A 200603-nucleotide genomic window follows, 5' to 3' on the forward strand; every position below is an offset into this window, starting at 1 on the left:
GGTCAATTTCCTCTCACCGGCTCGTTATCGATTGCGAGCTGCGGCATGTCGTCGCCGGCCGTCAGGGCGCGAGCTCGGACGCAAGATGACCCAGCGTTGAAGGCGTCGCCGCGCATTTGACGGTCTCGCGTTAAGGCTGGTTAAGACTGCTGACAACTTCATCGCGATGTCCGATGGCGTCCACACCGGGTTGGACGCGTCGCAGCGCGCTGCGCCGGCGCCATCGTCCGGCCGGCGAGGGCGGTCATCGCGCAACACGGCAAACCGTTGATTCCGAGAACTAATCGCGCATGCCGGCTGTTAGTTCAGCGCGGTACGCGCAGCGGCTCCTCGCGTCGTCGCGCGGGCTGCAGCGCGGCGAGTTCCAGGCGAGACCGATCGGACGAATGGATGTTGCGGTGTCATGCAACCCGTCCTTAATAGGATTGCTGTCTGACTCATGTAGTGAACATGGCCAACCAATCAGAAGAAAACGGATAGTTCAAATATGACCGTTCGCTGGTGTGCGCTCCTTCTCGGTACCTGCTTCCTCGCTCCTTCCGCTTCCGCTCTCGCCATTTCCCCCGATACCGTTCGTGATCTCGCCTCCCGGGTCGGCCCGGTGGTCGGCCAGGCCGCGACCTGCCGCGAGATCGCCCAGGGGCGTGTCCAGACCATCATCGATCAGTTCAGTGAGGTGATCCGCCAGGGCTCGTCGAACACTGGCGAGCGCGACGGGCTGATCCGCAGCTTCAACAGCTACATCGCCGAGGGTCGCGGCCGCGTCGCATCCTCGCAGGTGAATTGCCAGACCGCTGAACGTCAATTGGCCGAGCTCGAGCGGTCGCTCGGCCAGCAGCAGTCGGCGGCACCCAGCCTGTCCTTCGCGCTGGCGCCCTCGACGGCGGCGGCGTCGACGCAGCCCACCGCCAACCTTCCGCCGCCGCTGCCGCGCGGCGTCAGCGAGACTGAGATTCGTTTCGGTACCGTGATTCCGTTCTCGGGTGTCCGCAAGGAGTCCGCCCGCCAGATGAAGGTCGGCATCGAGACGGCATTCAGCCGCGCCAACGATGCCGGCGGCATCAATGGCCGCAAGCTGCGGCTGATCGCGGCCGACGACGCCTATGATCCGACCAAGACGATCGGCGCGATGACGCAGCTCTACGACAAGGAGCAGGTGTTCGGCTTCATCGGCAACATGGGCACCGCCAACAATGCGCTGGCGATCCCATACGCGCTGGAGCGGCGGGCGCTGTTCTTCGCGCCCTATAGCGGCTCCGCCGTCGTGCGCCGCGATCCGCCCGACCGCTACGTCTTCAACTACCGTGCGAGCTACGCGGAGGAGACCGCTGCGATCGTCAACTACCTGATGAAGGTCAAGCGCATCCCAGCGAAGCAGATCGCTGTGTTCGCGCAGAACGATGCCTATGGCGACGATGGCGCCAACGGCGTCGCCAAGGCCTTCCGCGCGCACGGCATCACCGATCCGATCATCCGCTACGGCTTCCCGCGCGGTTCGCTGGATGTTGACGAGGCGGTCAACCAGTTGAAGGCGCAGAAGCCCGCGATCAAAGCCGTCATCATGATCGCGACCGACCGCGCGGCGGCGAAGTTCATCGAGAAGACTCACGACGCCGCGCCTGGACTGATTTACGCCAACATCTCCGCCGTCGGATCGACCTCGCTCGCAGCGGAGCTGAAACTGCTCGGCCCGAAATACACCAAGAACGTGATCGTGACGCAGGGCGTGCCATCGGTGGCCGGCTATTCGAGCCTTGTGCTCGACTACAAGACGGCGCTGTCGAAGTACTTCCCCGGCGAGGAGCCGGACTACACCTCGCTCGAAGGCTTCATCTCCGCCAGCATCCTGATCCAGGCGCTGAAGCAGACGACGCCACTCGAGACCGAGCGTCTGGTCGATACGCTGGAGTCGATGCAGAGCATCGATGTCGGCCTCGGCAGCAAGCTGTCGTTCGGCCGCGCCGAGCACCAGGCCTCGCACAAGATCTGGGGCACCACGCTCGACGAGACCGGCACCTACCAGGCCATCGAGCTGGAGTAGGGCGACCTGCGCGGCGGCTCACCCGCCGCGCAATCTCCCGAAGGCGCTGATCAGCCGGCCAGCGCCTCGGTGACCGCCTCCCGCAACGACTGGGTCGGCCGTCCGATCAGCCGCGACAGCGTGCGGCTGTCGTCCCGCAACACGCCGGATGCGACGCCCTGCGCCTCGACCTCGGCCAGCATCGCCGCGATCGGCGGCGGCAGCCCGGCGCGTTCGTAGAAGGCCGCGTGCGCGGCCTCGGTGAGGTTCTGATAGACGACGGGCTCCGCGCTTTGATCCGCGGCCTCGGCCGCGAGCTCCGCCAGCGTATGCGCCCGATCGCCGGCGAGCTCATAGGTCTGGCCGTCATGACCGGCGCCGGTGAGCACGGCCACCGCGGCATCGGCAAAGTCCCGCCGCGACGCCCACGAGATCGGCGCCTCGCCGGCGCTGCCGATGAGAACGCCGTGGCCGAGCGCCAGGCCCAGGGTCGCGGTGTGGTTCTCCCAGTACCAGCCGTTGCGCAGGATGGTGTAAGCGAGCCCGGATTCCCTGATCGCGCGCTCGGTTTCGACGTGGTCCCGGGCGAAGCCGGGCGTCCATTGCCCGGCATGCAGCAGGCTGGTGTAGACGATGTGTCCGACGCCGGCCCGCTTCGCGGCCGCGATCACATTGGCATGCTCGGCCTGGCGCGTGCCGAACGCGTTCGACGAGATCAGCAGGAGCTTGCTCACGCCGGACAGGGCACGCTCGAGCCCCGCGGGATCGGCATAGTCGCCGGCGCGGCTGGCGACGCCCAGGTCGGCCGCCTTGCCGGGATCGCGGACGATCGCGACGATCTCCGGAGAGGGCAGGCGCTCGCGCAGCCGCGCGATGACCTTCCGTCCGAGCTGTCCGGTCGCTCCGGTGACTGCGTACATCTGAAAGCTCCTGTGAGAAAATGGTCGATTACAGCGGCGCCAGCCGCCCCATGCCGCCGGCGCGATAGCGCGCATGGGCGGCGGCGATCCCGGCTTCGCTGCTCATGATGAAGGGGCCGTCGACGACGATCGGCTCCTGCACGTCAGGCCCGGACATGATGACGAGCTGGGCTGCGCCATCGGCCCCAAGCGTCGCGCGCCCGTCGCCGCGCAAGGCAATCGCTTGCCCTGCGGCGAGATCGCGATGCGTGCCATCGTTCGCGATGGCGAGGCCGCCCTGCACGACGTAGATGATGGCGACGTGGCCCGGCGTCAGGGTGTAGCCGAGCCCCTGGCGCAACGTGACATCGAGCAACGTGAAGCGCTCGGTGGGCACCAGCGGCGAGGCGACGTCGTTGAACGCACCGACGACCACGCGGACGCGATCGCCGTCGCCGCTGGTCCATTCCGGCACCTCGTTGCCGGCGATATGAAGCATACGCGGCGCGCAGAGCTCGTTGGCCGCGCTGAGGTTGACGAATAGCTGTAGCCCGTGAAGCTCCTGGTCGCCGGCCGGGATCTCGTGATGCAGGACGCCGCTGCCGGCCTCCGTCCAGACGATGCCGCCGGCGCCGACGGTGACATCGTTGCCGAGCGAGTCGCGGCTGCGCAGGCCGCCCGCCGAATCCGCAAACACATAGGTGACGGCCGAGAAGCCGGCATGCGGATGCGGCGGGAACGGCCGGCCGCTCACCCTGAAATCATCGAGGACGAGTACCGGCGAGCCGACAGCTCCGAGCGCCGCCAGCTCCACGGCCTTGACCAGGAAGCGCCCGGCCGTGCCGCGCGTCTGCGCCGATGCGATGGAGGAGAACATGATGGCCATGGGGAGTGCTCGCGAGCTTGAACCGATCGATGGAAGCGGTCAGGCGGCGAGCGTCAGGGCCTGCGCCTTGGCGGCCTCGATCGCCTTCGCGCGCGCTTCCGGCCCCATCGCGACGCCTTCGGCGCGCACGAAGACGATGTCGGAAATGCCGAGGAAGCCGAAGAACGCCTGCAGGTAGGTCTCCTGGTGGTCGAGCGCGGCGATCGGCGATCCCGCGCTGAAGATGCCGCCGCGCGCGGAGGCGATGATGAGCTTCTTGCCCTTGCACAGGCCGACCGGACCGGTCTCGCCGTACATGAAGGTCTTGCCCGGCACGGCGAGGCGGTCGATCCAGGCCTTGAGCTGCGAGGGAACGCCGAAATTGTACATCGGCGCGCCGATCACGACGATGTCGGCGGCGAGGAACTGCTCCATCGCTTGGAGGCCGTCCTGGACGTCCTGCTGCAGGCCCGCGTCGGCGGTGCCGCCCTGCATGGCCGCGAGATGCGCGCCGGTGAGATGCGTGACCGGCTCCGCAGCGAGGTCGCGGTAGCCGGTCTCCGCCGCGCCGGCCTTGGTCAGGGCGGCTACGATCTCGGCCGACAGCAGGCGGGTGACCGAGCCGGGGCCGGCAACGCTGGAATCGATGTGAAGCAGCTTCATGGGAGGTCTCCGGTTACGGCAGCGTCGCCGCCTTTCGTTGGGAACCATGAGCGGTTGCGATAAATCGGAAAAGACAATATATTTGGATATTATCCATCGGATTGAGCGATAGACATGCTCGACGGTATCTCGCTCGACCAGCTCCGCACCTTCGTCGCAGCCGCCGAGGCCGGCAGCTTTTCCGCCGCCGGCCGCAAGCTCGGCCGGGCGCAGTCTGTCATCAGCCAGAATCTCGCGAACCTCGAAGCGCAGTTGGAGGTCCGCCTGTTCGATCGGACCGGACGCTATCCCGTGCTGACGCCGGCCGGCTGCGCCTTGCTGGCCGACGCGCGCGCGGTCACCGATGGGTTGGCCGAGCTGAAGGCGCGCGCCCGCGGGCTGGCGCAGGGGCTCGAGCCGGAGCTCAGCATCGCCATGAACGTGCTGTTTCCGACCGCGGTGCTGACGGATGCCGTGGCCGCGTTTCAGCAGACCTTTCCGGGCACGCCGTTGCGCGTCTCGGTGGAGGGCATGGGCGCGGTCATCGAGCCGGTGCTGGAGAAGCGCTGCGCGTTCGGAATTCGCGGCCCGCTGCTGACCGGCCATCCCGATCTGCGCAGCGAGCCGCTGCGTGACATCCGCTATCTGATGGTCGCCTCCGCTCGCCATCCACTGGCGCGATGCAAAGGTGCGATCCCGCCCGACCTGCTGAGCGAGCACGTCCAGCTCGTCCTCACGGATCGCTCGCGCCTGACCGAGGGCAAGGATCTGCGCGTGTTCTCGTCGCGGACCTGGCGGCTGTCCGACCTCGGCGCGAAGCACGCCTTCCTGCGCGCCGGCCTCGGCTGGGGCGGCATGCCGTTCCATGTCGTCGAGGCCGATCTCGCCAGCGGCGCGCTGGTGCCGCTGGCGCTTGCGGAAGCGGAAGCCGACACGCAGATCCGGATGTCGGCCGTCTACCGCACCGACACGCCGCCGGGGCCGGCCGGCCGCTGGCTGATCGATCGGCTGAAGCAGGTGGACTGAGGCCGGAAGAGGGGGCGCGTGTCGGTGCGCATCACCGCCTCAGGCGCGGCGCGCGCGTCCCGCTGCAAGGGCCGTTCCGAGCACGTGATCCCAGAACGGCGTGACGACGCCGAAATTGCCGGGCTTGGGGTCGCGATGGTGACGCAGATGGCGAAGCCTGCAGCTGCGCAACCAGGCGTGCAGCCGCGTTTGCCCGGCCAGCGGCCAGCGATGCACGGCGTCGTGGACCAGCAGATACAGCAGATAGCCAAGGATCAGGCCACTCGTGCTTCCGTTCGCGATCTGCAGGTCCGTGACTTCAGCAACGAGCGCAAAGAAGGTCGCGAAGATGACGATGCTGACCCACATGGGCGATCCGATCAGGGCGCTGGGCCGCGCGTGGTGCAGGCCGTGGAGCCGCTTCAGGATCGTGACCTCATGGTAGAGGAACCGGTGCACCAGATATTCGGCGAGCGTCCACAGCGCAGCTCCGCAGGCGGCGGCGAGCAGCCAGCGTCGCGGCAGGGCGAAGCCATGGCTCGACAAGTCGAGCAGCAGCAATGCAACGAGGACGATCGGGTAGATGACGAGTTCGGCGTAGTAGCTGAGCTTGCTGTGAGTCACGTCGGGCCCGTACGCAGACGAAGAGGAGAGGAATGACGCGCTCCGCGACGAGGGGCTGGCTGACGACTCAGCCTCCGTGAGAGAGCTTGTCACGGCACTGAGTTAGCGCAGACATAAGTCGCCTGCGTGAAGGCGCCTCGCAGGCTCACCCGCTCGCGGCCCGGCCTCTCAGGGCAAGGTTGAAGGACGCCTCAGCTCGCGCGACGCGCGAGCAGCAGGGCGCCGCCGAGACCGCACATGACGGCGCCGGAGGCTTGGCGCATCCGCGTGACGAGGCCCGGCCGCCTGACCAGCCCGTGGCGCGCCTTGGCCGCCCAGACCGTCACGACGAGGTCGACGCTGGTGTTGAGCGCCACCGAGATCAGCCCGAGCACGACGAACTGCGCGGCGACATGGCCCGAGGGATCGACGAACTGCGGAAGGAAGGCGAGGAAGAATGCCGCCGTCTTCGGATTGAGCGCCTCGACGATGATGCCTTCGCGAAACGCCCGCCGGCTGCCGGTCGTCGTCACCTCCGCGGGCGCCGCAATCGGCGCCTCGCGCCAGGTCTTGATGCCGAGCCAGATCAAGTAGAATGCGCCTGCGATCTTCAGCGCCGTGAACGCTTCCGCACTCGCCATGATCAGCGCGGACAGCCCGACCGCACCGGCGACGACATGCACGAGACCGCCGAGCCCGAGGCCGACGCTGGAGGCCAGCCCCTCCGCTCGGCCGCCGGCCAGCGTTCGCGCCCCAATGTAGAAAATGCCGGGACCGGGCGTCAGCGCAACCACGAGCGCGGCGGAGAGGAACAGGAGGAAGGAGGGAAGGTCGGGCATAGCGGGTTTTCGTGACTGAGGTTTCGCTGCTTGTAGATCGTTCCGGCCGGCAAGGCGATCGCCGGCCGGCCTTTGCGCCTCCCGGCTCGGCGGCCGCTAATGTGCCGGCCGCTGCGCGGCCTCCGGCTTGTGGTGGGTGCCGAAACGTTCGACCATGGTCGCGCTCGCCTCGTTGAGGCCGACCACGTCGACCTCGGCGCCATGGCGGCGCAGCTTCAGCACGATCGCGTCGAGAGCACCGATCGCCGTGATGTCCCAGAAATGCGCGGCGCTGACGTCGATGGTGACGCGCGATGGCACGTCCCGATAGTCGAACGCGTCGACCAGACTGTTGGAGGAGGCGAAGAAGACCTGGCCGGTGACGACATAGGTCATCGCGCGGCCGTCCTCTGATCGGTGCGTCTCGATGCCCAGCAGGCGGGCGACCTTGGCCGCAAAGAACACGCCGCTGAGCACGACTCCCGTCAGCACGCCCATCGACAGGTCGCCGGTGGCGACCACGATGATGACGGTCGCGAGCATGACCACGCTCGAGCTCAGCGGATGCGAGCGCAGATTGACGATCGAGGACCAGTCGAACGTGCTGATCGAGACCATGATCATGACCGCGACCAGGGCCGCCATCGGAATCTGCTTCACCCAGTCGCCGAGCACGACGATCAGGAACAGCAGGAAGACGCCGGCCAGAAACGTCGACAGCCGCGTCCGCGCGCCCGCGGTGACGTTGATGACGGACTGTCCGATCATCGCGCAGCCGCCCATCGCACCGAAGAAACCGGTGATGAAATTCGCGACACCCTGGCCGACGCATTCGCGGTTCTTGTTGCTGCCGGTATCCGTCATGTCGTCGACGATCGTCGCCGTCAGCAGCGATTCCAGCAGGCCGACCGCGGCCATCGTCAGCGAGTAGGGCAGGATGATCCGCAATGTCTCCAGATTGAACGGCACCTGCGGCAGCGCAAATACCGGCAGAGCCGACGGCAGCTCGCCCATGTCGCCGACGGTGCGCAGCTTGAGCCCGGAGATGATGGTGAAGGCGGTCAGCGCGATGATGCTGATCAGCGCCGAGGGCACGAGCTTCGTCAGGAACGGGACGCCGTAGATGATGGCCAGTCCGGCGAGCACCATCGCATAGGTCTCCCAGCCGACATGCACGAACTGCGGCAGTTGCGCCATGAAGATCAGGATTGCGAGCGCGTTGACGAAGCCTGTCATGACGGAGCGCGACACGAACTTCATCAGCAGTCCAAGCCGCAGCGCGCCGGCGACGATCTGGATGATGCCCATCAGCACGGTCGCTGCAAACAGGTATTGCAGTCCGTGGTCGCGCACCAGGGTGATCATCAGCACGGCCGTCGAGGCGGTGGCAGCCGAGATCATCGCGGGCCGGCCGCCCACGATTGCGGTGACGCAGGCAATGGAGAACGAGGCGTAGAGGCCGACCTTGGGATCGACGCCGGCGACGATGGAAAAGCCGATCGCCTCGGGGATCAGGGCCAGCGCGACCAGGAGGCCGGAGAGAATCTCGGTGGGAATGTTCGCCAGCCATTCGCGGCGAAGCGTCTGCAGGAACCTCATGATTTGAAACCAGGATTGGACCAGCGCAGCGACGGGCAATGCCCCTTGCGGCCTCTACGTCAGGCGGAGTCGCGTTGCTGAGGGGTTTCCCGGGGATAGGCGCCGGGCCGAGCCACCCGATCAAATCGGGTCCGATGGAAGCTGGATGATGCCTTCGTTGCGATGCCACATCAAGTGGGAACGCAGGGAACCGAGACCTTCAAGTGAGGGCGCTTCTTGAGATGAGTGCGCGGCTGGTGATCGCAGCAAGTCTGGAACCGAAGGTCAGCGAGCGACTCGGGCGCCTGCCGGCGGCAACTGCGGCAAGGACTGTTTCAAATCAACGCGCGGAAAAGTGATGGTCGCCGCAAGTACTAATAAGGATGAAAGTGGACGGTCACCGCAACGAGTATAAGCCGCCTACGGCTGTCATCGCCGGTCAACGGCTCATTCTGCCGGAGTCGCGGGAGCGATGCCGGTGATCGCAGCAGCAGGTTGTTCGCTGAGTTGACGGTAGACGATGCCGCCGAGCGCCCCGCCGAGCAGCGGCGCCACCCAGAACAGCCACAGCTGCGCCAGGGCCCAGCCGCCGACGAACAAGGCCGGACCCGTACTGCGGGCGGGATTGACGGAAGTGTTGGTGATGGGAATGCCGATGAGATGGATCAGCGTCAGGCACAGCCCGATCGCGATCGGGGCAAATCCGGCCGGCGCCTTGCCGTGTGTTGAACCCATGATGACGAACAGGAACATCAGGGTGAGCACCAGCTCGGCCAGGAAGCAGGAGAACAGGCCATACTGACCGGGGGAATGCGCGGCGTAGCCGTTGGCGGCAAAGCCCTTGGCGACGTCGAAATCCGCCGTGCCGCTCGCGATTGTATACAACACCGCCGAACCCGCGACGGCGCCAATGACCTGGGCCAACAAATAAGGTCCCACATCGTGCGCCGGGAAGCGGCCCCCGGCCCAGAGCCCCACAGTGACGGCCGGGTTGAGGTGGCATCCGGAGATATGGCCGATGGCATAGGCCATCGTCAGCACCGTCAGCCCGAACGCAAGCGAGACGCCGACCAGTCCGATCCCGACCTCCGGGAATTTGGCCGCGATCACCGCGCTGCCGCAGCCGCCGAACGTCAGCCAGAAGGTCCCGATCGCCTCAGCCGCACATTTCTGCATCATGGGATTGCTCATAGGCTCCTCCCTTGAGGGCTCTGCCGGCCCCGACCACGCCACGTGTTGAACCGAAGCAGTGCGGCAGACGGCGGCGCAGGCGAGGTGCGGATCGAGCGGCGCTTGCGCAGCGTCAACCGTTGAGCAGGATCATACAACCAAAGCGAGAGTATTCAAGCGCCTCGCAAGTCCGCTCGTGCCGCGCGACGGCATGGAGCAAGCGTGCCACATGCGGCTGGGGCATGAAGAACGGATTGGCTTCGTCGACCGAACAGTAAGGCGCAAGGCGCGTTCGCCAAAAAAATTAACAGATGCCAGCAGCTGATGCGGATCTTCAATTCTTGGCTGGGCATCTGTAAATGGCTGCCTGTACTTGATTGCAGCTGGTCGATATGTGCTGCATCTTCGTCGCGGCTACTGATGTTGATGATATTGGAACAGGATCCGGCTTCTGCCGATGCAGAAAGCTTGATGTCGGAGTTGTCCGCTGCACTCGCACGCATCACCGGCGACGGCGGCCGCGCGTCGTTTGATCCGGACGACGTGCGCGGGCCGAAGGCATGCTTCCTGGTCGCGTGGGACAAGGCGGGGCAAGCTGTCGGCTGCGGCGCGTTGCGCCCGCTCGACACCGATATCGCCGAAGTGAAGCGGATGTATGCGCGGCCCGGCACATCAGGGGTCGGCGCCGCGATCCTCGCGCATCTCGAAACCGCGGCGGCGGATTACGGCTATCGAGCGATCCGTCTGGAGACGCGTCTGATCAATGCGCGCGCAGTCGCGTTCTACGAGCGGCACGGGTATCGTCGCATTGCGAACTACGGCAAATATGCTGGTAGGCCAGAGGCAGTGTGCTTCGAGAAGAGGTTGTAGCGGGCGACCTAGCTGTCGCCCCTTACCAGCCGTCCCGCGCGTCAGCGCGGTGCAGAGCCGACGCGGGACGCTGATTGAAGGAGACGATCGGAAGGAGGACTGGCAGCTTCTAGACGACCGTTTTCAGAGTCCTTGGCACATTGATCAGGTTGGCTCCGGCTGTCATCGTCCGCGAAGGCGGACGATCCAGTACGCCGTGATACTTCGGTTCAATCTCGCCTGCCAAGGGGTACTGGATGCTCCGCTTTCGCGGAGCATGACAGCAGTGGGGGCGGCGAAGATCAACCTGGAAACGATCGCTGGTTCCAAGGAAACTCTCGTCTAAACGCCCCACCAACCTCGGCGGCTATGGATGCCGGCGTTCGCCGGGATGACGGCGGAGGATGAGGCCGCCGGCTTGTGCCTCACCACCGTCATTGCGAGCGCAGCGAAGCAATCCATGGCGAGACGGGACGTCTGGATTGCTTCGGCGCGATTGCGCCTCGTAAGGACGGGTACGATCGCTGTTGGCCCACTCATGCATTCCAGCCTGCTTCATCCAAACTCTGCCCGACGGGCATTTCGTGCATCTCCCTCATGCGCAAATTGCCCGTCGTGTTAGTTAGTCGCAATCATTCCCCTTGCACCGTCGGGCAAATCACCTCCACATTTCCGGCCATCCCGCCTCGATGAAGAGGGACGGTTCGCGGTCGTCACGAGACGTGAGGTGGGGAGGCGGTGGCTGCAGTCTGTCGCAACGCGCGTGTCGCGTGGACGAAGGGCAGGGTGCAGGCGGTCAAGTTGCGTGGTTCTGACACCCCGATGCTGGTGTCAAATTCGCGCCGATGCCTTGGCGTCGCGCGGATGACGGGGACAAACAAGCCGGTCCCCGGGGAGAGCGTAAAGCAGCCGAAAAGCCCATCGCGCAGGGAATGCCGGATGACCGGCAGCACCTGTGGTTCCTGCCGCCTGCATTTTTTTCGCAGGCGGGCCATGGGTTGCGGCCAGCACCCGGCATTCCCTGCGCCCTCTTCGAACGAGAGAGGGCCGAACGATTGGAACAACTCGGGCGAAGAAGCCGCGGGATCGGATAAGCGCGTCTCTTTGTTAGTTCGCGTGAACTTCACCGTGAAATCATCAGGCAAAGCCGAAGAGTCTGCGCACATCGGCGACGGATCGCGAGATGTAGGATCGAAGTTTGTATCGAGGTGCTGCGACTTGCTCGGTTCACCTCTCCCCGTGAAGGACGGGGAGAGGAGCGCGCCGAGTGCGTGGCGGGAGGCGGTATCATAAGTCTTCCCGGAATGACTGCGGAGAGAGGCGTGGACTCATGTGCCGGTTACGGCGCCGTCTGGGCCTCGATCTTGAACTGCGCCAGCGCGCTCGGCGGGTCGATCGCAATCAGCTGGGCGAGCTGCATGGCCGGCACCTTGGCGCGCGGCGAGAGCTTGAGCGTGAAGGTCTGGCGCGGCTTCTCGACGAAGCGGCTCAGCGCATCGACGGCGCTCACAACGTCGGCATTGTCGGCGGCGACCTGCGCGCCGATCGCCTTGATGCTGTCGACCAGCGCCTTGCGCGCGGCATCGCGGGGGATCGAATGGCCGCGCGCGTAGTTGGCGACGAGCACGTCGACCGCGCCGAGATCGCGCAGCGTCAGCGCGAGGCCGGCCGCCTCGATCTTCTCGGCCGCCGTCATGGCCTGCTGCACGTCGACCGTGAAGACCTCGCGCGGCACCTGCGCCAGCGACACGTTGGCGGAAGCGGCGACGAGATTGCTGACCTCGAGCTTGAACGGCTCCAGCGCGAAGGTCGCAGCGCTCTCGCTCCAGCCGAGGCCGAGATCGGCATCGAACGCCGCGGTGTCGATGCCGGCGACCAGCAGCGGCAGCAGCGCCGGATTGGACGGATCGAGCGGCCCGGCCATCTTGGCGACCAGCCGCGCCTTGGTCGGGATGGGACCGACGAACTGGCCCCAGTCGAGGCTGACATTGTCGATCTGCACCGGCTTGTCGCCGGCCTTGTAGGGCGTCGTCAGCGCCTTCAGCTCGACGCCATCAAGCATCTTGAACAACTCGGCGGCGTCGGCCGCGGCAGGCTTCGCGCCAGCGGCGGAATATTTGGCCGCGAAATGCATCAGGCCGGAGAAGTCGAAGCCCTTCAAGGCGAAGCGGCCGAGCTTGACCGGCCCGTTGGGGGCGCGGCCGTCGAGGCCTTCCACCGCCATGTCGCCCTTGCCGTCCTTCAGGTCGAAGTGGATCTTCGCCAGCTTGAACGGGCCTTGCGGGGTTTCCACCACGAGGCCGCGGATCTCGGCATTGCGCATTGCGATGCCTTCATAGACGCCCGCTACCCGCTCCATCAGATCGCGCGCCTGCTCGGGCGTCGGCTGGGCGGCCGGCGCAGCAGGCAACGCCGCGATCAGCGCCGGCAGTTGCAGGCGCGAGGGGCGGACGTTGAATTCATCGAGCGTCGCACCGTCGATGCGCATGCGCACACCGGCCGACGAGTTGATCTCGTAGGCTCCCATCGTGACCTTGCCGTAGACCCGGTAGGTGCGATCGTCCTTGGCGGCATCGGAACTGAGCAGGGCGATGAGCGCATTGGTGTCCAGGTCGTGGTGAACGATGTCCGCGATGCGCCCCTGCATCTTGTCGGCCTTGCCGTCGGGCTGCTGCGGGCTCATCGTGAAGGTGACCTCGTCGAGCTTGTAGCTCGCGATCCGGCCGGCCTTGATGCCGTCGAAGGTCAGTCCGGAATAGGTGAACTCGGCCGGGCCCGTTGCGGCGCCGCCGTCCATGGTGCCCGTGGTGCGCGGCACGGTGATCGAGGTGGCGTTGATCGCGACGAACTGTTGGACGAGCGCCCGATAGACGTCGAGCGTTCCGGTGCCGGCGGGGATGGCGGCGAACCGGGCCGGGCCGGCGTAATCCTTCACCACCAGTTGCGGCAGCTTGTAGCTGAGGCGCAGCGCCGCGGGGCCGGCGGCCTGGCCGCTGATCGCCACGTCGTTCAGCTCGATGCTGGCAGCAGAAACGTGCTCGCTGTCGGGCTGGCTCAGGCCGGTCGCGGTGACGGTGCCGAAGCTCACGCCGGCCGGCGGCTGGCTGGCCGACTCGATCTTGACGTCGGCGATCGACAGCTTGCGGCTCCACAGGTCGAAGGCCACCTTGCCGTGACTGGCGGAGGCGCCATTCTGCCGGAGTTGTGCGAAGCTTGCCTCGACCTCACGCTCGGCGCGGGCCTGGGCGTACCAGGGGACGCCCAAAAAGCCGGCAACGCCGAGCGCAACCGCGACGAGAACGCCAATCACAATCCGCTTCATTCAATCTGCTCCCGCAAAGCGCCTCAGGCAGCGCAAGGGTCGTGGTTTGAGGGTCGTGGTTTGATGGTCATGGTGTTGGCAGGGCGGATCGGATAGGGATGTGCCTCTGCCAACTTGAGAATTTGCTGCCCCTGGTCTGTTCCCGGACATGGTTTCCGATGTTGCATGAAAACCGCTCAGCGTGCATCACATGCGGTTCCACCGGCCGGAAAAAACGCGTCCTGAACGCGCCTCACGAGACCGACCGGGGTCGGAAACGCTGGAGCACGTATGTCGTCGTCCTATTCTGAAGATCTTCGTTCCGCAGCGCTGGCCTATCACCGGCTGCCGCGGCCCGGCAAGCTGGAGATCCAGGCCTCCAAGCCGCTCGCCAACCAGCGTGACCTCGCGCTGGCCTATTCCCCGGGCGTGGCGGCAGCGTGCACCGAAATCGCCAACAACCCGGCCGAGGCGGCCTCGCTGACGGCGCGCGCCAACCTCGTGGCCGTCGTCTCCAACGGGACCGCCGTGCTCGGGCTCGGCAATATCGGCCCGCTGGCCTCCAAGCCGGTCATGGAGGGTAAGGCGGTCCTGTTCAAGAAATTCGCCGGCATCGACGTCTTCGACATCGAGATCAATGCCGAGACGATCGACCGGGTGGTCGAGACGGTGGCGGCGCTGGAGCCGACCTTCGGCGGCATCAACCTGGAGGACATCAAGGGACCGGAGTGCTTCGAGATCGAGGCGCGGCTCAAGGAGCGGATGAAGATCCCGGTCTTCCATGACGACCAGCACGGCACCGCGATCATCGTCGGCGCCGCGATCAAGAACGCGCTGTCGCTGGCCGGCAAGCAGCTGTCCGAGGTCAAGATCGTGACGTCAGGCGCGGGCGCCGCCGCGATCGCCTGCCTCAATCTGCTGGTCTCGATGGGCGCGAAACGCGAGAACATCTGGGTCTGCGACATCGACGGCGTGGTGCATGAGGGGCGCAACACGCTGATGGATCCGTGGAAGGCGGTCTATGCGCAGAAGACCGACAAGCGGACGCTCGCCGAAGTCATCGGCGGCGCCGACCTCTTCTTAGGCCTGTCCGCCGGCGGCGTGCTGAAGCAGGAGCTGCTGAAGCAGATGGCCGAGAAGCCGTTGATCATGGCGCTCGCCAATCCGAATCCGGAGATCATGCCGGAGGAGGCGCGTGCGGCGCGGCCGGACGCGATGATCTGCACCGGACGTTCGGACTTCCCGAACCAGGTCAACAACGTCCTCTGCTTCCCGTTCATCTTCCGCGGCGCACTCGACGTCGGCGCCACCGCGATCAACGAGGCGATGAAGCAGGCCGCGGTCGACGCGATCGCGCAGCTCGCCCAGGACCCGCCGTCGGATGCGGTGTCGCGCGGCTTCGACACCGGCGAGACGCAGGGGTTTGGCCCGGGCTCGCTGATCCCCTCGCCATTCGATCCGCGCCTGATCCTGCGCATTGCGCCGGCCGTCGCCAAGGCCGCGATGGAGTCGGGCGTCGCCACCCGGCCGATCACCAATTTCGACGAATATACCGCGCTGCTCGAGCGCTTCGCGTTCCGCTCCGGCCTCGTCATGAAGCCGGTGTTTGCCAAGGCGAAAGCCCAGCCGGTGCGCGTGATCTATGCCGAGGGCGAGGACGAGCGCGTGCTGCGCGCCACCCAGGTGGTGCTGGAGGAGAAGCTGGCGCGGCCGATCCTGGTGGGACGTCCGAGCGTCGTCGAGGCGCGCATCAAGCGCTTCGGCCTGTCGATCAAGGCCGGGCGCGACTTCGACCTCGTCAACCCCGAGGACGATCCGCGCTATCGCTCCTATGTGCAGAGCTACATCGAGATCGCCGGCCGCCGCGGTGTGACGCCGGATGCGGCGCGCACGGTGGTGCGCACCAACGCCACCGTCATCGCCGCGCTCGCGGTGGTCCGGGGCGAGGCGGATGCGATGATCTGCGGCGTCGAGGGCCGCTACATGAGCCATCTGCGCCATGTCCGCGAGATCATCGGCTTCATGCCGGGTGTCAGCGACTACGCGGCGCTGGCGCTTACCATCACCAGCAAGGGCGCCTATTTCATCGGCGACACCCAGGTGCGGCCCGATCCGACCGCCGAGGAGCTCGCCGAGATGGCCTCGCTCGCGGCCAATCACGTCACGCGCTTCAACATCAAGCCGAAGATCGCCTTCGTCTCGCACTCCGATTTCGGCGGTTACGACACCGAGTCCTCGCGCAAGATGCGGCAGGCCACCGCGCTGCTGAAGCAGCATCGTCCGGACCTCGAGGCCGACGGTGAGATGCAGGGCGACACCGCGCTGTCGGCGACCGCGCGCAAGGCGATCCTGCCGCATTCGGATCTCGAAGGCTCGGCCAACGTGCTGATCATGCCGAACCTCGATGCCGCCAACGTCGCCTATCAGATGATCAAGGTGCTGGCGGATGCGGTTCCCGTGGGACCGATCCTGATCGGACCGGCGAGGCCGGCGCACATCCTCACCCCGTCGGTGACGGCGCGCGGCATTCTCAACATGACGGCGGTCGCCGCCGTCGAGGCGCAGGAGCGGGCGGGGAGGGCGCAGCCGACGCTGTTCGCGTGATCGTATTGACGTGATCGAAGTGTGGCGGAATTCGTCCGGTTTCGGTCGCATTCCGCCCGCCTTTGTTGGTGAAAAGCGTTCGCGACGTCACATATCCGGCCCGGCGGGCCGGCGACACATCGTTTGAAGTTGATCCGTGAGGGCGAGAATGCCGGGTTTCATTACGTTCGGGCGCGTTCTGTTCGCCGTGATCTTCATCTATTCAGGCGCGACCAAGCTGTTCGGCATTCCGGTGACGGCCGATATCATTGCCGCCAAGGTCACGATTCCCGCCGTGCTCGCGCCGTATGCGGCGCAGCTCGAGGCGGCGGCGAAGATGCCGATGCCGCAGATCCTGGCGATTGCCTCCGGCGCCTTCGAGGTGTTCGCCGGCGCGATGATCGCGCTGAACTTCCTCGGGCGGTTCTTCGCGGCGCTGATGATCCTCTTCGTCGGCGCGACGATCTTCTATTTCCACGATTTCTGGAACCAGACCCCGCCCGACAACGCCAAGACCCTGATCGACGCGCTGAAGAATCTCTCGATCATCGGCGCGCTGTTCATGATCTTCGGCTACGGCAAGGGACCAAAGGCGCCGGAGCAGAGCGCCTATGGCGACATCTGACGGCCCGGATCAGGACGCGCGCTGCCAGGCGGTGACGCTGACGTCGTCGGCGGGATCGAGCATCAGCTGATTGGCGGGTGTCATGCCGTGCGCCGTCAGCACCTGCTGCGGCGACCGGCCGGGGCCGACCTCGGTGAAGCAGGGCGCGCCGCCGGGCAGTTGCACGCGGGGGGCGAACGACAGGAAGAACGTGTCGTAGCGGTCCATGAACATGTCGAACACGACAGGACCCCCGATGACCGCAACGGTGCCGGTCGTGACGCCGGCGGCCTCGCAGGCCTGCTCGAACGAGGCACCGGCGGGGTTCCACAGCGTGGAGAGCGGCTTCTCCGGATCAGGCGCCAGCGCCGCGATCTTGCTGGTCACGATCAGCCGCTTGCGCTTCGGCGAGTTCGGCTGGTCCTCATAGGAGTTGCGGCCGTGGACGATCAAATCGGCGCCGTCGAGCGCGCTGGAGAAAAACTCGGCGTCGCCCGGGAATTTGAGAACCCCGGGCATCACATTGTCAGCATCGGCCAACATGCCGTCGGCCGATACGATCACGTAACCTTCGATACGAAGCTTGGTCACTGACGAAAGGAATCCTGTCTCATTCGGACACTGTCGTCACAACGCTCGAGACCGGCCTTTGGCTCACCGTCGGCAGCTTCGCAACCTTGGCAAGCTGCTCGTCATATTGCGGCAGCGACTGCACCGGCGCCTTGGCGCGCATCGCGACCACCTTGTAGCCGCCGGCCTTCAGGCGGCGCAGCATCTCGGGCAGGGCTTCGGCGGTGTGCTTGTGGAAGTCGTGCATCAGGATGATGCCCTTGCCGAGCTTGTCGAGCTTCTTGAAGGTGACGTCGAGCACGGCTTGCGCGTTCTTCGCCTTGAAGTCGAACGAGTCGAGGTCGCAGGAGAAGATGCCGATGTTGCGGGTGCCGAGATAGGTCACCATCTCCGGCGGGTGCTGCAGTGCCGGGAAGCGGAAGAACGGCGCGGGCGAGTTGCCGCCGAGTGCCCACTTCACGGCGCTGATGCCGAGCTCGATCTCTTCCTTGCGCTGGTCGTCGGTCAGTTTCTTGTTGGTCAGCGCCGCATGCGACCAAGTGTGCGTGCCGACCGTGTGGCCGGCGTTGTAGACCTGCTTGAGGATCTCCGGATAGTAGGTCGCGTGCTTGCCGATGATGAAGAAGATGCCCGTCGTGCACTGGTCGGCGAGCGCCTTGAGCACACCGGGGGTGTTCTCCGGCCACGGGCCGTCGTCGAAGGTCAGGACGACCTCGTGGTCCTTGAGGAAGTCGAGGTCCTTGAAGTGCTCGAAGCCGAAGCCGGGGCCGCCGGTCGTGTCGATCTCGACGGTGCGGCCGACGCCGAGCGCCTCGGGGTTCATGCAGGGCGCGCGCGGTGGCTGAGCCTGGGGGGCGGCCGCTTGGGCTGCGACCGGAGCCGGAGCTGCAGCGGGGGTCGGCGCTGCCGCCGTCCGCTGCGCCTGCGACCAGGCGGCGCCAGACGCCAACAGCGAGGCCGCCAGAGAACCTGCGAACACCAATCCAGCCGCAATCCGCATCGTGTTTCCTCGGGGGTTGTTGCAACGGGAGCGTCGGGGATCCAGAGTCGCTCCACCATCCGGCTTGGGATACTACCCCAGCGGCCGGATCGGCGCCAAAAGGAAACGAGGCAAAAACACGGGGAAGTTGCCGGCTCCCGCCGCATTCTTGCCAAGTGTTGCCTAAAGTGTTGGTCAGCCGGCCGCGAGCATCCGGGCGACAGCGGTCTTGACCCGCGTATCGGTCGGCTCGACCGAGGAGGCGAACACGTCGGCGATGTAGCCGTCGCGTCCGATCAGGTACTTGTGGAAATTCCAGCGCGGGGTGTCCTTCGGACGGGCCTCCGCCGCCCAGCGGTAGAACGGATGGGCGTTGGAGCCTGTGACGACCGCCTTCGAGGTCATCGGGAAGGTCACGCCGTATTCCTTGTTGGCGAGCTGCGCGATGTCGCCGCCGATGCCCGGCTCCTGGTTGAAGTCGTTGGATGGTACCGCAATGATGGTCAGGCCGCGCTCATGGAACTCGCTCCAGAGCTGCTGCAGCCCGGTGTACTGGGGCGTGTAGCCGCACTGCGAGGCCGTGTTCACCACCATGACTGGTTTGCCGGCAAGATCGGCCAGGCGTATCGGCTCGCCCGACGGCACCGGGAAGGAGAAGCGGTAAGCCGTGGTCTTGCTCACCGCACTGTCGGCCAGAGCCGCGCGCGACGCGAGCAGCGTGCCTGACAAGGACGCGCCGAGGCCGAGAACAACCATCCTGCGATCGATCATGTGAATCTCCCTGTGCAGAGTCAGCCCCGTCAGCAGGCATGCGCCCGCACTCAGCCGGCCGTTCTATCAACGGGCGCGGCGTGGTGTTGGATCATGCTGCTTTCCAGCAAGGGATACCCTTGCCCTGGGGCGGAAAGAGGGAGGTCGTCGGTCGTCAGCGCAGCGAAACGATGAACTCGGTGCCTTCGCCGGTCTCGCCCTGATTGATGCCCTGGTCGGAGACGATCAGCGAACTTCCGGTCGACAGCGCCTCACCGAGCCAGGCCATGACGTCGGCAGGAATGGTGATGCGGTCGAGCGCTTCGGACGGCGTGCTCAACACGACCGCCGGCTTCGCTTCGACATGCGCATCCGCGACCTTCTTGCCGCGTCGGACCGCCTTGTCGGCACCGTCATTCGCCGCGACGGCGCGCGCCGAGGTCGGCAGCGAGATCACCGTCCAGCGCATCGTTGCGGGATCCGCCTTGTCAGCTGCCGCGGTAAACACATGCGTGCCGAGCGGCTTGTCGGAGGGCGCGATCGTCACCGGCGTGTTGAACACCGGCGCGAAGTTCTGCCGGACATAGAGCTTGGAGTCCTTGCGGCTGATGAAGATCGCGATCTGGCTGTTGCGCTTCAACTCCGGCTTCGGCGCGATCGGCTTGTCGGGCGCGGCCACGCGGGACTGATCCTTGTTGAGATCGTTGGCATCGGCGGGCTTTGCCGGAGCGTCTGCGGTCGTCGGGGACGGTGCCCCAGGCTGGTCCGCGATCTTCGCGTCACCGGGCTTTGTGTCGGCGGGCGTTGCTTCGGCAGGCGTTGCTTCGGCCTTGGCTTCAGCGGGCTTGACCTCGGTGGTGGATCCCGTCGCCTCCGCGTTGCTCTTTTCGCCAGGAGCCGGCTGGCTGGCCAGAGCCGGTCCGGTGTCGCCCGCGGCCGGCTTGCGCTCGTCCGGAGTTGCGGCTTCCGCCTTGACCGACGCGGCCCCGGCCTCGCTTGTCGTCGTGTCGGCGACGGCCGGCTTCAGATCGGCGGCGGCGTTCGTGTCGCGGCGCAATGCTTCGGCGCTCGGCGACGCGTCCGAGGTCAGGGCCGGCACGCCGGTGGCATTGCTGGCGTCCGCGGTTCGTAACTGACGGGCGGCTGCACTGATGTCTGCTATGGCCGGGCCGCCCTCGGCATGGCCGATCGTTGTGCGCAGGTCGATGGTCGCGACCGTGATGGTCGGTGTCGCCACGGCTGCGCCCTTGTCCGACTTGGCCGCAGGAGCGCTGGCGTCGGGCTGCGCCGAGGCGCTCGGCTGCGGCGCCTTTAGCGCGGCGAGCATCGGGTGCGAGAAGCTGGCCGGGGCCACTTCACCCGGCGTCACGAGAACGCGTGATCCCATCCGCGTCCAGCCGTAGATCTTGGGTGCAAAGCTCGCGGGCATGCGGATGCAGCCATGCGAGGCGGGATAGCCCGGAAGAACGCCGGCATGGAGCGCGACACCCGACCAGGTGATGCGCTGCATGAACGGCATCGGCGCGCCGCTGTAGATGTTTGAGCGATGGAATTTCTGCTTCTGGATGACGCTGAACACGCCCATCGGCGTGGAGTGTCCCTTCATGCCGGTCGAGACCGGAGCCTCGGCGAACAGGCCGTTGGCGTCATACACCTTGACCTGCTGCTTGTTGATCGACACGGCGATCGTGAGGGGCCCCTGCGGCTTGGCAGCTTCCTTCTCGATCGTGGCGGTCTTCTTGGCCTTCGGCTTGCGCGGCTGCACGGCCGGGCGCAACGGCGGAGCGATGGTGACAGGCTGCTGGTCGTTCCAATAGTAATAAGACGCTGCGTCAGCCCATGGTGTTGCGGCTAGGACAAGCGGTACTGAAACAATTGCTGCACAAAAGAACCGCCCCCTGGCGGCTGCACGAACGCAGAGCATTCCGGCAAATCCTCAAGAACCATCTGGTCTTTAGTGTCGCAGACGGAGTCTGCGTTCACCAGCTTGGGGCTTCTGCCGCCCTGATTTTCGTTCCAATCGTAGCAGAAAAGCCTCACATCCCGTTAAACGCGCATCGCGCAGCGGCAGGCCGTGCCTTCCTTGCAGGCGTTTGTGTTCCTACATGGGCGTTACGCCGAGCATCGGCGGTATAACGGAGACCGACATGTCGTTCAGAGCCACCAACCGGTTTGATCTGTGGCTGAAAACCTTAGCTTTCCTATCGCTTATCGGACTGTCTTCGCCCGTGATGTCAGCCCACGCCGCAGATGAGCCGGACCTGATCTTCCGTCGGTCGACGGTGTTCAAGCTGCTAAGCCCGAATGACAAGCTCGCGACCTATGGCGTTGATGATCCAGAGGTTGAGGGGGTCGCCTGCCACTTCACCGTTCCTCAGAAGGGCGGCTACGCCGGCTGGCTCGGCCTTGCCGAGGAGGTTTCCGACATCTCGCTCGCCTGCCGGCAGATCGGACCGATTCGCTTCAAGCGCAAGCTCGAACAGGCGGACGACATGTTCCGGCAACGGCGCTCGCTGTTCTTCAAGAAGATGCAGATCGTGCGCGGCTGCGACGCCAAGCGCAACGTGCTCGTCTACATGGTCTATTCCGACAGGCTGATCGAGGGGTCGCCGAAGAACTCGACGTCATCGGTCCCAGTGATGCCCTGGGGCAAGGCGGATGATGGTGAAGTCCAGAAGTGCGGCGACTTCATTCAATAAGCGACTTGCCAATCGTCGATCGGCTGTCCGCAGTCTTGCCATGCAGCTTGCGCTTGTCGGGATCGTGGCAGCCGATCAGCTGGATCAGGCTTTGCTGTGTTGACCCAGCAAAGCTCTCGCGGCGCTGTTGAGCCATCGGTGCGGACAGCGGATCGCGACGATGCTGCGTTTTGGCGGCGGAGGCTGGGACGGGAGACTTGCTCATGCGGCAGCGTTACAGCGCGGATCTTAAGAAGCCCTCCATGGTCCGGACCTGACTGCCGCGCCGAGCGATCAATTGCTCGGGTGCCGGTCCGATGCACCAGCACTCTCTGTTTGAAGACAATTCAGAGCTCTCGTTCCGGTTGCGATTTGTGTCGTCCGGCTGGCTGCACGAAACAAAACAGCGGCCAACGAAACCATTTCTGGCTTGTGCCGCCGCCCGGATGAAACGTGAAATGGTTATGAAACGTTGGCGGACGGCAGTGTCATCCCATTGTGTCGTCCGGTCCGGCGCGGATGACATGAGAACAACACGAGGCCAGCGGTCCATCATGCTCGTTCGACTGGGTGCTGCGGTATTCACCGCCATATCGTGTCTCTCCTGGTCCCCCGTCGACGCCCAGCCGGCGGTGCGATTGCCCGATCTGCGTGGCGAGTTCGTCCGCGAATGCGCGCCTCACATGCTGGGCCGGAGCAGGCATCCTGAGGCCGTCTGCTCCTGCCTGCACGACAAGGCCGCCGCCCTCGTCGAGGATCCCGATCTCCGCGCGGCGCTGCTGCGCGGAATCAGGGAGACTGGCGTCCCCAGGATCGAGACGGCGTGGGTGCCGCCCAGCAAGCAGGCGGAGATAGGCCCGACCTTCACCAGGATCGCCAAGCCTGCTCTGCAATGCCTGTTCGATTCCCCGGCTGATCAGCATGCGACCGACGTGCCGCAGAACTGAGCTCTGACCCCGTCGATCCACGCTGCTCATCTTCACTCCAAGCCATACTGCGACATCAGCGACTGCACCTCGGGCCGGCGCATGATGCGGGCGATCTGGGTCTCGACGGCCGTGTCGCTGCTGCGGACCGATGATCTTGCTGCGGACTTGCGGGCAGGGCGTGCCGGGGCCGCGCTCGTCGGGGTCGGCTGACGCTGCGCCTGAGCTGTCTTCTCTGGCGAGGGCGACTTGGCGGACGGAGCGGCGGGAACGGCTTGGGCTCGCGGCGCTTGGGTGGCGGTTGCAGCCGGAGCTGCGGCTGATGATGCTGCGGCAGGCGCGGCAATTGCTGCCGCAGGAGGCGCCACTGGAGCCGCGGGAGGCGGCGCGGTGTTGGCGACGACGGGGGGCGCGACGATCGTGGTATTGGGTGCTTTGACCACGTCGGCTGTGGGCGCAACGGCGACCAGCACATTGGCGCGGGTTTGCGGCGAGACGGCTTCTGGCGCGACGACAGGGGCGGCAACAGTCGTGCTCGGCGGCACAATCGGCGCCGGGGGCTCGATCACCGGCAGCGGTGCCGCGATGGCGGTCGCCTCGAGAGGTGCGGCGATGGATGCGCTGGTGATCTTCTCGCTCCGGTCCAGCTCCGGCTTCTTGATGTCGCCGGGGACATTGAGGGCTTGCGTCTGGGCGTGAGCCAGCATCTGCCGTGCGGTCATCGGGGTTTCCGCGAAAGCCGCGATCGGCAACAGGACCGCGGCGGCAAGCGTCACCCGGAGGGTCGTCGCGCGCGATGTGAAGTTGGTCATGGCCGGCTCCTTGCAATCTGTGTTCGTTTTGCAATCTGTGTTCGTTGGTCTCAGGCCGCGGCACTGGCGGTCGCCCGGTCATGGGCGACGACGACGCGCTGGCCGCGCATCTTGGCGATCACCTCGTCACGCGGACCGCATGCCAGCGTCTTGCCGAAGGCCATCACCATGATGCGGTCAACATGCGCCAAAAGCTGCGGGCGGTGCGTGACGACGATCACAGTGCGGCCGGCGGCCTTCGCCTGGGCCATGGCATGGGCCAGCGCGCGCTCGCCGTCCTCGTCGAGGTTGGAGTTCGGCTCGTCGAGGATCAGCAGCCGCGGATTGCCATAGAGGGCGCGAGCGAGGCCGACGCGCTGGCGCATGCCGCCGGACAGCGCCACGCCGCCTTCGCCGATCGGCGTGTCATAGCCGTTGGGCAGGCGCAGGATCACGTCATGGGCGCCGGCAGCCTTGGCAGCGGCGACGACGGCCGCTTCATCGACCTTCGCGAGGCGCGCGATGTTGTCGGCCACGGTGCCCGAGAACAGCTCGATGTCCTGCGGCAGGTAGCCGATATGCTTGCCGAGCCGGTTCTGGTCCCACTGGCTGTAGGCTGCGTTGTCGATGCGGATCACGCCCTCGCGCAGCGGCCAGACGCCGGCCATGGCGCGGGCCATGCTCGACTTGCCGCTGGCGGAGGCGCCGACGATCGCGAGGCTTTCGCCGGCCTTGAGCGAGAAGCTCACGCCCTTGACCGAGGGGCGGCCCGCCGCCGGCGGCCACACCACGGCGTTCTCGACCTCGATGTCGCCGCGCGGCGTGGGCAGCGCGGTCGGCGCCGCGGTGACTGGCAGGGCCTGGAACAGCTCTTCGAGCCGGCGATAGGCGGAGCGGAAGGCGATGATGCGCTTCCACTGGCCGACGACCTGCTCGACCGGCGCCAGCGCGCGGCCCATGATGATCGAAGTCGCCATCATGGCGCCGGGCGAGATCTGCTGCTCGATCGCCAGCCAGGCGCCGATGCAGAGCAGCGAGGTCTGCACCGCCATGCGGGCGAACTTGGTGACGGAATGCATCGCCGCGCCGCGCTCCACCAGTGTGCTGTGGGCGTCGACCATCGCCGACTGCCGGCAGCTCCAGCGGTCCAGCACGATGTCGCCCATGCCGAGGCCGCGGACGACCTCGCCATTGCGCAGCGCGGCGGCGACGAAGCGCGAGGCTTCATTGGCCAGCGCATTGGTGCGCTCGACACTGGAGCGCGTGTAGAACTCGGTGAACAGCGCCAGCGAGAACAGCACGGTCGCGCCGAACAGCGAGAGGATGCCGAGATAGGCATGCTGCAGGAAGCACAGCGCGACGAACACCGGCGTCCAAGGCAGGTCGCAGGCAATCGCCGCGGTGCCGCTGGAGATGCAATCGCGGATGGTCTCGGCGTCGCGAATGATCTGCTGGCCGAAGCGATGCCGCGGCGACAGCTCGGCCTTCATCATCGTCTCGAACAGAGGATGGCGCAGCGTACCCTCGAACTGGACGCCGGCGCGCGCCAGCACGCCCGAGCGGGCGAATTCGAGGATGCCGTACAGCACCAGGAAGACGCCGACGATCAGCGTCAGCATGACGAGCGTGCCGAGATTGCGGCTGGTGAGCACGCGGTCATAGACCTGCATGGAATACAGCGGCGAGGCCAGCATGCTCGCATTGATGAACAGGCTGAGCACGAAGGTCGCGGTCAGCGCGGGAAAGCAGGCGCGGAGCGCGGTTCCCAGCGGGCTTCGTGTGGTGCTCGTCGTCATGATCGGATCCCCTTGCAGTGACGCTGGGGAGCTTCGCGTAAGCGAGCGTCGGCGACCGTGATCGGCATCACACAGCATGATGCCGATGTACGGGCGCTTGAGTTGGCCAGTTGCAGCCGCTACCGGATGGGTCAGACCTGCTCAGATCTCGAAGTGCGCCTCATCGATAGAGACCTCATGCCTGCCGTCACGTCCCAGACCATCCGGCTTGTCTCCGGCCTCGTCCTGTTTGCGTTCGCGGCCACGCATTTTCTCAATCATGCCGTCGGCCTGTTCAGCCTCGAAGCCATGGACGAGGTGCAGGAGTGGCGGCTCATCGTCACCAGGTCCTGGCCGGGAATGATCGTGCTGGCGGCGGCGCTGCTCGTGCATGCCGCGCTCGCGGTCACCAAGACGATCCAACGTGGCACCTGGCGGCTGCCGGCGTGGGAGCTGATCCAGCTCGCGACGGGATTTGCCATTCCGGCGTTGCTGCTCCCGCATGTCGTCGACACCCATGTCGCGCACGCGCTGTTCGGGGTGCAGGACGGCTATCTCTACGCCTTGGCCTTGCTGTGGCCGAACGCAGCCTGGGTGCAGACGGCGTTGCTGCTGCTGGTCTGGACACATGGCTGCGTCGGCCTGCACCGCTGGCTGAAAGTCCGCAGCTGTTATCGCCTGGCGCTGCCGCTGCTGATCATTCTGGCCGTCGCTGTGCCGATGGCGGCGCTGATGGGGTTCGTGGTGTCCGGGCGGGCCGTCGCTGCGCTGCTGAGCGATCCGGCAATGGCTGAGCGGATGCGCGAGGTCACGCATTGGCCGAGCGAACTCGATGCGAAGTGGCTCGGTCTGCTGAAGATGTCGGCGTGGATCGCTGTGGCCGCGCTGCTCGTGGCCGGCGCGACCATCATCGTGTTTCGCCACGTCGCGCTGCTCGCGGCGCCGAAGGTGGCCATCGCCTTTCCAGGCGGAACGACGGTCCAGGCGCCGATCGGTCCAACGCTGCTCGACAGCATCAGGAGCAACGATCTTTCTGATCGCTCCGAGTGTGGCGGGCGCGCCCGCTGCGGCCTGTGCCGGGTCCGCATCGAGAAAGGAGCCGAGACTCTGTCGGCGCCCGGCCGTGCCGAGCGCGCGGTGCTCGCGAGCTTGGCTGCACCGGAGAATGTGCGCCTCGCCTGTCAGATTCGTCCCACGGCGCCACTCACCGTCACGCCTCTGGTCGGAGGCGGGGACATGCCGACGCTCGTGGCGGCGCCAGGCGATGGCCCGGGCGAGCGTCGCACCGTCTGTCTCGTTGATGTCCGCGTGCGCGCCTTTGCGATCATCGCGGGTGACCGCTTGGCCTCGGACCTCGCTTTCATCATGAACGAGATCTTCGGCGCCATTGGTGCGGCAGTGGATGCCAATGCCGGGCGCATCGATCGTTTCCTTGGGGATGGCGTGCTCGCCGTGTTCGGCGAGCAGCAGGAGCCCGATCAGGCCTGTCGCGACGCGCTGCAGGCTGTCAGCGCGATGGATCTGGCCATGGATCGTGTGAATGAGAAGATCGCAGCCGAGATCGGCCGGCCGGTCGAGCTCGCCATCGGCGCTCATGTCAGCGACACCGTCGTGGGACGTTTGAGCCTGGGACGCATGACGCAGGTCGCCGTGCTCGGGCTTGGAACGGAGCAGCCGGCGCGGATGGCGCAGCTGGCGGATGCGCGCGGCTGGCAGCTTGTGGTATCGGACGACGTCGCCACCCGGGCCGGCTGGGGTGATCTCACCGGGATGGTCCGAGAGACTCTTGCGGGCGCCGAAGGCGGCGGGGCACAAGACGTGATCGGCGTGAGCCGCGCCCGCGACATCTCTGTCGTAACGGGCGCGGCCCAATCGGCCTCGGGTTAGACGTTGCCGGGTCATTTTTCGCGGAACGTCTTGGCCAGCGTGTTGAGCAGCGGACCGGTCAGATATTCGAGCACGGTGCGCTCGCCGGTGGAGATGATGACGTCAGCCTGCATGCCCGGCAGGATCTTCTCGGCGACCTCCGGCGGAATGGTCGAGTAGTCGATCACGACGCGCGCCTTGTAGTAGCTCTGCTTGGAGGACTCCTCGGTCACTGCGTCGGCAGAGACGCTCTGGACCTTGCCGAAGATCGCAGGCGTCGTGCGCGAGGAGAAATTGGCGAAGCGGACCTCGGCCTTCTGGCCGACGGCGACGCTCTCGATGTCGCGCGGCGAGACGTGGGCCATCACGTCGACGCCTTCGCCGACCGGGACGATCTCGGCGAGCGTATCGCCGGGCTTCACCACCGCGCCGACGGTGTGGACCTTCATGTTCATGACGATGCCGTCGCGCTCGGCATAGATGTCGACCCGGCGCAGCACGTCCTCGGCGATGACCAGCTTCTCACGCAGCTCGGACAGCTTGGCGCGGGTGGCATCGAGCTGCTGGCCGACCTCGGTCTGGTACTTCTGCAAGCTCTGGTCGATCTGCAGGCGCGTCTGCGCCGCGGTCTGGGTCAGCCGCGCCACGTCGGCCTGCGCCTGGCCGAGATCGCCTTCGACACGGGCGCGGTCGCGTTCCAGCTCGAGGAACTTGTTGCGTGGATAATAGCCGGCGGCGACCGCCGGCCGGACATTGTTCATCTGCGTGTCGAAGCTTGCGAGCTGGGCGGCGAGCGCCGTGCGCTGGCGGTCGCGGCCGGCGAGCTCCTGCTGCTGCTGGACGATCTGCGAATTGAGGATGTTGATCTGGCTGATCAGGCCGTTGCGGCGCTCGATGAACAGGCGCTGCTGGTCGGCAATGGCGAGCGCCGACTCCGGCACGTTCTGGCGGTTGAGCAGGCTGTCGGGAAAGGTGATCATCCGCGCATTGCCGCGCTCGGCCAGGAGACGCGCTTCTTCGGCCAGTGCGGCATCCATCTGCTTGCGCAAGAGGTCGGTGTTGGCCTGGGCTTCGATCGGCTGCAGCCGGAACAGCAGGTCGCCGCGGTGAACGGCGCGCGTCTCCTTGGCGAGGATCTCTCTGATGATCCCGCCCTCGCGATGCTGCACCACCTTGTGGTCGCCGGAGACGGAGACGGTGCCCGGCGCGATCGCCGCACGGTCGAGCGGCGCAAAGCCGGCCCACACGCCGAAGCCGCCGAAGACAAGCGCGATCGAGACGTAGCCGAGCAGGGCGTAGCGGCCGAAATCGGCCTTGACCGGCTGCGGCCGGTCGGCCGGTTCGAAGAAGCTCTGATCTTGCGCCAGCGACATCGCCATGTTGCGTCCCCCGCCATCATCGACGGCAGGGAGCATCGGCGATCCCGCGCTACGGGACTGTGCGGTGGGTCACGCTGCCGCAGGAGGCGCGCATGGCGGGGTGAGGCTCGCTACTTCTTCTTCGGCCCGAAGCGCGGCACACACGTTGCGGTGCGGACGATGCCGGTCTCGGACATCTTCGAGCCCAAGACCTCCTTGACTTGGCCGGCGGGGCAGGTGCCGTCATCGACCAGCACGCGCTGGCCGAGCCGCAGATCGGTGACGTCCTCCTCGCGACCGACATATTGCGCGTGAGAGGGGGCGGCCAGCAGAAGCAGGAGGGCCAGGCCGCTGAGGCCGCGTGCGGCCATGGTCGACAACGCCGGGATTCGAAACCGCATCACTTTCCTTCGATCTTCAGTCCGTTGGGTCCGAGATTGATCTGGACGCCTTCCGGCTGCTTCTTGGCCTGGTAGAGATTGTAGCCGAGCACGACGATCGCTGCGCTCAGAATGCCGAGCAGAAAATACAGGATGTTGCGGTGATCCGACATGTGAAATTCCACAGAGAGAGAATGTCATCGCCACTAAGCGCATGCGCGAATGTACGGGCGGCCCTGCGATTCTGAAAGCAGCGGCAAATCCGGTGCCCCTGTGCATCGGAATGTGATTTGCTCTGGCGATCAGCAATGGGAACCAGGACAGGCATGATCACCCAGGACATCACGCAACGGATCGTCGACGCCGTCGACGCCGGCTTCGATCGCCAGCTCGCCACGACGAGCGACTTCGTCGCGATTCCTTCGACGCGCGGGGCGGAAGGGCCGTGCCAGGACATGTTCGGCGATCTCCTGCGTGAGCGCGGCTACGAGGTCGATGACTGGCACATCGATCTGGACGACCTCAAGGACATGCGCGGCTACGGTCCGGTCGAGCATGACTTCTCCAGGGGACGCAGCGTCGTCGGAACCTATCGGCCGGCGACCTCTGCCGGCCGGTCGCTGATCCTGCAGGGGCATTGCGACGTCGTGCCGGCCGGTCCGCTCGACATGTGGGAGACGCCGCCGTTCTCGCCGGTCATCCGCGAGGGCCGGATGTATGGCCGCGGCGCCTGCGACATGAAGTCCGGCACCATTGGCGCGCTCTATGCGCTCGATGCGATCAAAGCCGCTGGCTTGAAGCCGACCGCGCGCATTCACCTGCAGTCGGTCATCGAGGAGGAGAGCACCGGGGTCGGCGCGCTCTCCACCCTGCAGCGCGGCTATCGCGCCGATGCCTGCTTCATCCCGGAGCCGACCAGCGAGAAGATGGTGCGCTCGCAGGTCGGCGTGATCTGGTTCCGGATCAAGGTCCGCGGCTTCCCCGCGCATGTCTTCGAGGCCGGCATCGGCGCCAATGCGATCAAGGCGTCCTATCATCTCATCCACGCGCTGGAGAAGCTCGAAGCCGACTGGAACGAGCGCGCCAAGAGCGACCATCACTTCAAGGCGCTCGATCATCCGATCAATTTCAACCCGGGCATCATCAGGGGCGGCGACTGGGCCTCGAGCGTGCCGGCCTGGTGCGACCTCGACTGCCGCATCGCGGTTCTGCCGGGCTGGTCGATCAAGGACTGTCAGAACGAGATCCTCGCTTGCGTCGCCGCGGCCTCGCGCGATCACCGCTTCCTCTCCAACAATCCGCCGATGGTGGAATGGTCGGGTTTCCTGTCGGAAGGCTATGAGCTGACCAACTCGGCCGAGCCGGAGGCCGCCTTCGGCCGGGCCTTCAATGCCGTCCATGGCGGCGAGGTGCAGGATCTCGTCTTCACGGCGCTGACCGACACACGCTTCTACGGGCTGAACTACAACATCCCGAGCCTCTGTTTCGGCGCGACCGGTGCGGCCATGCACGGCTTCAACGAATATGTCGAGATCGACTCGCTGCGACAGGTGACCAAGACCATGGCGCTGTTCATCGCCGAGTGGTGCGGAGTCGAGAAGGCCTGAGCAGCGACGTTTGAGCCGAAGGCCATGACCTCGCAGGTCATTGCCTTCGGCGCCACGAGACATCCAAATCGGAAGACACGCGCAGACGTGTCGCCACGAACCGGGGAGGGACCTGGATGACGCCGCTCGACAAGATCAAGTCGCTGAAGATGCCGTTTGCGGAATTGAAGGGCGTCACCTTCACCGAGGCCAGCGCGGAGCGTGTGGTGGCGCAGATGCAGGTCCGCGCCGATCTCTGCACGCTGCATCACACCATTCACGGCGGCGCCGTCATGGCGCTCGCAGACTCGGTCGGGGCGGCCGCGACCGTGGTCAACCTGCCGGAGGATACGAAGGGCACCACCACGATCGAGAGCAAGACCAACTTCATCGGCGGTGCCAAGGAAGGGACCGTCGTGAGGGCCATCGCAACGCCGGTGCATCGCGGCCGCCGCACCCAGGTGTGGCAGACCCGAATCGAGACCGAGGACGGTAAGCTGGTGGCGATCGTCACGCAGACTCAGCTCGTACTGTGATGATTCGTACACAAACGATTCACCAGCTCACGCGGTCGGTGCATGGCCGCATGCTCTCCCCGTAGAGCGCGGGGCTTGCAATGAATGTTGCAATGCACAATATAGCTCTTGTCTAGGGAAAGACGTCTGTGCGCGAGGGCTTCGAAAAGGAGTCTTTGGCAGTGTCACAGGTAGATACTTTTCGTCCCCGGCCGGGCTTCGGCTATGTGCGGACGCTCAGCCAGCACGAGGAACTGCCGCTGCTGCGCGATCATTTGCTGCGGCTCGATCCAGAGAGCCGGCATGATCGATTCAACGGTTTTCTCGATGACAGTTTCATCGAACGCTACGCCGCGCGCTGTGCGGCCGATGGCACGATCGTCGTTGCCTATATGGAAAACGGCATGGTGCGCGGCGCCGCCGAATTGCATCCGCCGGAGCAGTCCGAGGACGGGCTTCCGGAGATCGCGTTCAGCGTCGAGTCCTGCGTGCGCCGCCGCGGCGTCGGCAGCCTGCTGTTCGAGCGGGTGATTTCCGAAGCGCGCTGGAAGGGCTATCGCGAGCTGCGCGTGACGACGGGATCGCAGAACCATGCGATGCGGGCGCTGGCAGCCAAGTTCGGCGCGCATCTGGCGTTCCGCCACGGCGAGTCGACCGGCACGATCGATCTGAGCCAACAGCCGCAGGATGAGTTCGCCAAGCTGGTGATCGAAACGCCGATCGCTGCGGCGCGCGCGTTCTTCAATCTCAATCGCGCCTGCTGGAAGCTGGTGACGCGTATGTACGACAAGCGCGCCGCCTGAGCCGTATCCGTTCGCCCATCAAAAAGGCGCGGCAGCGATGATCGCTGCCGCGCCTTTTCATTTCACGTGCTTGAGTTGTTTGCGTCGACGCCTGGCGACGTCGCTCAGGCGGTGCGCTTGTCGAAGTTGAAGCGGCGCACGGTACGGCGCTCGACCACGACGGCGCGCTGCTGCGTGCCCTGGTCCGCCGTGATGACACGGGTGTTGGTGCGCGCCGCGACCCGGACGGCCTTCTTGACCTCGGGCAGAACCTGCTCGAGCGGCAGTCCCATCAGCGCCGAGGCAATCTCGGCCTGAGCCTGCACGTCGTCGGTGATGCCGGATGCCGCGAAGATCGCTTCCTCCAGAGTCGGGGGATCACGCCTGACGCGACGCGGACCGTACTTGGTGTTCCAATCTTCGCTCATGGGGGCCTCGTGAATCGTCCGGGATACCTAGAAGCAGGATTGTTGCATTGCAATATGAAATCGGCGCGGCAGCCCAGCTATGCGTTCACCATGTCGCGATCGGGCAACGCTGCCGTGGTCATGTGGACATCCTGGGGCCAGCGGCGCAAGGCCGCGTGCCCGGCTTTGGTGAGGGCGTAGATGCCGCGCTCGGCGCGGTCGAACCAGCCATAGACATTCCGTTGCAGGATCTTCGGCGCGTCGGGGATGTCGGCGCGCAGATCGCGCACGCGCTTCGGTCCGGCCGACAGCGCCGAGGCACAGGCCAGCGCCTGCTGCCGGTAGGCCGTCATGATCGGCGCACGCGTCGAGCCGCCGGCGACCGGGTCGCCCTTGCGGCGCTGATGCTCGCTCACGAGACGCGATCGCTTCTTGGGATTCTTGCGCGGCGCCGTGGTCGGCGGATGCACCAGCAGCTCGACCTGTCCGCTGTCCGTCACCGCCAGCATGCCGAAGCCAAGTCTGCGGCACAGGTTGCGGTAGCGCGCGTCGCTCTCGCGGCCCTTGCCGCGCGCCGACAGTTTCGCCGCGACCCAGACCTCGTCGCAGGCGCCGGCGCGATCCACGGCCTGCAATAGCAATTCCAGGTTGAAGGCCTGCTTCAGCTCACAGATCACGACGATCGGCGGATCCTCGCCCTTCAGCGCCACCACATCGCAGCCGCCGACTTCCCCCTTGGCCGAGAAGCCGAGGCTTTCGAGGAAGCGTTTGACGGGAAGGTAGAGCGCGGTTTCCAAAGGCCGTCCACGTTTGCGACTCAGGCGCGGGCGAGTCTAGCCCGACGCATCCTGCGATGTCAGCGGGCAACGACGCCCTCGGACCGATTGCGGCCGCTACATGCGGCCGACCACCGGTATCAACGCGCCGGTGACGCCACTTGCGGCGTCGCTGGCCAGGAACAGGATGACTTCGGCGAGCTCCTGCGGTGTGACCCATTTGTCGAAGTCGGCCTTGGGCATGCTGGCACGATTGGCCGGAGTGTCGATGGTCGACGGCAACACCGCGTTGACGGTGATCTTGCCCTTCCACTCCGCCGCGAGCGCCTCGGTCAGGCGATGCACCCCCGATTTGGAAGCGGCATAGGGGCCCATGCCGGCACCGGCCTGGAGCGCGCCCATGGCGCCGATATTGACGATGCGCCCGGTGCTGGAGCGAACCAGATGCGGGACCGCGGCGCGAGAGGCGTGCAGCGCCGTCATCAGGTTGCGCGCATGCATCTTCTCCCAGACGCTGTCGTCGCCCTCGGCGGCATTCTCGAACGCAAAAGCGCCCGCGATGTTGATCAGGGCGTCCAAGGTGCCGAAATGGGCCGCCACGGAGTCGATGGCGACCTTGGCCTGCTCGGGATCGGAGAGATCGACGCCGCCCAGCTCGATCCGGTCGTCACTGGCCGGGATCTCGGCTTGGGCATGATCGATTCCGGCCACATGCGCCCCGCGCGCCAGCGCCAGATCCGCCACGCTGCGCCCGAGCGCACCCTGCGCGCCCGTAATGACAATCACTGCTCCGTTCATTCCGTCCCTGGTCCCGTTGCCACGCCCCGCAGCGTCGTTCTTTTATACTATTGCCAAGCGAACCAGTTGCAATGGCTGCGCGGCCGCGGCATGCAATTGCAATCAGAAAGCGTGGTTCGTCAGAGGTGACCATGACCGCGACAAACTCTTGCGGCTTTCCAGTCGTTTTCACCGCGTTTCCTCATCCGCTCAGGCATTTCCGGCAGAGTCTGAGCGCGCAGCGCAAGACCCGGGTCGTGGCGCTCGGCTCATCCTCCACGGCGGGCACCAACAATATCGTGGCGTTTCCTGCGCGGATCGAGCAGCGGCTGCGCAAGGCCAACTTTGGCTGCGTGATCGATGTCCTCAACCGCGGCATCGGCGGACAGGAAGCGGCAGAGGAGCTGTCGCGCTTCGAATCCGACGTGCTGGCGGAACAGCCGGCACTCGTCATCTGGCAGGTCGGCACCAATGCAGCCTATCGGGCAGGCATCTATAGTCCCGATGAGGTGGAGGCGGCGTTGCGCGTCGGCCTCGGTTGGCTGACCGGGACGCAGCGGATGGACGTCATCGTCATGGACCTGCAGTACACCGCCGCGATCGTCGAAAAGCCAGAACGGCTGGCCTTCGCGGTGGACATGCAGCGGCGGATCGAGCAGGTCACGACCGCCGCTGGCGTCAACCTTTTCAGGCGCTGGGACCTGATGAAGGGCTGGTGTGACGCCGGTCTGCCATTGTCCGCCCTGGATGACGGTCATGACGATCATCTCCATATGAGCGAATGCGCGACCGCCAATGTCAGCGAGGTTCTTGCGCACGCCATCATGACGAGCCCGGCCCCCGTCACCTGATCGATAAAATTTGCCCGAGTTTCGTAAGCAGATCGCCAGCGTCGCAGGGTAGCTTCGTCCAATGCCGGTTGATGGGCGTTGGAGCTTTGTCATGATGAGACATCTGCAGGACCATGGTTTGCCGCTGGTGCAGCTGAAAGAGCAGCGGCGGGATCTCGTGGTCGCCTTGCAGAACCGGTCGGGTCCGGTGAGCGGCTGGGAGTTGATGCAGATCGCAGCCGTGCAGCAGGCGATTTCCGCATTCGAAGAGGTCATCGCCGATCTCGATGCGCTCGAGGCAGCCGAAAGCGCTGACATCGAAGCGGCCTGATCCAACATCAAGACTTCGCTCCCCCCTGCGTGGAGTGGTCGACAACGATGATATCTCGGCGTGCACTGCGGGCGCGCCGCCGCTAGCATGATCCGCATGGACCGGATTCGTACCGTCGCGATCATTGCCGTCGCCCTGAGCGTGAGCTCCGTTTCGGCCAAGGCGGATTGCGCACCTGACCAGCATCAGAGTTTCATCTGCGGTGAAGGCAAGGCCGCCGTCCGCGTCTTTCCCGATACGATCTCACCGTCGCGAAAGCTCGCCTTCGGTTGGCGGACGTCCGAGGGGTTGCCGAGCGGGCAGGCCGAGCCGCCCGGTGATGTCGAGGATGTCCTTGTCAAACTTTCGGATGGCGCGGTGCTCGGCCGGCTCGGGGGCAGCTATTGGGCGAGCGGCGAGATGCGCGCCAACCGCTATGACCTGATCGCCGCCTGGTCGCCCGACAGTCGTGCCGTGGTCGAGGTCGCGAACAGTCGATGGGACACCGACGCGTTCCGCTTCTACTCCGTCGGCGATGCCGGCCTGGTCAGCCTCGATCTGCATGATCTCGTCGAGCAGACCGTGCGGGCGAAAGCTGCGAAGAAGGTGGAGAAGGGACGCGTGTTTCGCGTGCGCGAGGATCTGCCCGTGAAGCTCGAAGCTGATGGCCGCCTGACCTTTACAGCGATTTTGTTCATCCCGAAGAGCGAGCAGCCGGCGCTCGGCTTCCACGTCGAGCTCATGATCAAGACTGTGAAATCGGCGGCTGCGGCGCGGGTGATCTCCGTTCAGCCGGCCAAGCTGCCCAACTGACCGGCGCCGACGGTCAGCTCGTGAGATAGCGCTCCTGCAACGCCTTGCGTTCGGCCTGATCGATGCCCAGGCCACGGCGGAGATAGCTGCCGACGTCACCATAGTCCTGGCGGATCGTGTCGAGAGCCGCAGCCAGAAACGACGCCTGCACCGTGCCGATCGCCTCGATCACCTCATCGGGCAGCTCGGGATGAGCCGCTGTATCCCGGCGGAAATACTGATTGGTGAGCAGATAGTCGTCGAGGATGATCTCGTCCGGCACATCGAGAGCGGACAGGACCAGCGCGCAAGCCACACCCGTCCGGTCTTTCCCGGCCGTGCAGTGAATCACCAGCGGAGCATGGTCCGCGAGAAGGTGTTCGAACAGAGTGCGAAAGCGTGGCGTGTAGTGACGGATGTAGTTGCGATAGGAGTCTCGCATCAGCTCGAGCGCATCGTCCCTCGTCAGTCGTCCCGCCGACCAGCGTTCCCGCAGGACAGGGACGACGCTCGGCTCGATCGGCAGCGTGTGAACGGCGATTTCGGCGATCGCACACAGGCCGGCGGCTCGTTCCTGCCGGCCGCGGAAATCGAATGCGCTGCGAATACCGAGCCGGCGCACCGCGGCCGCATCTGTTTCCGTCAGCTGACCGAGATGGTTGGAACGGAAGATCTGCCGCCAGCGGACATGGCGTCCGTCGCGGCTTTCATATCCGCCGAGATCCCTGAAGTTGCTGGCGCCTTGAAGGCCGAGATGACGGGGAGGAGACGGAGACTCTGCAGCGGACATAAGCGCACTGTACGTCAACCGAGCGCCGCTGTGAAACCTGCGAAGCGTCAACCGACGGTCCAGGCATCGCTCTGAAGCGTCGGAAGAAAGAAAAAGGGCCGGAACCTCGTCGGTCCGACCCTTCAGCAGATGCGCAAAACATGCGTTACGGGACTTGTCGACATCAGCGGTCCCACGCCGGCTTGGCTTCCTGAATCGCCTCGTCGTGATACCAGCTGCCGCTGTAGATCGTCGGCTGGATCGAAGGCGCCGTCGGCAGGGACGCCGCAACTCCGGCCGAGCGGGGGACAAGGCCGGCTCGCCCTCCACGCGGAAATTGATAGATCCTCGCGGATCCCTCGGTCACATTGGTCTCCATTCCCTAGTCTCCTTCCCATCGGGCAATGCGATGGTGCGCCCGACTCGTTCTCGTGTGGTTACCACTTCCGATATCGGCGGCTGCCCCTGGGAATGCAACATGATCAAAATGAAATCACATGTTGCGCATTTGGAAGGCATTCGTGGTTTTGCCTCCTGCGAAGCAACGGGCAGCTGACTAACGCTTGGGCCGGACCAAAGGTTGCGAGAACCCGTGCTCCATCTTTTCGAAAATGTCCGGGAACTGCTGCGGCCTTGTTCGGGTGATTTTCCGCGTTGCCGCAAATGCCAAGGAATCAAGCTAGATTCTGACATCGTGCTGCCGCTGCCATGCGCTCCGTGCAATCCCGGCCGCGCGGCTTTGTCGCACCTCGTGGGTGTGCCGGCCGGGTCGGACGGTGCCTCGGTCACCCAGGGAGGATGCGGCGGGACGTCGCGGAGTTTGGCACGTTCCGTGCTTAAGAGTGCGCTGGCCGATCGTGGCCGGGTAAGCGCGGGGAGCCTTCGATTGCTGGGCTCCCACCTTTCGATAAGACAGAGAGGCTCAATGACGAAATACAAGCTCGAGTACATCTGGCTCGACGGCTACAAGCCGGTGCCGAATTTGCGCGGCAAGACACAGATCAAGGAATTTTCCTCTTTCCCGACCCTGGAACAGCTGCCTCTTTGGGGCTTCGACGGCTCGTCGACGATGCAGGCCGAAGGCCATAGCTCCGACTGCGTGCTGAAGCCGGTCGCCGTGTATCCCGACGCTGGCCGTACCAACGGCGTGCTGGTGATGTGCGAAGTCATGATGCCGGACGGCAAGACCCCGCATCCGTCGAACGCCCGCGCGACCATCCTGGACGATCCGGACGCGTGGTTCGGCTTCGAGCAGGAGTACTTCTTCTACAAGGACGGCCGTCCGCTCGGCTTCCCCGAGTACGGCTATCCGGCTCCGCAGGGCCCGTACTACACCGGCGTCGGCTTCAAGAACGTCGGCGACGTCGCCCGCAAGATCGTCGAGGAGCATCTCGACCTCTGCCTCGCGGCCGGCATCAACCACGAAGGCATCAACGCCGAGGTGGCGAAGGGCCAGTGGGAATTCCAGGTGTTCGGCAAGGGCTCGCGTACGGCCGCCGACCAGATGTGGATGGCCCGCTACCTGATGCTGCGTCTGACCGAGAAGTACGGCATCGACATCGAGTTCCACTGCAAGCCGCTCGGCGACACCGACTGGAACGGCTCGGGCATGCACTGCAACTTCTCGACCAAGCACATGCGCGAAGTCGGCGGCAAGGAGTACTTCGAGAAGCTGATGGACGCCTTCAAGGAAGCCCGCGCCGACCACATCGCTGTGTACGGCCCGGACAACCACATGCGCCTGACCGGCAAGCACGAGACCGCCTCGATCGACACCTTCAGCTGGGGTGTGGCCGACCGTGGCGCCTCGATCCGCGTGCCGCATTCGTTCGTGAACAACGCCTATAAGGGCTATCTGGAAGACCGCCGTCCGAACTCGCAGGGCGACCCCTACCAGATCGCGTCTCAGGTCCTGAAGACGATCGCGATGGTTCCGACCGGCGCGAAAGCCGCGGCCTAAGACGCCGAACATCATACCCCGGGGCAGGGGCTGACATGATGATCCGCCGGAGCAGCCGCTCCGGCGGATCATTCGTTGGTGGCGGCAAATCGCCGACAGCGAGCTCCGCCGATCCGTCTTGATCAATCGCAAGTCTGGCCCGCGACGGCGGCGGTATGTGTCTCCTGGACGGCGGAGACGCGAATCTGGGAAGCGGAGTGTCGAATGAGCTATCGGAAATGGGTGGTTGGCGTCGCGCTCGCCGGCACGGCGATCGCGCTGGCCGTGGCACCGTCCAATGCGGACCAATATCTGCCGCGGCTCGGCGACATCATGAACCTGGTGCAGGTCAGGCACGCCAAGCTGTGGTTCGCCGGACAGGCCAAGAACTGGGACCTCGCCGCCTATGAGCTGGCGCAGCTCAAGCAGAGCCTCGCCGATGCCGCCGGCTTCTATTCGGGGCTGCCGGTGGACAACGTGACCACCTTGAGCCAGCCGATCCAATCGATCTCCGACGCGATCACGGCCAAGGACGGCAAGCGCTTCGCCTCCGCCGTGACCGAGCTGACCTCGGGCTGCAATGCGTGCCACGCCACCATGGAGCGCGGTTACGTCGCCATCCGAATCCCGACCGAAAAGCCGTTCGGCAACCAGGATTTCCGGCCCCAGGGCCGCTAAAAAGGCCGCTGACAAGGCCGCTGACGGGGCTCGTTGGGGGCGCGAGTTGCGGTGCAAAATTGCGCCTTCCACCGGGGGCGCGCATCGACTAAGAGCGGCGGCAACCCGTCCACCGTCTGAGCCCTCATGATCCGCCTCGACAACATCAGCAAGCAAGTCGGCCACCAGATCCTGTTCATCGAAGCCTCCGCGGCCCTCCAGCGCGGCGAGAAGATCGGGCTGGTCGGCCCGAACGGCGCCGGCAAGTCGACCCTGTTCCGCATGATCTCCGGCCGCGACCAGCCGGATGAGGGCCAGGTGTCGACCGATCGCGGTGTCTCGATCGGCTATTTCAACCAGGACGTCGGCGAGATGTCGGGCCGCAGCGCCGTCGCCGAGGTCATGGATGGGGCAGGGCCGGTGTCGTCGGTCGCCGCCGAGCTCAAGGAGCTCGAGGCCGCGATGGCCGATCCGGATCGCGCCGACGAGATGGACGACATCATCGCGCGCTACGGCGAGGTGCTGGCGCGGTTCGAGGAGCTCGACGGCTATGCGCTCGACAGCCGCGCCCGCGAGGCATTGGCCGGCCTCGGCTTCTCCGAGGAGATGATGGACAAGGACGTCGGCCTGCTCTCCGGCGGCTGGAAGATGCGCGTCGCGCTGGCCCGCATCCTCTTGATGCGTCCCGACGTGATGCTGCTCGACGAGCCGTCGAACCATCTCGACCTCGAAAGCCTGATCTGGCTGGAGCACTTCCTGAAAGGTTACGAAGGCGCGCTCTTGATGACCTCGCACGACCGGGAGTTCATCAACCGCATCATCAACAAGGTCATCGAGATCGACGCCGGCCAGCTCACGACCTATTCCGGCGACTATGATTTCTACGAGCAGCAGCGGGCGCTGAACGAGAAGCAGCAGCAGGCGCAGTATGAGCGTCAGCAGGCGATGCTCGCCAAGGAGATCAAGTTCATCGAGCGCTTCAAGGCGCGCGCGTCGCATGCGGCGCAGGTGCAGAGCCGGGTCAAGAAGCTCGACAAGATCGAGCGCGTCGAGCCGCCCAAGCGCCGCCAGACCGTGGCGTTCGACTTCCTGCCGGCGCCGCGCTCGGGCGAGGATGTGGTGGCGCTGAAGAAGGTGTCTAAGAGCTATGGCAGCCGCCGTATCTATGACGGCTTGGATTTCACGATCCGGCGCCGCGAACGCTGGTGCGTGATGGGCGTCAACGGTGCCGGCAAGTCGACCTTGTTGAAGCTCATCGCGGGCACGGCCGAGCCGGATGACGGCTCGGTGGCGATCGGCGGCAGCGTCAAGATGGGCTACTTCGCACAGCATGCGATGGACCTCTTGGACGGCGAAGACACCGTGTTCGAGTCGCTCGAGCATTCGTTCCCGCAGGCCGGCCAAGGCTCGCTGCGCGCGCTCGCCGGCTGCTTCGGCTTCTCCGGTGACGATGTCGAGAAGCGCTGCCGGGTGCTGTCGGGCGGCGAGAAGGCCCGGCTGGTGATGGCCAAGATGCTCTATGATCCGCCGAACTTCCTGGTGCTGGACGAGCCGACCAACCATCTGGACATGGCGACCAAGGAGATGCTGATCGCAGCGCTCTCGAATTTCGAGGGCACCATGCTGTTCGTCTCGCATGATCGCCACTTCCTCGCCGCGCTGTCCAACCGCGTGCTGGAGCTGACGTCCGACGGGCTGCATCAATATGGCGGCGGCTATACCGAATACGTTGCCCGCAGCGGCCACGAGGCGCCGGGCCTGCGCAGCTGATCGTTCGTCCCGTCATTGTTTCAGCCATTCGAACGCAAGCGGAGCGGCACGCCGGAGCGTGTCGTCCATCGCCGGGCCATTGCCGGCGATCGACTGCCGGCTGGCGGCCGGTTCGTCGAAGCCGTGGGTTGCGCCGGGATAGACCGTGACATCAACCGCCGTGCCGGCTTGCAGCGACCGATCGGCCATCGCGCTGCAGAGCGCTGGTGACACCTCTTCATCGTCGGCAGCGAGGAACAGCTGGATGGGAACGCGCGACTGGAGCGTCGGGCCGAGCAGCGATCTGTCGCCGCAGCCGGAATAGAACACCAGCGCGCCGCGAAAGCGTCCTGACTGCATGCCCTGGCGAAACAGCACGTTCAGTGTCGTGCTGCCGCCGTTCGACCAGCCCTGCAGCAGGATGCGGCTCGGCGTGATGTCGCTGCGCTGGCGCAGATAGACCAGCGCGCCCTCGGCGTCGAGCGGCCGCACGGTGCGTTCATTGACGTCGTCGCGGTCGGGATCGTCGTGGGTCTGACGGCCGAAGCCGTGCGCCTTGCCGCGAGAGCCGAAACTGTCGGGCAGCAACGCGACGTACCCACGCTCCGCCCAGTAGCTGCCCCACATCATGTGCCGCTTCGACAGCGAGCCGGCGTTGCAGGGCGAAGCCGGTGCCGTGCGTGAAACAAGCGTGCAATCCGCGTTGACGTTCGACGAGTAAGGACCGCCGCGTCCGTGCAGCATGACGATCGCGGGGAAGGGGCCCTTGCCGGTCGGCTTGAACAGATACGCCGTCAGCTCCGTGCCGTCGCCGCCTGCAAAGTAGACCGTCTCCGGCGGCGCGGCGAATACCGGTCGCGATATCAGCAGGCCCAGCAGGCTCAGTCCTGCAACAGCCGCATGCCGCCGGAGCGCGATCATCGGTGACCTCTGTCCATGCTCAACTCTCGATCATCTCCCTGACCCGGCCGGCAAGCGCTTCGACGTCGAACGGTTTGGTCAGCACCTGCATCCCCGGCGCGAGCTGGCCGCTGTTGAGGATCGCGTTCTCGGCATAGCCGGTGATGAAAAGCACCTTGAGGTCGGTGCGCGTCGCCCGCGCAGCATCCGCGAGCTGACGGCCGTTCATGCCGCCGGGCAGGCCGACATCGGTGATCAGGAGATCAATGCGCGCATTGGACTGCAGGGCCGCGAGGCCGCTCGGGCCGTCCTTCGCTTCGATGACCGCATAGCCGCGCTCGTCGAGCACCTCGATCACCAGCATGCGCACGGTCGGCTCGTCGTCGACGACGAGGATGGTCTGGCCGGTCCGCACTGACGTCGCAGCGCTGGCTTGGGCGGGATCGGCGGCCTCGGCTTCGCCGACATAATGGCGCGGGAAGTAAAGACACATCGTGGTGCCCTGGCCGAGTTCGGAATAGATCCGCACCTGCCCGCCGGACTGCCGCGCAAAACCATAGACCATCGACAGGCCGAGGCCAGTGCCCTGGCCGATCGGCTTGGTCGTGAAGAACGGATCGAAGGCGTGCTCGATGACATCAGGCGTCATGCCCGTGCCGGTATCGGTGACGCACAGCGAAATGTACTGGCCTGGCGACAGGTCGCGCTCGCGCGCGGCGCGGTCGTCCAGCCATTTGTTCGCCGTCTCGATCGTGATGCGGCCGCCTTCGGGCATCGCATCCCGCGCATTGATGCAGAGGTTGAGTAGGGCGCTTTCGAGCTGCGAGGAGTCGATCAGCGCCGGCCACAGGCCGCCGGCGGTCACCACCTCCAGATGGATCTGCGGGCCGACCGTGCGGCGCACCAGCTCCTCCATGCCCATCACGAGACGGTTGACGTCGGTCGGCTTGGGATCGAGCGTCTGGCGGCGCGAGAAGGCGAGCAGGCGGTGGGTCAGCGCGGCGGCGCGCTTCGAGGCGCCCTGGGCGGCCGCGACGTAGCGGTCGACCTCGGCGAAGCGGCCCTGGCGCATGCGGGTCTGCAGCATCTCCAGCGAGCCCATGATGCCGGTCAGCAGATTGTTGAAATCGTGCGCGATGCCGCCGGTGAGCTGGCCCACGGCCTCCATCTTCTGCGACTGGCGCAGCGCTTCCTCGGCCTCGCGCAGCCGCTCCTGCTGGCGCAGCCGGTCGGTGACGTCATAAGCGAACTGATAGGCGCCGATCTGCTCGCCGCCGGCGTCGCGCAGCACGGAGAATCGCAACTCATAGAAGCGGCGGTCGCGACCGGCCACGCCGAACTCGCCGACCTCGACGAACTCCTCGCCTTGAAGCGCGCGCGCCCACACGGCGCGAACGGCCGACTGGTGCTCCGGAAGATCGCGGAACAGCTCCAGCAGGTCGTCGCCGACCTTGGGGTGTACGCCGAAGATACGGCCGAACTCCTGCACGGCGGCACCGTTGATGGCGATCAGGCGGAACCGCGTGTCGACCACCTGCACGAAGGCGTTGGTGCCCTCGACGATGTCGGCGAGCAGCTTGCGCTCGGCCAGCGCGGCGACGACGCGAGCTTCCAGGGTATCGTTGATCTCCTGCAGCGCGACCTCGGCGCGCTTGCGCGCAGTGATGTCCTGGAACAGCACCGCGACCTGGCGACGCGTCGCCGGCTCGACCCGGAATGCCGCCAGCTCGAGATAGCGGCCGGTGGCGACCAGCTCGCGCTCGAAGCGGATCGGCTCGCCGGTCCGCAGCACGCCGCCATAGAGCTCGACCCAGCCGTCGGCCTCGGCGGGCACCATCTCGCGGACCTTCTGCCCAACCACGTTAGGGATGCCGGCATGCAGCGCATAGGCCGGGTTGGCCTCGACATGGACATAGTCGCTCAAGGGGCCGTGCGGGCCGTCGAAGAACTCGATGATGCAGAAGCCTTCATCGATCGAGTTGAACAGCGTGCGGTAGCGCTCCTCGCTTTCGGCGAGCGCCGTCTCGGCTTCGGCGCGCTTGCCGGCGTCGGCTGCGAACAGCGCCTTGAGGCGGGCATTCTCGGATTCAAGCTCCAGCAGGCGCTGGCTGAGCGCGTCGGCCTCCACGGAACTCACGCTGCACAGGCCTCGTTGGGCTTCGACGTCAGGATGTTGTGACAAGGCATGAGCAGCTCGATGTGGAGTTCGGCTGACAACATACCATGTCAATGAAGCCTGCGGTACGCTCCCTCCGATGGAACTTGCGGAATGGTTGTCAAACGCCCCGCCGGCTTGGCGGCGGGGCGTCGGTGCCGAACGAGTGGCTCAGCCGCCGGCCTCGCACTTCTTCATGAAGGAGGTCTTGGCGGCGCCGGCGAGCTTCTTGCCGTCGGAGCCGACGGCCTTCACCTCGCAAGTCTCGGCCATGCACTTCTTCATGAACGAGGTCTTGGCGGCACCGGACAGCGCCTTGCCGTCCTTGCCGACAGCCTTGGTCTCGCAGCTGTCCTCGGCGAAGGCGGAGCCGGCGGCGAAGGTCGCGAGCGCGGCAATCAGGAAAAACTTCTTCATGAGCGTGTCTCCTTGGGACAATCAATGCCGCGGATGGGAGCCGCAAATCTTGGCGCGATCAAGTTTGCTGTTTCGGCTATCACCCGAAATCCGGCGCGATAGGGGTCTGCTCATCAGCATGCTACCGATGACGCTCGTATGACGGGGCAGGGCTACACGCTCCCGCGTTGCAGAAAGGCCAGCGTCGCCGGATCGCGGTCGCCGTCGCAATATCGATCCAGCGCTGCGGCGAAGTCCGCGTTCGGATTGACGGAATCGAACAGCGTCGTGCAGGAGCGGAACTTGACGTCGTCAGGCGAGCCCAGGATCTGCCGAAGCGATTTGCCCGTCACCGCGAGCACGAGGCGGGTGCATTCGACGAGGCGTGGCCCCAGCACCGGGTGAGCGAGATAAGCCTCGGCTTCGGCGCGCGAGCCGATGGCGTAGCGCTGCGCCATGGCTGAGCTGCCCAGCCCCGCAACCTGGGGAAAGACGAACCACATCCAGTGGCTTTGCTTCTGTCCGGCCGCAAGTTCGGCGGTCACGCGGGAATAAATCGAATTCTGTGCGTCGATAAACCGGCTGAGGTCGCCAGAATTGGCATTCATCTTCGTCTCCAACCCATTGAGCTATCTGTGTAATCGATAGATTGTCCGTGGCGGGCCACGCGCGTTTGCCGCCCGGCTCGACGGCTTGACCGGAGCAATCCGGGCTGGCGTTTGTCTAGATTATGCCGCACTCTTGCCATCCTATGTCATGACGGGTCGAATCGTACCCCTTGGGGTCGACACCTTCTGCGGGTGTTCGAAAAGGGGGGTATATCGGGGACGTGATGGCTTCCAGTGAAGCAAGCGTAGACGTTCTGTTGTCGCAAAGCCGCTTCGGGCGCTCCGAAGCGATCGCCGTTGTGCTCGCCGCATTGGCGATCGCGGCGGGCGCCGCCGCTTGGGTCGACGCCAGCAGCGAACCGGCCCCTGTTGCGACGGCCGCGCTTCCCGCCGCACCGCCCATCACTTTCGAAACGCGCTTCGCGCCGGCGTCCGCGTCGGCCTCGGCCTATTCCGAGAAGGACGCAATCCGCGCGCTCGACCGTTTTGCCCTGCGCGGCATCGATCGTCAGCTGCTCGATGCGCGGGCCGCGCTGGTGAAGGGAATGGAATCCCGCGATCCGGCCGCGCGTGACCTCAACAACAGCGACTGGCGGCCGATGCTGACGGAGGGCAACACCGTCGCGATGCCTGCCCCCGGCGTGCCGCTGCCGCGCCCGCGTCCGTCGCTCGCGAACCTGCCGACCAGCCTGGTTTCGGCCAGCGCCACCGAGGCGGTGGGCCGCGTCGATGACCGCTCCATCCTGCAGAAGCTGTCGGATCTGCTGCCGAGCCCGACCAAGTTCGCCTCGCTCGGGCCCGACGCCGGCATCGTCCGCTCCGGCGTCGACCTCGCGGCGCTCGGCTATGACCGGACCGCCGTCTACGACATCAAGGCCAAGATGGTCTATCTGCCCTCGGGCATCGGGCTCGAGGCGCATTCCGGCATGGGCAACCTGCGCGACGACCCCGAGCACGTCAATCAGCGCATGGTCGGGGCTACTCCGCCGGCCACCTATGACCTGAAGCCGCGGGAAAAGCCGTTTCACGGCGTCCGCGCCCTGCGCATGAACGTGGTCGAGGGCACGACCCTCGGCCGCAGCGGCTTGCTGACCCACCCTTATATGCTCGGCCCCGAGGGTGATTCGAACGGCTGCGTCTCGATCAAGAATTACGATCGCTTCCTGAAGGCGTATGATGACGGCGAGTTCAACCGACTCGTCGTCGTCATCGGGCTCGAGGCAGGCACCCCGACGCGGACCGCGCAAAAGACCGAGTGACGTTTTCCCGCTCGGCCCGTGCGCGACCTCGGCGATGCCAGTCGCATCTTCCGGAAGGTCTCCATGATTGATCCCGCACATTCGGAAACGCGTCTGCGTACGACGTTCAACATCAAGGTGAACGGCAAGCCGGTCGTGATTTCGACGGTCGGACAGGCGCATCAGTTCCTCACCAGCCTCAACGCCGTCGAATGGATGGAGTTCAAGTCGCTGCACGACGCCGCGATGTCGGCGCTGCAAGACGCGGCCGACAACGCCATCATGACGGTGCAGGCGACGAATGCTGTACGCACGCTGTTCGTGAGTGCGAAGCTGCTGTGAGAGACTTGGTCTGAGGCACCCGCAATGTAGGTCCGCGGCTCGTGTTGAACGTCCACTCGCTTCACCTTCGGTGTCATCGCCCGGCTTGACCGGGCGATCCAGTACGCCGAGGCAGCCGTGATCGTCCGAGGGGCCGCGGTGTACTGGATGCCCCGCCGGAGCCTGTCCTCCGACTCGCCGAAGGCGAGACCCGGGGGACGGGGCATGGCAGTGGTGGGTAGGGCGCTATCTCGCCTCCCGACATGACGGAGAGTCTGTGGAAGCGCTGTGCCACCCGTGACCTCATCTCCCGCAGACCTCGTGCGATGTGACGCACGCCCTCGCGCTCTCGCGGCGCGTAGCGCCCGAGTGATCCATCCGTCTTGCCCTCCAGATAACAGAGGGCGCGGGGAATGCCGGGCTGCTGGCCGCAACCCATGGCCCGCCTGCAGAAAAAAAGCAGGCGGCAGTCACCACAGGTTCAGCCGAACATCCGGCATTCCCCGCGCGGCGATCTTAACGGCTGCTTCGCGCGCTCCCCGGTGCGCCGGGCGTTCTGGTCACCGTGCACGATGACGCGCTTTTCAGCGCGCCACCGTGGGGGCATCAGCTTCGGGATGCCAGGACCACGCGACTTGACCGTACGCGATGACGGCGTTCGTCGGCGCAAGATGCGCTGCGCTGCCATCGCGTTCACCGCTCCTCCCGCTCCACGTCCGTGACGACCGCGAACCGCCCCTCCTGCGAGCGGGAGATGAGACGACAAGAGCATCGAATCCGGATTAGGAAAAGCGGAAAATTTTCGCCGGCCGGACTGGACAGGCCAAATCAGCTTGATCGGCCGAGAGAAAATCGCTTCTGCGCGCACGCTCGTTTCAGGCCGTTCAACCTCCGGACGTTCGTCGAGCCTGGCAGGTTTTGCGCTGATTTGCCCGACGGGCAGCATCGTTCTTCTCTTTGCTGAGCGCGTCCGCTCGGCCGCGGCAGCGGTGTCGTTCAAAATCATTTCTATTAGTTCGTCGATCATGCCGACGTTCTGGCTGACGGAACTGCCGTTCGATCGAAAGCAAAAATGATCCGCGTCGCGCAAAACTACGGAAGGCATTTTTACCTCCACCGTCAAAAAGAGACGGTCTTGGACTCGCTGGCACATCGCTTCTCTGCGACACTTCATGCGTTGGTCGACGGTGATCGACAGAGGGGATTTGCATGATCGGCAACAACGGCAGTCACTCCGGCGATGCGGTGCTTCGCGTGAATGCAGGCCTGTTGTGCACCGTCTGCGTCCGGTTCTGTTGATAGACTGACATCGTAGCCGCTGCGTCCGGGACACTGCGGCGCCGGCGGGAGCGGCCTGCCCATCACACGACATCACGACGCGAACCAACACGTGCTGCCGCATCGGCAGCGCGGCTGCCTGTTGCTGTCCTCATCGAGGCAGGGTGGGCATTCATGACGATCAGGACAAGCGAGGGAACACATGACGACCAAGGATGCGTCCATCAAGTTTGCCTATTGGGTGCCCAACGTCTCGGGCGGACTGGTGATCTCCAACATCGAGCAGCGCACCAGCTGGGACATCGGCTACAACAAGAAGCTGGCGCAGATCGCCGAGGCGAGCGGCTTCGACTATGCGCTCAGCCAGATCCGCTTCACCGCCGGCTATGGCGCCGAGTATCAGCATGAGTCCGTCTCGTTCAGCCACGCGCTGCTCGAGGCCACCACCACGCTGAAGGTGATCGCGGCGATCCTGCCCGGGCCATGGCATCCCGCTGTCGTCGCCAAGCAGATCGCGACCATCAATCATCTCACCGAAGGTCGCGTCGCGGTGAACATCGTGAGCGGCTGGTTCCGCGGCGAGTTCGCGGCGATCGGCGAGCCGTGGCTCGACCATGACGAGCGCTACCGTCGCTCGGAGGAGTTCATCCGCGCGCTCAGGGGCATCTGGACCGAGGACAATTTCAATCTTCGTGGCGACTTCTACCGCTTCACCAACTACACGCTGAAGCCGAAGCCGATCGACCCGCAGCCGGAAATCTTCCAGGGCGGCAGCTCGCGCGCGGCGCGTGACATGGCTTCGCGCGTGTCCGACTGGTACTTCACCAACGGCAACTCGGTCGAGGGCATCAAGGCGCAGGTCGACGACATCAGGGCCAAGGCGAAGGCCAATAACCACCACGTCAAGATCGGCGTCAACGCGTTCGCGATCGCGCGCGATACCGAGGCCGAGGCACAGGCCGTCCTCAAGGACATCATCGATCACGCCAATCCGGAAGCCGTCCATGCCTTCGCGCATGAGGTGGCCAATGCCGGCAAGGCGTCGCCGGAGCGCGAGGGCAATTGGGCGAAGTCGACCTTCGAGGATCTCGTCCAGTACAATGACGGCTTCAAGACCAACCTGATCGGCACGCCCCAGCAGATCGCCGAGCGCATCGTTGCGCTGAAGGAGGTCGGCGTCGATCTGGTGCTGCTCGGCTTCCTGCACTTCCAGGAGGAGGTCGCCTATTTCGGCAAGCATGTGATCCCGCTGGTGCGCGAGCTCGAGGCCAAGGCAAATGCCAAGGCAGGCCTGCAGGCGGCCGAGTAGGGCGGGGTAAGATGCTGTTGAGCGGGCTGACCACCTCGCTGGACGTGCTGGCTTTGGAGACATGGGCTCCGGGCACCGCGCGTCAGGTGCTTGCCGAGGAGCCGCCGGCGGCGCCGGCGCGCTCCGATGCGGGCGGCCCACAGGCGGTGCTCAGGCTCGCCAACATCTCGCTGTCGTTCGGCGGTCTCGCCGCGCTCCGCGATGTCGACCTCGACGTCGCGGAGGGCGAGATCCGAGCCGTCATCGGCCCGAACGGGGCCGGCAAGAGCTCGCTGCTCAACGTGATCAGCGGGCTCTATCGTCCCGAGCGCGGCGAGATCTGGCTCGGCGCTCAAGCCTTCCGGCAGGTGCCGACGGCGCAGCTCGCCGGCCATGGCGTCGCCCGCACCTTCCAGAACCTCGCTCTGTTCAAGGGGCTCTCCGTCTTCGACAATGTGCTGATGGGGCTGGCGCATCGCGTCCGCGCCGGCTTCATTCGCCAGCTCATCGGTTCGCCGTCGGCGAGGCGCATCGAGGCCGAGAACCGCGCCGCGGCTGAGGAGGTGATCGGCTTCCTGCATCTGACCGACGTGCGCGACCGCATCGCCGGCACGTTGCCCTACGGCCTGCAGAAGCGTGTCGAATTGGCACGCGCGCTGGTCGCGCGTCCGCGCCTGCTGCTGCTCGACGAGCCGTTCGCAGGCGTCACCCTGAGCGAGAAGCAGGAGCTGGCACAGCATGTGCGCGGCGCGCGCGACCGCTACGGCACCACCATCGTGCTGATCGAGCACGACATCGGCATCGTCATGGAGCTCTCCGACCACATCGCCGTGCTCGACTACGGCCGCAAGATCGCCGACGGGCCGCCGGCCGAGATCAGGACCAACCAGGCGGTCATCGACGCCTATCTCGGTGTCGCCCATGAGGACGAAACGGAGCTCGCGATCTGATGTTCGACTATCAGTTTCTCATCGAGGTGCTGGCCGGCGGCCTGCTGTCCGGCGTGATGTACTCGCTGGTCGCGATCGGTTTCGTGCTGATCTACAAGACCTCCGGCGTGCTCAATTTCGCGCAAGGCGCGATGCTCCTGTTCGCGGCGCTGACCTTCGTCAGCCTGGTCGAGCGCGGCACGCCGTTCGCCCTGGCGCTCGTCGCCACGCTCGCCATCATGGTGGCGCTCGGCATCACCATCGAGCGCGCCGTGCTGCGGCCGCTGGTCAACCAGCCGCCGATCACGCTGTTCATGGCGACGCTGGGGCTCTCCTACGTGATCGAGGGCGCCGCGCAGCTGTTGTGGGGCACCCAGGTCCACGGGCTCGAGATCGGCGTCAGCGACATTCCGTTCGACATCTCCGGCGTCTTCATCAGCCGCTTCGACCTGTTCGCCGCCGCTGTCGCCGGCAGCCTGGTGGCGCTGTTCACGCTGTTCTTCCGATACACCCGAACGGGCCTCGCGTTCCGCGCCGTGGCCGATGATCAGTTCGCCGCGCTAGCGGTCGGCCTGCGGCTGCCGCGCGTCTGGGCGGCGGTGTGGACGGCGGCGGGCATCGTCGCGCTGGTCGCGGGCCTGCTGTGGGGCGCGCGGCTCGGCGTGCAGTTCTCGCTGTCGCTCGTGGTGCTCAAGGCGCTGCCGGTTCTGGTGCTCGGCGGCTTCGATTCCATCACCGGCGCGATCGTCGGCGGCTTGCTGATCGGCGCGATCGAGAAGCTGGCGGAGGTCTATGTCGGGCCGTTCTTCGGCGGCGGCATCGAGGCGTGGGCGGCCTATGTCGTGGCGCTGGCGCTGCTCCTGGTGCGGCCCTCCGGCCTGTTCGGCCAGAAGCTGGTGGAGCGGGTGTGATGACCACGATCTCACAGGCCTTTCCCACACCGGCGCGGTCATCGCTGCTCACCGCCAATGCGCTCGGCATCGTCCTGCTGCTCCTGCTCGGCTATGGCCTCGTGCCGCTGATCGGCTCGGACTACCTGATGGACGCGGTGCTGACGCCGTTTCTGGCGCTGGCGCTGGCCGCTGTCGGGCTCAACGTGCTGACCGGCTATGCCGGCCAGGTGTCGCTGGGCTCGGCGGCCTTCCTCGCGGTCGGCGCTTATGCGGCCTATAATCTCAATCTGAGATTGCCGTGGCTGCCGCTGCTGGCCGACATCGTGCTGGCCGGTGGCATCGCCGCCGCCGTCGGCATCGTGTTCGGCCTGCCGAGCCTGCGGCTGCGCGGCTTCTATCTCGCGGTGTCGACGCTCGCAGCGCAGTTCTTCGTGCAGTGGGCGCTGACCAAATTTGGCTGGTTCTCCAACGACAATGCCTCCGGCGTGATCGACGCGCCCGTCATCCGCATCGGCCACCTGACCTTCACGAGCGCGACCGGACGCTATGTGTTCTCGCTGTCGATCGTCGCGATCGCCACCGCGCTGACGGCGCGGCTGCTGGCCTCGCAGACCGGGCGCAACTTCATCGCGGTGCGCGACCACGAGGTCGCGGCCAAGGTGATCGGCGTGCCGTTGCTCCGCACCAAGCTGCTGGCGTTCGGGGTCTCGTCGTTCCTGATCGGCGTCGCCGGCGTGCTCTGGGCGTTCGCGTATCTGCGGACCGTCGAGCCGGCCGGCTTCAACCTCGATCGCTCGTTCCAGATCCTGTTCATCATCATCATCGGTGGACTCGCCTCGCTGCGCGGCGCCTTCATCGGCGCGGCCTTCATCGTGGTGTTTCCACTGTTGTTGTCGCGGCTCGGCGCCGCCGTGCTCGGCAGCGTGTTCGATTCCGGCGTGCTCGAAATGAGCCAGCGCATCGTCATCGGCGCGCTGATCATCGCCGTCCTGATCGCCGAGCCGCGCGGCTTGGTCGCGCTGATCGACCGCGCCGCCGCTGCCGCGCGCCGCATCCGTTCATCCCAGTCCTGAAACGGTCATACCAGAAGGAGATTCATGATGACGACGTTCAGACAAGCAAAGCTGGCTTTAGGGGCGGCGCTCGCCTTTGGGCTGGTCACGAGTCTGCCTGCAAAGGCCGACGAGCAGTTCTTCCCGCTGCAGAGCTACCGCGTCGGGCCCTATGCGGCCGGCGGCACCGGCTTCTTCGGCGGCTTCATCGACTATCTCAACCTCATCAACACCCGCGACGGCGGCATCAATGGCGTCAAGCTGACCTGGGACGAGGGCGAGACGCAGTACGAGGTCGAACGCGGCGTCGAGGTGTATGAGCGGCTGAAGAGCCGGCCGGGTGTCGCGGCCTGGAATCCGCTCTCGGTGGGCATTGCGTATGCGATGATCGACCGCATCGGCAAGGACAAGGTGCCGCTGATCACCATCAACCACGGCCGTACCGACTCCACCGATGGCCGCGTCTTTCCTTACGTGTTTCCGCTGCTGCTCAATCCCTACAGCGAGACCTCGGGCATCGTGAACTACATCGCCACGCGCGAGGGCGGGTCGGACAAGCTGAAGGGCAAGAAGATCGTCGTGCTCTATCACGGCTCTCCCTACGGCAAGGAGACGATCCCGATCTACAAGCTGCTCGCGGACAAATACGGCTTCGAGCTCGAGCAGATCGAGGTGCCGCATCCCGGCAACGAGCAGCAGTCGCAATGGCTGTCGATCCGTCGCGCCAAGGCCGACTATGTCGTGCTGCGCGGCTGGGGCGTGATGAACCCGGTGGCGTTGAAGACAGCGCAGAAGACCGGCTTCCCGGTCGATCACATCATCGGCAACGTCTGGTCCAACTCCGAGGAAGACGTGATCCCGGCGGGCGATTCCGCCAAGGGCTATGTCGCGATCACCACCCAGGCCTCGGGCGCCGAATATCCGGTGCTGCAGGAGGTCATCAAGACCGTCTATGGCGCCGGCAAGGGCAATCTCGACGACAAGAAGCGCATCGGCAGCGTCTACCACAATCTCGGCATCGTGAACGGCATCCTCAATGTCGAGGCGGTCAGGATCGCGCAGGAGAAGTTCGGCAAGCGGACCCTGACCGGCGACGAGGTGCGCTGGGGTTTCGAGCACCTCCAGCTCGATCCGGCCCGGGTCGAGGCGCTCGGCGCCAAGGGCCTGTTCCACTCCATCAACGTCACCTGGGACAATCACGAGGGCAATGGCCGCGTGACCTTCCAGCAATGGGACGGCGCCAAGTGGAAGGTCGTCTCCGACTGGATCTCGCCTGACTGGGCGGCGCTGCGGCCGATCATCGAGAAGTCGTCGGCCGCCTATGCGCAGGAGCGCGGGATCAAGATCCGCACGTCGGGTGACGATCCGGTCGGGCAGTAAGGTCAGACGCGCGCGGGAGTGAGTTTCCCGCTCGCTGATCGGGGCCTCATGGTTCGAGACGGCGCTGCGCGCCTCCTCACCATGAGGGTTCAGATCTGTCCAAGAACTCGGACCTCGTCCTGAGGAGCACGCCGAAGGCGTGCGTCTCGAAGGACGGCCGCGGAGCAAATCTCGGCGGGCGCTGTGCGCAGTTTAGGAGCTTTCATTGTGAGTGACGTGCTGCTCTCGGTCTCGCATCTGGCGGTGACCTATGACCGGGCGATCCGCGCCGTCAGCGACGTGTCCTTTGTCGTGCACTCCGGCGAGATCGTTGCCGTGCTCGGCGCCAATGGCGCCGGCAAGTCGACCACGTTGCAGGCGGTGTCGGCGCTGCTGTCGGCCCGGCGCGGCCAGATCACCGGAGGGTGCATCGCTTACGCCGGACGCGATGTGGCCGCGTCTTCGCCGGCGCAGTTGGTGCGGGCCGGCCTTGTGCCGGTGCTCGAGGGGCGGCACTGCTTCGCGTCGCTGAGTGTCGAGGAAAACCTCATCACCGGCGCGATCGGCCGCGACGCGCGGCGCGGCGAGATTTCTGCCGACCTCGCGCGCGTCTATGCGCTGTTCCCGCAGCTCACGCGTCACCGCCGTTCGGTCGCGGGGCTGATCTCCGGCGGCGAGCAGCAGATGACGGCGATCGGCCGCGCGCTGATGTCGCGGCCGCGGCTGCTGGTGCTCGACGAGCCGTCGATGGGGCTGGCGCCGCTCGTGGTCGAGGGCATCTTCCGCGCGCTGAAGCGGCTCAATGCGGAGGAGGGGCTGTCGATCCTGGTGGCCGAGCAGAACTCCACCGTCGCGCTGCGCTTCGCCGACCACGCCATCGTGCTGGAGGGCGGCCGCAGCGTGCTTGCCGGTCCCGCGCGTGAGCTCCGGCAGCGGCCGGACATCAAGCATCTCTATCTCGGCGGCGCGACCGCGCCGGCGTCGACGACCCAGGCCGTGGCCTGATTTATCAGAAGAGGAGACCGTTCATGGCGACCAGCACTGCCGCACGCAAGATCGAGGACAGTCCATACCCGCAGCTCGACGCCGTCGTGGCTGACGTGATCAAGGCCAACGCCGACCGCAACGACCGCGAGGGGCGCTTTCCGCGCGAGAACCTGCTCGCGCTCGCCGACGCCGGCTGGACCGGCGTGCTCAATGACATCAGCTTCGGCGGGCTCGGGCTCGGCCATGTCGACTTCGCCGAGGCCGCCTACCGCATCGGGCAGGCCGATGCCTCGACAGGCCTCGTCTATGTCATGCATGTCGGCGCGGCGCAGACCATCAATCTGTTCGGTACCGACGACCAGAAGGAGCGCTGGCTGAAGGCCGACCAGGGGCGGCTGCTCGGGACCTATTCGACCAGCGAGCGCGCCACCGGCGGGCACTGGTGGTACAATCTGTCGGAGGCCTCGCGCGACGGCGAGGACTACCGGCTCAACGCCGACAAGTCGTTCACGACCAGCTCGGGACAGGCCGACTTCTATGTCGCGCAGACCCGCACGCCCGGCGCCAAGGATCAGGCCGACATCATCTTCTTCATCGTCGACGGCAAGGCCGCGGGCATCGAGTCCAAGCCTTGGGAGGCGCTCGGCGTGCGCGCCAACCATTCCGGAGGCATCAGCTACAAGAACGTGCATGTGCCCAGGCGCGACCGGCTCGGCGCCGAGGGGCAGGGCAAGGAGATCATCTATGACGGCGTCTCGCCGGTCTACCTGATCGGGCTCGGCGCGGTCTGGGAAGGGCTGGCGCGCGGCGTGCTCAATGCGGCGGTCGCGCATACCACCGGCTTCGTCCACAAGGACCGCAACAAGAGCCTGTCGGACTACCAGGCGATCCGGCAAGAGCTCGGCGCCGCCAAGGTGCTGGTCGAGAGCCTGCGTCCGTGGCGAATCGAGCTGGCGCACAAGCTCGACGAGCTCTGGCGCGCGGGCAGGCCGCAGAGCGAGATCCTGATTCCGCTGACCGAGTTCAAGGTGCATGCCGCTGAGGTCGCCAACAAGGTGGCGTCGACGGCGCTGACGGTGACCGGCGGCTATGGCTATCACCGCGGCCCGATCGAGCGCGCCTTTCGCGACGCCCGGGCGGCGATCGCGATGGGGCCGTCGAACATCATCGCGCGGGAATGGATCGGCAAGGCCCAGGTCGGGTTGCCGCTCGAGCTGTTCTACGAAGGCGGGGAATAGCGCCTCGCGATGCTGCGGCGCGGCCGCAGCGCTAGTCCGCCATCTCGGCGGCTTCGAGCGCGATCTCCTCGCGCTCGGTCTTCTCGGCCGGCGCGGCGTTGGCCGCCTCGGCCGTTTCGAAATCGTCCTCCGCGATCTCCTTCACCTCGGCCACGGCTTCCGTCTCGGCCGCTTCGGCGGCGAGTTCGGCTGCGACGACGGCTTCCGGCGCGGCGTCATCGTTGGCAGCATCGGAGAACAGGTTCGGACCGGGGATCGTCGTCGGCACCACAGGCTTCGACTTGGCCTTGTACCAGGACGAGAACTTCTGCGAGAGGGTGGCTTCGAACTCGGCGAGCGGCAGGCTGTTGCCGTCCTCGTCGGTGATGACGACCTGCCAGCCTTCGGCTTCCATCACCTGCGCATTCGCGATCACGATCAGCGCGCTTTCGCGCTGCTTGCGGATCTTCTGCTGCTCCCGCTCGGCGATCATCGTGTACGCCATGACCTGCTCCCACCATCGGCCCAGGACGATGGTCCCGACGCGCCGTCGTCACTACGCCGCGAGAGTGTGAGCGCCGCTGGGCCGGATTGCGTTCGCCTAATGACAATTTGACGGCGTCTCACAGGTTCCGAGCGGACAAAGGAGTCGAAGATGCAACAGCCGGCAAAATAGTGGTGCAGGAGCAAGAGCGCTTGTTGAAGGCGCGCGGCCGTGTGTCATCATTTGATTCTGCAGCGGCAACTGCTTCGCGTGGTCAGCGAAGGCGGCGGGTGAACCGGGCAAACAGCGGGCGAATTGGGGACACTGATGCGAACTCATCTGTTCATGATGCGGAACTTGAATATGGCGATGGCGGGGCTCGCCTTGGGAGTCGGCCTGGCAATGATCGCCAGCCCGCGCGCGGGTCATGCCTTCACGGAGGACGACCAGCGACGGCTGTGCACCGGGGACGTGTTCCGGCTGTGCTCGTCGGAGATTCCCGACCGCGACCGCATCATCGCCTGCATGATGAAGCAGCGCGCCAGCCTCAGCGACGGCTGCCGCAGCGTGTTCGGCCGGCCGAGCGAGCGCTCCGCTTCGGCGACCGTGACGCGCTGAGCTTGCACGGTTCGATCTGAACGACGATGCGCCGCCGGTCGGTCGATCCGCGGCGCCCCCAGCATCGCTTGGATTGCAGTGCGGCGTGGTAGACTGGCACGGATCATCCGGCCAGGAGTTGACCCGCCATGAGCAACCGCATCCTCGTCTTTTACGGCTCCTATCGCGTCGACCGGATGGGTATCCGGCTGGCGCAGTTCATCGTCGATGGTCTGCGGGACAAGGGCCAGGACGTCGAGCTGATCGACGCCAAGGCCATCGGCCTGCCGATGCTCGACCGCATGTTCAAGGAATACAAACCGGGCGAGGCGCCGGCCGCCATGGCCGAGCTCGCGGCCAAGATCCGCGCCGCCGAGGGCTTCGTGTTCGTCACCGGCGAATATAATTGGGGCATGCAGCCCGGGCTGAAGAACCTCACCGACCACTTCCTGGAGGAATGGTTCTGGCGTCCGGCGGCGATCGCGAGCTACTCGGCGGGCCGGCTGTCGGGCGCGCGGGCCGCGACCGCCTGGCACGGCACCTTGTCGGAGATGGGCATGGTCGTGGTGTCGAGCACGCTTGCGGTGGGGCCGATCGGACAGGCGCTCTCGGCTGACGGCAGGCCGACGGGCGATGCCGGTCAAGCGCTCGCGCGCACATTCCCGCGCTTTGCCGATGATCTTCTGTGGTGGGTCGAAGCGGGCCGGGAGCAACGGGCGCGCAAGACGCCGCCTTACTGAGCTTGGAGGCGCGCAAGGAAATGCCGGAGCGCACGGCGCGCGCTCCGGCATTCCGACATACGCCTTCTACCGCGTCGCGCTGCTCGGCGTGTTGGTCACCGACTGCTGTCGGCGTGGCGCGGCCGCGGCTTGGCCCTGCCCCTGGCAGGGCAGCTCCTTCCAGGCCCCATCCGGGTCCTGCTGATAGGCGCGGCACGGCGACGAGGAGGTGGCCTGCTCGTCCGCTCGGGGTGTCTGGGAATTCTTCGCCAGTGCGGGAGCTGCCGTTGTGACCAGGGCAGCCAGCGAACCGACGAAGATCACGGGGGTGATCCGCATATGGGGTTCTCCTGCTCGAAGCACCGCCGATTCAAAGTCGAATTGTGGAAACTTTGAGGCAAATTCGATGGACCTCGGCGCCGTCGTTAAGGATCGTTTGCCGGCGCGCTCAGCGCATTAACGGTCACACCGAGCGCGGCGACCGGGCGCGTGACTGTGGCGGCATCTGGGCTGGCGTCGCGCGACGGCGGACGCTAAGAGCGACCTGACGCGCGTAAGCGCCCTCATGGGCCTCAGGCGGTGCTCCGACCGGGGCGCCGCGTTCGGCCAACGGACGTCGCCAGGGTGGCCGGCGCTCCGATCATCTGCCGCGGGAACGACGGATCGTGGCGGTTCGCTGCTGAGGCGGACGAGGGCGGGGATCGCGCAGGCGGACAACTGTGCGAGCATGACGCGACCCCGATTGCCCTCTCTCATTGCGCTGCGTGCCTTCGAGGCCGTCGGGCGCAAGGGCAGCGTGCGCGCCGCCGGCGACGAGCTCGCCGTCAGCCATACCGTCGTCTCCCGCCATCTGCAGAACCTGCAGCGCAGTCTCGGCGTGGCGCTGCTCCGCGCCGAGGGACGCGGGCTGGCGCTCACGGAGGCCGGACGCCAGTTCCACGCTGAGGTCACCCAGGCCTTCGACATCATCGCCCGCGCCACCACGCAAGTGCGGCCGGTGGCGCGCCCGACGTTGAACATCTGGTGCATTCCCGGCCTTGCCAACCGGCGCCTGCTGGCGCGCCTGCCCGAGCTGACCGGTCCGCCGCGCAACTGGGACATCAACCTGCAGCCGACCCTGGCGCATCCCGACCTGCTGCGCGGCGAGGCCGACGCCGAGATCGTCTATGCCGAGGCCATCGATGCCCGCGGTCCGCTGACGGCCGAAGCGCTGGTGCGCCCGCGGGTGTTCCCGGTGGCGAGCCCGGCCTATCTGGCGCGCTTCCCGGCGATCGCGACGCTGCCCGGCCTCGCCAAGACCTCGCTGATCCACGAGGAGTCGACCGCACAATGGGAGCAGTGGTTCGAGCTGGCGGGTTATCCGGAGCACGTCACCCTGCGCGGCCAGCGGCTGTGGCACGCCCATCTCGCGATCGAGGCGGCGCGGATCGGGCAGGGGGTCGCGCTCGCCAATGAGGTGCTGGTCGCGGACGACATGCGCAGCGGCGCCCTGGTCGAGGTGCTGCCATCGTCGGTTCGCATGGGCGCCTATCAGCTCATTGCGCTGAGGGAGCGCTGGGACGAGCCCGCCATCGTCGCGCTCCGGGCCTGGCTGAAGAAGGTGCTGGCGCTCTAGCGCAATCGGTTGAGCTCCACCCGCCGCGGCGCGCGATGTGCCGATGCCACGTCATTAGTTCGTAGCAGATCGAACAAGCTCCCGGCCGCGCGAGCGTCCGGCGGGCCTGCGATGTGACATTGAGAATCGTTATCCGGAGCGGCCGTAGTCATACGGGTGCGGATTGTGAGGCACAGCAGCGGCAACGCCGAGTTCGTACACGAAATAGCAATTCGAGCGACTTAACCAACTCATAATCATGTTGATCACCGAGACGGGCCGCGCTGATGTTGACACTGTTCTCGAAAAGCTCACGAGCCACGGCGAACTCCTCGATCGAGCCTGCTGTTGATGCGGAGCCGTCCATCGCACGTATGCCGCAGAAGATCCGGGTCATCGATACGGATGACAGGCTCGGAGGGCTGTCCGCCGACAGCTTCATGTTCGACGGTGCCGCTTCGCCGCTCGCATTCGCCTTCGTCTCCCCGCACCTCGATTTCGTGAAAGTCACGACGGAGCTGCGCAGGCTGGCCGGCCGCACGACCGTGATCGCCGTCTCGACCGCGGGGGAGCTCTGCGCGTCTTCGCCCGCGACCCTCTACAAGCCGACGGGTGATCGCTGGTCATCGGTGGTGATCCAGGTGTTTCCCGCCGACCTGTTTCAGGCGGTGAGCATCCACGCGGTGCCCCTCCAGAACGATGACATCCGCAAGGGCGCGCCGGCCTTGCCGCACGATCAGCGGATCGAGGCGATCGTCCGGTCGCTGGCTGCGGTGCGGACGCCGTTCGGGATCGACGTGCGCGACACGCTCGCCTTCACGCTGGTCGACGGCGTCTCGGCCAGCGAGAACTATTTCATGGAGGCGGTCTACCGCGCCGGCAAGTTTCCTTGTGCCTTCGTCGGCGGCTCGGCCGGAGGCAAGCTCGACTTCAAGAACACCTACATCTTCGACGGCAACCGCGTGATCGAAAATCATGCGCTCCTGATCTTCATGAAGATGGCCGACGGGCGCGGATTCAGCCTGTTCAAGAGCCAGAACTTCAAGAAGACGGGGCAGTCCTTCGTCGTGATGGGGGCCGACCCGAACCGGCGCACCGCCTCCGGCGTGCTCGACGAGCGCACCAACGAGATCCGGCCGTTCGCCAACGCCGTCGCCGAGGCGCTCAAGACCACGCCCGCCGGCGTAATGTCCAAGATGCAGCGCTACTCCTTCGGAATCGAGGTCGGCGCCGACCTGTTCGTCCGCTCGGTCGCCGACATCAATGCCGAGACCGGCGTGATCTCCTTCTTCTGCGACGTGAACTCGGGCGATCGCCTCGAGCTGCTGGAGGCGACCGATTTCGTCGAGCAGACCCGGCGGGATCTCCAGGCCTTCCTGCAAGGCAAGCCGCCGGCGATCGGCGCGGTTCTCAACGACTGCATCCTGCGCCGCCTGAACAATGAGAGCGCGCTGCGCAACCTCTCCGGCCTTTGGCCGATGCCCGTCGCCGGGTTTTCGACCTTCGGCGAGCTGTTCGGCATCAACATCAACCAGACGCTGACGGCGGTGGTGTTTTTCGACACGCGGAGCCAGACGCTGCAGGATGCGTTCGCGGACATGTTTCCGGTCCACTATGCGAACTTCGCCAGCTACTTCACCCGCAGCCATCTCAACCGGATGATCCTGCTGAACCGGATCAAGGATGGCATCGTCACGCGCCTGACTGAGTATCTCGGCACGAGCGCGCTGTTGAGCGAGAAGGTGGAGAACGCGCTCGGCCAGACCGAGGCGATCAACACGATCGTCAAGGATATCCATTCGGTGATCCTGACCAGTGCGGATTCGGCGATCAAGGCGACCGACACGACCGCGCTTGCGGACGAATTCGCTGGGCTGACGCAAGCCATGAACGGCCTGCGCGACATTCTCAAGATCATCGATACGATCGCCGGGCAGACCAACCTGTTGGCGCTGAATGCCACCATCGAGTCCGCGCGGGCCGGCGAGGCCGGCCGGGGCTTCTCCGTAGTCGCAAGCGAGGTGAAGAAACTCGCCCAGGACACGCGCTCCAGCCTGTCGCGCACCCATGCCTCGATCGGCGGGATGGAAACCTCCCTCGCTTCACTCGGCTCGAACATCCAGGAAACCCGCGGTCAGCTGGTCCAGGCGGGGGAAGGCTATGGTGGGATCGTGACCCACATCGAGCAGATGTTCACCAAGCTCGAGACGATCACCGGGGTGCTCGCCGAGCTCGGCACCTTCGTGCGCGAGCGCAGCGCCGACCTTGCCGGCGTCATGGGAGAGATCGACAAGCTGAAGCGCATCGGCTGATCGTCCGATCTCTTGCCATCCGCCGCGTCTTAGGCGCCCGTTGGTCCAAGCACAGCTCTGGTGCATAAAAGCCACCTGTTCCGCGGAACAAGCTGATTGATCACGGCCGCCCGTTCCTTAGCCTTCCCTCGATTGTTCGACGAGGAGGTGAGACATGGCGGCGAACCTGGCTGCGAATCTGGCTAAGAACGAAGACTTGCTGGCACGTCGGCACGAGGCCGTCGTCAGGGGCGTGAGCTACGCGACGCCGCTGTTTGCCGACCGCGCCCTCAACAGCGAGGTCTGGGACGTCGAGGGCAAGCGTTATGTGGACTTCGCGGGCGGCATCGCCGTGCTCAACACGGGCCATTGCCACCCGCATGTCGTGGCTGCGATCCGCGCCCAGCTCGACCGCTTCACCCACACCTGCTTCCAGGTGCTGCAATACGAACCTTATGTCCGGCTGAGCGAGCGGCTGAACGAGCTGGCGCCGATCGCCGGGCCCGCCAAGTCGATCCTGCTGACCACAGGCGCGGAAGCGACCGAGAACGCCATCAAGATCGCGCGCGCCGCCACCGGCCGCAGCGGCATCATCGCCTTCACCGGCGCCTTCCACGGCCGCACCGCGCTCGCCAATGCGATGACCGGCAAGGTGATGCCCTACAAGAAGCCGTTCGGGCCGCCGCTGCCGGGTGTGTGGCATGCGCCGTTCCCGATCGCCGGCAGCAACGTTTCGGTCGAGGACACGCTGTCCTACATCAACTTCATCTTCAAGGCCGACATCGATGCGTCGCAGGTCGCGGCCATCATCATCGAGCCGGTGCAGGGCGAGGGCGGTTTCCACCAGGCGCCCCCGGAGCTGATGCGCGGCCTGCGCCGGATCTGCGATGCCAACGGCATCGTGCTGATCGCGGATGAAGTGCAGACCGGCTTCGGCCGCACCGGCAAGATGTTCGCGATGGAGCATTACGACGTGCAGCCGGACCTGATCTGCGTCGCCAAGAGCCTCGCCGGCGGCATGCCGCTGTCGGGCGTGATCGGCCGCGCGGCGATCATGGACGCGGCCGAGCCGGGCGGCCTCGGCGGCACCTATGGCGGCAATCCCCTGGCCTGTGCGGCGGCGCTCGCGGTGCTCGACGTGTTCGACCAGGAGAAGCTGCTCGACCGCGCCAACGCGATAGGTGACCGGCTCCGCGCCGCGATCACGCGCTTCTCGCGCGCCAACAATCTGGTTCCGGTTTCCGAGCCTCGTGGTCCTGGCGCGATGGTTGCATTCGATATCCTCAAGCAGCGCGGCAGCGACGAGCCGGATGCCGAGATGACCAAGCGCGTGACCCGCGTGGCGCACGAGAATGGACTGATCCTGCTGTCCTGCGGCGTGACGGCGAGCACCATCCGCATCCTCGTGCCGTTGACGGCGTCGGACGAGATCGTGGATGAAGGGCTCGCGATCCTGGAGAAGTGTCTGGCTGCCTGAGGCAGGCGGACGTGAGTGCGAAGGCTGGAGGCGCGAGTGACTGAAAATGCGGCGGCTGTGCCGAATGACGTGATGGAGCGGCTCGCCGCCGCCGTGGATGCCAATTTCGAGCAGCAGGTCGCCTTCCTGCAGCAGCTGGTGCAGTTTCGCAGCCTGCGCGGCGAGGAAGCGCCGGTGCAGGAGTGGCTGGCGAATGAGTTCGAGGCGCGCGGCTACAAGGTCGATCGCTTCAGCCTGGCGGATGTCGACGTGATGCGGCATCCCAAGGCGGCGCCGATGGACACGATCGCGCTCGACGGCTCCAGGCAGGTAGTGGCGACGCTCGATGGCGAGGGCAAGGGGCGCAGCCTCATCCTCCAGGGCCATATCGACGTCGTGCCGGAAGGGCCGACCGATCTCTGGAACGATGCGCCCTATGAGGCTGTCGTGCGCGATGGCTGGATGATCGGCCGCGGCGCACAGGACATGAAGTCCGGCGTCTCCGCGATGATCTTCGCGCTCGATGCCATCAGGTCGGCCGGCTTCGTGCCGGACGGTCGCGTTCATCTGGAGACGGTGACCGAGGAGGAGAGCACCGGCAACGGCGCGCTCTCGACCTTGATGCGCGGGTACACCGCCGATGCCTGCCTGATCCCCGAGCCGACCGGCCACACGCTGACGCGCGCCCAGGTCGGCGCGATCTGGTTTCGCCTGCGCGTGCGCGGCACGCCGGTGCACGTCGCTTATGCCGAGACCGGCACCAACGCGATCCTGTCGGCCATGCATCTGATCCGTGCCTTCCAGGAACACACCAAGGAGATCAACGCGCGGGCCACGTCGAACGCGTGGTTCGCGGGCGTGAAGGATCCGATCAAGTTCAACGTCGGCATCATCAAGGGCGGCGATTGGGCGAGCTCGACGCCGGCCTGGTGCGATCTCGATTGCCGGCTCGGCGTGCTGCCGGGCGAGACGCCGGCGCAGGCGATGGCCGGCATCGAGCAGTGCCTCGCAAAGGCGCAGGCGACGGACAGTTTCCTGTCGGAGAACCCCGTCGAGCTGGTCTGGAGTGGCTTCCAGGCCGATCCCGCCGTCTGCGAGCCCGGCAGCGCGGCGGAGGCCGCGTTGGCCGAGGTGCATGCGCGCGTGTTCGAAAAGCCGTTGGATGTGCGGCTCTCCACGGCCGTCAACGACACCCGCTACTACTCAGTCGACTACGGCATCCCGGCCTTGTGCTACGGGCCCTACGGCATGGGGCCGCATGCGTTCGACGAGCGCGTCGATCTCGACAGCGTGCGCAAGACGACGCTGTCGATCGCGATGTTCGTCGCGCAATGGTGCGGGCTGCGCAAGGCATGATCAAAGGCATGATCAGCGTTGCGCTGCTCAGCCGTCCCGGGCTGATGGACTCGATGACATCGCTGCTTGCACGCGAGCTGCCGGGCGTGACCGTCGCGTCATGGCCGGAAGCCGCAGCGCGTGAGGCCGAGCTTGCGGTGTGCTGGAAGCCGGAGCCCGGCGCGCTGGCGGCGATGCCGAAGCTCAAATTGATCCATGCGATCGCGGCCGGTGTCGACAACATTCTCTCCGATCCCACCGTGCCTGATGTGCCGCTGTGCCGGATCGTCGATCCCGGCATCACCGCCGCGATGACCGAATTCGTGCTGTGGGGCACGCTGTATTTCCATCGCGACTTCGACCGTGTCATCGGCAATGCGCGTGACGGCCGCTGGCAACGTTACGATCAGCGCGCGGCGAGGGACAGCAGGGTCGGCATTCTCGGCCTCGGCGAGCTCGGCACCGACGCGGCGCGTCGTCTGGTCGATCTCGGCTTCACCGTGAGCGCCTGGTCGCGGTCGCCGAAGCAGCTCGCCGGTGTCACGACCTTCAGCGGCACTGATGCGCTCGACGCCTTCCTGAGCGAGACGGATATTCTGGTCTCGCTGCTGCCGCTGACGTCCTCGACGGTCGGGTTGCTCAATGCGGCACGGCTGAGCCGCTTGCCCAAGGGTGCGGCGCTGATCCTGTGCAGTCGCGGCGAGCACGTCGTGATGGATGATCTCGTCGCACTGCTTCGCAGCGGCCATCTGCGCGGCGCGGTACTCGACGTTTTCGAGCAGGAGCCGCTGCGATCGGATCATCCGTTGTGGCGCGAGCCGGGCGTGCTGGTGACGCCGCATATGGCTGCGATCGCATCCTGGGAGACGATCGCGCAACAGGTCGCCGAGAACGCCAGACGACTCCTGCGCGGCGAGCCGCTGCTGAACGTGGTCGACCGCGCGCGCGGCTATTGATCGCGTCGCAGCGGTCTTATTCGAGCGTCTGCACCGGCGGTGCGACAGGTCCCTGCGGGACCGGCGGAGGCGCTGCCGCGATGGTCTTGGATTGTGCCTGCGCAGCGCGTGGGGCGGCGGCCTGCGGCGGCTGTTGCGGGTCGGTCATCAAGGCCTGGCTGTCACGCACCGGACGGCGAACCTGCTGCGACCGGGCCGTGCGCGACCGGCGGAAGCCCCAGGAGCGCGCGATCGAAGGACCGGCCGTGTAGCCGACCACGGCGCCTGCGACGGCCCCCACGGGACCGAACACGACAGCTCCCGACAGCGCGCCGAGCGCAGCATCACCGCCGCGGTGCTCGTCGGCCCGCGCCGATGTCATCGCAGCCGATGTCACGAGTGTGAGTGTGAGCGCCGTTGTGGCCAGCATTCTGGTCATGCGATGTCCCCTCCGTCTTACCGCCGCCGAAATGAAGGACAAATGTGGCGAGAAGAATGCGGTCGAGGGGCTGCGGCTTGCGCCGGGTTGCCAGTCGTTGCTGAAGGGGCAGTGAGCGTCAGCTCTGCGTCACTCTGTGGTGGCCGTATTTGGCGCGCCATTTGGGGCCGGGGCCGCGCATGTAGTAGCGCTCGGGACGATAGGGATCACTGACCAGCGCGAAGAAGCTTTTCCAGCGATGGCGCAGGGCAGCCAGATGACGGGTACCGACGGAGAACATCCGGAGTTTGCCTTTAATGCATCGGACCGAGGACGGACGAAAACGGCATTGCGAAGATCTCCTCGTCGAGATCGTCGGCGACGTGAAGAACCCAGTCGCGCCAGTCCTCCTCGCTTTCAGCCGAGATCAGCTCGTGCATCACGCGCGTCGCATGGTCGCGGGCTTCCGCCAGATCGAGCACCGCGGTTCCGCGGCGGTCGATCAGGATCTCATCGTCGTTGGAGCAATGAAAGAAGACCTGCGTCATGTCGCACTCCTCAGCCACCCCGAATCTCATCCACCAGTAACAGCGCAACGCGCGCCGCGAAATTGCGATTGAGCACGTAAGGTAAATTACGGGCGCAGTGTGGCCTTTTGGAACCGCATCGGCCGTGATCGGCCTCACGCAGGATGCAGTTTTTGGAACTCGTGAGACGTCGTGTGGTTAATGCCGCAGTCAAGCGCGATAGGAGCTGCACGCATGATGTCCGAGACCCAAATTCATGCGGTCGCCCGGCAGATGCTCGAGATGCACGGGGCCGCCGCCATCGCTCAGGCTTCACAGAAGGCCTTGTCATGCGAGAATGACGGCGAATCCGAAGAGGCCCGTGAATGGCGCCACATCGCTGAAGCGATGAAGCTGATGCGCGGGCCGCATCAGAGTTGACGACAGGTTTCTTTTTTGCGGAAACTGCAATCGGGATGACGTCGCGTGCGCCGACTCTGCGGCGCGGCATGCGCGGTGGATGCAGGTCCGTCAAGTGGGCCCGGCCGCATTCTCATCCTGGTTTCCGACCCAATTTGCCCGCAAGATTCAGGCAATGATTCGGCAGCGGATTCGCCGTTGACCACCGTCGTCGGCGCGACCGCCGTCCAGGGATGATTGCCATGGTCTTTTTCAAGCGCGAGCTGAGCCCGGTCGAAATCTTCGAGCGCGCGCTGAAGGACAAACAGGCCGCGCGGCAGAAGCTCGCGGAGCGCTTGCGCGTGGCCGAGCTTGCGCTGGAGGAGAAGCGCGTCGCCGCTGAGCGGCTCGCCAAGGCCGGCGCCAGCAACGGCCAGCTCGACCGCGCCGAATCCAAGATGCAGGCCGTGGAGCAGAAGGCCAAGGCGTTGCGCGCCTCCGTCGCCGAATGCGACGAACAGATCGTGCTGGCGGAGCGCGCCTTTGCCGACGCGGTGGCGCAGCGCGACCGCGACCGCGCGGCCAATGAGATCGAAGCGGTGGCCTCCGCCATCGAGCAGGCGGTTCCGCGCTTCGAGATCGGTGCGGCCTCGCTCGTCGATGCCGTCGCGCGCGGCCGCGCGGCGTTGAGCGAAGCCAGCCGCTTTGCAGCCGATGTCGATGATATCAGGCGCGAGGTGCTCTCGGCCGCGGAGCTGATCTGCTGGGAGCTGCGCGCAGCCGCGACGCGCACGCGCGCGGGCAACATCAATGTCGCCCTGCTGGCGCCCCCGGATGTGAGACAACTGCCTGCCCCCGAGACCGATCGCCAGATGATCTACACGCTGAGCCCGTTGACGTGGCGCGAGGGCGAGGAGGTGAAGCGCGTGGCCGCCTTCACCATGACGGCGCTGCCCAAGGCGCTGCTGCCGCTCGCGCTGGCGCATCAGCACGTCGACTATCTCAATGCGCGACGGGTGCAGACGCTGATGCATGTCCATGGCAGCGGGCCGCAGCAGAGCGAGCCGCTGCCGGATGATCCGGCGCTGGTCGATCTCGACGCGCTCGGTGTCGCGGCCGAGGAGACTCCGCGCGCCGATGTCGCTTGAGCGTCGCAACGGGGCAGGCGCCGTTGTGCGCCGGGGCTTCGCGGCGATGCCGTTCCTTGTTGCGCTGTTGCCGATCATTGTCAGCAGCGCACGGGCTGAGAACTTGGATGCGGGAAAATCCGGCGCGCGGCTGTTTGCCGATAGCTGCGCGGCCTGTCACCGCTCCGCCCGCGGCCTGGCCAAAGGCCGGTTCCGGCTGACGCTCTACCTCTTTTTGCAGCAGCATTATACGAGTAGCGCCGACTCCGCGTCGGCGCTCAGCAGCTATTTGCAGTCGGTCGACACGCCCGCAGCAGCGCCTGCACGCAAGTCGAGCGCGCGCCGGTCGTCGGACCGCCGCGAGGCCCGGCCGCCGCGCCCGCCGCTGCCGGTGCGGGGACGCTAGAGCTCCTCAGACGCTGGCGTGACAACCAGACGTCGTCCAGCGTCCGCAGTTTCCCGGGCGTCGTCATCCGGGTGTGGCCCGCCCCCGCAACCTGCGCTATGCTGCCCGAGGCGGCCGGATCTGCCGCGAAGGATCGACGTCGTTCGCCGGACGCCCAGTCTGGCGTCCTGAGCGGAGCCCTTCGCGAGAAGCGTCTTCGTGATTTGTGTTTTGCCGAGTTGTGTCTTTTAGAGTTGTGTTTTGAGCTGTCTTGAGGCGGGGCAGCAGCGATGATGACCTTACCGGAGCTCGCGGCAGCGGCGCTGGAGCAGTTTCTCAGCTCGTATATGCGCCGGCGGTTCGGATCCTCCCACACGCAGCTGTCGGAGATGCTTCCGGCCGCGGCGCGCATCGCGCTCGAATGCATCGGCAACAGCGATGCGCTGTATCACAATGTCGAGCATACGCTGCTGGTCACGCTGGCCGGGCATGAGATCCTGCGCGGGCGTGCGCTCCATAGCCACATGACGGCGGAAGACTACGTCCATGTGATCATGGCCTGCCTGCTGCACGACATCGGCTACGTCAGGGGCCTGTTCAAGGAGGATGACAGCGACGGTTTCGTGATCGATCGCGGCGGCCGCAAGATCTGCCTGCCGCGGGGCTCCTCCGATGCCAGCCTGATGCCGTACCACGTCGACCGCTCCAAGCTGTACGTCATCAACCGCATCGAGGGCATGGCGCCGCTCGACAAGGACCGCATCGCGCGCGCCATCGAGGGCACGCGCTTTCCGCCGCTCGCCGGCCAGCAGTTCGACGAGGAGCAGTCGATCGTGCGGGCCGCCGATCTGATCGGGCAGCTCGGCGATCCCAACTACATCCGCAAGGCCAATGCGCTGTATCACGAGTTCGAGGAGGTCGGCATCAACCGGCAGCTCGGCTACGAGTCGCCGGCCGATATCGTCAACCGCTATCCGCAGTTCTATTGGAACAGCGTCGCGCCGCACATCCAGACCGAGATCCGCTACCTCAACATGACCTCGACCGGGCGGCAGTGGATCGCCAATCTCTACGCCAATGTCTTCCGCGCCGAGCGCGACATCTCGCTGTCCGGGCCGCAGAGCTAGCGCGTGATCCGGAAAAACGGGAACCGGTTTTCCGGAAGGATCATGATCTATCGCCGCCCGCCGACCTCGTCGATATGGTCGAGCAGATCGGCCGGGTCTTCATAAACGCGAATGGCGCCGGACTGGCGCAACTCCTCCGAGCCGTAGCCCCCGCTGAGCAGGCCGACGCCGAGAGCCCGGCAGCGCGTCGCCGCCAGCATGTCCCAGATGCTGTCGCCGATCACGACGGCGCGCTCGATCGGCGCGTCGAGGCGCGCGGCGGCCGCGAGAAACAGGTCGGGATCCGGTTTGGCGTAGCGAACCTCATCGCGGGTGACGACCGCGCTCTGCTTGGGATCGACACCGAGCGCGGCGAGATTGACGGCTGCGGTTTCCATCCGGCCTGATGTCGCGATCGCCCAGGGAATGCCCGCATCGGTGAGGAAGGCGAGGAGCTCGCGGGCGCCGGGCAGGGGACGGACCTGCCGGCCGAGGCCCTGATAGGCGGCGGCGTGCGCGCGCCGCAGCCGCTCGATCCGGTCTGGTTCCATCGCAAATCCGGTCTCGCGCAGCAGCTGGTTGGTGAACAGGCCGCCGCTCATGCCGATCTTGCGATGGATCCGCCAGACCGACAGCTCGATATTCTCGGCGTCGAGCGCCGTCTTCCACGCCAGGACATGCTGATAGACGCTGTCGACCAGCGTGCCGTCGAGGTCGAACAGAAAGGCGGTTTCGTTGCGCATGGCGTTGCTCCGGAGGGCAGCGATGAAACAGTGCCAAGCATCGGCGGCCGGTCCGGGTTCCTGGTCTGCGCGGGGGCGTCCCGGGCGGCCCAAGCTTGCCGCCACGTCTCATCAGGATGGCAGACGCGCCGCGGACACTGCCGCCCGTCGGCGCGCTCCGTGAGCCTGCTCAGGTCTTCGGACGGATGAATCCGGCCAGGGTCTTCTTGTGCTCCTCGCACCAGTTGGTCATGCCGAGGCGGCGCTGATCCATGTCGATGGCCTGCGTGGCGACCGCCACCTCGGCCATCAGATCGTCGTCCTGCTTCTGGCCCATCTTGCCGCCCGTGTGCATGTAGGCGATGGCCTGGCGCACCTTCTCGGTGGTGCCGTCAGGCATCTGCATGTCCTGGGCCTTCTTGACGAGGTCCTGATAGACGACGTCGATCCCGGGACATTCGACCTTGGTGGCAAAGGCCTCGAGGACCATGGACGTATACACATGGCGCGGCTCGGCGCTGGCCGGAGCCACGGCAGCAGCGGCCGTCAGCACGGCCGCGATCGTCAACTTCAAACGCATCACTCAGGCTACCTCCCGTTTATTTTCGGGAAGGCTAGCGTCTGGCTGGAGCGCGATCAACAAGGAGGGCAGTGCAACACGCGCGAATTGATCGCGCCGGCAGCGGCGGCCGAGCTATTTGCTCAACCGGCGCTCCTGCTCCTTGAGCAGCGCGTCCAGCTCTTCGCTCTGCTGGGCGAGGCGGTCGGCATTGCGCTCCTCGTCGGCCGCGCCGGACTGCGAGGCCGCCTGCTCGGTGATCTGGCGGATGTTGTCGCGCAGGATCGCGATGCGGTCGGCGAGGTCGGCTGCGGACAAGCTGGTCGGATCGGTCAGGCTCATGAACCCCTCGCATCGGCGCTTTCAGGCGCAGTTCCTTAGCCGGATCGCTGCAGCCCGACAAGTGCATCACGACGCGCAAGCAACCGTGCCGCGGCTCATCCCGCGCGCGGGCCAAATGCGGTGTGCGTCAGCGCACCGGCATCGGCGGACGCACCACCGGCTGGTCCGGATCGGCCGCCGCCTGCGCCGGCGCGGATGGCAGGGCCATCGGGGCCGGAGGAGGCGGAACCATGCTGGCCGAGGACGGCTGCGGCGGTCGGGGCCGGTGCGGCACGACGGCGGCGGGCTGGCCGGGCGCCACGGCGGCGGTGGCGGGACGCGGCGCCGGCCTCGGCCGGATCGTCTGCTCGATGGCGCGCGGATCGAACGGCCGCGCCTCCGCGGTACGCTCGCTCGGCTTGGCTTCCGCGACGCGGGCCATCTCCCGAGTCATCTGCTCCTGGCCCGACTTCAGCTGGGCGAGGCTCGCTTTCAGCTCGCCGATCTGCTGGTTCAGGGCGGCGAGATCCTGCGCCATGGATTGCAGCAACTGGGCCTGCTCCTGCGAGGCGTTTGCGCTGATGGCGCCGGTCGCCGGCTCCGTCGCGTGCGAGGGCGTTGCCGCGGCGGTCTCCTGCGCGGTGGCCGAGGTCGTCGGCGGGGCGCTCGAGTCCTTGTCGGCACTCGACACCAGCGAGATCCGCGGCATCCAGTGCGCGATCATCTCCTGGGCCTGGTCGCCATAGCTCTGCCATGCGGCCGCGGCGACGGCGCTGCCGACGGCGAACAGCACGGCCAGGACGGTGCGGAGGATCCAGGTGCCGACGGTGGTGCGTCTCTCGATTTCAGGAACGCCGCTGGCTGCCTGCGTCCGGAACTCAGGATCGATCTTGGGATCGATCTTGGGATCAATCCTGGGATCGATCCTGGGCGAGGGGACCTCCGGCGGCCGCTGCGCGCTGCGCCGCTCGGGCTCGACGCCGTGCCGGTCGGCGCGCGCTGCCAGCACGATATCGGGGTCGATCACGGCGTGGGGCTGCTGATCGGCTTCTTTCGTCGTCGTCGTTGCAAGCATTGACGCTCCGTCCTCCGTTGTCGTCCGCCTGCCGGCGGCGCTCGGCTCCGTCCCGATGTATCTACCAACGCAACGTTCCACGCATACGCGTCGTACCAACGTCTCGTGAGTAGCAACGCCCGATGAGATCGTCTGCTGATGACGACGTCATGCGACGCTCGGCCCGAAGGCCGCTTCAGAACAGAACCTGGATACCGGTTGTCCCGCATGCGCATGCGCCTGCATGTGCATGGTGGTTAGTCTGAGACCTTGGCTGAGCCAGATGCCCCGGAACGTCCCATCCTCGTTCCACAGCCTCGACGCTCAACTGATTCCTCGTGCACGTCCGCACTCCCTGTCATATCAGGCCAAACCAAGGCAAACGCATGGCAAAGCCGGATGCATGGCAGGTCGTACGCGTTCGACGGCCGCTCCTCAGGCCGCTAGCCCTGAGCATACTCCGAATGGACGGCGAAGGCTACGCCGACAGCGCATGGGCGCCGCGGCCATTCTCGGCCATTCGCGGCCATTCTTGCCGTCGCGTCAGCGCGTGAGGATGTCGTCGGCCGGCAGCCAGATCTCGCAGCGCAGGCCGCTCGGCTCAAAACGCCTGACGACGCGCGCGCCGACATCGTAGGGCAGCATCTGCTCCAGCAGCACGGTTCCAAAGCCGTGTTTGCTGAACGCCAGCACGCGGCCCGACATGCCCGTCTCGACCCAGTCGATGACGAGCCAGCGGCGCCCATCGTGCTCGTCGAGACGCCACGCGATGCTGATGAAGCCGCGCGGCACCGTCAGCGCGCCGTATTTCAGCGCATTGGTTGCGAGCTCGTGCATCGCAAGCCCGATGCTCTCCGCCGCCTTCGGCTTGATGCGGACGGCGGGACCTGACAGCGAGACCTGGCGATCCTCGCGCGCGGCGCCGGCGCGCAACTCATCGGCAATCAGCTCGGCGAGATCGAAGCCGGCGAGCGGATCACGGGTGACGACGGCCTGGATGCGCGACAGCGCGGAGATGCGGCCCTCGAGATGGCTGGCGAAATCCTCGACGCTGTCGCTGCCGTCGCCTGTGCGCCGGATGATCGAGCGGATCACCCCGAGCATGTTACGCACGCGATGCTGCAATTCGGCCAAGAGGAATTTCTGGTGCTCGGCCGCCGAGACGAGCGCCGTGATGTCCTGGGTGATGCCGCCGATTCGCTGGACGTGACCGGCCGCATCGACCATGGGGAAACTCCGGATGCGCAGCCACCGGACAGCGCCGTCGGTCTGCCGGATGATGCGGAAATCGAAGCTGTCGCGTTCGCCGCCTCTCGCGCGCTCGAGCCCCTCGATGACGCGCGGCCGGTCCTCGGGAAGCATCAGATCGGTCCAGGGTGTGATGTGATCGCCCTTGATGACGGCGGTGCGGGGCACGCCATAGATCGGCTCGAACGCCGGGCTCAGATATTCCCAACGCATGGTCTTTGCATCGCGAATCCAGACCACGTCGGAGGAGGCTTCGCCGAACTGCCGGAAGCGCGCCTCGCTGTCGCGCAGCGCGGCCTCGGTGCGCTTGTGGTCGTCGATGTTCATCGCAAGCTCGACCAGCGTGCCGTCGCCGAGGTCGCGGCCGGCGAACATCATCCAGGTGCGCTCGCCGTCCTTGCGGAAATATTCCTTCTCATAGGGACCGATCCGGCCGGTGCGTTGCAGCTGCTCGATCTGGGATGCGGAGCTGTCGACCCATTCGGGCGGCGTCATGCGCTGCCAGGTCAGCTGGCCGCTTTGCACCTCCTCGCGCGAATAGCCGGTCATATCGAGGAAGGCATCGTTGGCATCGACCAGCGTCCCCTCGGCATGATTGAAGAACAACACGCCCACCGTGTCGATCTCCAGCAGGCGGTGCAGCGGATGTGCGCTCGATCCGTTGCCGTTCAAACGGCGATCCGCAGTCGGAGGAGCGGGGTGCTCTTCACCGCAGCCGAGGTGGGCGGCAAGCCTAGGATCGGACTGAGCCAATGCCAGCACGTCCGGATCGATCGCGAGTTCGGGATGCGCATCGGCCCAGAAATGCGCCATGCGCAGATACGCCATGAAAGCCTTCAGCAGTTCGAAGCGGACCGGGCCGAAGGCATTGCGGATCGCGAGGCCGGCGCGGCCGGCCACCGCGCTCTGCAGAAACACGGCTCCCGCCGTATCGAACAGGTCGTCCTCCGCGTCGCTGCGCGGATCGGGAATATCGATGAGCTCGCCGATCGCCTCCAGGCGGCAAACAGCCGCCGAGATCCGCGCCGAATCGGCGGGCCGCCTCGAGAGCAGCGCCAGCGCCTGATCGACCGTCTCCGGGCGGCAGGCCGAATCGCCTCCGGGGCGGCCCAGTCCGACCAGGAAACCGAAATGCCGGGCGAGGCAGTAGGACGAGGCGTTGAGGCGCGAGAGGTGGACGGCGAGCCGCTCCTTGAACAAGGCCGGCAGCGGCGCATCCAGATAGGCGCATTTCGCAAACTGCCATAGCTGGCGGGTCGTCTGCGGCGCCGACGGCGCCAGCCGGAACAGGTTGGGCATCAGCCCGAGGCGGAGCGCGATCTCCTGCTCGAAAGGCTCCTCGTCACGCACACGCTGCTCGGCCATCGCCGTGTCCCCGGCACAACGTCACCGCCCGGCAGTCCAGCTCAATCCGAGGGCCCTGGGAGGAACGTCTCACTCATTCGCGTCAAGCTGACGACCTTCGCGGTCCAAATGCAAGTAATTGGCGTTGAACAGGCCCGCACCCATCAGCCGCTCGAGGTCCGGGAGCACCAGCATCTTGCCCTTGAGCACGATCAGATTGCTGGCGCGCAACTCCTGGAGGGTGCGATTGACGTGAACCTTCGACAGCCCGGTCGCCTCGGCGAGATCGGCCTGCGTCAGGGGGAAGCTGCAGCTGTTGTCGTCGGCGAGCCCTGCGAGACGCAACCGGAAGTACAACTCGCACAACAGGTGCGCCATCCGTTCGGAGGCGGTGCGCTGTCCGAGATTCATCGTCCATTCGCGCTGGATGGCGGCGTTGACCAGCGTCTCCCACCAGAACGCGGTCGCGATGCGCGGGTAGCCCGCGCTGATCTCATCGAAGAATTCGCGCGGCAGGTCGGCGATGGAGACCGGCGTGATCGTGCCGATCGAATGGTCCATCTCGCGCAGAATGAAGATGTTGAGATCGCAGATGTCACCAGGCAGGAAGAACGAGACGATCTGGCGACGGCCATCTTCGAGCTGCTTGTAGCGGCAGGCCCAGCCGTTCAAGATCAGGTGGACGTCTTTGGGCTTCTCGCCCTCCCGCGCAACGTCCGTGCGCGGCGCAAACGTCCTGACGCGCTGCGCCGCGGCGCGGTTGAGCATCAGTCGATCCGCCGCCGACAGGCGGACAAAATTCTCGAGTTTTCGAACCAGATGACTCAAGGAACGGTTCCCCCAGGGCTCGCTTATAGGGGTTCCATGTGGTGAGCCCACAATAACTTATGTTAGCATGTTACCTCATCTGTCGTCCCAATTTTTCGGCTCCGCACGAACGACTGGTTCCGTCGTTCGTGGAACTACGTGAGAGAATCTGAGCGCGACGACGCTGCGATCCCAGATGCAGCGGACTACACAGCCTCGCGTGTCCAGCACACACGACAATCATCCAGCTACGCGTGAGAGGGGGTCCGTGAAACTACGGACATCCATGCCGTGCGACGTTTCTGCCGAACCGAATCCGGAAGGAATTAATACCCTCTTAGGTTCCGCTTCCTAAGTTGACGAAAATCAATCAGTTGGAAACGTATCATGCGGGTCGGTCAACTATTTGCGGTTTCGATGCTGTCGGTGGCAGGCCTCGCCTGCGTCTTGGGTGGCGAAATCGTCGTCTCGCAATATCGCGCCTATGCGAGCAAGACGGAAGCTATCAGGTCGGTCGATGCGTTCGGCGCCGTGCTGCTCACTGGCCAGGCCGTCGCCGGCTTCAGGACGTCCTACGCCACGACGCTGTTCCAGGAGGCGCCTGCCAGTCCTGCGCAGTTGGAGGCGATGGCCAAGGCCGGCCAGCAAGCCGATGCGGCGTTTGCAAAGGCGCGCAGCACGGTGGAATCGATCTCCGACAGCCAAGGGATCACCGATGGCTTGACCAAGGCGATGACGAAACTCGGCGAGGTCCGCGCGATGGTGGATCGCGCCGTCCAGGTGCCGTTGAGCTCACGCGACCAGAGCGCGACCCGAAGCGTGCTGCCCGGCATCTCGGAGACGCTGAAGATCATGGAGCCGCTGTTGAACCGGCTGGAAAGCCGCGTGGCAGCTGCCGATTCCTCGCTGACGCCGCTCCTCATCATCGCGCGCACCGCGCAGGACCTGAGGCTGACCGCGGGCGGACGTGCTGCCATGCTGTCGCCGGTGCTCGGATCGAAGCGCCCGCTGACGGTGGCCGAGATCTCCGCGATGGATCGCGCCCAGGGCCGCGTCGAGGCCAATCGTGAGCGCATCGAATCCAGCATTGATCAGATCGGTAGTCCCGCAAGCGTCGTCCAGGTCATGAACGAGGCGGTCGACGGCTATTTCAGCAAGACCGCTCCGCTGATCGAGAAGGAGGTCGCCGCCTCGCGCAGCAACGGCAACTACTCACTGACGCCAGAAGAGCTCGGCAATCTGGCGGTCCCGCCGATCCTGAAGTTCCTGGCGGTCCGCGACAAGGCCTTGGCGGAGGCCCGTGACCGCGCGGAGACGGAGCGGGACGAGGCGCGCTTGATGCTGGTGCTCGGAAGCGGGGCCGTGCTGGCGCTGCTCGGCATGCTCGGCGTCGTCACCTTCATGCTGCGCCGTCGCGTGATCGCGCCGCTCGCCGCCCTCACGGGAGTGGTGGGCGAGCTTGCTGCCGGTCGTGACGATGTCAGCATTCCCGCCAGCGACCGCCAGGACGAGATCGGCACGCTCGCAGGCTCGCTGCAGGTGTTCAAGGACGCGCTGCTGGCAAAGAAGGCCGCCGACCGCGCGGCCGCGTCCGAGGCCGAAGCGAAGATTCAGCGTGGCCAGCGTGTCGACACGATCACCCGCGACTTCGAAGCTGTGATCAGCGAGATCGTGGAGGTCGTGTCCTCGGCATCGACCGCGTTGGAGAGCTCAGCGGGAACGCTCACCTCGACGGCCGAGCAGTCGGAGCGGTTGGCGACGACCGTCGCGTCCGCCTCGGAGGAAGCGTCGACCAACGTGCAGTCGGTGGCATCAGCCACGGAGGAGATGTCGTCGTCGGTCACCGAGATCAGCCGGCAGGTGCAAGACTCCGCCCGCGTCGCGAATGAGGCCGTGCAGCAGGCTCAGCGCACCAATGACCGCGTCGGCGAACTCGCCAAGGCGGCGGGCCGCATCGGCGATGTCGTCGAGCTGATCAATTCGATCGCGGGCCAGACCAACCTGCTGGCACTGAATGCCACGATCGAGGCAGCGCGCGCGGGTGAAGCCGGGCGCGGCTTCGCCGTCGTGGCCTCCGAGGTGAAAGCGTTGGCCGAGCAGACGGCCAAGGCCACCGACGAGATCAGTCAGCAGATCAGCGGGATCCAGTCGGCGACGCAGGAGTCGGTGAACGCGATCAAGGAAATCGGCGAGACCATCGAGAAGATGTCGGAGATCGCCTCGACGATTGCGTCGGCGGTGGAAGAGCAGGGCACAGCCACGCAGGAAATCTCCCGCAGCATTCAGCAGGCAGCGCATGGCACGCAGCAGGTCTCGTCCAACATCACCGACGTGCAGCGCGGCGCCAGCGCGACCGGCCAGGCTTCGGCGCAGGTGCTGAACGCAGCCAAGTCGCTCGCCGGTGAAAGCAGCCGCCTGAAGCGTGAAGTGACGCGCTTCCTCGGCTCGGTCCGCGTAGCCTGACGATCGACCCCGCAAGATGGAAAGAGCGCCGGACCGCTTGGATCCGGCGCTCTTCGTTGGGTGGCAATCGGCTCGGGCGCGTTACTTGGCCTTCGTCAGGTTCTGCGCCATCTCCAGATGATGCTGAAGTGCCGGCAGCGTCTTGCCGGCCCAGGCCTTCAGCTCGGGGTTGTCTCCGCCCTTGGCATAGCGCTCGAACAGCGACACCGCATCCTTGTGTGCGCTGACCTGCATGTCGTCGAAGTCGGAGCTGAAGTCCTTCCCCTCTGCCCCTTTCAGCTTGTCGAGCTTGCTCTGGTGCGCGCTGTCGAGCGCCGTCGGCAGCTGCAGCTTGAGCTTGCCGCTGTCGACCATGCTCTTCAGCTCGCTCGACGTCTTGGTATGGTCCTTGACCATCTGCGCGGCGAAGGTCTTTTCCTGCGCGTTGCCCTTCTGCTCGCCGAGCTGGTTCGATTGCAATTCGAACATGTCGCTGATGGCGACCTGCTTGACGAAGTCCTCGGTGCTCGGCGTGATCCCCAGCGCCGAATTGACGCCGGTCTTCTCGCCGACCGATTGCGCGAGCACGGGGCCGGCGATCAGCAGGCAGCTGATTGCGATGATCGTACGTTTCATGATTGGTCCTCTCCTCGATGGTTGAGGACTAAACCTGGAGCTGGTCGCGAGGTTCCGTATCGGCCTTGCGCGAAGCGCGCTGTGGTCCGCTCCGGCGCGACGAAAGCAGAGCGCGAAGCCTGAAGGCGTCGGCGGGCGCTGCGCTCTTCTGGTCGTTGTCGAAGTACACGAACACCTCGATGCCGTGTGTCGACCATGTGCGGATGCGCTTGGCCCAGGCCTCGAGCGTCGCGACGGGATAGTTGTCCTTGTAGCGGCCGCCTGGACCGTGGCCGCGGACGTAGACGAAATCTGCGGTCCGCTTCCAAGGGGCGGGTGCGTCGTGATGGTCCGACAGGCAGAGCGAGATGTTGGCGTCTTTCAGCAGCCGCATGATCGACGGCGCATACCAGCTCGGATGGCGGAATTCGAAGCTGTAGCGCCGGTGTCGCGGCAGCAGCGGGAGAAATGATTCAAGCCGGTCTCTGTCCGCCTCGAACTGCGGGGGCAGTTGAAACAGAACAGGCCCCGCTTTGTCACCGAGCAGCTTCAGGCGGCTCTCCATCAGCTCGAGGCTGTTGATCGAGCGATCGGAGAGACGCTTCCAGTGCGTAATGAATTTCGACGCCTTCCAGGCGAAGACGAAATCGGGGCCGGTCTGATCGTGCCAGCTGCGCACGGCCGCTTCGGTCGGCGTCCGGTAGAACACGCCGTTCAATTCGGTCGTCTCGAACTGGCTGGCGTAATAGGGCAGTTGATGCCTGATCAGCAGGCCCGGCGGAAAGAACGGCCCGCGCCAGGAGTCATAGTGCCAACCTGAGGTACCGACGACGACCCGAGCCATCCACATGCCTCGCCGAGATCACGACTGTCTCGATGAGAAGCGCCGGTTCTCGCGCTGGTTCCTCGCTCGGCGGAGGGTGACTGATCCGGCGTGGTCGATGATGAGCAATGTCGACGCGAAATCGGCGGGTCAGCGTTCCGCAGCCTGCATGATGGGGGCGCTCAGGAGTTCGTTGATATGAGCGGCTGTCTCAGCCTGGAGCGCCTTCTTCAACATCATCTCGCGTTCCGGGCCGGCGGGGAGCAACTGTGCCGCGTCGCGGGCGGCCATTGCCGTATGCTGCAGGCGGTCGGCAAAGGAGATGGTTTGTTTGCGCCGGTTTCTCTTTTGTGTCATTGGCGAACTCCTGTTCTTCGCAACAGGAGCTTGCGACTTTCAAGCGGCGATGTCGCTAACCCACGTTAGCGTGCAAATCACGTTCCGTAGACGACGAGGGAACCGGAATGCCGGCATGCGCGGTCGATTAGTTATTCGACCGCTCGGGGTCGTTGCCGGGAACGCTCAGATGCACCTCGTGTCCCTGCTTGAGAGCCAGAGTGGCCGCGGCGGCCGCCGATTCGAATGCCGCTTCCCTGGTCGCGTACTCGCCGTGCGCGTCGCCATCGTGCAGCACGCTCCAGTGATCGCCGACCGCAATGACTGCATATTGTGCCAGTCCCATTCCACGCTCCATCGTTGCTGCTGAAAGCGGGCTCAACTCCCGGACGCGGTGACCCGCCAGACCGTGTTGCCGACGTCGTCGGCGATGAGGAGCGCGCCGGTCTTGTCGACGGCCAATCCGACCGGCCGGCCGCGCGCTTCGTTCTGATCGTTGAGAAAGCCGGTGACGACATCCCGGGCCGTGCCGTTCGGCTTGCCAGCTGAGAACGGTACATACACCACCTTGTAGCCGTTCAGCGGCGTCCGATTCCAACTGCCGTGCTCGCCAACGAAGGCGCCGCCGCGGTACGCCTGGGGCAGGGCATTCGCGGTGTAGAACGTCATGCCGAGCGGCGCGACGTGGGAGCTCAGCGCATAGTCGGGCGCAATCGCCGTCTCGACGAGATCCGGCCGCTGTGGCTGCACGCGCGGATCGACATGCTGGCCGTAGTAGCTGTAGGGCCAGCCATAGAAGCCGCCATCCTTCACCGAGGTCATGTAGTCGGGGACGAGATCCGGGCCGATCTCGTCGCGCTCGTTCACGACCGTCCACAGCGCGCCGCTCTGCGGCTCGAAGGTCAAGCCGTTCGGATTGCGCAGGCCGCTGGCGAACACCCGCCAGCGGCCGGTCGTGCGCTCCACTTCCAGGATCGCGGCGCGGTTCTTCTCGGCCTCGATGCCGTTCTCGGTGATGTTGCTGTTGGAGCCGACGCCGACATAGAGCAGGCGTCCATCCGGGCTCGCCGTCAGGCTCTTGGTCCAATGATGGTCGATGGGGCCGCCGGGGAGCGCAGTGAGCGTGGTCCCAGCATCCTTCATTTGCGTCTCGCCCGGCGTGTACGGATAGCGGACGATGGCGTCGGTGTTGGCGATGTAGAGGTCATTGCCGACCAGGGCGACGCCGAAGGGGGAGTTCATGTGATCGATGAAGACGCTCTTCTGCTCAGGCACGCCGTCACCATTGGCGTCATGCAGCAGCGTGACGCGGTTGCTCGCGCCGGTGCTGCCGCCCGAGGTCGCCCAGGATTCGACGAGCGCCATGATGATATCCTTCGGCCGCTTGGGCGGCGGCGGAGGCGGGGCCTTGGACTCCACGACGAGCACGTCGCCATCAGGCAACGTGTATAGCGAACGCGGATGCTGCAGCCCGGTGGCCAACGCCTCGATCTTCAGGCCGGGCGCGACCTTGGGCGTTTCGCCTTGCTTCCAGCCGACCACGGTCGCGACATTCATCGGCGGCAGCAGATATTGCGTGAGCGACGGCAGTTTGACGTTTGGACCGACCTCCGCCTTCGGATCGCCGCCTTCGTTGCAGCCGGTGAGGGCGAGTGCCGACGCTCCGAGGAGGAGTGCCGTCCATGCCGTCCTGCGCGGGGATCTCATCGAACGACTCCCACGCGATGGCGATAGACAAGCGACCAGCCGAGCCAGCCTGTGATTGGCAGGATCAGCACGGTGACCAGCGACAGGATCAGTCCGGTCGGGACCACGGAGGTCCAGGCATCACGCGCGTGTACCATGTTGTTGAAGAAGGCGAGCACGAGCGCGATCAAATTGCCGATCATATGCGGCCAAGCCGGCGCCTGCGCGCGGATCAGCCGGTTGCCGAGAAAATCGATCAGGCCAGCAAGACCGGCCAGGATGCCCATGATCAAGCCGACGAGCAGCAACCAAGCCGACATGTCTGCCCACATGATCTCGGCCGTGCGCCAATAGGCGATGTCGGTGACGAGCGCACCGATGAAGCAGACGATCGGGAATGGCACCAACATCGGGTGGATCGGATGCCGTGCGATGCGGGCTGTGGACTCCACCGGAAGGCGGTCGGTTTCGACTGACGTCACGAAGGTCTCCTGAGGTGGATGCAGCAGCGAATCTCACTGCTGCATGCGTCGCTGACGACGGCTGCAGCAAGGCTCTCAGTGGCTCTTGTTCAGCGGTCCCGAGCCGCGTGCGCTGTCGCTCGCTGTGTCGTTGACCGGCGCAGTCGGGGTGGTTGCCATCGGTGCGGCGGGCTTTGGTGCCGCATTGCCGGTGGTCTGCTGACTGTTCGACTGCGCCTCCTGGCGCGGCCCTTTGTCGCCGGCGAACGACCAGAACATCAGGGCGATCGCCGCCGCCACCACCACGATCGGGATCAGCAGCGCGTAAGGGGTGTTGCTTTGCATGCCCGGGACGCGCGAGCCGGCGCCGCTGGCGCGCTCGGCCTGGTCGTGCGCATGCAGCGATGCGCGCGTGTTCTCGTCGAGTCTTGCGCGCTCGCCCGGCCGCAGCCGTCCCGACCGGGTCGTTGCATAAGCGAGAATGAGGCCGAGGATGATGATGCCGAGACCCCATCCCCAGAATGTTGCTGCTCCGCCGTTCATGCCGATCGCTCCCGCGCTGCTGCGCCCGGCGCGCCTTGCCGCCGGACACCCCATCAACGGGAGGGATTCGTATCCGTTCCTTGTGTGGACTGGGCCGTCAGAGCTCGACGATGATGTAGTCGTTCTCCATGATCACCGGGAAACGCTCGGCGACGTACGGGCCCTTGACCAGGTTCCCGCCGGACTCGCGCCTGACCTCGTAGTTGCGCAGGCGCGTGGTGCGGGGATCGCACCAGGACTGGCCGGTGGCCAGCTCGAACTCCCAGCCGTGCCAGGGGCAGCGCAGGAACTCGCCGTCGCGCTCCAGGCGATAGTCACCGGGACCGGATGATGTCGCAATGCCGGTGATGACACCGTTGCAGATCCGCGCGCCGCCATGGGGACAGCGGTTCAACAGCGCATGCAACTGGCCGCCGACATTGAAGAGGGCGATCTCACGGCCGTCGACGAAGGCGGTCCGACGCGCTCCCGGCGGCAGCTCATCGGCGGAACAGACGACGTGCCGGCTCATGACAGGCGATACAATGCCATCGCATTGTCCCTGAAGATCTTGCGGCGCTGGGCCTCGGTCATCGGGAATTTGAAGGAGAAGCTCGGATTGTCGTAGTCCCAGTGCGGATAGTCCGACGAGTAGAGCAGGCGGTCCCAGCCGATCCAGTCGATGATCTCGATCAGATGCCGGGGGTGCTCGGGCTCCTCGATCGGCTGCGTCGTCCACCAGATGTGCTGGCGCAGATAGTCGGACGGCCGCTGCTTGAGGTGCGGCACCTCCTTTCGGAACTTGTCGAAATGCTTGTCCATGCGCCAGGCCAGCGCCGGCGCCCAGGCGAAGCCGCCCTCGACGAGCACCACCTTGAGACCCGGGAAGCGTTCGAACACGCCGCCGAGAATGAAGCTCGCCGCGAGCGCCTCCATGCAGGCGACGAACACGTAGTGCTCCTGCAGGTAATAAGTGGGCCAGCCCGAGCCGGTCGACGGATGCCCGCCATTATAGCCGACCGGATGCAGGCCGATCGGCAGGCCCGCGCGCTCGGCGGCGGCGTAGATCGGCCAATAGCGCGGATGCCCCAGCGGATCCGACGGACGCGACGACAGCATGATCTGGACGTAGCGGCGGTCGCCGGCGCAGCGTTCGATCTCGGCGACCGCGGCCTCGGGAAACTCCTGCGGCACCACGATGCCGGCGCGCAGCCGCGGCTCCTGCCGCACCCAATGGTCGATCTGCCACTCATTGGTGGCGCGCGACATCGCGGCCGCGAATTCCGGGTTACGCTCCTCCATGCCGCCTTTGCTGAGCGCCATCAGCAGGCCGAACTCGACATTGACGGGATCGAGATGCTGCTGGCGCAGCATGTCGAGATCGGAGCCCGCCGGCCCGCTGGCCGGCAGCGCATCCGCGCGCATGCCGGCGGCCATCATGCGTGGATACATCAGGGTGCTCGACAGCGCCTGCCGCACATGCACGCCATAGGTCTGGTAGTGCTCGCGCCAGCGCGGGGCGAGATAAGGCAGGAGTTCGCCCGGCGTGCGATGGGCCGGATGGATGTCGCAATCGACCACGGCGAGGGTCTGGCGCGCCTGCACTTCCTGGAACGGTGCGTTCATCGGATCGTCTCCTCGTTCGTGGCAGCGTCGCCGAGTGCCTGTTGCGCCAGGCGCGGATAGGTCGCCATCGCATTGTCGATCAGGAGCTTCCTCAACGTGGAGGCCGACAGCCCCTCCGGCAGCACGTCGTCGCCGTCGAACTGCCAGTGCGGATAGTCGGTGGCGAACAGCAGCCCGTCGTCGGAGCCGATGCGCTCGATGGTCTGTGCCACCGCTGTCGCATCCGGCGCATCGAATGGCTGCGTCGTCAGCCGGATGTGCTCGCGGATGATGTCGGATGGCCAGCGGTCGACCCACGGCGTCTCGGGCCTCGCGCCGCGCCAGGTCTTGTCGGTGCGCCACATCGTCACCGGCAACCAGCTGACACCGGACTCCATGAAGACGAACTTCAAGCCGGGGAAGCGCTGGAACACGCCCTCGGCGATCAGGCTCACGGTCTGGTTCTCGAACGCCTGCGCCTGCGCGACGTAATCCTCGAACTGATAGCAGGGCCAGCCGACGATGGTGGGCGCGTAGCGATACGTGCTGCCGGCATGCACCGCGACCACCAGCCCGTGGCGCTCCGCGGCCGCGTAGATCGGGAAATACTCACGGCGGCCGAGCGGCCGCTCGCCCATCGCCAGCATCAGGATCTGCACGAAGCGTCCATCGGAGGTGAGGCGCTCCACCTCGGCCACCGCCTGATCGATGTCCTGCGGGTGGATCAGGATTGAGCCGCGTAGCCGCGGCTCGCGGTCGAGCCATTCGACGCGCAGCCAGTCGTTGACCCCGCGGCACAGCGCGGCCGCCATGTCGTCATTGTGGAGCGCGACGGAGCCATGGATGACATTGGCGATGGCGAAGCGGACGCCGAAGGCGTCGAGCGCCTGGGTCCGAAGCGTGTCCAGCGCCGTCGCGGCGGGCGCTGCGCGCCAGTCGTCGCGTATGCTGATCGGCGCATGGGGCGGATAGCTCATCATCGCGAACGGCATGCGATCGAGGGCGCGGTTGACGATCTGGTCGCGCCAGTACGCGTCGAGATAAGGCAGCAGCTGAGCAATGGTCGGTGAGGGGACGTGGAGATCGCAATCGATCGCGCCCGCATAAGGCAGTCTCATCGTCGGCTCCGTCATGATGTGAGCGAGGTCGCCAGCGGTCTCTGCTCACGCCGGTGCGGCCTGGTCGACTTTGTCCGGCTCGGCCGCCGCGACCGTCCGCCGGCGCTGCGACAGCCCGAGCGTGAGGACGCAGCTCGCCATCACCAGCGGCGGCAGCGCGGCAAGCAGGAACAGGCTCGATGCCGGCAGGTGGCGTGCGATCAAGAGTCCGGCGATCAGCGGGCCGCCGATCGATCCGATCTTCGCCACCGAGAGCGCCCAGCCCACCGCGGTCGACCGGTTGGCGCTGGGATAGAACTGTCCGACCGCGCTGTTCAGGCCCTGATGGCCGCCGACCACGAAGAAGCCGACGCACATCATGGCGATGAGGAAGCTGGCATCGCTGAAGCCGGCGAACCCCAGCGAGGCGACCAACGGACAGGCGATCATCGGCACCGCGGCGATCGCGAGCACGCCGTAGCGGTCGAGCACGACGCCGGCGAGCAGCGCGCCGACCGCGCCGCCGAGGCTGAACATCGACAGCCCGAAGGCCGCCTGCGCGGGCGTATAGCCGGATGCCTCGGCGAGGATCGGCGTCCAGCTGTTGAGGAAGAACATGGTCATCGAGCTGGCGATGTAGGCGAGCCATAGCAGCGGCGTGATCGCCGCGAGCTTGCCGTCGAACAGCGCGGTCACGCGCGCCAGAAGGCCGCTGCCGGCCGGGCTTGTCTCTTCGTAAACCACGAACCGGCTGGCGGGCGTCGCGCCTAGGCCGGGCTCGATGTCGTTGACGATACGCGCCACCTCGTCAGGCTGCTTGCCGTGCACCACGAGATATTTGATCGACTCGGGCAGCGCATAGAAGCTGACGACCGCCGCGATCAGGGGCAGCACGCCGCCGATCCAGAACACGATTGGCCAGCCGAACTGCGGCACCAGCCAGGCCGCGATCAGCCCGCCGGCGCTGCCGCCCGCGACGTAGCCGAGCATGATGATCGAAACCACGGTGCCGCGGTAGCGGCCCGGCACATATTCGAGATTGAGCGAGAAGCACAGCGGCGCCAGTCCGCCGATGCCGATGCCGGCGAGGAAGCGGAGCGCGATGAGCGTATTCAGATCGCCGGCCCACACCGTCAGCAGGCTGAAGCCGCCGAATGTCAGCGTGGCCGTAACCATCGCAAGGCGCCGGCCGATGCGGTCGCCGAGATAGCCGAAGACGAGGCCACCGACGAGAATGCCGAACACGCCGGCGCTGAACACCACGCCCAACGTGGCCTTGTCGATGCCCCAGCTACGAATGAGGGACGGGGCGGCAAAGGCCATCGCGTGCAAATCGTAGCCGTCGAGGCACATCATCACCGTGGAGAGGATCATCACGCGCAGCACCACGCCGTTGCGGCGCTGGCGCTCGATGACGTCGCTGACGTCAATGACGGCTGTGGCGCTCATGGTCGCTCCTTCCCCTGGCCTGTTGTCTGCCGTTCGTGAATGACGGCTTGTTGCAAACCACTCTGGCGACGGCCGGCCGTTCTGGGCGGAGCAGCCGGCATCGCGGCGCAACCTGGGGACGCGTCCGCAGCCAAAGCAGTTTGCGGCTGCAGGCTATTTGCTTCGGGATCGAGGGAGAATAGGCTAATTTGGAAGGACATTTTTTCCGGATCGGATGAAATGAGCGACAGCCTGTTGAACATGAAGGCTTTTGTGGCGACGGCGCGCGGCGGCAGCTTCTCGGAGGCGGCGCGGCAGCTGCGGCTGGCGCCCTCGGTCGTGACCAAGCGTGTGAGCCAGCTCGAATGGTCGCTGAAGTGCAAGCTGCTGCGCCGGAGCACGCGGCGCCTGCAGCTCACGGAGGTCGGCGAACGCTATCTCGAGACGATGCAGCACCTCGTCCGCGAATATGACGAGATGGCTGCGGGCGTGAAGCGCTCGCCCGACGAGATCGAGGGCCAGATCCGGATCAAGGCGCCGGGATCGCCGATGGCGATCGATCTCTGCGGATTGCTGGCAAATTTCCAGATCAAGTATCCGCGCATCACGCTCGAAGCGGTGATGGTCGACCGTACCGTCAATCCGGTCGAGGAGGGCTTCGACATCGTGCTGACGATGATGCCGACGTCATTTCACGGTGTTATCGAAGAGCCGCTGCTGGCGTTTCCGCGCGTGCTGTGCGCCGCGCCGTCCTACATCGCATGCCGCGGCCAGCCGCGTCACGTCCGCGATCTCGCCGATCACGACTGTCTTGTGTTTGCGCCGATGGGGCCGGTCTGGACCTTCGACGGCACGAGCGGGCTGACGACCGTCGCGGTGCGGCCGCGCCTCGTGACCAACAACAACGCGCTGCTGATCGAAGCCTTGAGCGCCGGCGGCGGCATCGCGGTGGTGTCGCGGACCGCGATGACGCCGCGGCTGCGCAGCGGGGCGCTGGTGGAGGTTCTCCCTGAGGTCCTGGTGCCGGATCTCTGGGTCAAGGCGCTGGTGCCGTCGACCAGGGCCAATCTGGCACGCGTGCAGACGCTGCTGTCGGTGATCCGCGACGCCTTCCGCGCCGTGGCAGATGGCCAGCCGGCGCGCCTCGCAGCCTCCTGACGCCGCGCGGATGGCCCGCTTTTGGGGCCTACCGGGCTGCGCGATAGCCTGTTAAGCAGCACCCGAAAGCGGCGCGTGATCCGCATGACACGAAAGAGGTATCGGCAATGATTCAGACGGTGGGCATCATCGGAGCAGGCACCATGGGCAACGGCATCGCGCAGGTCTGCGCGGCGGCCGGCGTGCCGGTCGTCATGGTCGACATTTCGGAGCAGGCTGTGGCGCGCGGCATCGCGACCGTAGGCTCGAGCCTCGATCGCCTGGTCAAGAAGGACAAGTTGACTGCCGCCGACAAGGACAAGGCGCTGTCTTTCATCACCGGCACCACGGACAAGGCGAAGCTGTCGAGCTGCGATCTCGTTATCGAGGCGGCGACGGAGAACGAGGAGCTCAAGCTCAAGATCCTGAAGGATCTCTGTGCCAGCCTGAAGCCGGAAGCGCTGATCGCGACCAATACCTCGTCGATCTCGATCACCAAGCTCGCGACCGCGACCGATCGGCCGGATCGCTTCATCGGCATGCACTTCTTCAATCCGGTGCCGATGATGGCGCTGCTCGAACTGATCCGCGGCCTGCAGACCTCCGATGCGACCCATGCGGCTGCGGCCGACTTCGCCAAGCGGATCGGCAAGGTCGCGATCACCGCCAAGAACAGCCCCGGCTTTGCCGTGAACCGTATCCTGTGCCCGATGATCAACGAGGCCATCTTCGCCTATTCGGAAGGGATTGCGACCGCTGAAGACATCGACGAGGGCATGAAGCTCGGCTGCAATCATCCGATCGGCCCGCTGGCGCTGGCGGATCTGATAGGCCTCGACACGATGCTGTCGGTGATGGAGGTGTTCTACAACGGCTTCAACGATCCGAAATATCGTCCGGCGCCGCTGCTCAAGGAAATGGTCGCGGCAGGCCAGCTCGGCCGCAAGACCGGCAAGGGCTTTTATGACTACAGCAAGTAGTCTGTAGCAAGTAGCAGCCGCGGAGCTCAGCGGCCAGAAGTCACAGGTCAAGCGTCACAGGAGCGGCGGGCAAATAGCCCGCCCTCGCGCCGACGCAGGCGTTGGTCCGCCAGGGTTCAACTCCAGAAGCGATGTCGCTTGAGCTTACAACGGTGCTTGCGAAGCACCAGCGTGATCGCAATCGGCGAATTAACGGCGTGCACGGAACAGCGCCGGGCCGGCAAGGGGCCATGCCTCACTGTGCAGCCCTCTAAGCCGTCGCCCGGCGTGCCGTTCGTGAGTTGCCGCGATGCGATGATCCGAAGCGATATCGTCGCATTCAGCGGGTGTGGTACTGAGGTGGAGTCATCGATCCTCCTGGTCGTCTCAGTTGTCGGGTGCCGTCTGATCGATGTCGCAGCTCATGGATGAACTACGTCGATCACGCGACATCGGTGATCGTCCTCCTGTGCATCGATGCTGTCAAGGCGCGTGATGACGCAATGATGAATTCAGCGTTACATGGTGTTGTTGCGCTGGCAACGCAGTGCAGGAACAGCTGCGTCCATCTCTGGTGACAAATCGCTGAAAATGACTATGTGAGGAGCGCCAGCCTGCTTGAGCCTCGACGCGCAGTCGTCGTCTGGGGAATTGCGGCGGGTCAAACAGTCGCATGCATGCTGGCGTAGAATGACATGGTGGCATTCCAGGGAACCAAAGAATTCGCGGGAGCTTGTCTGCCGCGGATGGAAAGCAGGAGAACAGCGATGAAAGCAGCAACGATCACTCTGGCCACGGTTGCGGCTCTGGTGTGGAGTGTGCCCGCTTTCGCGGCCGAACAAGGCACCGCGGGTGTTGTGACGGGAATCAACCGGCTCAACGGCACCATCGCCATCAAGCGCGTGCAGAGCGGAACCGTCGGTGCGAACACGGCGGCGGAGGAGTTCAAGATCAAGGACAACGCCATGATCGAGGACGTTCATGCCGGCGACCGCGTCAATTTCTCGACGTCTGACAGCGGTGCAGCAAAGACGATCACCAAGCTCGATCGGCAGAAATAGCCGAAGGCGTCGCTGAAGCGGCATGATGAGAATGCGCAACGGTCGCCACATGTGGGGTGCATTGTGCCTCGGGCTTTGGCTGGTGGCGACATGCCATGCCGTACGTGCCGAGACGGATCTGCTCTATCGGGCCGAGACAGTGGTGACCGGGCAGGGCGAGGATAATCGTCGGGTCGGCTTTGCTGCCTGTCTCGAGGATGTCCTGATCAAGGTGTCCGGCGCATTCCAATTGAAGGATGATCCCCGGCTCGTGCCGTTGAAGGCACGGGCCGGCGAGTACGTTACTGCCTTCGACTACCACGACCAGATGTCAGGCAAGCCGAAGCATGACGAGCAGGGCACGCGCGATCGGCCGTACGACCTGATCGTGACGTTCGATCGTGGCAAGATCGACGGTCTGCTGCAAACTTTCAATGTGCGGCCGTGGTTGACGCCGCGGCCGTCGATGGCCGTCATCGTGGCGATGTCGTCCGGCAGCCGCACGTTCCTCGTGACCTCCGACGACAGGCAGTCTGATCTGCAGCGCGATGCGTTGCGCGCAGCAGCCAGCAAGCGCGGCCTCGATGTCTTGCTTCCCGATGTGTCCCGCGCCGGCGTCGTCGCGCTTGGCAGCGCTGATCTTCCGCCTGCGACACTCGCATCGTCATTGCCGGGAGCAGGGGCGACGCTGCTCGGGCATCTCACCTGGGATGATTCCGATCTCGGCTGGGTCTCGCAATGGCAGCTCGACGCGGCGGGCGCGACGCATCGATGGCAGTTTCGTGGCGTGACCTTTGATGAGGCCTTTCGCCGCGGACTGGGTGGGGTCGCGCAGATCCTGTCGGGCAACGGCGCGCCCTAGGGCCGTTGCATTCGCGGCCGTCTCCGCAGCACGCGCGTCGGCGCAGCTCACGTCGGATGTGATCTCATTTGCTTCCAGCGGCTTCAATGAGGCGCACTCGAGCGCTGCCTCCACGCTCGCGCCGTGAGGTTGCCGCGATGGCCTGCCACGCTCACTGCTGAACCAGACAGGAGGCTGCCGGTGGTGAAACTCAGGACGTATCTCGTTGCTGCGCTGCTGATCGCGACACCCGCCTCGTTCGCCGCTGCTGCGCCTGGCCTGGTGCGAACATCGGCCACGATGCGCGCAGGACCTGGCACCGGTTTTCCGGTGGTCGACAAGATTCCCGCAGGCGCCCGCATCACCATTCACGGCTGCATCGAAGGCGGCGCGTGGTGTGACGTGAGTTTCGAAGGCGAGCGCGGCTGGGTCGCCGCGAGGACGCTCAGATACCTGTATCGCGAGCAATATGTCTACCTGCCCGAATATGTCGAATACGTTCCGGTGACCCCGTTCGTGCTGACCACCTATTGGAGCAGCTTCTACTTCGGTCGCCCCTGGTATCATCGGCACGCCTATTGGAACCGGTTCTGGCAGCGCCACCCGCCGGTCATGGCGCAAAATCCCCATCCGACCGGCATGACTCCCGGCGTCGGTCAGGCCGGGGGCGCTCCAGGAGCGATGCCGACGGCCATGCCCACCCCGCGCACGGCGACCGGCGGATCGCCCGTGGCCGCCGGTGGCCCTGCTTCTGGACCCCGCGTTCCGGCGGGATCTCCGGGCCCGACAGCGATGCCGGGGCGCATCGGCCAGCCCGGAATGGGACGGCTTGCCGGTCCACCGCAGGGAGCCCGTGCGCAGATGGTGGGCATGCGGAGCGGAGGCGGGAGCTCTCTGTCCATGGGCGGCGTGCCCCAGGCCGGAGGCATGGCCGCGATGAGCGCGCCTCGCATGAGCCCCGGCGGTCTGCGCGGTGGCGGCGGCCGTTCCGGTTCGGGTGGCGGCTTCCGCCGGCATTGACGCACGCCTGGCTGCTCGTGTGGCGACGAACCCGCGCCATCGCCGCTGGCGGTCGCGCGGAGAATGACTACATGCCGATCATTGTCAGTCATTCTCGCCGTCCTTGCCGATCGTGAAAAAGCTCGTGCTCGTCTTCCTGCTGCTCATCATCGCGCCCATCTCGCTTTCAGCCGCGAACTATCTGCGCGGCGATCGCCGCGGCAATTGGCAGACCGCGGATCGTTCGAGCGCGGGCCTGCTGCCGCCTCCCGCACAACATGCCGAGGCCATCGTCCGCGTGTTTGCTGCGCGCACCGTGCGCTGGCGCGGAATCTTCGCGGTCCACAGCTGGATCGTGGTGAAGGAGAAGGGCGCGCCGCGCTATACCCGCTACGACTACACGGCCTGGGGCGAGCCGATCCGCGTCGACGGCTTCGCGCCGGACGGACGCTGGTTCGGAGCGCTTCCCGAGACGGTGCTGGCCGTTGACGGCGACGAAGCCGAGCGCGTGATCCCGAAGATCCGTGGCGTCGTCGAGACCTATCGCTTCCGCACCTATGGCGACTACAACGCCTGGCCGGGACCGAATTCGAACACGTTCGTGCAGGCGGCGTTGAATGCGGTCCCCGAACTGAACGCCGTGCTGCCGCCGACGGCGATCGGCAAGGACTTTCCCTACGACGGCTGGTGGGGACGGACCGCGTCCGGAACGGGTCTGTTCGTGTCGGCGCGCGGCTATCTCGGCCTGACGATCGGTTGGGTCGAGGGGATCGAACTGAACTTCTTCGGCGGAGTTCTCGGCGTCGACCTGCGCCGGCCTGCCCTGAAATTCCCCGGGATTGGCCGGCTGGGCATGCCGCTGGCGTAAGGCCTCCGACAGGAGCCATTGGCATGCGGCTTGCTGCGCTTCTGCTCCAGGCGCCACGCGATGTCGCGTATGCGCCAGTGGAGGCCCGTGATGAGCACGCTGTTTGCGATCTGCGCGACCTATGAGGTGGACGACGGCACGGCGCGCGGCTTCGTCCTGCAGCGGCGTGAGGCGGATGGCAGCGCCAAGCCATGGCCGATCCTGGTCACCCGCAAGGGCAACAACTTCTATGGCTTCGAGAATGCCTGCCCCCACCAAGGCGCGCGCCTCGACAAACTCCCGGGCGAGTTCATGGACGAGGAGGGCAATTTCCTGGTCTGCGGCCAGCACGGCGCGCAGTTCGACCTCGATACCGGGCAATGCTTCATCGGACCCTGTCAGGGCAAGGCGCTGCTCCCGGTCGCGCTGGTGATCGACGACGGCGACATCTGCCTGTCCGGCGTCGATCTCGACGAGGAGGACGGTCTCGACATCGAGGATCCCGAGGATGACGTCCCTGAGGTGCAGATCACATCCGATTGACGTAAGGCGCCGGGGTTGTCGGCGCCGATCGATCAGCGCTTCTTCCGCTCGGCCCGGCTGTAGTTGCTGAGATGCCCCTCGCGAGCGGCCTGGGCGCGCGCTGCCTTGATCAGGCCGGGGCTGCGCGCCGGCGGCGCAGGCAGCGACGGCAGGCGGGTGAGCTTGCGGCCGCCGCAGGTCGGACAGACCGGCTTCTCCGAGATCCCGATCAGCAACTCGACATCTTCGGCACAGGTCGCGCAATGGAAGCTGTAGAACGGCATGACGCATCCCCTCATTGACACGAGGGGCACTGCACGAAGCGGGCCAGTGAAACTCGTACAAAAGACGTTGATTTCGGCCCGGTCCAGGGTCGTTTGCGTGCAAACGGACCGCTTGGCTTCGGAGCCTGTCTCAAACGCGACGCGACCGACGTCGAACAGGCCGCAGCGATGCGCAGGACATCCCGCGCGGCAGCCGGCGTCCGATACGGGCGCCGGCCAGCCGCGGACGGGCTTTAGGCGTGGGTCTTCGGCACGTATTGGCCGGCGACGCACTTGTAACTCTGCAGACGCCACTCGTGATACGGACCCTTGGACATCCAGTCTGCGATTCCGATCTGCGCGTTGACCGCGCAGGATGTCATCGTGATGCCGGACATCTCGCTGTTGGTAACGACCTTCTCCATGCAGAGCTGGCCGTTGCAAAGTAGTGCGACGAGAGTGACGAGCACGTTGATTCTGCCTCCAAAGAGTGGGACCCGGTGAGGATCAACGAAGCAGAGTTCATGCCAAGTTATGAATCCAGGTCGTGCTGCTACGGAAGGGAGAGATACGGGTGTCACTTCATGGCTACAGAAGCGTGATGGATTCACTGCTTATATCACGCATGGCTCGCCGGGATTGACGCTCTCCCGCTGCTGATGAGTTCGTTGTCGCGCCGACATGGCGCCATCCGCTCGCTGACGGCAGAGGATGCCCCTGAGCGTTGTCAAACATCAGGCAATCGCTGCGCAGTCCTGCGGCGTTCGCCGGCAACGGGCCGCGGGTCCCGATACCGCCAGCGGCTTTCCTGGATGCGGGTCGGCGCTGAAGCTCACACGGACGTGACGGTTTGGATGGGGGCCCTGGGCTTGCGCGGCTGGCCCGCGGGTCCGTAGGAAGACGGGGCAATTCTGGGGGACTTTGATGACTGCCGATTTCACGCGCCGCGCGCTGCTCAAGCTCGCCGGCGTCTCATCGATGACGATGGCCGCCATCGCCGCTGCGCGGGCCGAGGGTGGCGGGGAGAGCACGGTGGCAGGTCCAACCTTCGCGAGCCGGACGCCGATCCGCATCGGCATGGTGACCTTGCGGGTCAACGATCTCGACAAGGTGGCTGCCTTCTACCGCGATGTCATCGGGCTTGGCGTGATCGAGCGGACCGCGACCTCGGTCCGGCTGGGGGCCGGCGGCGTGCCGCTGATCGAACTCGAGCCGCGCCCGGAGGCAAGTCGCGAATCGCCCCGCGCGGCCGGGCTTTTCCACACCGCCTTCCTGATGCCGACGCGCAAGGATCTGGCGCGATGGCTGGTGCATGTCGCCCGCAACCGCACGCCGCTGACCGGCTTCGCCGACCACAATGTCAGCGAAGCGGTCTATCTCGACGACCCCGAAGGTAATGGCGTCGAAGTCTATGCCGACCGGGCGCCGGAGCTGTGGCAGTGGCGCGAGGGTTCGGTCAGGATGGGTACCGAGCAGCTCGATGTCGACGATCTCGTTGCGCTGACGGACACGCGCACCAGCAACTACTCCGGCGCGCCGGAGGGGCTGCGCATCGGCCATGTGCATCTGAAAGTCGGGGACATCACCCAGGCGAGCAGCTTCTATACCGGCCTGATCGGGCTCAATCCGACGCGGACGATCGATCGTGCGGCTTTCCTGTCGTCCGGGCGCTACCATCATCACATCGGCGCCAACACTTGGCGCAGCGCCGGTGCCGGACAGCGCGACGATGGCACGACAGGGCTGTCGTGGTTCTCGTTCGAGGTGAAGGGCGACGATCTGCTTGCCGCCCAGGAGGCGCGGCTGCGTCAAGCGGGTGCAACGCTGACACAGCTTGCGAACGGACTGGAGACCGCCGATCCCTGGGGCACGAAAGTTCGCCTGATCCGGATCTGAGTCGATATGGGGTTGCAGGCTGAAGCGTACGGCGCAATGAGCCCTTAACGGCCCGAGCAGAGCCTCAGGCCTCGTTCAGCCCGGCGCCGCGATCGGTCAGGACCTTCTGGCCTTTGGCAGTCAGCTCGTAGATGTCGCCATCCTTGGCGACGTAGCCTTCACGGATCAGGCCGTCGAGCTCGTCCTGCCGGTCGGGCGAGAAGGCGATCGCCTGACCGATGTCCGAAAGCGTCGCGATCTGGTCGTCCGTCAACATGGGCCATCCTCCGTTGTTCATGCGAACGCCGCGGCGTCGCGAATGTTCCGGGAGGGGCTGAGCTCTACGCCTTGCGGACGAACTCCGACTTCAGATTCATCTGGCCGATGCCATCGATCTTGCAGGCGATGTTGTGACCGTCGCTCGCCTCTTGCAAACGGATGTTGCGCACCTTGGTGCCGCCTTTCACCGTCGAGGACGAGCCCTTGACCTTGAGGTCCTTGATCACGATGACGCTGTCGCCGTCGGCAAGCACGTTTCCGTTCGCGTCGCGAATGCTGGTATCATCGCCGGCCGCTGCGGCAACGGCGGCATCCGCGCTCCATTCGTGACCGCATTCCGGACAGACCCACAAGGCGCCGTCCTGATAGGCGTGCTCGGAGCGGCATTGCGGGCAGGTCGTCGCGTCGGTCATCTCATCCTCGGGCACTGCTGGAAGCGTGGCGCAGCGATAGAGGCTCGGATGGAACCGGGCAAGGAAAATCCCGGAGGCGGGCAGCGCGCAACGTGGATGGGCTGCTGCGCGCCGCCGATATCGGCCGTGAGGCTGGTCGCCTCGCCGGGTCTCACGCCGCTTTGCGTTCAGGAGTCTTGGCGGCCGGCTGGGCCTCCGCCGCTTCCATGGCCCGCATATAGGTGTCGAGCAAGGTCTCGTGCTCGTCGCGCTCGTCCTGGTCCTGCTTTCGCAGCTTGATGATCTCCTTCAGGATCTTGACGTCGAAGCCTTCGCCCTTGGCCTCGGCGAACACTTCCTTCTTCTGCTCGTTCAGCTCCGCCAATTCGCCATCGAGGTGCTCGATCCGCTCGACGAAGGACCGGATGCGCGCGCCGGGAATGCCGATCTCTGACATGGTGACTCCTGTACTAATGGGAGCCCGAAAATGCCGCCGACTTCGTTGCCAACCTGTTAACGGAAGCGGCTTGCCCACATCTGCGCAATCGACGTGCTTAACGTGGAACCGGGCAGGCTGCCGATATTGCCGCGTTAGCTCCGTTCGGACGCCGCGAGCTTCTGAAACTGCTTCTTCATCGCGTTGACCTTGCCCAGATAGCCGGCGACCGAATGGTCGCCGCAGCGCTCGCCGCTCTCCGGCTTGAAGCCGCGGCGGACGAAGGCGGCCGCGGGGCCGGCGCCGCACAGATGAATCACCGCGGCGAGATCCTGCTTCTGTTGCAGCGTCGGCTTTGCGGCGGGGTGCCGCGCAAGGACGGCGGCGACCTGGCGATCGAGCGAGATCACCGTGAGCTCGGCGGCATGCGCCGGCCAGGCGCGGACATACAGGGTCGGCGAGCCGCAGCCCTCGCTCGTCACCTCGTGATCCCTGATGCAGAACCGTGCGGCGTCGGCGAAGGCGCCGTCGGTCATTTGAAACAGGCCCACGGCGCTCGAGGCCGGTTGGTACAGCGCGAACGGATTCCAGGCGAAGCGCCAGCGCCAATAGGTGCGCGCCACCGGATTGCCGGAGCTCTCGGTCTGCGCCAGCGCCGCCAGCAGCTCCGCGGTGATCGCGCGCGTCGCCTGCTCGCGGAACAGCGCCCCATATCGCCGCCACGTCCCCTCCGGCTCCTTGTCGAGCGAGTGGCCAGTGACGACGAACAGCTCGGTCGGCTTGCGCGCGACGTGATAGGCCAGATTGGCCAGCGCAAAAAAGCCGAGCGCCAGCACCGCTCCGCTTGTGATCTTCAACCATCGCGGCGCAGCGCCCGCCATCTGCCGCAGCCAGCGCGCGCCGCGCTGTCCGATTCGCTTCCCCTCCCGCGCAATCGCGCGCCAGCGGGCGCCGCGGGGAGGCCTGCGCAGTTTTTTTTGGAGTGGAGGGGAGCTGTTCGGCAACTGATTACCTCAGCGTCCGGTGTGCCGGTGCATGGTTAAGGAAGAATTTGTGCAATCGGGTCATCCTGCCACTTTCTGGTGTGAGGCGGTGTGTGATGAAGAAGTCGGTCAGTACCTTGCTGATGGTGCTGTTGTCCGTGCTCGCGGCGGGCATCCTGGTGTCGACGGCGATCCTGATGAGCGGCGCTGCCGGCCGCTATCGCGAGAGCATGGCCACCGAGCAACTGACGACGGCGGACAAGGCGATCTTCCAGAATGTCCTCGTCATGCGCGCCCATCGCGGCGACATCCAGAGCGTTCTGCTCAGCGAGGAGGACCCCCGCGCCAAGCTGACCGAATATCAGGGCATCGAGGCCAAGGGCTATGACGGCATCGCCACAGCGCTCGCGGGACTCGACATGCCCGAGCGCGACGAGCTCTCCGCCCGGCTGAAATCGAGCTGGGAGGCCACGCTTCCGCAGTTCAAGCTCGTGTTCGACGAGGCCGCCAAGCCCAAGGCGGAGCGCGTGCTGGCGCGCACCCAGGCCTGGTATGACGCCATGACCAAGACGCTCGATGCCGCCAACGCCGCCTCGCTCGCCGTCTCCAACCGCGCCTGGATGACCGACCCGGTCATCGCCAAGATGGTGCAGGCGCGGCGGCTGGCCTGGCAGGTGCGCGACCGCTATGGCCTGCAATGCTCGGCGATGCGGCCCAACATCAACGCCTCCAAGCCGCTCGACGAGACCCAGAAAACCTCGGTCGCGCAGTGGCGCGGCACCGTGGCGGCCGGCTGGTCCGGCCTCGACGATCTCCTGGCGGGGGCCGGCAGCGCCGAGCTCGCTGCGGCCGTGAAATCGTCCCGCGCCGAGGTCGATGCCGCGCATCAGCGCATGGACCAGCTCACCAAGGCCTTCGACGGCAGCGGCAAGCCGGCGATGCCGGCGCCGGAGTGGAACGTGTTCTGCCAGGGCCCGTTCGCCGGCATCATCGCCGTCGGCATGACCGCGCTCGACGGCTCGATCGCGCGCGCCGAGGCGATCAAGACCGCGGCGCTGAGCAGCCTGATCGTGCAGTCGCTCGCCTTCGTCACCGCGCTGCTCGTCGCCGGCATGGCGTTGCGCGCCGTGCGCGTCCGCCTGGTCCGCCCCGTCGGCGCGCTGATGCAGGCCATCCACCGCATCGGCCAGCGCGACTACCAGACGCCGGTGCCGCAATTCGCCCATGCCGACGAGTTCGGCGCGATGGCCGCCGCCCTCGAAGGCCTGCGCGAGAGCGCCGCGACCGCCGAGCGGCTCGCGGGCGAGCGCGAGCTCGACCAGGGCAGGCGGCTGGAGCGCTCGCAGGCGATCGACAGCGCCTGCAAGAGCTTCGACGACACCGTGCAGGCGGTCATCGTCAGCATGAGCAACTCCACCGGCCAGCTCGACACCAGCGCCACCGACGTGCGCAAGCTGGTCGACGAGTCCACCGAGCAGACCGCCGCGGTCGCCAGCGCCGCGGAGACCGCGACGACCAACCTCGAGACCATCGCCGCCGCCACCGAGGAGCTCACCGCCTCGGTCTCGGAGATCGCCGCCCAGGTGCAGGCCTCCGCCGCCGATGCACGCCAGGCGGTCGAGCGCGCGGCGCAGACCAACGCCACCGTCGAGATGCTCGACCGCGCCGCCAACCGTATCGGCGAGGTAGTCAAGATGATCACGGCGATCGCGAGCCAGACCAACCTGCTTGCGCTCAACGCCACCATCGAGGCGGCGCGCGCGGGCGAGGCCGGCCGCGGCTTCGCGGTGGTCGCCGGTGAGGTCAAGAACCTCGCGGCGCAGACGGCGACCGCGACCGACGACATCACAAGGCAGATCGCCGAGATCCAGGCCGCCACCGGCGAGTCGGTCGAGGCGATCCGCGGCATCAGCCAGAACATCTCCGGCATCGACGAAAAGATGACGGCGATTGCCGCTGCGGTCGAGGAGCAGCGTGCCGCCACCACCGAGATCTCGCGCAACTTCCAGCAGGCCGCGCAGGGCACCCGCGCCGTCACCGACACGATCGGCTCGGTCGCCACGCTCAACCGCCAGACCGGCAATGCCGGGGCTGCGATGGTCGAGTCGGTGCGTCGCATGTCCACCGACGCCGACCGCTTCCGTGTCGCGGTGGAGGGCTTCCTCGGCACGGTGCGCAAGGCGTAGCATCACGCGCGACCACGATCCCGCGACGCATCCGCGCCCGAGTCCTGATCGTCGTTGGCCCTCAATCCGACGAGAGGGCGCGGGGAATGCCGGGCGCTGGCCGCACCCATGGCCCGCCTGCAGAAGATAAGCAGGCGGCAGTCACCACAGGTTCAGCCGAGACATCCCGGCATTCCCCGCGCGATGGTTTTCACGCTTATGGCGCGATCTCCTCGGGGACCGGCTTCTTGACCCCGTCGCCGGCGGATCATCGCCACCGGCTTGGCCTCAGCACCGGGAGGCCAGGACCACGCGTCTTCACGTCCGCAAGGCGCTGTTCGTCCGCAGGCATCACGCCCGCTGCAGCACACTTGCGGCCACCGCATCTCCGGCCCCGCGTCTCGTGACGATCGCGATGCGCCCCTCTCGCGGGCCGGGATGGGGAGAGAAAAACATGATTTCCGAAAAATAGCAAGCTAGTTATTTTTGTCGGAATTCTGTGACCGTGTATTGTCCCGGCCATCCGTCGAACGAGGTGCCGTAGGGTGGGCAAAGCGGCGCCGGAGGCGACGTGTGCCCACCATCGGTGCCGGTGGATGCGGGCGGTGGGCACGGCGCGTGCGAGAGCGTGCCAGACGACCCCGGCACGGGCGCGCCTTTGGCCACCCTACGGTGCCGGAACCCTTGTCTCACCCGCCGGTTGACGCAGCTCTCACATCAGCCACGGAGGAGTTCGTCATGCAGGACATCAAAGAACACATGGAGGTCATCGGCGCCGACGGCGTGCATGTCGGCACAGTCGATCGCGTCGACGGCAACCGCATAAAGCTGACCAAGAAGGACAGCGGCGAGGGCAGCCACAAGGGGCATCATCACTTCATCGACAAGGGCCTCGTCGCCGACGTCGAGGGCGACAAGGTGCGGCTCTCGGCGGTCGGCGCCGTGGCGGTGACGATGGAGGAGGAGAAGTAGGGCTGAGCCACTGCTAATCGTAGGGTGGGCAAAGCGGCGCCGTCAGGCGGCGCGTGCCCACCGGCGGTGGCTGTGGGTGCCGGCGGTGGGCACGGCGCGCTCAGGAGTTTAGCTCGCCAGCAACGCGGCGGCGCGCCTTGCCCACCTTACAGACCTACTCCGCAGATGCTAAAATCGTCTTCAGCAATTTTGGGAACCGCGCATTCAAATCGGCCTCGCGCACGGCGTTGCGATGCTCGACGCCCTTTTTGGTGGTCTGGATCAGGCCGGCTTCGCGCAGGATGCGGAAATGGTTCGACAGCGTCGATTTGGGAATATCGGGGCAGGGCGCGGCTGCCGTGCAGGACATGCAGTCCTTCTGTTCCATCAGGCTCTTGACGATGCGCAGCCGCAGGGGATCGGCGAGCGCTGAGAGCACGCCGGCCAGAGTGATGTCGTCGCGCGACGGGTGAAACAAGGGCGCCATGAAAAAAGATATAGCGACGGCCTTGCGCCGGTTCAATAGTTCACTAGTTCTGAACCATTGAACAGCGCCGCGGCGCAAGGAGAGCAGCATGACCAGGAGACTCGAAGGCAAGGTGGCGCTGGTGACCGGCGCATCGAAGGGGATCGGCGCCGAGATCGCCGCGCGGCTGGCGGCGGAAGGGGCCGCCGTCGCGGTCAATTATAGCGCCGGCAAGGAGGGCGCGGACCGCGTGGTCGCCGGCATCACCGGCAAGGGAGGCAAGGCGGTCGCGGTCCAAGGCAATCTCGCCGATCCCGCCCAGGTGAAATCGCTCGTCGCCGGGGCCGTGAAGGCGCTGGGACCGATCGACATCCTCGTCAACAATGCCGGCGTCTACGCCTTCGCGCCGCTCGACGGCATCACGCCGGAGCACTACCACAGCCAGTTCGACGTCAACGTGCTCGGCCTGCTGCTGGTGTCGCAGGAAGCGGCGCGGCATTTCAATCCGGCCGGCGGCAGCATCGTCAACATCTCCTCCGGCGTCTCGACCCTGACGCCGCCGAACACCGCGGTCTATACCGCGACGAAGGCCGCGGTCGATGCGATCTCCTCGGTGCTGTCGAAGGAGCTCGCGCCGCGCAAGATCCGCGTCAACACCATCAATCCCGGCATGATCGTCACCGAAGGCGTCGTCGCCGCCGGCCTGCACGAGGGCGACATGCGCAAATGGATCGAATCCACCACGCCGCTCGGCCGCGTCGGCAAGGCCGAGGAGATCGCCGCCGCGGTCGCGTTCTTCGCCTCGGACGATGCGTCGTATGTCACGGGCGAGACGCTGCATGTGACCGGCGGGTTGCGCTGAGGGATCGGCGTGTCGTCGGCAACGACAACCCGTGAACCGTAGGGTGGGCAAAGCGTCGCAGCAAGGCGGCGCGTGCCCACCATCGGCGGCAATGGGAGCGGGCGGTGGGCACGGCGCGCGAGACACTGTGCCTGACGTTGGCAGAGAGGCGCGCCTTTGCCCACACTACGTTGCCGAGCGCGTGGAAGATGAATCGCGGTGCAGGTGAATGCGCCCTCTCCCCTTGCGGGAGAGGGCATGTAGGACAGTGCAACGAATGCGGTTGGGTGAGGGGTATGTCTCTACGAGTGCCGTGCGCGGACAGATACCCCTCACCCGACTGCGGATGGCGATGGGCCGGTGATGCCCTCTCCCGCAAGGGGAGAGGGCGCATTCACGAGCACCGCGCGCGTTTCCTCATCAGGACCTGCGATGATGATTTGATAGTCCATTATTTGTTTGCGACGAGGCCTCACTCCACCACGATCACCGCGTCGCGCAGCTCGTAGCCGCTGCTCACGGGGTTCGTGGTCTTGGTCGGGCGCTGCTCCAGCCGCAGGCCGGGGACGCGCATCAGCTGGTCGAGGAAGATCGCGGCCTCGTGCAGCGCGACTGCGGCGCCGGGGCAGCGGTGGGGGCCGTCGCCGAAACTCATCAGGCTGGCAGAGCCCTTCGCGGGGCGGACGCGATCGGGGTCGAGTTGATGCGGACAGGCGCCGGCGGCGGCTTCGTCGCGGTTGGCGGCGCCGATATCGATCTCCACCAGGCTGTGGTCCGGGATCGTGATCGCGCCCGTCTCGGTGTGCAGCGTCATCGCGCAGGCCGTGCGGCGCTTCAGCGTCGACACGACCGGCTCCAGCCGCAGCACCTCCTCGAGAATGCCGATGCGCCCCGGCTCATCGGCGGCGAGGAAGCGCGCGCGCAGATCGTCGTGCTCGAACAGGCGCAAGCCGGCCATCACGATGAACTCGCGCGTGGTCGCCATGCCGGCGGCGCCATAGGTCAGGCATTCGGTCAGGATCTCGCGATTGGAATAGCCCTCGGCGATCAGATGCGAGATGACGTCCTCGCGCGGCTGACGGCGGCGGGCGCGAATGGCCGGGCGGACGTCGAACAGATAGAAGGCGAGGGTGCGGAACTGGCCGAAGACGGCGTTGCGCAAGGTCGCGATCGCGCCCCGGCCCATGGGTGCGGCGAAGAAGCGGTTCAGCCGCGCCGCCATCGCCTCGCGCGGACTATCGGTCAGCCCGATGATGTCGGCGGCCACGGCGACCGCGAGCGTCAGGCTCATGTCGTCGAGGCGGGCGCGCCGGCTCCGACAAAACTGCGCCACGAGGTCGCGGCTCGTCGCCTCCATCAGCGCGCAATAGCGCGTGGCCACCACGCGCGGCGTGAAGAAGCGGGCGGTGGCGCTGCGCTGCTTCTGATGCGGCTCGCCGTCCTGATACAGCACCGGCGCATGGCGCGGGCCGATGAAGCGATGCACCAGCTCGGCATTGAAACCGGCCTGCCGCACATCGCCGGAGCGCAGCACCTCGCGGGCGGCTGCGAAGCGATCGATCCGGATGAAACCCGGTCCGGCATCTTGCGGCGTGCCCGTCGATTGGCGGAGGGAGGAGGGAGCGGTCATGCTGAAGCTTGTGGCCCGATCTGGAACTGGCGTTGCTGCCGGACGTGGCAGTGGTCAATCTCAGGTGGGGCGGACGTGCGCGGGATCAATCGCTGCTCGCGCGATGATGATCAGGCCTTGCCGAGCCGTGAATGGCTTCGCTTTGTCGCACGGGCCGGCACAGCGACGTTGCGCGATGAAGCAACTTCAGGTTGAAAAATCATCTGATATGGGTTCCAATCGGGCCTGTCGAATCTCTCCCACCTCCGGAAGACATGGCGTTGCCATCCTTCGGATCGCTGCCCGCCGGATTTCAATCACCAAGGAGTTTTTCATGCGCATTGCCTTTGCCCTGTCGACGCTCTCCATGGCCCTGGGATCAACCATCCTCGGCTGGGGACTGACCACGCCGCGCCCTGCGCAGGCGTTCCTGGAGGACATTTGCGTTCAGCGCGAAGGCACCGGGATCAGGAATTGCCTCGCGCCGGCCAGCGCGTGCAAGGATCCCGCGGAGGCGCTCAACCGGGGCTGTCTGCTCGAGGCGGTGCAGTTCGCCGTCATCCCGCCGGGCCGCAGCATGATCCATGCCGACTCGACCTATTTCATCGCCCAGGCGCTCGGTTATCGCGCCGACGTCGCCTATTGGATCGCGGCCTACAACGAGAACGCCGACTACGCGCAATATGTGCCGATCGATCAATGCGGCGGCCTGGCCAGCAAGAACAATTCCGGCGCCAGCTACATCACCGCCTGGTTCAACGGCTTCCAGCGCACCAACAACTCTACCGACGGGCCGCTGTATCACTATTTGCTGAACTTTTCGCCGAACGGGCAGGGCACCGACGTGCACGGCGCCAGCGGCGTCCAGGCGGTGTATCCCTTCCATTATCCGCCGCCGGGCTATCCCATCACCATCGATGATGTCTATCAGGGAACGCTGTACAATCTCCGGCAATGGGCAATGAAGCCCGACGACGGTCCGGGGCTGCTGTGCACGGCCGGCTATACGGTGCCCAACGGCTCCTCTAATTTCAGCGGCCCGAAATGTCTGGCGAACGTACCGCTCAGCGGCAATGTGCCGCTGCTCGAGAACTACGCCATCGGGCCGGCCATCAACGTGATGTCCGGGCCGAAGGTTCTCGACAACAAGCACCCCGAGCATGTCGTCGACTACACCAAGCTCAAGTCCTGGCTGGAGGAGAAGCCTCGCACCACCGGCGTGCTGTTCGACGACCCGAAGAAGCCGCCGGTGCCGGTGCAGATCGCCCGCATCGGGCTCTATCTGCACTCCCTGCAGGATGCCTCGTCGCACGGCACCTTCTGCGGCGACGACGCGCCGTCACCGCCCGGCGGCTCGGACGCCGGCAGCTACATGATCATGAGCTCCGGGAGCATCAAGCTGGTGTTCGGCACCTATTGCGCGACGGGGCCGCATCTGGCGAGCCACGTCCAGGAGACCGGCACCGGCGACACCAGCCTGCCGCTGCGCGACTACGTGGCGCTGAACAACACGCTCGACGAGCTGATCCTGTTCGGCAACAACGTCGCCAAGAAACGCGGCTGGATCGTCAATCCCAGCCTGCTGCCGCCCAACGTCGTCGGGGGGAAGAGCGCCGCCGGCGACAGCGCCGCCGATCTGAAGTCGCGTCTCATCGGCCGCATCGTCTCGGGGCAGCAATGGTCCCGCGCGGAGGTCTACAATTCCGGCGTCATCACCTTTCCGCTGCAACGCACCGACGCCCAGGACCGCCTGAACACGATGAACGCCGCGCTCGGCGCCTATTCGAAGCGGCTCACCAACGCCAACCCCAAGCTGACCCCGCTGAAGCCGATGCCGGGCAATTCTTTCGACCCGAACGACAAGTCAGTGTGCTTCAAGTAAGGACGCCGAGCGAGCTACCGTAGGGTGGGCAAAGCGCCGCCGCAAGGCGGCGCGTGCCCACCACCGCCACCATCCGCGCCGCGGTGGTCACGATGCGACGTGGCTTTGTCGCGTTCGCTTCTTCGCCCACCCTACAGCAGACCACCTTCGACCGGAGTTCAATCCTCTGGAAGCCAGGGCTGCTGCGCAGCATGATGGATGTGGAGGATCTCGATCGTATCGTCCTTGATGCGATAGAAGATCGTGTAGGGATAGCGTCCGAGCGGAACTGCGCGGACGTCGCGATGAGTAACGACGCGCCGCGCGCTGGAAGGCCAACGTGCGATGTGGGCCACGACCCGTTTGATGCGCTGTTCCACGGCCTGTGCGACGGTCGGGTAGTGATCAACGAGCCAGTCGGCTATGTCTGCCAGATCGCTGATGGCTTCGGCTGGGTAAACGACCCTCATCGGGCGTGGAATTTGGCAAACGCCGCTTCGACGTCTTCCTCGCTGGCGAACCGTCCTTCGTTCGCAGCGCGCAGGCCACGATTGATGCCCGCCAGCTCCTGATCGCTCGGTTGATATTCACCGCCCGCCACGCCGGCGTCGATCTCGAGCGCCAGCTCGGCAAGCTCGTCCTGCAGCTCGGCCGGCCAAGCCGCGACCCGTTCAAGAACGTCTGTGAGCTTTTTTGTCTTCATGGCACCAGACTAGCGCAAAGCTGATCGGCTGTCATGGGTGGCCAAATATTGGCCGACACCGCTGATCCGCGCTATGAATTCTCACCCAGGACCATCTGCCATGTCCCGCCTTCACTAGATCAGCCGCTTGCCGGGCGGACGCCGTGGCATTGTTTGTGAAAGGGATAACCGCTAAACGCGCAGATCGGAACGAGCCTCACCCGGGAGATCATCATGGCCAACGAAAAAGGCCCGAACATCAAGAAGAAGGCCAAGTGCAAGAACTGCGAAGGCAAGGGCCTGGTCAAGAAGGGCGACAAGGTGCTGAAGTGCCAGCGCTGTCACGGAACGGGGCTGCGCTAGGCCGAGGCCCTGGCGCGCATCGCCACGGCTCGCGGCGTCGTGTCCGATACGGATGAGCAGCGGGCTTGGGAGATGGCGATGGCGGCAGAGCAGTGCGCCGGCCGCCAAGCCTGATCCCTCGCTCGTTCCCCCCATCATGTGCTACGCATGCCGTCGGTATCCGACGGGGAGGTCGCATGGAGCAAGCGGTCATCGTTCATCTTCCGCTGAAGGAAGGGCAGTTCGGATCAGAGCGTGAATGCGCTGACATTGCCGATCTGGCGGATCGGCTGAGCAAGGCCATCGATGACCACAATGTCGGCGAGTTCGACGGCGACGAGTTCGGTGGCGGACGCTGCGTACTCTACATGTACGGTCCCAACGCCGACCGGCTGTTCGAGGTCATCGCTCCGGTGCTGAAAACGACGCCCTCGGTACGCGGCGGCTTCGTGATCAAGCGCTACGGTGAAGCGAGGGACCCCGCGGCGACCGAGGTTCGCGTGAACCTGTGATCATCATCGAATGGTCGGTGGTCAGCGCGATGACCTGCGGTAGGTAGGCAAAGTTCGTAGCCCGGATGAGCGTAGCGACATCCGGCGTCTCCAGCGCCCGCAGTGATGAACCCGGATGTCGCTACGCTCATCCGGGCTACGCGACCTCCACAACCAGGGCCGGATCGAAGTCCGGGTTCTCCTTGCCATAGCCGTGCGGGTTGCAGATCACGCGCGTGGCGCCGACGCGATAGTCCGAGGGCGTGTGGATGTGGCCGTGGACCCAAAGCGCCGGCTGCGTGGCCAGGATCAGCGCTGAGAGGTCGGAGGCGTAGGCGGCGGTGACGCGGTCATTCCGATATTTCTCGGCGACCGAGCCCCAGCCGGGGGCGTGGTGGGTGACGACGACGGTCGGGCCGTCGAACGGTGTCTCCAGCACGCTCGTCAGCCAGGTGCGCGATGCCCGGTGCAGTCCGAGCGCCTCCTGCGGCCGGAAGCGCAGCCAGGGCTGCTTGCGCCAGGTGATGCGGCGATGGTCGTTCATCCGGTCGCGGCACACCGCCATCGTATGCACCTCGCTGCCGGGACCGAAGATGGCATAGTCGGTCCACAGCGTGCAGCCGACGAAGCGCACGCCCGCGATTTCGACCGCCGCGTTCTCCAAGAGATGCACCGAGAACCGCGCCGCCTCGGCCCGCGCCAGCTTCAGCTCCTCAGGGAAGGTGCGCTGATAGAATTCGTGGTTGCCCATCACCATCACGATCGGGACCGGCTCCGGCACGATCTCGCGCAACCGCGCAAATCCGTTCACCGCCCCCTCGCAGACATCGCCGGCGACGACGACCACATCGACCCCGGGCAGGTCGGCGATCGGCTTGATGTCGGCCACGTCGGCGTGGAGGTCGGAGAAGATGTGGAGGTGCATGGGGGCCGAGATGTAGCCCAGGGTTCACAGCGCGGGGCGAGTTAGCGAAGCGCAACGCGCCGCTCCGGTCAAGCGGGGGACGGCGGTCCGCCCCTCAATCAATCGCCGACTCGGCTCGTTTTGCTATTTGCGCGCAATGGTTCGAAATTATGAGTCCAAGTTGGTATCCACCTTTTTAAGAAAGAGCTGGCCAAGATGGCAATGAAGGATCCACTGTTCTTTCTTTGCGCATCCAGGTGCTTGAACGGATGTTTGGATTCGAACCATCCCATTTTCGTTCCAGGCTATTCGCCTCGCAATTTGTAACGGTATCGTTGCTCTATGAGACTCGTGCATGCCTTCTTTGAAGATCGGTACTCCCGGCGGAGCCGCTAATGTCCGTCGATAAATGTTCTGTGCGGGACCTGTATCTGTGGAGATTAGACGAACTAATCGGAAAGAGTCCGAGGAGAAAGGAACTCGGATCAGATCGTCGATCCACAACTCGATGATTGCGAAATACGCGGGGGTCGGCGAGAAATTAACAATATCGCACTGCAAGAAGAACGTTTTGGACATTTCCTCGCTATCGTCGAACTCGGGCTCGTATAAATTTCCGCCATCTACAAAGCAAAGCTGTATCTCCAGATCCGGGTTCGTGGACCTACGCATGATGTCACGTATCTCATAGTCGTGCATCGGAACCGATTGGAGATTAAAGCGCTTGTAGTACTTTCCATCTGGCGCCTGATGAGGACCAATGTGTGATTGCTCAACGCTAATCACGTAAGAGAACTTACCCGTCTCCATATCAATACGATCGATCTTAATCCCCGTCATCCGCGGTTGGACCTTCGAATTCAGAATCTGTTCGATCCATTCGCGGGTGATCTTGGGATCTTGAACACCTTCGTCAATCTTTGAAGGTCTCATTGTGGTCTTGTCTTCCTCGACGCCGTAGACCAGTTGCCCCCCTGCAGAATTGGCGAGAGCGCTCACATCCTTGCAGAGTTCATCTGGTCCCTTGCCGTCTCGGATGAGTGCGGGGGATGCTTTGTAGTCCAGCGTAAGGCTTTCCTCTAGCCCTTCGTCGACAAGGCGCTGGAGATCTGCCCTGGTCCTCAGAATCAACATTGATTACCGTGATTGATGTCCGAGTATTCTGCGCGAGTTTTGTTGAATCTCATGGTGTAGGGCTAAGGCGAATTAAACGAGCGCCATTCGCCTTAGATCGTGGGTGGGTAAGTTACTTTTCCTTGCGTACTCCCTTGAATGGCTTGTCATCGGCCTTCTGATCCATAAATCGGCCGGTGTCAGAGTCGCGTTTGGTCCAGGTATCGTTCTTGGGATTATAGACTTGCGAGCGATCACGAACAGCACCGTTACGGTGGCCGTCACCCTTCGGAGGATTGGTAGCCATGTTGGCTCTCCTAGCGATTCACCAAGGCTCCGTCCGACAAATTTTGTCGCCGCCAGTACCTTGGCCGATCTCCGCGGAACTAAGGGCCAGAGGCGTCTCTAACCCTTGATTGCCATTGCATTGTACTAACCGGATGCGTTGATTCACTGTTCGTTCGGTTTTGCAGTCTGCGGCGAAGCCGAAGCTCGCCGCAGACCTTTCTTTTCGTTCAACGTTGGCAGCTGCTGCGATCAGCAGTAGAAGGCGCCCTTAATCAAGAGCACCCCGTCGTGCTTCCGCACGTATCGCACTTCATGCAGGTGCCGTTCCGGACCAGCGTGAAATTCCCGCACTCTGAGCACATCTCGCCTTCGTAGCCCTTGGCTTTCGCTTCCGCGCGGCGTTCGGCCTTGGAGGCGACTTGCGTGTTGGCCGTGCCGGCCTTGCTCCATTGCAGGGCCTCGAGCTTCTCGGTGGGCGAGAGGTCGTGCTGCGGCTCCTGCTTGTAGGCGACGGCGCCGTCGATCGTGTCGCCGGCCCGCGAAGAGGCGAGCGCGGTGACGCGGCCCCCGGACGGGCCGTCATGCGGCGCCGAGACGGTGGTGTGGGCGGTGCCGGAGGGCGTGCCGCCGCGCATGACGACGAGGTTGTCGGTGCGCGAGCGGGTCAGGCCGCGTGAAACGTACTTCGCGGCCTGCTGGCTGGGGCCGTCCTCCGACGGCTTGCCTTCGTCGACGCCGCGGCCGAGCGCATCGAAGTTGCTCTCGGAGGGGTCGACATGGGCGAGGTCGAAGCGCGACATGTAGCTGACGGCGAGCTCGCGGAACACGTAGTCGAGGATCGACGTCGCATACTTGATCGAGTCGTTGCCCTGGACGGGACCGGCCGGCTCGAAGCGGGTGAAGGTGAAGGCGTCGACATACTCCTCCAGCGGCACGCCGTACTGGAGGCCCAGCGACACCGCGATGGCGAAGTTGTTGATGAAGGAGCGTAGCGCCGCGCCCTCCTTGTGCATGTCGATGAAGATCTCGCCGAGACGGCCATCATCATACTCGCCGGTGCGCAGATAAACCTTATGCCCGCCGACGACCGCCTTCTGGGTGTAGCCCTTGCGGCGATCCGGCATCTTCTCGCGCTCGCGCATCACGACGATGCGCTCGACCAGCTTCTCGACGATCTTCTCCGAGACTTGCGTCGCGCGCGCCGCCATGGGCTTCTCGTAGAAGGACTCGACCGCATCGTCCTCGTCCTCATCATCGCTGATGAGCTGCGAGTTGAGCGGCTGCGACAGTTTTGAGCCGTCGCGGTAGAGCGCGTTGGCCTTCAGCGCGAGCTTCCAGGAGAGCAGATAGGCCGCCTTGCAGTCCTCGACCGTGGCGTCGTTCGGCATGTTGATGGTCTTGGAGATCGCGCCCGAGATGAACGGCTGCGCCGCCGCCATCATGCGGATGTGGCTCTCGACGGAGAGATAGCGCTTGCCGATCTTGCCGCAGGGATTGGCGCAATCGAACACCGAATAATGCTCGGCCTTCAGGTGCGGGGCCCCCTCGACCGTCATCGCGCCGCAGATGTGGACGTTGGCGGCCTCGATCTCGCGCTTGGTGAATCCAACAGCGGCGAGCAGCTCGAAGGTCGGCGACGCCAGCGCCTCGGCGGAGACGCCGAGCTGCTTGGTGATGAAGTCCTCGCCGAGCGTCCACTTGTTGAACACGAACTTGATGTCGAACGCGGTCGGCAAGGCCTTCTCGACCTTGGCGATGGCTTCATCGGTGAAGCCCTTGGCCTTGAGGGTCGAGGCGTTGATGCCGGGCGCATTGGACAGCGAGCCGTGACCGACGGCATAGGCCTCGATCTCGGCGATCTCGCTCTCGCGATAGCCGAGCGCGCGCAGCGCCTCGGGAACCGCGCGGTTGATGATCTTGAAGTAGCCGCCGCCGGCCAGCTTCTTGAACTTCACCAGCGCGAAGTCAGGCTCGATGCCGGTGGTGTCGCAATCCATGACCAGGCCGATGGTGCCGGTGGGGGCGACCACGGTGACCTGGGCGTTGCGATAGCCGTTGGTCTCGCCAAGCGCGAGCGCGTCGTCCCAGGCCTGGATGGCGTGGCTGACCAGCGAGACCTGCGGGCAGTGGGCGTGGTCGAGCGGCACCGGGGCGACCGAGAGCGCCTCATAGCCGGTCGCTTCGCCCTTCGCGGCGCGGCGATGATTCTTGATGACGCGCAGCATGTGCGCGGCGTTCTTCTTGTAGCCGGGGAAGGGGCCGAGCTCGCCGGCCATCTCGGCCGAGGTCTTGTAGGCGATGCCGGTCATGATCGCCGAGAGCGCGCCGCACAGCGCGCGGCCTTCCTTGCTGTCATAGGACAGGCCCATGGTCATCAACAGGCCGCCGATGTTGGCGTAGCCGAGGCCGAGCGTGCGGAACTCGTAGGAGAGCTCGGCGATCGCCTTGGACGGGAACTGCGCCATCAGCACGGAGATCTCGAGCACGACGGTCCAGAGCCGGCAGAGATGCTCGTAAGAAGCCACGTCGAAGTGCTTGGTCTTGACGTTGTAGAACGTCAGCAGGTTGGCGGAGGCCAGGTTGCACGCGGTGTCGTCCAGGAACATGTATTCCGAGCACGGATTGGACGCGCGGATGTCGCCGGACGCCTTGCAGGTGTGCCAGTCGTTCATCGTGGTGTTGAAGTGCAGGCCGGGATCGGCCGAGGCCCAGGCGGCGTGGCCGATTTTTTCCCAGAGGTCGCGCGCCTTGAGCGTCTTGACGACCTTCTTGTTGGTGCGGCCGATCAGGCTCCAGTCGCTGTCGGTCTCGACCGCGCGGAGGAAGTCGTCCTTCAAGGACACCGAGTTGTTGGAGTTCTGGCCGGAGACCGTGAGATAGGCTTCCGAATCCCAGTCGGTGTCGTAGATCGGGAAGTCGATGTCCTTGTAGCCCTGCCTGGCGAACTGGATGACCCGCTTGATGTAGTTGTCGGGCACCAGCGCGCGGCGCGCGAGCTTGATCTCGCGGCGCAGCGCCGGGTTCTTCTCGGGGTCGAAGCAGTCGTCGCCGGAGCCCTCGCAATTGACGCAGGCCTTCATCACGGCCTTGAGGTGCTTCTGGTTGATCTTGGAGCCGGTGACGAGAGCGGCGACCTTCTGCTCCTCCTTCACCTTCCAGTCGATATAGGCCTCGATATCCGGATGGTCGGCGTCGACCACCACCATCTTGGCGGCGCGGCGGGTGGTGCCGCCGGACTTGATGGCGCCGGCGGCGCGGTCGCCGATCTTGAGGAAGCTCATCAGGCCGGACGAGCGGCCGCCGCCCGACAGGCGCTCGCCTTCGCCGCGCAGCCGCGAGAAGTTGGAGCCGGTGCCGGAGCCGTATTTGAACAGGCGCGCCTCGCGCACCCAGAGGTCCATGATGCCGCCGTCATTGACGAGGTCGTCCTCGACGCCCTGGATGAAGCAGGCGTGCGGCTGCGGGTGCTCGTAGGACGACTTCGACTTGGTCAGCTTGCCGGTCTTGTAGTCGACGTAATAGTGGCCCTGGCCGGGACCATCGATGCCGTAGGCCCAGTGCAGACCGGTGTTGAACCATTGCGGCGAGTTCGGCGCGACCATCTGCTTCGACAGCATGAAGCGCAGTTCGTCGTAGAACGCGACGGCGTCCTCCTCGGAGGAGAAGTAGTTGCCTTTCCAGCCCCAATAGGTCCAGCAGCCGGCCAGACGGTCGAACACCTGCTTGGCCGAACGCTCGCTGCCATAGCGCTCGTTCTCAGGCAGCGCGGCGAGCGCGTCGGTGTCCGGCACCGAGCGCCACAGCCAGGACGGCACGCTCTCTTCCTCGACCTTCTTCAGACGCGCGGCGACGCCCGCCTTGCGGAAATACTTCTGCGCCAGCACGTCGGAGGCGACCTGCGACCAGAACTCGGGCACCTCGACATTCTCGAGCCGGAACACCACCGAGCCGTCCGGATTCTTGATCTCGGACGTGGTCAGGCGGAAGTCGATCCCTTGATAGGGTGACTGCCCTTCGGTGGTGTTGCGCCGTTCAATCCGCATCGCGAGCCCCAATTGTTCTTGCCGGACCGCGTTTGGCGGCCGGGATCATTGCATCCAAAGGCGGAGGCTTGCGAGTCCCATCCCAGGGGACCCCTTGCCGCCGCAGTTCAACCGGTCGCCCGGTCCCGTCTCTCTCAACGCCTCACGCGTGCCGTCCGGCTCCATCGCCGCTGCAAGACAGCCCCCACATCTAGTGGGGGCCTTCGCAGCCCCATCCTCGCGACCACCCCGCCGCGGGACAGACGACGAACCGCACGCCGGGCCTGGTGGCCTTCTGGCGCGGTCGTCCTCAAACCCTTCTGGGAGGCGGGCGGCGAAACGAGAAACACGATCAAGCGCCGAACCGGGCCGGAAGCTAGGACGACTCCGCTTCCCCCGTCAAGGACTAGTGGGGGTTCCCTAACCAAACACTAAATATGGGGGAAAGTGCGGGATAACCAGGGCGCGTGCCGGTATCGTGATGGCCGTAACTATCGGCGAGTCCTTACGGATTCGAAACCAAAAAAATTTGCTCCGGGCGCCATCCACAGGGCTTCGTCCCGCTGTTCACAGGGGCAAATTTATTCGCGTGCGCACGGTGTGTTTTGCTTGCATCAGCGGGACTCACGGCCACTTACGGAGACCGGCGCGGGGCAGGCATGCCCCACAATCCCTGGTGTGGCCGGGAAAACGTCGGCAGTCTGGCGCTCCCACGGACGGCGCCGGTGATTCCATGTCAGACAAGCCAACGGCCAGCGGGCGGATTACGCCCGCCGGGCTGATGTTCCTCGCCATCACCTCGCTCGGCTGGGGTTTCAACTGGCCTGTCACCAAGCACCTGGTCGGCGTGCTGCCGCCGTTGACGCTCCGCGGCACCACCGGCGTGGTCGGTGCGCTATTGCTGGCGCTGCTCGCGGTGATCAGGAGCCAGAGCCTCGCCGTGCCGCGGGAGGTCTGGCCGCGGCTGATCCTGGCGGGGATGCTCAACGTCACCGCCTGGATGGTGCTGATGGGGCTGGCGCTGTTGTGGCTGCCGGCCGGCGAGGCGGCGCTGATCGCCTACACCATGCCGGTCTGGGCCTCGCTGCTGGCCTGGCCGATCCTGGGCGAGCGGCCGACCGTGTTGCGCGTGCTGGCCCTGGTGCTGGCCTTCGCCGGGCTCGCCGCGATCATGGGCAGCAACGGGCTCAATGCCAGCCGCGACAAGCTGCCGGGCATCCTGATGGTGCTGGGCGGCGCGTTCGGCTTCGCGCTCGGCACGGTCATGGCCAAGAAGCTGCCGATCAAGCTGCCGCCGCTGTCGGCCGCCGCCTGGCAGATCGGCATCGGCTGCGTGCCGATCGTGATCGTCGGATTCGCGCTCGAGCATTCCGACTGGACCAGGCTCGACCAGCTCGACTGGGCGCTGATGTTCTATTCGACCGTGATCCAGTTCTGCGTCGCCTATGTCGCCTGGTTGGCGGCGCTGTCGCGGCTGCCGGCCTCGGTGGCGGCGATCGGCACCATGGCGGTCCCGGTGATCGGCGTCGTGGCGTCGGCGATCGCGTTGCGCGAGCCGCTGGGGGCAGGGCAGATCGCAGCGCTGGCCTTCACGCTTGGAGCGGTGGCGCTGGCGACGCGGGGATAGCATCGCCGGCCGGAGCGCGATCGAGGGCGCGGCGGATCATCTGGGCGAGCTCGGTGCGGCGATAGGGTTTCGTCAGCAGCAGCGCGTCGGGCAGCAACTGGCGGTTCTCGATGATCGCGTTGTCGGTGTAGCCGGAGGTGTAGAGCACCCGGAGACCGGGACGTGTCGCCGTGATCGTCTCCGCGAGCTGGCTGCCGCTGATTCCGCCGGGCATGATGACGTCGGTGAACAGCAGATCGAACGGCTGGTCCTGCGCGACGATGGCCAGCGCTTCCGTGGCCTTTGAGGCGACGAGCGTCGTGTAGCCGAGGCCCTGGAGCTGGGCGAGCACGAAGTCGCGCACCAGCGGATCGTCCTCCACCACCAGGATCGTCTCGGTGCCGCGCGGCAGAACCTGCTCGTGCTCCGGCTCGGCCTGCTGCAGCCGCTGTGCCGCCGGCAGATAGAGCCGGATCGTGGTGCCGTTGTTCTCCTCGCTATACAGCTTGATGTGGCCGCCCGACTGCTTGACGAAGCCATACACCATGCTGAGCCCGAGGCCGGAGCCCTTGCCGGCATCCTTGGTGGTGAAGAACGGCTCGAACGCGCGGTCCCTGACGTCGGCCGGCATGCCGGCGCCGGTGTCGCTGACGGCCACCATGACATAGGTGCCCGGCACCACGCCGGGATTGGCCGTTGCATAGGCCTCGTCGAGCACGGTCTTCTTCGTCTCCAGCAGCAGCTTGCCGCCATCCGGCATCGCATCGCGCGCGTTGATGGCCATGTTGACCAGCGAGTTCGCCAGCTGCGCGGAATCGACATGGGCGATGAGATCCTCCCCGGCGAGAATGGTCCGGATCTCGACCTGCTCGCCGAGCGTCGGCCGCAGCAGCTTGGCGATGTCGTCCACCGTGGCGTTGACGTCGATGTCACGCGGGCGCAGGGGCTGCTTGCGCGCAAACGCGAGCAGGTGACGGATCAGCTCGGTGCAGCGATCGGTCGCCCTGCTGATCAGGACGGCGAGTTCAGCCGCGGCGGGCCGATCCTGGACGGCGTCGATCAGCATTTCGATCGAGCCGGTGATGATCGTCAGCATGTTGTTGAAGTCGTGCGCCACGCCGCCGGTGAGCTTGCCGATCGCGTCCAGTTTCTGCGCCTGCTGCAGCAGGCGTTCGATCTCATGGACCTCCGAGACGTCGTGATACACCAGCGCCGCGCCGCTGATCGCAGCGGCCGAATTGCGCAGCGGCCGGCCGCTGACCATCAGGCGGAACTGCGACCGTCCGTCGGTCGGCTTGACCACCACTTCGCGGCGATCGAACGAGAGTCCGCGCAACGCGCGCGCGATCGGCAGATCCTGATCGTCGATGAGCGTCACGGCATCGCTCTCGTAGAACCGGTTTGCCTTCAGCATTTCGCCGAAGGTCTTGTCGACAGCCGTGCCGAAGAAATGTCCCGCCGCCTGGTTCGAGAGCATGACCGTGCCTTCGGGGTCGACCACCAGCACACCTTCGGCCATGCTGTTGAAGGTGGTTTCGAGAATGGCGGAGGAGCGGCGCAGCTCGTCATAGGCGGCAGCGAGGTCGCCGCGCTGCTGCAGCGCCTGCGCTTCGAGCGAAGTTGCCGTGGCCTGTGAGCGGGTGAGGGACGTCCGCAGCGCCCGGTCCGACAGATAGGCGCGCCGGACCAGATAGGCCGCGATCGCGAGTACGAGGGCGACGCCGGCGAGGTCGATGGCGAGCAGCCACGATCCTGTTCGCCGCGAGCTTGCGCTTCGTTCCGCGAGGAGCCGGCGCTCCCGGTCGGAGAAAGCATCCAGCGTCTCGTTGATCGTTGCCATCGCCTTTGGGCCGGCGGCGTTCGTTATCAAGGCTTGCAGGCCGCTGCGATCGTTGGCGGCGCGGCGCCGGATGAACTCGCCTGCAAGCTCGACGCGTTGCTGCACGACGCCGTCGATCGATTGGAGCCGCTCGCTCTGTGCAGGGTTGTCGCGGACGAGCTGCCGCAGGTCCGCCCAGGCGCCAGGAACCATGGCGCTCGTCTCCTGGAATTCGGTGACGAACCGGTCTGACCCCGACAGACCAAAGCCACGTGAAGCCGCTTCGACCTGCCGCAGCAGCAGGCGCAGCTGGGAGGTCTTTTCGAGAACCTCCATGGTGTGCTCGACCAAGGCGGTGTCGCTGCGCGCCTTGAGGTCGAGCGCGGTCGATGCGGCGCCCACGGCCAGCAGGGTTCCAAGGCCGAGCCCGATCGCCACGCGGCGGCGAATCATGGGTGAGTTCCAGAGGCGCTGGATGCGCGCGGTCGATCAAGCCGCATCGGGACTATGAGTTGCTCTATCGTGATTGGCGAATAGTTCGGTCTGCAATGTCCTGAGTTGTAAGCAAGGCCTCGCGTCCTGCCAATCGTCTGTTTGAGTTCCATCCGGATTTATGCGGGCCGATCGTCGTTCCGATGGCGGGTGGCGGTCAGGAGTGCGCACGCCTTTGCTCCTCTGCGATGGACGTGTTCTCGGCAAGGCCGACCAACGCGCGCCGCACCATCCAGGCGAGCTCCGATTTTCGGTACGGCTTGGTGAGCAGCAGCGCTGCCTGATCGATGCGGCCGTGCTCGACCATCGCATTGTCGGTATAGCCGGACGTGTAGAGAACCTTGGTGCCCGGCCGCTGCCGCAGCGCCTCCTCGGCGAGTTCCTTGCCGTTGATGCCGCCGGGCATGATCACGTCGGTGAACAGCAGATCGAAGGAGTGCCCGGATTCGATCTTGGCCAGGGCCTCGACGCCGGTCGAGGCGGTGATAGTCTTGTAGCCGAGGCTCTGCAACTGCGAGACGACGAAGTCCTGCACCAGCAGGTCGTCTTCGACGATGAAGATCGTCTCCTCGCCGCGCGGCGGCGGCGGCTCGGGCGGGGCAGGGGTCGCCGACTGGCCCTTGGGCACGGGAATGTAGAGGCGGATCGTGGTGCCCCGGCCTTCCTCGCTGTAGATCTTGATGTGGCCGCCGGACTGCTTGACGAAGCCGTAGACCATGCTCAGCCCGAGGCCCGAGCCCTTGCCGGCCTCCTTGGTGGTGAAGAACGGTTCGAAGGCGCGATCGCGGACCTCCGTCGACATGCCGGTGCCGGTGTCGCTGACGGCGATCATGATGTAGGAGCCGGGCGTCACCCCGGCGTTGGCCGCAGCATAGGATTCATCGAGCAGGATGCGGCGTGACTCCAGCAGCAGCTTGCCGCCATTGGGCATCGCGTCGCGCGCGTTGATCGCCATGTTGACCAGCGAATTGGCAAGCTGCGCCGAGTCGATATGCGCGATCAGCGTCTCCTCCTCGAGGATCGAGTTGATCTCGATCTGCTCGCCGAGGGTCGGGCGCAGCAGCTTGGCGATGTCCACGATGGTGCTGTTGACGTCGCTGTCGCGCGGATGCAGCGGCTGCTTGCGTGCGAAGGCGAGGAGATGCCTGATCAACTCGGTGCAGCGGTCGGCCGCCTGGCCGATCAACGCGGCGGTGGCGGCGGCCGCAGGACGGTCCCTGACCTCCTCGGCAAGGGTCTCGATGGTGCCGGTGATGATCGTCAGCATGTTGTTGAAGTCATGCGCAACGCCGCCGGTGAGCTTGCCGATGGCATCGAGCTTCTGCGCCTGCTGCAGCAGACGCTCGGTTTCATGGGCCATCGTGATGTCGTGATAGACCATCGCCGCGCCGGTGATGCCCCCGGCGGCATCGCGCAGCGGGCGGCCGCTGATCATCAGGCGCAGCGTCGCGTCGCGGTCGGGCTGATGGACGATCAGCTCGCGGCGGTCGAACGATTCCCCGCGCAACGCCCGCGGTGTGGGCAGGTCGTGCGTCGCGATCGGCGTCACACCGTCGCTCTCAAAGACACGCAGGCGCGCCCGGACCTCCGACAGCTTCCTGCCGTGACGGTAGCCCAATAAGTCCTCGACGGCGGGATTGGAGAACACCACCGTGTCGGCGGCATCGATCACGAGCACGCCTTCGGCCATGCTGTTGAACGTGTTTTGCAGGATTTCGGCCGAGTGGCGCAGTTTCTCGTGGGCCTCAACGAGGTCGAAATGCTGCTTCTCGGCCCGTTCGGCGAGCGAGACGGCCTCGGCCTCGGAACGGACCAGCGAGGCGCGCAGCGCCTGGTCGTCGAGATAGGCCCGCCGGATCAGGTAGCCGGCGATGATCAGCAGCAGCGCCAGGCCGCACAGGTCGATCGTCAGCAGCAGTGATCCCGTGGCCTTCGAGGTCGCCGAGCGCTGCGCCAGCAGCGCGCGCTGTTCGGTTGCGAACCGGTCGAGATTGGCCGTGATCGCGCTCATGGTCGCCGGGCCTTCGGCCCGGCTCGCGAGCGCTTCGAGGCCGGCGCGGTCGGATGCTGCCTTCATTCGGATCACGTCTGACGCGATCTCGATCCGGCGGTTGATGAGCGCGTCCGTCTGGCTGAGAAGCTGGGTCGGCATCGGGCTATCGGCGACGGCACGCTGCAGCTCGGCGAAGGCGGCAGGAATCCTGCCGCGGACGTCCTCGAACTCGGCCCGGAACGGCTGGGCCGCCGTCAGCGCGAATCCGCGCGAGGTCGCCTCGGCTTCGCTCAGCAGCAGTCGCAGATCGGAGGTTCGCTGCAGGATGTCCAGCGATGAGGTCACCCAGGCCGCGTCATGGCGCGACTTGATGTCGAGCGCCGTCGATGCGGCGCCGATCGCAAGCAGAGTGCCAAGGCCGAGCCCCAAAGCGAGGCGCTGATGAATCATCCGCGTTTCTCAATCATCGACGTGGCCCGCCCGCGCTTCGCGGGATGATCGCGACGTGCCTGATGCGTCCGGCTCTCAATACCGCTGCATCGAGGGCGGTGATGATATGTCTGCAAGGCGCGCCTCCTTGTTCGAAACTTCTGGCGCGATGGCACGGTCAACCGCCGGCGTGCAGCGATCTGCACTGCGCTCGGGTTTGCGCGATCCATGATCAGTCGGTCGAGTGTCCGTCGTTAGTAGTCAAACCCGCCTGCGACCAGCTTATCGAAGCAGAATCACGAGCTCGATTGATATTGGACCGGAACGCGCAATACATCTGCACGTCGCGGGGCACATTCCTGCAATTTCGTCGACATTCAGTCGACAACGTGGCGTATGGGACACATAACAAACAACATTGGAACAAATTCATAGCAAAAGCGGCGAGGTAAGTACCTCGCCGCCTTATTTATCACGTGACGGAATGGCCGCTGCTGCTTACGGGCAGGGATGCCGAAGGCCGTCGTAGCCGAGGTAAGTTCCCGACGCCGGATCGTAGGAGCGGTACCGGCGAGCGCAATAGCTGGGATCGACACCCTCGGTTCCGACGACGGCGACCGGAGCGGAGTCATCGTAGTAGGAGTAGTCGTTGTAGTAGTCGTTTCCGTAATAGTACGGATCATTGTAGTAGGCGTAGGAGCTGCCGAGGCCGATGCCGACGCCCACACCGACGCCGGGCCAGAAGCCGCCGCCGCGGTGCCAGCCGCCATGGTGACCGCCTCGCCAGCCGCCGCCGCTCCAATTGCCGCCGCCGCCGTTCCAGTTGCCACCGCCACCGGTCCAGTTGCCGCGGCCGCCGCCATTGTTGATGGCGACATTGGCGCCGGCCGCCGGACCGCGACCCACAAGGCCTGGGCCCCCAACGGCTGTGCGTCCGGAGAAGCTGCCGCCGCCGATGCCGCCGCCCGGCCCAGCTGTAAAGGCGCCGCGTCCGCCGCCACCGATCGCGCCACCGCCGCCGATCGCTCCGCCACCGCCGCCGCCGCCGATGGCCGCGCCCCCACCACCACCGCCGCCGCCCATGGCAGCGCCGGCACCCGGACCGCGTCCGCCGCCGGGACCTTGGGCAAAGCTCGTGGTCGCTGCCGCGAGCGGCAGAATCAGCGCCACTGCCGCGGCGGCGCTCCATGTCTTCAGTCTGGTCATCACTCTCGCTCCATCAGGGGAAAATGACCTAACCGCAGGGCCGGGATGTCGTTCCCCGGCGTGAACCGGTGCATCGTCGCGGGCGGGGGCGGTGCAACACTGGACAAGTCGCAAGCGGGGTGGCATCAGAGCCGTGATCTTCACAGAACCGGCCCCGAGCGCATGAAACAGTTCTTTCTCAAGCTCTTCACGTGGTGGAATGGCCAGACCTTCGGCACGCAGCTGTGGACCTGGCGGTTCGGCGAGCTGGTGGGGCAGGATGCGCAGGGCAACCGCTATTATCGGACCGCCGGCGGCAAGATCGATCCGGTGCTGCATTTCGAGCGCCGCTGGGTGATCTACAACGGCTTGGCGGAGGCCAGCCGCATCCCGCCGGAATGGCATGGCTGGATCCATCATATGGTCGACGTGCCGCCGACTCAGGACGGCTACAAATCTCGCGAATGGGAGAAGCCGCATCAGCCGAACCTGACCGGCACGGCGCTCGCCTACCGTCCGGCCGGCTCCACCCTGGCCAGCGGCCGCCGTCCGAAGGCGACCGGCGACTATCAGCCCTGGACGCCGGGAAGCTGATTCGATCGCTTCTTGAACAATGTTTCTGAGGCCGTCCGGGCTCCGGGCGGCCTCTCTGCTTTGGGGATGGCAGAGCCGGCCCCGCTAGTCGCTGAGCATGGCCGCCGCGCGCTTCGCCGCCGCGACACGCCGCTGCCGGGAGGGGGCGATCCGGTCCAGCATTCGTGACACCACCTCGGGCGGCGCCGTGTCGGGCGAGCCGGCTGCGAATGGCGGAGCGGGATTGTATTCGAGCCTGAGCTGGATCGCCTCGGCTGTCTCGCGGTCGACCAGGTGCGACACCAAGGTCAGCGCGAAATCAATGCCGGCAGTGACACCGCCGCCGGTCACGCGGTTGCGGTCGATGCAGACGCGCTCGGTGCTCATGGTGGCGCCGAACAGCGGCAGGCACTCGCGTGCGCTCCAATGGGTGGCGGCCCGATAACCTCTGAGCAGGCCTGCGGCGCCGAGCGCGAGCGAGCCGGTGCAGACCGAGGTGACGTACTTGGCGCCCTCCGCCTGGCGGCGGATGAAGCCGATCACCTCGGCGTCATCGAGAATGGCGTCGACGCCGAAGCCGCCGGGGATGCAGATGACGTCGGCCTGCGGGCAGTCCGCAAACGTCGTCGTCGGCAGCAGCGTAAGAACGGAGTCGGTGGGGATCGGCTCGATCCGCTTCCAGGCCAAATGCAGCGTCGCGCCGGGCACGCTCGAGAACACCTGCACCGGTCCGGTCAGGTCGAGCTGGGTGACTTGGGGGAAGAGCACGAGAGCAATCGAGAGCGGAGCGGCCATGGGCGGATCTCACGGGCAAGGACGGGTTGACGACGACGATTCTGCATGATCCGCTGGCTGTCTCAAATGCCAAAGTTCCCTCGATTTCAGACAGGCAAGCGGCGGGGCCTTCAGGATGATCGGTGTGCTCATCTTTCCGGATTTCCAGCTACTCGATGCCGCCGGCCCGATCTCGGTGTTCGAGATCGCCGCGCGCTACGCGAGGGCTGCGCCGCAGATCCGGGTGGTAGCGGCGGCGCCGGGCCCGGTGCGCTCCTCGTCCGGTGCCGAGATGCTGGCGCGCAAATTCGGTCCGGTCTCGGCGCTCTCGACCTTGCTGATCGCCGGCGGCGACGGCGTCGAGGCGGCGAGCCGCAATGCCTGCACCTTGAATTTCGTTCGCAAGGTCGCGCGCCGCGGCACCCGCCTCGCCAGCGTCTGCTCGGGCGCGTTCGTGCTCGCCGAGGCCGGCCTGCTCGACGGCAAGCGTGCGACCACGCATTGGCAGCGCACGCGGCAATTTCTGCGGACTTATCCGAACGTGAAGCTCGAACCCGACAGCATCTATGTTCGCGACGGTCAGGTCTGGAGCTCGGCCGGCATCACCGCGGGGATCGATCTTGCGCTGGCCATGGTCGCGGAGGATCACGGTGAGGAGGTCGCGCAGAAGACGGCGCGCCAGCTCGTGCTCTATCACCGCCGCAGCGGCGGCCAGTCGCAATTCTCCTCGCTGCTGGAGCTCAAGGCGCCGAGCGGCCGCTTTGCCGATCTGCTGACCTGGGCGCGCGAGCATCTCGATGCACCGCTTTCGGTCGACGACCTCGCCGACCGCGCCGGCATGAGCACGCGGCATTTCACCCGCGCCTTCGTCGCCGAGACCGGCACCACGCCGTCCAAGGCGATCGAGCGCCTCAGGCTGGAGGTGGCGCGCGACCGCGTGCAGGCCTCGCATCAGCCGATCGAGCTGGTGGCCGCAGCCGCCGGCTTTCGCGATCCCGAGCGCATGCGCCGCGCCTTCATCCGCGCGTTCGGCCAGCCGCCGCAAGCCTTGCGGCGCGCGGCGCGGGCGGGATAGGCTCGCGCAAGGTCTATTGAGAGACCGCAGAGGTCGCGCGATGGCCGGCACTTCGATGTCTCTGGGGATCATCGTCCCGTCGCCCTATGTGATCGAGTTCTCCAAGCTGCGGCAGCAGCTCGAGGAGGCGCACCTCGCCTGGGCGATCGAATGGAAGCGGCAGCAGCAGGACTTCGTCATCGAGAACATTCGCTTCGCGCATGATCCGCACTGGAATGAGCGGGTCTTCAGCCTGCAGGCGGCGCGCGACGGCAAGACCTGGGTTTGGCGCGCCACGCGCATCATCCTGACCTGCAGCGGATTGTCGGTCTGAGCGGGGCGCGGCTGCGTCATCGTCTTGCAGGCATGCCGATGCGGCGGTTTGCATTGGCGGATGCGAGACCTATAGTCCGCGCCTCGAATGGCATTCGGCACTGGGGATCATGCGCGTTTCAATCATCACCGGCAGCGGCGCCGGGATCGGCGCTGCTGTGGCGCGCCGCCTTGCGGGGCCGGGGCAGGGCCTGATGTTGCATGGCCAGGGCGCGGACGCCGACGGGCTGGCACGGCTCGAGGCCGTTGCGGAGACTTGCCGGCAGGCCGGCGCCGAAGTGGCTTTTCATTGCGGCAACCTGGCCACCGCAGGCGCCGCGTCCGACCTCGTGGCTGCCGCGCGCGCCCGCTTCGGCCGTGTCGATGCGCTGGTCCATGCCGCGGGCTTCGCCGATCGCCGCAGCTTTCGCGACCTGCCGCGCGACGGGCTCGACCGTTCGCTGGCGGTGATGCCGGCGGCCTTTCATGAACTCGCCAGTGCGGCGCTGCCCGACCTGTTGCAAAGCGAGGCGGCGCGCGTGGTCGCGATCTCCAGCTTCGTCGCGCACCGCTTCGTGCCGGGCGGCACGTTCCCGGCCTCGGCTGCCGCCAAGGCCGCGCTCGAGGCCTTGGTGAAATGTCTCGCGATCGAGCTGGCCGCCACCGGCGGCACGGCAAATGTCGTCGTGCCCGGCTATACGCGCAAGGATGCGGGACGGCTCGGCTCGCTCGATCCGTCCGCCTGGCAGAAGGCGGCAGCCGCCAATCCGCAACAGCGCCTCGCTGAGCCTGACGACATCGCCGCCGCCGTGACCTTCCTGCTGTCGACAGACGCCGGCCATGTCACCGGCGCGGTGCTGCCGGTCGATGGCGGCCTCACCTTGATGTAGATATTGAATGGATTGAGAGACGATGGAGAGTGAGCAGCAGACAGCCGACGTGGTCGTGCTGGGAGCAGGGATCGTCGGCGTCTCCTGCGCCTATGCGATCCGCGAGCGCGGGCTCTCGGTGGCGCTGGTCGACCGCAAGGCGCCGGGCGAGGAGACCTCCTATGGCAATGCCGGCATTCTCTCGTCAGCCTCCATCCTGCCTTTCAACAAGCCCTCGCTGTTCAAGGCGCTGCCGTCCTATCTCGGCAACCAGAGTGCCGCGCTGCGCTGGAGTCCATCCTGGACGTTGCGCAACATCGATTGGGTGCTGCGCTTCCTCGCCAATGCCGTCCAATCTCGCGTCAAGCCGCGCGCGATCGCGCTGCACGGGCTGATCCGCGCGTCGCTGAATCTGCATCGCGACTGGATCGTCCGCGCCGGCGAGCCGCAGCGCGTGCGCGAGACCGGCTGGCTCAAGGCGTGGCGCAGCGACGCTGTCGGAGCCGCCAAGGCCGAGCAGGCCTTTCTCGCCGAATACGGCATCAAGAGCGAGTTGCTCGACCGCCAGGCGATTTCCGCGCTCGAGCCCAACATGTTGCCGGTCTACAAGGTGGGACTGCTGCACAGCCAGACCGCGTCGGTCGATTCGCCGGGCAATGTGACCAAGGCCTATGCGCGGATGTTCGAGGGCGCGGGCGGAACGGTGCGCCAGTCCGAGATCCGGGCGCTGCTGAGCGACGGTGACGGCTGGCGCGTGGTGCTCGGCGATGGCGAGATCCGCGCGCGGCATGTCGTGGTGGCGCTCGGGCCGTGGTCGCCGGACATCCTGCGGCCGCTCGGCTATCACGTGCCGATGGCGTTCGAGCGCGGCTATCACCAGGAGTTCACGCCCAATCCGAACCGCAAGCTGCTGCGGCCGATCAACGATGCCGAGGGCAGCTTCGTGCTGGCGCCGATGGAGAACGGCGTGCGCGTCACCTCCGGCGTCGAGCTGACCGACCGCGATGCGCCGTCGAACTTCGCCCAGCTCGAGCAGGTGGTGCCGCTGGCGCGCGGCGTCGTCGAGTTCGGTGAGGCCGTTGCGCAGCCCTGGCGCGGGTCGCGGCCGAGCCTGCCGGATGCGCTGCCGATGATCGGGCCGGCGCCGCTTCATTCCGGCCTGTGGCTTGCATTCGGCAACCAGCATATCGGCTTCACCACGGGGCCGGCCACGGGCGCGGCGATCGCCGCGATGATTGCGGGCGAGGCGCCGTCCTTCGACGCCTCCGCCTTCGCGCCGAGCCGGTATCTGTGATGGGCCGCGACACCTCGCAAGGCTCGGAGCCGCGATGAACTACACCTGGGATTTTGCCATTCTCGGCAAGTACAGCCACCTGTTCTGGGTGGGGCTGGGGTGGACCATGGCCTATACGCTGGGCACCATCCTGCTCGGCACGCTCATCGGGCTGCTCGTCGGGATCGTCCGGCTGCGCCGCCCTGTGGTGATCGACTGGCTGCTGATCGGCTATATCGAGCTGTTCCGCTGCACGCCGCTGCTGGTGCAGATCATCTGGTTCTACTACGCGTTTCCGGTCGTGATCGGCGTCAACATCCCGGCGCATGTCGCGGCGGTCACCGTGCTGTCGCTGTATGGCGGGGCGTTCTACGCCGAGATCATCCGCGGCAGCATCGAGAGCGTGCCGCGCGGTCAGTGGGACGCGGCGCGGGCGCTGGGCCTGCGCCCGTGGCGGATGATGCGGCTCGTGATCCTGCCGCAGGCGCTGAAGCCGATGCTGGCGCCTTACGTCAACCAGTCGGTGACGCAGCTGAAGAACACCTCGCTGGTGTCGGTCATCGCGGTGCCGGATCTCGTCTACAACGCGACGCTCATCAACGCCGACACCTACCGGCCGCTCGAGGTCTACACCATCATCGCGATCATCTATTTCGCGATCCTGTTTCCGGCGACGCTGCTCGGTCGCCGCTTCGAGCGCGGCATGAGCTACGACAAGGCGTGAGTGAGCAAGGCGTGAGGCGGTAAAGTCCCAGCCGTCATTGCGAGGAGCCAACGGGTCCGCGCAAAGCGCGGCCCGATGACAGGCTCTGCGACGAAGCAATCCAGACGCACGCGTAGCCCTGGATTGCTTCGCTTCGCTTCGCTCGCAATGACGGCGGAGAGCGCGTCGCTCCGCTCAGATGCTCAGTTCGACCGGTACGTCCTCGGCCTTGACGCCGGCAAGGCCGAGGCCCTTGACGAACCATTCGCGCATCTGGCCGATGCCTCTGTTGTAGTCGATCCACACCGCCAGGAAGTCACGCCAGCGCTTGTCGGACTCGCGGCGGACGCCCATGCTGGAGGGGATCGCGACCGACGGCGACTGCAGGATCTTGTAGGTGCCGAGATTGGGGTTCTTGGCAATCGCGGTGAGGCCGAGGATCAGGGCGTTGACGACGACGTCGACGCGGCCCGAGGCCATCTCCAGCATCACCTCGTCGCGCGACTTCAGCGACTTGATGGTCGCGTTCGGCGCGAACCGCCGCGCCACCGCCTCGTTGGCCGAGCCGACGTCGACGGCGATCTTGATCTCCGGCTTGTTGATATCGGCCCAGGTCTTCGCCTCGATGCCCTTCTTCAGCATGGCGCCGAACGGATGCGGAAACACGGTGCCGCAGAAGTCGATCACCAGCGCGCGCTGCGGCGTCGGGTTGAGCGCGAAGCCGAGATCGATCTTGCCGGCCTGCAAATCGAGCACCGAATTGCCGTAGGTCGATTCGACATATTCGAGCTTCACGTCGAGCAGCTTGGCGATGTCGTTGGCCATCTCGATCGAGAAGCCCGACCAGGTGCCGGAGGCGAGGTCCTTGTTGAAATAGGGCAGCTCGCCCGGCAGCACGGCGATGCGCAGCACCTTGCTGGCGCGAACGCGGTCCAGCGTGTTGTCGCCGGCCGCCTGCGCGGACGCCGGCGTCGTCGTCATGGCGGACGCGAGCGCGGCGCCCGAGCCGATCGCGAGCGCGTAGCGCAGCGCCTCGCGGCGGTCTTCGGAAATGGTCTGATCGTCTGATGGGGTCACAACATCCTCCTGCACCAATCAGCGCGGAGCGTAGCGTTGGCTGTGCGCAGCGGCAACACGTGATGGCAGCCGTCCTACGAAAGCAGTTGCTCATCATAGGAGGTCATGCTGCGCTGCCTCATTCGCGTGCAGAACTGATCACGCCGTGGTCGGTCCCATCAGATGGAAGTGGCTTCGCACGCAGCCGCTCGGCCAAGGGCCGCAGCAGCTGCGGCGCCAGATGAATCGGAAACTGACTCATCGCGAAGTAGAGCCAAGTCGTTCCCGGGATGGCGCCCTCGGTGGCGGCGAGCATCAGTCCCATGTTGCGCAGCGAGACCATCATGCCCAAAGCCATCGCGCGCTCGCGGCCGGCGCGGCGAAACAGCAGCATGGCGATACCCAACAGCAGGAAGAACACGGCGAAGGCGAGCACCGCCAGTCCCAACATGCGGAACGGACTCGTCAAGAGATCGGCAAGGAAGTGCGCCATGATGGCCGACGCAAACACGAACATGATGCAGATGTTGAAGCCGTCGATCGGCGCGCGCTGGCGGCGGATCGCGTCGTGGCCGAAGACGAGGCGGACCGCGACGGCAACGGCCAGCGCGGCGGCGAGGATGCCGGCGAGCTTCAGCCCGAGCGCGGCCGGCGACAGCGCCAGTGTCTGCCCGAGGAACACATAGGCGAACAGCGGAGCGGTGAGCGGCACCAGCGCAGTCGACGTCACCAGCGTGATCAGCACCAGCGTCGCGTCCAGGCCCATCAGCGCGGCGAGCGCCGGCGAGGCCATCATCGGCGAGGCCGTCGCCTGCAGCATCAGCGCGAGGTGCAACTCGGGCGCAGCCACGTCGAGGCCGCTCGCCTGCGCGATGGTGCCGACCGCGAGCGGCACCGCGATCGTGGTCCACGCGGTCGCCGCCAGCACCAGCAGCGGCCGCCGCAGATGCGCGCGCAGCATCGCGACGTCGACACGCATGAACGAGATGCAGAGCAGCAGGAAGATCGCTTCCGTGACGTAGGGGCGCGTCAGCTCGCCAAGCGGCGGCACCGCGATGGCAGCGACCAGCACCAGAACGATGGCGCGTGTGCCCTGGTTGCCGAGCCAGCTCAGGGCCCGCAGGGGAACAGCGAGAGGCCCGGAGGTCGGCATCGAAATTCCAAACGATGTGAATCAAAGAACGCGCGAACCATGCGATGGCCGCGCGTTCCTGCAAAGTCACATCTAATTACCGAGAATGTCGGGGCCGGAGGAGCCGCCGACGCCGGCCGTCACTGCGCGGTCGAGCCGCCCGTCACGATCTTCTCGTTGAGCTTGAAGTCGACCGTCTGCACGGTCTGGTCGATCTCGGGATTGGGCATGCCGATCTGCTGGGCGATCAGCTTGACCAGGAGATCGACGCGCTCGATGAACGGCGCGCCGGCGGCAACCGCCCGCGCCGCCGAGGACGGCTTGAGCAGGCTCTCGGCCGCCTTGGCGTATTTCTCGAACGGCACCTGGTCGCTGGGATCGGCGCCGAGCTTGCGCGCGATCGCATCGACGTGCTCGTAGATCGCCTTGGACTGGGCGAGATTGCCGTGCACGGCGTCGCGGATCGCCTGCGGCTCGCCGCGCGTGATGCAGCGGTAGTTGCCCGTCAGCAGCATCGACCACTTGGCCAGCGGCACGAACAGCGAGTCGAACACCTTCAGCTTGACCGGCACGTCCTGGCCATCGAGCCTGACCGCGTCGATGCCGCGCTCCAACTCGCGCAGCAGCGCGTTGTGCTTGTCGTCGTCGAAGGCGGCCGCCTTGAAGTTGGTCGGCAGGCCGACATGCAGCACGTTCGCGCCTTCCTCCGGCGGACGGAAGGCCTGCGGATCGGGCGAGCACAGCGTCACCAGACCCGGCGTGAAGCGCTCCCAGACCTGCGCATTGGTATAGGCCTCCTCGAGATCGCTGTCGGCCAGCGCCGGGATGCGCTTGAGGTAAGGCAGCGGCGGCATGTTCATGATCGACAGGCACGGCAGCTTGGCCTCGGCGATCTTCACCATCAGCACGCGGATGGTGTGGTTGGTGTATTGCGGCTCCTGCATCGCAAGGCCGACGAGGTCGTAGCGCGTGAGGTCGACGGCGTCGGGCGTGGCGGCGTCGAGCTTGCCGGGCAGGTCGCGCGAGAAGATCGAGCGATGGTTCGGCTCGTCGCGCAGCTTGATGCGGACCTCCGTGCCCTCACGATTGATCAGCTCCGCCGTCTTCTTGCGGCAGACCAGCGTGACGTTGTGGCCGGCCATCAGAAGCTTGGTGCCGAGGAGGGAGCCGTAGGAGGCTCCGAGAATCAGAATGTTGCGTGCCATACCTTGGTGTTCCCCAGAGCTTGGTTTTGCGTTTGCTATTTTTTATTGGCGATCAGCCGCATCGGCAGGCCCGTCTGACACCTCGTGGGCGGACGGAAAGCGGTCACTCGATGCCTTGATCGCTGGCATACCAGAGCCTTCATCCCATGGAATGGCCCGTCTGGCAAGGTGCAGCGCACATTTGCGACGACACCCGTCGCGGGTGGCTGGGTAGGCCATATCCCTGAGCGTGCGGGCTCAGCTCAGCGCCATGTAGCGGCCGGGCTTGTGGTTGATCGCGATGATCACGTTGACGATCACGATGCCCAGGATCGACAGCGCCAGCCGGTTGACAGGGATGACGAAGAACGCGGCGATCATGATCAGGAAGTCGACGGCGAGTTGGAAATAGCCGGCGCGGATCTTCCAGTGCTCCTGCAGATAAAGCGCGAGGATATTGATGCCGCCGAGACCGGTGCGGTGGCGGAATAGCATGAGCAGGCCGGTGCCGGTCAGGCCGGCGCCGATCACGGTGGCATAGATCGGGTTGATCTCCGCGATATCGACCCACGACGTCGTCAGGCGCGAGAACACCGCGACCAGGCCGACGGCGACGAAGGTGCGGATCGTGAACGGCCAGCCCATGCGCCTGACAGCGAGCACGTAGAACGGCAGGTTGAGCAGGAAGAAGCTGATCCCGAAGCCGTAGCCGCTGATGTAGCTCAGCAGCAGCGACAGGCCCGCGGTGCTGCCGACCAGCAGCACCGTCTTGCTGTAGATCAGCATGCCCAGCGACACGAACAGCGTGCCTAGGGTCAGGGCCATCGCATCCTCGTAGAGTTTGTGGCGCTCCTGCTCCGGCACGATCTCGGTCACGGCCATCGGTCCCGCCTGTCGCCGCTCAGATCGACCTGAACAGGCCGGCGACGCGGGTCACGTCCGACAGCTTCAGTCCGGCGACATTGATGCGGCCCGAGGTCGGCATATACACGCCGTGTTTGTCCCGCAAGCTCATCACCTCGGCCGGCGTGAGCGGCAGCAGCGAGAACATGCCCTCCTGCTTGCCGATCGCGAGCGAGTTCGACCAGCGATCACCGAGCGCCGCGGCGAAGGAGCGGCGCAGACTGGCGAGGCGCTCACGCATCGAGTCCAACTCGTTGCTCCAGTCTTCGTAAAGCGCGGGCGTGCCGAGAATGGTCTTCACGATCGCCGAGCCGTGGTCCGGCGGCATCGAATAGCTGGTGCGGGCAATCGCAACGAGATTGGAGCGCGCCGTCTCGGCCGCGGCTTTCGCGGCGGCGACGGCGTAGAGCGCACCGGTGCGCTCGCGATAGAGGCCGAAGGATTTCGAGCAGGATACCGCGACCAGCGCCTCGGGCACCGCCGCGATCAGCGCGCGCAAGCCGGCGACGTCGCCCTCGAGGCCGGCGCCAAACCCCTGATAGGCGGAATCGATTAGCGGCACGAGCCCGCGCGCGGCGATCACGGCGGTGATGCGCGCCCAGTCGTCCGTGCTGAGCGGCGCCCCAGTCGGATTATGGCAGGAGGCGTGCAGCAGGACGGCATCGCCGGGCGCCGCGCGCTGCAGCGCCGCCAGCATGCTGTCGAGCTGCAGGGTTTGCGACGGCACATCGAAATAGGGATACGTCTCGATCTGGAGCCCGACTGCGGCGAAGATGCCGGCGTGGTTGGGCCAGCTCGGCAGGCCAAGCCAGATCTTGCCGGTGCCGGCCTGGCGGATCAGATCGGCGGCGAGCCGCAGCGCGCCGGAGCCGCCGGGCGTCTGGACGCCGGCGGCATACACGGGAGAGCTCTTGCCGCCGACCATCGCCCACAGGAGGTCCAAGAAGGCCTGGTCGCCCTCCGGCGCCACATAGGCTTTGCTGTCCTGGCTCTCCCAGATCAGGCGCTCGGCGGCCTTGACCGCGCGAAAGATCGGCGAATGGCCGGCCTCGTCGCGATAGACGCCGACACCGAGATCGACCTTGTCGGCCCGCGGATCGGCTTTGAATATGCCGATCAGGGCGAGCAGGGGATCATCGGGCTGGCGGGTCAGGCGTTCGAACATCGGGCAGCATTCCTATTGCTTCGGGGGCCGCAGACGGTCATCGCGCGGCGGCCGCGCGGACCCTAGCTTGGTTGCAGCGCAAAATCAGCGAGAATTTCCGCGCTGCATGGCTGCCTGCAGTGAATGCGGAAAGGTGGAGCGGTTGGATCAGCCGCTCCTTGCTCTCGCGAGCGGAGCTCTATGGCGATGGCCGGCGCGCGCCTCTGCGTCAGTCGCGACTTGGCTCGCGACCGGGCTGGGGGTCCTCATTGGCGATCTTGCGGGCTTTCTTGTTGGCAAGCCGAGAGCGCACCTTGCCGACGACCTCACGTCCAGTGGCGCGCTTCCATCGGCGGAGCTCGTCGGCCGTCAAAATGGCCTTGATGACTTGATGTCCATCCAAGCTCGCGAGGCCGTCGGCGACAGCCTCGGCGTTGGCCAGCCATTCGTCGTAGGTGTCGTGCAGATCCGGGCAGATCTGTTTCACCTCGTTCCATTCCTCGCGCTTGAACCAGGCGACGCCCAACACCATGACGTGCTCGACGCTCGCATCGTCCTCGAGCTCCCGGTCTGGTCTCACCAAGTCGCTCATATGCCGGCTGGCCTGTCGAGCTGCTTCAGCCAGGCGCCGATGTCGCGCGCGGCGATATTGGCCTGATCGAGCAGCTTGCCCATGGTGAAGAAGCCGTGGAATTGGCCGGGATGGGTGCGATGAGTCACCGGCACGCCGGCCTCGCGCAGGCGCCGGGCGTAGTCGTCGCCTTCGTCGCGCAGCGGGTCGGCGCCGGCTGTCAGCACATAGGCGGGCGGCAGGCCGGCCAGCGTTTCGGCCTTGGCCGGGGAGGCGCGCCAGTCGTGGATGTCGGCTGTGCTGTTGAGATAGTGGTCGCGAAACCAGCGGATCACCGAATGCGTCAGCAGCACGCTGGTCTCCGGCTCGCTGTGCGAGGGATGGCCCATCGTGAAGTCGGTGGCGGGATAGATCAGGACCTGGCCAGACAGCTTCGGCCCCTTGCCGTCGCGCGCGGACAACGCGACCACGGCGGCGAGATTGCCGCCCGCGGAGTCGCCGCCGACGCTGAGCTTGGAGGCGTCGATGCCGAGCGCCATTGCATTGTCGGCGACCCATCGTGTGGCCGCGAGGCAGTCATCGACCGCGGCGGGAAACTTGTGCTCCGGCGCCAGGCGGTAGTCGATCGAGATCACGATCAGCTCGCCTTCATGCGCCAGAGCACGGCAGGCCACGTCGTGCGACTCCAGATTGCCGATCACCCAGCCGCCGCCGTGAAAGAACACCAGCCCCGGTGCGAGGCCGTTGGTCTGCCGCACCGTCTTTGGCCGATACAGGCGCGCCGGGATTGCGCCGTGCGGGGCAGGGATGCTGAGGTCTTTGACATCAGCCAATTCCGGCGGCTCGGGATTGCTCACGATGCGTGCGGCCAGATAGTAGTCGCGCGCCTCCTGTGGCGTCAGCGTCTCATAGGCCGGACGGCCGGCCTCCTGGAACGCCTTGTAGACGGCTGCGGCATCGGCATCGAGTTGAACGGGCATTGACGAGCGACCTGTGAGTTGGGCGGGTTGATTCGAAAGCTTGTTCAGGCGGCGGTGCGGCCGCCGTCGACGGTGTAGGCTGCGCCGGAGACGTAGCTCGCATCGTCGGAGGCGAGGAAGGCGACGATCGCCGCGACCTCCGAGCCCTGGCCGAGCCGACGCGCAGGCACGCGGTCGACGACCTTGTCGACGGGCACGGCAGCGCCGCTGCGGCCTTCGATGATCGCGCTCAGCATGCGGCTGTCGATCAGTCCGGGACAGATGCAGTTCACGCGCACATTAGTGCCGGTGCATTCCCAAGACGCGCTTTTGGTCAGGCCGATCACGGCGTGCTTGCTGGCGCTGTAGACGGCGATCTGCGGCGAGCCGATCAGGCCGGCGATCGAGGCGGTGTTGATGATCGAGCCGCGGTTCTGCTTCAGCATCACCGGCAGCACGTGCTTGAGGCCGAGGAACACGCCGACGACGTTGACGTCGAGTACGCGGCGGAACGTGTCGAGCGGATAGTCCGTGATCGATTTGATCTCGCCCTCGATACCCGCATTGTTGAAGAACACGTCGATCGTGCCGAAGCGGTCGCAGGCCTTGCGTACGTAGGCGGCAACCTGAGCTTCGTCGGTGACATCGGCGGTGATCGCAAGCGCCTCGGCGCCGACGGGCAGGGCGCTGATGGCCTCGTTCAGGTCCTGCTCGCGCCGGTCGACGGCGACGATGCGGGCGCCGCGTGCCGCCAGCAGCTGCATGGTCGCAGCGCCGATCACCCCGGCCGCCCCGGTGACGACGGCGACCCGGCCGTCGAGGCGGATCGAATCAGCCATGTGTTCCTCCCGTGCGCCGCGGCCTTGTCGCGTGTTGGTTTCACGCTATCTTCTGATCATGCGACTATCTCATTGGATGAACCAGATGGCCACCTCGCGGTGCGCTGGTAAGCCGCCCTTCCCCCGCCGTATTCGGCATGTTAACGGGAGGGCTGATCGAGAGCGGCGGATGGGTCATGACGCGATTTGATTGTCCCGAACCCCGATTCGCCTGATAAAGCCGCGCGAGATGCACCGAACAATCGTCCTGACCGGTATCGCGGCATTCCTGGCCGCCACTTCCCTCGCGCTGGCCGTGCCTGCGCGCGCGCAGATCGGTACCATTTTCTCCGATCCCGTGCCGCGTCCGCCCGGCAACATTCCGCGCCGCGGAGAGCCGATGCCGCCGCCGCCCGACGAGGAGGAGGAGATTCCCGAGCTGCCGCAGGGCCGCGTGCTGCCGGCGCCGACCCGTCCGCCGCCGGGACAGGGCGCTGCCTTGCCCGGGCCGGTCCAGTCGCAGCCGCTGGCGCCGCCGCCGGGAACGACGGTCCTGCCGCAGAACAATCCGCCCGTCGCCGTCGCGCCGCCTGGCCAGCCCGGTGCGGCGCCGGCTCAGCCCGGCCAGCGGCCGGCGCCGCCGCGCGGCGCGCCCCAGAATGCCGCGATCCCGCCGAACGGCGCGGTGCCGCAGACGCCGGCGACCATTCAGCCGGGCGACGAGGTCGTGACCGAACCGCCGGCGCAGAAGATCGTGAACAAGAAGGCGAGCTTCTCCGGCCTCGACAAGATCACCGGCCGGATCATCAATTTCGACGAGGAGATCGGCGAGACCGTGCAATTCGGCGCGCTCCGGGTGAAGACCGACGCCTGTTACACACGGCCGGCCACCGAGGCGGCCAATACCGATGCCTTCGTTCAGGTCGACGAGATCACGCTGCAGGGCGAGGTGAAGCGGATTTTCTCGGGCTGGATGTTTGCGGCGAGTCCCGGCCTGCACGGCGTCGAGCATCCGATCTACGACATCTGGCTGGTCGACTGCAAAGAGCCGCAGAATACGGTCGTGAGCGCCGCGCCCGATCAGAAGCCGGCTGCTCAGCCGCAGCCCGCGCAGAAACGGCCGCCGCAGCAGAGGCAGGCAGCGCCGCGCCCACCGGGGCCGCCGCAGCAATACCAGACCCAGCAGGTGCCGCCGCCACCGCCGCCCCCACAGGCCGGTGGGCCGTTCGGCGGCGTGTTCCGGTAAAGATGCTCAGCCGCGCTCGGCGATGATGCCGAGCGCCTCGGCACCGCTGATCGGCCGGTCGACCGGAAGCCGGACGAAGTTCGCAGGCTGTCCGGTGATCGCCTTTTCGAGCAGCACCGTATAGCGCCGGCGCGGGATCTCGACCGCGCCGAAGGTCTTGAGATGCTCGGTGACGTATTGGGTGTCGAGCAGCTCGAAGCCGCCCGCGATCAGCCGGGCCACCAGATGCACCAGCGCCACCTTCGAGGCGTCACGGGTGCGGTGGAACATGCTCTCGCCGAAGAACGCGCGTCCCAGGCTGACGCCATAGAGCCCGCCGACCAGCTCCCCCTGCTGCCAGCACTCGACGCTGTGGCAATGGCCCATCGCGTAGAGCCCGCTGTAGAGCTCGCGGATGCGCCGGTTGATCCAGGTGTCCTCGCGGCCGGGCTGCGGCTCGGCGCAGCCATCCATCACGGCCTTGAAGGCCTGGTTGACGGTTACCGTAAAGGCGTCCGACCGCACCGTGCGTGCCAGCCGCGACGCCACGCGAAAACCCTCGAGCGGGATGACGCCGCGCAGCTCCGGCTCGACCCAGAACAGGGAGGGGTCGTCGGCGCTTTCGGCCATCGGGAAGATGCCGCAGGCATAGGCACGCAGCAGAACCTCGGGCGTGATCTCGGACGATGCGGAGTCGCGCGAATTCATGCGATCAGTCTAGCAGGATGCGGGCCCGCGCGCGATGGGTCCGGCCCGCCGTTCCCAATCAGCCCACAGCGGCAGCGGCGGGCTTCGGAACATCCTTGTTGAGACGGAAGCGGACCACGATCTTGGTGCCGTCATGGCTCGGGTCCGGCTCGACCGTTGCATCGAGCTTGGTGGCCATCGCGCTGACGATGCGCTGGCCCATGCCGGTCGAGCGGGGATCGCTGGTCGCGTTCAGGCCGACGCCATTGTCGGCGATCGACAGCACGATGTCGTTGCCCTGGAGCTTCAGCTCGACATGGATCGGGCCGGGGCCGTCGGGGTAGGCGTATTTGACGGCGTTCATCACCAGCTCGTTGACGACGATGCCGATCGCGACCGCGCGGTCGGGGTCGATTTCCACCGGCTCGGCCTTCAGGGTCAGCCGCGACATCCGATTGCCCTCGGCGGAGCGGCGGAGGTCGTCGAGCAGCGAGTCCAGGTACTGGTTGAGCATCACGCTCTTGAGGTCCTGCGACGTGTAGAGCCGGCGGTGCACCTGGGCCACGGCGGCGACACGGCCCATCGCGTTGGTGAGCGCCGCCTTGACGTCGTCCTGCGTGCTCGAATTGGCCTGCAGATGCAGCAGCGAGGCGATGATCTGCAGCGAGTTGCCGACGCGGTGATTGACCTCGCGCAGCAGCACCTCGCGCTCGGCCGCCAGCGCCGCGAAGCGGTCGCGCGAGGCGCGCACTTCGGCCTCGGCCTCGTCGCGCGCCCGCTGCAGCCGCGCCTGGCGCAGCGCGCCCTCGGCGGCGACCTGCAGCAGCGGGATGAACTCGCCTTGCACGTCCTTGACGAGATAGTCGGCGGCACCCGCCTTGAGTGCGGTGACCGCGATCTTGGAATCCTGGGAGGCGGTGACGAACACCACCGGCGGCGGATCGGGCATCGCCATGATGCGCTCCAGCGTCTCCAGCCCGTCGAGCCCCGGCATGTGCTGGTCGAGCGCGACCACGTCGATGCCGCCGCGCTTCAGCCGCTCGAGGCCCGCGCTGCCATCCGGCGCGTGCTCAACCGCCACGCCGAGCCGCTTCAGCCCGCGCTCGACCAGCCGCGCCAGCGCTGCGTCGTCCTCGATGTAGAGCAGCGTGGGGGCGGAGGAGGTCATGCGGCGGGCGGAACCTGGATGACTGAGAAGAACAGGCCGAGCTGGCGAATGGCGTTGGCGAAGCTCTCGTAGTTCACGGGCTTGGTGATGTAGACGTTGCAGCCGAGCTCGTAGCAGCGCTTGATCTCCTGAGAGTCGTCCGTGGTGGTCAGGATCACCACCGGGGCGCTCTTCAGGTAGCTGTTCTGCTTGACCATCTTGAGGATGTCGATGCCGGTCATGTCCGGCAGGTTCAGGTCGAGCAGGATGAGCAGGGCATGGCCCTTGTGATCAAGGCCGCTGCCGTCAGCGCCCAACAGATATTTCACCGCGTCTGTACCGTTGGTGAACGGCTTGATCTCGTTGTTGACGCCGGAACGGCGGATGTTCCGCTCGATCAGCCGGGCGTGGCCTTCGTCGTCCTCGATCATGATGATGGTCACGGGCATGGTCATCGGTCTGAGTTCCGGTTTGAGACGTTCCAGTTGATCGGGAGCGTTATCGTGAACGTGCTGCCCTGGTCGAGCTCCGACGCGACCGACATGGTTCCACCGAGCCGGCGCACCAGGGCGCGCACATGCGCCAACCCGATCCCCTGACCCGGACGGTCCTGGGTCCCGGCGCGGCGGAACAGATCAAAGATACGCTGGTGATCCCTGGGATCAATCCCCCGGCCGTTATCTGCGACCTCGAAGATCGCGAAACCGAGCTTGGTCCGGGCGCGGATCCTGATGTCGCCAGGGACCCCGGGCTTCATGTATTTGATCGCGTTGTCGATCAGATTCGAGAAGATCTGTTCCAGCGCCAGGCGGTCGCTGACAATAGCGGGCAGGGGCTCGACGCGGATCGTCGTGTGGGCCTCGTCCGCCTGATGCGCCAGGGTCGACACGATCTGCTCGATCAGCTCGCGGGTGTCGATGCGGACCGGGACGAACTCGCGGCGGCCCTCGCGGGTCAGATTGAGAATGGCGCTGATCAGCCGGTCCATCTTGGCGATCGAGGACTTGATGAAGCCGAGCGCCTCGGAGAAGTCCTCCGACAGCTGCTTGTCGGCCCCTTCGAGCTCCGGCTCGGCGCCTTCGGCTGGCGGCGGCGCGGCCGAGACGGCGCGCGCCAGGCTCGCGATGCGCCGGAAGATGTCGTTGCGCAGCTCCTCCAGCTCGCTGGTGAAGCCCATGATGTTGACGAGCGGCGAGCGCAGGTCATGGCTGACGATATAGGCGAAGCGCTGGATCTCCTCATTGGCTTCGCGCAAATCGGCGGTGCGCTCGTCGACGGTCGTTTCCAGGTTGAGGTTGCTCTCGCGCAGCTGCGCCTCGGCGTCGTCGCGCGCCCGCGTCGAGCGGCGCACCAGCAGCACCGAGATGATGGCGAGCACCACGACGAGCGCAGAGCCGGTGATCGTGACGATGGCCGCCAATTGCTGGCTGGCATCGGCATTGGCGGTCCGCAGCGCCAGCAGGCGCTCCTCCTCGAGACGCATCGCCTCGGCGGTCTCGCGCATGGTCTTGCTGCTGGTGGTCGAGCCTGCGTCGCGGACAAGGGCGATCGCGGCGGCGAGATCGCCGCGGGCGACCAGCAGCTTCTCGCGGTCGAACTGCGACAGCCGGGTCTCGATCACGCTGCGCAACTGAGCGAGATTCCCGATCTGGGTGGGATTGTCCGCAACCAGCGTGTTGAGCTTGTCGAGCACCGGCCGGATGGCCGCGACGGCAAGCTCGTGGTCGTTGAGGAATTCCTGCTCCTGGGTGAGAAGGTAGGCGCGGGCAGCGCTTTCGGCGCGGCGCACTTCGAGCAGCACGGCGTTGATCTGGTTCTCGGCCTCGACGGTGTGCACCACCCAGGCGCTGTCGCTGCGGGCCTTGTTGACCAGCAGAACCGACGCCGTGCTGACGACGACCAGCACCAGAAATCCCGCTGACAACAGCAGGACCTGACCCAGTGTGCGCCTTCGTCTCACCTCAGGCGCCACCGCACGCTCGCACGTCTTTGATAATCATTGCCCCCTGGCGGAACCGCGCCGACCGAGCAAAACGCGGCTGCGCCCGGATGGTTCCGCCTGACTGACGATTTTCTGAACGAAGCCGCTCAGTCCGTCTTCTGGCCGGCCAGATACTGCTCGAGCCAGTGGATGTGATAGTCGCCGTCGATGATCGCGGGCTCTCGGACCAGCGCCCTGAACAGCGGCAGCGTGGTCTCGATGCCATCGACCACCATCTCGTCCAGCGCCCGCCGCAGCCGCATCAGGCACTCGACCCGGCTCTTGCCGTGCACGATCAGCTTGCCGACCAGCGAGTCGTAATAAGGCGGGATGACATAGCCCTGGTAGACGGCGGAATCGATGCGGACGCCGAGGCCGCCGGGCGGGTGGTACTGCTGGATCTTGCCGGGCGACGGCCGGAAGCTGACCGGATTCTCGGCGTTCACGCGGCACTCGATCGAGTGGCCGTTGATGACCACTTGGTCCTGGCTCATCGGCAGGTCGCCGCCGGCGGCGATGCGGATCTGCTCCAGCACGAGGTCGATCCCGGTGATCATCTCGGTGACGGGATGCTCGACCTGGATGCGGGTGTTCATTTCGATGAAATAGAACTCGCCGTCCTCGTAGAGGAATTCGATGGTGCCGACGCCGATATATTTCAGCTCCTGCATCGCCTTGGCGACGGTATTGCCGATCTTCGCGCGCGCCGCCGCGTCGAGCACCGGGGAGGGGCCTTCCTCCCAGACCTTCTGGTGGCGGCGCTGCAGCGAGCAGTCGCGCTCGCCGAGATGGATGGCGCCGCCGCGGCCGTCGCCGAGCACCTGGATCTCGATGTGACGGGGCTTCTGCAGATATTTCTCGAGATAGACCGAGGCATCGCCGAATGCCGACTTCGCCTCGTTGGCCGCGGTGGTCAGCGCGAGCTGCAGGTCAGCCTCGGTGTGCGCGACCTTCATGCCGCGCCCGCCGCCGCCGGCGGCGGCCTTGACCAGCACCGGGAAACCGATCTCCTTGGCGATCGCCAGCGCGTCCTGGTCGGGCGTCACGGCGCCGTCGGAGCCGGGCACGACGGGAATGCCGAGGCGCTTGGCGGTCTTCTTGGCCTCGATCTTGTCGCCCATCAGGCGGATGTGCTCGGCCTTCGGTCCAATGAAATGCAGATTGTGCTCACCGAGAATCTCGGCGAAGCGCGCATTCTCCGACAGGAATCCATAGCCGGGATGCACCGCGTCGGCGCCGGTGATCTCGCAAGCCGCGAGCAACGCGGGAATGTTGAGATAGCTGTCCTTCGATTGCGGCGGTCCGATGCACACGCTCTCGTCGGCCAGACGCACATGCATCGCGTCGGCGTCGGCGGTGGAATGCACCGCCACCGTGGAGATGCCGAGCTCCTTGCAGGCCCGGAGGATGCGAAGGGCGATTTCGCCACGGTTGGCGATGAGGATCTTGTCGAACATGGCGTCCTACGAAGCGAATGGCGAATAGTGAGTAGCGAATAGGGAATGGCTAGCTACTCGCTATTCGCCATTCGCAATTCGCGCTTATTCAATGATCACGAGCGGCTCGCCGAACTCCACCGGCTGGCCGTCCTCGACCAGGATCTGCGTCACCGTGCCGGCGCGCGGCGACGGGATCTGGTTCATCGTCTTCATCGCCTCGATGATCATCAGGGTCTGGCCGACCGAGACCTTGGAGCCGACTTCGACGAACGGCTTGGCACCGGGCTCGGGCGCCCAATAGGCGGTGCCGACCATCGGCGAGGGCACGACGCCCGGATGCTTGGACAGATCGGCGCCGGCAGCGGCCGCCGCGGCTGCGGCGACCACTGGAACCGCGGATGCCCCCACCGGGACGCCCGACGGCATCGCGGCGGCAATCGTGACATTGCGGGCGACGCGGATGCGCAGGCCGGCCCGTTCCAGCTCGATCTCGGTCAGGCTGGTTTCATCCAGCAGCGCGGCCAATTCGCGAATGAGCTGGCTGTCTTCAGACTTGGCCGTGGTCTTGTCGTCGGGCTGAGGCGCCATGATCGTGATCCAGAAACGTTGGGTGAGAGGACGTCAGGCTTGCGCCGAGAGGTCGGTCTGTAGGGCGGCCTTCGCTCCAAGCTTTGCAGCAAGGCCGGTGATGGCGAGTCGGTAGCCGTCGACCCCAAAGCCAGAAATTGACGCAAACGCGGCTTTGGCGGTGAAAGTGTGGTGCCGGAAGCTGTCGCGGCCACGAGTGTTGCCGATCCGCACCTCGACCATGGGGATGTTGCTGTGCACCAGCGCATCCTGCAGGGCGGCTGAGGTACGCGAGTATGTGCCGGCATTCAGGACAATGCCTGCGACGTCCCCAGCGCTGGCCTCATGGATCGACTGCATCAGCCCGTCTTCGTGGTTCGACTGCCGGTAGAGGCTAGTCAGCCCGAAACGGGCCGCCGTCTCCGCGCACAGACGCTCGACATCGGCCAGCGTGGTCGGGCCGGAGGTCTGCGGCTCGCACGTGCCCGGCAGATCGAGGCTGGGTCCATGGAGCACATAGATCGTCTTGTTTGCGTCTTCGGCCATTCCCATTCCGGCGGTGTGGCGGCGGTGGGCGGCGTTATAGGTAACAAAGCCGTCCAGGGGAAGCCTTTCAGCGCCGCTTATGGGGGATAGGACGGCTTGTCCGTCACACGAAAAACCCTGGCCAAGTCTTGGACAAGTCTCGGAAATAGCTCGTTAACCACCACCGCCGGCGTGTTGCACGCGCTGCGTGTGATCGGGCAGCAGAAAGGGGCGGGCATTGCTGCCCGCCCCTGGTCCCGTCACCTGCCTGGTCGGGGATCAGGTGTCGAGAACTGCGACGATCTCGTAGGTCTGAGGATCGATCACCACGATCTGCTCACGAACCAGGATGAAGTCATATCCGCGCCATTCCGGATAAACCGTCACGACCTCGGTCGGGAGCGGGTGGAAGTGGACCTCGCGCGGCACCCGGGTGCCGACCGAGATGTTGAAGTTGACGTTGGTCACCGGCTCGACGCGCTGGCTGCGGATCACGCTGGTGATCTTGGTCCGTTGCTCGGTGGTCAGCTTGGCGCTGGCGCCCGCCTGTCCGGTGGTGGTCTGCGAGCGATCGCCGCCGGTCTTGGTTTCGGCGTTGGTGCTGGTGCCCGTCTTGCTGTCGCGGCCCTCGGCCTTCATGTTGTTGTCGCGGCCCTCGCGACCTTCGGCCTTCATGTTCTTGCTGCCGCTCTTGTCGGTCTCGGAGCTCGCGCCCTTGGTGTTCGGCCCCTTCATGCCGTCCTCGGCGTGCTGGCCCTTGGCCGCGGTGCCCGGCTTCTGCTCCGACTGGCTGGAGCGCATGTCCGACGCGCCGCCGGCTGAAGGCGAGGCGCTGTCGCGATGCATCGTGCCGCCGGGGGCATTCATGCCACCGCTCGATGCGCCGCCAGCAGCACCACCGGTCGCACCGCCCTGCATGGCCGCGCCGCCGGACTGACCGCCCGCGCCGCCTGCACCGCCGGCGCCCTGCGCATGAGCAAAACTCGCACCCGCCAGGAGCGCGATTGCAGCAACTGATACCATCAACCGATTAGTCATCCTCGATCCTCCTCGTATTGGCACTGCCCGCGCCGACAACGGCAGGAGGTTGGAGTCGTTCCGCACCGCTCCGATCGTTCCGAAAAAATGTCGCAGATCGCAACTTTATGAACGGACGCTCAGAGTCATGAATGCAGCATGACGACGAGCAGGCGCGATGCGGGATCGTGTTCCAGCAGACTACACGGCCGCCGTGTGGCGCTCTCGTGCGTAGCGGACCAGTGCGAGAAAACGATACAGGCCGTGCACGAACTTCCCATACGGCATGGTGATGAAGAGCGCGAACACCGCGCCAAGATGCAGCGCCAGCAAGGGGCCCATCGCGCGCGTCTCGCGAAACATGAGGAGGCCAAGCCCGGTGACGCCGGTCAGAACCAGCATCGCCAGGAATGCGACGTCCATGCCGCGGCTGCCGTCATCCATCATCGCCGGCTCGCGCTTGCGTTTCGCAGCGTAGAGCCCGAGCGGACCGATCACGATGCCGAGGCCGCCGAGCGTGCCGAGCACCACCGGCAGGTCCCAGAGCGGGTAGGGGGCCTCGCGATGCAAGACGTAGTGATACAGCGTCGCGACGCTGGTGGAGGCAAAGCAGAGCAGGAAGCCGTAGAAGGTGAGGTGATGATAGAAGCGCCTGTTGTCATCAGGCTTCTCATCCTCGTTGTAGCAGCCGACACCGCCGCCATCGAGATAGCGCAGGCTGCCGGCGTCGCGTACGGCACGTAGGAATGAACGCGGTTGAGTGAGCGTCCCCTGCGGTTCGCCGATATCGGTCCAGAAGGCGCTGATACCCTTGATGAAGGCAATCATCGCCCACAGGAACGCCGCGCCGAACACCAGCGCCATCATGTTGTGCGGCATCAGCGCATAGAAGGATCCGGGGCCGTGCCGGCTTTCCAGCAACGCGGCGGGATCGTTGAACGCGACGAAGCCGAGGATGAAGACGGCGATGCTCAGCACGGCGGTGAGCGCAATCGCCAATCCGTTGCGCTTGAACATCGGGGCGAGCGCGCGCGGCCAGGCGTAGTCGGCGTAGCTCTCGTGCCGGACCCGCGCCAACACGGCGGGGACGCGGACGTCGAACTCGTGCGGCGGCGAGAACTGGCAATCGACATAGCAGGCGCCGCAGGAATGGCAGAGATTGGCGAGGTAGTTGAGATCGCCTGACGAGAAGGCGCGGCGCATCTCCATCGCTGGAAACACCGCGCAGAGGCCCTCGCAATAGCGGCAGGAATTGCAGATCGTCATCAGCCGATCCGCCTCGGTCAACGCCTCACTGCGCTGCATGTCGTGCTGCTCCCTGGCCTGCGATGCGGCCGAACACGCTCCCGATGGTCATGCCGATGCCGGCGGCATAGCCGCGTCCCAGCACGTTGCCGGCCATGATCTCGCCGGCCGCATACATGTTCTCGGCGGGTCCGCCGGCCTTCATCATCATTCGTGCCTCGTGATCGACCCTGACGCCGAGATAGGTGAAGGTGATGCCGGGCCTGACGGGATAGGCGGAGTAGGGGCCGGTCTCGATGCGCCGCGCCCAATGCGACTTCGGAGGCGTCAGGTTCTCGGTGTGGCAATCGTCGAGAATGTCCGGGTTGAAGCTGCCGTCGCGCACGGCGGCATTGAACTCCGCGACGGTGGCCGACAGCGCCTCGGGATCGAGGTCGAGCTTTCCCGCGAGCGCGGCGATGCTGTCGGCCTGGATCGCCGGGTAGAGCGAGGGCATGAACAGATTGGCCGATTTGGCGTCGAAGATGATGTAGGCGATCTGATCGGGCTGCGCGGCGACGAGCCGGCCCCAGATGGCGTAGCGCTTCGGCCAGACGTCCTCGCCCTCGTCGTAGAAGCGCTTGGCGTGCTTGTTGACGACGATGCCGAACACGACGCAGTCGAGCCGGGTGATGATGCCGCCATCGTATTTCGGCGCCCGCGCATCGATCGCCACCGCATGGCACTGGGTCGGATCACCAATGCTGTCGACGCCGGCGCCAAGCAGCAGGTCGAGCACGGTGCCGCGATTGTTGGGCGTGCCGCGGATCAGGAAGTTGCGCGCGATCTCGCCCCAGCCTTCCACCAGCTTCTCGATGTTGGATTCGAATCCGCCGGCTGCTGCGACCAGCGCTTTGCCGCGGATGCGTGTTCTGCCGTCAGCCTCCCGAACGATGGCGGCGCGGAAGCGGTCGTCGTCGATCTCCAGTCCGACCACTTCGGCCTCATATCGGACGTCGACGCCAAGGCGCTCGGCGGTCAGATAGAGCGCGTTGAGCATGGCGCGGCCGCCGCCGAGGAAGAACGAATTGGTCCGCCCCAGGCTCAGCGTACCGCCCAGGGAGGGCTGGAAGCGCACGCCCTGTTCGACGATCCAGTCCAGCATCTCCTTGGACTGCCGGATCATCATCCGCGCCAGCTGCTCGTTGGTCTGGCCTTCGGTGACGCGCAGCAGGTCGTCCCAGAACTCGTCCTCGGTGTAGGGCCCGCTCAGGGTCGCGGTCGCCGCGTCGTGGGCGCAGCGCATGTTGCGGGTGTGGCGCGTATTGCCGCCGCGATAGAACTTGGAGGCAGCTTCCAGGACGATCACGGATGCGCCAGCGCGGCGCGCCGCGATGGCGGCGCACAGGGCCGCGTTGCCGCCGCCGACGACCACGACGTCGTAGGGCTCGGGATGGTCGGCGATGTCGCCGTCGGTCGTCATGACGCGATCTCTCCGGACACAGGCATGGCGGCACCAGGAAACCTTCGGCGCGCCGCTGAAGATCGTATACTATTGTATACAAAAATATGCAATGGATCTTTTCCTCGTGTCACCACTGTGAGACAGTGCCGGCCATGGCGACCGATGTGCCCCCCACCTTCATGATCGACCGCGACAACGTCTCTCTCGGCGAGGCGGTGTTCCGGGCCCTGTGCCAGGCGCTCGAGGACGGCGTCTATCGCTCGGGAGATCGGCTGCGCGAGGACGAGGTCGCCCAGCGGCTGAGCGTCAGCCGCACGCCGGTGCGCGAGGCGTTCGGGCGGCTGACGGCGAAAGGCTGGGTGCAGCCGGCCGGCGGCCGCGGCCTGATCGTGCGCAGCCTGGAACAGAGCGAGGTTCTCGAGCTGTACGCCATGCGAGAGATCCTCGAAGGCGCAGCCGCCCGGCTCGCCGCGCAATACGCCGCGCCGGCCGAGATCGGGGCGCTCCGCGACATTCACGCGCGCTTTGTGGGCGCGGCGGGCGATGCGGCCGAGCTCGCCCGGCTCAACCGGCTGATGCATGGCACCATCCAGCGCGCCGCGCGCAATCGCTACCTGGATGCCGCGCTGGCCGACATGCACGTGGCGATTTCGTTGCTGGGCGCCACGACCTTTGCCGCCGAAGGTCGCCCGGCCACCGCGGCCGCCGAACACGCCGAGCTCATCGCGGCGATCGCGGCCCGCGATCCCGACAGCGCCGAGTCGATCGCGCGCGGCCATATCCGCGAGGCGCTGCGGACCCGGCTCGGCATGAGCTCGAGATAGCGGTCGAGCAAGAGCGGGGAGCTCCGCGTTATTCTCGATGCCGATCATGCGCAGCTGAACATGAATTGGGCTCGCTGTTCGCCTCGGACGCACCAGCGCCGCCTCGCGGCGCAGTTGCGTCCGAGCTTTGCCTTTGGACATGCCCTCTTTCTGAGAAGAGGGCACGGGGAATGCCGGGAGCTGGCCGCCCCCATGGCCCGCCTGCGAAAAAAAATGCAGGCGGCAGGTACCACAGGTTCAGCCGAGACATCCCGGCATTCCCCGCGCGATGGTTGGAACGGCTGCTTCGCGTTCTCCCCGGTGCTCCGGGCTTTCTGGCCACCGTCGGCCGCAGGGCTCGTCCAGCCCTTCGACCTTGACACCAGCGTCGGGGTGTCAGGACCACGCGACTTGACCGTGCGCATCGATGCCGTTCGTCCGCGCAGACAAGCCACGCTGCAACATCGACACGCCCACCACATCCCGCCTCAACGTCCGTGACGACCGCGAAGCGTCCCTCTGATCGAGACGGGACGGGGATAGACAATCACGAATTCTGATAAGACGAAAGAAGAATGTTTTTCGCGACAGGACTGGACAGGGGGCATCGGCTTGAACGCGCGGGCGAAATCCGTTGTTTGGCGCACGCCGTTTGATGCCCGAACAAGACGGCCGAAGCCGTCCGTTCGGACAAGACGTGCCCGACGGGCGACTCGGCACTCCGCCAGCTCCAGCAAATCAACAGAGCGTTGAGCAGGCCCTACGAGGTCACGAGCCTATTGCAGAAGGTTGATTTCAATCGGCAGGCGACTGATGCTGTCGCACTTCGGAGACGAAGTGGCCAAATGTGCGGGGCGCAATTCGCGGTAGAACCGACGGAGTAAGTGGTGCTGATCTTCTCGGACGCACTCGGCTTTGATGTCGGAGAAGCTCGGGAGCTTCTCAGAAGGTGAGGAGGAGCAGGCTGTTGCCTATTTCGAGCAGTTCATCGCAAAGGGCTCGATCCTGGCCACGATCGAAATGGCGGAGTATTTGCAGGACAAGGGAGACAACTCCTGTAGTTTGCGCTGGATGGAAGAGGCCGAACGGGCAATCGGACCCGAGGACTTCGATTCGCTTCTCTATCTTTCGGAAGCTTTTCGGCGTGGACTCGGGGCCGGGACTGCCAAGGAGCGTTACTTTCGGGCCTTCGACCTGAAGGAGCGCGTGGCGGAAGCGGGTCATTTGGCGGCCAGTCGCGAAATGATCGTCAACTACGCTCATGGCCTGAATGGTGCTGCAAAGGACCCAGACCGGGCCATTTATTGGTTGAGGAAAGCTGCTGCGCTCAACGACGAAAGGCGAAGCAGATTCTTCGGGACGAAGGGGCTGATCACGTATGGGGGCAACGTGCAACTACGATTGACACCCATGGATCGAAATCCCGCCATCCGACGCCGGCAATCTACTCCAACTCAGCCATCTTTACCCAAGAGTTAAGTGGACGGCCTGCGACCTGCTGCACAGAGACGAGTAACCCATGGTCGTTGTCGACTGCAGCAGGAGTCTCAGGTGGAATAGATTGCAGAAGACGTTCGACTAAAACGCCATCCTTCCACTCGATCAAATATGCCATAGGCTCACTCACCAACTTGCTCAAATGAGCAAGCTCGTCGTGATCAAAGTCCGCTAGCACTCGATTGTCCCGGACGATCGAAAGCCAATCCGCCATTTGCTCGATGACAACCTGAGAATCGCTGACGTGCTTTCCTCCGTTGGATGCAGCCCATTTTTCGGGCGACCAAGTCCCACTGGAGTCGACGAGAAGCACGATGATGTTCATGGTTAATAGCCTCAATCAGCGTCTGCTCGCAGTTGATCGCGAAGCAGATCCGGAGAACAGATCGTTTCAGATCGGGTCCGTACCCAATGGTTGTCAAACCGGAATTACGGTGCACTTAACTCTTTTCCGCTGGAGCGCGCTGGCGACGGCTATTGAGTGCGCCGTAATTCTTGGGGAGAGGTGATCTTCAATCAAGCGGGTCTATTGATGACAGCTGTTTACTTCGTGATCATCGAATTGCGACTGCGGGTTGCGAACGTCGTGGACAACGATGCCGCCAAGAATCAAAAGAAAGCTGGTGTGAATTGGGCATAGGCTATGTTCCTCGGACCTCTCTCACAAATGGTCGAACTGAGATTTCACAGAAGGCTAGCTGTCATGGGCAAGTTTTACACCGACGATCAGATACGAGAAGCGATCGAAGCGTTAGAAGTTCACTCGCCTGGTATCTTTGAGAGAATGACGAAGATGGCTTCGACAACGGACCCTCTGAATGAGGAGCAGGGAAGAGAGATGACGGCGATTACGCGCGTGCTTAGTGTGGTCCTGCCAGAAGTGCCGTTTGTTGTAGAAGCCCAAGATAAAGGAGGAGCGCTAACGCGCCTCAGCATCGATTTGGGCAATGCGGTTCGAGCGGCTATTGAATCCGTCAAACTTGGCCCTGATCGGGCGTCAACATTCAAAAACGATTGATCTAGAGAGTGGCGCAATGCCGGATTGCGGTGACAGTGCACTTAACTGTTTTCCGCTGAAGCACGCTGGCGACGGCTATTGAGTGCACTGTCACCGTAATCCCGAGCTATCGCTTGAAGCCGAGTGACGTCTGCAGATGACCCATTTCGGACCTCAATCAGCGGGGCGGCAGATCTACGCTTTGCAGCACTGAACGCCGTCCAGGCAACTCGCTCCATTCGAGGAAGCTGTCGACGCAAGTTTCGGCAGAGGCCGAGACGTGCTAATGCCGATGGGAGGCCGCCCACATTGAGGCTCGGATGATCTTATATATCTGGATCGGCGTATTTGCAGCGTTGCTGGTAACCAAGCAAATTTTGCAATCGGAGATGATCCGCGACGAATTCCCCGGACAACCTCCTCTAGGGTACGCATGGCGTCGTGGTCTTGCTATTTTCATCGACCCAAATCGCTTTACCCAACGAGGCAAAGCTTATCGTCTCTGGACAATCCGGGTCGATGTTGCAACCCTGCTATGGGGCATCCCAGGATTGCCAATCGCTCAAATGCTTAATGGGCATTTCGGTTAGTTGAACGGACAATGTGACCTGCGGTGTCAGGACCTTCGCAATCTTCCGGCCAGAACAGATGCAAACGAGCGGTGGCTCGCTCCGCGGCCGCGTGATCGGGCTTCGGGAGGAAAGCGGATATGATAAATTGATCTTGGTAATGGCCGCTTCTGGCCCATCTCGGACTTGCCGCCTGGCGCCCGCAACGTCTGCCGTCAGGGTGCCACCGGAAGTTGGCGGCCCTGGGGTAGGGCCGCATTTGACCCAACTTGGACATGGCCGGGTTTGGCAATCGTTTCAGAAACACTGATCTCGATTGCGGTGACTGTCACGGTAACCCCAACCCCGAGGCGCCGAAGATCAAACGCGGATCTTTGATCCGTCATAATTATAACCGCAATTTCGAGGTCGTAAATTAGGGAGATTGTTAGAAAAAACGGTGCGTCGATGCGCAGAATGATTCACTTCTACATTCTCTTAACCGCAATCTTCCTAATGCCCGACCTAGTCCGTGCTGATGAACGGTCGTATACTCATGCGGCTCAACCGGCCGGGCATTTATATCCCGGCGGTTTGTACCGCGGCCATCGCTTTCGCTTAGTCGACGGCATCTGCCATGAGGCGTTCGTCGAAAAAGGCCGCTTAGTTGATCGGCCAACCTGCCAACAGAGCTGCGTATTTCTGAACTCTAAGTCAGAATTCGTCTTCACCGGATGTACCATATTCTGAAGTCGATGCCTAAGGCGCCCCTTAGAACCGCGACGACCCTAAAAATATCCAAGCGAGGCCGGGTTACGGTGACACCCATGGACTGAAAACCACTGAAAACACAGGCTATCGCCTCGCGTTCTCTTAGTTTTTCGCCGCGCTGTTTCCACATCGTCATGCCCGGGCCTCGTCCCGGGCATCCACGTCCAGCCGCGCATGCCGAACGACGTGGATGGCCGGGATGTAGCCCGGCCATGACGGCGGGGAGGCGGGTGAGCGCAAAATGCAAAGTGCGAAATGGGCGAGGGGGCTGGCACGGATTACGTTGACAGTGCATTTTACTTATTCGCCTTCCGGTCGTCATTAGATGCCGTAATCCCAGAAGACCGCGTTGTCCCCAGCGCGCACTAGATCATTCGGAATCGCAATCTCACGTTCCCGCCCATGAACTATTCGTCTTCAGTAATGGAGGACGTCCCGGAAGAGAATCCCCTTGAGATTCGCCTGCTCGCATGCTTCCCGCATGAATTGATCGCAAATAACAATCGACCTGCAGTAAGCCATCCGAAAGATGTGCGCCCCCACAACCGCCTCATCGCGGAAGACTAAGCTGCTTATCCCCACGTGCAACAAATAATATTTCTGCCCCTCATCCTGGCTGATTGTCAGACGCGAGTTCCCCTCGTCCAGCGCATCAAGCACGCGCACAACCGTACAAAGCCAATAGCGCGGGCCTTCCGTTCCATCAGGTAACCGCACATCACATGGAGTGAAGGCCAGGGCATCGAGATCAACGGCCTCAAACACCGCCTTCATCGAGTCAGAGATGAGCCAGTGCTTCCCGTACTCCTCGATGTCACGCGGTGCTCGGCCGAGCTTGCGGTCGAATAGAAAGCGAGGCTGTTCAGGAAAATCCGAATATCGGGGTTGCTGACCTAAATGTCGCAAATACCCCTTAAGGGTCGTCTCGTTTTGCAGCACAAATCCAGGCTTTCCTTCGAGGCGATAATTTGCATCGATGCAATAAAACCGGCGCCCCTTCGACTTCTGTTTGGACTTGGTATGCCTGGATGTCTCGTCGACCATAGGCTCTCAATCTCCGCGCTGCGCTTGAACAAGACCGCATGATCCGCTTATGGCCCGCGCCACATGGTCGCTTGACAAGCTTGCGAAACCAAACTGAGAACCAGCTCTCACTTCTGCCCTTCGGCTGGGATAGCATTACGCTGACGGTGTCACCGAAAACCGATGAAAACACAGGCTATCGCCTCGCGTTTTCTTAGTTTTTCGCCGCGCTGTTTCCACATCGTCATGCCCGGGCTCCGTCCCGGGCATCCACGTCCAGCCGCGCGTGCCGAACGACGTGGATGGCCGGGACGTAGCCCGGCCATGACGGCGGGGAGGCAGGCGAGCGCAAATGCCAAGTGCGAAATGGGCGAGGGGGCTGGCGCAGAGTTTCGGTCCGATCCCCCAAGATACCCAACGATCCCCAAGGCGGGCCAAGTCTACGAAGGCGCAGTCTGCAGCCCTCGGGGCCGGCTTGTCCTGCTCCACTGGCCACGCCCAAGCAAAAGGCCGGCTGATCCAGCCGGCCTTTGGTGTGATGTCCGTGATGTCAGACGTCGTCCGCGAGCGCGCGCGTCAGCAGCTCGCCTTGCCGCAGCGCGCGGTGCTGATCTTCTCGCGCAGGCCTTCGACGCCGACGGCGCCGATCACGACCTGCTTGCCGATCACGTAGCTCGGCGTGCCGTTCATGCCCATCTCCTCGGCGAGCTTGAAGTTCTCTTCGATCGTCGCCTTGGCCTCGGGGCTCGCCATGTCCTTTTCGACCCGCGCCATGTCGAGACCGAGTTCCTTGGCCACGGCGAGCGCGTGGGCCTTGTCGGCCTGGCCGCGGCCGCCGAGCAGCTTCTGGTGGAAGTCGAGATATTTCTGCGGCGCCTGCATGCGCACGGCGACGGCGACCTGCGCGGCTTCGACCGAGCCCTGGCTCAGCACCGGGAATTCCTTGAGCACGACCTTCAGCTTCGGGTCGCTCTTCATCAGCTCCATCATGTCGGTCATCGCGCGCTTGCAGTAGCCGCAATTGTAATCGAAGAACTCGACGAAGGTGACGTCGCCATCCTTGTTGCCGAGCATGACGCCGCGCGGCGAGTTGAAGATGGTCTCGGCGTTCTTGGCGATGCCCGCCTCATGCTTGGCCGCCTCGGCCGCGGTCTGCCGCTTCTGCAGCTCGGCCATCGCCTCCTCGAGCACCTCGGGATGGGCGATCAGATAATTCCTGACGATGGTCTCGATCTCGCCGCGCTGGCCGTCGGAGAAGCTCTCGGCAGACGCAACTTGCGGGGCGCCGCAGAGCGAGAGCGCGAACAGCGCCGCGGGAAGGAGCGTGCGGAGTGACGGCATGAAGGAGGTCCTCTGGGTCAAAATGATCGGGTCCTTGTCGAGGGCTGTGAGAGGTATTTCGGTAATCTTGGCGTGATATTAGCAGCAAATCGGTCGGTCTACTGGCTCGAAAGCGGCTTCGAAGCGACGATGTCGTCTGCCTTCACCCACCCCGGCGAGCCCACCGCAAAGCGGGTCTTGGCCCGGGATGCAAGCTCGCGGGCGGTCTTGTTGTCGCCACGGAGGAAGGCAGCCTGGGCCGACGCGAGGTCGGCCTCGGCATAGTCGCCCTTGCGGCCATAGGCCATCGCGAGCTGGGCGTAGCCGATCGGCGCCTCGGATTCGCGCGCGACAGCCGCCCGCAGGATCGAGATCGCCTCTTCCGTGTAGGCCTTGTTCTCCGATGCCACCAACGCCTGGCCAAGTAACATCTCGATGAGCGGCGCGTTATTGGACAGCTGCACCGCCTTGCGCAGCGGCGCGATCGCCTCGGTCGGACGCCCCCCTTCGAGCAGGGCCTGGCCGCGAACCTCCTGGAAATAGGGGTTGTTGGGCTGCACCTGGATCAGGGCGTCGATCTGGGTCAGCGCACTGCGCAGGTCGCCATGCAGATAGGTGGAGATCGCCCGCGCATAGCGCGCCGGCAGGCTGTTGTCGGACAGCGGATAGCGCCGCGCCACCGTGTCGGGCCGCTCCATGAAGGCCGAGATCTTGGCCCGGACCATGTCATGGCGCATCTGCAACGAAGCGTCGTCCTTCTTGTCCCAATAGGGCGACTGCCGCGCCAGGCCTTCCAGCGCCTCGACGCGGTCCGCCGGCATCGGGTGCGACTGCAAATAGGGGTCCGCGCCGCGCGCCGCGAACAGGCTCTCATTGGTGAAGCGCTTGAAGGTCTCGTACATGCCCTTTGGCGACTGCGCGGTGGCGGTGAGGAATTTGACGCCGGCGCGGTCGGCGTTCTCCTCCTGCTGACGCTGATAGGACAGCAGCGAGCGGCGGATCACCTCGCCCGGCGCCGACAGCGTCGCGGCGCCGGCATTGGCGAGGCCGCCATTGCCGCCGCCGCGGGAGGCGCCCATGGCGAGCGCGCCGGCGCCGAGAATGGTGGCGATGATCATCTGCGTCTGCGCGGTGGCGAGCTGCTGGCGCAGCTTGGCGAGGTGGCCGCCGGCGAGATGGCCGGTCTCGTGCGCGAGCACGCCGATCAGCTGGTTCGGATTCTCCGACTGCATGATCGCGCCGTAATTGACGAAGATGCGACGGCCGTCCGCGACGAAGGCGTTGAACGAGCTGTCGTTGATGATGACCATCTGGATGTTCTGCTTCTCGAGCCCGGCGGCGCGCAGGATCGGCCGCGTGTATTCACGCAGCAGCACCTCGGTCTCGGTGTCGCGCAGGATCGGCGGTCCCTTGCCCTGCTGGGCCGAAGCCGGCGCAACCGGTCCGAGCGTCATGGCGGCCGCGACGATCACGGCCAGCCCGCCGGACAATTTCTTGCGAAGCACGATTGGGAGCAACATCGGTCGATCTTTGCAATTGGCGCGAGGCTCGATACGGGCTATTGCCCACCAAACTGCGGAATGCGGCTCATCTGCGGCGAATGAGGCCCCATCAGGCCATGGTCCTCATGCCGGCCGGTCGAGAGAGCGGGTCCGAACAGGCGGGGTCAATAGCAGATATCCATGGTGGATGCGACAGTGATACCGACATTGGAACAGCGGCTCGCCAACCTGACCGCGCCGTCCGCGCGCAGCAATGTTCCCCCGTTCATGGTGATGGACGTGATGGCCGCGGCCGAGCGGATCGAGGCCGAGGGCGGCCATGTCATTCACATGGAGGTCGGCCAGCCGGCCGCGCCGGCACCGCGCACCGCGATCGCGGCCGCCCATGCCGCGCTCGATCAGGCCCGCATCGATTATACGTCAGCGCTGGGCCTGTCGTCGCTGCGGCAGCGAATCGCGCGGCATTATCGCGAGACGCATGCGTGCGAGATCGATCCGGCGCGGATCGTGATCACCACGGGATCCTCGGCCGGATTCATCCTCGCGTTCCTCGCGATGTTCGAGCCCGGCGACCGCGTTGCGGTCACCGTTCCCGGCTATCCGCCGTATCGCCACATCCTGACGGCGCTGGGCTGCGAGCCGGTGCTGATCGAGACCACGGCCGAGAATCGCCATGCGCTGACCGGCGAGGCGCTGCTCGCGGCGCATCGCAAGACGCCGCTCAAGGGCGTGCTGGTGGCGAGCCCGGCCAATCCGACGGGAACGATGATGTCGCGCGAGGCGCTCGGCGGTGTCATCGCGGCCGCGCGGGAGGCCGGCATCCGCTTCATCTCCGACGAGATCTATCACGGTCTCGACTACGCCTTTCCCGCGGTGACGGCGGCCGAGCTGTCGCGCGATGCGCTGATCATCAATTCATTCTCGAAATACTTCTGCATGACCGGCTGGCGCATCGGCTGGATGGTGGTGCCGGACGCGCTGGTTCGTCCGATCGAGCGCTTGCAGCAGAACCTCGCAATCTCCGTTCCAACCTTGTCACAGATCGCGGCAGAGGCCGCGTTCGACGGTCGTGCCGAGATGGAAGCCATCAAGCACGGCTATCAGGAGAACCGCCGCATCCTGATCGAGGGCTTCCCGAAGGCTGGCCTGACGCGGTTTCTTCCGGCCGATGGCGCCTTCTACCTTTACGCCGACGTCTCCGACTTCACCTCCGACAGCTTGGAGTTTGCCAAGCGCATGCTGGAAGAGACGCATGTCGCGGCGACGCCGGGCGTCGACTTCGATCCGATCCACGGTCGCAGCTTCGTGCGGTTCTCCTATGCACGCTCCGCTGAAGACATGCGCGAGGCCGTGGCCCGGATCGCGCGCTGGCTGGGCTAGGGTCCGGCGCGACCATCCTTCGTCGTCATTGACTCGGCCGCGACAATTTGTCTGAGGTGCGCGCCGCAAGGGCCGGGACAGACGAGGCCCGACAGACGAAGGTGGATCAGGCCGATGGCGGCAGCGACGGAAACCGGGACGCGCGGCGTCCCCCCACAAACGGGCAGCAAGCCCTGGTACAGCATTCTCTACATCCAGGTCCTGATCGCGATCGTGATCGGTGTCCTGATCGGCTGGCTGTTCCCGAACCTCGCCACCAACGAGTGGATCAAGGCGCTCGGCGACGGCTTCATCAAGCTGATCAAGATGGTGATCGCGCCGATCATCTTCTGCACCGTGGTGTCCGGCATCGCCCACATCCAGAACGCCAGCAAGGTCGGCCGGGTCGGCGTCAAGGCGCTGGTCTATTTCGAGATCGTCTCGACCTTCGCGCTGCTGCTCGGCCTGATCGTCGGTAATCTGGTCCCCCTCGGCCATGGCCTCGCTGCCAAGCCGGATGCGGCGGCGGTTGCCAACTATGTCAAGCAGGCGGAAGCGCAGAAGTCGGTCGATTTCGTGCTCAACATCATTCCGGACAGCGTCGTCGGCGCGCTGGCGCGTGGCGACATCCTGCAGGTGCTGCTGTTCGCGATCCTGTTCGGCTTCGCGCTGATGGCGCTCGGCGAGCGCGGCCACCGGCTGCGCGACGTGATCGACGATACCGCGCACGCGGTGTTCGGCGTCATCGCCATCGTGATGAAGGCGGCGCCGGTCGGCGCGTTCGGCGCCATGGCCTATACGATCGGCAAATACGGTCCGGCGGCGCTCGGCAACCTGATCGGGCTGATTGCGCTGTTCTACGTCACGGCCGGCCTGTTCGTCGTGATCGTGCTCGGGCTGATCGCGCGCTTCATCGGCTTCAGCATCTTCAAGTTCGTTGCCTACATCAAGGACGAGCTGTTGATCGTGCTCGGCACGAGCTCGTCGGAGAGCGCGCTGCCGCAGCTGATGGAGAAGCTCGAGCGGCTCGGCTGCTCCAAGCCGGTGGTCGGCCTGGTCGTGCCGACCGGTTACTCCTTCAACCTCGACGGCACCAACATCTACATGACGCTGGCAACCCTGTTCATCTCGCAGGCGCTCGGCGTCGACCTCTCGTTCAGCCAGCAGATCACCATCCTGGTCGTGGCCATGCTGACGTCGAAGGGCGCCAGCGGCGTCACCGGAGCCGGCTTCATCACGCTGGCCGCAACGCTGTCGGTGGTCAATCCCGCGCTGGTGCCGGGCATGGCGATCGTGTTCTCGATCGACAAGTTCATGAGCGAGGTGCGCGCGCTCACCAACATCACCGGCAACGGCATCGCCGCGGTGTTCGTGTCGTGGTGGGAGGGCGAGCTCGATCACGACCTGCTGCAGAGGCGGCTCAATCAGCAGATCGACCCGTCCGACGTCGAGACGGCGGTCACGACGGGCTGAGTCGTCCGGGCATCACAGCCACGCCGAAACAGAACCAAGCTCGAACGAAAACGCCCGGCCGTCTGGCCGGGCGTTTTGCATGGAGCTGTCTGAAACCGGCGGACGGCTTACTGCCCGCCGCCAAAGCGGCGCGACCACCAGCCGGCCCGCCGCGGGGCTACCGGCGCAGTGCCGTCCGTGGCTGCCGGTTCGGTTGCGACCGGCTCGGAGGTTGCGCTCTCGGCGGCCGGAGCGGCCGGGCTGCTCTCGGCGGCGTTCACCGCCGCAGCCGCGCTCTCGGGCCTGGGCTCAGTGACGAAGCTGACCTTCTCGCGCACCGTCGAGCGCCGCGGAGCCTTCTCGGACTCAGGCTTGGCGGCTTCAGGCTTGGCGGCCTCGGTCTTTGCAGCTTCGGCCTTGGGAGCCTCGGTCTCCTGCACAGGGGCAGGGGGCTCGGCGACCTGCGTCGCAGCCGCAGCAACGGGCTCATCTACCTCGGCTGCAACAGCGTGGACCGGCGTTGCCTGCTCGGCCGGCTCGTCCTCATGCAGGGCCGCGCCATTGCCGTCGAAATCGGCGACCGCGGATTCCACCTCGGAGGCCGAGGCCGGCGTCAGCTCATCACCGATCGAGGCAGCAAGGCCGTCCTCGGCGCCACCACGACGGCGGCGGCCACCGCGGCGTCCGCGCCGGCGAGGACGCCGCTCGCCGCCGGCCTGATCGGTCTGCTCGCCTTGCGCGAAAGCGGGCTGTTCCTCGCTCTCGTCATCCTCGGCATCGGAGTCCTCAACGGGCTGCTCGCCAGCAAAGCCCGGCTCGGCGCTCGGCGCTGCGACGGTGCCTTCCGGAAGCGCACCCTCGCGGGCTTCGCTGCCACGGCCGCGACGCCGCCGGCGGCGCTTGCGGCGCTGACCGTCGCGTTCGCCCTCGCCGGCGCTGCCCTCAGTCGCGTCCTCGGACAGGCCTTCGGTTTCCTCGGTCTCGACCTCGGACTCGGTCTCGACGTCGAACGCTTCGTCCTCGTCGTAGATCTCCTCGGCCACCAGCGGCGGCGCGGACGCCTGCGCCACGAGCAGCGCCTTGGCGGCCTCGAGCGTATGCACCTGCTCGCCGCGATCGATGATGAAGGATTGCTGGCCGCTCACGCTCGGATCGGCAATCACGGCGAGCGAGACCTTGAAGCTGTTCTCGAGGTCGCGCAGATGGCCGCGCTTGTGGTTGAGCACGTAGAGCGCCACCTCGGTGCGGGTGCGGACCACGAGATTGTGGGTCGCGCCCTTCATCAGCGCCTCTTCGAGGCTGCGCAGCAGTTGCAGCGCCACCGAGGAGACCGAGCGGACGTGGCCGGTGCCGCCGCAATGTGCGCACGGCTCGGTCGAGCTCTCCAGCACGCTGGCGCGGATGCGCTGGCGCGACATTTCCAACAGGCCGAAATGCGAGATGCGGCCGACCTGGATGCGCGCGCGGTCCTGCCGCAGGCAGTCCGACAGCTTGCGCTCGACGGAGCGGTTGTTCCGCTTCTCGTCCATGTCGATGAAGTCGATGACGATCAGGCCGGCGAGGTCGCGCAGGCGGAGCTGCCGCGCAACTTCCTCGGCGGCCTCCATGTTGGTCTTGAGCGCGGTGTCCTCGATGTGATGCTCGCGCGTGGCGCGGCCGGAGTTCACGTCGATCGAGACCAGCGCCTCGGTCTGGTTGATGACGATGTAGCCACCCGAGCGCAGCTGCACGGTCGGCGAGAACATCGCGTCGAGCTGGCTCTCGACGCCCATGCGCGAGAACAGCGGCTGGCCGTCGCGATACTGCTTCACCGCCCGGACGTTGGTCGGCATCAGCATCTTCATGAAGTCGTGCGCTTCGCGATAGCCGGCTTCGCCGGCCACCAGGATCTCGTCGATCTCCTTGTTGTAGAGATCGCGCAGCGAGCGCTTGATCAGGGAGCCTTCCTCATAGACGAGGGTCGGGGCCTGCGACTTCAGCGTCATGTCGCGGACGGTTTCCCAGAGACGCAGCAGATATTCGAAGTCGCGCTTGATCTCGGGCTTGGTGCGGTTGGCGCCGGCGGTGCGCAGGATGACGCCCATGCCCTCGGGCACGTCGAGGTCCTGCACGACTTCCTTCAGGCGCGAACGGTCCTGGGCCGAGGTGATCTTGCGGCTGATGCCGCCGCCGCGCGCGGTGTTGGGCATCAGCACGGCGTAACGGCCCGCCAGCGACAGATAGGTGGTCAGCGCAGCGCCCTTGTTGCCGCGCTCCTCCTTGACGACCTGCACCAGCATCACCTGGCGGCGCTTGATGACCTCCTGGATCTTGTACTGACGGCGCGGACGGAAGGTGCGCTCCGGCACCTCCTCGAGCACGTCGTCGCCCCCGACAGATTCGACGACCTCTTCCTCGATCTCCTCGTCGTCGTCCTCGTGATCGTCGGAGACCGGCTCGGCGCCGTTCTCGTCACCCGGCACGATCGTGACGCCGTCGCCCTCGTGTTCGCCGACCGGAGCGACGTCCTCGTCGTGGTCGTGCTCGTCATGGTCATGATGATCATGCTCATGATGGTCGTGGTCGTGGTCGTGGTCGTGATGGTCGTGGTCATGCTCGTCATGAGAGTGGGTCTCATGATCGTCGTCTGCCTCGGCGGCGGCCGCGGAGGCCGCGACGAGCGCGTCGCTGATCGAAGCAGCCACAGGTTCTGCGGCTTCCACGGCTGGTTGCTCTGCGGCAGCGACGGGCTCCGCCGGCGCGTGTGCAGTGACGGCTTCGTGAGCGGCGTCGGCATGGACGTGCGACGGCTCGGCCGCGCCCTCATGGGAGCCGCCCGCGTCATCGTGCTCGGGGGCGCTCAGCGGCGCTTCGGAGAAGCCATGTGTCTCGTCATGTGCCTTGTCATGGGTCTCGCCGTGCTCGCCGGCTTCGCCATGCGGCTGATCCGAATGATCCTCCTGCGCGTAAGCGTGATGCTCATGCGCCTCGTGGTCGGCCTCATGGCCTTCGGCCTCGACGGCCTGACCGGCGTCCACGGCCTCCACGATCTCGCTCTGCACGCGCTCGCCGCTGCCGCGGCGCCGCGAGCTGCGGTGGCGGTTGCGCCGGCGATTGGAGCGGTTCTCGCTCTCCTCTTCGGCTTCGCGGTGGGCGCGCTCCTCGGCCTCGATCAGCGCCTGCCGGTCGGCGACCGGGATCTGGTAGTAGTCGGGATGGATTTCGCTGAAAGCCAGGAAGCCGTGGCGATTGCCGCCGTACTCGACGAAGGCGGCCTGGAGCGAAGGCTCGACGCGGGTGACCTTCGCCAAGTAGATGTTGCCCCGGAGTTGCTTGCGCTGGGCAGTTTCGAAATCAAATTCCTCGACGCGGTTGCCGCGGACGACAACCACCCGGGTCTCTTCCGGGTGGGTAGCATCGATCAACATCTTGTTGGGCATATTGGAACTCTTGGAGGCGACGGACGCGGTTGGCCGCGAGCGCGTGGCGCGCTGTCGGATGACGCGACGGTCCACCTGATTCGGGGGTGAGGGGAAGGCCTAAACGCGTCTGGCGCCGCGCCAACCCTGATGCCGGCGGGGCGACTGGCCGGGCGGGGGTCAGGCCCCGCATCGGCGCGGATCGTCCGCTGGTCATGGTTGGCAACTCAGTTTGGCGCATCAAGCGTCGGCCCGTCTGGAATATGTGGGCGGCAGCGGGTGCCGCCTGTCTCTTGCCGAAGGCCAGATCGCGTCGAAACGCTTGCCCTGGAATAATACCCACCCCGTCAGGAATGTGGTATTAGGCTACGCCGTGTCTGACCTTGGCCATATCTGACCTCGTGCCCGTGCGGTCTCTGCGAGACGGCGCCTGCGCTAGGCGCTACTCGGCTCGTGACCGGCTCTCCGTCGCAGCCGCGCGGGGGCGCGCAGACTTGGGAGCGTCGGAAAGGCGCTGGAATCTCCGCAATGATCGAGGGCCCGACTTTGAGAACCCGATCACGAAGCTTCCGGCGTTTCACCGGGAGGTTGAACGCGACACAACCGGCAGTAAGGAATAGCCTTCAGCCCTTCGTACATACGAGGAATGGTCAGGCGGTGCAAGGGAAGCGTCGCGGAACCGCAACAATCGGTGGCCTTTAACGAAAATGACAAAATTAGGCGGTTAACCCCTGGGATTGGTTGCGGTAAGACGGTCCCGCGGAGGCATGGAATTGGCAGCTGGCCGGGCAGATTACCTTTCTTTGCTGGGATGCGCGGCGCTCTGCGTCACGCAAATGTTATGCGCGGGTATGTCTGCGGCGCAGGCCCAGAGCGCGCCGGTCGTCCAGCCCCAACCCGCGATCGCCGCACCGGTATTTCCGATCGCGACCGATGCAAGGCTTGCCGGTGATTCCCGGCAGACCCGGTTCGTCCTCGATCTGGACAGAACGGTTCCCTTTCGCGCGTTTGCGCTCAGCGATCCCTATCGCGTGGTGGTGGATCTGCCGCAGGTCAGCTTTCACCTGCCGACCGGCGCCGGAAGCGGCGGCCGGGGGCTTGTGAAGGCGTTCCGCTATGGGCTGGTGATGCCCGGCGGGTCGCGCATCGTGTTCGATCTGACGGGGCCGGCGCGAATCGCCAATTCGACCGTGCTCGATGCCGCCAACGGCCAGCCGCCGCGGCTGGTGCTCGAGCTGGAGGAGGTCGACGAGGCGACCTTTGCCCGCTCCGTCGGCGTCGATGGCCGGTCACCGTCCAAGCAGGCCGATTCGACGGCTTCGGGAGCTACAGCAGGGCCTCCGGCCGTCAGGCCGCCGCCGACCACCGTCGCGGTCGCAACGCCCCCGTCCGGCGGGCCGCCGGACACGAGGCCGGTGGTCGTGATCGATCCCGGTCATGGCGGCATCGACTACGGCACTCAGGGCGGCGAGGTTCCCGAGAAGAATCTGGTGCTCGCCTTCGGCCAGGCGCTGCGCGACCGGCTCGAACGAGCCGGCAAATACCGCGTCGTGATGACCCGCGACGACGATACCTTCATCCCGCTCGGTGACCGCGTGCGAATCGCCCAGAAGCAGTCGGCGGCGCTGTTCGTGTCGATTCACGCCGATGCCCTGCCGAAGGGCGAAGGAAGCGCGCAGGGCGCCACCATCTATACCCTGTCGGACAAGGCCTCGGATGTCGAGGCGGAGCGGCTGGCCGAGGCGGAAAACCGCGCCGACCAGATCGGAGGCGTCAACCTCACCGAGGAGCCCGCAGACGTCGCCGACATCCTGATCGATTTGGCGAGGCGGGAAACCCGCACGTTTTCCAATCGCTTCGCCCGGGTGCTGATGAACGACATGAAGACCTCGGTGCATATGCATAAGCGGCCCTTGAAATCGGCGGGGTTCCGGGTGCTCAAGGCGCCCGACGTGCCTTCGGTTCTGGTCGAGCTCGGCTATGTCTCGAACAAGGGCGACATGGGGAACCTGGTGTCGGAGACATGGCGGTCGCGCACGGCGGAAGCGATGGCGCGGGCGATCGATGCGTTCCTGGCCAAGCGGGTCGCCAATGCCGCCGGCGAGCGGCCTGACAAGCCCGCGCCCATCCGTGCAAAGCCCTAGTTTGGCCACAGCAACCGCCGTATAAACGTGCTGCGAGGCACCAGGAATCAGGTGAGGATTCCTTCTCTGCAGACTTGTGATAGGCTTGACCGCTGATGGGCTTGACCGTGCGGTTTTCCGCCATGGGTTGCGCGGCATTGCAGCCGCCCGCGTGATGTTTGCGGCAGCGTCTTGCGAGACGCGTCGTGTCCGAGCCGAGAGACGAACAAGAGTTGGAACGGATATTCGCCGATGCGCTTTCTGGTGCGGTTTTTGGGCTTCCTGTTCGCCGCAGGTACGGTTGTGTTCCTGGTCGGTGTGGCGGCAGCGGCCGGCCTGATCTGGCATTTCTCCAAGGACCTGCCTGACTACTCTCAGCTGCAGGATTACGAGCCACCGGTGATGACGCGCGTGCACGCGGTCGACGGTTCGCTGGTCGGTGAATATGCCCGCGAGCGCCGTCTCTATCTACCGATCCAGGCGGTTCCCAAGCTCGTCATCAACGCCTTCCTCGCCGCCGAGGACAAGAACTTCTACGAGCATGGCGGCATCGACTTCACCGGCATGGCGCGTGCCGCCGTCGTCTATGCGCAGAACTTCGGCTCGAACCGCAGGCCGCAGGGTGCGTCGACGATCACTCAGCAGGTCGCCAAGAACTTCCTGCTGACCAACGAGGTCTCCTTCGCGCGCAAGATCAAGGAAGCGCTGCTGGCGATGCGCATCGAGCGCACCTATTCGAAGGACAAGATTCTCGAGCTCTATCTGAACGAAATCTATCTCGGCTCCGGCGCCTACGGCATCGCCGCGGCGTCGCTGGTGTATTTCGACAAGTCGGTCAACGAACTCACGGTCGCCGAGGCGTCCTATCTCGCGGCGCTGCCGAAGATGCCGGGCAGCCTGCATCCGATCCGCAACCGCGATCGCGCCATCGAGCGCCGCAACTACGTCGTCGACCGCCTCCTGGAGAATGGCTGGATCAAGCAGGCCGACGCCGAGAAGGCGCGCAAGGATCCGCTGACCATCGCGAGCCGCAACACCGGCGCGCACATCTTCGCCGGCGAGTATTTCGCCGAGGAAGTGCGGCGCGACATCTTCGAGCGCTACGGCGAGAAGAAGCTCTACGAGGGTGGCCTGTCGGTTCGGACGACGCTCGATCCGAAGGTCCAGGTCATGGCGCGCAAGGCCATGGTGGCCGGCCTCGTGAGGTATGACCAGGAGCAGGGCTATCGCGGCGCCGTCTCCAAGCTCGACATTTCCGGCGATTGGGGACTCAAGCTCGCCGAGATCAAGTCGCTGTCCGACATTTCGCCGTGGCGCATGGCTGTGGTGCTCGAGACCAGCGATCAGTCGGCGCGCATCGGCTTCCAGCCGCCGCGCGAACTCGGCGGCGCGGTCAGCAAGGAACGGCAGACCGGCCTGATCACACTCGATGGCGTGAAGTGGGCGCGTGCGGCGACCGGCAATGGTCGTGGCAAGGTCCCGACCTCGGTGGCTCAAGTGCTGCAGCCGGGTGACGTGATCTATGCCGATCCGCTGTTCAAGGAAGGCAATCCCGTCGAAGGCCAGTATCGGCTCGAGCAATTGCCCGAAGTCTCCGGCGCGATGGTCGCGATGGATCCGAACACCGGGCGCGTGCTCGCGATGGTTGGCGGCTTCTCCTTCGACCAGAGCCAGTTCAACCGGGCCACGCAGGCCTATCGGCAGCCGGGGTCGTCGTTCAAGCCGATCGTCTATTCCTCGGCGCTCGACAACGGCTACACGCCGTCGACCCAGGTCGTCGACGCGCCGATCGAGATCGACCAGGGGCAGGGCGGCCAGGTCTGGCGTCCCGACAACTTCTCGAACGGCAAGTATCTCGGACCCACGACCCTGCGCAATGCGCTGCGCCTGTCGCTGAACACGGTGACGGTGCGGCTCGCGCAGGACGTCGGCATGCCCTTGATCTCGGAATATGCGCGCCGCTTCGGCGTCTATGACGAGCTGCCGAACTATCTGTCCTACGCGCTCGGCGCCGGCGAGACCACCGCAATGCGCATGGTCACGGCGTATTCCATGATCGCCAATGGCGGCCGCCGGGTGAAGCCGACCTTGATCGACCGAATCCAGGACCGTTACGGCCACACCATCTTCAAGCACGATGCCCGCGAGTGCCGCGGCTGCGATGCCCCGGACGGCTGGAAAAACCAGAGCGAGCCGCAGCTCGTCGATCGCCGCGAGCAGGTGCTGGACACCATGACGGCCTACCAGATCACGTCGATGCTCGAAGGCGTGGTGCAGGCGGGCACGGCGACCGTGCTGAAGGAGGTCGGCAAGCCGATCGCCGGCAAGACCGGCACCACAAACGAGGCCAAGGACGCCTGGTTCGTCGGCTTCTCGCCGGATCTCGCGGTGGCCATCTACATGGGCTACGACAAGCCGCGTCCGCTCGGCAAAGGCAATGCCGCGACGGGCGGCCACCTCGCCGCGCCGATCGCCAAGGACTTCATGAAGCTCGCGCTGGCCGACAAGCCGGCCACGCCCTTCAAGATCCCGGCCGGCATCAAGCTGGTCCGCGTCGATGCCAAGACCGGCATGCGGGCGAGCCCGGGCGACGGTGGCCGCACCATCATGGAGGCGTTCAAGCCGGGCACCGCGCCGCCGGACAACTACTCGGTCATCGGCGTGGCCGATGCCGATGGGCGCGGGATGCCGTCGCAAGCGGGCGGCCAGCCTGATTCGGGGAACTTCATCATCCGGCCGGGCACGGGTAGCCTCTATTAGACGGGCGAAACGCGCGACGGCGCGGTGCAGGCGATTGCGCTTTGCACCGCGCGCCGCTACATCCCCTGTCGAACATGACGCTGCGGTTTCGGCCGTAGCCCGAAGAGAGCCATATGCGCGCCGAAATCGAAAAAATCGTAGAAGAGATCAAGCAGTCGGTCGGGCTGCTGAGGAGGCATCTTTGACGTCGAGACATCGACGGCAAGGCTGGCCGAGCTGAACAAGCTCGCCGAAGATCCCAATCTCTGGAACGATCCCCAAAAAGCTCAGCGCCTGATGCAGGAGCGGACCTCTCTTGAGGATTCGCTCACCGGCATCGGCAAGGTGGAGCGTGAGCTCAACGACAACATCGACATGATCGAACTCGGCGAGGCCGAGAACGATGCCGGCGTGGTCGCTGAAGCCGAGAATGCGCTCAAAGACCTCAAGAAGGAAGTCGCGCGGCGCGAGCTCGAGGCGCTGCTGTCCGGCGAGGCCGATAAGTTCGACACCTATCTGGAGGTTCACGCCGGTGCTGGCGGCACCGAGAGCCAGGACTGGGCCTCGATGCTGCTGCGCATGTACACGCGCTGGGCCGAGACTCATGGTTTCAAGGTCGAGTTTCTCGAAGAATCGCTCGGTGAAGAGGCCGGTATCAAGTCGGCGACCATCCAGATCTCCGGCCACAATGCCTATGGCTGGCTCAAGACGGAAGCCGGCGTGCATCGCCTGGTCCGTATCTCGCCGTTCGATTCGAATGCGCGCCGCCACACCTCGTTCTCGTCGGTCCAGATTTTCCCCGTGATCGACGACAGCATCAAGATCGACATCAAGGAGTCCGACGTTCGCGTTGACACCATGCGGTCGGGCGGCGCCGGCGGCCAGCACGTCAACAAGACCGAATCGGCGGTCCGCCTGACCCATATCCCGACCGGCGTTGCGGTGGTCTGTCAGGCCGGCCGATCCCAGCACAAGAACCGTGCGCAGGCATGGGACATGCTCCGTGCGCGCCTGTACGAGATCGAGCTGAAGAAGCGCGAGGAGAAGGCGGCTGCCGACCAGGCCGCCAAGACCGAGATCGGCTGGGGCCATCAGATCCGCTCCTACGTGCTGCAGCCCTATCAGATGGTGAAAGACCTCCGCACGGGCGTGCAGACCTCCGATACTTCGGGCGTGCTCAACGGCGATCTCGACGAGTTCATGGCGGCGACCCTGGCGCAGCGCGCGTTCGGCACCACGCCGGGGGCTGCGATCGAGGACGTGGACTAGCCGGTGGCGCGCGTCGCGTTCATCGGGCTCGGGCGGATGGGGCATGGCATGGCCGGCCGCTATCTCGAGGCCGGCTATTCGGTGGCGGTCTGGAATCGCAGCAAGGCCAAGGCCGAGGATTTGATCGCGCGCGGCGTGCGCTGGTCGACGTCACCGGCTGATGCAGCGATCGATGCCGATGCGGTCGTCACCATGGTCGCCGATGACGAGGCCTCGCGCGCGGTCTGGCTCGGGCCGGACGGCGCTGCGGCGACGATGCGGGTCGGCACGATTGCGATCGAATGCTCGACGGTCTCGCGCGATCATGCATTGCGGCTGTCGCGCGAGCTGAACGCCCGTGGCGTGACCTATCTCGATTGCCCGGTGACGGGGCTGCCCGATGCGGCCGCCGGCGGCAAGCTGACCCTGCTGGTCGGCGCCGATGCTGCCGATCTCGAACGGGCGCGGCCGTATCTGACGCCGATCGGCTCCACCATCCGCCATTTCGGCCCGGTCGGCGCCGGTACCGTCTACAAGCTGATCAACAACCTGCTCGGCGCGATGCAGATCGCGGGCCTGGCGGAGGGGCTTGCGATCGCCGAGCAGGCGGGGCTCGACATGGCCCTTGTGCTCGAGGCGATCCAGAGCGGCGTCGCGGCGAGCCCGCAGGTGCTGCGCCACGCGCCCCGCATGATTGCGCGCAACTTCGCCGACGCGAGCTTCACGGCGGCGCTTCGCCACAAGGACGCGGCCTATGCGTTGCGGCTGGCTGAGGAGCTGCTGGGCGAGCGTCCCGTGATGGCGCAGGCCGCAGTGGATGCCTATGCCCGGGCAAAAGCGGCGATGCCTGACGAAGACGAAGGCCGCATGATCGAGCTGGTCTCGCGGCGGAAGGCCTGAACCTCGGCGGCGAACCTCTGCACCGACGGAAAGCGGGTGGACAGTCTGTGGCGGCCGCTGCAACGATCACGCGACCTTCGAACGGCGGCGGGCGATAATGGGACTCCCTAACGACAGGATGGATCCACGCGATTGGTCGCTGCTCGGCCTGCTATCGCTGCTGTGGAGCGGCTCCTTCATCTTCAATGGCCTGGCCTTGAAGGAGCTGCCGCCGCTGACGCTGGTGCTGTTGCGCATCGCGCTGGCGGCCGCGATCCTGCTGCCCATCCTGCGCCTGCGCGGGCTCGGCTTCCCCAAGGGGATCGCCGGGTGGCGGCCCTATTTTGCGGTCGCGCTGTTCAACAATGTCGTGCCGTTCTGCCTCATCGTCATCGGCCAGACCTACATCACATCGGGTCTCGCCGCGGTTCTCAACGCCACGACGCCGCTGTTCACGATCGCGGTGATGGCGGCCGCGGGTGAGGAAGGGCTCTCCGCGCGCCGCGTCGCCGGTCTGATCGTGGGTCTCGTCGGCGTCGTGATCCTGCGGGCTGGGCCGGGGATGGATGGCGCCGGCTACGGCATTCTGTTCGGTCTCGGCGCGTCGCTGAGCTATGGCATTGCCGCCTTGCTGGTGCGGCGCCATCTCGCCAACTCGCCGCCGCTTGCCACCGCCACGTTCCAACTGTGCGCCTCGAGCGTGATGATGCTCGTGATCGCAGGGGTGGTCGACCAGCCCTGGCGCCTGCCGATGCCCGGCCTGCAGACCTGGCTCGCGATCTCTGCCCTCGCGGCGCTGTCGACGGCCTTCGCCTACATCGTGTTCTTTCAGGTTCTGCGCCGGTCCGGCGCAACCAACGTGACCCTCGTGACTCTGCTGATCCCGCTGACGACGATCCTGCTCGGATATCTGGTGCTCGGCGAGACCATTTCGCTGCGGGAGATCCTTGGTGCGCTGGTGATCGGGAGCGCGCTGCTGGTGATCGACGGACGCGTCTTCAATATTCTGCGACTCGCGCCACGCGCCTCCTGACTTTTCCTACTTCGTCCCGAACATCCGGTCGCCGGCATCGCCGAGGCCCGGCACGATATAAGCGTGGTCGTTGAGCTTCTCGTCGATCGCGGCGGTCCAGATCGGGATGTCCGGGTGCTCCTTCTCGAACCGGGCGATGCCCTCCGGAGCCGCCAGCAGGCAGACGAAGCGGATGTCGCGGGCGCCGCGCGCCTTCAGCAATTCGGCCGCGGCGCAGGCGGAGTTGCCGGTCGCGAGCATCGGGTCCATCAGGATCACGGTGCGGTCTGACAGATCCTGCGGCGCCTTGAAGTAGTACTCGACAGCCTGCAGCGTGTTCGGGTCGCGATACAGGCCGATATGGGCGATGCGCGCCGATGGCATCAGCGCCAGCATGCCGTCGAGAAAGCCGACGCCGGCGCGCAGGATTGGCGCCAGGGTCAGCTTCTTGCCTGCGATCTTCGGCGCCTTCATCGCCGCGATCGGTGTCTCGATGTCGACCAGCTCGATCGGCAGGTCGCGCGTGACCTCGTAGGCCAGGAGCATGCCGATCTCGTTGAGCAGCTCGCGGAAACCCTTGGTGGAGCGGTCGCGCTCGCGCATCAAGGTGAGTTTGTGCTGAACCAGCGGGTGATCGACGACGTGGACGTGGCTATTGGTCATTGCATTGCATCTGGCGGGTCTGGAGTGATTGAAAAGAGCTGAGGCGCGTCACGGCAGCACCTCGCGGCGGTCGGCCAGCATGGCTTCGGCCTGGCTGCGCCGCTCTGACAACAGGCCCGCGCTCGCGTCCTGGATCAGATTGAGCAGCACCTGCGCATCGCTGAGCCGCGGCACCGTCACGTAATCCGCGCCGGCATCGTAGAGATCGTTGACGTCAGCGAGCAGGTCGGCGGTCGCGACGATCTTGGCTGACGCGTTGATGCTGCGGACGTGCCGCACCAGCTTCTCGTTATTGGCGCCCTTGAGCAGCGAGTCCGGAATGCTGAGGATGATCAGCTCGGCCTGGCCGACTCCGGCATGAATGAGCGTGTCGACATTACTGATGTCGCCATAGGTGACCTGGATGCCGCGATCGGAGAGCGTGCGGAACACCACCGGATTGAAGTCGACGACGCCGATCTGCTCCAGAAGCGCGGGCTCATTACGCTCGATCTCGCTGAGAAGGGCGCTGGCGGTGCGGAAGAAGCCGAGCAGCACGATCGGCCGGCCGGCATGGCCGCCCTCGTGGCCGGCTTCGCCGTCTTTGCCGGCATCGAGGTCGTGCAGGCCGACGCGCTTCAGAAGCGGGATCGTTCGCCGCACGATCGGATCGGAGCGCACGATGACGAAGGTCGAGAGCACCGCCAGCAGCACGAAGGCGAACGACGCCGCGCTCGAGGTGCCGGTCTTCAGATGTCCGGCGGCGGCGCCGGTCTGGATGACCACCAGCGAGAACTCGCTGATCTGGGCCAGGTTGAGCGCGGGCAGGAGACTCGCGCGCAGGCCCTGCCTCATCATGTAGAGCGGCGTGAAGGTGGTGAGCAGCCGGCTCGCCACCGTGAATAGCGCGATCACCAGCGCCAGCCCGACCACCGGCAGCGTCGGGATCGGGATGGTCATGCCGAGCGCGACGAAGAACAGCGTGATGAAGAAATCCCGCAACGTCGTCACCTTCGCGGTGACGTCGAGCGCATAAGGGAAGGTCGACAGCGAGACGCCGGCGATCAGCGAGCCCATCTCGCGCGAGAGGTGCAGCCGTTCGGCGATCTCGCCGATCAGGAAGCACCAGGCCAGCGCGCCGAGCAGGATCAGCTCGGGGGTTCGCGCGATGCGGTGGAACACCGGCGGCAGCACATAGCGGCTGAGCAGCAGCGCGATCGCGACCAGCGCGCCGGCGCGGGCGAAGGACAGCAGGATCACCCCGAAATGCAGGTCGTCGAGGCTCGGCTGCACCGCCAGAAACAGGATGGCGAATACGTCCTGCAGCACCAGCACGCCGAGCGTGATCCGGCCGGGCAGGGTGTCCAACTCGCGCTTCTCGTACAGCACCTTGACGATGATCACGGTCGAGGACAGCGCGCAGGCCACGCAGAGATAGAGCGCATCATAGCTCTCGGCGCCCATCCGCATGCCGATGGCGACGAAGAACAGGATGCCGAGCGCGGCACCGCCCAGAAGCTGAACGCCGCCGGCGATGAGGATCACCGGCCCGGCGCGGATGATCTTCTTCAGGTCGATCTCGAGCCCGATCATGAACAGCATGAAGATCAGGCCGAGCTCGGAAATCACCGAGATCGATTCCTGGGACTTGACCCAGCCGGTGCCGAAGGGGCCAATGGCGAAGCCCGCGACCAGATAAGCGAGAATCGAGGGCTGGCGCCAACGATGCGCCGCCAGTCCAAGCACCCATGCAAACAGGATGCAGAGCGTGATGTCGCCGATCAGTTCATGCATGAAGCAACCCCCGGGGCGGCAACTTATGTCGCGCCGCCGCACAAGGAAACCCGCAATCTGTCACATCGGGACGGCGCTCCTGGCGCTGTGGCTCGCGGGTGGCGCGGCACGGGCCGCCGACAGCGTCACGGCCGCCTTCGCGAGCTCGCTGACCGCGGTTCCGGCCGAGGCGGCGACCGTGACGGGCGCGGTCTATGTCCCCGTCTATTCCAGCGTCGCGATGACGCCCGGCAGGATCCAGGCCGACTTCTCGGTCACCTTGAGCATCCACAACGCCTCCGAGCAGCGGCCGCTGATCATCAGGCGCATCAACTATTACGACACGGCCGGCGCGCTGGTCGAAGCCCATCTGCCTGCGCCGGTCGCCTTGAAGCCGTTCGCGACGATCGAGATCTTCGTTCCGACCAAGGACACCCGCGGCGGGACGGGCGCCAATTTCGTGGTCGACTGGGCCGCGACCGGCGAGATCGCCGAGCCCGTGGTCGAGGCGCTGATGGTCGGCGGCATCGGCGCCGGCCATTACGCCTTCATCAGCCAGGGCCGCCCGATCCGGCAGATCGGGCGCTGAGAGCGCAGCGGCTCAGGCCGCGCGGACGTTGCTGAGGAACCGGTTGACCTCCTGTCGCAGCCGGTCGCTCTCCTGAGACAGCGACTGCGCCGCCGACAACACGTTGCCGGAGGCCGAGCCGGTCTGGGCTGCGCCTTGCTGGACGTCAACGATGTTGGTGTTGACCTCGGTGGTGCCGCGCGACGCCTCCTGGATGTTGCGCGAGATCTCCTGCGTCGCGGCGCCCTGCTGCTCGACGGCCGCGGCGATGGTCGAGGAGATTTCCGACAGCCGCTCGATCGTCGTGCTGATCTCCTTGATCGCCGAGACCGATTCCTGGGTGGCCGACTGGATGCCCGAGATCTGCTGGGCGATCTCGCCCGTGGCCTTCGAGGTCTGCTCGGCGAGCGCCTTGACCTCGGATGCGACCACCGCGAAACCGCGGCCGGCATCGCCGGCGCGCGCCGCCTCGATCGTCGCGTTCAACGCGAGCAGGTTGGTCTGGCCGGCGATGGTGTTGATCAGCTCGACGACATCGCCGATCCGTGCGGCCGCCTTCGACAGCTCGTTGACGCGGTCATTGGTGACCCGGGCCTGTTCGACGGCGCCTGTGGCCATTCTGGCCGATTCCTGGACCTGACGGCTGATCTCGGTGACGGAGGAGGTCAGCTCCTCCGTGGCCGAGGCGACCGACTGGACGTTGGTCGACGCCTGCTCGGATGCAGCCGCCACGGTGGTGGCCAGCTGCTGGGATCGCGCTGCGTTCGAGGACAGCGTGCCCGCCGACGTCTCGAGCTGCGACGAAGCCGCCGACACGGTTTGCACGATGCCGCCGATCGCGCCTTCGAACTCGCTTGCAAGCTGGTTCATCCCTGCCTTGCGCTTGACCTCGGCCGTGCGCTGCACCGCCTTCACTTCCTCGCTGTTGAAGCGGACGATGGACTGCACCGTCTGCAGATTGCGCAGCGCATCGCCGACCTCGTCATCGCGCTCCACCGGAATGCGATTGTCGAGCTTGCCCCCGGTGATGTTCTGCATCGCCTCGTTCAGGACGCCGACCGGCCGCAGCACCGCGCGGATGGTCTGCAGGCTGAACAGCGCGCCGAGCCCGATGCCGGCCAGGATCAATGCTGCGACGAGCCCGAACACGACTTCGTACTGACCTTCCGCTTCCTCGTAGAGTCGCTTGGCTTCCTTGACCTGGATGGCGACGAGCTTTTCGAGCTCGTGTTTTGACGCCTCGAACAGATCATGTCCCTTGGTGGCGATATGCTCGCTCGCCTCGTCGAACTTGCGCTGCTGAAGCATGGCCAGTGCGGGCTTGATGCCTTCCTCGAGATACGCCTTGCGCTTGATCGCGTAGGCGTCGGCGACCGTCTTCTCTTCCGGCGTCAGATAGCTCGCCATGTAGTCGGCCCAGAGCTTCGAAATGCGCGCGCTATTTTCGTCGACCAGCGTGCCGATCCCGTCGATCGGCCTGCCGGCCTTGCCGTTGGTCGCTGCCGATTGCTGCGACGACATGTTGTGCAGGCTCCGGTCGCTGATCTCGAACAGCTGGGCCAGCGGCACAGTGCGGTCCTCATACATCGACTTCAGGCCGGCATTGCTGGACCGGGTGGACAGCAGGCCCGCCCCACCGATGATCAGCATGAAGAGGCTGAGCACCGCGGCAAGCGTCGTCAGCCGCGCCTTCAGCGTGCCGGTGAAGAATGACAGCCGGTCGAACACCGAGCGGTGTCGGATGACGCCGGCGCTGATCGTGTAGTCCTGCGCTTTGTTCTGGTTGAGCAGGCCATAGACCTTCTCGGCTTCGGCGCGCTGGTCGGCCGGGAGCTTGGTCCGGATCGAGGTGTAGCCGGTGATCTCGCCGTTCTCGCGAATGGCGGAGGCGGTCGCCAGCACCCAGTAGAAGTCACCGTTCTTGCGGCGGTTCTTGACCGCGCCGGCCCACGGCTTGCCCTGCTTCAGGGTGTCCCAGAGATTTTCGAACGCCGCCGGCGGCATGTCGGGATGGCGGATGATGTTGTGCGGCTGGCCCATCAGCTCGTCGGGCGTGAAGCCGGCTGCATCGACAAACTGATCGTTGAAATAGGTCAGCCTGCCCTTGAGATCGGTGCGTGAGACAATCAGCGTCTCGTCCGTGATCGGATATTCAGTGGTCGTGACCGGCAGATTCTTGCGCACGCGTCGTGGTCTCCAGTTGCATCATTGCATTCGGATTCGGAATTCCCACCCTGGAACTGCGCTAGAGAGCCACCGATCGTTAAAACTTGCGTAAAGCCCGGGCACCGTATGACTACGCGTTGTGCATGAGGGGCCAGCGTGGCTGCGATCGCACGGCCGGTAATATGCACGTCAGGATGCATAGCTTCGTCCCGCGGCGCGCTGGCGCCCGGGTCTTTCGGTAGCGAGCCCTCGCAAACCGAGGGCGCGGGGAATGCCGGGTGAAGGCCTCACCCATGGCCCGCCTGCAGTAAGAAAAGCAGGCGGCAGTCACCACAGGTTCAGCCGATCGACCCGGCATTCCCCGCGCGATAGTTTTAACGGCTTATACGCGATCTCCCCGGGGACCGGGCTGTCTTGCCCCCGTCATCCGCGCCGTGCATTTCGCACCGTCGACGGACTTGACCTCAGCATCGGGAGGTCAGGACCACGCGACTTCGCCGTCCGCGCAACGATGCCCGTCATGCACCGCCACCGCGTCCACCGCATCCCGCCCCAACGTCCGTGACGACGCGTACGCCCCTCGCAACGAGGCAGGATGGGCGGATCATACATGAATTCTGGAAAAGCGAAAGAGAAAAGTTTGGTGTGCGCGTCGATCTCTTCCGAAATCCGGAAGCCCCCGGCGTGTCGTCGTATGAGGCCTGATTGGGCTCCACGGCCTCACCGGCAGATCCTGCGCGGTGCCCGACGCCTGCGCGTTGCCCGACGCGCCGAAGTCACACTCGAGGAGGTTGGGCGGCTCGATGGATGATCCAGGCAGCCGAGCAATGGCATTCCGCCCCGCATGATGTTATGAGCAAAGGAAGATTCCCGCTGACGGAGCCGTCGTCTCCGCGCTCGCACAGGGACGGATCACCGCATGAGCATCGGAAAAGGCGGACGATTGATCTGGGGGGGCGGCGCTGTTGCGGCGCTCGCGATCGCAGGCGTAGCCATCGCGGTCGCGCACGGCTTCGGTCTCGATTTCTCGATCTTCAAGCGTGACGGGACGTCTGCGAGCCAGGATGCCGCGGTCGTGCCGAGCTCTCCGACAGCCGGTGCGCCCGCTGCTCCGCAGCACGCCAGCGTGGCCGAGCCGCGTACGGCGGACAAAGGCGGCGCGAGCCAGACCGCGGCCGCGCTGGCGTCAGCGCAACAGCAGGCGAGCGGGCTGGCTGCGCTGCTGGCGCCGGTGGCGCCGCCGGCGGCGGAGAGCGACGGGCCGTCGTTCGATGTGGTCAGCGTGGAGCCAACGGGCGACACCGTCGTTGCGGGTCGTGCCGCGCCAGGCGCGACCGTCGAGTTGTTGCGCAATGGCGAGCCGCATGCGCGGGTGGTCGCCGATCGCTCGGGTCAATTCTCGATGGTGCCGCCGCCGCTGCCCGCCGGGACGTTCGATCTGACCTTGCGGGCCAAGCAGTCGGATGGCCGCGAGATGTCGTCCAAGCAGAGCGTGGCGGTGGTGGTCGAGGCTAGCAAGCGGCCGGCGACGGTCGCGGTGATCGCGCCGGACCAGCCGACGCGCGTGCTGTCGAAGCCGGCCGCCTCGGCGCCGCTGGCGGTTGCGGTCGACGCGGTCGACTTCGAGCCGAACGGCCATCTGCGCGTCAGCGGCCGTGCCCGGCCCGGGGCGACCGTGCGGATCTATCTCAACGACCGCCTCGTCAGCACGGCGACGGCCGCTGCGGATGGCCGCGTCGCGACGACCATCAAGGATGCCGCCTGGGCCGGCAAGGACCGGCTGCGGTTCGACGAGGTCGATGCCAAGAGCGGCGCCGTTCAGGCGCGCGCGGAGGTGCCGTTGAACGTGCCGGACGCGCTGACCACGGCCGCGCTGCCTGCCGCCGCGGCCCAGGGGCAGGGAAGCGGCGGTGCTCCCGGCGCGCGCACGCAGCTCGCATCGGCATCGCCGGCCGACCTCAAGGACGTTGCCGCGTCACCCGCGCGCAGCGGCGCCAGGACGATCACCGTGTCGCGCGGCGACAGCCTGTGGCACATCAGCCGCCGTCTCCTCGGCGAAGGCACGCGCTATGCGGTCATCTACCGCGCCAACCGTGAGCAGATCCGCCGGCCGGATCTGATCTATCCCGGCCAGGTGTTCGTGCTGCCGGCCAAGCGATAGGGCATTGCCAGAGCCACCCAAAGACCGTCCTGGACACCTACGTAAGTAGCTCGTGTGCCAGCTCGCCGAGACGGGCGACGCTGCGCTCGATCCGCGCGTCCCAATCATGGCTGCAGCTCAGTCGCAGGCAGTTGCGATAGCCTGATGTCGCCGTGAACAGACCGCCGGGCACGAAGCAGATGCGCTCGCGGATGGCGCTGACATAGAGTGCGTCGGAGTTGAACTGCTCCGGCAGCTCCAGCCACAGCACGAAGCCGCCCTTGGGGTCGGTCATCCGTGTGTCCGTTGGGAAGCTGCGGTCGACCACGCGGCGCATGCGGTCGACGTTGTCGGCGAACGCCTTGCGGATGCGGCGCAGATGGGCGTCGTAGCCGCCGGACTTGAGAAAGTCGGCCATCGCCTTTTGCGGCAAGGCCGCGCCGCTCAGCGACAGCGCGAATTTTGCCGCGAGAATTTCATCGTGACGGCGGTTGGCGGCGAGCCAGCCGATGCGATAACCCGGCGCGATGGTCTTCGAGAACGAGCTGCACAGGATGATGTCGGCGTTCGGTCCGATCGCGGCGAACGGGCGCGGCCGGTCGTCGCCGAAACTGATGTCGCCGTAGATGTCGTCCTCGATCAGCGGCACGCCGTGGCGCGTGAGCACGCGGATGATCGCAGCCTTCCTCGCATCGTCGGTGCGCGTGCCCAGCGGATTGTTGAAGCTCGAGGCGAAAAGGCAGGCGGCGACGCGACGTGTGCCGAGCGCTTTGTCGAGCGCGGCGACGTCGACGCCGCTGGCAGGATCCGTCGGCAGCTCGAGCGCGCGCAGGCCGCGGGCCTCGAGCACCTGCAGCAGGCCGAAATAGGTCGGGGATTCGATCGCGACCGTGTCGCCCGGCTTCGTTGTGACGCCGAGCGCGATGTTCAGCGCCTCGGTGCAGCCATTGGTGATGAGCACGCCATCGGGCGGCACCGCGTGCCCGAGCCGCAGGGCACGCTCGGAGATCTGGCCGCGCAGCTCGGCATCGCCATGCGGATCGGCGTAGATGTTGTAGTGGCGGCCATGGACGCGGGCACAGCGGGCGAGGTGGCGGTCCAGCCGCTCGGCCGCGAGCAGACTTGCGCTCGGGAGGGCGCAGCCGAGCGGCGCGTAGGACGGGTCGCCGGCGTAGGAGAGCACGCTGAACACGGGACTTGATACGGCGACCGGCCTGGCCCGTTGCGGCGGCTGCGACGCGGTCGGCAGCGCGCGCTGCCGGTGGCTCCGCTGCGTGACGTAGAAGCCGGATTTCGGCCGGGCCTCCAGCACGCCGCGATCCTCCAGCAGGCGATAGGCCTGCACCGCCGTCGTCAGGCTGACCTGATGCTGGGACGCGAAGGCGCGTACCGAGGGCGCGCGCATGCCCGGACGCAGCACACCGGCATCGACAAGGGCCGTGACGCGGGCTGCAAGGTCTTCGTAGAGCGGCGGGGAGGAGGAGGTGCGCTGGTCCATACAGATCATCCAATCGCAAATCTGTACCGGTGACAATCGGGGTCGTTTGTATCTGTCATCCCCGGTCCTCCGAGCGGTAGCTTGAGCGCATCATTCGGAGCTCATCCATGCCTTACGTGCCCGGCCGTTTCCCGCACAACGACATCATCAGCCTGACCTCGCAGCCGGCGCGTTACGATCTCGCCGAGAGCATCGGCCCGGATCTCAGGCTCGGCGCGCTGCTCGCGGAAGGGCTCAGCAGTCATCTGAAGGATCTCGCGTTGAGCTACGGTCCGACCGAGGGCCACGCCGAGTTGCGAGGGCTGATCGCCGCGCGACACGGGGTCGGCGCCGACGATGTCATCACCACCATCGGCAGCATGCAGGCGCTGTTCCTGCTCGCCTTCGTTCTCGGTGAGCCCGGTGCGGAGGCCGTGATCGGACGGCCGGCGTTTCCCAATGCGCGCAACGTGCTTGCGTCGGTGGGCCTGCGCGTTGTCGATTGGTCGCTCCATTTCGACGACGGCTATCGTTTCGACATCGACCGCCTGCGATCGCTGCTGACGGCGCGCACGCGGCTGGTCAGCCTGGCCTCGCCGCAGAATCCGTCCGGCGTGGCGATGTCCCATCGCGAGCTGCGCGAGGTGCTCGCGGCGATGGACGAGATCTGTCCCGAGGCTTTCCTGCTGGTGGATGAGACCTATCGCGAGGCGGTGCATGGCGAGGCGGAGCCGCGTCCGAGCGTCGTTGCGCAGGATCGCCGCATTATCAGCTGCGCGTCGTTCTCGAAATGCCATGGTGCGCCGGGCATCCGCACCGGATGGATGATCACGCGCGACGAGGCGCTGCGCGCGCAGCTCGCGCTCGGCAAGTTCAACACGACGATCTCGAACTCTGTCGTCGATGAAGCGATTGCGCTGCTCATCCTGCGCCGGCTGGACACGATCATGCGCGACCGGCGCCGTCATCTCGCCGCGGGCCTGGCGCGGGCCGCCGCGTTCGTTGCCGATCATGCCAGGCTGATCGAATGGATCAGGCCGGATGCCGGCGCGCTGTGCTGCATCAGGCTGCGGCGTGAGATGTTCGACGACGGGGACGTGGAGCGCTTTCATCGCGGGCTGGCTGCGCGTGAAACACGCGTTGCGCCGGGATCGTGGTTCGGCGACGAATCGCGGGTCTTTCGTCTCGGCTTCGGCGTGCTGCCGTTGCCCGAGCTCGACGAGGCGCTGCATCGCGTGGCGCAGGCGCTGACAGCGGCGACGTGAGCAGGAGGCTGGCATCGGCCGAGCGTCGAGACGTTGTCAGCGCGCTGCGCGCGCGATTGCGCTACGATCGTCGCCGGCATTGTCTCACGAGGTTTCCATGCACGATCTCACCCGCTGCGTTCAGCATCCTGCCGTATCCCAGGACGGCTTCAAGTCGCTGGCCGTTCCGACCCATCGCGCCTCGACGATCGTCTATGACGATCCGCAGGATTTTGCGCGGCGCGCCGCGCGCGGCCTGGATGGCTACACCTATGGCCTGCATGGCACGCCGACGACCCGGACGCTGGAGGCGCAGATCACGGCATTGCACGGCGGCGAGCGCACCGTGCTGGTTCCGAGTGGGCAGGCTGCGGTCGCGATCACGATGCTTGCCGTGCTCAAGCCGGGTGACAAGGTGCTGATCCCGGATCACGTCTATCCGCCGGTGCGCCATCTCTGCGCGACCTATCTCGCCTCGCGCGGTATCGCGCATGAGGTCTACGACCCGCTGATCGGGGGCGGCATCAGCGATCTCATCGATGCCGGCACGAAGCTGGTCTGGCTGGAATCGCCGGGCTCGGGCACGATGGAGGTGCAGGATGTGCCGGCGATCGCGCGGGCCGCGAAGGCTGCGGGCGTGCTCACCGGCTGCGACAACACCTGGGCGAGCCCGCTGCTGTTCAAGCCGCTGGCGCATGGCGTCGATTTCGCGGTGGAGGCGCTGACCAAATATGTCGGCGGCCATTCCGACCTGCTGCTCGGCTCGATCACGGTCAGGGATCTCAGCTTGCGCAAGGCGCTCAAGGATGTGCTGGGCGTACTCGGGATCGGCGTGTCGCCCGACGAGGCGGCGCTGGCGCTGCGCGGCATCGAGACCATGGGCGTGCGCATGGCGCATTCCGGGCGCGTCGCGCTGGAGTTCGCCGAGCGGCTGCAAGCCGCGCCGGCCATCGCGCGCGTGCTGCATCCGGCGCTGCCGTCCTGTCCCGGCCACGAGGTGTTCGTGCGTGACTTCAAGGCTGCGAGCACCGTGTTCAGCCTCGTCATCAAGCCGGAGTTTGCAACACGGGTCTATTCTGCGCTCGGTCATCTCAGGATGTTCGCGATCGGCGCCTCCTGGGGCGGCACCCACAGCCTGATCGCGCCGATGGATGTCACGGCCGACCGCACGGTGCGGCCATGGAATGCAGCGGAAGGCTTGGTGCGGCTGAGCATCGGGCTGGAGGAGCCCGGCGAGCTCTGGGCGGATCTGTCGCGGTTTCTGGATGCGCTCGAAACCTCCTGAGACATGCCGGCCCACGGCTTGCGCGCCGCGGGCCGGCCCGTCGTCAGAAGCTCACGCTGAGCCGCGCATTCAGTGAACGACCAGGACCCTTGACGGAGTAGCCGTAGGCTGCGGATGAGCCCATCATCGACACCACTTGATAGTCGACCAGATCGGCGCCGCCGAGCGGCAGGTCATAGGTCCGGTTGAACAGGTTGTCGACGCCGAGATCGAGCCGCACGTGCTGCCACTGATAGCCGGTGCGCAGGTTGACCAGAGCGTAGGACGCCGTGGTCAGCTCGTTGCGGACCTGGCTCACGACATTCTTGGAGCCGACGAGCTGCAGCTCGACCGAGTTGGTCCAGCCGCCGAGATGATGATCGAGCGCGAGCTTCGCGTTGACCGGCATCATGTGGTAGAGGTCGACGCCGTCGGTGCGGTAGCCCCTGACGTAGCTGATCAGGCCACGGATCTGGCCGTGGCCGTAGGTCAGGTCGTCCCACACCGTGAGGCGCCCTTCGACATTGACGCCGGCCAGCGTGGCGTCGTGGTTGGCGAACTGCAGATAGACGAAGCCGGTATTGGTCGTCAGGTTGGCGGGGTTGCTGGCGAGGCAGCTCGCCGTTTTGCAGCGGTCGACGTCGATGTAGTCCCGCACGTAGCTGGCATAGGGCGTCACCTTGACGTCCCACAGCTTCTGCGCCGGATCGTGCCAGCCGGCGGTGAAGCTGACGGTGTGCGCCTTCTCCGGCTTGAGGTCGAGATTGCCGACATAGCCGTTGCCGTCGCCGAACCAGCCGATCATCTGCATCGCCATCGCATTGGTCGACCAGGCGTAGCGCTCATAGAGGTTCGGTGAGCGCGTCTTGCGGGCGAAGCCGAGCTCGAACTGGCTGATCGCGTCGGGCTCGTAGCGGACGAGCGCGGAGCCATCGAGGTGCACGTCGGTCCGGGCATGATCGGCAGCGTTGAACGCCGCGGCGTCGGCGCCGTACATCATCGCGTTGTAGCCCGAGACGTTGCCGGTGTTCATCCGCACGATGTCGTTGCGCAGGCCGACGATCGACGTCCACTGCCGATCCCAGTGCCGCTCCCATTCGACGAAGGTGCCGATGCGGTCGCGCTGTCCGCCGTTGATGTTGATGAAGCTGTTCGGCCCCATCATCATCGACCCTGCAACCGGGCTCCACCAGTCGTCGAGCCGGTTGAGCGCAAGCTCGTTGCCGACGCGCAGGAGGTCCTGGCCCGACACCGGCAGCGTCGCCTTGATCGCGTAGCCACCGTCCAGGCCCTTGGTGTCCATCGGCATCGAGGCGACCTTGTCGGGCGCGATGAAGCCCATCGTGTGCCGGATCTGATGCACGAAGGCGGACGCCTCGAGCATGCCCCAGTCGAACGTGCCTTCGTAGCGGCCGTTGGCGAACAGGCCGCGGTTGTAGACCATGTCCATGTACTGGTTCACATAGCCCTGGTAGGGGATGAACTGGCCGCCGACCTGGAACGTGAACAGGTTGCCGAAGCTGCGCTTGGAGATGCTGATGGCGTGGTTCTGCGTCTCGTACAGCGTCGACTTCACGGTGGTGCCGTCGCCGGCCTTGTAGTTGCGGGAACGGACCCAGCCGCCGGTGTAGGTGACGCTGGTGTCGCGGTTGGCGGCGGTGGCCGTCGCATCGACGCCATAGGCGTTGCCGTTGCTGCGGAAGAAGCTGGAGATCCGGGTACTGGCGATCCAGCCGTCGGTCGCCGCGAAGGTGGGCGGGGCCGTGGTGACATCGATGCGGCTGCCGATGTAGTCGCCTCCGACCGAGACCGGGCCGATGCCGAGATAGGCGCGCATCTTCGCGATCATTGCCGGATTGACGAACGACAGCGGCGGATTCATCTCGTTCGGGCAGGCCGGCGAGATCAGCATCGAGTTGATCGCGACCTGGAGCCGGTCGGCGCCCATGCCGTTGATCGCGGGCAGGCTGGAAACGCCGCCGGCGCCCCAGGCTGCGCCGCCCGGCAGATCGGTGACGAGGCCTGCCGAATCGCTCGAGTCGAGACCGCGATCGAAGGCAGCCTGCGCCGGCAGCGTACGGCTTGCGGTGGCCGGCGCTGTATCTTTGCGCGCGGCCGGCTCAGCGGAACGCGTTGCGGGTGCGTGAGCCTCGTGAGGCTGATGGTTCACGGCAGGCCGCGGCTTCGCATTGCGCGGACGCGCGGGGTCGACGGTGACTGTCGGCAACGACGCTGCGGGGCGGGCGAGGGCGGGTCCTGCTGCGGAGCATAACAAGGCTGTCGCTGCGAGCAGCGCGGACGATATCGGCCGCGGAGGTGCGGAGGCGGTGGGCGGCTTTGAGCCTGAAAGGACGTTCGACATGACGAACTCTGAAAGGATGCTGCGCAGATCTCTGCGCATGAGACCGGGAGCCAGGCGCGCGCCAGCGGCGCCCGGCTGATGAGACCGAGATGCGCGTGCCATCAAGCTGCGGCTCCGCGAGAGCGGAGGCGGCATGTGGCACAGCGATGGATCTTGAAAGGGCGGCGAAAGCCGCTCAGGTGCGCAGAGGCGGTGCGCGCGCCCGGTGGGCGGCGTCGACCTCGGCGATCGCAATCCGGTGCGGTGCGATCGGTTCGTAGGCAATGCCGAGGAAGCGCCGTAGCGTGCCTGCTGGCGCGTCCGGCGGCATTAGCAAGGCGAAAGCGGGTGTGACGCAGAGCGGGCAATGGGCCGCCGATACCGTCGCCGGCGCTTCCGTGTCGGTGCGGTCGGCCAGGCCAGAATCGCGGTCGATCTGTTCGTGGCAGATCTCACCGAATGCAAATGCAAAGCTCGGCGGCAGCCAGGCGTTCAAGCTCACCGCAAGCGTGACCTGCACTGCGAGCACATAGGCCATCGCACAGGCGATGACGCCCGTCAGATGTTTGCTATGCGCTGAAATGCGATGCACGGCCCTGAAATCCCCGCAGCATGCTTAGCATGCCCCGGGGACCAGCACCAATTGCGATCGCGCAACGCCGTTGCGCATCAGCCGCGCGTCTGGATGAGATTTCTAACCCGCGCTCAACCGCACACCCGCGCGCAAGAACTTCTGCGGGTCGACGGCTTCGCCGTCGATGCGGGTTTCGTAGTGCAGATGCGGGCCGGTCGAACGGCCGGTGGAGCCGACTTCGCCGACGATGTCGCCGATCTTCACCTGCTGGCCGATCTTGACGTTGATCTCGGAGAGATGGCCGTAGCGGGTGGAGAGGCCATTGCCATGATCGACCTCGACCATGCGGCCATAGCCACCGGCCCAGCCGGCGTTGACGACCTTGCCATTGGCGGTGACGCGCACTGGATCGCCGGTCGCGGCGCGGAAGTCGAGGCCGGTGTGCATCGCCGGGCGGCCGAGGAACGGATCGGAGCGCACGCCGAAGCCCGAGGTGAACTCGACCTCACCGATGACGGGCTTGCGATAGGGCACCAGCGACAGCGTGCGGTTCATCTTGTCGACCTGCGCGCGGGTGATGCTGATGCGATAGAGCTGGCGCTCGAACGGGCCGGACTCGGCGCTGAGCTTGACCGGCACGAACGGGCCGCCCATGCCGCCCTTCGGTGCGGCCGCTTCGAGCTGGCCCATGTCGAGGCCGAGATCGGTGATCACGCCGCGCATCCGGCGCAGCTTGGATTCCAGCGTCTCTTCGGCCGAGGCCAGCATCGCGACCTGGCGCGCCTCGACCTGGTCGAGCGAGCGCGTCAGCCGCGTCAGCACGTTGTCGACGCCCGCGAGTTTGGTGGATTGGCTCGGCTGCACATTGGCCAGCACGGGACTGCGCGATTCGAGCCGCGCCTCGCGGTCCGGCGGCGCGGTGAAGGTCACGGTATCGCTGATCGGCGACGGCTTCGGCGTCGACGGCGCGGCCGAGGGTTCGATCGCCGGGCCACGCGCCGGCGTGCGGATCGAGCCGGTGATGTCGGGCATGCTGCCGAGCGCGGTGGCGCGGCCTTCCAGCGCGGTCTGGCGCTTGAGGATCTGGTCGAGCTTCTGGTCGAACTGCTCCTGGTCGAGCAGCTGCCGGCTGGTGGCGCGGTCGACCTTGGCGCGCAGCTCGGAGATGCGATCCTCGTAAGCGTATTGCATCTCGGCCTGGCGCGCGATCAGCCGTGTCAGCACGTCGTCGCGGAACGCGAAATAGGTGGCGGTCGCCGCCGACCAGATGCCGAGCAGGCTGACGGTGCCGACCACGATCCAGAACACCACAGGGCCGATGCGCACCTGCTTGCCGGCATGCACGAGCGTGTAGTCGCTCTGCGAGGCGGCCGGCGCAGGGGCGGGATGAGGGGCGGGCGTGCGCCGCTGCTGTACGGCGCGCCCGCGGTCATGAGGATGGTGTTGGGGATATTCGGCGTACTGGCCGGAACGATGCGACATCGACACTCCCGCGCCGGCCGGAGATCGTCGTGTCCAGCGGCGTCATTTACGGGAGGGATTTGACCCCTGCATGGTTAATTTTCCCCCAACACCATGCCTCGCAGTCCTACAGGGATTCCTACAGCGCCTTGGCTGCGGCCAGCACTGCATCGGCGTGGCCGTCGACCTTGACGTTGCGCCAGACTTTGGCAACGCGGCCGTCGGCGCCGATCAGCACCGTGCTCCTGATGATGCCGAGAAACTTGCGGCCATAGAGCGACTTCTCGCCCCAGGCGCCATAGGCCTCCAGCATCTCGTGGGTCTCGTCGGAGATCAGGGGGACGGCAAGGTCGTGCTTGTCGCGGAAATTGTCCTGCGCCTTCACCGAATCGGCCGACACGCCGAGCACCGCGGTGCCGGCGGCCGCGAAGTCTTTCGACAGGCGCGTGAAGTCGATCGCCTCCTTGGTGCAACCGGGCGTGTTGGCCTTGGGATAGAAGAACAGCACCAGCTTCTGGCCGGCATGGTCGGCCAGCGAAACGGTTCCGCCGCCGTCGCGCGGCAGCTTGAAGGCGGGAGCCTTGGCGCCTTCGACAAGCCCCGTGGGAGCGGCAGCCGGTGCGGCCGGCTTCACAGGCTTGGCCTTTGCCGCGGTCTTGGGGGGCGCAGCCTTGCTGGTCACGGCCTTTGCAGCCTTGGTGGTGGTCTTCTTGGCCGGCTTGGTCGTTGCGGGCTTGGTCGTTGTGGGCTTGGTCTTTGTGGGCTTGGCGGTCTTTTTCACCGCCTTCTTGGCCGCCGCGGCCGCCCGGTTCCCGGCGGATTGTCCGTGCGTTGCCGGATTGGAGGATTTCTTCCGTGATTCCTTTGACATACGCCTTCCTTTCGTCGCTTTCGGCGGCTCAAAACTGAAACTATCTCGGTTCTTGTCCGGTGTCCCGGGATCGATCTTGCATCCGTGCTTCGGCGTGTGGGGGCGATGCCTCTTGCGGCGCTCGGGAAATCACGGGTACCAGCATGCGTGAGTACCAAAGCCATGACGACTCTCGTACCGTCTCCGGATCATGCGTCCCGGCCACAAATTTCGATCCCGTCCGGCGTGGCGCCGGTCGACCGGTACGAGCGGGTGGGCAAACCAGACGACGGCAGGGTATAGTGACGTGGATCGAGCGCTTCGTCTGGCCCGGGTCGCGGGCATGATCGAAGCGGGCGGCTTACGGAGCGCCCGCTGAAGCGCGGCGGGATCGACGGAGGACGCGGCCAATGCGGGCGAGCAGCGGACGCACTCCGTGAACGGTCGGGGCCACATCGGCGACCAATCTGGCTGGGGCCAGATTGTCTCCACAGCATCGGACACCAGGGGCCAGCACCGAGAGGCAATGGCAAGACAATCATCACCCCACCGGCCCCATCTGCAAGCGGACACCCAGGGCCAACAGTGGGATGAGGCCGACTGGGACGTCGCCGATCAGCACCTGGCCGATCAGGATTTGGCCGATCAATACGAAGACGCTGCCGAGCATGACGAGTCGAGCGGACAACGCGCGCATCGGCTGCTGTCGCGCGCCCCTGCCGAGCCGGCCGCTCCCGGCCAGCTCGACGCACTCGGCCGGCGCCGGCCCGGCCGGCGGTGGTTGCGGCGAATCGCGGTTTCCGGCTTCGTGCTGCTGCTGATCCTCGCGGTCGGCTTCGGCGGGTTGTGGTTGCGGCTCGGTGCCGGTCCGATCAGCCTCGATCTGGCCACGCCGTGGCTTGCGGCGGCGATCGAGGACAATATCGGGCACGGCAACACGGTCGAGGTCGGCGGCACGCAGATCGAGCGCGCCGGCCGAATCCGGATTGCGGTCCGCATCCGCGACATCGTCGTGCGCGACCAGGATCACGCCATCGTCGCCAGCGCGCCCAAGGCCGAGGTGCGGCTGTCGGGCGCCGCACTGCTGATGGGGCAATTGCGCGCCGAGAGCCTCAAGCTGGTCGATGCCGAGCTCGCCATCCGGATCACGCCCGACGGCACCGTCACGGTATCGACCGGCGAGACCGCCAAGCCGCTGGCCACCGGCGTTGCCTCAAAGCGCGATGCCGGTCTGCCGCCGACCTTCCCTCGGCCGGGTCAGGCGTCTGCGCCGACGCCCGGTGCGCCCCAGGCCGGCGGGCCGCAGGCTGCGCCGGCGACTCCGGCGGCGCCGGCCGCTGCGCCCACGATGGCCCAGTCCGGCCTGCTCGCGGGGCTCGACTGGCTCGACAGCCTCAGCCTGACCGGGCTCGACGGCCAGAACCTGAACGAGATCGGCCTCAAGAACGGCGTGCTGACCGTCGACGATCAACAGCGCGGCAACAAATGGACGTTCGAGAACATCAGCCTCAGCCTGCGCCGGCCGTCGGGCGGCGGTGTCGCGCTGAGCCTGGGCGAGGAGGGCGCCAAGCCGTGGTCGCTGCGCGTTCTGGTCGGGCCGCAGGCGAACGGCGTGCGCTCGATCGAGGTCAAGGCCGACAAGGTATCGACCAGCAACATCCTGCTCGCGCTGCGGCTGAAGGATCTCACCTATATGGCGGATCTGCCGCTGACGGGTGACATCAAGGGCGAGCTCGCCCGCGACGGCCTGCCGACCTATCTGCGCGGCAAGATCAACATCGGCGCCGGCAACATCATCGACACCGATACGCCCGACTATCCGATGGCGATCGATTCCGCCGAGCTGAACATGGAATGGGATGCCGGCCGCCGCGTGCTGGTCGCTCCCTTCAAGGTCGTCTCGGGCGCCAACCGCGTCACGCTGAACGCCAATCTCGAGCCGCCGAACGACGCGGTCAACGACTGGCGGCTGAACCTCAGCGGCGGCACCATCCTGCTCGGCGCTGTTGCCAACGACCAGCCGCTGATCTTCAACCGGATCTCGATCAACGTCCGCTTCGACACCGAAGGCAAGCGGGTGCTGCTGACGCAGGCCGAGGTCTCCAACGGCGAGATCGGCGTCGCCGGCACCGGCAGCATCGACTATGCCGGCGAGCCCAGGCTCAAGCTCGGCTTCGCCGCGACGCCGATGCCGGCGCTCGCGATGAAGCGGCTGTGGCCAGCGCTGATCGTGCCGGAGGTGCGGGCCTGGATGATCGAGCGCATCGAGCGCGGCAACGTCCAGCGCATCGACATCGCGGTCAATTCGCCGACCCGCAACCTGCCGCGCAAGGGCCCGCCGATTCCGGACGACGGCCTCGACGTCAACGTCGTCGCGACCAATGTGACGGTCCGCCCCGTCGACGGCCTGCCGGCGGTGCGCGATGCCGACATGAAGGCGCATGTCACGGGACGTACCGCGACGGTGACCGTCGGGCAGGGCGTCGCCGACACGCCCGCGGGACGCAAGCTCAACGTCTCCGACGTCGTGTTCGAGGTGCCGGACATGGCGCCGAAGCCGTCGCCGTCCAAGGTGCGCATGCGCGTCGACGGCCCGGTTGCGGCCGCGGCCGAGATCCTCGCCTCCGATCGGCTGAGCGACATGTCCTCGATTCCGATCGACCCCGCGCAGACCAAGGGCACGTTCCAGGCGAACGTCAATCTGGCGATGCCGGTCAAGGGCGAGCTGACCAAGGCCGACACCAACTACACGGTCACGGCGGATCTCAACGGCTTCGCGGCCGACAGGCTGGTGATGAACCAGAAGCTCGAGGCCAACACACTCAAGATCGTGGCCAACACCCAAGGCTACCAGGTCAAGGGCGACGTCAAGATCAACGGCCAGCCGGCGACGCTCGACTATCGCAAGCCGAGCGAGGGTGACGCCGACATCAAGATGCAGGCGATCCTCGATGACGCGAGCCGCGCGCGGCTCGGCATGGATCTGGGCACCGCCATCAGCGGCAACGTGCCGCTGAAGCTGAACGGCAAGATCGCGGGCTCGCCCGATCGCGACAGCCGCCTCGGCGTCGAGGCCGACCTGACCCAGCTCAAGCTCGACAACCTGCTGCCGGGCTGGGTGAAGAATCCGGGCAAGGCGGGCAAGGCCACCTTCAACGTCGTGGCGAAGCAGCAATCGACGCGCTTCGAGGACATCAACATCGAAGGCGGCGGCGTGGCGATCAAGGGCTCGCTCGAGGTCGACCAGAACGGCGACCTGATGAATGCGAACTTCCCGACCTATTCGCCGTCCGAAGGCGACAAGACGCAGCTCAAGGCCGAGCGCGGCCAGGACGGCGTGCTGAAGCTGTCGATGCGCGGCGACGTGTTCGACGGCCGCGGCTTCCTGAAGACGGCGATCTCCGGCACCAACAAGGATGCCGACAAGAACAAGGCGCGCTCCAATCTCGACTTCGACGCCGAGGTCAAGCTCGGCGCGGTCGCCGGCTTCAACGGCGAGGCGCTGCGCAGCGTCGACGTCAAGCTGTCGCGGCGCGGCGGCGCCTTCAAGAGCTTCAACCTGACCGGCAAGGTCGGCCGCGATACGCCGGTCACCGCCGACATCCGCGTCGGCCGCGAGGCCCCCAGCGCCGATCCGCGCGCGCGCCGCCAGGGCCGCGAGGTGATCTATCTCGTGACCAATGACGCCGGCGCTTTGCTGCGCTTCGCCGACACCTATTCGAAGATGGCCGGCGGCGAGCTCGAGCTCGCGATGGAGCCGCCGACGGCCGACACCAGCCCCAAGGAAGGTCTCGCGATCGTCCGCAACTTCACGGTCAGAGGCGAGCAGGCTCTCGATCGCGCGGCCTCGGGCGCTGCGCAGGGCGCCTCGCAAGGCATCGCCTTCACGATGCTGCGCGCGGAGTTCACGCGGCAGAACGGGCTGCTCTCGATCCGCGACGGCGTCGTCAAGGGACCGACGCTCGGCCTGACCATCGAAGGCAGCATCGACTACAACGTCAACCAGGTCCGCGCGTCCGGCACGATCGTGCCGCTGTACGGGCTGAACAACATGTTCAACCAGATCCCGATCGTCGGCCTGTTCCTGGGCGGCAGCAACGAAGGCCTGTTCGGCGTGACCTACGAGGTCGTCGGCACGCCGAGCCAGCCGGTGGTACGCATCAACCCGATCTCGGCCATGCTGCCGGGCGTGACGCGCAAGATCATGGACTTCAACACCGGCAAGCAGCAATACCCGCCGGCCGAGCTGCCGCCGAACAATTGACGCCTGCACGGCGCGCCCGGATTCCGGCGCGCCTCGAGCGGTGGGCGGAAAACCGCCGCACGCTGCTGTTGTTGCGATGATCTCAAGCTTTGAATGAGGTTCCAGCCGGAGGCGCGGTGATCGCCGCGCGCTCGAGCCGGCCGCATGCATGCGGCCATCCGCCAGATGTGCATCACGACTTCGACAGACAGATCGTAAAGCAGCGCGCCGACCTCATTGGTCAGTCTGCCGTAAGCCTGCGACGGCAATAGGCTCGCGTCTCATCGGACGAATTCTGGTGAGACACATAGCGGGCCGCGTTCCGGCCCCATCGGATGCCACGTCATCGGACCTGTGGCGGCGTCCGGATGTCACCGACGTTACGAATTCGACATTCGCCCGCAGCGATGGGCGGATGATCGACAAGGAGTTGTTACGTGAAAGCCAAGCTTCTCTTTCAGATGGCCGCAGTGCTGATCGTCGTGGGCCTGAGTCATGAGGCCGGCGCCGCCGAACATGAAGGCTACGCCGGGGTCAACCTGAACGTTCGATCCGGACCAAACGTGCGATTCCCCGCGGTCGGTGTCCTCGGAGCAGGGTCGTCGCTGACGATTCACGGCTGCCTCAGAGGCTACAGGTGGTGTGACGTCAGTGCTTCCGGACTTCGCGGCTGGGCGTCGGGCGCCCACATTCAGTTCACCTACGAGACACGGCGCGTCTACGTTCCCGCCTATGCGCCGCGGATCGATCTCCCTGTCCTGACCTTCCAGATCAATACCTATTGGCAGGACCATTACCGCGAACTGCCGCTGTACGGCGACTTGCCCCAGTGGACCGACTATCATTGGGAGGAGAGCGATCTGCCGCCGGGGTGGCGCGACAATTGGGACGACGACTATGTCGGTCACGAATATGAGTGACGCCGGCGCGTAAAGCCCGCTGGCGGGGGCCGTGGGGCGGGCTGAACTGCCCCGCGGCGAGGCCGTCTCTCCGGGGATCAAGCATCATCGTCGAGCAGATCGCTGCATCTCGCGGCGATCTGCTTTGTTCGTCTGGCGGGAATGCGTGACGGAGAGGGATCGTTCGCGCGACACGGCTCGAGCAGATCAAACTCATCAGGCCGCTCTGACACCTGCCAGGAACGTGTTCACTTCGCGCGACAATTGTTCGGCCTGCTTGGAAAGGTTGCCGGCGGCGATCAGGACGTGGCCTGCGGCGCTGCCGGTCTCATGGGCCGCAGTCGAGACGCCGCCGATATTGGCGGTGACGTCGCGCGTGGCCTGTGCCGTCTGGGTGACGTTGCGCGCGATCTCGGCGGTGGCCGTTCCCTGCTCCTCGATGGCGGACCCGATCGTCGCGGCAATCGCGGAGACTTCCTCGATGGTCAGGGTGATGCCGTCGAGCGCGCCGACCGCTTCGCGCGTCGCGTTCTGGATCTGGGCAATGCGGTCACCGATCTCCTGCGTCGCCTGCGCGGTCTGGCTGGCGAGGCTCTTCACTTCGGCGGCGACCACCGCGAAGCCGCGCCCGGCTTCGCCGGCCCGCGCCGCCTCGATCGTCGCGTTGAGCGCCAGCAGGTTGGTCTGGCCTGCGATGCTGGAGATCAGTTCGGCGACGTGCTCGATCTGCTTGGCGCCGTCAGCCAGGGCGCGGACGATCCCGTCGGTATGGCGCGCGCTCTCGACGGCCCGGCCGGTGACCTCGGCGGACTGGGCGACCTGACGGCTGATCTCGGTGATCGAGGAGGTCAATTCTTCCGCAGCGGTGGCCACGGTCTGCACGCGCGAACTCGCCTCCGTCGCGGCGGAGCTCACGGCGGTGGCGCGCGCATTGGTGCTCTCGGCCGTGCCGGTCATCGATTTCGCGGTGGCTTCGAGCTCTCCGGCGCCGGAGGCCATCAGCGCTACGAGTTGACCGACAGAGGCATCGAAACGATCGGCCATGGCGATCAGCGCCTCGCGCTTTTCGGCTTCGCTGCGCTGCTTGGACGCCGCCTGGTCCTGCTCGAGCGTGCGCGCGGTCATCGCGGTCTTGCGCAGCACCTCCAACGTCTCGGCCATGCGGCCGATCTCGTCCCGGCGCTCGGTCTCGGCCACCGGCTGCTCGAGCCGCCCGCCGGCGACGTCCTGCATGCGGTCCTTCAGCCGATGCAGACCGCCGACCACGTTGTGCGAGATCAGGAACGACAGGACGCCGAGCAGCACCAGCAGCGCCGCACCGATCCCGGCGAGCCGCATCAGCAGTGCGTAGACGTCCGCCTCGATGTCGTCGACATAGAGCCCATAGCTCATGACGATGTTCCATGGCGTGAAAGCGCGGACGAAGACGACTTTGCGCAGCGGCTCGGTCTGGCCAGGCCGTGGATAGAGATACGAAGTCGTGCTGCCTTCGGGCTTCTGCTGCGCGGCCTTGATCTGCGCATCGGCGATCAGAACGCCGTTGGCGTCCTTGGTGCCGAGGATCTTGCCTTCCAGCTTTTCATTCGCCGCGTTCAGAAGCAGCGCCGAATCCGGCGCGTTATAGGCAATCGGATAGCCCTGGCCGTTGTTGAACGTCATCCGCCGCGCCAGGTAGCGGAACTTGTTCTTGGCTTCCTCGACCGTCATCTTTCCTGCCGCAACCTCGGTTTGCAGCGTTTCTGCGAGCCCATAGACGAGGTCGACCGCCGTGTGCATCTGGGTGATGCGGTCTTCCAGCATGCGCGCGCGGCTGAGCCAACCGGCGACGGCGACGATCGCGATCACCGTCGCGATGGCCAGGATCACCATGCTTGCAAGCTTGGTGCGGAACTTCATGTGGCTGAGCAGGGTCACGGCGTCCTCATTGTTCTTGTTGTCAGGACAACTACCACCAAGCTGCTTACTAATCATGAATACGTGATTAGTCGGCGCCGTCCACTATGTGGACGGGCATCTTCAGGCCGGCGATCGGCGCGCGGCTACCTGCGCAGGGCAGGAACCACAAGGAACGGGATCATGCCGATGATGACGCTGACGAGCGCCAGCAGAATGACGGCATCATAGCCGTGCGTCAGGTCGTGAATGACGCCGCCGCTCCATGACCCCAGCGCCGAGCCGAGCCCGCTGCCGATGGTGATGGTGCCGTAGATGGTGCCGAGCCGCTTGCCGCGGAAGATCTTCATCGCGGTGGCGGACAACAGCGGGCCGCGCGAGCCGATCATGCTGCCGAAGCAGACGACGAAGCCGGTGAGGAGAAAGATGTTGGGCCAGACTTGCAGCGCCCACAGCATCAGGATGCCCGCGATCGATACCGCGTAGGAGAACAGCACCGACGGCCTGCGCCCGATCAGCCCGTCGAGCGCGGAGACCCCGAGCATGCCGAACAGCAGCACGACGCCGGAGAAGCCCCAGGCGGTGGCAGCCTGCAGCGGCGCGAAGCCGGCATCGATCAGATAGGCGACGACTTGCGGCGCGATCGCGTACATGCCGACGGCGGTGAAGAAGAAGGTCGAGAACAGCGCCCAGAAGGCGTGGTGACGCAGCGCCCGTGACAACGTCCAGGCATCGTCGGCGAGTTCGTCGGCCAGCGGTTTCGTCACGTGCGGCGCACCGGCGGCGAACAGTCGCCACGGCAGCAGCGCCAACGGCACCAGCAGGATGAAGGCGGCGGCGCCGAACGTCTGATAGGCGCTGCGCCAGCCGATGGCGTCGATCAGGAGCTGCGAGCCCGGCAACAGCAGCAGCACGCCGGCGCCGGTGGCGGAATAGATCACCGCCATGGCGGTCGACAGCTTGGCGCCGAACCAGCGGCCGAGCAGAATCGAGTTCGGGACGTTGCCGATCAGCGCGATGCCGATGCCCACGCACAGCCCGATACTGAGCTGGAACTGCCACAGCGCCTTCGCCTGCGCGGCCGCTGTGAAGGCTGACCCCAGCAGCAGCAGGCCAAGCGCAAACACGGCGCGTGGTCCGGAGTGGTCGAACAGCCGGCCGATGACAGGCGCGGCGAGGCCGCCGGCCAAGGCGGTCATCGAATAGATCGAGACCACCTCGGAGCGATCCCAGCCAAAGTTGTCGGAGATCGGCTTGAGGAAGACGGTGAAGCTCTCGCCAAGCCCGCGGCCGAGCACGGACAGCGCGAAGCAAAGGCCCAGCACGACGAATGCCGTCCGCCCCGCCTGAGGCGGCGGGATCGGCGTCTCCTCGACTTGCGCAGGCTCTGGCGGCGCGCTGATCGTCATGGCTGTCAGGGAGCGCCGTTCGGCGCGCCCTGACAAGCAGGCAAAAGCGAATGCGGCTATGCAGGCTTGACCAGCACGTGGCGCTTCTTGCCGAGCGACAGCTTGATCACGCCCTCGCTGGTCAGCTCCGCCCTTGTCAGCGCCATCTTCTCGTCGGTGACCGCGACGTCGTTGACGCGCAGGCCGCCGCCCTTGATCTGGCGGCGAGCCTCGCCGTTGGAAGCGACGAGGCCGGCCTTGACGAAGGCGTTGAGCACGCCGAGGCCTGCGTCGAGCTCACTTTTGGCGACCTCGACCGTCGGCAGGTTCTCGGCGATGGCGCCTTCCTCGAAGGTGCGGCGGGCAGTCTCGGCCGCGGTGCGCGCAGCCTCTTCGCCGTGCAGCAAGGTGGTCGCCGCATCGGCCAGCGCCTTCTTGGCCTCGTTGATCTCGGCTCCCTGCAGCGCGCCGAGCTTCTCGATCTCGGACAGCGGCAGGGTGGTGAACAGCTTGAGGAACTTGACGACGTCGGCGTCCTCGGTGTTGCGCCAGTACTGCCAGAAATCATACGGGCTGCACTGGTCGGCGTTGAGCCAGATCGCGCCCTGCGCGGTCTTGCCCATCTTGGCGCCGGAGGCGGTGGTCAAGAGCGGCGTGGTCAGCGCGAACAGCTGCTCGGTGCCCATGCGGCGGCCGAGCTCGACGCCGTTGACGATGTTGCCCCACTGGTCGGAGCCGCCCATCTGCAGCCGGCAACCCGTGCGCCGCGCCAGCTCGACGAAGTCGTAGGCCTGGCAGACCATGTAGTTGAACTCGATGAAGCTCATCTCCTGCTCGCGCTCGAGGCGCAGCCGCACGGAGTCCATCGTCAGCATGCGGTTGACCGAAAAGTGCCGGCCGATGTCGCGCAGCATCTCGATCCAGTTCAGCTTGGTCAGCCATTCGGCATTGTCGAGCATGATGGCGTCGGTCGCCGCATCGCCATAACGCAGCACTTTGGCGAACACGCCGCGGATCGAGGCCTTGTTGGCTTCGATCTCGTCGACCGTGCGCATCGCGCGCGTCTCGTCCTTGCCGGAGGGATCGCCGACCATGGTGGTGCCGCCGCCCATCAGGGTGATCGGCTTGTTGCCGGTCTGCTGCAGCCAGTACAGCATCATCATGGTCAGGAAGTTGCCGATGTGCAGCGAGCGTGCGGTGCAGTCATAGCCGACATAGGCCGTCGCCTGGCCCTTGGCGGCGAGCGTATCCAGTCCCTCGAAATCCGAACACTGATGAATGAATCCGCGGCTTTGCAGCACGTTCAGGAAATCAGACTTGAAGCCAGTCATGGTCGGGCTGCTCTGAGCTTTTGTTTACGGTATTGGCCTGATGTCGCGGCCGGCTGCGGGAGGGTGGCTGCCGCCGGTCCGGGCGTTGTGGCATTATAGGACGCGCCGGGCTTGTACAAGGTCATGTGCAAGACGACGGCGGGACCTCAAATCAGCCGTACTTCCAGGCGAGGCCGGGATTTTCAGGTTCGACTGCAATGATTCTGACCGCACTTGGCCTCATGAGTGGCACCTCGCTGGACGGGGTGGATCTGGCCTTGATCGAGACCGACGGGCGGCAGATCAAGAGCCTCGGTCCGTCCGGCTATCGGCCTTACAGCCCCGCTGAGCGCAGTCTGCTGCGCGAGGCGCTCGCGGATGCCGTCCAGATCGATCGGCGCGAGGCGCGCCCCGGGCGGGTTCGCGACGCCGAAATGGCCGTGACATTGGCGCACGCCGAGGCGATCGCGGCGTTCCTGGCGCAGCACCGGCTCAAGCCCGAGGATATCGACATCGTCGGCTTCCACGGCCAGACCGTGCTGCACCGGCCGGAGCGACGCCTGACGGTGCAGATCGGCGACGCCGCCGGGCTCGCCAAATCGGTCCACATCCCCGTGATGCATGATTTTCGCGCCGCCGACGTCGATTTCGGCGGGCAGGGCGCGCCGTTCGTGCCGGTCTATCACCGTGCGCTGGCGCAGTCGCTGTCGCGGCCGGGGCCGGTCGCGGTGGTCAATATCGGCGGCGTCTCCAACATCACTTATATCGACGGCGAGGACGTGCTGATCGCCTGCGACACCGGCCCGGGCAATGCGCTGCTCGACGACTTCATGCACCGCACGACGGGCCAGGCGTTCGATCAGGATGGCCGCGTGGCGGAGCAGGGCACGCCGGACGAGGCGTGGATCGCGGGCGCGCTGGCGCTGCCATTCTTCGCGCTGCCGCCGCCGAAATCGCTCGACCGCAACGACTTCGCAGCGTTGAAGCTTGGCGATATCAGCCCGGCGGACGGCGCAGCCACGCTGACGGCGTTCACGGCCGCCGCCATTGCCAGCATCGTGCCGTTGCTGCCGAAGCCGCCGGCGAGCTGGATCGTGTGCGGCGGCGGCGCCCGCAACCACACCATGATGCGGATGCTGCGCCAGCGCCTCGCGCCGGCGAGCGTCGAGTCGGCGGATGCGCTGGGCTGGTCGGCCGACGCGATCGAGGCGCAGGCCTTCGGCTTTCTGGCCGTCCGCGGCATGAAGGGCCTGCCGCTGAGCTATCCCACCACCACCGGCGTGCCATTTCCGATGACCGGCGGGGTGATCGCGCGGCCCTGATCCATGCGTCTGCATCCATCTTGACAGCTTCATGCAAGTGCATCTAGTTTGATGCATCTGCATCAAACTAGCCGAGGATGTCATGTCTGTCCTGAAGCTGATCAGCCACACGCTCTGCCCCTATGTGCAGCGCGCGGTCATCGTGCTCACCGAGAAGGGTGTCGCCTTCCAGCGGATCGACATCGATCTCGCCAACAAGCCCGACTGGTTTCTCAAGCTGTCGCCACTCGGCAAGGTGCCGGTGCTGGTGGTCCCCACGGCTCAAGGCGAGGTGGCGCTGTTCGAGAGCAACGTGATCTGCGAGTACATCGAGGAGACGCAAGGCGGCGCGAAGCTGCATCCCGAGGGCGCCCTGGCGCGGGCACAGCATCGCGCGTGGATGGAGTTCGGCTCGGCGATCCTCGGCGATCTCTGGGGGCTAGAGACGACGCAGGATGGTCAGGTGTTCGCCGCCAAGCGCGAGGCGCTGACAGCGAAGTTCGCCCGCGTCGAGGCGGCGCTGGGCGAGGGACCGTATTTCGCGGGCGCGCAGTTCAGCCTGGTCGACGCGGTGTTCGCGCCGGTCTTCCGCTGTTTCGATGTGTTCGATGCGTACGGCGATCTCGGCATTTTTGCAGCGACACCGAAGGTTCGCGCGTGGCGCGATCAGCTGGCGCAGCGGCCGAGCGTGAAGACAGCGGTCAGTGCGGAATACCCGCAGCTGTTGCGCGCATTCCTGATGCGGCACGATGCCTATTTGCTGCAGCAGGCGGCGTAGGCCCGCGAATCGTAGGGTGGGCAAAGCGAAGAGATCGGCGCGAAGCGCTGATATCTTCGCGTGGCCACCGTTGGTTCAGCGCTACGCATCGAGATGGTGGGCACGGCGCGTTTGCGACTATCCGTGCCGATGAAGTATCGGACACGCCTTTGCCCACCCTACAGAATGTCGGCTGGCGCTACGAACGCGCGTGGCCTCACCTCACATTGGCGAGACGCATGTCGAGATACGCCGTGATCGTTTCCATCAGCGGCTCGAGCTTGCCGTCGAAGAAGTGGTTGGCGCCGGGGATGACCTGCTGGTCGATGACGATGCCCTTCTGCGTCTTCAGCTTCTCGACCAGGGTGTTGACGTCCTTCGGCGGGACCACCGCATCCTTCTCGCCGTGGACGATCAGGCCGGAAGACGGGCAGGGCGCCAGGAACGAGAAGTCGTAGAGATTTGCGGGCGGGGCGATCGAGATGAAGCCCTCGACCTCGGGGCGGCGCATCAGGAGCTGCATGCCGATCCAGGCGCCGAACGAGAAGCCGGCGACCCAGCAGGCGCGCGCCTCGGGGTTGATGGTCTGCGCCCAGTCGAGCGCCGACGCCGCATCCGACAATTCACCGGTGCCGTGGTCGAACGAGCCCTGGCTGCGGCCGACGCCGCGGAAATTGAAGCGCAGCACCGAGAAGCCGCGATGCGCGAAGGCATAGTAGCACTGGTACACGATCTGATGGTTCATCGTGCCATGGAACTGCGGATGCGGATGCAGGATCATCGCGATCGGCGCGTTCTTCTGCTTCGCCGGATGGTAACGGCCTTCGAGGCGGCCGGCCGGACCGTTGAAGATGACTTCAGGCATCAGAGAATCCTTGGCAGAGCATCAACCGACTTCGTCCGTGCTTCATCTGGCGCTCGCCGACGATGTCATCAGGAAAAGTGGTGATCGAGCGCCATCCGTTCGCTTGGACGGAGCGGCGCAGGCGTGACTGGAAGTTGGCCTTCTAACATGGAGCGCAGGGCAAAAAGCAAGGATTTTCAACGGCCGGAAGCGGGGGTGGGGCCAGGGCCCCAAGCTGGGGAGCGAACGCCCATGGCTTGATCCGGTGTGCTCGGGATCGAGCGTAAATAACTGAAATCGAATAGGAAAGAGTTGGCCCCGCCGTCGCTCCAGGAGGGGTCGGGGCGATCATGAGGGTGCGGCGGGACGCGCCAGCGCGGCGACGGCTGCCCGGTAGCGGCGACTTCCCTGCAGCGACTGGCCGGTGTCGAAAACGAGGTCGAAATCGCCGGAGGGTTTGAACTCCACGGCGGTCACTCGGTCGAGATTGGCCAGCTTGGTCCGGTGCACGCGGACGATCCGATAGACACCGAGCTCAGCTTCCGCGGCGGCCAGGGTGCCGCGGATCAGGTGCTCCGTGCGGTCGCCCAGCCGGTACTCGATGTAATTTCCCGCCGAACTGACCCAGAGAATCTCGCGCGGGTGGACCCGGATGCGGCTGGTGCCGTCACGCAGCCAGATCGATTGCGGCAGCTGCCGCGGCGTGACCGAGAGTGGCGGCTCGGTCTCGCGTCTGCGCAGAGCGATCACCTCGCGTCGGCCGTCGGCCAGCCAGACTGTGCCGCCGATCAGCGCCGCGGTGATGGAGTCCTTGCGGAATTCATACAGCAGCGTCGCGAAGGACAGGTTGAAGTCATAGGAGCTCCCGATGGCCCAGAGCGCCAGCTTCCGCAGCCAGACCATGCCGGCGATGTGGAGGGTCGAGAAGCTCGCAACCGCCAGCACCGCGATTGCGATCCGCGGCCACCAGTGCGACATCTCGCGGGCCCGCCGTATCGCCATCACCAGGATCGGCATGGCCAGCAGGATGACGGCGATGCTGGACAGCTCCCAGAACACCAGTCGGCCGGGATCGGGGGGCTCGCCACGTCGCGCCGCATCCTGCGCCGCCGACAGGGCATTCACGATTCCGATCGCGACGGCGATCGCCGCGATCGCCCCGAACATGGCCGCGTCACCGCTGATCCCCCGACGACCACCGCTCGTCCCCGACGGCTGCGTTTCGTCCCGTGGGCTCCCGGCCTCGTCCCGGGCCGGTTCGATCGTCGCTGCATCCCTGTCAGGTTTCGTCTCGGACATCTCGACTCAGCCCCGGCGCGTCCATCCCAACCTGCGTCCGGTCAAGGAGGCGGCCCTCATGACGACATCACGGCAAGATTCTCTCTCGGAACGGCGCATCGATCTCGACTGGGTCCGGATTGGCGCATTCGGCTTTCTCATCCTCTACCACGTCGGCATGCTCTACGTATCCTGGGGCTTCCACATCAAGAGCGCCCACAGGCTGGTCTGGCTCGAGCCGGTGATGCTGCTGCTCAACCCCTGGCGTCTGTCGCTGCTGTTCCTGGTCTCGGGCGTGGCGACCCGCTTCATGCTGCGCAAATATGACCGGCTGTCGCTGTTCGGGGCGCGCTCGGCGCGGCTGCTCATTCCGCTCGTCTTCGGCATGCTCGTGATCGTGCCGCCGCAATCCTACATCCAGGCCGTCGAGAGCGTCGGCTATGCCGGCGGCTTCGTCGACTTCTATCTGCGGCACTATCTCAGCTTCTCGGTGCAGTTCTGCCCGGGACCCTGCATCGTGATGCCGACCTGGAACCATCTGTGGTTCGTGCTCTATCTCTGGGTCTACACCGCAGCCACGATCGGCGTGCTGGCGTTGTGGCCGTCGGTCGCCGAGTGGCTGGGCGCGAGACTTGGCGCCGTGCTCACTGGGCCGTGGCTGCTGATCCTGCCATGCGCCCTGTTTGCCGTCTGGCGTGTCGTGCTGTTTCCACTGTTTCCGTCGACCCACGCGCTGGCCGGCGACTGGTACAACCACGCCGACTATGCGACGGCCTTCCTGATCGGCTTCCTGCTGGCGCGCGAGGAGGCTGTATGGTCGGCGCTGGAGCGCGGACGCTGGGCGGCGCTCGGCTGCGCGGCCGCTGTGTTCACCGTTTTCATCTCGATTCGTGCCGGCTTCGGTGCGACCTTGGTGGACCTGCCGGTGCTGAAGACGAGCGCAAGCATCGCCTATGGCTGCTATCAATGGCTGGCGATGGCCGCGGTGCTCGGGATGGCGCGGCGCCTGGTCTCGGCCGACGGGCCGGTGCGGCGCTATCTGACGGATGCGATGTTTCCCTATTACATCGTGCATCAGACCGCGATCATCATGATCGCGCACGCCTTGCAGGGCAGCGGCCTGTCGGCCGGGCTGGAAGCCGGCATCATCATCGCGGGCACTGTTGCGGTCTGCGGTGTCACCTATGAGATCGTGCGGCGGATCGGCTGGCTGCGGCCGCTGTTCGGGTTGCGGATGGGAACGAACGCGCCGGTGAAGGCGGTACAGCAGCCGGCCTGAGGCGCGGTTCCGATTGGCGCGGTCGCGCAAGGTGATAAGAGAAGCCATGCCCGATCGCGTCTACCTCGACTGGAATGCCACCACGCCGCTGCGCCCCGAGGCGCGCGCGGCGATGCTGGCGGCGTTCGACCTCGTCGGCAATCCGTCCTCGGTGCATGACGAGGGCCGCAAGGCGCGGCGGGTGATGGAGGAGGCCCGCGCGGTGATCGCCCGCGGCCTGGGAACCGCGCCGCGCCGCGTCGTGTTCACCTCCGGCGGCACGGAGGCCAACACGCTGGCCTTGAGTCCCGGGCTGAAGGCGCCGGCCGGGCCGGTGGAGCGGCTGCTGGTCTCGGCGGTCGAGCATGCCTCGGTGCTGGCCGGCGGCCGGTTTGCGCCGGCGGCGGTGCAGGTGATCCCGGTCGATCGGTCCGGCGTGGTCGAACTCGGCCGTCTCGAAGCCATGCTGGCCGGCGATCCGCCGGCGCTGGTCTCGGTGATGGCCGCCAACAACGAGACCGGCGTGCTTCAACCGGTTTCGCAAGTCGCCGAGATCGTCCGCCAGGCCGGCGGCCTGCTGCATGTCGACGCGATCCAGGCCTTCGGCAAAATTCATCTCGATATCAACCAGATGGGCGCAAATCTTGTGACCGTCTCTGCGCACAAGATCGGTGGCCCCAAGGGCGTCGGCGCCCTGGTGCTCGGCGGTGGGGTCGAGGACGTCATCCCCATCCTGAGGGGCGGTGGACAGGAGCGGGGGCGCCGGGCGGGAACCGAGAATGTGGCTGGGATCGCCGGGTTCGGCGCCGCGGCGCGCGCGGCTCTGGCGGGACTTGAGGCGGATCTGCCCCGGGTCACAGCGCTCCGTGACGCGCTCGAGACCGGCCTGCGCCAGACGCCCGGTGTCCTGGTGTTTTCGTCCGATGCGCCGCGGCTGCCCAATACCACGCTGTTTACGGCACCCGGGCTGAAGGCGGAGACCGCGGTGATCGGCTTCGATCTCGAAGGTATCGCAGTATCTTCCGGGTCGGCCTGCTCCTCGGGAAAGGTTCAGGCCTCGCACGTGCTGGAGGCCATGGGCGCCAGTTCCGCCGCCGCCCAGGGAGCGGTGCGCCTCAGTCTGGGCTGGTCCACGACCCCAGCGGAGGTCGATCGGGCCGTCGAGGCTTGGCGAAAGCTGTCGATGACCCTACTTAAAGGACGTGACGAAACAGCGCTTGAGCGATTCTAAGGGCGTGATTTCGTCGGCGAAACGTCGTAAGACGGTTCCCAGAGATGTCCACCGCGGTCCTTGAAACCGCGAGCGGAGGATGGAATGCCAGCCGTACAAGAGACGGTCGACCGCGTCAGGCGGATCGACGTTGACCAATATCGCTATGGATTCGAGACCGTCATCGAATCCGAGAAGGCCCCCAAGGGCCTGTCGGAAGACACGATCCGCTTCATCTCGGGCAAGAAGAACGAGCCTGCCTGGATGCTCGAATGGCGCCTGGAGGCCTATCGCCGCTGGCTGACCATGCAGGAGCCGACCTGGGCGCGCGTCGACTACCCGAAGATCGACTTCCAGGATCTATATTACTACGCCGCGCCGAAGCCGAAGAAGCAGCTCTCCTCGATCGACGAGATCGATCCGGAGATCCTGAAGACCTATGAGAAGCTCGGCATTCCCCTGCGCGAGGTCGCGATCCTCGAGGGCGTCGAGCCCCGGCCCGGCGCCGGCAGCCCGGAGACGCGCAAGATCGCGGTCGACGCCGTGTTCGATTCAGTGTCGGTGGCGACGACGTTCAAGGAGGAGCTGAAGAAGGCCGGCGTGATCTTCATGCCGATCTCGGAGGCGATCCGCGAATATCCCGAGTTGGTGCAGAAATATCTCGGCAGCGTGGTG

Annotated in this window: 185 protein-coding genes, 1 pseudogene and 1 other annotated feature; of the genes and pseudogenes, 83 read left to right on the forward strand and 103 right to left on the reverse strand. The window is 65.7% G+C overall.

Features of this window, described 5'->3' with window-relative positions; translation table 11 throughout:
* The first annotated feature begins 487 nt into the window (after positions 1-487).
* A complete protein-coding gene (locus NLR35_RS20175) occupies positions 488-2041 on the forward strand; it encodes an ABC transporter substrate-binding protein (RefSeq protein WP_257168275.1) in 1554 nt (517 codons plus the stop codon).
* A gap of 50 nt (positions 2042-2091) precedes the next feature.
* Here the strand turns inward: NLR35_RS20175 and NLR35_RS20180 are convergent, their stop codons facing one another.
* The 3 genes from NLR35_RS20180 to NLR35_RS20190 are packed head-to-tail and all read right to left on the reverse strand — an operon-like array spanning position 2092 to position 4447.
* Positions 2092-2940, reverse strand: coding sequence for an SDR family oxidoreductase (locus NLR35_RS20180; protein ID WP_257168276.1), 849 nt, complete (start codon positions 2938-2940; stop codon positions 2092-2094).
* A 28-nt stretch (positions 2941-2968) separates the two neighbouring features.
* A complete protein-coding gene (locus tag NLR35_RS20185) occupies positions 2969-3805 on the reverse strand; it encodes a pirin family protein (protein ID WP_257168277.1) in 837 nt (278 codons plus the stop codon).
* 39 nt (positions 3806-3844) lie between these two features.
* Entirely contained in the window at positions 3845-4447 is a 603-nt protein-coding gene (locus NLR35_RS20190) for an FMN-dependent NADH-azoreductase (RefSeq protein WP_257168278.1), read from the reverse strand.
* A 114-nt stretch (positions 4448-4561) separates the two neighbouring features.
* On the opposite strand from NLR35_RS20190, the gene NLR35_RS20195 reads away from it, so the two are divergent.
* On the forward strand, positions 4562-5452 hold the full coding sequence (locus tag NLR35_RS20195; RefSeq protein WP_257168279.1) for a LysR family transcriptional regulator: 891 nt from the start codon (positions 4562-4564) through the stop codon (positions 5450-5452).
* A 39-nt stretch (positions 5453-5491) separates the two neighbouring features.
* Here NLR35_RS20195 and NLR35_RS20200 read toward each other — a convergent pair whose 3' ends face one another.
* The 4 genes from NLR35_RS20200 to aqpZ form a co-directional block, all read right to left on the reverse strand.
* Positions 5492-6055: a sterol desaturase family protein gene (locus tag NLR35_RS20200; RefSeq protein ID WP_257168280.1), complete on the reverse strand. Its 564-nt coding sequence runs from the start codon at positions 6053-6055 to the stop codon at positions 5492-5494.
* 191 nt (positions 6056-6246) lie between these two features.
* A complete protein-coding gene (locus tag NLR35_RS20205; RefSeq protein WP_257168281.1) occupies positions 6247-6873 on the reverse strand; it encodes a LysE family translocator in 627 nt (208 codons plus the stop codon).
* Positions 6874-6969: 96 nt separating this feature from the next.
* Positions 6970-8451 (reverse strand): SulP family inorganic anion transporter, encoded by a 1482-nt coding sequence (locus NLR35_RS20210; RefSeq protein ID WP_257168282.1) that lies wholly within the window; start codon positions 8449-8451, stop codon positions 6970-6972.
* A gap of 82 nt (positions 8452-8533) precedes the next feature.
* Positions 8534-8587: a sequence feature (sul1 is cis-regulatory element that is thought to sense ions involved in sulfur or methionine metabolism; They are found in Alphaproteobacteria), on the reverse strand.
* Positions 8588-8877: 290 nt separating this feature from the next.
* Positions 8878-9621, reverse strand: a complete 744-nt coding sequence (aqpZ, locus tag NLR35_RS20215; RefSeq protein WP_257168283.1) for an aquaporin Z — start codon at positions 9619-9621, stop codon at positions 8878-8880.
* Between the two features lie 303 nt (positions 9622-9924).
* On the opposite strand from aqpZ, the gene NLR35_RS20220 reads away from it, so the two are divergent.
* Positions 9925-10470 carry a GNAT family N-acetyltransferase gene (locus NLR35_RS20220; RefSeq protein ID WP_257168284.1) on the forward strand — a complete coding sequence of 182 codons (546 nt, stop codon included), beginning with the start codon at positions 9925-9927 and terminating at the stop codon, positions 10468-10470.
* 1318 nt (positions 10471-11788) lie between these two features.
* Here the strand turns inward: NLR35_RS20220 and NLR35_RS20225 are convergent.
* Entirely contained in the window at positions 11789-13771 is a 1983-nt protein-coding gene (locus tag NLR35_RS20225) for a YdgA family protein (RefSeq protein WP_257168285.1), read from the reverse strand.
* Positions 13772-14041: 270 nt separating this feature from the next.
* On the opposite strand from NLR35_RS20225, the gene NLR35_RS20230 reads away from it, so the two are divergent.
* Positions 14042-16354: an NADP-dependent malic enzyme gene (locus tag NLR35_RS20230; RefSeq protein ID WP_257168286.1), complete on the forward strand. Its 2313-nt coding sequence runs from the start codon at positions 14042-14044 to the stop codon at positions 16352-16354.
* Between the two features lie 148 nt (positions 16355-16502).
* Positions 16503-16958, forward strand: a complete 456-nt coding sequence (locus tag NLR35_RS20235; RefSeq protein WP_257168287.1) for a DoxX family protein — start codon at positions 16503-16505, stop codon at positions 16956-16958.
* A gap of 9 nt (positions 16959-16967) precedes the next feature.
* Here NLR35_RS20235 and NLR35_RS20240 read toward each other — a convergent pair whose 3' ends face one another.
* From NLR35_RS20240 to NLR35_RS20255, 4 genes are all read right to left on the reverse strand, one after another.
* Positions 16968-17528 carry a dihydrofolate reductase gene (locus NLR35_RS20240; RefSeq protein ID WP_257168288.1) on the reverse strand — a complete coding sequence of 187 codons (561 nt, stop codon included), beginning with the start codon at positions 17526-17528 and terminating at the stop codon, positions 16968-16970.
* Positions 17529-17547: 19 nt separating this feature from the next.
* A complete protein-coding gene (locus NLR35_RS20245; RefSeq protein WP_257168289.1) occupies positions 17548-18507 on the reverse strand; it encodes a polysaccharide deacetylase family protein in 960 nt (319 codons plus the stop codon).
* Positions 18508-18681: 174 nt separating this feature from the next.
* Positions 18682-19257: a glutathione peroxidase gene (locus NLR35_RS20250; protein WP_257168290.1), complete on the reverse strand. Its 576-nt coding sequence runs from the start codon at positions 19255-19257 to the stop codon at positions 18682-18684.
* Positions 19258-19411: 154 nt separating this feature from the next.
* On the reverse strand, positions 19412-21160 hold the full coding sequence (locus NLR35_RS20255) for a L,D-transpeptidase (protein WP_257168291.1): 1749 nt from the start codon (positions 21158-21160) through the stop codon (positions 19412-19414).
* A gap of 223 nt (positions 21161-21383) precedes the next feature.
* On the opposite strand from NLR35_RS20255, the gene NLR35_RS20260 reads away from it, so the two are divergent.
* Entirely contained in the window at positions 21384-21935 is a 552-nt protein-coding gene (locus tag NLR35_RS20260) for a CreA family protein (RefSeq protein WP_257168292.1), read from the forward strand.
* On the opposite strand, the gene NLR35_RS20265 is transcribed toward NLR35_RS20260, so the two are convergent.
* Complete coding sequence (locus NLR35_RS20265) at positions 21925-22140, reverse strand: hypothetical protein (protein WP_257168293.1); 216 nt, start codon at positions 22138-22140, stop codon at positions 21925-21927. The two genes, NLR35_RS20260 and NLR35_RS20265, sit on opposite strands and share 11 nt — an antisense overlap.
* A gap of 328 nt (positions 22141-22468) precedes the next feature.
* On the opposite strand from NLR35_RS20265, the gene NLR35_RS20270 reads away from it, so the two are divergent.
* Positions 22469-22861, forward strand: a complete 393-nt coding sequence (locus tag NLR35_RS20270) for a hypothetical protein (protein ID WP_257168294.1) — start codon at positions 22469-22471, stop codon at positions 22859-22861.
* 32 nt (positions 22862-22893) lie between these two features.
* On the opposite strand, the gene NLR35_RS20275 is transcribed toward NLR35_RS20270, so the two are convergent.
* Both NLR35_RS20275 and NLR35_RS20280 read right to left on the reverse strand, forming a co-directional pair.
* Complete coding sequence (locus NLR35_RS20275; RefSeq protein WP_257168295.1) at positions 22894-23652, reverse strand: hypothetical protein; 759 nt, start codon at positions 23650-23652, stop codon at positions 22894-22896.
* 50 nt (positions 23653-23702) lie between these two features.
* Positions 23703-25427 carry a type I secretion system permease/ATPase gene (locus tag NLR35_RS20280; RefSeq protein ID WP_257168296.1) on the reverse strand — a complete coding sequence of 575 codons (1725 nt, stop codon included), beginning with the start codon at positions 25425-25427 and terminating at the stop codon, positions 23703-23705.
* Between the two features lie 177 nt (positions 25428-25604).
* On the opposite strand from NLR35_RS20280, the gene NLR35_RS20285 reads away from it, so the two are divergent.
* Positions 25605-27293: an adenylate/guanylate cyclase domain-containing protein gene (locus NLR35_RS20285; RefSeq protein ID WP_257168297.1), complete on the forward strand. Its 1689-nt coding sequence runs from the start codon at positions 25605-25607 to the stop codon at positions 27291-27293.
* Positions 27294-27304: 11 nt separating this feature from the next.
* On the opposite strand, the gene NLR35_RS20290 is transcribed toward NLR35_RS20285, so the two are convergent.
* From NLR35_RS20290 to NLR35_RS20300, 3 genes are all read right to left on the reverse strand, one after another.
* On the reverse strand, positions 27305-28651 hold the full coding sequence (locus NLR35_RS20290) for an HlyD family type I secretion periplasmic adaptor subunit (RefSeq protein ID WP_306577659.1): 1347 nt from the start codon (positions 28649-28651) through the stop codon (positions 27305-27307).
* Between the two features lie 110 nt (positions 28652-28761).
* On the reverse strand, positions 28762-29031 hold the full coding sequence (locus tag NLR35_RS20295; RefSeq protein WP_257168299.1) for a DUF6719 family protein: 270 nt from the start codon (positions 29029-29031) through the stop codon (positions 28762-28764).
* Entirely contained in the window at positions 29031-29183 is a 153-nt protein-coding gene (locus NLR35_RS20300) for a hypothetical protein (RefSeq protein WP_257168300.1), read from the reverse strand. The genes NLR35_RS20295 and NLR35_RS20300 overlap by 1 nt, the downstream gene beginning before the upstream one ends.
* Before the next feature lie 153 nt (positions 29184-29336).
* On the opposite strand from NLR35_RS20300, the gene NLR35_RS20305 reads away from it, so the two are divergent.
* The 3 genes from NLR35_RS20305 to NLR35_RS20315 all read left to right on the forward strand — a co-directional run bounded on the left by NLR35_RS20305 (position 29337) and on the right by NLR35_RS20315 (position 31914).
* Positions 29337-30617, forward strand: coding sequence for an ArgE/DapE family deacylase (locus tag NLR35_RS20305; RefSeq protein WP_257168446.1), 1281 nt, complete (start codon positions 29337-29339; stop codon positions 30615-30617).
* Positions 30618-30733: 116 nt separating this feature from the next.
* Positions 30734-31132, forward strand: coding sequence for a PaaI family thioesterase (locus NLR35_RS20310; RefSeq protein WP_257168301.1), 399 nt, complete (start codon positions 30734-30736; stop codon positions 31130-31132).
* 128 nt (positions 31133-31260) lie between these two features.
* Positions 31261-31914: a GNAT family N-acetyltransferase gene (locus NLR35_RS20315; protein ID WP_374940833.1), complete on the forward strand. Its 654-nt coding sequence runs from the start codon at positions 31261-31263 to the stop codon at positions 31912-31914.
* A 104-nt stretch (positions 31915-32018) separates the two neighbouring features.
* Here NLR35_RS20315 and NLR35_RS20320 read toward each other — a convergent pair whose 3' ends face one another.
* The 3 genes from NLR35_RS20320 to NLR35_RS20330 all read right to left on the reverse strand — a co-directional run bounded on the left by NLR35_RS20320 (position 32019) and on the right by NLR35_RS20330 (position 33874).
* Positions 32019-32321, reverse strand: coding sequence for a hypothetical protein (locus NLR35_RS20320; protein WP_006613488.1), 303 nt, complete (start codon positions 32319-32321; stop codon positions 32019-32021).
* 77 nt (positions 32322-32398) lie between these two features.
* Positions 32399-33097, reverse strand: a complete 699-nt coding sequence (locus NLR35_RS20325; RefSeq protein ID WP_257168303.1) for a DUF2161 domain-containing phosphodiesterase — start codon at positions 33095-33097, stop codon at positions 32399-32401.
* 96 nt (positions 33098-33193) lie between these two features.
* Positions 33194-33874 (reverse strand): SDR family oxidoreductase, encoded by a 681-nt coding sequence (locus NLR35_RS20330; RefSeq protein ID WP_257168304.1) that lies wholly within the window; start codon positions 33872-33874, stop codon positions 33194-33196.
* A 131-nt stretch (positions 33875-34005) separates the two neighbouring features.
* Here NLR35_RS20330 and NLR35_RS20335 point away from each other — a divergent pair, with 131 nt between their 5' ends.
* The 3 genes from NLR35_RS20335 to NLR35_RS20345 all read left to right on the forward strand — a co-directional run bounded on the left by NLR35_RS20335 (position 34006) and on the right by NLR35_RS20345 (position 35806).
* Positions 34006-34704 (forward strand): SGNH/GDSL hydrolase family protein, encoded by a 699-nt coding sequence (locus tag NLR35_RS20335; RefSeq protein ID WP_257168305.1) that lies wholly within the window; start codon positions 34006-34008, stop codon positions 34702-34704.
* A gap of 91 nt (positions 34705-34795) precedes the next feature.
* The gene (locus tag NLR35_RS20340) at positions 34796-35014 is read left to right on the forward strand and encodes a hypothetical protein (RefSeq protein ID WP_006613492.1); all 219 of its coding nucleotides are present in this window, start codon (positions 34796-34798) and stop codon (positions 35012-35014) included.
* Between the two features lie 96 nt (positions 35015-35110).
* Positions 35111-35806 carry a hypothetical protein gene (locus NLR35_RS20345; RefSeq protein WP_257168306.1) on the forward strand — a complete coding sequence of 232 codons (696 nt, stop codon included), beginning with the start codon at positions 35111-35113 and terminating at the stop codon, positions 35804-35806.
* 13 nt (positions 35807-35819) lie between these two features.
* On the opposite strand, the gene NLR35_RS20350 is transcribed toward NLR35_RS20345, so the two are convergent.
* Both NLR35_RS20350 and NLR35_RS20355 read right to left on the reverse strand, forming a co-directional pair.
* Positions 35820-36575, reverse strand: coding sequence for a tyrosine-protein phosphatase (locus tag NLR35_RS20350; RefSeq protein WP_257168447.1), 756 nt, complete (start codon positions 36573-36575; stop codon positions 35820-35822).
* Positions 36576-36738: 163 nt separating this feature from the next.
* Entirely contained in the window at positions 36739-36933 is a 195-nt protein-coding gene (locus NLR35_RS20355) for a DUF2735 domain-containing protein (RefSeq protein WP_257168307.1), read from the reverse strand.
* A gap of 546 nt (positions 36934-37479) precedes the next feature.
* On the opposite strand from NLR35_RS20355, the gene NLR35_RS20360 reads away from it, so the two are divergent.
* From NLR35_RS20360 to NLR35_RS20370, 3 genes are all read left to right on the forward strand, one after another.
* Positions 37480-38514 (forward strand): glutamine synthetase beta-grasp domain-containing protein, encoded by a 1035-nt coding sequence (locus tag NLR35_RS20360; RefSeq protein ID WP_257168308.1) that lies wholly within the window; start codon positions 37480-37482, stop codon positions 38512-38514.
* Positions 38515-38718: 204 nt separating this feature from the next.
* Complete coding sequence (locus tag NLR35_RS20365) at positions 38719-39171, forward strand: hypothetical protein (protein WP_257168309.1); 453 nt, start codon at positions 38719-38721, stop codon at positions 39169-39171.
* Between the two features lie 126 nt (positions 39172-39297).
* On the forward strand, positions 39298-40920 hold the full coding sequence (locus tag NLR35_RS20370; protein WP_257168310.1) for an ABC-F family ATP-binding cassette domain-containing protein: 1623 nt from the start codon (positions 39298-39300) through the stop codon (positions 40918-40920).
* A 12-nt stretch (positions 40921-40932) separates the two neighbouring features.
* Here NLR35_RS20370 and NLR35_RS20375 read toward each other — a convergent pair whose 3' ends face one another.
* The 4 genes from NLR35_RS20375 to NLR35_RS20390 form a co-directional block, all read right to left on the reverse strand.
* The gene (locus NLR35_RS20375) at positions 40933-41820 is read right to left on the reverse strand and encodes a dienelactone hydrolase family protein (protein ID WP_257168311.1); all 888 of its coding nucleotides are present in this window, start codon (positions 41818-41820) and stop codon (positions 40933-40935) included.
* A 19-nt stretch (positions 41821-41839) separates the two neighbouring features.
* Positions 41840-43936 carry a PAS domain-containing protein gene (locus tag NLR35_RS20380; RefSeq protein WP_257168312.1) on the reverse strand — a complete coding sequence of 699 codons (2097 nt, stop codon included), beginning with the start codon at positions 43934-43936 and terminating at the stop codon, positions 41840-41842.
* A 189-nt stretch (positions 43937-44125) separates the two neighbouring features.
* A complete protein-coding gene (locus NLR35_RS20385) occupies positions 44126-44371 on the reverse strand; it encodes a hypothetical protein (RefSeq protein ID WP_257168313.1) in 246 nt (81 codons plus the stop codon).
* A 152-nt stretch (positions 44372-44523) separates the two neighbouring features.
* Entirely contained in the window at positions 44524-44958 is a 435-nt protein-coding gene (locus NLR35_RS20390) for a DUF1810 domain-containing protein (protein WP_257168314.1), read from the reverse strand.
* 224 nt (positions 44959-45182) lie between these two features.
* Between NLR35_RS20390 and NLR35_RS20395 the strand changes: the two genes are divergently transcribed.
* Positions 45183-46217, forward strand: a complete 1035-nt coding sequence (locus tag NLR35_RS20395; RefSeq protein ID WP_257168315.1) for a DUF2778 domain-containing protein — start codon at positions 45183-45185, stop codon at positions 46215-46217.
* Positions 46218-46280: 63 nt separating this feature from the next.
* Positions 46281-46538: a hypothetical protein gene (locus NLR35_RS20400; RefSeq protein ID WP_257168448.1), complete on the forward strand. Its 258-nt coding sequence runs from the start codon at positions 46281-46283 to the stop codon at positions 46536-46538.
* 460 nt (positions 46539-46998) lie between these two features.
* Here NLR35_RS20400 and NLR35_RS20405 read toward each other — a convergent pair whose 3' ends face one another.
* The gene (locus NLR35_RS20405; RefSeq protein WP_257168316.1) at positions 46999-47622 is read right to left on the reverse strand and encodes a hypothetical protein; all 624 of its coding nucleotides are present in this window, start codon (positions 47620-47622) and stop codon (positions 46999-47001) included.
* 375 nt (positions 47623-47997) lie between these two features.
* On the opposite strand from NLR35_RS20405, the gene sfnG reads away from it, so the two are divergent.
* The 7 genes from sfnG to NLR35_RS20440 all read left to right on the forward strand — a co-directional run bounded on the left by sfnG (position 47998) and on the right by NLR35_RS20440 (position 55541).
* Positions 47998-49104 carry a dimethylsulfone monooxygenase SfnG gene (sfnG, locus tag NLR35_RS20410; RefSeq protein ID WP_257168317.1) on the forward strand — a complete coding sequence of 369 codons (1107 nt, stop codon included), beginning with the start codon at positions 47998-48000 and terminating at the stop codon, positions 49102-49104.
* A gap of 11 nt (positions 49105-49115) precedes the next feature.
* On the forward strand, positions 49116-50033 hold the full coding sequence (locus NLR35_RS20415; RefSeq protein ID WP_257168318.1) for an ABC transporter ATP-binding protein: 918 nt from the start codon (positions 49116-49118) through the stop codon (positions 50031-50033).
* Positions 50033-50923, forward strand: coding sequence for a branched-chain amino acid ABC transporter permease (locus NLR35_RS20420; protein WP_257168319.1), 891 nt, complete (start codon positions 50033-50035; stop codon positions 50921-50923). Before NLR35_RS20415 ends, NLR35_RS20420 begins: the two co-directional genes overlap by 1 nt.
* On the forward strand, positions 50923-51978 hold the full coding sequence (locus NLR35_RS20425) for a branched-chain amino acid ABC transporter permease (protein ID WP_257168320.1): 1056 nt from the start codon (positions 50923-50925) through the stop codon (positions 51976-51978). The genes NLR35_RS20420 and NLR35_RS20425 overlap by 1 nt, the downstream gene beginning before the upstream one ends.
* 27 nt (positions 51979-52005) lie before the next feature.
* Positions 52006-53337, forward strand: coding sequence for an ABC transporter substrate-binding protein (locus NLR35_RS20430; RefSeq protein WP_257168321.1), 1332 nt, complete (start codon positions 52006-52008; stop codon positions 53335-53337).
* A gap of 207 nt (positions 53338-53544) precedes the next feature.
* On the forward strand, positions 53545-54321 hold the full coding sequence (locus NLR35_RS20435; RefSeq protein WP_257168322.1) for an ABC transporter ATP-binding protein: 777 nt from the start codon (positions 53545-53547) through the stop codon (positions 54319-54321).
* A gap of 23 nt (positions 54322-54344) precedes the next feature.
* Complete coding sequence (locus NLR35_RS20440; RefSeq protein WP_257168323.1) at positions 54345-55541, forward strand: acyl-CoA dehydrogenase family protein; 1197 nt, start codon at positions 54345-54347, stop codon at positions 55539-55541.
* Between the two features lie 31 nt (positions 55542-55572).
* Here NLR35_RS20440 and NLR35_RS20445 read toward each other — a convergent pair whose 3' ends face one another.
* The gene (locus NLR35_RS20445) at positions 55573-56025 is read right to left on the reverse strand and encodes a hypothetical protein (RefSeq protein WP_257168324.1); all 453 of its coding nucleotides are present in this window, start codon (positions 56023-56025) and stop codon (positions 55573-55575) included.
* Between the two features lie 342 nt (positions 56026-56367).
* On the opposite strand from NLR35_RS20445, the gene NLR35_RS20450 reads away from it, so the two are divergent.
* The gene (locus tag NLR35_RS20450) at positions 56368-56622 is read left to right on the forward strand and encodes a hypothetical protein (RefSeq protein ID WP_374940834.1); all 255 of its coding nucleotides are present in this window, start codon (positions 56368-56370) and stop codon (positions 56620-56622) included.
* 128 nt (positions 56623-56750) lie between these two features.
* Complete coding sequence (locus NLR35_RS20455; protein ID WP_257168326.1) at positions 56751-57341, forward strand: NADPH-dependent FMN reductase; 591 nt, start codon at positions 56751-56753, stop codon at positions 57339-57341.
* A 66-nt stretch (positions 57342-57407) separates the two neighbouring features.
* On the opposite strand, the gene NLR35_RS20460 is transcribed toward NLR35_RS20455, so the two are convergent.
* Positions 57408-57659 (reverse strand): hypothetical protein, encoded by a 252-nt coding sequence (locus tag NLR35_RS20460; protein WP_257168327.1) that lies wholly within the window; start codon positions 57657-57659, stop codon positions 57408-57410.
* 388 nt (positions 57660-58047) lie between these two features.
* On the opposite strand from NLR35_RS20460, the gene NLR35_RS20465 reads away from it, so the two are divergent.
* From NLR35_RS20465 to NLR35_RS20485, 5 genes are all read left to right on the forward strand, one after another.
* Positions 58048-58935, forward strand: coding sequence for a LysR substrate-binding domain-containing protein (locus tag NLR35_RS20465; protein ID WP_257168328.1), 888 nt, complete (start codon positions 58048-58050; stop codon positions 58933-58935).
* A gap of 353 nt (positions 58936-59288) precedes the next feature.
* The gene (locus NLR35_RS20470) at positions 59289-61226 is read left to right on the forward strand and encodes an FIST N-terminal domain-containing protein (protein ID WP_257168329.1); all 1938 of its coding nucleotides are present in this window, start codon (positions 59289-59291) and stop codon (positions 61224-61226) included.
* Between the two features lie 154 nt (positions 61227-61380).
* Complete coding sequence (gene gabT / locus NLR35_RS20475) at positions 61381-62682, forward strand: 4-aminobutyrate--2-oxoglutarate transaminase (RefSeq protein ID WP_257168330.1); 1302 nt, start codon at positions 61381-61383, stop codon at positions 62680-62682.
* A 36-nt stretch (positions 62683-62718) separates the two neighbouring features.
* Positions 62719-64017, forward strand: a complete 1299-nt coding sequence (locus NLR35_RS20480) for an ArgE/DapE family deacylase (protein ID WP_257168331.1) — start codon at positions 62719-62721, stop codon at positions 64015-64017.
* Between the two features lie 8 nt (positions 64018-64025).
* Positions 64026-64952, forward strand: a complete 927-nt coding sequence (locus NLR35_RS20485) for a glyoxylate/hydroxypyruvate reductase A (RefSeq protein WP_257168332.1) — start codon at positions 64026-64028, stop codon at positions 64950-64952.
* 16 nt (positions 64953-64968) lie between these two features.
* Here NLR35_RS20485 and NLR35_RS20490 read toward each other — a convergent pair whose 3' ends face one another.
* The 3 genes from NLR35_RS20490 to NLR35_RS20500 all read right to left on the reverse strand — a co-directional run bounded on the left by NLR35_RS20490 (position 64969) and on the right by NLR35_RS20500 (position 65897).
* Positions 64969-65370: a hypothetical protein gene (locus NLR35_RS20490; RefSeq protein ID WP_257168333.1), complete on the reverse strand. Its 402-nt coding sequence runs from the start codon at positions 65368-65370 to the stop codon at positions 64969-64971.
* Positions 65371-65488: 118 nt separating this feature from the next.
* Complete coding sequence (locus tag NLR35_RS20495; RefSeq protein ID WP_257168334.1) at positions 65489-65650, reverse strand: hypothetical protein; 162 nt, start codon at positions 65648-65650, stop codon at positions 65489-65491.
* Positions 65651-65663: 13 nt separating this feature from the next.
* Positions 65664-65897 carry a DUF6894 family protein gene (locus NLR35_RS20500; RefSeq protein WP_257168335.1) on the reverse strand — a complete coding sequence of 78 codons (234 nt, stop codon included), beginning with the start codon at positions 65895-65897 and terminating at the stop codon, positions 65664-65666.
* A gap of 216 nt (positions 65898-66113) precedes the next feature.
* Between NLR35_RS20500 and NLR35_RS20505 the strand changes: the two genes are divergently transcribed.
* The 4 genes from NLR35_RS20505 (at position 66114) to NLR35_RS20520 (ending at position 68893) form a co-directional block, all read left to right on the forward strand.
* Positions 66114-66296, forward strand: a complete 183-nt coding sequence (locus NLR35_RS20505) for a hypothetical protein (protein WP_257168449.1) — start codon at positions 66114-66116, stop codon at positions 66294-66296.
* Positions 66297-66517: 221 nt separating this feature from the next.
* A complete protein-coding gene (locus tag NLR35_RS20510) occupies positions 66518-67402 on the forward strand; it encodes a hypothetical protein (RefSeq protein WP_257168336.1) in 885 nt (294 codons plus the stop codon).
* A complete protein-coding gene (locus NLR35_RS20515) occupies positions 67392-67787 on the forward strand; it encodes a cytochrome C (RefSeq protein ID WP_374940835.1) in 396 nt (131 codons plus the stop codon). Before NLR35_RS20510 ends, NLR35_RS20515 begins: the two co-directional genes overlap by 11 nt.
* A 269-nt stretch (positions 67788-68056) precedes the next feature.
* Positions 68057-68893: an HD domain-containing protein gene (locus NLR35_RS20520; RefSeq protein WP_257168337.1), complete on the forward strand. Its 837-nt coding sequence runs from the start codon at positions 68057-68059 to the stop codon at positions 68891-68893.
* Between the two features lie 47 nt (positions 68894-68940).
* Here NLR35_RS20520 and NLR35_RS20525 read toward each other — a convergent pair whose 3' ends face one another.
* From NLR35_RS20525 to NLR35_RS20550, 6 genes are all read right to left on the reverse strand, one after another.
* Positions 68941-69615, reverse strand: coding sequence for an HAD family hydrolase (locus tag NLR35_RS20525; RefSeq protein ID WP_257168338.1), 675 nt, complete (start codon positions 69613-69615; stop codon positions 68941-68943).
* 169 nt (positions 69616-69784) lie between these two features.
* Positions 69785-70174 (reverse strand): hypothetical protein, encoded by a 390-nt coding sequence (locus NLR35_RS20530; protein ID WP_257168339.1) that lies wholly within the window; start codon positions 70172-70174, stop codon positions 69785-69787.
* A 114-nt stretch (positions 70175-70288) separates the two neighbouring features.
* Positions 70289-70495 (reverse strand): hypothetical protein, encoded by a 207-nt coding sequence (locus NLR35_RS20535; protein ID WP_006611747.1) that lies wholly within the window; start codon positions 70493-70495, stop codon positions 70289-70291.
* Between the two features lie 127 nt (positions 70496-70622).
* On the reverse strand, positions 70623-71549 hold the full coding sequence (locus NLR35_RS20540) for a hypothetical protein (protein ID WP_257168340.1): 927 nt from the start codon (positions 71547-71549) through the stop codon (positions 70623-70625).
* 522 nt (positions 71550-72071) lie between these two features.
* On the reverse strand, positions 72072-74141 hold the full coding sequence (locus NLR35_RS20545; protein WP_257168341.1) for a PAS domain S-box protein: 2070 nt from the start codon (positions 74139-74141) through the stop codon (positions 72072-72074).
* Positions 74142-74210: 69 nt separating this feature from the next.
* Positions 74211-74948, reverse strand: coding sequence for a Crp/Fnr family transcriptional regulator (locus tag NLR35_RS20550; protein ID WP_257168342.1), 738 nt, complete (start codon positions 74946-74948; stop codon positions 74211-74213).
* 366 nt (positions 74949-75314) lie between these two features.
* Here NLR35_RS20550 and NLR35_RS20555 point away from each other — a divergent pair, with 366 nt between their 5' ends.
* The gene (locus NLR35_RS20555; RefSeq protein ID WP_257168343.1) at positions 75315-77390 is read left to right on the forward strand and encodes a methyl-accepting chemotaxis protein; all 2076 of its coding nucleotides are present in this window, start codon (positions 75315-75317) and stop codon (positions 77388-77390) included.
* A gap of 81 nt (positions 77391-77471) precedes the next feature.
* On the opposite strand, the gene NLR35_RS20560 is transcribed toward NLR35_RS20555, so the two are convergent.
* The 11 genes from NLR35_RS20560 to NLR35_RS20610 form a co-directional block, all read right to left on the reverse strand.
* A complete protein-coding gene (locus NLR35_RS20560; protein ID WP_257168344.1) occupies positions 77472-78005 on the reverse strand; it encodes a DUF4142 domain-containing protein in 534 nt (177 codons plus the stop codon).
* A 28-nt stretch (positions 78006-78033) separates the two neighbouring features.
* Positions 78034-78828 carry a DUF72 domain-containing protein gene (locus tag NLR35_RS20565; RefSeq protein WP_257168345.1) on the reverse strand — a complete coding sequence of 265 codons (795 nt, stop codon included), beginning with the start codon at positions 78826-78828 and terminating at the stop codon, positions 78034-78036.
* Positions 78829-78957: 129 nt separating this feature from the next.
* Positions 78958-79164 carry a hypothetical protein gene (locus NLR35_RS20570; protein ID WP_257168346.1) on the reverse strand — a complete coding sequence of 69 codons (207 nt, stop codon included), beginning with the start codon at positions 79162-79164 and terminating at the stop codon, positions 78958-78960.
* Positions 79165-79291: 127 nt separating this feature from the next.
* On the reverse strand, positions 79292-79489 hold the full coding sequence (locus NLR35_RS20575; protein ID WP_257168347.1) for a hypothetical protein: 198 nt from the start codon (positions 79487-79489) through the stop codon (positions 79292-79294).
* Positions 79490-79521: 32 nt separating this feature from the next.
* Entirely contained in the window at positions 79522-80850 is a 1329-nt protein-coding gene (locus tag NLR35_RS20580) for a sorbosone dehydrogenase family protein (RefSeq protein ID WP_257168348.1), read from the reverse strand.
* Entirely contained in the window at positions 80847-81311 is a 465-nt protein-coding gene (locus NLR35_RS20585; protein ID WP_257168349.1) for a DUF2231 domain-containing protein, read from the reverse strand. Before NLR35_RS20585 ends, NLR35_RS20580 begins: the two co-directional genes overlap by 4 nt.
* A gap of 75 nt (positions 81312-81386) precedes the next feature.
* A complete protein-coding gene (locus tag NLR35_RS20590; protein ID WP_257168350.1) occupies positions 81387-81833 on the reverse strand; it encodes a hypothetical protein in 447 nt (148 codons plus the stop codon).
* A gap of 97 nt (positions 81834-81930) precedes the next feature.
* Positions 81931-82344 (reverse strand): Rieske (2Fe-2S) protein, encoded by a 414-nt coding sequence (locus NLR35_RS20595; RefSeq protein WP_257168351.1) that lies wholly within the window; start codon positions 82342-82344, stop codon positions 81931-81933.
* Positions 82341-83438: an amidohydrolase family protein gene (locus NLR35_RS20600; RefSeq protein ID WP_257168352.1), complete on the reverse strand. Its 1098-nt coding sequence runs from the start codon at positions 83436-83438 to the stop codon at positions 82341-82343. The genes NLR35_RS20595 and NLR35_RS20600 overlap by 4 nt, the downstream gene beginning before the upstream one ends.
* Positions 83435-84535: an amidohydrolase family protein gene (locus NLR35_RS20605; RefSeq protein ID WP_257168353.1), complete on the reverse strand. Its 1101-nt coding sequence runs from the start codon at positions 84533-84535 to the stop codon at positions 83435-83437. Before NLR35_RS20605 ends, NLR35_RS20600 begins: the two co-directional genes overlap by 4 nt.
* 45 nt (positions 84536-84580) lie before the next feature.
* Positions 84581-85963, reverse strand: coding sequence for an MFS transporter (locus NLR35_RS20610; protein WP_257168354.1), 1383 nt, complete (start codon positions 85961-85963; stop codon positions 84581-84583).
* A gap of 219 nt (positions 85964-86182) precedes the next feature.
* Here NLR35_RS20610 and NLR35_RS20615 point away from each other — a divergent pair, with 219 nt between their 5' ends.
* The 7 genes from NLR35_RS20615 to NLR35_RS20645 all read left to right on the forward strand — a co-directional run bounded on the left by NLR35_RS20615 (position 86183) and on the right by NLR35_RS20645 (position 92308).
* Positions 86183-87100 carry a LysR family transcriptional regulator gene (locus NLR35_RS20615; RefSeq protein WP_257168355.1) on the forward strand — a complete coding sequence of 306 codons (918 nt, stop codon included), beginning with the start codon at positions 86183-86185 and terminating at the stop codon, positions 87098-87100.
* Positions 87101-87207: 107 nt separating this feature from the next.
* Positions 87208-88059 carry a 3-hydroxybutyryl-CoA dehydrogenase gene (locus NLR35_RS20620; RefSeq protein ID WP_257168356.1) on the forward strand — a complete coding sequence of 284 codons (852 nt, stop codon included), beginning with the start codon at positions 87208-87210 and terminating at the stop codon, positions 88057-88059.
* A 746-nt stretch (positions 88060-88805) separates the two neighbouring features.
* Positions 88806-89099, forward strand: a complete 294-nt coding sequence (locus tag NLR35_RS20625) for a copper-binding protein (RefSeq protein ID WP_257168451.1) — start codon at positions 88806-88808, stop codon at positions 89097-89099.
* Between the two features lie 25 nt (positions 89100-89124).
* On the forward strand, positions 89125-89940 hold the full coding sequence (locus NLR35_RS20630; RefSeq protein WP_257168357.1) for a DUF2066 domain-containing protein: 816 nt from the start codon (positions 89125-89127) through the stop codon (positions 89938-89940).
* 183 nt (positions 89941-90123) lie between these two features.
* Complete coding sequence (locus NLR35_RS20635; protein ID WP_374940836.1) at positions 90124-90939, forward strand: SH3 domain-containing protein; 816 nt, start codon at positions 90124-90126, stop codon at positions 90937-90939.
* Between the two features lie 124 nt (positions 90940-91063).
* Positions 91064-91786 (forward strand): DUF3750 domain-containing protein, encoded by a 723-nt coding sequence (locus tag NLR35_RS20640; protein WP_257168359.1) that lies wholly within the window; start codon positions 91064-91066, stop codon positions 91784-91786.
* A 90-nt stretch (positions 91787-91876) separates the two neighbouring features.
* A complete protein-coding gene (locus NLR35_RS20645) occupies positions 91877-92308 on the forward strand; it encodes a Rieske (2Fe-2S) protein (protein WP_257168360.1) in 432 nt (143 codons plus the stop codon).
* 32 nt (positions 92309-92340) lie between these two features.
* Here the strand turns inward: NLR35_RS20645 and NLR35_RS20650 are convergent, their stop codons facing one another.
* Together NLR35_RS20650 and NLR35_RS20655 are read right to left on the reverse strand one after the other, a co-directional pair.
* Complete coding sequence (locus tag NLR35_RS20650; protein ID WP_257168361.1) at positions 92341-92571, reverse strand: zinc ribbon domain-containing protein; 231 nt, start codon at positions 92569-92571, stop codon at positions 92341-92343.
* Positions 92572-92804: 233 nt separating this feature from the next.
* Entirely contained in the window at positions 92805-92975 is a 171-nt protein-coding gene (locus tag NLR35_RS20655; protein WP_244422188.1) for a hypothetical protein, read from the reverse strand.
* Positions 92976-93474: 499 nt separating this feature from the next.
* On the opposite strand from NLR35_RS20655, the gene NLR35_RS20660 reads away from it, so the two are divergent.
* A complete protein-coding gene (locus NLR35_RS20660; RefSeq protein WP_257168362.1) occupies positions 93475-94446 on the forward strand; it encodes a VOC family protein in 972 nt (323 codons plus the stop codon).
* Between the two features lie 64 nt (positions 94447-94510).
* On the opposite strand, the gene NLR35_RS20665 is transcribed toward NLR35_RS20660, so the two are convergent.
* The 4 genes from NLR35_RS20665 to NLR35_RS20680 all read right to left on the reverse strand — a co-directional run bounded on the left by NLR35_RS20665 (position 94511) and on the right by NLR35_RS20680 (position 96413).
* The gene (locus NLR35_RS20665; RefSeq protein WP_257168363.1) at positions 94511-94702 is read right to left on the reverse strand and encodes a hypothetical protein; all 192 of its coding nucleotides are present in this window, start codon (positions 94700-94702) and stop codon (positions 94511-94513) included.
* 64 nt (positions 94703-94766) lie between these two features.
* Positions 94767-95117 (reverse strand): zinc ribbon domain-containing protein YjdM, encoded by a 351-nt coding sequence (locus tag NLR35_RS20670; protein ID WP_257168364.1) that lies wholly within the window; start codon positions 95115-95117, stop codon positions 94767-94769.
* A gap of 151 nt (positions 95118-95268) precedes the next feature.
* Positions 95269-95553 (reverse strand): DUF2312 domain-containing protein, encoded by a 285-nt coding sequence (locus NLR35_RS20675; RefSeq protein WP_257168365.1) that lies wholly within the window; start codon positions 95551-95553, stop codon positions 95269-95271.
* A 134-nt stretch (positions 95554-95687) separates the two neighbouring features.
* Positions 95688-96413, reverse strand: a complete 726-nt coding sequence (locus NLR35_RS20680; RefSeq protein WP_306577650.1) for a transglycosylase SLT domain-containing protein — start codon at positions 96411-96413, stop codon at positions 95688-95690.
* A 218-nt stretch (positions 96414-96631) separates the two neighbouring features.
* Between NLR35_RS20680 and NLR35_RS20685 the strand changes: the two genes are divergently transcribed.
* Together NLR35_RS20685 and NLR35_RS20690 are read left to right on the forward strand one after the other, a co-directional pair.
* Positions 96632-98701 carry a methyl-accepting chemotaxis protein gene (locus tag NLR35_RS20685; protein ID WP_257168366.1) on the forward strand — a complete coding sequence of 690 codons (2070 nt, stop codon included), beginning with the start codon at positions 96632-96634 and terminating at the stop codon, positions 98699-98701.
* A gap of 717 nt (positions 98702-99418) precedes the next feature.
* The gene (locus NLR35_RS20690) at positions 99419-99652 is read left to right on the forward strand and encodes a DUF2171 domain-containing protein (protein ID WP_257168367.1); all 234 of its coding nucleotides are present in this window, start codon (positions 99419-99421) and stop codon (positions 99650-99652) included.
* A 154-nt stretch (positions 99653-99806) separates the two neighbouring features.
* On the opposite strand, the gene NLR35_RS20695 is transcribed toward NLR35_RS20690, so the two are convergent.
* On the reverse strand, positions 99807-100118 hold the full coding sequence (locus NLR35_RS20695; RefSeq protein WP_257168453.1) for a helix-turn-helix transcriptional regulator: 312 nt from the start codon (positions 100116-100118) through the stop codon (positions 99807-99809).
* A gap of 88 nt (positions 100119-100206) precedes the next feature.
* On the opposite strand from NLR35_RS20695, the gene NLR35_RS20700 reads away from it, so the two are divergent.
* Positions 100207-100959, forward strand: coding sequence for an SDR family NAD(P)-dependent oxidoreductase (locus NLR35_RS20700; protein WP_257168368.1), 753 nt, complete (start codon positions 100207-100209; stop codon positions 100957-100959).
* A 451-nt stretch (positions 100960-101410) separates the two neighbouring features.
* Here NLR35_RS20700 and NLR35_RS20705 read toward each other — a convergent pair whose 3' ends face one another.
* On the reverse strand, positions 101411-102568 hold the full coding sequence (locus tag NLR35_RS20705) for a cytochrome P450 (RefSeq protein WP_257168369.1): 1158 nt from the start codon (positions 102566-102568) through the stop codon (positions 101411-101413).
* Between the two features lie 313 nt (positions 102569-102881).
* Here NLR35_RS20705 and NLR35_RS20710 point away from each other — a divergent pair, with 313 nt between their 5' ends.
* On the forward strand, positions 102882-104429 hold the full coding sequence (locus NLR35_RS20710; protein ID WP_257168370.1) for a hypothetical protein: 1548 nt from the start codon (positions 102882-102884) through the stop codon (positions 104427-104429).
* 158 nt (positions 104430-104587) lie between these two features.
* Here the strand turns inward: NLR35_RS20710 and NLR35_RS34340 are convergent, their stop codons facing one another.
* Complete coding sequence (locus NLR35_RS34340) at positions 104588-104878, reverse strand: type II toxin-antitoxin system RelE/ParE family toxin (RefSeq protein WP_374940837.1); 291 nt, start codon at positions 104876-104878, stop codon at positions 104588-104590.
* Positions 104879-104883: 5 nt separating this feature from the next.
* Here NLR35_RS34340 and NLR35_RS34345 point away from each other — a divergent pair, with 5 nt between their 5' ends.
* The 3 genes from NLR35_RS34345 to NLR35_RS20725 all read left to right on the forward strand — a co-directional run bounded on the left by NLR35_RS34345 (position 104884) and on the right by NLR35_RS20725 (position 105944).
* Positions 104884-105135 (forward strand): hypothetical protein, encoded by a 252-nt coding sequence (locus NLR35_RS34345; RefSeq protein ID WP_374940838.1) that lies wholly within the window; start codon positions 104884-104886, stop codon positions 105133-105135.
* 189 nt (positions 105136-105324) lie between these two features.
* Positions 105325-105453 (forward strand): hypothetical protein, encoded by a 129-nt coding sequence (locus NLR35_RS20720; RefSeq protein WP_015666732.1) that lies wholly within the window; start codon positions 105325-105327, stop codon positions 105451-105453.
* 176 nt (positions 105454-105629) lie between these two features.
* Entirely contained in the window at positions 105630-105944 is a 315-nt protein-coding gene (locus tag NLR35_RS20725) for a hypothetical protein (RefSeq protein WP_257168372.1), read from the forward strand.
* A gap of 136 nt (positions 105945-106080) precedes the next feature.
* On the opposite strand, the gene NLR35_RS20730 is transcribed toward NLR35_RS20725, so the two are convergent.
* The 4 genes from NLR35_RS20730 to NLR35_RS20745 form a co-directional block, all read right to left on the reverse strand.
* Positions 106081-106848, reverse strand: a complete 768-nt coding sequence (locus NLR35_RS20730) for a metallophosphoesterase (RefSeq protein ID WP_257168373.1) — start codon at positions 106846-106848, stop codon at positions 106081-106083.
* A gap of 147 nt (positions 106849-106995) precedes the next feature.
* Positions 106996-107961, reverse strand: a complete 966-nt coding sequence (locus NLR35_RS20735; protein ID WP_257168374.1) for a helix-turn-helix domain-containing protein — start codon at positions 107959-107961, stop codon at positions 106996-106998.
* 112 nt (positions 107962-108073) lie between these two features.
* Positions 108074-108247 (reverse strand): hypothetical protein, encoded by a 174-nt coding sequence (locus tag NLR35_RS20740; RefSeq protein ID WP_257168375.1) that lies wholly within the window; start codon positions 108245-108247, stop codon positions 108074-108076.
* Positions 108248-108500: 253 nt separating this feature from the next.
* Positions 108501-112271 (reverse strand): vitamin B12-dependent ribonucleotide reductase, encoded by a 3771-nt coding sequence (locus NLR35_RS20745; protein WP_257168376.1) that lies wholly within the window; start codon positions 112269-112271, stop codon positions 108501-108503.
* A gap of 712 nt (positions 112272-112983) precedes the next feature.
* Between NLR35_RS20745 and NLR35_RS20750 the strand changes: the two genes are divergently transcribed.
* Complete coding sequence (locus NLR35_RS20750; RefSeq protein ID WP_257168377.1) at positions 112984-113877, forward strand: DMT family transporter; 894 nt, start codon at positions 112984-112986, stop codon at positions 113875-113877.
* On the opposite strand, the gene NLR35_RS20755 is transcribed toward NLR35_RS20750, so the two are convergent.
* The 3 genes from NLR35_RS20755 to NLR35_RS20765 all read right to left on the reverse strand — a co-directional run bounded on the left by NLR35_RS20755 (position 113840) and on the right by NLR35_RS20765 (position 119795).
* Entirely contained in the window at positions 113840-116128 is a 2289-nt protein-coding gene (locus NLR35_RS20755; protein ID WP_257168378.1) for a CHASE3 domain-containing protein, read from the reverse strand. The genes NLR35_RS20750 and NLR35_RS20755 overlap by 38 nt on opposite strands.
* A gap of 196 nt (positions 116129-116324) precedes the next feature.
* Positions 116325-118610 carry a CHASE3 domain-containing protein gene (locus NLR35_RS20760; protein ID WP_257168379.1) on the reverse strand — a complete coding sequence of 762 codons (2286 nt, stop codon included), beginning with the start codon at positions 118608-118610 and terminating at the stop codon, positions 116325-116327.
* Positions 118611-119087: 477 nt separating this feature from the next.
* Complete coding sequence (locus tag NLR35_RS20765; protein WP_257168380.1) at positions 119088-119795, reverse strand: BA14K family protein; 708 nt, start codon at positions 119793-119795, stop codon at positions 119088-119090.
* A 162-nt stretch (positions 119796-119957) separates the two neighbouring features.
* On the opposite strand from NLR35_RS20765, the gene NLR35_RS20770 reads away from it, so the two are divergent.
* Entirely contained in the window at positions 119958-120368 is a 411-nt protein-coding gene (locus NLR35_RS20770) for an NADH:ubiquinone oxidoreductase subunit NDUFA12 (RefSeq protein ID WP_257168381.1), read from the forward strand.
* 84 nt (positions 120369-120452) lie between these two features.
* Here NLR35_RS20770 and NLR35_RS20775 read toward each other — a convergent pair whose 3' ends face one another.
* The gene (locus tag NLR35_RS20775) at positions 120453-121142 is read right to left on the reverse strand and encodes a DJ-1/PfpI family protein (RefSeq protein WP_257168382.1); all 690 of its coding nucleotides are present in this window, start codon (positions 121140-121142) and stop codon (positions 120453-120455) included.
* A 115-nt stretch (positions 121143-121257) separates the two neighbouring features.
* On the opposite strand from NLR35_RS20775, the gene NLR35_RS20780 reads away from it, so the two are divergent.
* The 5 genes from NLR35_RS20780 to NLR35_RS20800 all read left to right on the forward strand — a co-directional run bounded on the left by NLR35_RS20780 (position 121258) and on the right by NLR35_RS20800 (position 125353).
* The gene (locus tag NLR35_RS20780; RefSeq protein ID WP_257168383.1) at positions 121258-122196 is read left to right on the forward strand and encodes a GlxA family transcriptional regulator; all 939 of its coding nucleotides are present in this window, start codon (positions 121258-121260) and stop codon (positions 122194-122196) included.
* Positions 122197-122236: 40 nt separating this feature from the next.
* On the forward strand, positions 122237-122509 hold the full coding sequence (locus NLR35_RS20785) for a hypothetical protein (protein WP_257168384.1): 273 nt from the start codon (positions 122237-122239) through the stop codon (positions 122507-122509).
* A 109-nt stretch (positions 122510-122618) separates the two neighbouring features.
* On the forward strand, positions 122619-123377 hold the full coding sequence (locus NLR35_RS20790; protein WP_257168385.1) for an SDR family NAD(P)-dependent oxidoreductase: 759 nt from the start codon (positions 122619-122621) through the stop codon (positions 123375-123377).
* A 22-nt stretch (positions 123378-123399) separates the two neighbouring features.
* A complete protein-coding gene (locus tag NLR35_RS20795; RefSeq protein ID WP_257168386.1) occupies positions 123400-124650 on the forward strand; it encodes an FAD-binding oxidoreductase in 1251 nt (416 codons plus the stop codon).
* Positions 124651-124684: 34 nt separating this feature from the next.
* Positions 124685-125353, forward strand: coding sequence for an amino acid ABC transporter permease (locus NLR35_RS20800; RefSeq protein ID WP_257168387.1), 669 nt, complete (start codon positions 124685-124687; stop codon positions 125351-125353).
* A gap of 174 nt (positions 125354-125527) precedes the next feature.
* Here the strand turns inward: NLR35_RS20800 and NLR35_RS20805 are convergent, their stop codons facing one another.
* The 8 genes from NLR35_RS20805 to NLR35_RS20840 form a co-directional block, all read right to left on the reverse strand.
* Positions 125528-126409 carry a transporter substrate-binding domain-containing protein gene (locus tag NLR35_RS20805; protein WP_257168388.1) on the reverse strand — a complete coding sequence of 294 codons (882 nt, stop codon included), beginning with the start codon at positions 126407-126409 and terminating at the stop codon, positions 125528-125530.
* A 118-nt stretch (positions 126410-126527) separates the two neighbouring features.
* Complete coding sequence (locus tag NLR35_RS20810; RefSeq protein WP_257168389.1) at positions 126528-127541, reverse strand: Na+-dependent transporter; 1014 nt, start codon at positions 127539-127541, stop codon at positions 126528-126530.
* 119 nt (positions 127542-127660) lie between these two features.
* Entirely contained in the window at positions 127661-128725 is a 1065-nt protein-coding gene (locus NLR35_RS20815; RefSeq protein WP_257168390.1) for a ketopantoate reductase family protein, read from the reverse strand.
* Positions 128726-128962: 237 nt separating this feature from the next.
* Positions 128963-129580, reverse strand: a complete 618-nt coding sequence (locus NLR35_RS20820; protein WP_257168454.1) for a YitT family protein — start codon at positions 129578-129580, stop codon at positions 128963-128965.
* Between the two features lie 25 nt (positions 129581-129605).
* Complete coding sequence (locus tag NLR35_RS20825; RefSeq protein ID WP_257168391.1) at positions 129606-130772, reverse strand: amino acid aminotransferase; 1167 nt, start codon at positions 130770-130772, stop codon at positions 129606-129608.
* Positions 130773-130980: 208 nt separating this feature from the next.
* Positions 130981-131331, reverse strand: coding sequence for a hypothetical protein (locus NLR35_RS20830; RefSeq protein WP_257168392.1), 351 nt, complete (start codon positions 131329-131331; stop codon positions 130981-130983).
* Positions 131332-131339: 8 nt separating this feature from the next.
* Positions 131340-132302: an alpha/beta hydrolase gene (locus NLR35_RS20835; protein WP_257168393.1), complete on the reverse strand. Its 963-nt coding sequence runs from the start codon at positions 132300-132302 to the stop codon at positions 131340-131342.
* A 44-nt stretch (positions 132303-132346) separates the two neighbouring features.
* Positions 132347-133120: an SDR family NAD(P)-dependent oxidoreductase gene (locus NLR35_RS20840; RefSeq protein WP_257168394.1), complete on the reverse strand. Its 774-nt coding sequence runs from the start codon at positions 133118-133120 to the stop codon at positions 132347-132349.
* A 229-nt stretch (positions 133121-133349) separates the two neighbouring features.
* Here NLR35_RS20840 and NLR35_RS20845 point away from each other — a divergent pair, with 229 nt between their 5' ends.
* Entirely contained in the window at positions 133350-134345 is a 996-nt protein-coding gene (locus NLR35_RS20845; RefSeq protein WP_257168395.1) for a DUF2155 domain-containing protein, read from the forward strand.
* A gap of 6 nt (positions 134346-134351) precedes the next feature.
* Here NLR35_RS20845 and aat read toward each other — a convergent pair whose 3' ends face one another.
* The 10 genes from aat to tcuA all read right to left on the reverse strand — a co-directional run bounded on the left by aat (position 134352) and on the right by tcuA (position 144394).
* Positions 134352-135032 (reverse strand): leucyl/phenylalanyl-tRNA--protein transferase, encoded by a 681-nt coding sequence (gene aat / locus NLR35_RS20850; RefSeq protein WP_257168396.1) that lies wholly within the window; start codon positions 135030-135032, stop codon positions 134352-134354.
* Positions 135033-135090: 58 nt separating this feature from the next.
* Positions 135091-136179: a sensor histidine kinase gene (locus NLR35_RS20855; RefSeq protein ID WP_257168397.1), complete on the reverse strand. Its 1089-nt coding sequence runs from the start codon at positions 136177-136179 to the stop codon at positions 135091-135093.
* Entirely contained in the window at positions 136176-136613 is a 438-nt protein-coding gene (locus NLR35_RS20860; RefSeq protein WP_006614865.1) for a response regulator, read from the reverse strand. Before NLR35_RS20860 ends, NLR35_RS20855 begins: the two co-directional genes overlap by 4 nt.
* A complete protein-coding gene (locus tag NLR35_RS20865) occupies positions 136610-138130 on the reverse strand; it encodes a CHASE3 domain-containing protein (protein ID WP_257168398.1) in 1521 nt (506 codons plus the stop codon). Before NLR35_RS20865 ends, NLR35_RS20860 begins: the two co-directional genes overlap by 4 nt.
* A gap of 116 nt (positions 138131-138246) precedes the next feature.
* The gene (gene accC, locus NLR35_RS20870; RefSeq protein WP_257168399.1) at positions 138247-139596 is read right to left on the reverse strand and encodes an acetyl-CoA carboxylase biotin carboxylase subunit; all 1350 of its coding nucleotides are present in this window, start codon (positions 139594-139596) and stop codon (positions 138247-138249) included.
* An 84-nt stretch (positions 139597-139680) separates the two neighbouring features.
* Positions 139681-140166, reverse strand: a complete 486-nt coding sequence (gene accB / locus NLR35_RS20875) for an acetyl-CoA carboxylase biotin carboxyl carrier protein (RefSeq protein WP_257168400.1) — start codon at positions 140164-140166, stop codon at positions 139681-139683.
* A gap of 33 nt (positions 140167-140199) precedes the next feature.
* Positions 140200-140697 (reverse strand): type II 3-dehydroquinate dehydratase, encoded by a 498-nt coding sequence (locus NLR35_RS20880; protein WP_374940839.1) that lies wholly within the window; start codon positions 140695-140697, stop codon positions 140200-140202.
* A 252-nt stretch (positions 140698-140949) separates the two neighbouring features.
* Positions 140950-141708 (reverse strand): DUF1236 domain-containing protein, encoded by a 759-nt coding sequence (locus tag NLR35_RS20885; RefSeq protein ID WP_257168402.1) that lies wholly within the window; start codon positions 141706-141708, stop codon positions 140950-140952.
* A gap of 180 nt (positions 141709-141888) precedes the next feature.
* Positions 141889-142992: a tricarballylate utilization 4Fe-4S protein TcuB gene (gene tcuB, locus NLR35_RS20890; protein ID WP_257168403.1), complete on the reverse strand. Its 1104-nt coding sequence runs from the start codon at positions 142990-142992 to the stop codon at positions 141889-141891.
* Positions 142979-144394: an FAD-dependent tricarballylate dehydrogenase TcuA gene (gene tcuA / locus NLR35_RS20895; protein ID WP_257168404.1), complete on the reverse strand. Its 1416-nt coding sequence runs from the start codon at positions 144392-144394 to the stop codon at positions 142979-142981. Before tcuA ends, tcuB begins: the two co-directional genes overlap by 14 nt.
* A 134-nt stretch (positions 144395-144528) precedes the next feature.
* Between tcuA and NLR35_RS20900 the strand changes: the two genes are divergently transcribed.
* Both NLR35_RS20900 and NLR35_RS20905 read left to right on the forward strand, forming a co-directional pair.
* Positions 144529-145200, forward strand: a complete 672-nt coding sequence (locus tag NLR35_RS20900; protein ID WP_257168405.1) for a GntR family transcriptional regulator — start codon at positions 144529-144531, stop codon at positions 145198-145200.
* An 897-nt stretch (positions 145201-146097) separates the two neighbouring features.
* A complete protein-coding gene (locus NLR35_RS20905; RefSeq protein ID WP_257168406.1) occupies positions 146098-146658 on the forward strand; it encodes a tetratricopeptide repeat protein in 561 nt (186 codons plus the stop codon).
* On the opposite strand, the gene NLR35_RS20910 is transcribed toward NLR35_RS20905, so the two are convergent.
* Entirely contained in the window at positions 146624-147001 is a 378-nt protein-coding gene (locus tag NLR35_RS20910; RefSeq protein ID WP_257168407.1) for a hypothetical protein, read from the reverse strand. The two genes, NLR35_RS20905 and NLR35_RS20910, sit on opposite strands and share 35 nt — an antisense overlap.
* A 378-nt stretch (positions 147002-147379) precedes the next feature.
* On the opposite strand from NLR35_RS20910, the gene NLR35_RS20915 reads away from it, so the two are divergent.
* Both NLR35_RS20915 and NLR35_RS20920 read left to right on the forward strand, forming a co-directional pair.
* Positions 147380-147694: a hypothetical protein gene (locus tag NLR35_RS20915; protein WP_257168408.1), complete on the forward strand. Its 315-nt coding sequence runs from the start codon at positions 147380-147382 to the stop codon at positions 147692-147694.
* A 299-nt stretch (positions 147695-147993) separates the two neighbouring features.
* Positions 147994-148263, forward strand: coding sequence for a hypothetical protein (locus NLR35_RS20920; RefSeq protein ID WP_257168409.1), 270 nt, complete (start codon positions 147994-147996; stop codon positions 148261-148263).
* A 1146-nt stretch (positions 148264-149409) separates the two neighbouring features.
* Here the strand turns inward: NLR35_RS20920 and NLR35_RS20925 are convergent.
* From NLR35_RS20925 to NLR35_RS20935, 3 genes are all read right to left on the reverse strand, one after another.
* Positions 149410-150036, reverse strand: coding sequence for a DUF1629 domain-containing protein (locus NLR35_RS20925; protein ID WP_257168410.1), 627 nt, complete (start codon positions 150034-150036; stop codon positions 149410-149412).
* Between the two features lie 555 nt (positions 150037-150591).
* Positions 150592-151356: a DsbA family protein gene (locus tag NLR35_RS20930; RefSeq protein ID WP_257168411.1), complete on the reverse strand. Its 765-nt coding sequence runs from the start codon at positions 151354-151356 to the stop codon at positions 150592-150594.
* A gap of 98 nt (positions 151357-151454) precedes the next feature.
* Positions 151455-152855, reverse strand: coding sequence for a M48 family metalloprotease (locus NLR35_RS20935; RefSeq protein ID WP_257168412.1), 1401 nt, complete (start codon positions 152853-152855; stop codon positions 151455-151457).
* A 162-nt stretch (positions 152856-153017) separates the two neighbouring features.
* Between NLR35_RS20935 and NLR35_RS20940 the strand changes: the two genes are divergently transcribed.
* Positions 153018-154217, forward strand: coding sequence for a pyridoxal phosphate-dependent aminotransferase (locus NLR35_RS20940; protein WP_257168413.1), 1200 nt, complete (start codon positions 153018-153020; stop codon positions 154215-154217).
* Positions 154218-154331: 114 nt separating this feature from the next.
* The gene (gene dctA, locus NLR35_RS20945; RefSeq protein WP_257168414.1) at positions 154332-155669 is read left to right on the forward strand and encodes a C4-dicarboxylate transporter DctA; all 1338 of its coding nucleotides are present in this window, start codon (positions 154332-154334) and stop codon (positions 155667-155669) included.
* 107 nt (positions 155670-155776) lie between these two features.
* On the opposite strand, the gene NLR35_RS20950 is transcribed toward dctA, so the two are convergent.
* Positions 155777-159067 carry an Rne/Rng family ribonuclease gene (locus tag NLR35_RS20950; RefSeq protein WP_257168415.1) on the reverse strand — a complete coding sequence of 1097 codons (3291 nt, stop codon included), beginning with the start codon at positions 159065-159067 and terminating at the stop codon, positions 155777-155779.
* A gap of 830 nt (positions 159068-159897) precedes the next feature.
* On the opposite strand from NLR35_RS20950, the gene NLR35_RS20955 reads away from it, so the two are divergent.
* The 5 genes from NLR35_RS20955 to NLR35_RS20975 all read left to right on the forward strand — a co-directional run bounded on the left by NLR35_RS20955 (position 159898) and on the right by NLR35_RS20975 (position 167068).
* The gene (locus NLR35_RS20955) at positions 159898-161190 is read left to right on the forward strand and encodes an N-acetylmuramoyl-L-alanine amidase (RefSeq protein ID WP_257168416.1); all 1293 of its coding nucleotides are present in this window, start codon (positions 159898-159900) and stop codon (positions 161188-161190) included.
* 231 nt (positions 161191-161421) lie between these two features.
* Positions 161422-163929, forward strand: coding sequence for a penicillin-binding protein 1A (locus tag NLR35_RS20960; RefSeq protein WP_257168417.1), 2508 nt, complete (start codon positions 161422-161424; stop codon positions 163927-163929).
* A gap of 113 nt (positions 163930-164042) precedes the next feature.
* A protein-coding gene (prfB, locus tag NLR35_RS20965; RefSeq protein WP_257168418.1) for a peptide chain release factor 2 occupies positions 164043-165177 on the forward strand; the annotation gives its coding sequence in 2 pieces (ribosomal slippage) (positions 164043-164111 and positions 164113-165177; 1134 coding nt in all).
* A 3-nt stretch (positions 165178-165180) separates the two neighbouring features.
* Complete coding sequence (locus NLR35_RS20970; RefSeq protein WP_257168419.1) at positions 165181-166056, forward strand: NAD(P)-dependent oxidoreductase; 876 nt, start codon at positions 165181-165183, stop codon at positions 166054-166056.
* A gap of 118 nt (positions 166057-166174) precedes the next feature.
* A complete protein-coding gene (locus NLR35_RS20975; RefSeq protein WP_374940840.1) occupies positions 166175-167068 on the forward strand; it encodes a DMT family transporter in 894 nt (297 codons plus the stop codon).
* A 6-nt stretch (positions 167069-167074) separates the two neighbouring features.
* Here NLR35_RS20975 and upp read toward each other — a convergent pair whose 3' ends face one another.
* Positions 167075-167710, reverse strand: a complete 636-nt coding sequence (gene upp / locus NLR35_RS20980; protein ID WP_257168421.1) for a uracil phosphoribosyltransferase — start codon at positions 167708-167710, stop codon at positions 167075-167077.
* Positions 167711-167758: 48 nt separating this feature from the next.
* Positions 167759-169483 carry a cation:proton antiporter gene (locus NLR35_RS20985; protein WP_257168422.1) on the reverse strand — a complete coding sequence of 575 codons (1725 nt, stop codon included), beginning with the start codon at positions 169481-169483 and terminating at the stop codon, positions 167759-167761.
* A 25-nt stretch (positions 169484-169508) separates the two neighbouring features.
* On the opposite strand from NLR35_RS20985, the gene NLR35_RS20990 reads away from it, so the two are divergent.
* Entirely contained in the window at positions 169509-170051 is a 543-nt protein-coding gene (locus tag NLR35_RS20990; protein WP_257168423.1) for a DUF3124 domain-containing protein, read from the forward strand.
* Between the two features lie 12 nt (positions 170052-170063).
* Here the strand turns inward: NLR35_RS20990 and NLR35_RS20995 are convergent, their stop codons facing one another.
* Positions 170064-172214, reverse strand: a complete 2151-nt coding sequence (locus NLR35_RS20995; protein WP_257168424.1) for a methyl-accepting chemotaxis protein — start codon at positions 172212-172214, stop codon at positions 170064-170066.
* A 901-nt stretch (positions 172215-173115) separates the two neighbouring features.
* Here NLR35_RS20995 and NLR35_RS21000 point away from each other — a divergent pair.
* Complete coding sequence (locus NLR35_RS21000) at positions 173116-174357, forward strand: LysM peptidoglycan-binding domain-containing protein (protein WP_257168425.1); 1242 nt, start codon at positions 173116-173118, stop codon at positions 174355-174357.
* Positions 174358-174394: 37 nt separating this feature from the next.
* On the opposite strand, the gene NLR35_RS21005 is transcribed toward NLR35_RS21000, so the two are convergent.
* Positions 174395-175834 carry a PLP-dependent aminotransferase family protein gene (locus NLR35_RS21005; RefSeq protein ID WP_257168426.1) on the reverse strand — a complete coding sequence of 480 codons (1440 nt, stop codon included), beginning with the start codon at positions 175832-175834 and terminating at the stop codon, positions 174395-174397.
* Positions 175835-175941: 107 nt separating this feature from the next.
* Between NLR35_RS21005 and NLR35_RS21010 the strand changes: the two genes are divergently transcribed.
* Both NLR35_RS21010 and metC read left to right on the forward strand, forming a co-directional pair.
* The gene (locus tag NLR35_RS21010; protein ID WP_257168427.1) at positions 175942-177078 is read left to right on the forward strand and encodes a pyridoxal phosphate-dependent aminotransferase; all 1137 of its coding nucleotides are present in this window, start codon (positions 175942-175944) and stop codon (positions 177076-177078) included.
* 97 nt (positions 177079-177175) lie between these two features.
* Positions 177176-178342: a cystathionine beta-lyase gene (metC, locus tag NLR35_RS21015; RefSeq protein WP_257168428.1), complete on the forward strand. Its 1167-nt coding sequence runs from the start codon at positions 177176-177178 to the stop codon at positions 178340-178342.
* 43 nt (positions 178343-178385) lie between these two features.
* Here the strand turns inward: metC and NLR35_RS21020 are convergent, their stop codons facing one another.
* The 4 genes from NLR35_RS21020 to NLR35_RS21035 all read right to left on the reverse strand — a co-directional run bounded on the left by NLR35_RS21020 (position 178386) and on the right by NLR35_RS21035 (position 183568).
* Entirely contained in the window at positions 178386-180683 is a 2298-nt protein-coding gene (locus NLR35_RS21020) for a TonB-dependent receptor (RefSeq protein ID WP_257168429.1), read from the reverse strand.
* 175 nt (positions 180684-180858) lie between these two features.
* Positions 180859-181200: a hypothetical protein gene (locus NLR35_RS21025; RefSeq protein ID WP_257168430.1), complete on the reverse strand. Its 342-nt coding sequence runs from the start codon at positions 181198-181200 to the stop codon at positions 180859-180861.
* A 156-nt stretch (positions 181201-181356) separates the two neighbouring features.
* Complete coding sequence (locus NLR35_RS21030) at positions 181357-182718, reverse strand: peptidoglycan DD-metalloendopeptidase family protein (protein WP_257168431.1); 1362 nt, start codon at positions 182716-182718, stop codon at positions 181357-181359.
* A 118-nt stretch (positions 182719-182836) separates the two neighbouring features.
* Entirely contained in the window at positions 182837-183568 is a 732-nt protein-coding gene (locus NLR35_RS21035) for a peroxiredoxin (RefSeq protein ID WP_257168432.1), read from the reverse strand.
* A gap of 505 nt (positions 183569-184073) precedes the next feature.
* On the opposite strand from NLR35_RS21035, the gene NLR35_RS21040 reads away from it, so the two are divergent.
* On the forward strand, positions 184074-187811 hold the full coding sequence (locus NLR35_RS21040; protein WP_257168433.1) for a DUF3971 domain-containing protein: 3738 nt from the start codon (positions 184074-184076) through the stop codon (positions 187809-187811).
* 416 nt (positions 187812-188227) lie between these two features.
* Positions 188228-188710, forward strand: a complete 483-nt coding sequence (locus tag NLR35_RS21045) for an SH3 domain-containing protein (RefSeq protein WP_257168434.1) — start codon at positions 188228-188230, stop codon at positions 188708-188710.
* Positions 188711-188905: 195 nt separating this feature from the next.
* Here the strand turns inward: NLR35_RS21045 and NLR35_RS21050 are convergent, their stop codons facing one another.
* The 3 genes from NLR35_RS21050 to tyrS form a co-directional block, all read right to left on the reverse strand.
* Positions 188906-190603: a methyl-accepting chemotaxis protein gene (locus NLR35_RS21050; protein ID WP_257168435.1), complete on the reverse strand. Its 1698-nt coding sequence runs from the start codon at positions 190601-190603 to the stop codon at positions 188906-188908.
* A gap of 125 nt (positions 190604-190728) precedes the next feature.
* Positions 190729-191991 (reverse strand): MFS transporter, encoded by a 1263-nt coding sequence (locus NLR35_RS21055; RefSeq protein WP_257168436.1) that lies wholly within the window; start codon positions 191989-191991, stop codon positions 190729-190731.
* 56 nt (positions 191992-192047) lie between these two features.
* On the reverse strand, positions 192048-193301 hold the full coding sequence (gene tyrS / locus NLR35_RS21060; protein ID WP_257168437.1) for a tyrosine--tRNA ligase: 1254 nt from the start codon (positions 193299-193301) through the stop codon (positions 192048-192050).
* A gap of 197 nt (positions 193302-193498) precedes the next feature.
* Between tyrS and NLR35_RS21065 the strand changes: the two genes are divergently transcribed.
* A complete protein-coding gene (locus tag NLR35_RS21065) occupies positions 193499-194602 on the forward strand; it encodes an anhydro-N-acetylmuramic acid kinase (protein ID WP_257168438.1) in 1104 nt (367 codons plus the stop codon).
* 82 nt (positions 194603-194684) lie between these two features.
* Positions 194685-195359, forward strand: coding sequence for a glutathione S-transferase family protein (locus tag NLR35_RS21070; protein WP_257168439.1), 675 nt, complete (start codon positions 194685-194687; stop codon positions 195357-195359).
* 196 nt (positions 195360-195555) lie between these two features.
* On the opposite strand, the gene NLR35_RS21075 is transcribed toward NLR35_RS21070, so the two are convergent.
* Together NLR35_RS21075 and NLR35_RS21080 are read right to left on the reverse strand one after the other, a co-directional pair.
* Positions 195556-196203 (reverse strand): alpha/beta hydrolase, encoded by a 648-nt coding sequence (locus tag NLR35_RS21075; protein WP_006614822.1) that lies wholly within the window; start codon positions 196201-196203, stop codon positions 195556-195558.
* Positions 196204-196530: 327 nt separating this feature from the next.
* Positions 196531-197481: a LytTR family DNA-binding domain-containing protein gene (locus NLR35_RS21080; RefSeq protein ID WP_257168440.1), complete on the reverse strand. Its 951-nt coding sequence runs from the start codon at positions 197479-197481 to the stop codon at positions 196531-196533.
* 58 nt (positions 197482-197539) lie between these two features.
* On the opposite strand from NLR35_RS21080, the gene NLR35_RS21085 reads away from it, so the two are divergent.
* The 3 genes and pseudogenes from NLR35_RS21085 to NLR35_RS21095 all read left to right on the forward strand — a co-directional run.
* Positions 197540-198739, forward strand: a complete 1200-nt coding sequence (locus NLR35_RS21085; protein WP_257168441.1) for an acyltransferase family protein — start codon at positions 197540-197542, stop codon at positions 198737-198739.
* 46 nt (positions 198740-198785) lie between these two features.
* Positions 198786-199949, forward strand: a complete 1164-nt coding sequence (locus NLR35_RS21090; protein WP_257168442.1) for a cysteine desulfurase family protein — start codon at positions 198786-198788, stop codon at positions 199947-199949.
* An 84-nt stretch (positions 199950-200033) separates the two neighbouring features.
* Positions 200034-200603: pseudogene (locus tag NLR35_RS21095) on the forward strand (Fe-S cluster assembly protein SufB); the annotation flags it as partial.

The sequence above is a fragment of the Bradyrhizobium sp. SRS-191 genome (assembly GCF_024586915.1).
GTDB lineage: Bacteria > Pseudomonadota > Alphaproteobacteria > Rhizobiales > Xanthobacteraceae > Bradyrhizobium.

Coding starts and splice junctions, on each gene's coding strand:
- NLR35_RS20190 (WP_257168278.1), bottom strand. CDS start 4,447: ATGAAGCTGCTTCACATCGATTCCAGCGTTGCCGGCCCCGGCTCGGTC.
- NLR35_RS20195 (WP_257168279.1), top strand. CDS start 4,562: ATGCTCGACGGTATCTCGCTCGACCAGCTCCGCACCTTCGTCGCAGCC.
- NLR35_RS20210 (WP_257168282.1), bottom strand. CDS start 8,451: ATGAGGTTCCTGCAGACGCTTCGCCGCGAATGGCTGGCGAACATTCCC.
- sfnG (WP_257168317.1), top strand. CDS start 47,998: ATGACGACCAAGGATGCGTCCATCAAGTTTGCCTATTGGGTGCCCAAC.
- NLR35_RS20255 (WP_257168291.1), bottom strand. CDS start 21,160: ATGCTCTGCGTTCGTGCAGCCGCCAGGGGGCGGTTCTTTTGTGCAGCA.
- upp (WP_257168421.1), bottom strand. CDS start 167,710: ATGACCAATAGCCACGTCCACGTCGTCGATCACCCGCTGGTTCAGCAC.
- NLR35_RS21030 (WP_257168431.1), bottom strand. CDS start 182,718: ATGTCGCATCGTTCCGGCCAGTACGCCGAATATCCCCAACACCATCCT.
- NLR35_RS20185 (WP_257168277.1), bottom strand. CDS start 3,805: ATGGCCATCATGTTCTCCTCCATCGCATCGGCGCAGACGCGCGGCACG.
- NLR35_RS20515 (WP_374940835.1), top strand. CDS start 67,392: ATGTCGCTTGAGCGTCGCAACGGGGCAGGCGCCGTTGTGCGCCGGGGC.
- NLR35_RS20785 (WP_257168384.1), top strand. CDS start 122,237: ATGGCCGGCACTTCGATGTCTCTGGGGATCATCGTCCCGTCGCCCTAT.
- NLR35_RS20705 (WP_257168369.1), bottom strand. CDS start 102,568: ATGACCGCTCCCTCCTCCCTCCGCCAATCGACGGGCACGCCGCAAGAT.
- NLR35_RS20310 (WP_257168301.1), top strand. CDS start 30,734: ATGACGCCGCTCGACAAGATCAAGTCGCTGAAGATGCCGTTTGCGGAA.
- NLR35_RS20355 (WP_257168307.1), bottom strand. CDS start 36,933: ATGGAGACCAATGTGACCGAGGGATCCGCGAGGATCTATCAATTTCCG.
- NLR35_RS20555 (WP_257168343.1), top strand. CDS start 75,315: ATGCGGGTCGGTCAACTATTTGCGGTTTCGATGCTGTCGGTGGCAGGC.
- NLR35_RS20880 (WP_374940839.1), bottom strand. CDS start 140,697: ATGGGAATGGCCGAAGACGCAAACAAGACGATCTATGTGCTCCATGGA.
- NLR35_RS20690 (WP_257168367.1), top strand. CDS start 99,419: ATGCAGGACATCAAAGAACACATGGAGGTCATCGGCGCCGACGGCGTG.
- NLR35_RS20320 (WP_006613488.1), bottom strand. CDS start 32,321: ATGAGCGAAGATTGGAACACCAAGTACGGTCCGCGTCGCGTCAGGCGT.
- NLR35_RS20275 (WP_257168295.1), bottom strand. CDS start 23,652: ATGACCAACTTCACATCGCGCGCGACGACCCTCCGGGTGACGCTTGCC.
- NLR35_RS21055 (WP_257168436.1), bottom strand. CDS start 191,991: ATGACGATCAGCGCGCCGCCAGAGCCTGCGCAAGTCGAGGAGACGCCG.
- NLR35_RS20390 (WP_257168314.1), bottom strand. CDS start 44,958: ATGAATGCCAATTCTGGCGACCTCAGCCGGTTTATCGACGCACAGAAT.
- NLR35_RS20530 (WP_257168339.1), bottom strand. CDS start 70,174: ATGCGTTTGAAGTTGACGATCGCGGCCGTGCTGACGGCCGCTGCTGCC.
- tcuB (WP_257168403.1), bottom strand. CDS start 142,992: ATGCAGCGCAGTGAGGCGTTGACCGAGGCGGATCGGCTGATGACGATC.
- NLR35_RS20645 (WP_257168360.1), top strand. CDS start 91,877: ATGAGCACGCTGTTTGCGATCTGCGCGACCTATGAGGTGGACGACGGC.
- NLR35_RS20445 (WP_257168324.1), bottom strand. CDS start 56,025: ATGGCGTACACGATGATCGCCGAGCGGGAGCAGCAGAAGATCCGCAAG.
- NLR35_RS20730 (WP_257168373.1), bottom strand. CDS start 106,848: ATGCACCTCCACATCTTCTCCGACCTCCACGCCGACGTGGCCGACATC.
- NLR35_RS20425 (WP_257168320.1), top strand. CDS start 50,923: ATGACCACGATCTCACAGGCCTTTCCCACACCGGCGCGGTCATCGCTG.
- NLR35_RS20565 (WP_257168345.1), bottom strand. CDS start 78,828: ATGGCTCGGGTCGTCGTCGGTACCTCAGGTTGGCACTATGACTCCTGG.
- NLR35_RS20205 (WP_257168281.1), bottom strand. CDS start 6,873: ATGCCCGACCTTCCCTCCTTCCTCCTGTTCCTCTCCGCCGCGCTCGTG.
- NLR35_RS20790 (WP_257168385.1), top strand. CDS start 122,619: ATGCGCGTTTCAATCATCACCGGCAGCGGCGCCGGGATCGGCGCTGCT.
- NLR35_RS20620 (WP_257168356.1), top strand. CDS start 87,208: ATGATTCAGACGGTGGGCATCATCGGAGCAGGCACCATGGGCAACGGC.
- NLR35_RS20935 (WP_257168412.1), bottom strand. CDS start 152,855: ATGTTGCTCCCAATCGTGCTTCGCAAGAAATTGTCCGGCGGGCTGGCC.
- NLR35_RS20925 (WP_257168410.1), bottom strand. CDS start 150,036: ATGGTCGACGAGACATCCAGGCATACCAAGTCCAAACAGAAGTCGAAG.
- NLR35_RS20235 (WP_257168287.1), top strand. CDS start 16,503: ATGCCGGGTTTCATTACGTTCGGGCGCGTTCTGTTCGCCGTGATCTTC.
- NLR35_RS20780 (WP_257168383.1), top strand. CDS start 121,258: ATGATCGGTGTGCTCATCTTTCCGGATTTCCAGCTACTCGATGCCGCC.
- NLR35_RS20520 (WP_257168337.1), top strand. CDS start 68,057: ATGATGACCTTACCGGAGCTCGCGGCAGCGGCGCTGGAGCAGTTTCTC.
- NLR35_RS20900 (WP_257168405.1), top strand. CDS start 144,529: ATGGCGACCGATGTGCCCCCCACCTTCATGATCGACCGCGACAACGTC.
- NLR35_RS20745 (WP_257168376.1), bottom strand. CDS start 112,271: ATGCGGATTGAACGGCGCAACACCACCGAAGGGCAGTCACCCTATCAA.
- NLR35_RS20285 (WP_257168297.1), top strand. CDS start 25,605: ATGCCTGCCGTCACGTCCCAGACCATCCGGCTTGTCTCCGGCCTCGTC.
- NLR35_RS20910 (WP_257168407.1), bottom strand. CDS start 147,001: ATGAACATCATCGTGCTTCTCGTCGACTCCAGTGGGACTTGGTCGCCC.
- aqpZ (WP_257168283.1), bottom strand. CDS start 9,621: ATGAGCAATCCCATGATGCAGAAATGTGCGGCTGAGGCGATCGGGACC.
- NLR35_RS20765 (WP_257168380.1), bottom strand. CDS start 119,795: ATGACCAGACTGAAGACATGGAGCGCCGCCGCGGCAGTGGCGCTGATT.
- NLR35_RS20400 (WP_257168448.1), top strand. CDS start 46,281: ATGATTGATCCCGCACATTCGGAAACGCGTCTGCGTACGACGTTCAAC.
- NLR35_RS20560 (WP_257168344.1), bottom strand. CDS start 78,005: ATGAAACGTACGATCATCGCAATCAGCTGCCTGCTGATCGCCGGCCCC.
- NLR35_RS20505 (WP_257168449.1), top strand. CDS start 66,114: ATGTCCGAGACCCAAATTCATGCGGTCGCCCGGCAGATGCTCGAGATG.
- NLR35_RS20485 (WP_257168332.1), top strand. CDS start 64,026: ATGATCAGCGTTGCGCTGCTCAGCCGTCCCGGGCTGATGGACTCGATG.
- NLR35_RS20615 (WP_257168355.1), top strand. CDS start 86,183: ATGAGCGACAGCCTGTTGAACATGAAGGCTTTTGTGGCGACGGCGCGC.
- NLR35_RS20855 (WP_257168397.1), bottom strand. CDS start 136,179: ATGACCTCCTCCGCCCCCACGCTGCTCTACATCGAGGACGACGCAGCG.
- NLR35_RS20405 (WP_257168316.1), bottom strand. CDS start 47,622: ATGCCTTCCGTAGTTTTGCGCGACGCGGATCATTTTTGCTTTCGATCG.
- NLR35_RS20360 (WP_257168308.1), top strand. CDS start 37,480: ATGACGAAATACAAGCTCGAGTACATCTGGCTCGACGGCTACAAGCCG.
- NLR35_RS21020 (WP_257168429.1), bottom strand. CDS start 180,683: ATGTCGAACGTCCTTTCAGGCTCAAAGCCGCCCACCGCCTCCGCACCT.
- NLR35_RS20545 (WP_257168341.1), bottom strand. CDS start 74,141: ATGGCCGAGCAGCGTGTGCGTGACGAGGAGCCTTTCGAGCAGGAGATC.
- NLR35_RS20625 (WP_257168451.1), top strand. CDS start 88,806: ATGAAAGCAGCAACGATCACTCTGGCCACGGTTGCGGCTCTGGTGTGG.
- NLR35_RS21025 (WP_257168430.1), bottom strand. CDS start 181,200: ATGGCCTATGTGCTCGCAGTGCAGGTCACGCTTGCGGTGAGCTTGAAC.
- NLR35_RS20450 (WP_374940834.1), top strand. CDS start 56,368: ATGGCGATGGCGGGGCTCGCCTTGGGAGTCGGCCTGGCAATGATCGCC.
- NLR35_RS20940 (WP_257168413.1), top strand. CDS start 153,018: ATGGTGGATGCGACAGTGATACCGACATTGGAACAGCGGCTCGCCAAC.
- NLR35_RS20175 (WP_257168275.1), top strand. CDS start 488: ATGACCGTTCGCTGGTGTGCGCTCCTTCTCGGTACCTGCTTCCTCGCT.
- NLR35_RS20840 (WP_257168394.1), bottom strand. CDS start 133,120: ATGGCTGATTCGATCCGCCTCGACGGCCGGGTCGCCGTCGTCACCGGG.
- NLR35_RS20335 (WP_257168305.1), top strand. CDS start 34,006: ATGACCGCGACAAACTCTTGCGGCTTTCCAGTCGTTTTCACCGCGTTT.
- aat (WP_257168396.1), bottom strand. CDS start 135,032: ATGAATTCGCGCGACTCCGCATCGTCCGAGATCACGCCCGAGGTTCTG.
- tcuA (WP_257168404.1), bottom strand. CDS start 144,394: ATGACGACCGACGGCGACATCGCCGACCATCCCGAGCCCTACGACGTC.
- NLR35_RS20960 (WP_257168417.1), top strand. CDS start 161,422: ATGCGCTTTCTGGTGCGGTTTTTGGGCTTCCTGTTCGCCGCAGGTACG.
- NLR35_RS20540 (WP_257168340.1), bottom strand. CDS start 71,549: ATGCTTGCAACGACGACGACGAAAGAAGCCGATCAGCAGCCCCACGCC.
- NLR35_RS20350 (WP_257168447.1), bottom strand. CDS start 36,575: ATGTCCGCTGCAGAGTCTCCGTCTCCTCCCCGTCATCTCGGCCTTCAA.
- NLR35_RS20955 (WP_257168416.1), top strand. CDS start 159,898: ATGTCTGCGGCGCAGGCCCAGAGCGCGCCGGTCGTCCAGCCCCAACCC.
- accB (WP_257168400.1), bottom strand. CDS start 140,166: ATGGCGCCTCAGCCCGACGACAAGACCACGGCCAAGTCTGAAGACAGC.
- NLR35_RS20440 (WP_257168323.1), top strand. CDS start 54,345: ATGGCGACCAGCACTGCCGCACGCAAGATCGAGGACAGTCCATACCCG.
- NLR35_RS20800 (WP_257168387.1), top strand. CDS start 124,685: ATGAACTACACCTGGGATTTTGCCATTCTCGGCAAGTACAGCCACCTG.
- NLR35_RS20375 (WP_257168311.1), bottom strand. CDS start 41,820: ATGATCGCGCTCCGGCGGCATGCGGCTGTTGCAGGACTGAGCCTGCTG.
- NLR35_RS21040 (WP_257168433.1), top strand. CDS start 184,074: ATGGCAAGACAATCATCACCCCACCGGCCCCATCTGCAAGCGGACACC.
- NLR35_RS20345 (WP_257168306.1), top strand. CDS start 35,111: ATGGACCGGATTCGTACCGTCGCGATCATTGCCGTCGCCCTGAGCGTG.
- NLR35_RS21000 (WP_257168425.1), top strand. CDS start 173,116: ATGAGCATCGGAAAAGGCGGACGATTGATCTGGGGGGGCGGCGCTGTT.
- NLR35_RS20225 (WP_257168285.1), bottom strand. CDS start 13,771: ATGAAGCGGATTGTGATTGGCGTTCTCGTCGCGGTTGCGCTCGGCGTT.
- NLR35_RS20670 (WP_257168364.1), bottom strand. CDS start 95,117: ATGACCGACGCGACGACCTGCCCGCAATGCCGCTCCGAGCACGCCTAT.
- NLR35_RS20600 (WP_257168352.1), bottom strand. CDS start 83,438: ATGAACGCACCGTTCCAGGAAGTGCAGGCGCGCCAGACCCTCGCCGTG.
- NLR35_RS20465 (WP_257168328.1), top strand. CDS start 58,048: ATGACGCGACCCCGATTGCCCTCTCTCATTGCGCTGCGTGCCTTCGAG.
- NLR35_RS20915 (WP_257168408.1), top strand. CDS start 147,380: ATGGGCAAGTTTTACACCGACGATCAGATACGAGAAGCGATCGAAGCG.
- NLR35_RS20260 (WP_257168292.1), top strand. CDS start 21,384: ATGTCGTTCAGAGCCACCAACCGGTTTGATCTGTGGCTGAAAACCTTA.
- NLR35_RS20810 (WP_257168389.1), bottom strand. CDS start 127,541: ATGCCGACCTCCGGGCCTCTCGCTGTTCCCCTGCGGGCCCTGAGCTGG.
- NLR35_RS20575 (WP_257168347.1), bottom strand. CDS start 79,489: ATGGGACTGGCACAATATGCAGTCATTGCGGTCGGCGATCACTGGAGC.
- NLR35_RS20685 (WP_257168366.1), top strand. CDS start 96,632: ATGAAGAAGTCGGTCAGTACCTTGCTGATGGTGCTGTTGTCCGTGCTC.
- NLR35_RS20845 (WP_257168395.1), top strand. CDS start 133,350: ATGCACCGAACAATCGTCCTGACCGGTATCGCGGCATTCCTGGCCGCC.
- NLR35_RS20725 (WP_257168372.1), top strand. CDS start 105,630: ATGGAGCAAGCGGTCATCGTTCATCTTCCGCTGAAGGAAGGGCAGTTC.
- NLR35_RS21090 (WP_257168442.1), top strand. CDS start 198,786: ATGCCCGATCGCGTCTACCTCGACTGGAATGCCACCACGCCGCTGCGC.
- NLR35_RS20590 (WP_257168350.1), bottom strand. CDS start 81,833: ATGAACGGCGGAGCAGCAACATTCTGGGGATGGGGTCTCGGCATCATC.
- NLR35_RS20365 (WP_257168309.1), top strand. CDS start 38,719: ATGAGCTATCGGAAATGGGTGGTTGGCGTCGCGCTCGCCGGCACGGCG.
- NLR35_RS20460 (WP_257168327.1), bottom strand. CDS start 57,659: ATGCGGATCACCCCCGTGATCTTCGTCGGTTCGCTGGCTGCCCTGGTC.
- NLR35_RS20905 (WP_257168406.1), top strand. CDS start 146,098: ATGTCGGAGAAGCTCGGGAGCTTCTCAGAAGGTGAGGAGGAGCAGGCT.
- NLR35_RS20270 (WP_257168294.1), top strand. CDS start 22,469: ATGCTCGTTCGACTGGGTGCTGCGGTATTCACCGCCATATCGTGTCTC.
- NLR35_RS20775 (WP_257168382.1), bottom strand. CDS start 121,142: ATGGCCGCTCCGCTCTCGATTGCTCTCGTGCTCTTCCCCCAAGTCACC.
- metC (WP_257168428.1), top strand. CDS start 177,176: ATGCACGATCTCACCCGCTGCGTTCAGCATCCTGCCGTATCCCAGGAC.
- NLR35_RS20490 (WP_257168333.1), bottom strand. CDS start 65,370: ATGACCAGAATGCTGGCCACAACGGCGCTCACACTCACACTCGTGACA.
- NLR35_RS20290 (WP_306577659.1), bottom strand. CDS start 28,651: ATGGCGATGTCGCTGGCGCAAGATCAGAGCTTCTTCGAACCGGCCGAC.
- NLR35_RS20650 (WP_257168361.1), bottom strand. CDS start 92,571: ATGCCGTTCTACAGCTTCCATTGCGCGACCTGTGCCGAAGATGTCGAG.
- NLR35_RS20740 (WP_257168375.1), bottom strand. CDS start 108,247: ATGGCTACCAATCCTCCGAAGGGTGACGGCCACCGTAACGGTGCTGTT.
- NLR35_RS20735 (WP_257168374.1), bottom strand. CDS start 107,961: ATGTTGATTCTGAGGACCAGGGCAGATCTCCAGCGCCTTGTCGACGAA.
- NLR35_RS20815 (WP_257168390.1), bottom strand. CDS start 128,725: ATGGCACGCAACATTCTGATTCTCGGAGCCTCCTACGGCTCCCTCCTC.
- NLR35_RS20430 (WP_257168321.1), top strand. CDS start 52,006: ATGACGACGTTCAGACAAGCAAAGCTGGCTTTAGGGGCGGCGCTCGCC.
- NLR35_RS20510 (WP_257168336.1), top strand. CDS start 66,518: ATGGTCTTTTTCAAGCGCGAGCTGAGCCCGGTCGAAATCTTCGAGCGC.
- NLR35_RS20500 (WP_257168335.1), bottom strand. CDS start 65,897: ATGACGCAGGTCTTCTTTCATTGCTCCAACGACGATGAGATCCTGATC.
- NLR35_RS20385 (WP_257168313.1), bottom strand. CDS start 44,371: ATGAAGAAGTTTTTCCTGATTGCCGCGCTCGCGACCTTCGCCGCCGGC.
- NLR35_RS20340 (WP_006613492.1), top strand. CDS start 34,796: ATGATGAGACATCTGCAGGACCATGGTTTGCCGCTGGTGCAGCTGAAA.
- NLR35_RS20860 (WP_006614865.1), bottom strand. CDS start 136,613: ATGACCATGCCCGTGACCATCATCATGATCGAGGACGACGAAGGCCAC.
- NLR35_RS20295 (WP_257168299.1), bottom strand. CDS start 29,031: ATGCGGTTTCGAATCCCGGCGTTGTCGACCATGGCCGCACGCGGCCTC.
- NLR35_RS21070 (WP_257168439.1), top strand. CDS start 194,685: ATGTCTGTCCTGAAGCTGATCAGCCACACGCTCTGCCCCTATGTGCAG.
- NLR35_RS20795 (WP_257168386.1), top strand. CDS start 123,400: ATGGAGAGTGAGCAGCAGACAGCCGACGTGGTCGTGCTGGGAGCAGGG.
- NLR35_RS21085 (WP_257168441.1), top strand. CDS start 197,540: ATGACGACATCACGGCAAGATTCTCTCTCGGAACGGCGCATCGATCTC.
- NLR35_RS21080 (WP_257168440.1), bottom strand. CDS start 197,481: ATGTCCGAGACGAAACCTGACAGGGATGCAGCGACGATCGAACCGGCC.
- NLR35_RS20595 (WP_257168351.1), bottom strand. CDS start 82,344: ATGAGCCGGCACGTCGTCTGTTCCGCCGATGAGCTGCCGCCGGGAGCG.
- NLR35_RS20220 (WP_257168284.1), top strand. CDS start 9,925: ATGCGGATCTTCAATTCTTGGCTGGGCATCTGTAAATGGCTGCCTGTA.
- NLR35_RS20665 (WP_257168363.1), bottom strand. CDS start 94,702: ATGTTGACGGACGACCAGATCGCGACGCTTTCGGACATCGGTCAGGCG.
- NLR35_RS20760 (WP_257168379.1), bottom strand. CDS start 118,610: ATGATTCATCAGCGCCTCGCTTTGGGGCTCGGCCTTGGCACTCTGCTT.
- NLR35_RS20990 (WP_257168423.1), top strand. CDS start 169,509: ATGTCGCGCCGCCGCACAAGGAAACCCGCAATCTGTCACATCGGGACG.
- accC (WP_257168399.1), bottom strand. CDS start 139,596: ATGTTCGACAAGATCCTCATCGCCAACCGTGGCGAAATCGCCCTTCGC.
- NLR35_RS20720 (WP_015666732.1), top strand. CDS start 105,325: ATGGCCAACGAAAAAGGCCCGAACATCAAGAAGAAGGCCAAGTGCAAG.
- NLR35_RS20885 (WP_257168402.1), bottom strand. CDS start 141,708: ATGACTAATCGGTTGATGGTATCAGTTGCTGCAATCGCGCTCCTGGCG.
- NLR35_RS20655 (WP_244422188.1), bottom strand. CDS start 92,975: ATGGAGAAGGTCGTTACCAACAGCGAGATGTCCGGCATCACGATGACA.
- NLR35_RS20420 (WP_257168319.1), top strand. CDS start 50,033: ATGTTCGACTATCAGTTTCTCATCGAGGTGCTGGCCGGCGGCCTGCTG.
- NLR35_RS34340 (WP_374940837.1), bottom strand. CDS start 104,878: ATGAGGGTCGTTTACCCAGCCGAAGCCATCAGCGATCTGGCAGACATA.
- NLR35_RS21005 (WP_257168426.1), bottom strand. CDS start 175,834: ATGGACCAGCGCACCTCCTCCTCCCCGCCGCTCTACGAAGACCTTGCA.
- NLR35_RS20280 (WP_257168296.1), bottom strand. CDS start 25,427: ATGACGACGAGCACCACACGAAGCCCGCTGGGAACCGCGCTCCGCGCC.
- NLR35_RS20930 (WP_257168411.1), bottom strand. CDS start 151,356: ATGCCGTCACTCCGCACGCTCCTTCCCGCGGCGCTGTTCGCGCTCTCG.
- NLR35_RS20180 (WP_257168276.1), bottom strand. CDS start 2,940: ATGTACGCAGTCACCGGAGCGACCGGACAGCTCGGACGGAAGGTCATC.
- NLR35_RS20700 (WP_257168368.1), top strand. CDS start 100,207: ATGACCAGGAGACTCGAAGGCAAGGTGGCGCTGGTGACCGGCGCATCG.
- NLR35_RS20750 (WP_257168377.1), top strand. CDS start 112,984: ATGTCAGACAAGCCAACGGCCAGCGGGCGGATTACGCCCGCCGGGCTG.
- NLR35_RS20230 (WP_257168286.1), top strand. CDS start 14,042: ATGTCGTCGTCCTATTCTGAAGATCTTCGTTCCGCAGCGCTGGCCTAT.
- NLR35_RS20245 (WP_257168289.1), bottom strand. CDS start 18,507: ATGCGGATTGCGGCTGGATTGGTGTTCGCAGGTTCTCTGGCGGCCTCG.
- NLR35_RS20370 (WP_257168310.1), top strand. CDS start 39,298: ATGATCCGCCTCGACAACATCAGCAAGCAAGTCGGCCACCAGATCCTG.
- NLR35_RS20835 (WP_257168393.1), bottom strand. CDS start 132,302: ATGCCCGTTCAACTCGATGCCGATGCCGCAGCCGTCTACAAGGCGTTC.
- NLR35_RS20675 (WP_257168365.1), bottom strand. CDS start 95,553: ATGTCAGAGATCGGCATTCCCGGCGCGCGCATCCGGTCCTTCGTCGAG.
- NLR35_RS20455 (WP_257168326.1), top strand. CDS start 56,751: ATGAGCAACCGCATCCTCGTCTTTTACGGCTCCTATCGCGTCGACCGG.
- NLR35_RS20535 (WP_006611747.1), bottom strand. CDS start 70,495: ATGAGCCTGACCGATCCGACCAGCTTGTCCGCAGCCGACCTCGCCGAC.
- NLR35_RS21035 (WP_257168432.1), bottom strand. CDS start 183,568: ATGTCAAAGGAATCACGGAAGAAATCCTCCAATCCGGCAACGCACGGA.
- NLR35_RS20825 (WP_257168391.1), bottom strand. CDS start 130,772: ATGTTCGAACGCCTGACCCGCCAGCCCGATGATCCCCTGCTCGCCCTG.
- NLR35_RS20395 (WP_257168315.1), top strand. CDS start 45,183: ATGGCTTCCAGTGAAGCAAGCGTAGACGTTCTGTTGTCGCAAAGCCGC.
- NLR35_RS20985 (WP_257168422.1), bottom strand. CDS start 169,483: ATGCATGAACTGATCGGCGACATCACGCTCTGCATCCTGTTTGCATGG.
- NLR35_RS21075 (WP_006614822.1), bottom strand. CDS start 196,203: ATGCCTGAAGTCATCTTCAACGGTCCGGCCGGCCGCCTCGAAGGCCGT.
- NLR35_RS20660 (WP_257168362.1), top strand. CDS start 93,475: ATGACTGCCGATTTCACGCGCCGCGCGCTGCTCAAGCTCGCCGGCGTC.
- NLR35_RS20605 (WP_257168353.1), bottom strand. CDS start 84,535: ATGAGACTGCCTTATGCGGGCGCGATCGATTGCGATCTCCACGTCCCC.
- tyrS (WP_257168437.1), bottom strand. CDS start 193,301: ATGACTGGCTTCAAGTCTGATTTCCTGAACGTGCTGCAAAGCCGCGGA.
- NLR35_RS20770 (WP_257168381.1), top strand. CDS start 119,958: ATGAAACAGTTCTTTCTCAAGCTCTTCACGTGGTGGAATGGCCAGACC.
- NLR35_RS20975 (WP_374940840.1), top strand. CDS start 166,175: ATGGATCCACGCGATTGGTCGCTGCTCGGCCTGCTATCGCTGCTGTGG.
- NLR35_RS21010 (WP_257168427.1), top strand. CDS start 175,942: ATGCCTTACGTGCCCGGCCGTTTCCCGCACAACGACATCATCAGCCTG.
- NLR35_RS20265 (WP_257168293.1), bottom strand. CDS start 22,140: ATGAGCAAGTCTCCCGTCCCAGCCTCCGCCGCCAAAACGCAGCATCGT.
- NLR35_RS20710 (WP_257168370.1), top strand. CDS start 102,882: ATGCGCATTGCCTTTGCCCTGTCGACGCTCTCCATGGCCCTGGGATCA.
- NLR35_RS20580 (WP_257168348.1), bottom strand. CDS start 80,850: ATGAGATCCCCGCGCAGGACGGCATGGACGGCACTCCTCCTCGGAGCG.
- NLR35_RS20920 (WP_257168409.1), top strand. CDS start 147,994: ATGATCTTATATATCTGGATCGGCGTATTTGCAGCGTTGCTGGTAACC.
- NLR35_RS20950 (WP_257168415.1), bottom strand. CDS start 159,067: ATGCCCAACAAGATGTTGATCGATGCTACCCACCCGGAAGAGACCCGG.
- NLR35_RS20570 (WP_257168346.1), bottom strand. CDS start 79,164: ATGACACAAAAGAGAAACCGGCGCAAACAAACCATCTCCTTTGCCGAC.
- NLR35_RS20300 (WP_257168300.1), bottom strand. CDS start 29,183: ATGTCGGATCACCGCAACATCCTGTATTTTCTGCTCGGCATTCTGAGC.
- NLR35_RS20330 (WP_257168304.1), bottom strand. CDS start 33,874: ATGAACGGAGCAGTGATTGTCATTACGGGCGCGCAGGGTGCGCTCGGG.
- NLR35_RS20610 (WP_257168354.1), bottom strand. CDS start 85,963: ATGAGCGCCACAGCCGTCATTGACGTCAGCGACGTCATCGAGCGCCAG.
- NLR35_RS20305 (WP_257168446.1), top strand. CDS start 29,337: ATGATCACCCAGGACATCACGCAACGGATCGTCGACGCCGTCGACGCC.
- dctA (WP_257168414.1), top strand. CDS start 154,332: ATGGCGGCAGCGACGGAAACCGGGACGCGCGGCGTCCCCCCACAAACG.
- NLR35_RS20250 (WP_257168290.1), bottom strand. CDS start 19,257: ATGATCGATCGCAGGATGGTTGTTCTCGGCCTCGGCGCGTCCTTGTCA.
- NLR35_RS21065 (WP_257168438.1), top strand. CDS start 193,499: ATGATTCTGACCGCACTTGGCCTCATGAGTGGCACCTCGCTGGACGGG.
- gabT (WP_257168330.1), top strand. CDS start 61,381: ATGGCGGCGAACCTGGCTGCGAATCTGGCTAAGAACGAAGACTTGCTG.
- NLR35_RS20695 (WP_257168453.1), bottom strand. CDS start 100,118: ATGGCGCCCTTGTTTCACCCGTCGCGCGACGACATCACTCTGGCCGGC.
- NLR35_RS20495 (WP_257168334.1), bottom strand. CDS start 65,650: ATGTTCTCCGTCGGTACCCGTCATCTGGCTGCCCTGCGCCATCGCTGG.
- NLR35_RS20470 (WP_257168329.1), top strand. CDS start 59,289: ATGCCGCAGAAGATCCGGGTCATCGATACGGATGACAGGCTCGGAGGG.
- NLR35_RS20630 (WP_257168357.1), top strand. CDS start 89,125: ATGAGAATGCGCAACGGTCGCCACATGTGGGGTGCATTGTGCCTCGGG.
- NLR35_RS20415 (WP_257168318.1), top strand. CDS start 49,116: ATGCTGTTGAGCGGGCTGACCACCTCGCTGGACGTGCTGGCTTTGGAG.
- NLR35_RS20680 (WP_306577650.1), bottom strand. CDS start 96,413: ATGGCGGGCGCTGCGCCGCGATGGTTGAAGATCACAAGCGGAGCGGTG.
- NLR35_RS20755 (WP_257168378.1), bottom strand. CDS start 116,128: ATGATTCGCCGCCGCGTGGCGATCGGGCTCGGCCTTGGAACCCTGCTG.
- NLR35_RS20525 (WP_257168338.1), bottom strand. CDS start 69,615: ATGCGCAACGAAACCGCCTTTCTGTTCGACCTCGACGGCACGCTGGTC.